The sequence below is a fragment of the Burkholderia orbicola genome, assembly GCF_900100915.1.
Taxonomy (GTDB): domain Bacteria; phylum Pseudomonadota; class Gammaproteobacteria; order Burkholderiales; family Burkholderiaceae; genus Burkholderia; species Burkholderia orbicola.
Genome location: NZ_FNKW01000002.1, coordinates 857,926 through 1,085,224, shown reverse-complemented (window position 1 = coordinate 1,085,224; position 227,299 = coordinate 857,926). Strand labels below are relative to the sequence as shown.

General features: G+C 67.1%; 200 protein-coding genes, 2 tRNA genes and 1 pseudogene (2 of these 203 running past the window's edge). 124 read left to right on the top strand and 79 right to left on the bottom strand.

Annotated features, from left to right (window positions below; translation table 11 throughout):
• Positions 1-854: the 3' portion of a voltage-gated chloride channel family protein gene (locus BLS50_RS21750; RefSeq protein WP_074803996.1), read on the top strand. 388 nt of this gene lie to the left of the window's left edge; the window shows 854 of its 1,242 coding nt (coding positions 389-1,242); its start codon lies off the left edge, out of view; the stop codon is at positions 852-854.
• An 87-nt stretch (positions 855-941) separates the two neighbouring features.
• The gene (locus BLS50_RS21745) at positions 942-1,520 is read left to right on the top strand and encodes a hypothetical protein (RefSeq protein ID WP_074803995.1); all 579 of its coding nucleotides are present in this window, start codon (positions 942-944) and stop codon (positions 1,518-1,520) included.
• 16 nt (positions 1,521-1,536) lie between these two features.
• Here BLS50_RS21745 and BLS50_RS21740 read toward each other — a convergent pair whose 3' ends face one another.
• From BLS50_RS21740 to BLS50_RS21730, 3 genes are all read right to left on the bottom strand, one after another.
• Complete coding sequence (locus tag BLS50_RS21740) at positions 1,537-2,250, bottom strand: riboflavin synthase (protein ID WP_027813247.1); 714 nt, start codon at positions 2,248-2,250, stop codon at positions 1,537-1,539.
• Positions 2,251-2,408: 158 nt separating this feature from the next.
• Positions 2,409-3,044, bottom strand: coding sequence for a GNAT family N-acetyltransferase (locus BLS50_RS21735; RefSeq protein ID WP_412668065.1), 636 nt, complete (start codon positions 3,042-3,044; stop codon positions 2,409-2,411).
• Positions 3,044-4,897, bottom strand: coding sequence for an ABC transporter ATP-binding protein (locus tag BLS50_RS21730; RefSeq protein WP_074803993.1), 1,854 nt, complete (start codon positions 4,895-4,897; stop codon positions 3,044-3,046). Before BLS50_RS21730 ends, BLS50_RS21735 begins: the two co-directional genes overlap by 1 nt.
• 485 nt (positions 4,898-5,382) lie before the next feature.
• On the opposite strand from BLS50_RS21730, the gene BLS50_RS21720 reads away from it, so the two are divergent.
• Complete coding sequence (locus BLS50_RS21720; protein ID WP_027806665.1) at positions 5,383-6,264, top strand: Dyp-type peroxidase; 882 nt, start codon at positions 5,383-5,385, stop codon at positions 6,262-6,264.
• Positions 6,265-6,368: 104 nt separating this feature from the next.
• Here the strand turns inward: BLS50_RS21720 and BLS50_RS21715 are convergent, their stop codons facing one another.
• Positions 6,369-6,770 carry an OsmC family protein gene (locus tag BLS50_RS21715; RefSeq protein ID WP_074803992.1) on the bottom strand — a complete coding sequence of 134 codons (402 nt, stop codon included), beginning with the start codon at positions 6,768-6,770 and terminating at the stop codon, positions 6,369-6,371.
• A gap of 97 nt (positions 6,771-6,867) precedes the next feature.
• The gene (locus BLS50_RS21710; protein WP_074803990.1) at positions 6,868-7,791 is read right to left on the bottom strand and encodes a LysR family transcriptional regulator; all 924 of its coding nucleotides are present in this window, start codon (positions 7,789-7,791) and stop codon (positions 6,868-6,870) included.
• Between the two features lie 496 nt (positions 7,792-8,287).
• On the opposite strand from BLS50_RS21710, the gene BLS50_RS21705 reads away from it, so the two are divergent.
• The 6 genes from BLS50_RS21705 to BLS50_RS21680 all read left to right on the top strand — a co-directional run bounded on the left by BLS50_RS21705 (position 8,288) and on the right by BLS50_RS21680 (position 14,309).
• Positions 8,288-9,352 (top strand): helix-turn-helix domain-containing protein, encoded by a 1,065-nt coding sequence (locus BLS50_RS21705; RefSeq protein WP_034196433.1) that lies wholly within the window; start codon positions 8,288-8,290, stop codon positions 9,350-9,352.
• Positions 9,301-10,617, top strand: coding sequence for an Nramp family divalent metal transporter (locus BLS50_RS21700; protein WP_074803987.1), 1,317 nt, complete (start codon positions 9,301-9,303; stop codon positions 10,615-10,617). The genes BLS50_RS21705 and BLS50_RS21700 overlap by 52 nt, the downstream gene beginning before the upstream one ends.
• 80 nt (positions 10,618-10,697) lie before the next feature.
• Positions 10,698-11,288 carry a phosphatase PAP2 family protein gene (locus tag BLS50_RS21695; protein ID WP_074803985.1) on the top strand — a complete coding sequence of 197 codons (591 nt, stop codon included), beginning with the start codon at positions 10,698-10,700 and terminating at the stop codon, positions 11,286-11,288.
• 470 nt (positions 11,289-11,758) lie between these two features.
• Positions 11,759-12,547: an SDR family oxidoreductase gene (locus tag BLS50_RS21690; RefSeq protein WP_023475411.1), complete on the top strand. Its 789-nt coding sequence runs from the start codon at positions 11,759-11,761 to the stop codon at positions 12,545-12,547.
• A gap of 37 nt (positions 12,548-12,584) precedes the next feature.
• Positions 12,585-13,601, top strand: coding sequence for an NADP-dependent oxidoreductase (locus BLS50_RS21685; protein ID WP_011548211.1), 1,017 nt, complete (start codon positions 12,585-12,587; stop codon positions 13,599-13,601).
• A 195-nt stretch (positions 13,602-13,796) separates the two neighbouring features.
• Positions 13,797-14,309, top strand: coding sequence for a thioesterase (locus tag BLS50_RS21680; RefSeq protein WP_074803982.1), 513 nt, complete (start codon positions 13,797-13,799; stop codon positions 14,307-14,309).
• A gap of 46 nt (positions 14,310-14,355) precedes the next feature.
• On the opposite strand, the gene BLS50_RS21675 is transcribed toward BLS50_RS21680, so the two are convergent.
• The 4 genes from BLS50_RS21675 to BLS50_RS21660 all read right to left on the bottom strand — a co-directional run bounded on the left by BLS50_RS21675 (position 14,356) and on the right by BLS50_RS21660 (position 18,831).
• Positions 14,356-15,408, bottom strand: coding sequence for an AI-2E family transporter (locus tag BLS50_RS21675; RefSeq protein WP_012338503.1), 1,053 nt, complete (start codon positions 15,406-15,408; stop codon positions 14,356-14,358).
• A 235-nt stretch (positions 15,409-15,643) separates the two neighbouring features.
• Positions 15,644-16,228 carry a BPSL1445 family SYLF domain-containing lipoprotein gene (locus BLS50_RS21670; protein ID WP_011548208.1) on the bottom strand — a complete coding sequence of 195 codons (585 nt, stop codon included), beginning with the start codon at positions 16,226-16,228 and terminating at the stop codon, positions 15,644-15,646.
• Positions 16,229-16,287: 59 nt separating this feature from the next.
• On the bottom strand, positions 16,288-16,674 hold the full coding sequence (locus BLS50_RS21665; protein WP_011548207.1) for an ElaB/YgaM/YqjD family protein: 387 nt from the start codon (positions 16,672-16,674) through the stop codon (positions 16,288-16,290).
• A 297-nt stretch (positions 16,675-16,971) separates the two neighbouring features.
• Positions 16,972-18,831 carry an ExeM/NucH family extracellular endonuclease gene (locus BLS50_RS21660; protein ID WP_074803980.1) on the bottom strand — a complete coding sequence of 620 codons (1,860 nt, stop codon included), beginning with the start codon at positions 18,829-18,831 and terminating at the stop codon, positions 16,972-16,974.
• 206 nt (positions 18,832-19,037) lie between these two features.
• On the opposite strand from BLS50_RS21660, the gene BLS50_RS21655 reads away from it, so the two are divergent.
• The 8 genes from BLS50_RS21655 (at position 19,038) to BLS50_RS21620 (ending at position 26,071) form a co-directional block, all read left to right on the top strand.
• Positions 19,038-19,391, top strand: a complete 354-nt coding sequence (locus BLS50_RS21655; protein ID WP_011548205.1) for a YciI family protein — start codon at positions 19,038-19,040, stop codon at positions 19,389-19,391.
• A gap of 126 nt (positions 19,392-19,517) precedes the next feature.
• Complete coding sequence (locus tag BLS50_RS21650) at positions 19,518-19,937, top strand: YciI family protein (RefSeq protein ID WP_074803978.1); 420 nt, start codon at positions 19,518-19,520, stop codon at positions 19,935-19,937.
• A gap of 26 nt (positions 19,938-19,963) precedes the next feature.
• On the top strand, positions 19,964-20,380 hold the full coding sequence (locus tag BLS50_RS21645) for a VOC family protein (RefSeq protein WP_006479494.1): 417 nt from the start codon (positions 19,964-19,966) through the stop codon (positions 20,378-20,380).
• Entirely contained in the window at positions 20,377-21,645 is a 1,269-nt protein-coding gene (locus tag BLS50_RS21640) for an RNA polymerase sigma factor (protein ID WP_074803975.1), read from the top strand. The genes BLS50_RS21645 and BLS50_RS21640 overlap by 4 nt, the downstream gene beginning before the upstream one ends.
• A gap of 274 nt (positions 21,646-21,919) precedes the next feature.
• On the top strand, positions 21,920-22,342 hold the full coding sequence (locus tag BLS50_RS21635; protein WP_006497294.1) for a rubrerythrin family protein: 423 nt from the start codon (positions 21,920-21,922) through the stop codon (positions 22,340-22,342).
• A gap of 103 nt (positions 22,343-22,445) precedes the next feature.
• On the top strand, positions 22,446-23,783 hold the full coding sequence (locus BLS50_RS21630; RefSeq protein WP_074806584.1) for a heterodisulfide reductase-related iron-sulfur binding cluster: 1,338 nt from the start codon (positions 22,446-22,448) through the stop codon (positions 23,781-23,783).
• 29 nt (positions 23,784-23,812) lie between these two features.
• Entirely contained in the window at positions 23,813-24,394 is a 582-nt protein-coding gene (locus BLS50_RS21625) for a DUF3501 family protein (protein ID WP_011548201.1), read from the top strand.
• Between the two features lie 735 nt (positions 24,395-25,129).
• Positions 25,130-26,071, top strand: a complete 942-nt coding sequence (locus BLS50_RS21620; protein WP_027812635.1) for an IS5/IS1182 family transposase — start codon at positions 25,130-25,132, stop codon at positions 26,069-26,071.
• A gap of 123 nt (positions 26,072-26,194) precedes the next feature.
• Here BLS50_RS21620 and BLS50_RS21615 read toward each other — a convergent pair whose 3' ends face one another.
• Positions 26,195-27,766, bottom strand: a complete 1,572-nt coding sequence (locus tag BLS50_RS21615; RefSeq protein WP_074803973.1) for a mannose-1-phosphate guanylyltransferase/mannose-6-phosphate isomerase — start codon at positions 27,764-27,766, stop codon at positions 26,195-26,197.
• Positions 27,767-28,197: 431 nt separating this feature from the next.
• Between BLS50_RS21615 and BLS50_RS21610 the strand changes: the two genes are divergently transcribed.
• From BLS50_RS21610 to BLS50_RS21565, 10 genes are all read left to right on the top strand, one after another.
• A complete protein-coding gene (locus tag BLS50_RS21610) occupies positions 28,198-29,571 on the top strand; it encodes an undecaprenyl-phosphate glucose phosphotransferase (RefSeq protein ID WP_027808973.1) in 1,374 nt (457 codons plus the stop codon).
• Between the two features lie 74 nt (positions 29,572-29,645).
• Positions 29,646-31,058 (top strand): UDP-glucose dehydrogenase family protein, encoded by a 1,413-nt coding sequence (locus tag BLS50_RS21605; RefSeq protein ID WP_006479486.1) that lies wholly within the window; start codon positions 29,646-29,648, stop codon positions 31,056-31,058.
• Between the two features lie 30 nt (positions 31,059-31,088).
• Positions 31,089-31,532 carry a low molecular weight protein-tyrosine-phosphatase gene (locus BLS50_RS21600; protein WP_011548197.1) on the top strand — a complete coding sequence of 148 codons (444 nt, stop codon included), beginning with the start codon at positions 31,089-31,091 and terminating at the stop codon, positions 31,530-31,532.
• Positions 31,526-32,704, top strand: coding sequence for a polysaccharide biosynthesis/export family protein (locus BLS50_RS21595; protein WP_012338500.1), 1,179 nt, complete (start codon positions 31,526-31,528; stop codon positions 32,702-32,704). The genes BLS50_RS21600 and BLS50_RS21595 overlap by 7 nt, the downstream gene beginning before the upstream one ends.
• Positions 32,705-32,754: 50 nt before the next feature.
• On the top strand, positions 32,755-34,980 hold the full coding sequence (locus BLS50_RS21590; protein ID WP_074803971.1) for a polysaccharide biosynthesis tyrosine autokinase: 2,226 nt from the start codon (positions 32,755-32,757) through the stop codon (positions 34,978-34,980).
• 59 nt (positions 34,981-35,039) lie between these two features.
• Complete coding sequence (locus tag BLS50_RS21585) at positions 35,040-35,999, top strand: glycosyltransferase family 2 protein (protein ID WP_027812299.1); 960 nt, start codon at positions 35,040-35,042, stop codon at positions 35,997-35,999.
• 43 nt (positions 36,000-36,042) lie between these two features.
• Complete coding sequence (locus BLS50_RS21580) at positions 36,043-37,188, top strand: glycosyltransferase family 4 protein (protein WP_027812300.1); 1,146 nt, start codon at positions 36,043-36,045, stop codon at positions 37,186-37,188.
• Between the two features lie 10 nt (positions 37,189-37,198).
• Entirely contained in the window at positions 37,199-38,665 is a 1,467-nt protein-coding gene (locus BLS50_RS21575) for an O-antigen ligase family protein (RefSeq protein ID WP_011548192.1), read from the top strand.
• The gene (locus tag BLS50_RS21570; RefSeq protein WP_074803970.1) at positions 38,662-39,846 is read left to right on the top strand and encodes a glycosyltransferase family 4 protein; all 1,185 of its coding nucleotides are present in this window, start codon (positions 38,662-38,664) and stop codon (positions 39,844-39,846) included. The genes BLS50_RS21575 and BLS50_RS21570 overlap by 4 nt, the downstream gene beginning before the upstream one ends.
• On the top strand, positions 39,846-41,012 hold the full coding sequence (locus BLS50_RS21565) for a glycosyltransferase family 4 protein (protein ID WP_027812301.1): 1,167 nt from the start codon (positions 39,846-39,848) through the stop codon (positions 41,010-41,012). The genes BLS50_RS21570 and BLS50_RS21565 overlap by 1 nt, the downstream gene beginning before the upstream one ends.
• 72 nt (positions 41,013-41,084) lie before the next feature.
• On the opposite strand, the gene BLS50_RS21560 is transcribed toward BLS50_RS21565, so the two are convergent.
• Complete coding sequence (locus BLS50_RS21560; protein WP_074803968.1) at positions 41,085-42,320, bottom strand: MFS transporter; 1,236 nt, start codon at positions 42,318-42,320, stop codon at positions 41,085-41,087.
• Between the two features lie 153 nt (positions 42,321-42,473).
• On the opposite strand from BLS50_RS21560, the gene BLS50_RS21555 reads away from it, so the two are divergent.
• Positions 42,474-42,944, top strand: coding sequence for a winged helix-turn-helix transcriptional regulator (locus BLS50_RS21555; RefSeq protein WP_011548188.1), 471 nt, complete (start codon positions 42,474-42,476; stop codon positions 42,942-42,944).
• Positions 42,945-43,167: 223 nt separating this feature from the next.
• Here the strand turns inward: BLS50_RS21555 and BLS50_RS21545 are convergent, their stop codons facing one another.
• The gene (locus BLS50_RS21545; RefSeq protein WP_074803963.1) at positions 43,168-44,607 is read right to left on the bottom strand and encodes an MFS transporter; all 1,440 of its coding nucleotides are present in this window, start codon (positions 44,605-44,607) and stop codon (positions 43,168-43,170) included.
• A 30-nt stretch (positions 44,608-44,637) separates the two neighbouring features.
• Between BLS50_RS21545 and BLS50_RS21540 the strand changes: the two genes are divergently transcribed.
• Complete coding sequence (locus BLS50_RS21540; RefSeq protein WP_256334105.1) at positions 44,638-45,192, top strand: GNAT family N-acetyltransferase; 555 nt, start codon at positions 44,638-44,640, stop codon at positions 45,190-45,192.
• Between the two features lie 59 nt (positions 45,193-45,251).
• Here the strand turns inward: BLS50_RS21540 and BLS50_RS21535 are convergent, their stop codons facing one another.
• Positions 45,252-46,025 (bottom strand): helix-turn-helix transcriptional regulator, encoded by a 774-nt coding sequence (locus tag BLS50_RS21535; RefSeq protein WP_011548185.1) that lies wholly within the window; start codon positions 46,023-46,025, stop codon positions 45,252-45,254.
• Between the two features lie 25 nt (positions 46,026-46,050).
• On the bottom strand, positions 46,051-46,392 hold the full coding sequence (locus BLS50_RS21530) for an FKBP-type peptidyl-prolyl cis-trans isomerase (protein ID WP_006479474.1): 342 nt from the start codon (positions 46,390-46,392) through the stop codon (positions 46,051-46,053).
• Between the two features lie 580 nt (positions 46,393-46,972).
• On the opposite strand from BLS50_RS21530, the gene BLS50_RS21525 reads away from it, so the two are divergent.
• Entirely contained in the window at positions 46,973-47,890 is a 918-nt protein-coding gene (locus BLS50_RS21525) for a metal-dependent hydrolase (RefSeq protein WP_011548184.1), read from the top strand.
• A gap of 455 nt (positions 47,891-48,345) precedes the next feature.
• Positions 48,346-49,836, top strand: coding sequence for a sigma-54 dependent transcriptional regulator (locus tag BLS50_RS21520; RefSeq protein ID WP_027812306.1), 1,491 nt, complete (start codon positions 48,346-48,348; stop codon positions 49,834-49,836).
• Between the two features lie 37 nt (positions 49,837-49,873).
• Here BLS50_RS21520 and BLS50_RS21515 read toward each other — a convergent pair whose 3' ends face one another.
• Positions 49,874-50,260 (bottom strand): GtrA family protein, encoded by a 387-nt coding sequence (locus BLS50_RS21515; protein ID WP_074803959.1) that lies wholly within the window; start codon positions 50,258-50,260, stop codon positions 49,874-49,876.
• A 609-nt stretch (positions 50,261-50,869) separates the two neighbouring features.
• On the opposite strand from BLS50_RS21515, the gene BLS50_RS21510 reads away from it, so the two are divergent.
• Positions 50,870-51,118, top strand: a complete 249-nt coding sequence (locus tag BLS50_RS21510; protein WP_074803957.1) for a hypothetical protein — start codon at positions 50,870-50,872, stop codon at positions 51,116-51,118.
• A gap of 227 nt (positions 51,119-51,345) precedes the next feature.
• On the opposite strand, the gene BLS50_RS21505 is transcribed toward BLS50_RS21510, so the two are convergent.
• On the bottom strand, positions 51,346-52,128 hold the full coding sequence (locus BLS50_RS21505) for an ABC transporter substrate-binding protein (RefSeq protein ID WP_074806581.1): 783 nt from the start codon (positions 52,126-52,128) through the stop codon (positions 51,346-51,348).
• A 234-nt stretch (positions 52,129-52,362) separates the two neighbouring features.
• Between BLS50_RS21505 and BLS50_RS21500 the strand changes: the two genes are divergently transcribed.
• Both BLS50_RS21500 and BLS50_RS21495 read left to right on the top strand, forming a co-directional pair.
• Positions 52,363-52,782, top strand: a complete 420-nt coding sequence (locus BLS50_RS21500; protein ID WP_006490694.1) for an MbcA/ParS/Xre antitoxin family protein — start codon at positions 52,363-52,365, stop codon at positions 52,780-52,782.
• Positions 52,779-53,480 carry an RES family NAD+ phosphorylase gene (locus BLS50_RS21495; protein ID WP_074803955.1) on the top strand — a complete coding sequence of 234 codons (702 nt, stop codon included), beginning with the start codon at positions 52,779-52,781 and terminating at the stop codon, positions 53,478-53,480. The genes BLS50_RS21500 and BLS50_RS21495 overlap by 4 nt, the downstream gene beginning before the upstream one ends.
• Positions 53,481-53,547: 67 nt before the next feature.
• Here the strand turns inward: BLS50_RS21495 and BLS50_RS21490 are convergent, their stop codons facing one another.
• The gene (locus BLS50_RS21490; protein ID WP_074803953.1) at positions 53,548-54,279 is read right to left on the bottom strand and encodes a metallophosphoesterase; all 732 of its coding nucleotides are present in this window, start codon (positions 54,277-54,279) and stop codon (positions 53,548-53,550) included.
• A 133-nt stretch (positions 54,280-54,412) separates the two neighbouring features.
• Here BLS50_RS21490 and BLS50_RS21485 point away from each other — a divergent pair, with 133 nt between their 5' ends.
• On the top strand, positions 54,413-55,066 hold the full coding sequence (locus BLS50_RS21485) for a DUF1345 domain-containing protein (protein ID WP_027808987.1): 654 nt from the start codon (positions 54,413-54,415) through the stop codon (positions 55,064-55,066).
• Positions 55,067-55,072: 6 nt separating this feature from the next.
• Here BLS50_RS21485 and BLS50_RS21480 read toward each other — a convergent pair whose 3' ends face one another.
• On the bottom strand, positions 55,073-55,741 hold the full coding sequence (locus BLS50_RS21480; protein WP_074806578.1) for a glutathione S-transferase: 669 nt from the start codon (positions 55,739-55,741) through the stop codon (positions 55,073-55,075).
• Positions 55,742-55,838: 97 nt separating this feature from the next.
• Entirely contained in the window at positions 55,839-56,546 is a 708-nt protein-coding gene (locus tag BLS50_RS21475; RefSeq protein WP_074806575.1) for a class I SAM-dependent methyltransferase, read from the bottom strand.
• A 315-nt stretch (positions 56,547-56,861) separates the two neighbouring features.
• Between BLS50_RS21475 and BLS50_RS21470 the strand changes: the two genes are divergently transcribed.
• Positions 56,862-58,514: a DUF3459 domain-containing protein gene (locus BLS50_RS21470; RefSeq protein ID WP_074803951.1), complete on the top strand. Its 1,653-nt coding sequence runs from the start codon at positions 56,862-56,864 to the stop codon at positions 58,512-58,514.
• 73 nt (positions 58,515-58,587) lie between these two features.
• Here the strand turns inward: BLS50_RS21470 and BLS50_RS21465 are convergent, their stop codons facing one another.
• The 5 genes from BLS50_RS21465 to BLS50_RS21445 form a co-directional block, all read right to left on the bottom strand.
• A complete protein-coding gene (locus BLS50_RS21465; protein WP_074803949.1) occupies positions 58,588-59,172 on the bottom strand; it encodes a thiamine phosphate synthase in 585 nt (194 codons plus the stop codon).
• Positions 59,173-59,194: 22 nt separating this feature from the next.
• A complete protein-coding gene (locus tag BLS50_RS21460; protein WP_011548171.1) occupies positions 59,195-60,538 on the bottom strand; it encodes a hemolysin family protein in 1,344 nt (447 codons plus the stop codon).
• A 76-nt stretch (positions 60,539-60,614) separates the two neighbouring features.
• Positions 60,615-61,394, bottom strand: coding sequence for a sensor histidine kinase (locus tag BLS50_RS21455; RefSeq protein WP_074803947.1), 780 nt, complete (start codon positions 61,392-61,394; stop codon positions 60,615-60,617).
• 67 nt (positions 61,395-61,461) lie between these two features.
• Positions 61,462-62,385, bottom strand: coding sequence for a DMT family transporter (locus tag BLS50_RS21450; RefSeq protein ID WP_074806572.1), 924 nt, complete (start codon positions 62,383-62,385; stop codon positions 61,462-61,464).
• A gap of 40 nt (positions 62,386-62,425) precedes the next feature.
• Complete coding sequence (locus BLS50_RS21445) at positions 62,426-63,283, bottom strand: LysR family transcriptional regulator (RefSeq protein ID WP_011548168.1); 858 nt, start codon at positions 63,281-63,283, stop codon at positions 62,426-62,428.
• A gap of 113 nt (positions 63,284-63,396) precedes the next feature.
• Here BLS50_RS21445 and BLS50_RS21440 point away from each other — a divergent pair, with 113 nt between their 5' ends.
• The 3 genes from BLS50_RS21440 (at position 63,397) to BLS50_RS21430 (ending at position 66,432) form a co-directional block, all read left to right on the top strand.
• Positions 63,397-63,780, top strand: a complete 384-nt coding sequence (locus tag BLS50_RS21440; RefSeq protein ID WP_074806569.1) for a tautomerase family protein — start codon at positions 63,397-63,399, stop codon at positions 63,778-63,780.
• Positions 63,781-63,919: 139 nt separating this feature from the next.
• Positions 63,920-65,542, top strand: coding sequence for a CHAD domain-containing protein (locus BLS50_RS21435; protein ID WP_074803945.1), 1,623 nt, complete (start codon positions 63,920-63,922; stop codon positions 65,540-65,542).
• A gap of 53 nt (positions 65,543-65,595) precedes the next feature.
• Positions 65,596-66,432: a TOBE domain-containing protein gene (locus BLS50_RS21430; RefSeq protein WP_027812965.1), complete on the top strand. Its 837-nt coding sequence runs from the start codon at positions 65,596-65,598 to the stop codon at positions 66,430-66,432.
• Between the two features lie 159 nt (positions 66,433-66,591).
• Here the strand turns inward: BLS50_RS21430 and BLS50_RS21425 are convergent, their stop codons facing one another.
• From BLS50_RS21425 to BLS50_RS21410, 4 genes are all read right to left on the bottom strand, one after another.
• Entirely contained in the window at positions 66,592-67,293 is a 702-nt protein-coding gene (locus BLS50_RS21425; protein WP_011548164.1) for a sulfate/molybdate ABC transporter ATP-binding protein, read from the bottom strand.
• A gap of 64 nt (positions 67,294-67,357) precedes the next feature.
• On the bottom strand, positions 67,358-68,035 hold the full coding sequence (gene modB, locus BLS50_RS21420; protein ID WP_023474414.1) for a molybdate ABC transporter permease subunit: 678 nt from the start codon (positions 68,033-68,035) through the stop codon (positions 67,358-67,360).
• A gap of 10 nt (positions 68,036-68,045) precedes the next feature.
• Positions 68,046-68,840 carry a molybdate ABC transporter substrate-binding protein gene (gene modA, locus BLS50_RS21415; protein ID WP_074803943.1) on the bottom strand — a complete coding sequence of 265 codons (795 nt, stop codon included), beginning with the start codon at positions 68,838-68,840 and terminating at the stop codon, positions 68,046-68,048.
• Between the two features lie 128 nt (positions 68,841-68,968).
• Positions 68,969-69,667 carry a phosphatase PAP2 family protein gene (locus tag BLS50_RS21410; RefSeq protein ID WP_006479453.1) on the bottom strand — a complete coding sequence of 233 codons (699 nt, stop codon included), beginning with the start codon at positions 69,665-69,667 and terminating at the stop codon, positions 68,969-68,971.
• Positions 69,668-69,925: 258 nt separating this feature from the next.
• Here BLS50_RS21410 and BLS50_RS21405 point away from each other — a divergent pair, with 258 nt between their 5' ends.
• Positions 69,926-71,023 carry an extracellular catalytic domain type 1 short-chain-length polyhydroxyalkanoate depolymerase gene (locus tag BLS50_RS21405; RefSeq protein ID WP_074803941.1) on the top strand — a complete coding sequence of 366 codons (1,098 nt, stop codon included), beginning with the start codon at positions 69,926-69,928 and terminating at the stop codon, positions 71,021-71,023.
• A gap of 80 nt (positions 71,024-71,103) precedes the next feature.
• Positions 71,104-71,280 (top strand): DUF3563 family protein, encoded by a 177-nt coding sequence (locus BLS50_RS21400; protein ID WP_011548159.1) that lies wholly within the window; start codon positions 71,104-71,106, stop codon positions 71,278-71,280.
• A gap of 115 nt (positions 71,281-71,395) precedes the next feature.
• Here BLS50_RS21400 and BLS50_RS21395 read toward each other — a convergent pair whose 3' ends face one another.
• The 5 genes from BLS50_RS21395 to BLS50_RS21375 all read right to left on the bottom strand — a co-directional run bounded on the left by BLS50_RS21395 (position 71,396) and on the right by BLS50_RS21375 (position 74,906).
• A complete protein-coding gene (locus tag BLS50_RS21395) occupies positions 71,396-71,815 on the bottom strand; it encodes an organic hydroperoxide resistance protein (RefSeq protein ID WP_074803939.1) in 420 nt (139 codons plus the stop codon).
• Between the two features lie 157 nt (positions 71,816-71,972).
• Positions 71,973-72,425 carry a MarR family winged helix-turn-helix transcriptional regulator gene (locus BLS50_RS21390; RefSeq protein WP_006479449.1) on the bottom strand — a complete coding sequence of 151 codons (453 nt, stop codon included), beginning with the start codon at positions 72,423-72,425 and terminating at the stop codon, positions 71,973-71,975.
• A 187-nt stretch (positions 72,426-72,612) separates the two neighbouring features.
• Entirely contained in the window at positions 72,613-73,422 is an 810-nt protein-coding gene (locus BLS50_RS21385) for a BPSS1780 family membrane protein (protein ID WP_006479448.1), read from the bottom strand.
• Entirely contained in the window at positions 73,413-74,411 is a 999-nt protein-coding gene (locus tag BLS50_RS21380) for a homoserine kinase (protein ID WP_027810633.1), read from the bottom strand. The genes BLS50_RS21385 and BLS50_RS21380 overlap by 10 nt, the downstream gene beginning before the upstream one ends.
• 99 nt (positions 74,412-74,510) lie before the next feature.
• On the bottom strand, positions 74,511-74,906 hold the full coding sequence (locus BLS50_RS21375; protein ID WP_006479446.1) for a hypothetical protein: 396 nt from the start codon (positions 74,904-74,906) through the stop codon (positions 74,511-74,513).
• Between the two features lie 129 nt (positions 74,907-75,035).
• Here BLS50_RS21375 and BLS50_RS21370 point away from each other — a divergent pair, with 129 nt between their 5' ends.
• Positions 75,036-76,562, top strand: coding sequence for an AMP nucleosidase (locus BLS50_RS21370; RefSeq protein WP_011548157.1), 1,527 nt, complete (start codon positions 75,036-75,038; stop codon positions 76,560-76,562).
• 123 nt (positions 76,563-76,685) lie between these two features.
• Here BLS50_RS21370 and BLS50_RS21365 read toward each other — a convergent pair whose 3' ends face one another.
• Together BLS50_RS21365 and BLS50_RS21360 are read right to left on the bottom strand one after the other, a co-directional pair.
• Complete coding sequence (locus BLS50_RS21365; protein ID WP_012338493.1) at positions 76,686-76,973, bottom strand: hypothetical protein; 288 nt, start codon at positions 76,971-76,973, stop codon at positions 76,686-76,688.
• 382 nt (positions 76,974-77,355) lie between these two features.
• Positions 77,356-78,114: an LOG family protein gene (locus BLS50_RS21360; RefSeq protein WP_006479437.1), complete on the bottom strand. Its 759-nt coding sequence runs from the start codon at positions 78,112-78,114 to the stop codon at positions 77,356-77,358.
• A 1-nt stretch (position 78,115) separates the two neighbouring features.
• On the opposite strand from BLS50_RS21360, the gene polA reads away from it, so the two are divergent.
• The 3 genes from polA (at position 78,116) to BLS50_RS21345 (ending at position 83,726) form a co-directional block, all read left to right on the top strand.
• Positions 78,116-80,869, top strand: a complete 2,754-nt coding sequence (gene polA / locus BLS50_RS21355; protein ID WP_074803938.1) for a DNA polymerase I — start codon at positions 78,116-78,118, stop codon at positions 80,867-80,869.
• A 278-nt stretch (positions 80,870-81,147) separates the two neighbouring features.
• On the top strand, positions 81,148-82,482 hold the full coding sequence (locus BLS50_RS21350; protein WP_069230853.1) for an NAD(P)/FAD-dependent oxidoreductase: 1,335 nt from the start codon (positions 81,148-81,150) through the stop codon (positions 82,480-82,482).
• 368 nt (positions 82,483-82,850) lie between these two features.
• Positions 82,851-83,726 carry a dienelactone hydrolase family protein gene (locus BLS50_RS21345; protein WP_027782552.1) on the top strand — a complete coding sequence of 292 codons (876 nt, stop codon included), beginning with the start codon at positions 82,851-82,853 and terminating at the stop codon, positions 83,724-83,726.
• Between the two features lie 69 nt (positions 83,727-83,795).
• On the opposite strand, the gene BLS50_RS21340 is transcribed toward BLS50_RS21345, so the two are convergent.
• The gene (locus BLS50_RS21340; RefSeq protein WP_074803936.1) at positions 83,796-84,665 is read right to left on the bottom strand and encodes a sulfurtransferase; all 870 of its coding nucleotides are present in this window, start codon (positions 84,663-84,665) and stop codon (positions 83,796-83,798) included.
• A 117-nt stretch (positions 84,666-84,782) separates the two neighbouring features.
• On the bottom strand, positions 84,783-85,889 hold the full coding sequence (locus tag BLS50_RS21335; RefSeq protein ID WP_011548151.1) for an aromatic ring-hydroxylating oxygenase subunit alpha: 1,107 nt from the start codon (positions 85,887-85,889) through the stop codon (positions 84,783-84,785).
• A 269-nt stretch (positions 85,890-86,158) separates the two neighbouring features.
• Between BLS50_RS21335 and BLS50_RS21330 the strand changes: the two genes are divergently transcribed.
• The 4 genes from BLS50_RS21330 (at position 86,159) to folE2 (ending at position 90,283) form a co-directional block, all read left to right on the top strand.
• Entirely contained in the window at positions 86,159-86,452 is a 294-nt protein-coding gene (locus BLS50_RS21330; protein ID WP_006479428.1) for an exodeoxyribonuclease VII small subunit, read from the top strand.
• Positions 86,449-87,333 carry a polyprenyl synthetase family protein gene (locus tag BLS50_RS21325; RefSeq protein ID WP_006479426.1) on the top strand — a complete coding sequence of 295 codons (885 nt, stop codon included), beginning with the start codon at positions 86,449-86,451 and terminating at the stop codon, positions 87,331-87,333. Before BLS50_RS21330 ends, BLS50_RS21325 begins: the two co-directional genes overlap by 4 nt.
• An 81-nt stretch (positions 87,334-87,414) precedes the next feature.
• Positions 87,415-89,319: a 1-deoxy-D-xylulose-5-phosphate synthase gene (gene dxs, locus BLS50_RS21320; RefSeq protein WP_012338492.1), complete on the top strand. Its 1,905-nt coding sequence runs from the start codon at positions 87,415-87,417 to the stop codon at positions 89,317-89,319.
• Between the two features lie 154 nt (positions 89,320-89,473).
• Complete coding sequence (folE2, locus tag BLS50_RS21315; protein ID WP_011548148.1) at positions 89,474-90,283, top strand: GTP cyclohydrolase FolE2; 810 nt, start codon at positions 89,474-89,476, stop codon at positions 90,281-90,283.
• Between the two features lie 94 nt (positions 90,284-90,377).
• On the opposite strand, the gene tsaD is transcribed toward folE2, so the two are convergent.
• Positions 90,378-91,418, bottom strand: coding sequence for a tRNA (adenosine(37)-N6)-threonylcarbamoyltransferase complex transferase subunit TsaD (gene tsaD / locus BLS50_RS21310; protein ID WP_011548147.1), 1,041 nt, complete (start codon positions 91,416-91,418; stop codon positions 90,378-90,380).
• Positions 91,419-91,503: 85 nt separating this feature from the next.
• Here tsaD and BLS50_RS21305 point away from each other — a divergent pair, with 85 nt between their 5' ends.
• From BLS50_RS21305 to BLS50_RS21280, 6 genes are all read left to right on the top strand, one after another.
• Entirely contained in the window at positions 91,504-92,769 is a 1,266-nt protein-coding gene (locus BLS50_RS21305) for a BaiN/RdsA family NAD(P)/FAD-dependent oxidoreductase (RefSeq protein ID WP_226210126.1), read from the top strand.
• A 104-nt stretch (positions 92,770-92,873) separates the two neighbouring features.
• The gene (gene rpsU, locus BLS50_RS21300) at positions 92,874-93,086 is read left to right on the top strand and encodes a 30S ribosomal protein S21 (protein ID WP_006479415.1); all 213 of its coding nucleotides are present in this window, start codon (positions 92,874-92,876) and stop codon (positions 93,084-93,086) included.
• A 194-nt stretch (positions 93,087-93,280) separates the two neighbouring features.
• Complete coding sequence (locus tag BLS50_RS21295) at positions 93,281-93,727, top strand: GatB/YqeY domain-containing protein (RefSeq protein WP_006479409.1); 447 nt, start codon at positions 93,281-93,283, stop codon at positions 93,725-93,727.
• A gap of 70 nt (positions 93,728-93,797) precedes the next feature.
• Complete coding sequence (dnaG, locus tag BLS50_RS21290) at positions 93,798-95,675, top strand: DNA primase (protein ID WP_011694686.1); 1,878 nt, start codon at positions 93,798-93,800, stop codon at positions 95,673-95,675.
• 88 nt (positions 95,676-95,763) lie between these two features.
• The gene (rpoD, locus tag BLS50_RS21285) at positions 95,764-98,181 is read left to right on the top strand and encodes an RNA polymerase sigma factor RpoD (RefSeq protein ID WP_074803934.1); all 2,418 of its coding nucleotides are present in this window, start codon (positions 95,764-95,766) and stop codon (positions 98,179-98,181) included.
• A gap of 138 nt (positions 98,182-98,319) precedes the next feature.
• Positions 98,320-98,398, top strand: a tRNA-Ile gene (locus BLS50_RS21280).
• Between the two features lie 4 nt (positions 98,399-98,402).
• Here BLS50_RS21280 and BLS50_RS35490 read toward each other — a convergent pair.
• Positions 98,403-98,594, bottom strand: coding sequence for a hypothetical protein (locus BLS50_RS35490; RefSeq protein WP_124624686.1), 192 nt, complete (start codon positions 98,592-98,594; stop codon positions 98,403-98,405).
• Positions 98,595-98,654: 60 nt separating this feature from the next.
• On the opposite strand from BLS50_RS35490, the gene BLS50_RS21275 reads away from it, so the two are divergent.
• A complete protein-coding gene (locus BLS50_RS21275; protein WP_074803932.1) occupies positions 98,655-100,205 on the top strand; it encodes a phospholipase D family protein in 1,551 nt (516 codons plus the stop codon).
• Between the two features lie 7 nt (positions 100,206-100,212).
• Here BLS50_RS21275 and pdxR (BLS50_RS21270) read toward each other — a convergent pair whose 3' ends face one another.
• Positions 100,213-101,679, bottom strand: a complete 1,467-nt coding sequence (pdxR, locus tag BLS50_RS21270) for a MocR-like pyridoxine biosynthesis transcription factor PdxR (RefSeq protein WP_074803930.1) — start codon at positions 101,677-101,679, stop codon at positions 100,213-100,215.
• A gap of 234 nt (positions 101,680-101,913) precedes the next feature.
• On the opposite strand from pdxR (BLS50_RS21270), the gene BLS50_RS21265 reads away from it, so the two are divergent.
• On the top strand, positions 101,914-102,564 hold the full coding sequence (locus BLS50_RS21265; protein WP_074803928.1) for a pyridoxamine 5'-phosphate oxidase family protein: 651 nt from the start codon (positions 101,914-101,916) through the stop codon (positions 102,562-102,564).
• Between the two features lie 69 nt (positions 102,565-102,633).
• On the opposite strand, the gene BLS50_RS21260 is transcribed toward BLS50_RS21265, so the two are convergent.
• The 12 genes from BLS50_RS21260 to BLS50_RS21200 form a co-directional block, all read right to left on the bottom strand.
• Complete coding sequence (locus tag BLS50_RS21260; protein WP_074803926.1) at positions 102,634-104,313, bottom strand: DUF3300 domain-containing protein; 1,680 nt, start codon at positions 104,311-104,313, stop codon at positions 102,634-102,636.
• Between the two features lie 453 nt (positions 104,314-104,766).
• Entirely contained in the window at positions 104,767-106,599 is a 1,833-nt protein-coding gene (locus BLS50_RS21255) for a S53 family peptidase (protein WP_074803925.1), read from the bottom strand.
• 629 nt (positions 106,600-107,228) lie between these two features.
• Entirely contained in the window at positions 107,229-107,855 is a 627-nt protein-coding gene (locus BLS50_RS21245; protein WP_074803923.1) for a histidine kinase, read from the bottom strand.
• Entirely contained in the window at positions 107,852-108,544 is a 693-nt protein-coding gene (locus BLS50_RS21240; RefSeq protein WP_074803921.1) for a response regulator, read from the bottom strand. The genes BLS50_RS21245 and BLS50_RS21240 overlap by 4 nt, the downstream gene beginning before the upstream one ends.
• Positions 108,545-108,645: 101 nt before the next feature.
• A complete protein-coding gene (locus tag BLS50_RS21235; protein ID WP_074803919.1) occupies positions 108,646-110,076 on the bottom strand; it encodes an efflux transporter outer membrane subunit in 1,431 nt (476 codons plus the stop codon).
• A 4-nt stretch (positions 110,077-110,080) separates the two neighbouring features.
• Entirely contained in the window at positions 110,081-113,224 is a 3,144-nt protein-coding gene (locus tag BLS50_RS21230) for an efflux RND transporter permease subunit (RefSeq protein ID WP_074803916.1), read from the bottom strand.
• Positions 113,225-113,244: 20 nt separating this feature from the next.
• The gene (locus BLS50_RS21225; RefSeq protein ID WP_074803914.1) at positions 113,245-114,405 is read right to left on the bottom strand and encodes an efflux RND transporter periplasmic adaptor subunit; all 1,161 of its coding nucleotides are present in this window, start codon (positions 114,403-114,405) and stop codon (positions 113,245-113,247) included.
• Between the two features lie 404 nt (positions 114,406-114,809).
• Positions 114,810-115,421 carry an ankyrin repeat domain-containing protein gene (locus BLS50_RS21220; RefSeq protein ID WP_074803912.1) on the bottom strand — a complete coding sequence of 204 codons (612 nt, stop codon included), beginning with the start codon at positions 115,419-115,421 and terminating at the stop codon, positions 114,810-114,812.
• A gap of 79 nt (positions 115,422-115,500) precedes the next feature.
• Positions 115,501-117,036, bottom strand: coding sequence for a catalase (locus tag BLS50_RS21215; RefSeq protein WP_074803910.1), 1,536 nt, complete (start codon positions 117,034-117,036; stop codon positions 115,501-115,503).
• Positions 117,037-117,270: 234 nt separating this feature from the next.
• Positions 117,271-118,758 (bottom strand): efflux transporter outer membrane subunit, encoded by a 1,488-nt coding sequence (locus tag BLS50_RS21210; RefSeq protein WP_074803908.1) that lies wholly within the window; start codon positions 118,756-118,758, stop codon positions 117,271-117,273.
• 13 nt (positions 118,759-118,771) lie between these two features.
• Positions 118,772-120,358, bottom strand: coding sequence for an MDR family MFS transporter (locus BLS50_RS21205; protein ID WP_027808927.1), 1,587 nt, complete (start codon positions 120,356-120,358; stop codon positions 118,772-118,774).
• Positions 120,351-121,475, bottom strand: coding sequence for an HlyD family secretion protein (locus BLS50_RS21200; RefSeq protein WP_074803906.1), 1,125 nt, complete (start codon positions 121,473-121,475; stop codon positions 120,351-120,353). The genes BLS50_RS21205 and BLS50_RS21200 overlap by 8 nt, the downstream gene beginning before the upstream one ends.
• 91 nt (positions 121,476-121,566) lie before the next feature.
• Here BLS50_RS21200 and BLS50_RS21195 point away from each other — a divergent pair, with 91 nt between their 5' ends.
• Positions 121,567-122,403, top strand: coding sequence for a CerR family C-terminal domain-containing protein (locus BLS50_RS21195; RefSeq protein WP_074803904.1), 837 nt, complete (start codon positions 121,567-121,569; stop codon positions 122,401-122,403).
• Between the two features lie 31 nt (positions 122,404-122,434).
• Here BLS50_RS21195 and BLS50_RS21190 read toward each other — a convergent pair whose 3' ends face one another.
• Both BLS50_RS21190 and BLS50_RS21185 read right to left on the bottom strand, forming a co-directional pair.
• Entirely contained in the window at positions 122,435-124,903 is a 2,469-nt protein-coding gene (locus BLS50_RS21190; protein ID WP_074803902.1) for a mechanosensitive ion channel family protein, read from the bottom strand.
• Between the two features lie 270 nt (positions 124,904-125,173).
• Entirely contained in the window at positions 125,174-126,133 is a 960-nt protein-coding gene (locus BLS50_RS21185; protein ID WP_074803900.1) for an LLM class oxidoreductase, read from the bottom strand.
• A gap of 1,215 nt (positions 126,134-127,348) precedes the next feature.
• On the opposite strand from BLS50_RS21185, the gene BLS50_RS21175 reads away from it, so the two are divergent.
• The 4 genes from BLS50_RS21175 (at position 127,349) to BLS50_RS21160 (ending at position 130,956) form a co-directional block, all read left to right on the top strand.
• A complete protein-coding gene (locus BLS50_RS21175; RefSeq protein WP_074803898.1) occupies positions 127,349-128,263 on the top strand; it encodes an NAD-dependent protein deacetylase in 915 nt (304 codons plus the stop codon).
• Positions 128,260-128,901 (top strand): DUF938 domain-containing protein, encoded by a 642-nt coding sequence (locus BLS50_RS21170; protein ID WP_074803896.1) that lies wholly within the window; start codon positions 128,260-128,262, stop codon positions 128,899-128,901. Before BLS50_RS21175 ends, BLS50_RS21170 begins: the two co-directional genes overlap by 4 nt.
• Before the next feature lie 97 nt (positions 128,902-128,998).
• A complete protein-coding gene (gndA, locus tag BLS50_RS21165; RefSeq protein ID WP_074803894.1) occupies positions 128,999-130,411 on the top strand; it encodes an NADP-dependent phosphogluconate dehydrogenase in 1,413 nt (470 codons plus the stop codon).
• Positions 130,412-130,611: 200 nt separating this feature from the next.
• The gene (locus tag BLS50_RS21160) at positions 130,612-130,956 is read left to right on the top strand and encodes a DUF4148 domain-containing protein (protein ID WP_011548125.1); all 345 of its coding nucleotides are present in this window, start codon (positions 130,612-130,614) and stop codon (positions 130,954-130,956) included.
• Between the two features lie 110 nt (positions 130,957-131,066).
• On the opposite strand, the gene BLS50_RS21155 is transcribed toward BLS50_RS21160, so the two are convergent.
• Positions 131,067-131,387: a hypothetical protein gene (locus BLS50_RS21155; RefSeq protein ID WP_053525918.1), complete on the bottom strand. Its 321-nt coding sequence runs from the start codon at positions 131,385-131,387 to the stop codon at positions 131,067-131,069.
• A gap of 410 nt (positions 131,388-131,797) precedes the next feature.
• On the opposite strand from BLS50_RS21155, the gene BLS50_RS21150 reads away from it, so the two are divergent.
• On the top strand, positions 131,798-132,532 hold the full coding sequence (locus tag BLS50_RS21150) for a peptidoglycan DD-metalloendopeptidase family protein (RefSeq protein ID WP_027814214.1): 735 nt from the start codon (positions 131,798-131,800) through the stop codon (positions 132,530-132,532).
• A gap of 65 nt (positions 132,533-132,597) precedes the next feature.
• Here BLS50_RS21150 and BLS50_RS21145 read toward each other — a convergent pair whose 3' ends face one another.
• Positions 132,598-133,236: a Pr6Pr family membrane protein gene (locus BLS50_RS21145; protein ID WP_027811428.1), complete on the bottom strand. Its 639-nt coding sequence runs from the start codon at positions 133,234-133,236 to the stop codon at positions 132,598-132,600.
• Between the two features lie 226 nt (positions 133,237-133,462).
• Between BLS50_RS21145 and BLS50_RS21140 the strand changes: the two genes are divergently transcribed.
• From BLS50_RS21140 to BLS50_RS21120, 5 genes are all read left to right on the top strand, one after another.
• Positions 133,463-133,999: a cytochrome b gene (locus BLS50_RS21140; protein WP_074803892.1), complete on the top strand. Its 537-nt coding sequence runs from the start codon at positions 133,463-133,465 to the stop codon at positions 133,997-133,999.
• Between the two features lie 155 nt (positions 134,000-134,154).
• Positions 134,155-134,523, top strand: coding sequence for a DUF2946 domain-containing protein (locus tag BLS50_RS21135; protein WP_074803889.1), 369 nt, complete (start codon positions 134,155-134,157; stop codon positions 134,521-134,523).
• Positions 134,524-134,607: 84 nt separating this feature from the next.
• Complete coding sequence (locus BLS50_RS21130) at positions 134,608-136,740, top strand: TonB-dependent copper receptor (RefSeq protein ID WP_074803887.1); 2,133 nt, start codon at positions 134,608-134,610, stop codon at positions 136,738-136,740.
• A gap of 219 nt (positions 136,741-136,959) precedes the next feature.
• A complete protein-coding gene (locus BLS50_RS21125) occupies positions 136,960-138,054 on the top strand; it encodes a triacylglycerol lipase (protein ID WP_053524799.1) in 1,095 nt (364 codons plus the stop codon).
• A gap of 3 nt (positions 138,055-138,057) precedes the next feature.
• Positions 138,058-139,092, top strand: coding sequence for a lipase secretion chaperone (locus BLS50_RS21120; protein WP_074803885.1), 1,035 nt, complete (start codon positions 138,058-138,060; stop codon positions 139,090-139,092).
• 30 nt (positions 139,093-139,122) lie between these two features.
• Here BLS50_RS21120 and pdxR (BLS50_RS21115) read toward each other — a convergent pair whose 3' ends face one another.
• Positions 139,123-140,643, bottom strand: a complete 1,521-nt coding sequence (pdxR, locus tag BLS50_RS21115; RefSeq protein ID WP_074803883.1) for a MocR-like pyridoxine biosynthesis transcription factor PdxR — start codon at positions 140,641-140,643, stop codon at positions 139,123-139,125.
• Between the two features lie 107 nt (positions 140,644-140,750).
• On the opposite strand from pdxR (BLS50_RS21115), the gene BLS50_RS21110 reads away from it, so the two are divergent.
• The 4 genes from BLS50_RS21110 to BLS50_RS21095 all read left to right on the top strand — a co-directional run bounded on the left by BLS50_RS21110 (position 140,751) and on the right by BLS50_RS21095 (position 145,220).
• Positions 140,751-141,854 carry an ABC transporter ATP-binding protein gene (locus BLS50_RS21110; RefSeq protein WP_074803881.1) on the top strand — a complete coding sequence of 368 codons (1,104 nt, stop codon included), beginning with the start codon at positions 140,751-140,753 and terminating at the stop codon, positions 141,852-141,854.
• A 77-nt stretch (positions 141,855-141,931) separates the two neighbouring features.
• Entirely contained in the window at positions 141,932-142,978 is a 1,047-nt protein-coding gene (locus tag BLS50_RS21105; protein WP_011548116.1) for an ABC transporter substrate-binding protein, read from the top strand.
• Between the two features lie 111 nt (positions 142,979-143,089).
• Positions 143,090-144,346 (top strand): ABC transporter permease, encoded by a 1,257-nt coding sequence (locus BLS50_RS21100; RefSeq protein ID WP_074803879.1) that lies wholly within the window; start codon positions 143,090-143,092, stop codon positions 144,344-144,346.
• Between the two features lie 37 nt (positions 144,347-144,383).
• Positions 144,384-145,220, top strand: coding sequence for an ABC transporter permease (locus BLS50_RS21095; RefSeq protein ID WP_053524805.1), 837 nt, complete (start codon positions 144,384-144,386; stop codon positions 145,218-145,220).
• 34 nt (positions 145,221-145,254) lie between these two features.
• Here BLS50_RS21095 and BLS50_RS36005 read toward each other — a convergent pair whose 3' ends face one another.
• Positions 145,255-145,392 (bottom strand): hypothetical protein, encoded by a 138-nt coding sequence (locus tag BLS50_RS36005; RefSeq protein WP_175832679.1) that lies wholly within the window; start codon positions 145,390-145,392, stop codon positions 145,255-145,257.
• Between the two features lie 197 nt (positions 145,393-145,589).
• Here BLS50_RS36005 and BLS50_RS21090 point away from each other — a divergent pair, with 197 nt between their 5' ends.
• Positions 145,590-147,020 carry an MFS transporter gene (locus BLS50_RS21090; protein ID WP_074803877.1) on the top strand — a complete coding sequence of 477 codons (1,431 nt, stop codon included), beginning with the start codon at positions 145,590-145,592 and terminating at the stop codon, positions 147,018-147,020.
• Positions 147,021-147,084: 64 nt separating this feature from the next.
• On the opposite strand, the gene BLS50_RS21085 is transcribed toward BLS50_RS21090, so the two are convergent.
• Positions 147,085-148,818, bottom strand: coding sequence for a S53 family peptidase (locus tag BLS50_RS21085; RefSeq protein ID WP_027805653.1), 1,734 nt, complete (start codon positions 148,816-148,818; stop codon positions 147,085-147,087).
• Positions 148,819-149,464: 646 nt separating this feature from the next.
• Here BLS50_RS21085 and BLS50_RS21075 point away from each other — a divergent pair.
• From BLS50_RS21075 to BLS50_RS21065, 3 genes are read left to right on the top strand one after another with little or no spacing between them, the layout of a single operon-like run.
• Complete coding sequence (locus tag BLS50_RS21075) at positions 149,465-149,788, top strand: ArsR/SmtB family transcription factor (protein ID WP_011548112.1); 324 nt, start codon at positions 149,465-149,467, stop codon at positions 149,786-149,788.
• On the top strand, positions 149,788-150,219 hold the full coding sequence (locus BLS50_RS21070) for an SRPBCC family protein (RefSeq protein ID WP_074803876.1): 432 nt from the start codon (positions 149,788-149,790) through the stop codon (positions 150,217-150,219). The genes BLS50_RS21075 and BLS50_RS21070 overlap by 1 nt, the downstream gene beginning before the upstream one ends.
• Positions 150,216-150,656: a DUF1801 domain-containing protein gene (locus BLS50_RS21065; protein ID WP_074803874.1), complete on the top strand. Its 441-nt coding sequence runs from the start codon at positions 150,216-150,218 to the stop codon at positions 150,654-150,656. Before BLS50_RS21070 ends, BLS50_RS21065 begins: the two co-directional genes overlap by 4 nt.
• 177 nt (positions 150,657-150,833) lie before the next feature.
• Here the strand turns inward: BLS50_RS21065 and acnA are convergent, their stop codons facing one another.
• The 5 genes from acnA to BLS50_RS21040 form a co-directional block, all read right to left on the bottom strand.
• On the bottom strand, positions 150,834-153,551 hold the full coding sequence (gene acnA / locus BLS50_RS21060; RefSeq protein WP_074803872.1) for an aconitate hydratase AcnA: 2,718 nt from the start codon (positions 153,549-153,551) through the stop codon (positions 150,834-150,836).
• Between the two features lie 52 nt (positions 153,552-153,603).
• Positions 153,604-155,055, bottom strand: a complete 1,452-nt coding sequence (locus BLS50_RS21055) for a bifunctional 2-methylcitrate dehydratase/aconitate hydratase (RefSeq protein WP_069230883.1) — start codon at positions 155,053-155,055, stop codon at positions 153,604-153,606.
• 19 nt (positions 155,056-155,074) lie between these two features.
• The gene (locus BLS50_RS21050) at positions 155,075-155,590 is read right to left on the bottom strand and encodes a hypothetical protein (protein WP_027805661.1); all 516 of its coding nucleotides are present in this window, start codon (positions 155,588-155,590) and stop codon (positions 155,075-155,077) included.
• Positions 155,591-155,820: 230 nt separating this feature from the next.
• Positions 155,821-156,828, bottom strand: coding sequence for an HpcH/HpaI aldolase/citrate lyase family protein (locus BLS50_RS21045; protein ID WP_053525673.1), 1,008 nt, complete (start codon positions 156,826-156,828; stop codon positions 155,821-155,823).
• Between the two features lie 186 nt (positions 156,829-157,014).
• Positions 157,015-158,001 carry a malate dehydrogenase gene (locus tag BLS50_RS21040; protein WP_006479357.1) on the bottom strand — a complete coding sequence of 329 codons (987 nt, stop codon included), beginning with the start codon at positions 157,999-158,001 and terminating at the stop codon, positions 157,015-157,017.
• Between the two features lie 288 nt (positions 158,002-158,289).
• Here BLS50_RS21040 and BLS50_RS21035 point away from each other — a divergent pair, with 288 nt between their 5' ends.
• The 7 genes from BLS50_RS21035 to gltA all read left to right on the top strand — a co-directional run bounded on the left by BLS50_RS21035 (position 158,290) and on the right by gltA (position 164,222).
• On the top strand, positions 158,290-159,114 hold the full coding sequence (locus BLS50_RS21035; protein ID WP_006479356.1) for a GntR family transcriptional regulator: 825 nt from the start codon (positions 158,290-158,292) through the stop codon (positions 159,112-159,114).
• A 168-nt stretch (positions 159,115-159,282) separates the two neighbouring features.
• Complete coding sequence (gene sdhC / locus BLS50_RS21030; protein ID WP_023474464.1) at positions 159,283-159,699, top strand: succinate dehydrogenase, cytochrome b556 subunit; 417 nt, start codon at positions 159,283-159,285, stop codon at positions 159,697-159,699.
• A 4-nt stretch (positions 159,700-159,703) separates the two neighbouring features.
• Positions 159,704-160,072: a succinate dehydrogenase, hydrophobic membrane anchor protein gene (sdhD, locus tag BLS50_RS21025; RefSeq protein ID WP_006487767.1), complete on the top strand. Its 369-nt coding sequence runs from the start codon at positions 159,704-159,706 to the stop codon at positions 160,070-160,072.
• Between the two features lie 3 nt (positions 160,073-160,075).
• Positions 160,076-161,851 carry a succinate dehydrogenase flavoprotein subunit gene (sdhA, locus tag BLS50_RS21020; protein ID WP_027805663.1) on the top strand — a complete coding sequence of 592 codons (1,776 nt, stop codon included), beginning with the start codon at positions 160,076-160,078 and terminating at the stop codon, positions 161,849-161,851.
• A 22-nt stretch (positions 161,852-161,873) separates the two neighbouring features.
• On the top strand, positions 161,874-162,575 hold the full coding sequence (locus BLS50_RS21015) for a succinate dehydrogenase iron-sulfur subunit (protein WP_006479352.1): 702 nt from the start codon (positions 161,874-161,876) through the stop codon (positions 162,573-162,575).
• A gap of 6 nt (positions 162,576-162,581) precedes the next feature.
• Positions 162,582-162,854, top strand: a complete 273-nt coding sequence (locus BLS50_RS21010; protein ID WP_011548107.1) for an FAD assembly factor SdhE — start codon at positions 162,582-162,584, stop codon at positions 162,852-162,854.
• Positions 162,855-162,920: 66 nt separating this feature from the next.
• Positions 162,921-164,222: a citrate synthase gene (gltA, locus tag BLS50_RS21005; protein ID WP_011355741.1), complete on the top strand. Its 1,302-nt coding sequence runs from the start codon at positions 162,921-162,923 to the stop codon at positions 164,220-164,222.
• Positions 164,223-164,312: 90 nt separating this feature from the next.
• On the opposite strand, the gene BLS50_RS21000 is transcribed toward gltA, so the two are convergent.
• Positions 164,313-165,290, bottom strand: coding sequence for a helix-turn-helix domain-containing protein (locus BLS50_RS21000; RefSeq protein WP_074803870.1), 978 nt, complete (start codon positions 165,288-165,290; stop codon positions 164,313-164,315).
• Between the two features lie 70 nt (positions 165,291-165,360).
• Here BLS50_RS21000 and BLS50_RS20995 point away from each other — a divergent pair, with 70 nt between their 5' ends.
• From BLS50_RS20995 to BLS50_RS20975, 5 genes are all read left to right on the top strand, one after another.
• Positions 165,361-165,750 (top strand): VOC family protein, encoded by a 390-nt coding sequence (locus BLS50_RS20995; protein WP_074803868.1) that lies wholly within the window; start codon positions 165,361-165,363, stop codon positions 165,748-165,750.
• A gap of 110 nt (positions 165,751-165,860) precedes the next feature.
• A complete protein-coding gene (locus BLS50_RS20990) occupies positions 165,861-167,111 on the top strand; it encodes a DUF1479 domain-containing protein (protein ID WP_074803866.1) in 1,251 nt (416 codons plus the stop codon).
• A gap of 206 nt (positions 167,112-167,317) precedes the next feature.
• The gene (locus BLS50_RS20985) at positions 167,318-168,076 is read left to right on the top strand and encodes a dimethylarginine dimethylaminohydrolase family protein (protein ID WP_074806566.1); all 759 of its coding nucleotides are present in this window, start codon (positions 167,318-167,320) and stop codon (positions 168,074-168,076) included.
• A 97-nt stretch (positions 168,077-168,173) separates the two neighbouring features.
• Entirely contained in the window at positions 168,174-168,638 is a 465-nt protein-coding gene (locus BLS50_RS20980; protein ID WP_006487769.1) for an Lrp/AsnC family transcriptional regulator, read from the top strand.
• Between the two features lie 102 nt (positions 168,639-168,740).
• Positions 168,741-170,303: an amino acid permease gene (locus BLS50_RS20975; protein WP_074803864.1), complete on the top strand. Its 1,563-nt coding sequence runs from the start codon at positions 168,741-168,743 to the stop codon at positions 170,301-170,303.
• A gap of 52 nt (positions 170,304-170,355) precedes the next feature.
• Here the strand turns inward: BLS50_RS20975 and BLS50_RS20970 are convergent, their stop codons facing one another.
• Entirely contained in the window at positions 170,356-171,081 is a 726-nt protein-coding gene (locus BLS50_RS20970; protein ID WP_074803862.1) for a glutathione S-transferase, read from the bottom strand.
• 264 nt (positions 171,082-171,345) lie between these two features.
• Between BLS50_RS20970 and BLS50_RS20965 the strand changes: the two genes are divergently transcribed.
• The 8 genes from BLS50_RS20965 (at position 171,346) to asd (ending at position 178,274) form a co-directional block, all read left to right on the top strand.
• Positions 171,346-171,951 carry a TetR/AcrR family transcriptional regulator gene (locus BLS50_RS20965; protein ID WP_080486904.1) on the top strand — a complete coding sequence of 202 codons (606 nt, stop codon included), beginning with the start codon at positions 171,346-171,348 and terminating at the stop codon, positions 171,949-171,951.
• A gap of 167 nt (positions 171,952-172,118) precedes the next feature.
• Positions 172,119-173,048, top strand: a complete 930-nt coding sequence (locus BLS50_RS20960; RefSeq protein WP_074803858.1) for an alpha/beta fold hydrolase — start codon at positions 172,119-172,121, stop codon at positions 173,046-173,048.
• A gap of 355 nt (positions 173,049-173,403) precedes the next feature.
• Positions 173,404-174,813: a 3-isopropylmalate dehydratase large subunit gene (gene leuC / locus BLS50_RS20955; protein WP_053525645.1), complete on the top strand. Its 1,410-nt coding sequence runs from the start codon at positions 173,404-173,406 to the stop codon at positions 174,811-174,813.
• Positions 174,814-174,816: 3 nt separating this feature from the next.
• On the top strand, positions 174,817-174,963 hold the full coding sequence (locus BLS50_RS20950) for an entericidin A/B family lipoprotein (protein WP_074803855.1): 147 nt from the start codon (positions 174,817-174,819) through the stop codon (positions 174,961-174,963).
• Positions 174,964-175,031: 68 nt separating this feature from the next.
• A complete protein-coding gene (gene leuD, locus BLS50_RS20945) occupies positions 175,032-175,682 on the top strand; it encodes a 3-isopropylmalate dehydratase small subunit (protein WP_011548097.1) in 651 nt (216 codons plus the stop codon).
• A gap of 79 nt (positions 175,683-175,761) precedes the next feature.
• Positions 175,762-176,829 carry a 3-isopropylmalate dehydrogenase gene (leuB, locus tag BLS50_RS20940; RefSeq protein ID WP_011548096.1) on the top strand — a complete coding sequence of 356 codons (1,068 nt, stop codon included), beginning with the start codon at positions 175,762-175,764 and terminating at the stop codon, positions 176,827-176,829.
• 119 nt (positions 176,830-176,948) lie between these two features.
• A complete protein-coding gene (locus BLS50_RS20935; protein WP_006756675.1) occupies positions 176,949-177,068 on the top strand; it encodes a hypothetical protein in 120 nt (39 codons plus the stop codon).
• 84 nt (positions 177,069-177,152) lie between these two features.
• Positions 177,153-178,274 (top strand): aspartate-semialdehyde dehydrogenase, encoded by a 1,122-nt coding sequence (gene asd / locus BLS50_RS20930; protein WP_012338485.1) that lies wholly within the window; start codon positions 177,153-177,155, stop codon positions 178,272-178,274.
• 109 nt (positions 178,275-178,383) lie between these two features.
• Here asd and flgE read toward each other — a convergent pair whose 3' ends face one another.
• The gene (flgE, locus tag BLS50_RS20925) at positions 178,384-179,628 is read right to left on the bottom strand and encodes a flagellar hook protein FlgE (protein ID WP_074803853.1); all 1,245 of its coding nucleotides are present in this window, start codon (positions 179,626-179,628) and stop codon (positions 178,384-178,386) included.
• A gap of 25 nt (positions 179,629-179,653) precedes the next feature.
• On the opposite strand from flgE, the gene BLS50_RS35475 reads away from it, so the two are divergent.
• The 13 genes from BLS50_RS35475 (at position 179,654) to BLS50_RS20865 (ending at position 193,830) form a co-directional block, all read left to right on the top strand.
• Positions 179,654-179,866 (top strand): hypothetical protein, encoded by a 213-nt coding sequence (locus BLS50_RS35475; RefSeq protein ID WP_124620451.1) that lies wholly within the window; start codon positions 179,654-179,656, stop codon positions 179,864-179,866.
• A 570-nt stretch (positions 179,867-180,436) separates the two neighbouring features.
• A complete protein-coding gene (locus BLS50_RS20920) occupies positions 180,437-182,557 on the top strand; it encodes a FimV/HubP family polar landmark protein (protein WP_074803851.1) in 2,121 nt (706 codons plus the stop codon).
• On the top strand, positions 182,557-183,369 hold the full coding sequence (gene truA / locus BLS50_RS20915) for a tRNA pseudouridine(38-40) synthase TruA (protein ID WP_074803849.1): 813 nt from the start codon (positions 182,557-182,559) through the stop codon (positions 183,367-183,369). Before BLS50_RS20920 ends, truA begins: the two co-directional genes overlap by 1 nt.
• Positions 183,366-184,067 carry a phosphoribosylanthranilate isomerase gene (locus BLS50_RS20910; protein ID WP_027810583.1) on the top strand — a complete coding sequence of 234 codons (702 nt, stop codon included), beginning with the start codon at positions 183,366-183,368 and terminating at the stop codon, positions 184,065-184,067. The genes truA and BLS50_RS20910 overlap by 4 nt, the downstream gene beginning before the upstream one ends.
• 53 nt (positions 184,068-184,120) lie before the next feature.
• Positions 184,121-185,314 carry a tryptophan synthase subunit beta gene (gene trpB / locus BLS50_RS20905; protein WP_011548091.1) on the top strand — a complete coding sequence of 398 codons (1,194 nt, stop codon included), beginning with the start codon at positions 184,121-184,123 and terminating at the stop codon, positions 185,312-185,314.
• Positions 185,315-185,323: 9 nt separating this feature from the next.
• Complete coding sequence (locus BLS50_RS20900; protein WP_011548090.1) at positions 185,324-186,175, top strand: DNA-methyltransferase; 852 nt, start codon at positions 185,324-185,326, stop codon at positions 186,173-186,175.
• A gap of 88 nt (positions 186,176-186,263) precedes the next feature.
• Complete coding sequence (gene trpA, locus BLS50_RS20895; protein ID WP_027805677.1) at positions 186,264-187,079, top strand: tryptophan synthase subunit alpha; 816 nt, start codon at positions 186,264-186,266, stop codon at positions 187,077-187,079.
• A gap of 64 nt (positions 187,080-187,143) precedes the next feature.
• Positions 187,144-188,016, top strand: coding sequence for an acetyl-CoA carboxylase, carboxyltransferase subunit beta (accD, locus tag BLS50_RS20890; protein ID WP_009691548.1), 873 nt, complete (start codon positions 187,144-187,146; stop codon positions 188,014-188,016).
• A 100-nt stretch (positions 188,017-188,116) separates the two neighbouring features.
• Positions 188,117-189,427, top strand: coding sequence for a bifunctional tetrahydrofolate synthase/dihydrofolate synthase (folC, locus tag BLS50_RS20885; RefSeq protein WP_006479330.1), 1,311 nt, complete (start codon positions 188,117-188,119; stop codon positions 189,425-189,427).
• A 29-nt stretch (positions 189,428-189,456) separates the two neighbouring features.
• A complete protein-coding gene (locus BLS50_RS20880) occupies positions 189,457-190,293 on the top strand; it encodes an SPOR domain-containing protein (protein ID WP_074803847.1) in 837 nt (278 codons plus the stop codon).
• Positions 190,294-190,300: 7 nt separating this feature from the next.
• Entirely contained in the window at positions 190,301-190,795 is a 495-nt protein-coding gene (locus BLS50_RS20875; RefSeq protein WP_006479328.1) for a CvpA family protein, read from the top strand.
• A 51-nt stretch (positions 190,796-190,846) separates the two neighbouring features.
• The gene (gene purF / locus BLS50_RS20870; protein WP_006479327.1) at positions 190,847-192,379 is read left to right on the top strand and encodes an amidophosphoribosyltransferase; all 1,533 of its coding nucleotides are present in this window, start codon (positions 190,847-190,849) and stop codon (positions 192,377-192,379) included.
• A 260-nt stretch (positions 192,380-192,639) separates the two neighbouring features.
• Positions 192,640-193,830 (top strand): O-succinylhomoserine sulfhydrylase, encoded by a 1,191-nt coding sequence (locus tag BLS50_RS20865; RefSeq protein ID WP_011694679.1) that lies wholly within the window; start codon positions 192,640-192,642, stop codon positions 193,828-193,830.
• A 102-nt stretch (positions 193,831-193,932) separates the two neighbouring features.
• On the opposite strand, the gene BLS50_RS20860 is transcribed toward BLS50_RS20865, so the two are convergent.
• From BLS50_RS20860 to BLS50_RS20850, 3 genes are read right to left on the bottom strand one after another with little or no spacing between them, the layout of a single operon-like run.
• Positions 193,933-194,898: an NAD-dependent epimerase/dehydratase family protein gene (locus BLS50_RS20860; RefSeq protein ID WP_074803845.1), complete on the bottom strand. Its 966-nt coding sequence runs from the start codon at positions 194,896-194,898 to the stop codon at positions 193,933-193,935.
• The gene (gmd, locus tag BLS50_RS20855) at positions 194,885-195,931 is read right to left on the bottom strand and encodes a GDP-mannose 4,6-dehydratase (RefSeq protein WP_011548084.1); all 1,047 of its coding nucleotides are present in this window, start codon (positions 195,929-195,931) and stop codon (positions 194,885-194,887) included. Before gmd ends, BLS50_RS20860 begins: the two co-directional genes overlap by 14 nt.
• A gap of 35 nt (positions 195,932-195,966) precedes the next feature.
• Entirely contained in the window at positions 195,967-197,031 is a 1,065-nt protein-coding gene (locus tag BLS50_RS20850; protein ID WP_074803844.1) for an acyltransferase family protein, read from the bottom strand.
• Between the two features lie 469 nt (positions 197,032-197,500).
• On the opposite strand from BLS50_RS20850, the gene BLS50_RS20845 reads away from it, so the two are divergent.
• From BLS50_RS20845 to BLS50_RS20835, 3 genes are read left to right on the top strand one after another with little or no spacing between them, the layout of a single operon-like run.
• Entirely contained in the window at positions 197,501-199,693 is a 2,193-nt protein-coding gene (locus tag BLS50_RS20845) for an NHL repeat-containing protein (protein ID WP_074803842.1), read from the top strand.
• A gap of 19 nt (positions 199,694-199,712) precedes the next feature.
• Positions 199,713-201,179: a flippase gene (locus BLS50_RS20840; protein ID WP_006479321.1), complete on the top strand. Its 1,467-nt coding sequence runs from the start codon at positions 199,713-199,715 to the stop codon at positions 201,177-201,179.
• Positions 201,176-203,641 carry a glycosyltransferase family 4 protein gene (locus tag BLS50_RS20835; protein ID WP_074803840.1) on the top strand — a complete coding sequence of 822 codons (2,466 nt, stop codon included), beginning with the start codon at positions 201,176-201,178 and terminating at the stop codon, positions 203,639-203,641. The genes BLS50_RS20840 and BLS50_RS20835 overlap by 4 nt, the downstream gene beginning before the upstream one ends.
• A gap of 381 nt (positions 203,642-204,022) precedes the next feature.
• On the opposite strand, the gene BLS50_RS20830 is transcribed toward BLS50_RS20835, so the two are convergent.
• Positions 204,023-205,198, bottom strand: a complete 1,176-nt coding sequence (locus BLS50_RS20830) for an acyltransferase family protein (protein ID WP_074803838.1) — start codon at positions 205,196-205,198, stop codon at positions 204,023-204,025.
• 219 nt (positions 205,199-205,417) lie between these two features.
• On the opposite strand from BLS50_RS20830, the gene BLS50_RS36000 reads away from it, so the two are divergent.
• Positions 205,418-205,561 carry a hypothetical protein gene (locus tag BLS50_RS36000; protein ID WP_006479318.1) on the top strand — a complete coding sequence of 48 codons (144 nt, stop codon included), beginning with the start codon at positions 205,418-205,420 and terminating at the stop codon, positions 205,559-205,561.
• A 230-nt stretch (positions 205,562-205,791) separates the two neighbouring features.
• Entirely contained in the window at positions 205,792-206,679 is an 888-nt protein-coding gene (galU, locus tag BLS50_RS20825; protein WP_011548079.1) for a UTP--glucose-1-phosphate uridylyltransferase GalU, read from the top strand.
• Positions 206,680-207,051: 372 nt separating this feature from the next.
• Here the strand turns inward: galU and BLS50_RS20820 are convergent, their stop codons facing one another.
• Positions 207,052-208,170, bottom strand: a complete 1,119-nt coding sequence (locus BLS50_RS20820) for an acyltransferase family protein (protein ID WP_074803835.1) — start codon at positions 208,168-208,170, stop codon at positions 207,052-207,054.
• 267 nt (positions 208,171-208,437) lie between these two features.
• On the opposite strand from BLS50_RS20820, the gene BLS50_RS20810 reads away from it, so the two are divergent.
• Both BLS50_RS20810 and BLS50_RS20805 read left to right on the top strand, forming a co-directional pair.
• Positions 208,438-208,887, top strand: a complete 450-nt coding sequence (locus BLS50_RS20810; protein WP_011548077.1) for an HU family DNA-binding protein — start codon at positions 208,438-208,440, stop codon at positions 208,885-208,887.
• Positions 208,888-209,053: 166 nt separating this feature from the next.
• A complete protein-coding gene (locus BLS50_RS20805; protein WP_074803830.1) occupies positions 209,054-210,037 on the top strand; it encodes an AadA family aminoglycoside 3''-O-nucleotidyltransferase in 984 nt (327 codons plus the stop codon).
• Between the two features lie 227 nt (positions 210,038-210,264).
• Here BLS50_RS20805 and BLS50_RS20800 read toward each other — a convergent pair whose 3' ends face one another.
• The 3 genes from BLS50_RS20800 to BLS50_RS20790 form a co-directional block, all read right to left on the bottom strand.
• The gene (locus BLS50_RS20800) at positions 210,265-210,738 is read right to left on the bottom strand and encodes a VOC family protein (protein ID WP_043886341.1); all 474 of its coding nucleotides are present in this window, start codon (positions 210,736-210,738) and stop codon (positions 210,265-210,267) included.
• A gap of 390 nt (positions 210,739-211,128) precedes the next feature.
• Positions 211,129-212,286 carry a porin gene (locus tag BLS50_RS20795; RefSeq protein ID WP_011694681.1) on the bottom strand — a complete coding sequence of 386 codons (1,158 nt, stop codon included), beginning with the start codon at positions 212,284-212,286 and terminating at the stop codon, positions 211,129-211,131.
• 416 nt (positions 212,287-212,702) lie between these two features.
• Positions 212,703-213,647 carry a YihY/virulence factor BrkB family protein gene (locus tag BLS50_RS20790; RefSeq protein ID WP_023474495.1) on the bottom strand — a complete coding sequence of 315 codons (945 nt, stop codon included), beginning with the start codon at positions 213,645-213,647 and terminating at the stop codon, positions 212,703-212,705.
• A 142-nt stretch (positions 213,648-213,789) separates the two neighbouring features.
• Here BLS50_RS20790 and fdnG point away from each other — a divergent pair, with 142 nt between their 5' ends.
• The 7 genes from fdnG to BLS50_RS20755 all read left to right on the top strand — a co-directional run bounded on the left by fdnG (position 213,790) and on the right by BLS50_RS20755 (position 223,016).
• Entirely contained in the window at positions 213,790-216,861 is a 3,072-nt protein-coding gene (fdnG, locus tag BLS50_RS20785; RefSeq protein WP_080486903.1) for a formate dehydrogenase-N subunit alpha, read from the top strand.
• Positions 216,862-216,871: 10 nt separating this feature from the next.
• The gene (gene fdxH / locus BLS50_RS20780) at positions 216,872-217,786 is read left to right on the top strand and encodes a formate dehydrogenase subunit beta (RefSeq protein WP_006479309.1); all 915 of its coding nucleotides are present in this window, start codon (positions 216,872-216,874) and stop codon (positions 217,784-217,786) included.
• Positions 217,783-218,409, top strand: a complete 627-nt coding sequence (locus tag BLS50_RS20775) for a formate dehydrogenase subunit gamma (protein WP_027805740.1) — start codon at positions 217,783-217,785, stop codon at positions 218,407-218,409. Before fdxH ends, BLS50_RS20775 begins: the two co-directional genes overlap by 4 nt.
• A gap of 107 nt (positions 218,410-218,516) precedes the next feature.
• The gene (gene fdhE, locus BLS50_RS20770) at positions 218,517-219,452 is read left to right on the top strand and encodes a formate dehydrogenase accessory protein FdhE (RefSeq protein ID WP_012338470.1); all 936 of its coding nucleotides are present in this window, start codon (positions 218,517-218,519) and stop codon (positions 219,450-219,452) included.
• A gap of 74 nt (positions 219,453-219,526) precedes the next feature.
• Positions 219,527-220,966 (top strand): L-seryl-tRNA(Sec) selenium transferase, encoded by a 1,440-nt coding sequence (gene selA / locus BLS50_RS20765; RefSeq protein WP_074803828.1) that lies wholly within the window; start codon positions 219,527-219,529, stop codon positions 220,964-220,966.
• Positions 220,963-222,888 carry a selenocysteine-specific translation elongation factor gene (gene selB / locus BLS50_RS20760; protein ID WP_074803826.1) on the top strand — a complete coding sequence of 642 codons (1,926 nt, stop codon included), beginning with the start codon at positions 220,963-220,965 and terminating at the stop codon, positions 222,886-222,888. Before selA ends, selB begins: the two co-directional genes overlap by 4 nt.
• Positions 222,889-222,920: 32 nt before the next feature.
• Positions 222,921-223,016: transfer RNA gene (locus BLS50_RS20755), tRNA-Sec, on the top strand.
• A 132-nt stretch (positions 223,017-223,148) separates the two neighbouring features.
• On the opposite strand, the gene BLS50_RS20750 is transcribed toward BLS50_RS20755, so the two are convergent.
• Positions 223,149-224,204, bottom strand: a complete 1,056-nt coding sequence (locus BLS50_RS20750) for an SDR family oxidoreductase (protein WP_074803824.1) — start codon at positions 224,202-224,204, stop codon at positions 223,149-223,151.
• Positions 224,205-224,262: 58 nt separating this feature from the next.
• On the opposite strand from BLS50_RS20750, the pseudogene BLS50_RS36565 reads away from it, so the two are divergent.
• Positions 224,263-224,493: pseudogene (locus BLS50_RS36565) on the top strand (AraC family transcriptional regulator); the annotation flags it as partial.
• Positions 224,494-224,511: 18 nt separating this feature from the next.
• On the opposite strand, the gene BLS50_RS20740 reads toward BLS50_RS36565, so the two are convergent.
• The 3 genes in view from BLS50_RS20740 to BLS50_RS20730 are tightly spaced (at most 24 nt apart) and all read right to left on the bottom strand, a layout consistent with a single transcriptional unit that may run on beyond the window.
• A complete protein-coding gene (locus tag BLS50_RS20740; RefSeq protein WP_074803820.1) occupies positions 224,512-226,167 on the bottom strand; it encodes a tannase/feruloyl esterase family alpha/beta hydrolase in 1,656 nt (551 codons plus the stop codon).
• 24 nt (positions 226,168-226,191) lie between these two features.
• Positions 226,192-227,232 (bottom strand): hypothetical protein, encoded by a 1,041-nt coding sequence (locus BLS50_RS20735; protein WP_080486902.1) that lies wholly within the window; start codon positions 227,230-227,232, stop codon positions 226,192-226,194.
• Positions 227,229-227,299: the 3' end of an MFS transporter gene (locus tag BLS50_RS20730; protein ID WP_074803816.1), read on the bottom strand. The gene runs 1,279 nt beyond the window's last position; the window shows 71 of its 1,350 coding nt (coding positions 1,280-1,350); its start codon lies beyond the right edge, outside the window; it ends in the stop codon at positions 227,229-227,231. Before BLS50_RS20730 ends, BLS50_RS20735 begins: the two co-directional genes overlap by 4 nt.

Here is a 227,299-nt window from a genome sequence, read left to right as displayed (position 1 = left end):
CCGATCGCATCACGCACGTGCTCCGGCTCGATCGCGAGCATCGCCGCGTGCTGCTGATGGGCGGCATCGCGGCCGGCTTCGCGTCGGTGTTCGGCACGCCGCTCGCGGGCGCCGTGTTCGGGCTCGAGGTGCTCGCGATCGGACGCCTGCGGTACGATGCGCTGCTGACCTGCGTTGCGTCGGCGATCGTCGCGGACGTCGTGTGCCGCGCGTGGGGCGTCCATCACACGGCCTATGCGATTCCGTTCGTGCCGGCCGTATCGGCGACGGGGCTCGCCGTGACGGTCGTCGCGGGCATCGCGTTCGGCGTGGTCGGGCGGTTGTTCGCGTTCGCGACGCATGCGCTGACCGCGTGGTTTCGCCGCGTGATCCGCCATGCGCCGCTGCAGCCGGTGGTCGGCGGCCTGCTGGTCGCGGTGGCCGCGACCATGCTGAACGTGCCGCAGTATCTCGGCCTCGGCATCCCGACGATCGAGGCCGCGTTTCACGGCCCGCTGCCGCTTTACGATTTCGCGGGCAAGTTCGCGTTCACCGTCGTCACGCTCGCGTCGGGGTTCAAGGGCGGCGAAGTGACGCCGCTGTTCTACATCGGCGCGACGCTCGGCAATGCACTGGGCCAGGTGCTCGCGCTGCCGGTGCCCGTGCTCGCCGGGCTCGGTTTCGTCGCGGTGTTCGCGGGCGCGGCGAACACGCCGATCGCGTCGACGATCATGGCGATCGAACTGTTCGGCGCGGATATCGGCGTGTATGCGATCGTCGCCTGTGTCGTCGCGTATCTGTTTTCCGGGCACGCGGGGATTTATCACGCGCAGCGCGTGGCGGTGGGGAAGGGGGCGCAGGGAGAGGCGGAGTGAGGGAGGGCGTGCGGCCGCGGCTGGTGTCGCTCGACCGCGGCGGCCTCATGCGATACCCAAGATGCAAAAACGACTGACGGACATCCAATGACACTGGACGATTTCCTGACCGAAGCAAAGCGGCTTGCGAGGCCGTGCCGTCAGTACCGCTTCGCGGACGACGGCGAACCCGTCACCGGCTACTGGCACGGTATCGACGACGGCGCGTTGTGCATTTCCGTCGAGCGCGACGGCGTCTGGCTGCACGTATATCTCGACGATAGCGGCACGTCAGGCCGCGTGGAGACTTCCGCGCAACCCGTCCGTTCCGACCGCCCGCTATGCCGATCCGATGCGATGTCGCTTCCGCCCGCCGACGCGGTGTTCCGCTTCGGCTCTGCCGCGATCGGTGCGTACCTTGACGCACACGGCTGGCAGCGCGACTGGGGATTCAACGGCAACTTCAAGGGCGCGGCCGCGCACGACTACGAGCGCGAATGGATGGCGCAATGCCCGCTCTACACGGGCGGCGTGGTGGCCGTCGCGGGCGGATGGAACATGCCGTGGCCCGAGGACGACGAACTCGACGATCGCGAGCTCGTCCTCTGGACATTCGAGGAATCGGAACCGTGGGTCGAGGTGTTCTTCGACGGCGCCCGGTACTCGGTGATCCAGCGGATCACCTAGCACGCGGGCATAGCGCTTACTGCTTCGGCAGCCGCGCGACGTTGCGCGCCAGCAGTTCCTCGATATCGATGCCTTTTTCCGCCAGCAGCGCGGTGACGACACCATTCAATTCGCCGAGCGTTTCCTTGACCGATTCGCGAATCGTGTCCACGACGACCTGCGTGCTGCGCTCGATCTCGATGTTGACCTTGTCGTCGACGCCCTTCGCATCGAACGTGGTCGCGCGGCGCGTTTCGGGAATCAGCCAGACGTCGAACCAGCCTTCGTCGCGATTGACGTCCGACACGGTGAGGCTGCAGCCGTTGATCGCGATGTAGCCCTTCGCGAACACATAGCGCTTGAACTCGGCCGGCACGCCGATGCGGATCATCCGGTTGTGCTCGGACGACGCGATGTGCGCGATGGTCCCCGTGAAATCGACATGACCGGACAGCGGATGCCCGCCGATCTCCGCGCCGTCCTTCGCGGCCCGCTCGACGTTGACCCGCGCGCCGGTCGCGAGGTCGGCCAGCGTCGTGATCCGCAGGCTCGGCAGCATCACGTCGAAGTCGATCAGCGCCGGCGAATGGATGGTCGTGACCGTCAGGCACACGCCGTCGACCGACACGCTCGCGCCGATCTCGATATCGTCGGTGAACCGCTCGGGGAATGCGATGCTGAACGTTCTCAGCTCGCCGTGATCCTTGATGGCGTCGATGGTGCCAACACCCTGAACAATGCCTGTAAACATGGTCTGCCTTTCGTCGCGAATTGCTTGGCCGACATGATAAGTGATCCGCGGGAGAGGCGCGTGACGGTGGCAGGCTGGCGGCGGTAGGCCGCTTTCGTGAAAGCCCCGGCCGTGGGCAGGACCACTGCGCACGAGATCGATCGTCACGAGTCGGCCGCTTACGCCTGCCCCGGGCTTTCGCATGTCACCGGGGCCGGTATCTGATAAATGACCGACACGAATTTCGGGGTCTCGCTATGGCCCGTTACAGTGCCGCCGAGGGACTCGGCGATACGTCGGCTCGGATGGTTCTCCTCGGCGACGGGATAGTTGAAGCGCTGAACGTTGAGCGTCGAGCACGCCCATTCCACGACGAGCCTGACCGCCTCTCGTCCGATCCCTTCGCGATGCCGATCTTCGCGGATCCAGACGCCCAATTCCGGGATGGCCTGCTTGACGTGATGAACCCCCACCAGGCCGAGGAAGGATCCACCGTCGCGTTGTCGAATCACGAACACGTAGTCCGTGCCGTCGGTTTGTGCGTGCAGCCACGTCTGCCAGATGCGATCGAAACTTTCCCTGTTGGCCGGAGGGTCCCAGCCCATATAGCGAGTCAGCGACGGCGTAATGCATGCAAGCGCTGCATCCGCGTCTTTTGCCGAGAATGGTGTGAGCCAAAGGCGATTCGATTCGATACGGGTTTCGTCCGGTTGCAGCATCATTTCCTCGTCGTGCATCGACCACGCCAATCGGATCGCCGGCATGACCCGGCGATTGAAGCCATGTCGCCGGGTCATGTGACGACCTGCCTGCATCAAACCTCCGCCGGCTTCCCCAGCGCGCGATCCGCCACGCGCCGCGGCGAATCGGCGAGCCCCTTCGCCAGCTCCAGCGCTTGCCGCTCGAACAGCCGGCGGTAGATGCCGCCGTCGATGCGGATCAGCGCGTCGTGGTTGCCTTCCTCGATCACCTTGCCGCGATCGAGCACCAGCAGCCGGTCGAGCGCACGCACGGTCGACAGCCGGTGCGCGACGACGAGCGTCGTGCGGCCGACCATCAGCCGCTCCATCGCCTGCTGGATCAGCAGCTCGCTTTCGCTGTCGAGGCTCGACGTCGCTTCGTCGAGGATCAGGATCGGCGCATCGGCGAGGAACGCGCGCGCGATCGCGACACGCTGGCGCTCGCCGCCCGACAGCTTGATCCCGCGTTCGCCGACGAGCGTGTCATACCCGTCCGGCAGCGCGGCGATGAAGTCGTGCGCGCTGGCCAGGCGCGCGGCGCGCTCGATGTCGGCGCGGCTCGCGCCGGGCCGTGCATACGCGATGTTCTCCGCGAGCGTGCGGTGGAACAGCACGGGCTCCTGCTGGACGATCGCGATCTGGCCGCGCAGCGAATCCTGCCGTACCTGCGCGATGTCCTGCCCGTCGATCGTGATGCGTCCGCCCGACACGTCGTACAGTCGCTGGATCAGCTTGATGAACGTCGTCTTGCCCGACCCCGAATGGCCGACGAGGCCCACGCGTTCGCCGGGCGCGATCCGCATCGAGAAATCGTCGTACAGCGGCACCGGATGGTTGCCATAGCGGAACGTCACGTGCTCGAAGCGGATCTCGCCTTGCCCGATCCGGATCGCCGGCGCGCCGGGGCGATCGTCGATGCCGAGCGGCTGGCGTTCGAGCGCGACGAGTTCCTCCATGTCGTTCACCGAGCGCTGCAGGTTGCGGATGTGCATGCCGACGTCGCGCAGGTAACCCTGCAGCATGAAGAACATCGTCAGCGCGAACGCGATGTCGCCGACGCTCGCTTCGTCGTTCATCCACAGTCGCAGCGCGACGCCGATCATCGCGGCCTGCATCGCGACCAGCATCGCCCCCTGCAGCCCGCCGTTGAACGTGCCGCGCACCCACGTGCGGCGCGTGCGCTGCCGCCACTTGTCGATCACGCGTGCGAGCCGCGCTTCCTCGCGCGTTTCCGCGCCGAACGCCTTGACGACCGCGTTGCAGCTCACGGCGTCGGCGAGCGCGCCGCCCATGCGCGTATCCCACAGGTTGCCGAGCCGGGCAGCCGGCGCGACGATGCCGAGCGACACCGCGACCGTCACCGCGATGTACAGCAGCGAACCCGCGCCGACGACGAGCCCCATCACGGGCCAGTGGGTGCCGAGCAACACGGTCGCGCCGACCAGCATCGTGACCGACGGCAGCAGCGCGATCAGCACGGTGTCGTTGAGCAGGTCGAGCGCCCAGATCCCGCGCGTGATCTTGCGCACGGTCGAGCCCGCGAAGCTGTTCGCGTGCCAGTCGGTCGAGAAGCGCTGCACGCGGTGGAACGACGCGGCGGCGATCTCGCTCATCATCTTCAGCGTGAGCGTGATGATGTTCAGGTAGACGCCCTGGCGCAGCACCGTCGCGCCGATGCCGAGCGCGGCGAGCGTGCCGAACGCGACGAGGGCCGAGTGCCACGCGGCGGCGCGGTCGGTCAGGCCGGTCGACAGCGCGTCGACCAGGCGGCCGGCGAACAGCGGCGTGAGGACGTCGGCGAGCGCGGCGAGCAGCGCGAGGCCCGCGACCGTGGCGATGCGCGCCGGCTGCTTGCGCCAGTAACGAATGGTGAAGCCGAAGACGGCCTGGAATGCCTGGCCGCCCAGATGGGAGGTTTTTCTGGTCATGTATCGTTGCCCGGCGCATCGCGCGACGGGACTTTCCGGTTCGGAGAACGTCGAAAACGCAACAGCCGGGCCGCGCGAAACACGCGGGCGGAGCGAAACGGGCTGTCGGGAAAAGCGCGGCTGACGGGTTAGCGGAAAACTCGGGAGCCGGCGCGGACGGCGGGCTGGATCAGCTGCGCCGCGAGACCACGTTCGGGAAGGTGGCTGGCATTCGGAACATCTGCACCTCCCTGAAGTGAACGGTTGAATGAAAGGACGCCGAAAAGACGTGCTGCGATTTTATCAGGAGTGTCACGCGCGCCGCAACGTCTGACGAATGCGGCGTTGCAGCGTCGATACGGTTAGTATTCAGGGTTTTGGCCCCTTTTCGCGTACGTTCGACGTGGCGGCCCGGGGCCGGTCGGCGCATCGATTACACTTGCGCGTCCGCGGCGCGCGACGATGCGGCCCGCACAGATTCACTCCGAACCATTCCCGAGGAAACGATGAGCGACGTTCAGCAAGGCATCCTGGCTCCGATCGATACGGCAGCCCGATACCTCACTTTCACGATGTCGAATGACGGCAATATCGCCGCGGCGCTGGCCGCGCTGCGCGAGATCGTCGACGGACGCGACACGGTCGTCGGGTTCGGATACGCGCTGGCCGCCTGGCTCGGGCATCCGGTGCCGGGCCTGACCGAGTACCCGGCGTTCGCGGTGAACGACCGTACGCTGCCGTCGACGCCGGCCGACGTGTGGGTCTGGCTGCGCTCGGACGACCGCGGCGAGATCGTACTGCGCGCGCGGGAGATCGAACGCGCGCTCGCGCCGGCGTTCACGCTGCAGGAGGCCGTCGACGGCTTCCGCTATTCGAACGACCGCGACCTGTCCGGCTACGAGGACGGTACCGAGAATCCGGAAGGCGACGACGCGGTGGCCGCGGCGATCGTGACGGGGCAGGGCGCGGGGCTCGACGGCGCGAGCTTCGTCGCGGTGCAGCAGTGGGTACACGACTTCGACCAGATGGAGCGCATTCCGTCGGGCGAGATGGATCACATCATCGGGCGCCGCCGTTCGGACAACGAGGAACTCGACGACGCACCCGAATTCGCGCACGTGAAGCGCACCGCGCAGGAAAGCTTCGAGCCCGAGGCGTTCATGCTGCGCCGTTCGTCGCCGTGGTCGGACACGCGCCGCGCGGGCCTGTACTTCGTCGCGTTCGGCTGCTCGTTCCGCGCGTTCGACGTGCAGATGCGCCGGATGAGCGGCGCGGAAGACGGCATCGTCGACGGCCTGTTCCGCTTCACCCGGCCGCTGACGGGCGCGTATTTCTGGTGCCCGCCGATGAAGGACGGCAAGCTGGACCTCGCCGCGCTCGGACTGTAAGCGCCGGGCGGGATCGATGAACGGGCGGGCCGCGCCGGATGCGTGGCCCGCCCGTTCTGTTTTTCAAGCTTCCAAGTGGCAGTGCGTATGGCCTGCCGCGTGCGTCAGTTCAACGTCGTTTCGATCCGCGTGCCGCGCTTGATGAACTGCGTCACCGGGGTTTTCTCGCAGATTTCCGCGAGACGCTGGCGTTGCGCGTCGTCGAGCGGGCCGTCGAGCGTCACGACGCGGCGCACGTACTGCACGCCTTCGCGATCGGCATGCAGCTCGGTGCGCACCGCGATGCGCGCGGCCGGCCACGTCTTGCGCTGCATGTACATGCGCAGCGTCGCGGCCGTGCATTGCGCGAGCCCGGCCAGCACGAACTCGTACGGCGCCGGCCCGCGATCCTGGCCGCCTTCGCGCGGCGCTTCGTCGCCGGTCAGCGTGTGCGTGCCGGCCTGCAGCTGGACGACGTAGTCGGGCGCGTCGGCATCGAGGACGGCGGCGGCGTGGATGAGCGACATGGCGAGTCTCCGGTAAGCGGATCAGGGAAAGCGGGCGCCGGGTGGCGGCGTGCAGCCGCCAGCATACCGTCCCGGCCGCGCGGGCGTGCGCTGCGTGCTACGCGTCGGCGATGCCGGCGCTGCTGCGCACGAGCGCGGCGATGCGTTCGCGCACCCACTGATGTGCGCGGTCGGTGTCGCGCGACTCGTGCCAGTACGCGAGCAGCGGGAACGGCTTGAGCCGCAGCGGCAGCGGCCGCACGACGATCGGCAGCAGCGCGGCCATGCGCAGCGCATAGGTGTGCGGCAGCGTGACGAGCAGGTTGCCGGCCGCGGCGATCTGGCAGGCGGCGAAATAGTGCTGGCAGGTGAGCCGGATGTCGCGGAAGCGCCCGTCGTTGCCGAGCAGGACGTCGAGCGATTGCGGCTCGCCGAGCGACGACACGGCGATATGCTGCGCCGCGAAATAGTCGCCGCGTCGCAGCGGGGCGGGCGCGAGCGGATGATCGTGGCGCAGCGCGACGACGAGCGAATCGTCGAGCAGGTGTTCGGTGGCGATGCGCGGGCCCGTCTGCACGCGACGGTCGACGACGAGATCGAGGTTGCCCGACGCGAGTTCGCGCTCGATGTCCGGTACCGCGATGCGGCGGCTGACGAGCCGCAGGCCCGGCGCTTCGTCGGCGAATGCGGCGACGATGCGCGGCAATGCGATGGATTCGAGCACGTCGCGAATGCCGACCGCGATGCTCAGGTCGAGCGTCGCGGGATCGAAGGCGGACGGATCGCGCGCGGTGCCTTGCAAGCCTTTCAGATGCAGCTGCACGTCCGCGATGATCGACCGCGTGCGCTCGGTAGGCACCACACGGTTGCCCTGACGCACGAACAGCGGATCGTCGAAATGCGCGCGCAGCCGGTTGAGCGCATGCGTGACGGCCGGCTGCGTGAGATGCAGCGCACGGGCGGCCGCGCCGATGCCGCCGTGCACGTAGACGGCGTCGAGCACGCGAAACAGGTTCAGGTCGAGACGGTGATCGGCGGGCACGGAGCGCGGGCGGCGAGGTGAAGGACGGCTCGATTTTAAAGGATGCGTGGGCAACCGATGTGCCGGTTGGCATGCGTGGCGATCGTGCGCGCTCGATGCGGGTCGATGCGGGTCGATGCGGGTCGAGCGCGATGCGCGAGCGTCCGTTTGAACGATGCGCAACGCAATCGAACACGTATGTCATTACGCATGACGGCCGCAATAATGGGCCGCATCGCATACGCATTTCCGTGCCGGCATACCAGCGGCGCACGCCAGCCTGTAGTAATCCGCCATCATGCTGTCCCGGTCGGCCATTTCGCGCCAAAGGCGCTACCCGTTCGGCTAAGATGCCGTCGCTTCATATTTCGGGATAGCCGTCCTGTCGCACGCATTCAAACCAAATATAAGCCTGACAGTTCGACGGTATTAGAAGAAGTCGAACGAGTCGGGGGCTTGGCCAGTGAATGCAGCAGATCAGCGGTGGGTCGTTATCTATTTGAGTACGGGGTTTTCGTTGGCCCAGGCCGCGCGCCTCGGCGAAGCCTTCAACCTGGCGAATCGCCTGCATGCGTACAGCGCGGATTACCAGCTCAAGTACGTCTCCGAAAGCGGGGGACTGTTGCAGTCGTCGTCCGGCGTGCGCATCGCGGCCGAGCCGTTCGGCGACGAACATAGCCGCCGTGCGCGCGCGTTTTTTCATCTTCATGGCGAGCGCGCGGCCGTCAATTGGGACGACGCATTGCAGCGGCGCCTGTCCGACATTCGCCAGCATGCGCGCTGGATCGTCGATGCGATGGAGTTGCCCGCGCTCGCCGCCACGCGGCGGCCGTCGTCGTCAATCGACGTGCGGCCGGGCCGGGCCGGGCGCCGCGCCACCACGACGATCGAATTGCAGGCCGGCGAGACCGACGTGTTCGCCGCCGCGCTCGACATGTTTCGCGTCGACCTCGGCGACGGCGCCGCGCAGGAGATCGCCAGCAACATGATGCGGCCGGTCGAGCAGCGCTACGCGCAGTCGATGTGGGCGTTTCGCGAACTGAGCGCGAGCCCGTCGATCCGGATGTCCGCGCAGCGGCTGCGCGCGCAGAGCGTGAACCGCATCTCGATCGCGAACGCCGCGCAGGCGGCCGCAATGAGCGAGCGCAATTTCCTGCGGCGCTTCAAGAAGGAAATCGGCGTGACGCCGACCGAGTTCGTCCAGCACGTGCGGCTCGAGCGGGCGTGCCACATGCTGATCCATACGACGCTGCCGGCCGACAAGGTCGCGCGGCGCACCGGCTTCGGCAGCGGCGAGCGGCTCGCGAAGCTGTTTCGGCAGCGGCTGTTGATGTCGCCGACCGAGTTTCGCGTCGCCGAGCGGGAAAAAATTCTCGCGCACGGCGCGGCGTCGCCCGATCCTGACGAACGGCTTGCCGCCGCGTGTTGCGACGGCGACGGGGCGGATTGCGACGCCTGCGTGGCCGCGCGCGGGAAAACGGGACGGATACCCGTAAAATCGACGGATCGCGATCTCGATTCCCGGTTTCCATGCCCTTCCTCCCCACTACCGCCACCGCCCCTTTCTGCCCGTCGGAAGTAAAGGGCAGCATCACGATCGACGCCGCCGCGCCGCGCTGGCAAAAGCTCAGGCGTTTCTTCGGCCCCGGCCTGCTGGTCGCGATCGGCTACATGGACCCCGGCAACTGGGCGACTGATATCCAGGCCGGCTCGCAGTTCGGCTATTCGCTGCTGTGGGTCGTCGCGTTCTCGAGCCTCGCGGCGATCTTCCTGCAGATGCTCGCGGCGCGGCTCGGCCTCGTCGCGGGCAAGGATCTCGCGCAGGCGAGCTACGAGCGCTACGGCCGGTTCGGCCGCGTCGTGCAGTGGATCACCGCCGAAGTGTCGATCATCGCGTGCGACATCGCGGAGGTGCTCGGCTGCGCGCTCGCATTCAAGCTGCTGCTCGGCGTGCCGCTCGCGTGGGGCGTCGTGCTCACCGCGCTCGACACGGTGATCGTGCTCGGCCTGCAGGGCAAGGGCTTCCGGCAGATCGAGGCGATCGTGCTCGGGCTGATCGCGACGATGGCGTTCTGCTTCGTCGCGCAAGTGGCGATCACGCCGCCCGACTGGCATGCGGTGATGGGCGGCCTCGTGCCGGGCGACCCGGGCCACGACCGCAAGGATGCGATCGTGCTCGCGCTCGGCATCGTCGGCGCGACGATCATGCCGCACAACCTGTACCTGCATTCGTCGGTCGTGCAGACGCGGCACGTCGTCGGCGGCGCGCGCGGCGTGATCCGCGACACGCTGGCGCTCGTGCGCATCGATACCTGCGTGTCGCTGTTCGTCGCGATGCTCGTCAATGCGGCAATCCTCGTCGTCGCGGGCGCGGCATTCCACGCGACGGGCCAGCACAACGTGACCGACATCGAGCAGGCGTACCGGCTGATCACGCCGATCGCGGGCGGCGCGGCCGCGCTGTTGTTCGGCATCGCGCTGCTCGCGTCGGGGCAAAGCTCGACGCTGACCGGCACGATCGCCGGCCAGGTCATCATGGACGGCTTCCTGCATACGAAGATCCCGTGCTACCAGCGCCGGCTGATCACGCGCGGGCTTGCGCTCGTGCCGGCGCTGATCGGCGTGCTGTGGCTCGGCGACGGCTCGGTGGGGCAACTGCTCGTGTGGAGCCAGGTGCTGCTGAGCCTGCAGTTGCCGTTCGCGATGTGGCCGCTGATCCGCTCGGTCAGCGACCGCAACACGATGGGCGAGCACGCGATCGGGCGCGGGATGCAGGTGGCCGCGTGGGCGCTGTTCGCCGTGATCACCGGCACGAACCTGCTGTTGATTACCGGTGTCGCGGGCTGATACAGCCTGTCACAGGCTGACACAGGCACGCTGCGTGCCTGCGGTAAACTGCGGTCTTTCGATCGTCTCCGAAGTCCATCATGTGGAGTGAAATCAGCAACATCGGCGATGCCGCGCTGACCCTGCCGATCGCGGTGACCTGCGCGGCATGGCTCGCGCTGACCGACTGGCGCCTCGCCGCCCGCTGGGGCGTGCTGCTGGCCGCCGGCATGGGCGTCGTCGGCGCCACGAAGATCCTGTATGCCGGCTGCGGCATCGAGCTTGCGCGGTTCGATTTCCGCGTGATCAGCGGCCATACGATGCTGTCGACGTCCGTGTGGACGGTCGCGCTGTCGATGCTGTGGCAGGCGTTCCGGCCCGGCAAGGCGCCCGGCATTGCGGCCGGGCTGGCCATCGGCGCGATCACGGCCGTTGCCCGCGTATTCGATCACTCGCACACCGTGCCGGAAGTCGTCGTCGGCTGGCTGCTCGGCGCGCTGGTCGCGCTGGTGTTCCTGCGCGGCTACGACGGCGTGCGGCAGCGCGCGTTCTCGCCGCGCGTCGCCGCTGTCTGCCTGCTGCTCGTGTCGGGTATCGCGTACGGGCACCGCGCGCCGTTCCAGCAGATGATCGACACGCATTCGCCGCAGCTCTGCGCGTTCGTGCGGGCGCCGTCGGGCGAAGGCTTCTGACTGGTGCCGATGGCGGGTGCTCCGGCACCGCCTTCCTGCTGCCGGCGTTCGGTCCGGCGTTTTCCTGCGGGCGCACGATGGCAAGCCGGTTCATCTTCCCCAGGGCGTTCTCTTCCGTGCGGGACGCCACACTTCCGTTATCCCGATAATCGACTCGTCTGCCCGTCCATCCGACTGGTCGCGCCTACCGGTTTGCGCACCGTCGCCGGTACGCGCAAGTCATGAACGAGGTCTATGACCGGGCATAACGAATATTCATTTCATCGATTGGCGGCATTCGCGTACGCTGGCTGTCGTTCAACCGCGGGCAGGCTGTGCGGCCGGTTCCGCGCGCGTCGCATTCATCTCGATATACTCGCGGAAAACCCGTGCGATGCGTCGCCATGCCGGCGCACGTCGGCTGGAAGATGCACGGGAAACCCCGTCGCGGCAGCGTTCCGCGACGACGATTCACGACAGGAGCAGGTCACATGACAATCCTTTCTCCGCGCCTCGCGGGCAAGTGCGCATACATCACCGGTGCCGCCGGCGGTCTCGGCCGCGCGATCGCGCGCCGCATGGTCGAGCAGGGCGCGCGCGTGTTCGTGACCGACATCGCGGAAGCGGCGGTGCTCGACGCGTTCGCGCAGGAACTCAACGCGGGTCACGCGACGCCGGTCGCGTTCGCCGCGACCCAGGACGTGCGCGACGAAGCGCGCTGGCAGGCGCTGCTCGCGCAGGCGACCGATGCGATGGGCGGCCTGTCGGTGCTCGTCAACAACGCGGGCGTCGGCTCGATCGGTTCGCCCGCGCAAATCGAGCTGGACGAATGGCGGCGCGTGATGGCGATCAACGTCGAAAGCATCGTGCTCGGCTGCAAGCATGCGCTGTCGTATCTGGCCGAGAGCCATCCCGCGTCGATCATCAACATCTCGTCGGTCGCCGCGTTCAAGGTCGAGCCGGATTTCACCGCGTACAACGCATCGAAGGCGGCGGTCGCGTCGCTGACGAAGTCGGTCGCGATCGACTGCGCGCGCCGCGAGATCGACGTGCGCTGCAATTCGATTCACCCGGCGTTCATTCGCACGGGGATCGTCGAGCCGCTGTTCCAGTCGCTCGGCGAACGCGATGCGACCCGCAAGCTCGCGCGCGGCATTCCGCTGCGCCGGCTCGGCGAGCCGGACGACGTCGCGCATGCGGCCGTGTATCTCGCGTCCGACGAGAGCCGCTTCGTGACGGCTGCCGAACTCGTGATCGACGGCGGCATGTGCGCGGTCTGACGCGTATCCCGAACCACAACGATTGGAGGAGAACATCATGTCGACACCCGTGAACCGTCAGCTGCTGCTGAAGACGCGCCCGGAAGGGCGGGTCGGCCGCGACCATTTTTCGCTCGTCGAGACGCCGGTACCGGCGCTCGCCGACGGCGAGGTGCTCGTGCGCGTGCTGTATCTGTCGATGGACCCGACCAACCGCGTATGGATGAGCGACGTGCCGCAGTACCTGCCGCCCGTCGCGATCGGCGAGGTGATGCGCGCACTCGGGATCGGCCGCGTGGTCGCGTCGCGCCATGCGGGTTTCGCGGAAGGCGATCTCGTGCAGGGGCTGGTCGGTTGGCAGGACTACGCGGTCGTGCCGGCCGAGCAGGTCGCGCAGCTTGTGAAACTGCCCGCGCAGTCGGGCCTGCCGCTGCCCACGCTGCTCGGCGCGTGCGGGATGAGCGGGCTGACCGCGTACTACGGGCTGACCGACATCGCGCCGGTGCAGCCGGGCGAAACGCTCGTCGTGTCGGCGGCGGCCGGCTCCGTCGGCTCGATCGCCGGGCAGATCGGCAAGATTCATGGCGCACGGGTGGTCGGCATCGCGGGCGGTGCGGACAAGTGCCGCTACCTGACCGAGACGCTCGGCTTCGACGCGGCCGTCGACTACAAGGCCGACGATTTCCGCCAGCAACTGAAGGCGGCGACGCCGGACGGTGTGCACGTGAACTTCGAGAACGTCGGCGGCGAGGTGATGCGCGCGGTGCTGTCGCGGATGGTGATCGGCGGGCGTGTCGCGCTGTGCGGCGTGATCTCGAACTACAACAGCGGCCGCGCGGCCGACGACGTCGGCGTGCTGATCTCGAAGCGGCTGACGATGCGCGGCTTCCTGATTCTCGACTACCGCAAGAGCCGCGAAGCCGTGCAGACGCTTGCGGGCTGGCTGCGCGACGGCCGGCTCAAGGCCGAGGAGACCGTGGCCGACGGTCTCGAAAACGCGCCGGACGTGTTGAATCGCCTGTTCGACGGCGACCATCGCGGCAAGCTCGTGTTGCGTGTCGATCCGGACGCGTGACGGGCGTGTCACGCCTGTCGGATCGGGCCGCGGGCGCGTATCGACCGCGCTGAGTTCGATCAACCCGGCTGCAGTTTAGGACTTGTCCCATATATTGTCCGAGCCGCTCTCCCTACAGTGATTGCCAGCACACAGGCGGCGTGACGACGCGTCACGCCGCCTGTTTTTCTGGTGACGCGGCAGAGGAGAGGGAACATGCGGAACAACGCGAAGCGATCGGTATCGGTAACGGCAATGAGCGCCGGGGCCGTGCGGAAGAGGGTGTTCGGGCTCGGTATCGTGCTCGCGATGTCGACTGCCATGTCGAGCGCGATGGCGGCCGGACAGCCCGCATCGGATGGCGTTGTGCGGTTCACCGGCTCGCTCGTCGATCTGTACGACGTGACGCTCGATGCCCCGGTGGGCGCGCTCGTCGACGCGGGACAGGCGGCCGATGGCGGGGCAACGGCCACGGTCCGGTTCGATGCGCATGGCCGGCGTTTGCCGGGTGCGCAGGTCGCGCTGGTGAAGCCCGACGGCGCGGCGTTCGCGCCGGATGACGGCACGGCGGTGCGTGCCACGTGGCGCGATGCGCACACCGAGCGAAGTATGCCGCTGGCGCCGGGCCGGGTTCATCGCGTCGGCCCGTATGGCGGCGTGATGACGGTCGCGGCGGATGAAGCAACGGGCGCCGTGGCGCCCGTTGTGATCCATATCCGTCATCCTTGACCGCCGCTCTCCGCACGCGTGCGGATCGCCGGCGGCCGGACAGGCGTCATTCGCCCTGTTCGGAGCGTGCGTAGATGTCCCAACTGGCCATGAACAGCGCGGCGACGAGCGGCCCGATCACGAAGCCGTTGATGCCGAACAGCGCCATCCCGCCGAGCGTCGAGATCAGCACGACCCAGTCGGGCATCTTCGTGTCCTTGCCGACGAGGATCGGGCGCAGCAGGTTGTCGACGAGGCCGATCACGCCGACGCAGAACGCGACGAGGATCACGCACTTCCAGACCGCGCCGATCATCAGGAAGTAGAGCGCGGCCGGCACCCAGACGAGGCTCGCGCCGATCGCGGGCAGCAGCGACAGGAACGCCATCAGCGCGCCCCACAGCACCACGCCCTCGATCCCGAGGATCCAGAAGATCAGCCCGCCGAGCGCGCCTTGCACGAGCGCGACCGCGATGTTGCCCTTCACCGTCGCGCGCACGACCGTCGTGAATTTCGCGAGCAGCAGGTTCTTGTGCTCTTCGTCGAGCGGCAGCGCACGGCGCACGCGGCGGCCGATCTCGCCGCCGTCGCGCAGCAGGAAGAACACCATGTACAGCATCACGCCGAAGCTCACGACGAACTGGAACGTGTTCTGACCGATGCTGAGCGCCTGGGTGGCCGCGAACTGGCTGATCTGCGCGGCGCCGTCGGTCAGTTTCTTCTGGATGCCCGGGATGTTGGTCAACCCGTATTTCTGCAGCAGGTTCTGGATCGACGTCGGCAGCGCGTGAATGATGTCGTGGAAGTACTGCGAATAATTCGGCTGCGCGTCCTTGAGCTCCTGGTACACGTAGGCGATTTCCTGCACGAGCGTGGCCGTGACGAACACGAGCGGCAGGATCACGATCAGGATGATGAGCGACATCGTGACGAGCGCGGCCAGATTGCGCCGCTTGCCGAAGCGCGCGGCGAGCCAGCGTTGCACGGGCTGGAACAGGATCGCGAGAATGGTGCCCCAGAAGACGGCGCCGGAAAACGGCGCGAGGATCCAGCACAGTCCGACGGTGACCGCGAACAGCAGGAAGTAGAAGAATTTTTGGTGGTCTTGTCCGCTATCCATGGGTGGCATTCGCGCAGATTGATGCGTGGTTGGATTGAATCTCGTTGTCCCGCGCGCGATCGGTTCGCGAACGTCACGGGTTCGCGGCGCAACGCGCCGCCGGGCGGCCCATGCGGAGTATGCCCGCAAAGGTGCCGCCATCATAGCCGCTGCGAGAGACGCATGCGAAAACGCCGCGGCCGGGGCCGCGGCGCTGCCGGGAAGCGAGCGCGGCGCGAGGCCGCGTGCCGCATCGTCAGATGTTGAGCTTGGTGACCTTCGTGCCGTTCACCGACAGGTCGCCCATCAGGCCCGCGTTGGTCAGGACCAGCACTTCCACCGGTGCGGTAGCCGTGTTGGAATCGACCGCGCCGTTCGCGCCGACCTTCACGACCGCGACCGACGCGTCGGCGCCGGCCGACCAGCCGTCCGACTTGCGGAACGAGTCGAGCGCATCCTGCGTCATGAACAGGAACACGACCGCCTTCGACTGCGCGCCGGCCTGCAGGCCGACCGACAGCGACGACGTGTTGTAGTAGCCGACGGTGCTGCCGCCGACGCGCAGCGCGCCGTTGCCGGACTGGGCGCCGACGATGAAGCCGGCCTGCAGCACATTCGGGAACACGAGGACGCCGCGTGCTTTCGAGACGAGGTCGCGCGAACCCGGTACCGTCGAATACAGGCGCGACAGCGTTGCGTTCACGCTGGCGTCGATCGACTGGCGCTTCGACGCGCTGGCCGCGGCGCTATCGGGTTTGCCGGGCGTGGTCGTGCAGCCGGCGAGGGCGAGGCTGCCGAGCATCACGGCGGCGGCGGCTTTCATGGCGAGGGACTTCTGCATGGCGGTTCTCCTTCGTTGTCTGATGGATGACGGGCGGGCGGCGGTGTACGCCGCCCCGTTCAACGGCGGGAAAGGAGCAGGCCCGCAACGAACGCAAGGCCCGCGACGACGCCGGCGGTTTGCCACGGGTTCTCGTGCACGACCTGCGATACGCGCTCGGCCGAATCGCGCAGCCGGGCGGCCGCGCTGCCCGACGCATAGTCGAGCGCGCCGCGCGCTTCATCGAGCCGGGATTGCACGCGCTTGCGCAGCGCGGCGATATCGCCATCGCCATCGTTTTTCAGCAGATCTTCCAGTTCGTCGACCAGCCCGCGCAGATCGTCGGTCACGTCGGCATGCAGGTCGCGGGCAGCCGCGCGCGTCGTGCGGCCCACGCGCCGGCCGGTGCGACGGATGTCGGACAGGCCGCGGTCCAGCTTGTGTTCGATCGAGTCGGTAAGCGCCATGGTGTTTATCCTCCTTTGATTCCAGGCAATTTGAAGATAAGACGAATCCCAGCAACTGATGTGATTCACTTGATCCGATTGAGTTTCGAGACAAATTTTCAATTCGTCGGCAGGATCGCCGGGAAGCCCCGCCGCACGGGGCGGCGCAGCGGTTGAAAAAATTTCGCGTTTCGCGGCGATACTGTGTGTCGAGCAGCGGGTCGCAGTGAAGGTCCGGTAAATATGGCGTCGCCAGGGGCGTCAGGTAAATAGTGCCATTGCAGGTTGGATGCTGATGCAAATGCACTACTCGACGCGTCATCGATGCGCACGATTTGTGCCCGGTGCCGGTTGCGTGGCGGCGTCCTCCAGCGCGACGTCGATGATGACGGGATCGTGGTCCGACGAGCGGTAGACGTCGGGTGCGTAATAAGCCGATCGCTGCGCGGACGTTTTGTAATCGGGCACGGGTTGCAAGACCACCGGTTCGTCCGCGTTGATGTGCCAGAACCGCACGGCCTTCACGCGCGCGGCGAGCGCCGGCGTGGCAAGCGCATGGTCGAGATTGCCGGCTTCGCCGCGAAATACGTAGCTGTACGCAGCATCGCCGACGAAGCGCACAACCAGGTTCGCGTAGCCGCGCGCTTCGAGCGTGCGAAGCGGGTCTTCCTTCGCATAACTGTTCAGATCGCCGATCAGCAGCACGCCGTCGGCCGCGATGCCCGTCGGCGAGGTGGCGAGCCAGTCGGCGACGCGTGCGGCCGCCCGCGTGCGCGCCGCGTTCCAGCAGCCCTGGCCGTCGGACTGATCGAGATTGGCGCCGCTCGCATGCGGGCAGTTCTTCGACTTCAGGTGATTGACCGCGACGGTGAACGTGCGTGCGCCGTCGATGCGCCGGAACGTCTGCGCGAGCGGCGGGCGGTGGCGGCCGCCGAGTGCGACGGTGATGGCGCGCCCGACCGGCTCGACCGTGCGGCTGTCGTACAGCAGCGCGACCGCGATCGCGTCGCGGCCCAGCCGCGCCGTGCCGGGATCGACCGCGCGCCAGCCGTCGCCGAGTTGCGCGGCGAGCCGACGGATGGCGCCCGTGTCGCCGTGGCCGTTGTTCGCGATTTCCATCAGCCCGATCACGTCGGCGCGTAGCGCGCGCAACGCCGCGACGATCTTCGCTTCCTGCCGCGCGAACGCGGCGGGCGTTTTCGCGCCGCGGTTGTCCGGCGCGTCGAATCCGCCGCCATGGCCGTCGCCGTTGAAATAATTGAAGACATTGAACGACACGATGCGCACGTCGGCATCGGGATGCCGGGCCGGTGGCGCGGGACGCGGGTTCGCCGCGGCATCGAACACGGGCGCCGCGCCGGCCACCGGTTGCAGCCGCCATGCGCCGTAGCGCCATTCGAGCACGCCTTCGACGCCGCGTACGGTGGTGCCCGCGCGCAGCGTGTTGGCGGCGCTCAGCGCGGGCGGCGGATAGCGGACGGTCGCCGGGTCGCGGCGGCTCGAGCCGTCGTCGAGCACGATGCGGTTCAGTGCGTTGGCCGCGGCCTGCGCGGCAGCGTCGGCCGGCGGCGCGACCTGGGTCGGCACGCGCAGCCGGCCGTTGCTCAGCACGATGCTGCCGTAGCGACCGAGTGCGTAGGTATCGCTGACCGTCAGCGTTTGCGGCAGGCGTACGCGCATGGCTTCGTGCGCGGCCAGGACGGCAAGCGACGCGACGGGCAGCGTGAGCGTCGCCGGTGTGACCGTCTGCCCGCGTGCGCAAACGGCCATGCGGCTCGTCAGCGTGAATTGCGTCCGGCCGTATTTCTCGTCGACCTTGCCGGTCAGATGCACGAGATCGCCGGGCGCCGCGTGCGCGTTCGGTGCGTAGACGAACACACCTTCCGGGACGCCGGGCCGGCGCTGCCGCTGCGCGTCGGCCTGCTGGACGAAGAAGCCGCCCAGGCCGTCCGCGCCGCCGAACGCCGCGGTGACGACCGCTTCGATCGACGTCGTTTGCCCGGCGAACGGCGACGGCCCGCCGCCGCGCCGGAGCTCGGCAATCGCCGTGGCCGCACCGCCGCAGCCGCTGCTGACCGGCAGTGCGGCGGCGGCCGGCGGGGCGAGGAGCGCCACGGACAGCACGGCGGACAACACCACGAACAGCGCAACGGCAGAGAGGGGAAGCGGGCGTGACATGAGACGGTCCACAGGATGAAAATCCGACAGTTCGGGACCGCATCTTGAAGGCAAAATGTCAGGCTGCGGCCGAAATGGCCGTCCGGCCAGTGCCGGTTGGCCAACGATGCGGCAAGCCGCCCCGCGGCTGTTACGCTTTCGCACCGGGCGTCGTATGCCGCTCGCCCGGCGCATGTCGCCGCGCCCCGTCCCCACAGGAGAAATCCATGTCTTACATGCTGTTGATTGTCGAACCGACCGAACAGCGCGCCGAGCGCACACTCGACGAAGGCCAGGCGCTTTATGCGCGGATGGTCGATTTCGCCGAGTCGCTGAAGGCGCGCGGCGTACTGCGCGGCGTCGAGTCGCTGGAGCGGTCCGAGCGCGGTACGCGCGTGCAGGTGCGCGACGGCGAGACGCGGCTGCTCGACGGCCCGTTCGCCGAGGCGAAGGAGATGGTCGGCGGCTTCTTCCTCGTCGACGTCCCCACGCGCGAAGAAGCGATCGAGATCGCGCGCCAGTGCCCGGCCGCGCAATGGTGCACGGTCGAGGTGCGCGCGGTCGGCCCGTGCTTCCTGTAAACGTCGCGACTCGGTATTTACCCTGATTTGTCGTGGCGCGTGTCGATCCGGCCGTCTTTCGTCCGTCGTCCGGATAAGGCGCCGCGGAACGGGCGCCGCCTTCCACCGACGACAAGGAGTAAAACGATGCGATTCATGATCATGATCCGGGCGAACGCCGTCAGCGAATCCGACGCGTTGCCGGACAACCGGCTGGTCGAGGCGATGACGGTCTATCACGAGGAGCTGGCGAAAGCTGGCGTGCTGCTCGACGCCAACGGGCTGCGCTCGAGCGCCCACGGCTGGCGGGTGCGCTACACGGGCGGGAAGGGCACGGTGATCGACGGCCCGTTCGCCGAAACGAAGGAACTGATCGCCGGCTATACGCTGATCCAGGTGCGCTCGCGCGACGAGGCGCTCGCATGGACGCGCCGGTTCCCCGCGCCGTTCGGCGCCGAACTCGATTGCGAGATCGAGGTGCGGCCGCTGTTCGAGCTCGACGACCTCACGCCGAGCGACGCGGTCGAGCGGTTCCGCGATCTCCACGTCGGCCGCAGCCACGCCTGAATCCAACTTCACCGGGAGCACCCGTCATGCACAAGATGGTTTTCATCAACCTGCCGGTAGCCGACCTGCCGCGCGCGAAGACGTTCTATCAGGCGCTCGGCTTCGAGGTCGTGCCGGCCTATACCAACGAGCAGGCCGCCTGCATCCAGATCAGCGACACGATCTTCGCGATGCTGCTCGTGCGGCCGTTTTTCCAGACCTTCACCGACAAGACCATCATCGATCCGGCGACGCACATCCAGGTGCTGTCGTGCCTGTCGTGCGACAGCCGCGCCGAAGTCGACACGCTCGTCGCGAAGGCGCTGGCGGCCGGCGGGGCCGCGCCGCAGGCGCCGCGCGAGTACCCGAACATGTACGGCCACGGGTTCACCGATCCGGACGGCCATACGTGGGAGCTGATGGCCATGCCGCTGGATGCGTCGGCCCAGGGGCAGGCGTCGTGACGCATGAGGCGACGCATCGTGCGATCGAAGCGGTCTGGCGAATCGAGGCGCCGAAAATCATCGCGCGGGCCGCGCGCGTGGTGCGCGACGTCGGGCTGGCCGAGGAACTGGCGCAGGACACGCTCGTCGCGGCGCTCGAGCACTGGCCCGTCGACGGCGTGCCCGACAACCCGGCCGCGTGGCTGATGACGGCCGTGAAGCGGCGCGCGCTCGACCGGGTCCGGCAGGAGTCGCTTCATGCGGCGAAGCGCGACCAGCTCGGCCACGAGATGGACGCGCTCGAGGCGCACGTCGTCCCCGACATCGCGGACGCGATCGCCGATGCGGGCGACGACGACATCGGCGACGACCTGCTGCGGCTGATCTTCACGTCGTGCCACCCGGTGCTGTCGACCGACGCGCGCGTCGCGCTGACGCTGCGGCTGCTCGGCGGGTTGACGACGGGCGAGATCGCGCGCGCATTCCTGACGCCGGAGCCGACGATCGCGCAGCGGATCGTGCGCGCGAAACGCACGCTCTCGGCGGCGCACGTGCCGTTCGAGGTGCCAGCGGCCGATGCGCGGCCCGCGCGGCTCGCGTCGGTGCTCGAAGTGATCTACCTCGTGTTCAACGAAGGCCATGCGGCGACTGCCGGCGACGACTGGATGCGTCCGGCGCTGTGCGACGAGGCGTTGCGCCTCGGCCGCGTGCTGGCTGGGCTCGCGCCGGACGAAAGCGAAGTGCTCGGGCTCGTCGCGCTGATGGAACTGCAGGCGTCGCGCATGCATGCCCGCGTCGACGCGCAGGGCCGGCCCGTGCTGCTGCTCGACCAGGACCGCAGCCGCTGGGATCCGTTGCTGATCCGGCGCGGCCTCGCGGCGCTGGAGCGGGCGACGAAGCTCGGCGGCGTGCGCGGGCCGTATGCGCTGCAGGCCGCGCTCGCCGCGTGCCATGCGCGTGCGCGACAGGCGGCGGACACGGACTGGGCGCAGATCGTCGCGCTGTATGACGCGCTCGCCGAAGTCGCGCCGTCGCCGGTCGTCGAACTCAATCGCGCGGTGGCGGTGGGGATGGCGTTCGGGCCGGCCGCGGCGCTCGAACTCGTCGACGTGCTGCGCGACGATCCGGCGCTCGCGCGCTATCACTGGCTGCCGAGCGTGCGCGGCGATCTGCTCGCGAAGCTCGGCCGTGCCGACGAGGCGAAGCTGGAGTTCCGCCGCGCGGCGGAGTTGACGCGCAACGAACGCGAGCGCGAATTGCTGCTCAAGCGTGCGATGGATGCGTGACGCGCTGCCGTATGACGCACGACGCACGACGCACGACGCATGACGCACGACGCATGACGCATGACGAGCGCGCGCAGTCCATCTTCCCGACCGTCCGCCCCGCCCACCGCCCCGCGCAGCACGCTATCGCCCGCATTGAAAAAGCCTATTGGGGGATGCGAACTTGAGCGCCTAGATTGAAGAGCACGATGCGCGCCCGGCGCAAGCATCGTTCCCCACATATCTGATCGGCCCGGCGTCGCACGCGGCCGCGCCGACTCGAACGGAGGCGCAAATGGCTCAGCTCAAGGGCAGCAAAACCGAAGAGAACCTGAAGGCCGCATTCGCGGGCGAATCGCAGGCGAACCGGCGCTATCTGTATTTCGCTTCGAAGGCCGACGTCGAGGGGCAGAACGACGTCGCCGCGCTGTTCCGCTCGACCGCCGAAGGCGAAACCGGCCATGCGCACGGCCATCTCGAATACCTGGAAGCCGTCGGCGATCCGGCCACGGGTTTGCCGTTCGGTTCGTCGCGGCTGAATCTCGAATCGGCGATCGCCGGCGAAACGCACGAATACACCGACATGTATCCGGGCATGGCGAAGACCGCGCGCGACGAAGGTTTCGACGAAATCGCGAACTGGTTCGAGACGCTCGCGAAGGCCGAACGCAGCCACGCGAACCGCTACACGAAGGCGCTGGACAGTCTCGTCGACTGACGGGCCGCCGCGCGACCGGCTCGCGGCCGGCTGTTCGTTCCGTCGCCGCCCGCACCGTGCGGGCGGTGCGCTTGCGCACATGCGCGCCACGCGGGAGCGCCCCATGCCCCACAAGGAAGGCAGTCTCGAAGCGCCGACCCGGCATCCGCTCGACTGGCAGTCCGAAGCGTTCTACGACCAGACGGCGATCGATGCGGAAATGACGCGCGTATTCGACATTTGCGCCGGCTGCCGGCGCTGCGTGTCGTTGTGCGGCGCGTTCCCGGCGCTGTTCGACCTGGTCGACGACACGCCGATGGGCGACGTCGAGGAAGTGCCGAAGGCCGCGTTCGGCAAGGTCGTCGACCAGTGCTATCTGTGCGATCTCTGCTACATGACGAAATGTCCGTACGTGCCGCCGCACGCATGGAACGTCGATTTCCCGCACCTGATGCTGCGCGCCAAGGCCGCGCGCTACAAACGCGGCGAAGCGCCGCTGCGCGACAAGGTGCTGTCGAATACCGATGCGCTTGGCCATTTCGCGGGTATTCCGGTCGTCACGCAGGCGGTCAATGCGGTGAACCGCACGCCGCCCGCGCGCCACGCGCTCGAAGCGGCGCTCGGCGTCGATCGCAACGCGTGGCTGCCGGAATTCGCGCCGCGCACGTTCCGGCGCACCGCGAAGCGCTCGGACGATCCGCCCGTGCGCGACGGCGAGCGCACGCCCGGCAAGGTCGCGATCTACGCGACCTGCTACGTGAATTTCAACGAGCCGGGGATCGGCCACGACCTGCTCGCGATCCTCGCGCACAACGAGATCCCGTACGAACTCGTCACGCGCGAAGCGTGCTGCGGGATGCCGCTGCTCGAGCAGGGCAATCTCGACGGCGTCGCCGCGAAGAAGGCCGTCAACATCCCGGTGCTCGAGCGCTACGCGCGCGAAGGCTATGCGCTGATCGGCGCGATTCCGAGCTGCGTGCTGATGTACAAGAGCGAGCTGCCGCTGATGTTTCCGGGCGACGCAGCCGTGCGCGCGGTGGCCGACGCGTTCTGGGACCCGTTCGAATACGTGATCGCGCGGCATCGCGACGGGTTGCTCAAGACCGATTTCAAGACCGGCCTCGGCACCGTGTCGTATCACGTGCCGTGCCATGCGCGCGTGCAGAACATCGGCCGCAAGACGGCCGATGCGCTGTCGCTGGTGCCCGATACGCGCGTGAACGTCGTCGAGCGTTGCTCCGGCCACGCGGGCACCTTCGGCGTGAAGAAGGCATTTCATGCGGACGCGATGCGGATCGGCGCGCCGGTGTTCAAGGCGATGGCCGAGCCGCGGCCGGATGTCGTGTCGTCCGACTGCGCGCTCGCCGGCCATCACATCGTGCAGGGCATCGACGAGAAGGGGCTGCCGGAAGCGCCGCTCGCGCATCCGCTGACGCTGCTGCGTCGCGCGTACGGCATCTGAGCCGCTGCCGGCCATTGACGAGGACACCCATGACGCTGACCCGCGACTCCCTGCTGACGCTCGAAGCGTACGCGAAGATCCGCAAGGCCGAACACGCGCGGCTCGTCGCGTACAAGCGCCGCCGCGCGGTGGCGCTCGGCAACCACCTGCGTTTCCTGTTCGAGGACGAGACGACGATCCGCTATCAGATCCACGAGATGCTGCACATCGAGAAGATCTTCGACGAAGCCGGCATCGAAGGGGAGCTGGAAGCGTATCTGCCGCTGGTGCCCGACGGCACCAACCTGAAAGCGACGATGCAGATCGAGTACGAGCACGAGATCGAACGGCGCGCGGCGCTCGCGCGGCTGATCGGTGTCGAGGATCGCGTGTACCTGCAGGTCGACGGATACGCGAGCGTCTACGCGATCGCCGACGAGGATCTCGAGCGCGACAACGCGGAGAAAACCTCGGCCGTGCACTTCGTCCGCTTCGAGTTCGATGCCCCGATGCGCGCGGCGCTCAAGGGCGGGGCGGCGCTGTCGATCGGCTGCGATCACCCGGCCTACACGATGCCGCCGCAGCGCGTGGACGCGGACGTGGCCGCATCGCTGGCTGGCGATCTGCGCTAGCGCCACGGTCGCCGCCGTCGCGTGCCCGTGCACGCCGGTCTGTGCTTTTCCGTTCCGACCCGAAGAAAGCAGCGCCTCACGCTCTGCGGCGCGGCCGCGTGGCGCCCGGCGCGAAGTTGTAACAAGCGTGACGGATTTGCATGCGGGGACACATTGGGCACGCTGCGTCAGCGTGTTTTCATCACTCGCAGGGAAACAATAAAGAGATTGTGCATGAGGATAATTTGATTCAGCTCAATTTGAATGATTTACCGATTCGTGAATATCTTGTTACGAATTTTCCCCTGATTTACCGATTTTCGGAGGTTATTCCGGGTGGTGTCGCCCGCAGGGGCCGGAGCAGCCCGAAACCGCCTGTTTAAGCGCATTCTTCAGACGCTGCGGAGCCCCGCTGGACGGGCCTTTGCAGCCATCGGCATAAAGATCTCGCAAAAAAATTCAAGCATAAATGGTTTGCCCGCCCATGGCAGGTTGTTTCAGTGCGTAACATTAAGTCATTGTCATATTGAGATAAACCCTAGGGATGGTATGCTTCGTGCACAAAAATTCCCACATTGGAGTGAGACCGCGATTTGTGCGCCATTGCCGGGAATCGCGGCACCGAGAAAGTGCGGTGTCGCCCGGTATGCACAACGCCGGATAACCATAATGTGCAACCTGGCCGCCCCGCGACGCGAAGTGTCGCGACGGCGCCGCCAATCGCAGCCCCGGCCTGGCTGCGTGGAGAGATCGACTATGTTCTTCGATGAGCTTAACGATGAAGAGTGGTTTCGCCTTTCAGCGCTGATCGCCGATGAACCCATCCGGCTGAACCGTCGCGGGCGTCCACGCGCCGAACCGCGTGTCGTCGCCAACGCGGTGCTGTGGATCCTGACGACCGGGGAAGCCTGGTCAAAGCTGCCCGGCCGCTATCCGTCCGGGCCGACGTGCCGTCGTCGCTACGAGGAGTGGCTCGCGAACGGCACGCTGCTGAAGATGATCGACGTGCTGACCCAGTTCAGCGGGCGCACGTTCGCGTATATTCCGCCGCCGCCGGAGGCGGTCGTGCCGGCTCGCCGTGCGGAACCGGTGCCCGACAACGACCGTCTGCGCGGCGTGTTCTGGCAGAACCCCGAGTCGTGGCAATTGCCGGTTGCGCAGGCAAACGTTTGGGAGGGCGAAGGTGCGTCGTTGAGCACGCTGTCGGCCGACCAGGTGGACGGTCGCGCCGACGTGTCGTTCGCGGTGCCCGGCGCGCCGGCTGCGGAGCTGCGCCATGCGCGCGCGTCGGCGGCGAGCTTCGCCGCGGCCGAGCCGCAGGTCGACGAGTATCGCGGCTATACGATCAGCGGCATCGCACAGCCCGTGCAGAACCTGATGTATCGCGCGTGGGCCGAGATCTCGCAGGACGACCGGCGCGTCGAACGCTCGGGCCTGATCGGCCCGCGCTTCACCGACGCCGAGGCAGCGGAGCAGTACGCGCTCGAGTGGGCGCGCCAGTGGATCGATCGCCACGGTGCGAGCGACGCGCCGGCGCGCGAGCCGCAAGGCGAGGTGCTGGCCGGTTTGTCGGCGCTGGCGCGCGCGGAATCGGACATCAAGCGCTTCATCGCCGAGCGTCGCGCGGGCGTGTTGTCGGAAAGCCGCAACGATCCCGTGCAGTCGGAGCGTCGCGAATACGCGTACCGCGTGGGCTGATCGCCGTTGCCGTGCAACGCGCGGGCCGTCGTGTGCCACGACGCCCGCGCGGAAGTTCGGTGTCTCCATGTCTGCCTTGCCCGGGCGCCGCTGTATAAGCGGCGCCCTTTGTTGCATGACGCGTTACTGCCGACCGTAGGTATCGTCGAAGCGGACGATGTCGTCCTCGCCGAGATACGCGCCCGACTGCACTTCGATCAGCTCGAGCGGCATCTTGCCCGGGTTCTCCAGGCGGTGCGAGACGCCGAGCGGAATGTACGTCGATTCGTTTTCGGACAGCAGGAACGTTTCGTCACCGCGCGTGATGCGTGCCGTGCCGCGCACGACGATCCAGTGTTCGGCGCGGTGATGGTGCATCTGCAGCGACAGTTGCGCGCCCGGCTTCACGACGATGCGTTTCACCTGGAAGCGCTCGCCGGTGTCGACCGAGTCGTAGTGGCCCCAGGGACGATGCACCTTGCGGTGATCGGTCGCTTCGGTGCCTTGTCGCGCCTTGATGTGCCCGACGATCTTCTTCACGTCCTGCACGCGCGATTTATCCGCGACGAGCACGGCGTCGGGCGTTTCGACGACGACCAGGTTCTGCGTGCCGACGCAGGCGACGAGCCGGCTTTCCGAATGCGCGAACGTCGAGTCGGCGCCTTCGAACAGCACGTGGCCGCGACCGACGTTGCCGCTCTCGTCCTTCGGCGAGATCTGCCAGATCGCGTCCCACGAGCCGACGTCGGACCAGCCCGCATCGAGCGGCACGACGACGCTTTCGCACAGTTGCGGCTGGCTCGCGAGCGGCTCCATCACCGCGTAGTCGATCGAGTTCGACGGCGACGCGGCGAATGCGTCGCGATCGACGCGGAAGAAATCGCCGTCCTCCTTGCCCTGTGCGACGGCCTGTTCGCAGGCCGCGTAGATTGCTGGTTCGAGCTGCCGGATCGCGTTCAGCCACACCGACGCGCGCACGATGAAGATGCCGCTGTTCCACCAGTATTCGCCCGACGCGACGTACTGCTGCGCGAGCTCGAGGTGCGGCTTCTCGACGAAACGGTCAAGGCGGCGCACGTCGAGGGTGCCCGTTCCGGCGTCGCCGAGCGGTGCGCCGACGCGAATGTAGCCGTAGCCGGTTTCCGCGTGCTTGGGCACGATGCCCATCGTCGCGATCTTGCCTTGCGCCGCGCAGTGCACGCCGGCCGCGACGGCCGCGTGAAAGCGCGGCAGGTCGGCGACCGCATGGTCGGCCGGCATCACGGTCATCACCGCGTCGTTGCCGTTCGCGACGAGCCGCAACGCGGCGAGCGTCAGCGCCGGCGCGGTGTCGCGGCCGAGCGGCTCGAGCATGATGGTCGCGTTCCTGGCCGTCAGGCGCAGCTGTTCGGCGGTCGTGAAGCGATGATCCTCGCCGCATACGATCAGCACGTCGTCGTTCAGCGGGTAGTCGGCCGTCAGGCCGTCGAGGCGCAGCGCGGTGGATTGCAGCAGCGAGTGATCGCCGAGCAGCCCGATCAGCTGTTTCGGAAAACGCTCGCGCGACATCGGCCACAGGCGCGTGCCGGAACCGCCGGCGAGAATCACGGGCTGCACGGCGAGACGTGTGCCGACGGCGGGCATACCGGCTGCGGGCATGCCGGCGACGGGCATACCGGCTGCGGGTGCGGCGGAAGAAGAATGGCGCGTTTCGGCGACCACTGCCGGAGCATTCATGATGACACTCTCCACGGTTGAAGTCAGTCCCTGTCGTTGTAGCATGAAGTAAATCGACAATAAAACCGGACCCAATGGCGGATATCCGCCACGCATTCATCCGGGAGAATTTTCCGCGGTAGCATCGGCCGGAAATAAAAAAGTAAAAAATAATTCCGGGCGCCGGCCGGACGCGACCGCCCGCAAAGGGTGAGCGGAAGGCGTAACGACTCCGAAAAAATCTCCATTTCCCGCCCATTCGGGAAAACCTGCCGATTTAATTAAAAAAGATCGCGGCAAGAATTTCCGATTATTTTTCGAAATACTTGTGCGCTTGAGGATGAATTTTCTTGTCGCTTCAATAGCGTCATGCAACGTTTGATTCGAATGTGCGGCACGGGCTGCACAAGGCGCTGTTCGGCAAACGCCTGTTCAAAGAAGAGGAAACAGACATGTTGAGCGTGCTGGCGAGAGTCATCGATATCGCGATGGTCGTGACGGGCGCGCTGATCGCGGCCGCGCTGCACGGCGGCAGCATCGGGCTCAGCGACCTGCAGCGCACGACGGTGCTGTTCGACTGCCTGCTGGTCGTCGTGTTCTTTCCGGCCTTCGGCATCTACCAGTCGTGGCGCGGCAAGCGCCTCGTCGGACTGATGGGGCGGGTCGTGTTCGCGTGGCTCGCGGTCGAGCTCGCGGGCATCCTGATGAGTTTCAGCTTTCACCAGTCGGGCGACCTGTCGCGGCTGTGGCTGGGTTACTGGGCGCTCGCGACGACGGTGCTGCTCGCCGGCTCGAAGGCTTGCGTGCACGTCGTGCTGCGGCAATTGCGCCGCGGCGGCTACAACCTGAAGGCGGTGGCGATCGTCGGCGGCACGCCGGCGGCGCGGCGGCTGATCGCGCAGATGCGGGCACGGCCGGAAGCCGGCTTCAACCCGGTGTGCGTGTACGACGAAAGCGAGGCGCCGGGCGAAGTCGCGCTCGACGACGTGCGGATCGAGCGGCAGTTCGAATCGCTGGTGTGGCTGGTGCGCAGCCGCGCGATCAGCGAGCTGTGGCTCACGCTGCCGATCACGGAGGAGCGCCGGATTCACCAGATCGTGACGGTGTTTCGCCACGACTTCGTGAACATCCGCTTCATTCCGGACGTGCGCACGCTGTCGTTCTTCAACCAGGAAGTGGTCGAGGTGCTCGGCGTGCCGGCGATCAACCTCGCGGCGTCGCCGATCACCGACGTGCGGATCTTGCCGAAGTTCGTGTTCGACCGGCTGTTCGCGCTGGCGGCGCTCACGGCGCTCGCGCCGGTGATGGTGCTGATCGCGGCGCTGATCAAGCTGACCTCGCGCGGGCCGGTGTTCTTTCGGCAGAAGCGCAAGGGTATCGACGGGCACGAGTTCGAGATCTACAAGTTTCGCTCGATGAAGGTGCACCAGGAAGTGGCCGGCCAGGTCACGCAGGCGACCAGGAACGACTCGCGCGTGACGCCGGTCGGCCGGTTCCTGCGCCGCACGAGCCTCGACGAACTGCCGCAGTTTATCAACGTGCTGAAGGGCGAGATGTCGGTGGTGGGGCCGCGCCCGCATGCGCTCGCGCACGACGACATCTACAAGGATCTGGTCAAGGGCTACATGTTCCGCTACCGGATCAAGCCGGGCATCACCGGGTGGGCGCAGATCAACGGCTATCGCGGCGAGACCGACCAGATCGAGAAGATGATGGGCCGCGTGAAGCTCGACCTGTACTACATGCAGAACTGGTCGTTCTGGCTCGACATCAAGATCGTCGTGCTGACGCTGTGGAAAGGCTTCACCGGCAGCAACGCGTACTGACACCGACGCGCCGCGTCACGCGGGCATTCCGGTTTTACGAATTTCGAATCATTGGTCAAGGGGTCCGACACATCATGAATCTGACTATCATCGGCAGCGGTTACGTAGGGCTCGTCACCGGCGCCTGTCTCGCCGACATCGGGCACGACGTGTTCTGTCTCGACGTCGACCAGGCAAAGATCGACATCCTGAACAACGGCGGCGTGCCGATCCACGAGCCGGGCCTGAAGGAAGTGATCGCGCGCAACCGCTCGGCCGGCCGCCTGCGCTTCTCGACCGACATCGAGGCCGCGGTCGCGCACGGCGACGTGCAGTTCATCGCGGTCGGCACGCCGCCCGACGAGGACGGCTCGGCCGATCTGCAATACGTGCTCGCGGCCGCGCGCAACATCGGCCGCTACATGACCGGCTTCAAGGTGATCGTCGACAAGTCGACGGTGCCGGTCGGCACGGCCGAGCGCGTGCGCGCGGCGGTCGCCGAGGAGCTCGCGAAGCGCGGCGGCGACCAGATGTTCTCGGTCGTGTCGAATCCGGAATTCCTGAAGGAAGGCGCGGCCGTCGACGATTTCACGCGCCCGGACCGCATCGTGATCGGCTGCGACGACGACGTGCCGGGCGAGCGCGCCCGCGAGCTGATGAAGAAGCTCTATGCGCCGTTCAACCGCAATCACGAGCGCACGCTGTACATGGACGTGCGCTCGGCCGAGTTCACGAAATACGCGGCGAACGCGATGCTCGCGACGCGCATCTCGTTCATGAACGAGCTGGCGAACCTCGCCGACCGCTTCGGCGCCGACATCGAGGCCGTGCGCCGCGGGATCGGCTCCGATCCGCGCATCGGCTACCACTTCCTGTATGCCGGCTGCGGCTACGGCGGCTCGTGCTTCCCGAAGGACGTCGAGGCGCTGATCCGTACGGCCGACGAGCACGGCCAGTCGCTGCAGATCCTGAAGGCTGTGTCGTCGGTCAACGCGACGCAAAAGCGCGTGCTCGCCGAGAAGATCGTCGCGCGCTTCGGCGAGGACCTGAGCGGCCGCACGTTCGCGCTGTGGGGCCTCGCGTTCAAGCCGAACACCGACGACATGCGCGAGGCGCCGAGCCGCGAGCTGATCGCCGAGCTGCTGTCACGCGGTGCGCGCGTCGCCGCGTACGACCCGGTCGCGCAGCAGGAAGCGCGCCGCGTGATCGCGCTCGATCTCGCCGATCACCCGAGCTGGCTCGAACGCCTGTCGTTCGTCGACGACGAGGCGCAAGCCGCGCGCGACGCCGATGCGCTCGTGATCGTCACCGAATGGAAAGCGTTCAAGAGCCCCGACTTCGTCGCGCTCGGCCGCCTGTGGAAGACGCCGGTGATCTTCGACGGCCGCAACCTGTACGAGCCGGAGACGATGAGCGAGCAGGGCATCGAGTACCACCCGATCGGCCGGCCGGGCTCGCGCCAGGCGGTCGCCGCTCGCGTGCCGGGCGCCGCGCGCGCCAGCGCGTAACCCGTTTTCCGTCACTCGTTACGAGACGCCATGTTCCGGAACATCCTGATCGTCTGCCACGCGAACGTCTGCCGCAGCCCGGCGGCGGAAATGCTGTTCAAGTCGCACGCCGCGTCGCGCGGCGGCCCGCGCCCGACGTTTCATTCGGCCGGCGTGCACGCGAACGACGGCGACGGCATCGATCCGGTGATGCGGCGACTGCTGGCCGAGCGGGGTGTCGATGCGACGACCCATCGCTCGCGGCGGCTGTCGCGCCGGATCGTGCGCGACGCCGACCTGATTCTCGTCAGCGAGCGCGAACAGATCAAGGCCGTCGAAGCGGTCGATCCGTTCGCGCGCGGCAAGGTTCACCTGCTCGGCAAGTGGGAAGGGGCCGAGATCGCGGACCCGCACGGCGGCCCCGAGGCCGACTACCGCGAGAGCTACTCACTGATCGAACGTCTGGTTCAAGGATGGCTACAGAAACTATGCTGAAACGCCCGATGCGCCCGGTGGCGCTTGCCGTCGCGCTGACGACTTTCCTGTCAGCCTGTGCAACCGCGCCCGGCAACTACCTCGACTCGTCGAACCTGAAGGACGAAGGCCGGCAGGAAGCGGCCGAAACCTATCCGGTTCATTACATCGACGCCAAAGTGGTGATGGACCAGCTGCAGAAAGCGCAGGTCGATCATCCGCTGCCGCCCGGGCGCTATACCGATCCGTCGCAGTACACGTATCGCGTCGGCCCGCAGGACATCCTCGGCGTCACCGTGTGGGATCACCCGGAGCTGACGACGCCGCAGGGCCAGTCGTTCTCGAGCGGCGGCAACACGACGCAATCGGTCGCGGGCGCGCTGCAGCAGCCGTATACGACCGCGCTGCCGGGCCAGGCCGATCCGTACGGCCAGACGGTCGCCGCCGACGGCACGATCTTCTTCCCGTTCGTCGGCCGCATCCGCGTGGCGGGCAAGACGGTCGCGCAGATCCGCGACGAGATGGCGTCCAGCCTGTCGCGCTACGTGAAGAATCCGCAGCTCGACGTGCGCGTGCTGTCGTTCCGCAGCCAGAAGGTGCAGGTGACGGGCGAGGTGAAGCAGCCGGGCCCGCTCGCGGTGAGCGACGTGCCGCTCACGCTCGTCGACGCGATCTCGCGTTCCGGCGGCTCGACCGCCGAGGCCGACCTGCAGCGTGTGCGCCTGACGCGCGACGGCAAGCTCTACACGCTCGACGCGAACGGCGTGCTCGATCGCGGCGAAGTGAAGCAGAACGTGATGCTGCAGCCGGGCGACATCGTCAACGTGCCGGACCGCAGCGACAGCCGCGTGTTCATCATGGGCGAGGTCAAGACGCCGGTCACGGTACCGATGCTCAAGGGCAAGCTGACCATCGCCGATGCGCTGACCGCGGGCGGCGGGATTCTCGACACCGATGCGAACCCGCGCAAGATCTACGTGATGCGCGGGATGCGCGACAACCCGACGAAGCCCGAGGTGTACCGCCTCGACATGACGCAGCCCGATGCGCTGATGCTGTCGAGCCGCTTCCCGCTTCAACCGCTCGACGTCGTCTACGTCAGCACGGCCGGCTCGGTGCAGTTCAACCGTGTGCTGCAGCAGGTGCTGCCGACGATCCAGACGATCTTCTACATGCGGCAAATCACGCGCTGATAGCCCGCCGGGGCGGCGTCCGCCCCCCGGCACCACTCAAGCGGGAACGAATGGTGAACACGCAAGCGAAACACTCCTACGCGGACCTGACCGCGAAGACCGAGGAAGAGGACTTCGTTCTCGGCCAGTTGCTCCAGGTGATCATGGACGACATCTGGCTGCTGATCGGCATTGCGGTGACGGTCGTCGCGCTCGCCGGCCTCTACTGCTTCATCGCGAAGCCGGTCTACCAGGCGGATGTGCACGTGCGGGTCGAGGGCAACGACAACACGTCGCAGGCGCTCACGCAGACGCAGACGGGCGCGTCGATCAACAGCGGCCCGCAGCAGGCGCCGACCGACGCGGAAATCGAGATCATCAAGAGCCGCGGTGTCGTCACGCCGGTCGTCGAGCAGTTCAAGCTGAACTTCTCGGTCGCGCCGAAGACGCTGCCGGTGCTCGGCAGCCTCGCCGCGCGCCTCGCGACGCCCGGCGAGCCGTCGCGGCCGTGGCTCGGCCTGAAGTCGTATGCGTGGGGCGGCGAAGTCGCCGACGTCGACTCGATCAGCGTCGTGCCGGCGCTCGAAGGCAAGAAGCTGACGCTGACGGCCGGCCCGAACGGCACCTATTCGCTGGTCGACGAGAACGGCACGCGGCTGCTGGCCGGCCGCGTCGGCGAAGCGGCGCAGGGCGGCGGCTTGACGCTGCTCGTGCAGAAGCTCGTCGCGCGCCCCGGCACGCAGTTCACCGTGGTGCGCTACAACGATCTCGACGCGATCAGCGGCTTCCAGGCCGGCATCCAGGTGAGCGAGCAGGGCAAGCAGACGGGCGTCGTGCAGATCTCGCTCGAAGGCAAGGACCCGGACCAGACCGCCGCGATCGCGAACGCGCTCGCGCAGTCGTACCTGAACCAGCACGTGGTCGCGAAGCAGGCGGAAGCGACCAAGATGCTCGACTTCCTCAAGGGCGAGGAGCCGCGCCTGAAGGCCGACCTCGAACGCGCGGAAGCCGCGCTCACGCAATACCAGCGCACGTCGGGCTCGATCAACGCGAGCGACGAGGCGAAGGTCTACCTCGAAGGCAGCGTGCAGTACGAACAGCAGATCGCCGCGCAGCGGCTGCAGCTCGCGTCGCTCGCGCAGCGCTTCACCGATTCGCATCCGATGGTGATCGCCGCGAAGCAGCAGCTCGCGGAGCTGCAGGGCGAGAAGGACAAGTTCAGCAACCGCTTCCGCAGCCTGCCGGCGACCGAGGTGAAGGCGGTCCAGCTCCAGCGCGACGCGAAGGTCGCCGAGGACATCTACGTGCTGCTGCTGAACCGCGTGCAGGAACTGTCGGTGCAGAAGGCCGGCACGGGCGGCAACATCCACCTGATCGATTCGGCGCTGCGTCCGGGCGCGCCGGTCAAGCCGAAGAAGGTGCTGATCCTGTCGGCCGCCGTGTTCCTCGGGCTGATCCTCGGCACGGGCGTCGTGTTCCTGCGCCGCAACCTGTTCCAGGGCATCGAGGACCCGGACCGCATCGAGCGCACGTTCAACCTGCCGCTGTACGGGCTGGTGCCGCAAAGCGCCGAGCAGGTGAAGCTCGACGCGGCGGCGGAGAAGGGCGGCAGCCGTGCGCGGCCGATCCTCGCGAGCCTGCGTCCGAAGGACCTCAGCGTCGAGAGCATGCGCAGCCTGCGCACCGCGATGCAGTTCGCGATGATGGACGCGAAGAACCGCGTGATCGTGCTGACCGGCCCGACGCCGGGCATCGGCAAGAGCTTCCTGACGGTCAACCTCGCGGTGCTGCTCGCGCATTCGGGCAAGCGCGTGCTGCTGATCGACGCCGACATGCGCCGCGGGATGCTCGACCGTTACTTCGGCCTGACCGTGCAGCCGGGCCTGTCCGAGCTGCTGAGCGATCAGTCGCCGCTCGAGGAAGCGATCCGCGAGACGCCAGTGCAGGGCCTGTCGTTCATCGCGGCCGGCACGCGCCCGCCGAACCCGTCGGAGCTGCTGATGTCGACGCGCCTGCCGCAATACCTCGAAGGGCTCGGCAAGCGCTACGACGTCGTGCTGATCGATTCGCCGCCGGTGCTGGCGGTGACCGACGCGACCATCATCGGCCGCATGGCCGGCTCGACGTTCCTCGTGCTGCGCTCGGGCATGCATACCGAAGGCGAGATCGCCGACGCGATCAAGCGCCTGCGCACCGCGGGCGTCGACCTGGAGGGCGGGATCTTCAATGGCGTGCCGCCGAAGGCACGCGGCTACGGCCGCGGCTATGCGGCCGTGCATGAATACCTGAGCGCTTGACCGCATTTCACGACACCGGGCCGGCGCGAGCGCCTGCCCGGCCGACTGGAGAATCCTTGATGAAAATTTCCGTGCTCGTTCCGACCTACCGGCGTCCCGCCGACCTCGCGCGCTGCCTGCTGGCGCTGCAGCGGCAGCAGCGGCTGCCCGACGAGGTGATCGTCGTCGCGCGCCCGGAGGACGACGCCACGCACGAACGGCTCGCCGATCCGGCGGTCGGCGGCGCGCTGCCGCTGCGCATCGTGCCGGTCGACGTGGGGGGGCAGGTCGCCGCGCTGAACAAGGGGCTCGACTCGGCGAACGGCGACGTCGTCGCGATCACCGACGACGATGCGGCGCCGCGCCCCGACTGGCTCGCGCGCATCGAAGCCGTATTCCAGGCCGATCCGCGCGTGGGCGCGGTCGGCGGACGCGACTGGGTGCACGAGAAGGGCCGCCTGCTCGACGAATCGCGCGAGCTCGTCGGCCAGCTCACGCTGTCCGGCAAGATCATCGGCAATCATCACCTCGGCGTGGGCGGCGCGCGCGAAGTCGACATGCTCAAGGGCGCGAACATGAGCTACCGCCGCGCGGCGATCGAACGGCTGCGCTTCGACACGCGGCTGCGCGGCGCCGGCGCGCAGATGCACAACGACATGGGCTTCAGCATGCACGTGCAGCGCGAAGGCTGGAAGCTCGTCTACGACCCGGCGATCGCGGTCGATCATTTTCCGGCCGAGCGCTTCGACGACGACCGGCGCGATGCCGCGTCGCTGAACGCGATCAGCAACGGCGCGCACAACCTGCACCTGATCCTGCGCGAGCATCTGTCGCCGCTGCGGCGCGAGATCGCGTGGTGGTGGTGGGCGCTGGTCGGCACGCGCGTCTATCCGGGCTTCGCGCACCTGCTGCTGGCGCTGCCGACCGCGCGGCGCGCCCGCGTGCTCGCGCACTGGCGCGCGGTGCGCCGCGGCGCCCGCGATGCGCGTCGCACCAACCTTGCCCCCCACCGTGCGGCGATGCCGCCGGTGACGTCTTGAACGGCCTGCGCGCACCGCGCGCGGCCACATCCGGAGGGCTCGCATGACCACGAAGGCTGCAACCCAAGTCCACGTCCATCTGTTCTATGGCGCCGATCCGCGTACCTACCGGAAAGGCGACGACATCGGCTGCCTGTACGGCTATCACCACGCCGAATCCGACGAATTCCGGCTGACCTATTCGCAGGACGTCGGCGAAAACCGCATCGTGAGCGTCGCGCGCCGCGCGCTGAAGGCGGCGCTCGGCTTCGACGTCGTGCACGCGTGGCGCAATCGCGCGGCGCTGCTCGCGACCGACGTGATCTGGACGCACACCGAGCAGGAGCATCTGGCCGCCGCGCTGATTCTCAAGCTCGCCGGCGCGCAGGGCAAGCGCCCGCTGCTGCTCGCGCAGAGCGTGTGGCTGTTCGACAAGTGGGGCAGTTTCGGCGGCCCGCGCCGCTGGCTGTACCGCAAGCTGCTCGCGCGCGCCGACGCGCTGACCACGCTCGCCCGCGACAACGCCGACCTGTGCCGACGCTATCTCGGGCGCGAAGCCGAATTCGTCTATTACGGGCTGAACACGCAGGATTTCCCGCCGGTCGAGCCGCGGCAATGGCAGCCGAACCGGCCGCTGCGGATCGCGGCGATCGGTAACGACCGCGACCGCGACTGGCGCACGTTCCTCGCCGCGTTCGGCGGCGACGCACGCTACGAGGTGCGGCTCGCGACGCGCCGCCGCGTGCCGCGCGAGTGGCATGCGCCGAACGTGAAGATCGGCCCGGCGTCGGGGCTCGCGAAGCAGCACGAGCTGTACGCGTGGGCCGACGTGATCGTCGTGCCGCTGCGGCCGAATTTCCATGCATCGGGCATCACCGTGATGCTCGAGGCGGCGGCCGTCGGCAAGCCGATGATCGTGTCCGACGTGGGCGGCCTGAGCGACTATTTCCCGCACGATACGGCCGCCTATGTGCCGGCGTTCGACGCGCAGGCGATGCGCCAGGCCGCCGACCGCTTCGTCGCCGATCCGGCGGCGGCGCTCGACTGCGCGCGGGCCGCCGCTGCGTGCCTGCGCGAACGCGACTTGACCACGCAGGCGTTCGCCGAGCAGCACGTGCGGATCACGCGCGACATGCTGCGCCGGCGCCGCACGCCCGCGCCGGCCGGCGTCGCGATGCCGCTCGCCGATTCGAGCGCGTCGTCGCAGTGAGCGCGGATCGATGAGTACGATTGCCGCCGAACGCGCGCCGTCGCGCGCCCGCAGCTGGTTCGCCGAGCCGAAGCACTGGGCCGGGCAGGCCGGGCTGTGGGCGTTGACCGCCGCGCTGATCGCCATCCACCAGGGCAAGGTGCTGACGCTCGCGTTCCCGGTGCTGGCCATCGGGGTCGGCATCTGGCTGTATTTCAAGAGCCCGGCGCGCTACGTCGGCTTCATGTGGTGGGTGTGGTTCCTGAGCCCGGAAGTGCGGCGCCTGGCCGACTGGTCGAAGGGCGCGTTCACGCCGACGAGTTTGATCCAGGTCGCGCCGCTCGCGGTGACGATGATCGCCGGCCTGGGGCTCGTCAGGCATTACCGCGTGCTCGCGCAGCGGCGCGGGATTCCGGTGCTGCTGATCCTGTTCGGGCTCGTCTATGCGTACCTGGTCGGGATCGTGTCGAGCGGCGTGATGGCCGCGACCTACGACCTCGCGAACTGGCTGTACCCGATCCTGATCGGCTTTCACATCATGGTGAACGCGCGCAACTATCCGGAGTATCGCGACGTGCTGCTGTCCACCTTCATGTGGGGCATGCTCGTGATGGGCCTGTACGGCGTCGTGCAGTATTTCGTGATGCCGCAGTGGGACGTGCTGTGGATGGTCGGCTCGCAGATGGGTTCGCAGGGCGAGCCGGTGCCGTACGGCGTGCGTGTGTTCAGCACGATGAATTCGTCCGGGCCGTTCGCGTTCGCGATGATGGGCGCGCTGGTGTTCGTGCTGGTCGCGCCGCAGAAGATCCGCTGGTTCGCGGGCGCGGCCGGTTTCGTGTCGTTCGCGCTGTGTCTCGTGCGCTCGACCTGGGGTGGCTGGGTGATCGCGCTCGCGATCCAGCTCGTGCAATCGAGCAACCGCGTGCGGATGCGCATCCTGATCAGCGGCGTCGTGCTGGTCGGGCTGTGCGTGCCGCTGCTGACCGTCGGGCCGGTGGCCGACCGGCTCGGCGCGCGCCTGCAGTCGATCACGAACCTGAAGGACGACCGCAGCTACGACGACCGCAACAAGTTCTACGCGACCTTCGCGCAGACGGCGTTTACCGACGTCGCCGGCGAAGGAATGGGCGCGACCGGCGCGTCCACGAAGCTGTCGAGCGACAGCGGCGAACTCGGCAAGTACGGCAGCTTCGACAGCGGCGTGATGAACGTGCCGTTCGTGCTCGGCTGGCCCGGCACGCTGCTGTATCTCGCCGGCGTCGTGATGCTGTTCGGCCGCACGCTGCGCGCGGCGTTCAAGCTGCGCAAGGACAAGTTCGTCGGCGCGTGCCTGAGCCTGTGCCTGTCGACCTTCGCGATGCTCGTGTTCACGAACTCGCTGATCGGCACCGGCGGCCTGCTGATGTTCACAGCCATTTTTTCGATACTTGCCGCGGCGCACTGGCAGAAGGCGCAACGCCTGCTGGCCGCCGCGCGTTCACGGGGAGGCGACCATTGAGAATCGCGATCGTCACGCACGTCGTGCGACATAACGACGGGCAGGGCCGCGTCAATTACGAAATCGCGCGCGCGGCGCTGGCTGAGAACTACGAGGTCACGCTGGTCGCGTCGCACGTCGCGCCCGAGCTGCTGGCCGACCCGCGCGTGCGCTGGGTGCCGGTGAAGGTCGGCGGCTTCTGGCCGTCGAATCTCGTCAAGCAGCAGGTGTTCGCGCTGAAGAGCGCGGCGTGGCTGCGCGCGCACCGTAGCGAATACGACGTACTGCACGTGAACGGCTTCATCTCGTGGATCAAGGCCGACGTCAATACCGCGCACTTCGTGCACGGTGGCTGGTTCAAGAGTCCGTACTATCCGTTCGGGCCCACCAAGGGGTTGTGGTCGGCTTACCAGTACGTCTACACGCGCGTGAATACCGTGCTCGAGCGCTGGGCGTACAAGCGTTCGCGCGCGATCACCGCCGTGTCGCAGAAGGTGGCCGACGAGATCGCCGGGCTCGGCATCGACAGCCGCAAGATCAGCGTGATCTACAACGGCGTCGACGGCAGCGCATTCGCCGGCGCGCAGGCCGATCGCGCGGCGTTCAAGCTGCCGGACGACGCGTTCCTGCTGCTGTTCGTCGGCGACCTGCGCACGCCGCGCAAGAACCTCGGCACCGTGCTGAAGGCGCTGACGAAGCTGCCCGCCAACGTGCATCTGGCGGTGGCCGGCTATCTGCCCGGCAGCCCGTATCCGGAAGAAGCGCGCGCGCTCGGCATCGATTCGCGCGTGCATTTCCTCGGGCTCGTGAAGAACATGCCGACGCTGATGCGCTCGGTCGACGCGTATGTCTTTCCGTCGCGCTACGAAGCGATGAGCCTGTCGCTGCTGGAGGCGATGGCGGCCGGGCTGCCGGTCGTCACCGCGCGCACGGCGGGCGGCGCGGAAATCATCACGCGTGAATGCGGGATCGTGCTGGAGGACCCGGACGATCCGGCCGCGCTCGCGCAGGCGATCGGCGCGCTCGCGGCGTCGCGCGACACGTGCCGCGCGATGGGCGACGCGGCCCGCGAACTGATGACCCGTTTCGGCTGGGCGCACATGGGCGCCCAGTACGTCGCGCTTTACCGGCGCATCGGCCAACCCACGCAGCCGTCCGCCTTCGAGCGAGTCGAGCATGCAATCACGCAGGAGCAACCGTGATGTCCCACTCTTCCCGGCCGATCAAATCGTTGCAGATCGGCATGCACTGGTTTCCCGAACGCGCGGGCGGCCTCGACCGGATGTATTACTCGCTCGTCGGCGCGCTGCCCGGCGCGGGCGTCGAGGTGCGCGGGCTCGTGGCCGGCTCGCCGAAGGTCGCCGACGACACGGGCGGGGCGATCCAGGGCTTCGGTCCCGCGTCGGAGCCGCTCGCGCGCCGGATGCTCGCCGCGCGGCGCGCGTTGCGCGACGAGATCCGCAGCGCGCGGCCGGACGTGATTTCGTCGCACTTCGCGCTATATACGTTCCCGGGCCTCGACGTGACGCGCGGGATTCCGCAGGTGTCGCACTTCCAGGGGCCGTGGGCCGACGAAAGCCAGGTCGAGGGCGCTGCGTCGCTCGGGCAGCGCGCGAAGCGCTATCTCGAGCAGGCGGTGTATACGCGCTCGTCGCGGCTGATCGTGCTGTCGCAGGCGTTCGGCCAGATCCTGACGAACCGGTACGGGATCGATCCGTCGCGCGTGCGCGTGATTCCCGGCTGCGTCGATACCGCGCAGTTCGACACGCCGCTCACGCCCGCCGAGGCGCGGCACAAGCTGCAACTGCCGCAGGACCGGCCGATCGTGCTGGCCGTGCGCCGGCTCGTGCGGCGCATGGGGCTGGAGGACCTGATCGACGCGATCGGCGTCGTCAAGCGCCGTCACCCGGACGTGCTGCTGCTGATCGCCGGCAAGGGCAAGATCGGCGAGGAACTGCAGCAGCGCATCGACGAAGCCGGGCTGCAGGACAACGTGAAGCTGCTCGGTTTCGTGCCCGACCATCATCTCGCGGCGCTGTACCGCGCGGCGACGGTCAGTGTCGTGCCGACGGTCGCGCTCGAGGGCTTTGGGCTGATCACCGTCGAATCGCTGGCGTCCGGCACGCCGGTGCTGGTCACGCCGGTCGGCGGGCTGCCGGAGGCGGTCGCCGGGTTGTCGAACGATCTCGTGCTGCCGTCGACGGGCGCGGATGCAATTGCCGAAGGGCTCGGCGGCGCGCTGTCGGGTGCGATCGCGCTGCCCGACGAGGCCGCATGCAAGCGTTATGCACGCGAGCATTTCGACAATGCGGTGATCGCGCGGCGCGTGGCCGGCGTGTACGAAGAGGCGATTCAGGCGGCAGGCTGAACGTTCGCGGCGCGCACCGTGTGCGTCGAACCGCGGCGGGACCGACATGCGCCGCGACGTTGCCGGCGCGCCTCACGCGCGCCGCAGCGTCGCCACCCACACCCCGAGCGCGGCCACGCTCACCCCCGCGCCGAGCACACAGACGCCGGTCCAGCCGGCGCGCGCATACATCATCGTCGCCGCGATCGCACCGAGCCCGCTGCCGGCCGAATAGAACAGCATGTAGCAGCCGACGAGGCGCGCATGCGCATCGGGCCGCGCACCAAGAATCATGCTCTGGTTGACGACGTGGACGGCCTGCCCGCCGACGTCGAGCAGCACGATGCCGACGATCAGCCACGCAATCGACGTATTGCCGAACGCAAGCGGCAGCCACGCGCACGCGAGCAGCGCGAGTGCCGCGCCGGTCGTCGCCTCGCCGCGCCCGCGATCCGCGAGCCGGCCCGCGCGGGCCGCCGCCGCCGCACCGAGCGCGCCGACGAGGCCGAATGCGCCGATCTGCGTGTGCGACATCGCGTGCGGCGGCGCGCTCAGCGGCAGCACGAGTGCGCTCCAGAAGATGCTGAACGCCGCGAACATCAGCAGTGCGATCGCGCCGCGCACACGCAGCACGCGTTCGTCGCGCAGCAGCGACACCATCGAGCGCAGCAGCGCCGCGTAGCCGATGCGTGCGCGCGGTTCGCGCCTATCGGGCAGCAGCCGCGACAGCACGACGAGTATCGCGATCGCGAGCGCACCCGACACGAGATAGACGGCCCGCCACCCCGCGATGTCGGTGACGACGCCCGCCAGCGAGCGCGCGGCCAATAGTCCGACCACGACGCCGCCCTGCGCGGCGCCCACCACGCGCCCGCGTTCGCCCGCACCGGCCAGAGCGGCCGAGCACGCGATCAGCCCTTGCGTCATCGCGGTGCCGAGCAGCCCGACCGCGACCATTCCGGCCAGCAGCGTGCCACGCGTCGGTGCAGTGGCCACGCCGATGCAGGCCGCGCTCAGCAGCACAAGCTGCACGGCGATCAGGCGCTTGCGGTTCAGCAGGTCGCCGAGCGGCACGACGAACAGCAGCGCGAGCGCGCAGCCGAGCTGCGTCGCGGTGATGACGCCGCCGACGGCGGCCTGCGACACGCCGAAATCCCGTGCGATCGAATCGAGCAGCGGCTGCGCGTAGTAGACGTTCGCGACGCTCGCCGCGCAGCAGACGGCCAGCAGCGCGACGCGTGCCGACGACAGGCGGCCGTCCTCGGCCGGATGGATCGCGTCGGTCGACGCGTTCGATGCAACGGTGCCGGAATGACAGGACGATTCCATGGGTTTCTCACGCAATGTAGTTGCAATTTGAAACTAGATTGGAGTGTAGGGAAAGTAGTTTTAAAATGCAACTTGTTGGGTGGCGGGCCTGAGGCCCGTGCACGGATGGCCGGCATGCCCGCGAAGGCGGCCGGCACGATTGCGGAGAGAAAGATGGCCAGGCAGAAAAGTCTTGCGGATTCGCCGTGCCCGGTGGCGCGCGCGACCGATATCGTCGGCGATCGCTGGGCGTTGCTGATCGTGCGCGATGCGTTCGACGGCGTGCGCCGCTTCGGCGATTTCCGCGCGAGTCTCGGCGTCGCGAGCAACATCCTGTCCGACCGGCTGAAGATGCTGGTGGACGCGGGCGTATTCGACGTCGTGCCGGCGTCGGACGGCACCGCGTATCAGGAGTACGTGCTGACGAAAAAGGGCGAAGGGCTGTTTCCGGTCATCGTGATGCTGCGGCAGTGGGGCGAGGCCAACCTGTTCGCGCGCGGCGAGCGGCATTCGGTGCTGGTCGATCGCGGCACCGGGCGTGCGATCCGCAAGCTCGCGCTGCGGCACGACGACGGCCGGCCCGTGAAGGCGGCCGACACGGTCGTCAGGAAGGTCGACGACGAGGCGAGCGCGACACGGCGATGAGCGTCAGGCGCGATGGCCCGGCCGGCCAGCAGCTCCCGCGTTGTATCTGGAAATACCTGTCTCGATCTCGATGCACCCGACACACTGCACGCGCCGCATCCGCGCTTGCAGTTCATGGTGATTCAGGCGAGCCGCGGTGGGCACGTGAGCCACTTCAGGCGTAACGTCTTTTCGTGGCGTCACCTGATCCAGCCCGACCCCGGCGACGCATGACCGCACGCGCTCAATCGTGCGCCGACAAGGCCTGACGCGACCGCGGCGCACCGCGATCCGCATCGGTCCGCACGCGGGTCGCGAGCAGCGCGGCCGCGACCAGCAGCGCGACCGACACGACGGTTTCGATCCGCAACCCGCTGACGACCTGCGCTGCACCGCCGCCGCCGGCGAGCGCACCGAACGCCGCGACGCCGATCGCGCCGCCGGCCTGCCGCGCGGTATTGAGCACGGCCGACGCGATGCCGGCCCGCTCGGGTGCGACCGAGGCGAGTACGGCCGTCGTCATCGCGGGCACCGCGAAGCCCATGCCCGACGGAATCAGCAGGAACGGCACCAGCAGCACGCCGAGCGGCGTCGCGGCATCGACGAAATGCAGCGACCCGTAACCGAGCGCGGCGACGAGCGCGCCGGCCACCATCGGCACGCGCGGGCCGTGGCGGGCGACGACGCGTCCGCTCGCGAGATTCGACAGCAGGAAGCCGCCGGTGAGCGGCAGGAACGCGAGCCCGGCCTGCAACGCCGACTCGCCGCGTGCGCGTTGCAGGTACAGCGCGAGCACGAACACGGTGCCGTAGTACGTGAGGTTCACGCAGATCCCGAACAGCACGGCCGCGCTGAACGCAGGGTGGCGGAACAGCGACAGCGGCAGCATCGGCGTGGCCGTACGCGATTCGACCGCGACGAACGCGAGCGCGGCCAGCGCCGCCAGTACGAAACCGCCGGCCACGACCGGATGCGTGAAGCCGAGCGGCCGCCATTCGATCACGGCGCCGGTCAGCGCGGTCAGCATCGCGATCGCGATGAACTGGCCGCGCGGATCGAGCGAACGGGTCGAGCGCGCCGGGGCAGCCTGCGCGCGGCGCGCCGGCACCCACGCGAACGTGGCGGCGAGCCCCGCCGCACACAGCGGCAGGTTCACGAGGAAGATGCCGCGCCAGCCCCACGCGGCGATCAGCAGGCCGCCGACGACCGGTCCGGCCGCGATCGCGATCGACCCGGCCGCCGTCCACCCGCTGACCGCACGGGCGCGCAGGCGCGGGTCATGCCGGCACGCGTCGTTGAGCAGCGCGAGCGAATTGGGCAGCATGGCCGCGGCGCCGACGCCTTGCAGCGCGCGGGCCGCGATCAGCATCGCGGGCGCGACGGCGGCGCCGCACGCGAGTGACGCGAACGCGAACAGCAGGAGGCCCGCGACATACAGGCGGCGTGTGCCGAAGCGGTCGCCGAGCGCGCCGGCCGACAGCATCAGCACCGCGAACGCGAGCGTGTACGCATCGACGACCCATTGCAGGCCGGCGACCGGCAGGTGCAGATCGGCGGCGAGATGCGCGAGCGCGATATTGACGATGGTCACGTCGAGCTGCGTGACGACGAACCCGATGCTGACGGTGGCGACGATGCGCGCCAGCGCGGGCGGGAAAGCGGGGGACGGTGCGGTCGTATCCATGCGTCCATCGTAGGCGGCGACGGACAGGCGATGTTTCAGCGGGACGTGAAGCGTCGATACGCGGCCCGTGCGCGGCGATTAACATGGCAATGCGGCGAGCGCATGCCACCGCGCACATCGACTTTCGACAGGCCTGTCCGGATGACTCCCTCGAACCTGACGACGCGCGACGCGCAGATCGCCGATCACGCCGACATCGCACGGCTGATGCACCAGCTTGGCTACGATGCGCCCCCCGCGATGATCCGCGACAAGCTGGCAACACTGCTGCCGAGCGCGGTCGACCGCATCCTGGTCGCGACGATCGCGCACAGCGTGGTCGGCTGCATCAGCCTGCATGCGCTTGCGCTATTTCACGCGCATGGCAATCTCGGGCGCATCACGAGTCTGGTCGTCGACGAAAGCTGTCGCGGGCAGGGTGTCGGCGGCGCGCTGATCGCAGCGGCGCACAGCTGGTTCGAGTCGGTGGGGTGCGTGAAACTGGAGGTGACGAGCGGCGACCATCGGCTCGATGCGCACCGCTTTTACGCGCGGTATGGCTTCACGCGGGACGGACAGCGGCTGTCGAAGCGCGTCCGGCCGTGATGCCGGGGCGAGCGGCCGCCGCATCCGCCGTCGCGGGAAAACCGGCGCCGCTTTGCCGTTCAGTGCCGTTCGCCGCGCCAGCGTCCCGGCGCCACGCCGAAGCGCTTCGTGAACGCATGCGTGAACGTGCTCTGATCCGCGAAGCCGACGCTGCCCGCGATGTCGACCAGCGCATGCCGGCCGTCGGCGAGCAGCACGACTGCTGCGTCAAGCCGCAGCCGCTGCAGGTAGCGATGCGGGGTTTCGCCGAAGGCGTCGACGAACAGTTGATGAAACCGGCGCATCCCGTAGCCGCAGTGCGCGGCGAGATCGGCGATACGCAGCGGGTCGGCGAGCCGCGCGCGCAGCCAGCGGTCGATGCGCGCGAAATCGAGGCCCGACGCGGGCGCGGCGATGCCCGCGTCGTCGAGCAGCGCGTCGCACAGGCGTGCCGCGGCCTGCCACTGGAAACGGTGCGCGGCGGCCTGCCGTGCGTCGCCGTCCGGTGCATCGTGTTGCGCGGCGGCCGCCGCGACCTGCGCGACGAGCGACGTGAGCGCCGGGTCGATCGACACGGCGCGCGCATGGTCGAACAGTCGCTGAGGCACCGCGAGCGACGCGGCGGGCAGGTCGATCACGAGCTGGCGATTGTCGCCGAGGCCCGCGTAGTCATGGCGCGCGCCGGCCGGAATCAGCCAGGCCGCGTGCCGGTCGATGCGCCGGCCGATTCCGTCCACCGCCATCACCATCGCGCCATCGACGCCGAGCACGACCTGGTGGAAGTCGTGCACGTCCGACGCTTCGCACGTGTCGTAGCGGCGCAGCGCGATGGCGGGGGAGGCGATGCGTTCCATCGGAAGGAAACGGCCGGATGCGGGGTCAGACGTCGAGCAGTTCGACTTCGAACACGAGCGTCGCATTCGGCGGAATCACGCCGCCTGCGCCGCGCGGGCCGTAGCCGAGTTGCGGCGGGATCGTCAGGCGACGCACGCCGCCGACCTTCATGCCCTGCACGCCTTCGTCCCAGCCCTTGATGACCATGCCGCCGCCGAGCACGAACGCGAACGGGTCGTTGCGATCCTTGCTCGAATCGAATTTCTGACCGTCGGTCAGCCAGCCCGTGTAGTGGACGCTGACGGTCTTGCCGGCTTGCGCTTCCGCGCCGGTGCCTTCGGTCAGGTCTTCGTACTTGAGGCCCGATTCGGTCGTGATGACGGACATGATTTCTCCTGAAAGAGGTTGCGTGAAACCGCTATTGTAGGCGAGCGCGCAGCGGGCCGGCGCGCGTGGAGTTCGTGCCGCCGTACGCGTGTCGGCAAGCGTGGCGGAGCGCCGCGCGCGGGATCGCCCGACACGCAATTGGAACGCGCGTTTGAATTTTTCGCGAGCCGCTGAGCCAAGGTTGCACCACGGCAGTGCGCTGCGCGTATGAATCGATGTGGCCGGCGCATGTACAGCCTGCTGCACGATCATTTGCCCGATCCCGCGAAAGGCCCGCCACACGGGGCTTGCGGGCCGATCGCCGGGCGCCGCACTGCATCCGGCACCTCGCCCTGACGCACACTTCCGCGTTCGAATCCTGACCCGTCGGCGCGTCGTTCGAGCGCCGTTTTTTCCGCGTTGCCGACCGTGCCCTGTTTGGAAGCGCGCATCTACCGCGCGGCTTGCGTGTGCCGGCGCGCGCGGCCTATCTTTACATCTGTCGATGTCATGATTTTGGCGGCGCGTGCTGCGCCGCCCGGGCTGGCGCCGGCCGCGTCGGACGATGCGCCGGGCCGCGCCGCAACAGGAGAACGATGCAATGAAGTCAGCCGCTTCCGCCACCGCGGCCGGGATCATGCCGGTGCGCCGCGACCTGCGCTTCGACCTGCCGGTCGAACGCGCGAAGGACTGGCATGGCCTCGGGTCGCACGTGACCCATTTCTTCAACGCGCTGTCGCTGCTGTTTCCGGCCGGCGAGCGCTTCTTCATGGATTCGGTGCGCAACTATCGCGACCGGATCGACGATCCCGTGCTGAAGCAGCAGGTGCTCGGCTTCATCGGCCAGGAGGCGATGCACACGCGCGAGCACATCGAATACAACGAGCTGATGCAGGCGAACCGGTTGCCCGCGCGCAAGCTGGACCAGCGCGTGTGGACGGTGCTCGGCTACATGAAGCGCAAGCTGCCGCATTCGGTACAGCTCGCGCACACGGTGGCCGCCGAGCACTACACGGCGATGCTCGCCGACTGGCTGCTGCGCGACCCGACGCGCCTCGACGGTTCGGTCGAAGGCTACCGGCAGATGTGGATCTGGCATGCGCTGGAGGAAACCGAGCACAAGGCCGTGTCGTTCGACGTGTGGAATGCCGCGATGAAGCCGGGGCTGCGCCGTTACCTGATCCGCATCGGCGTGTATCTGCTGACGACGCTGACGTTCTGGCCGACCGTGTTCCTGATGCATGCGACGCTGCTGTGGCGCGATCGCGGCGCCGGCCATCACGTGCGCGGCATGCTGCGGATGATCGCGTTCCTGTACGGGCCGCGCCGCGGGCTGTTTCCGCGCATCGCCGGCGAATGGCTGAGCTTTTTCCGGCCGGGCTTCCACCCGTGGGATCACGACAATCACCATCATCTCGCACGGGTCGACGCACTGGCCGCCACCTACGGCGAACACGGCGGCACGCCGGCCGGCCGCGGTCGCGCCAACGCTCCGGCGCCGCTCGCATCGGGCCGCTGACCCGGCCGTCCCTCGCCCCACCCACGCGGCGGGGCGCCGCGCATGTTGCGTGCGTGCATCAGCCCGCTTCTTCCGACGATTGACGAAAATCAACCGGAACCGGTTGCACGGGCGCCCGCGTGCCCGGCCGACCGGTTGCGCGCGCATGCGCCGCCGCGCCGGTCATGCGTGCGCCGCGTCGTTCGCCATCGCCGCTGCGCCAGTACCGGCGCGGCTTTGCGCGCTCGGCGCCGGTCCTTGCCGGTCGCGCACGGCGCCCGCCACCGGGATAACACCCATCTAGCCGCGGGCCTGCCGCATCGATATACCGTTCATGGCAACGTCGACCTCCGGCGCGATTCATGCGAAGGGGGATTTTATTCGGACGGAAATACGGCCAATATGTCGGTTCGATCGTGTCCGTCGTACGCGGCGGCGAGCCGGCGCGCGATACCAACGCCAAGCGGGGAACAACGATGGTTGCAAGGTCACCCGACGCAAACGGGCCGGCGGCGCCCGAGATGACGGACGTGTCCGTCACCGCTCCCGAGGCCGGCCGCAAGCTGTTCGTGATCATGCGCACGCCGGACGAGCCGTTGCTGGCGCAACTGCGCGGGCTCGGCTGGGAGATCACGGTCGCGAAGACGGCCGGCGCCGCGCAGAACATGACCTGCGGCGTGAGCGTGGCCGCCGGGCTGGTCGATTTCACCGGGTTCACGTCGCGCGACTATCCCGCGCTGAAGATGTGCCTGAGCCAGCCGGCGATCGGCTGGATTTCCATCGCGCAGGCCGGCATCACGATCGGCCCCGCCGTGCGCGAGCTGATCCGCAGCTATTGCTTCGATTACGTGACGCTGCCGCTGCCGTACGAATGGATTTCGCACGTGCTGGGCCATGCGCGCGGGATGGCCGCGCTCGATCGCGTCGACGGCGCCGCCTATGCGGCGTCGATCGGCGAACACGGGATGATCGGCAATTGCGAGGCGATGCAGCAGTTGTTCAGCACGATCCGCAAGGTCGCGAAGACCGACGCGAGCGTGTTCATCTCGGGCGAGTCGGGCACCGGCAAGGAACTGACGGCGCTCGCGATTCACGAGCGCTCCGGCCGCGGCAAGGGGCCGTTCGTCGCGATCAATTGCGGTGCGATTCCGCATCACCTGCTGCAGTCGGAACTGTTCGGCTATGAACGCGGCGCGTTCACCGGCGCGAACCAGCGGCGCGCGGGCCGGATCGAATCGGCGAACGGCGGCACGCTGTTTCTCGACGAGATCGGCGACATGCCGGTCGAAAGCCAGGCGAGCCTGCTGCGTTTCCTGCAGGAGGGCAAGATCGAACGGCTCGGCGGCCAGGAATCGATCGCGGTCGACGTGCGGATCATCTCGGCCACGCACGTCGATCTCGACGGCGCGGTCGAGGCCGGGCGCTTCCGTGCGGATCTCTATCACCGGCTGTGCGTGCTGCGCATCCACGAGCCGCCGCTGCGCGCGCGCGGCAAGGACATCGACATCCTCGCGCACTACGTGCTGCAGAAATTCAAGGCCGACAGCGGCCGCAAGATCAGCGGCTTCACGTCGGCCGCGCTCGACGCGATGCGGCGCTACGAGTGGCCCGGCAACGTGCGCGAACTGATCAACCGCGTGCGGCGCGCGATCGTGATGGCCGAGAGCCGGCTGCTGACGCCGCACGACCTCGGGCTCGATACGCCGGGCGAGACCGAACCGGTGACGCTCGAGCAGGCGCGGGCGCTGGCCGAGCGCACCGCGATCGAGAACGCGCTGCTGCGCAACGACCACCGGATCAACAAGGCCGCCGCCGAACTCGGCATTTCACGCGTGACGCTCTACCGGATGATGATCGAGCACGGGCTGAACGATCACGACAACAACGGGGGTAACGGCGGGAATGGCGACAGCGGCGGGCACGACGGCGCGCCGTCGGGCGACGCGGGGCATCAGCGGGTCGGCTGAGCGGCGGGTGCGAGGCGTGTGATGCGTGCGGACCGGTTCAGCGATAGGTCCACAGCCGGTGCAGCACGAACGTGACGGGCGGCACGCACAGCACGACCGCGACGATGCTCCACGCGCGGGCGAGCCCGAGCGCGTCGGTGCCGTGCGCCAGCAGCATCGTCACGGCCAGGCCGGCCATCGCGACCGCGAGAAAGCGCACGAAGTTGCTCCACGTCACCGGCGACGAAAAACTCCATAGCGTGTTGGCGAGATACGAGAACGCGGTCGAGCAGACGAACGCGGTCGCGTTCGCGATGACGGGCGTCGCGTCGAACAGCGCGAACATCGCGGCGGCGATCAGCGCATGCAATGCGGTCGAGCCGACGCCGGACACGCCGAAGCGGATCAGCCTGGCGCGCTCGGCGGCATGGAAGGTACGGATCATCGTGGGCGGTGGTTTGCGTGAAGTCGCGTGAGATCGCGTGAAGCGGTGTCGCAGTATAGCCATGCGACCGGCGGCCGCGTCCACCTCCCGGCAGCGACGTGCGGTGCGCGTTGCCGCCGGCGCCGGCATGTAAAGCGCATGAAACATTTCGCGTGGATCGTCGGGCGGATTGCCGCGGCGAAACGGGTCGATCGGCCATCCCGCCGCCGGTAAAAATTCCGTGCTCCATTGTTCAGCCTTATTCCGCAAGGCCCCGCCGTCACGGGGCCGGCGCCCGCCGTTGCGCCGACGTTTCAGTTTCGTAACTTCCTGCATGCCATGCCCGTTCGGGCCGCCAGCCGGCCCGGCCGCCGCCTTGTCCGGCCGGGCTCGCGCCGCGCTGGCCCGGTCCTTGCGAAGAAAGACGTGCGAGAGTCGACGACGCGAGGTCCTCCGGTCAGGCAGCGAAAGCTTTCCGTACCGGCCAGGACGCGGTCCGCGGGGATGCGGCGGTCGGGCGCGGTGCAGTAGCCGCGTCGCGGCGAGCACGGAACGTCGTCGGCTGATCGCCGGAGCATCGGCATCGTCCGGTTGCCGGAACCAACATCAGACAGCAAACGGGGTAGAAAAATGATCGATCATCACACGCCGCGGTCCGCAGGCCGCGATCGCAGTGATTCGGGACATCGCCGTTCGAGCATCGCGCTTGCAGCGGACCGGCATGCCTCGACAGGCCATCTCTCCGCGCCCGGTGCGAGGCGGATCCGGCTGGTTGCCGGTCATCCGCGCCGGGTCGGCACTTTCCTGCACGCGAACCCGATCCGCATGGGCATGTGCGCACGGGCGCCCGTGCCGCGCCGCCCGGTTTTCGCCTATTGAATCGATCCGCACGACGTCCGTTCGCGTCGCCCGTCGTTGCCGCGAAGGATCGATATGCAATCCGAACGATGACGCGAAGCGTCGTGCCGCGCGCTGCGGACGACGCAAGAAGACAGGCATTCGATGCAACGGCGAACCGCGCGATGCCGTTGCCATCCGGTTGAAGGGGAGGGGCGGTCGGACGCGCGCGACGGAAGCAGTCATCCGTACGCGCGCGACGCCGTTTTTCAACCGCCGTAGATGTCGAAGTCGAAGTACTTCGATGCGAGCCGCTTGTAGGTGCCGTCCTTGACCATGTCGAGGATCGCGCGGTCGATCTTCGCCTTCAGGTCGGTGTCCTCCTGGCGCAAGCCGATGCCGGCGCCGATACCGAGCATCTTCTCGTCGACGAGCTCGGGCCCGACGAACGTGTAGTTCGCGCCGCGCGGCGATTTCAGGAACCCGATCGCGGCCTGCACTTCATCCTGGAGGGCCGCGTCGAGGCGGCCGGCGATCAGGTCGGCATACACGCCGTCCTGGTTCTGGTACGACACGACGTTCGCGCCTTGCTTGCCCCAGTACGCCTTCGCATACGTTTCCTGCGTCGTGCCCTGCTCGACGCCGATCGATTTACCCTTCAGCGATTCGGCCGTCGGCAGCAGCGACGAGCCCTTCTTCACGACGAGCCGCGTCGGCTGGTTGTAGATCTTCGTCGTGAAGCCGATCTGCTGCGCGCGCTGCGGCGTGATCGACATCGACGACAGCACCGCGTCGAACTTCTTCGCCTTCAGCGCCGGAATCATTCCGTCGAAATCGTTCTCGAGCCACACGCATTTCGCCTTCAGGCGCGCGCAGATCTCGTTGCCGAGGTCGATGTCGAAGCCGACGAGCTTGCCGTCCGGCGCCTTCGATTCGAACGGCGCGTAGCTGGCGTCGGTGCCGAAGCGGATCGTGGTCCAGTCCTTCGCGACGGCGGGGCCTGCGGATACCGCGAGCAGGGCGATCGAAACAGCGGCAATCAGTCTCTTCATGGTGCGTTCCTTGGCATGGTGCATCCGGTTTCCGTGCGACATGGTCTCCACGGACACGACCCGCGCCGTGACGCGGTGTCCGCCCGGCCATTAACGCAGAAAATAAAATAAGAGTCCAGAATGGACAAAAAATATCGATTTGTCGGATGGGCTTGACGATCGTTGGGTGCGACCCTTGCAAAAATACGAGAATGGACTAATCTTGTTAGTAGATTCGTTTCGAGACTAACCGTCATGTCACAGCCCGCCTACGATTCGCATTCCGCCTTGCCGCACGCTTCGGTCGCGCAGATGTCGGCGGCCGGCCTGCGTGCGTTTTTCAACATCGCGCGCGACTGGGAACTGACGATCGACGAGCAGATCGTGCTGCTCGGATCGCCCGGCCGCTCGACGTTCTTCAAGTGGAAGGCCGCGCCGGAATCGGCGCGCCTGCCGCGCGATACGCTCGAGCGGCTGTCGCTCTTGCTCGGTATCTACAAGGGGTTGCAGATCCTGCTGCCGCAGCCCGCCGCGGCCGATGCGTGGGTCAAGCGGCCCAACGACGCGGCGCCGTTCGGCGGCAAGCGCGCGCTCGACCGGATGCTGGCCGGCAACGTCGGCGACCTGGTGGCCGTGCGGCAATATCTCGATGCAATGCGGGGTGGCTGGGCGTGACGACACCGATCGAAGTCACCCGGTGGCCCACGACCACCGTCGACTGGGCGCCCGCCTATCGCGTGATTCCCACCCGTTTTCCGGCCATCAACCTGTTCGACCGCGTCGCGTCGGCGGACGATTTCGACGCGCTCTACGCGCTCGAATCGCTGACCAACGACCGCATCCGCAACGAAGTCGGCACGCTCGACCTCGTACCGCCCGCCGAGCGCCGCTACGGGCAGGGCTGGGGGCCGATCATGGCCGCGTTCACGCACCTGAATCCGCTGGGCAGCCGCTTTTCGGACGGCAGCTACGGCGTGTTCTACTGCACGCGCTCGCGCGACACGGCGATCGCCGAAACGCGCTATCACAGCGGGCTGTTCCTTGCCGCGACGAAGGAGCCGCCGATGCGCCAGCAGATGCGGCTCTATACCGTGCTCGCGCACGGCGACGTTGCCGACGTGCGCACGTGGCCGCAGCGCGATCCTGCGTTGCTGGACCCGGTCGACTACAGCGCGGGGCAGGCATTCGGCCGCGCGGTGCGCCAGGCAGGCGGCGCGGGGATCGTCTATCCGTCGGTGCGCGACCCGCGCGGCGAATGTCTCGCCGCATTCCGCACGACGCTGCTGCGCGACTGCCAGCATGCGGCCTATCTCGAATACAACTGGAACGGCTCGGCCGTCGATGCGGTGTTCGAACTGAATCAGGTCGGCTAGCGTTCGCCTGGCCGGGCGCGGCGGGCATTGCATGGCGCGGAGCGGACACCGGCCACCGGCCGGCCCGTCACGGCAGCGGCCAGTCGCCCGCGTGGCGTTCGCGCGCCTCGGCCTGCGTCATCGACCACGTGCGGCCGGTGTGCGGCTCGGCGAGCGTGAGCCGCCCGGCCGGCGCGAACGCACCCGTGTCGATGAACCATTGCGCGCCGATCCGTTGCGGTTCACGCACCGGCGTGTGCCCCGTGCAGGTCAGCGACAGTCCGGCCTGTCGCGCCGGATCGGCGAGCCCCTGGACCAGATCGCGGCCCCAGATCAGCCGCTCGCGCACGTCGTGCGGATAGCTGCCGGTATCGAGATCCGCATCCGAGCCGAAGAATTCCGCATGCAGCACGTTGAAGCGCGCCGGGCCGTCGCCGATCACGCGCACGAGCGGCAGCGCGTCGACGCGTGCCGCATGTGCGTGCAGCCGTTCCGGCGGCAGGTCGGCGCCCCAGTCGCCGCCGATCCCGCGCCACGCGTCGGGCGGCAGCTTGCCGCGCGCGACGAGGCTCAGCACTTCCTCGTGATTGCCGCGCACGACGTGGCACCACGGCCGGTCGAGCAGGTCCAGCGCGGCTTCGGAGGCCGGGCCGCGGTCGACGAGATCGCCGACCGAGAACAGCCGGTCGCGGGCCGGATCGAAGCGGACGTCGTGCAGCAGCGCGCGCAGCACGTCCACGCAGCCGTGCAGGTCGCCGACGACGAAGTCGCGGCCGGCCGGGTTCGCGGGATGGCGGCAGAGCAGGGCGGTGGCGGTCATCCCCTTATCTTAGGCGCTCGTGCCCATCGCCACGTCACGACGGAATGGCGATAATCGGGGCGCGTTACCCGCCGGCGCGGCGGCTTTCCCGCGCACCGGCCGAACCCTTTCCATTCGCTTTCGGAATCACACGATGACGCTTTATCCGCAGGTATTACGCAACCGGCCGCGCATGGTCGCGGCGTTCGTCGCCGGCGTGCTGTGCGCGGTGCTGCTGCCGTTTCCGCTGCGCCCGACCGCGCGGGCGCTGATCGGCTGGGATTGCGCGGTCTGGCTGTACCTCGTGCTGATGTGGGTGCGCATGGTGACCGCGCATCATCACAAGGTGCGCGAAGTCGCGATCCGCGAGGACGAAAACGCGACGACCGTGCTGACCGTCGTGTGCCTCGCGACCGTCGCGAGCGTGGCGGCGATCGCGATCGAACTCGCGACCGCCAAGAGCGTCGGCTTCAGCGCGGGGCTCAGCCACTACGCGATCACGGGCGCGACGCTGTTCGGCGCGTGGTTCCTGATCCCGACGATCTTCACGCTGCACTATGCGCGGCTCTATTACGGCTCGCCGAGCAACGATCGCGCGCTCCGTTTCCCTGACCGGAACCCGGAGCCCGATTACTGGGATTTCCTGTATTTCGCGTTCACGCTCGCGGTCGCGTCGCAGACGGCCGACGTGTCGCTCGCGAACCGCTCCGCCCGGCGCTCGGTGCTCGCGCAGTCGATCCTGTCGTTCTACTTCAACATGGCCGTGCTCGGCTTGTCGATCAACGTCGCGGCGGGGCTGCTGAGCTGACGCCGGTTACTTGAGCAGGTCGTACCGGCCGCCGCGCTCCAGCGCGCGCTGGTACGCGGGCCGCGCATGGATCGTGTCGAGAAAGCGCGCGATCGCCGGATACCGGCTGCCACCGCCGCGCGCGGTCGCGGCTTCGAGCGGAAAGCTCATCTGGATGTCGGCCGCGCTGAAGCCGTCGCCGACGAACCAGCCGCTGCGCGCCAGCGCACCGTCGACGTGGCCGAGATGCAGGTCGATCTGCGGATCGACGAAACCCGACTGCAGCGTCGCGGCGATCTTGCGCGCGATCGGCCGCGCGAAGAACGGCATCGGCGCATGCGCGATCCGCAGCGCGACGAGCTTGAGCAGCAGCGGCGGCATCGCCGACCCTTCCGCGTAGTGCAGCCAGTACGTGTAGTCGTGCCGCTCGGGCGAGCCGGGCGGCGGCGCGAGGCGCCCGTTGCCGTAGCGTTCGACCAGGTATTCGATGATCGCGCCCGATTCGGCGAAGGTGCGGCCCTCGTCGGTCACGACGGGCGACTTGCCGAGCGGATGGATCGCGCGCAATTCGGCCGGCGCGAGCATCGTTTTCGGATCGCGTTCGTAGCGCACGATCTCGTACGGCACATCCAGTTCTTCGAGCAGCCAGAGCACGCGCTGCGAACGCGAGTTGTTCAGGTGATGGACGGTGAGCATGTCGAGGCCGGAAGGGGGCGGGAACGCCATCATACCGAGCGCGCGCGGCGCGTTCGCGAATCGTGTGGTGAGCGTCGTGGCGCACCGCATCGAATCGTCAAGCGCGCCGCACCGCGATCCACGCGCCCCAGAACAGGCTCGCGAAGAAACGCAGCGGCGCATCGAAGCCCGCGTCGCGCAGCAGCGCGAACACGGCTTCCTCGGACGCGGGCGGATCGGCGCCCTGCAGGATCTTCGCGAGTTGCGCGCGCACGGCGTCGGGCGTGGCGCCCTTCATGCGCCAGCGCTGCTGCCAGGCGTCGAGCAGGCGAGGGTGATCCGCGTAGCGGCGATGGTTGCCGGCGAGCACGAGCGGCGCGCCGGGCTTCAGCCGCCGCGCGATCGCATGCAGCAGCTCGGCTTTCGCGTCGTCGCCCGGCACGTGATGCAGCACGCCGATCAGCGTCGCGCCGTCGAACGCGGGCGCATCGGGCAACGCGTCGACGCCATCCTCGACGAACGCGGTACGCGCGCCGAAACCCGCGGCCTCGACATTCGAGCGCGCGAGCGCGAGCATCGGCGCGGACGGGTCGACGGCCGTGAATTGCCAGCCCGGTTCGAGCATGGCCGTCACGCAGATTTCCTGCCCCGTACCGCCCGCGCCGGCCACGAGAATCCGGGCATCGGTCGCACCGATCGACGACGCGAGCATGCAGGCGGCGAGTTCGTGGCAGGCATCGTAGCCGGCGAGCGCGATGCGTGATTGTTCGGCGTATTCGTGCGCACGTGACGGATCGAATTTCGCGGCGCTGGCCGGAAGCGACATGGCAGGTTCCTCTTTGACGGGAGCGGACGACGTGTCCGCGAGCATGACGCGCAGCGTATGTGCGCGCGGCCGGCGCAACAAGACGAGCAATCATTCCGGTATGCCGACTACCCGACTCGCGGGTGCATGCCGCTTCGTTCCGGCGGCGGTTTCCCGGGGTCGATTCGCATTTAAAAATGTCTGACCACGCCGTATCGCGGTGGCGAATCCGGCGCATACTCGTTTCTCTCCCCCCGCCTGGCCGTCGCATGCCGGGCTCCGATGTGCTGCGCCAGTGGCGCGGCCATGCCGCTCGGTACGCACGAGGAGCGCATGATGTCCGATTGTCCGCATGATCCGTACGCGCAGCACTACATCCATTGTTTGCCGTTTGGCGCGCAGCCCTGCGGCCCGCTCAGCACGACGCCGCGCACGCATTTCCGCGTGTGGGCGCCCGGCAGCACTCACGTCCAGCTCGAACTCGATACCGGCTACGGCCCGATACTCGTGCCGATGACGAGCGCCGGCCCGAACTGGTTCGAAGTTTTCGTCGACTGCGGCGCGGGCGCGCGTTACCGCTATCGTCTCGACGATACCGTGTCGATTCCCGATCCCGCGTCGCGTTCGCAACCCGAGGGGCTCAACGGGCCGAGCGAGGTCGTCGATCCGCGCGCGTTCACGTGGCGCAATACGTTCTGGCACGGGCGCGCATGGGAGGACGTCGCGCTCTACGCGATCCGCCCGCACGCGGTGGGCGGCTTCGACGCCGTGCGCCGCCGCCTGCCGCAGCTCGCGCGCCTCGGGGTGACCGCGCTGGAGTTGCTAGCGTCGCCGCACGACAGCCTGCCGTTCGCGCCGCTCGCGGCCGAAGGCGGCCCCGATGCGCTGAAGGCGCTGATCGACGCGGCGCACGGCTACGGTCTCGCGGTGCTGCTGGAGCTCGACTACGCGCGCTTCGGCAGCGGCACCGACGCGCTGCGCCACTATGCGGGGCCGTTCTTCCATACGCGCGACGATCCGTTGCAGGCCGCGCCGCTCGCGCTCGATCATCCGGAAGTCTGCGATTTCTTCTGCGACAACGCGCTGTACTGGATCGACGAATACCGTTGCGACGGGCTGCGCCTGCGCGAAGCCGACCGGATCGGCGTGTCGTGGCTGCGCGAGATCGCGGATCGCGTGCGCGCCGCCGTGCCGGCCGACCGGCTGATCCACCTCGTGCTCGGCAGCGAGCGGCATCCGGCGCATCTCGCCGATACCCATTTCGACGCGCAGTGGAACGGCTGCGGCGAACGTGCACTGCACCGGCTCACGGGGCGCGACCCGTCGGCGCATGAAGGCATTTCCGCGCACCAGTCGATCCACACGCTCGCCCGCGCGCTGACCGCGGCCGGCGCGGCGTACCAGCCGGCCGCGTCGTCTGACGGGATGGGCGCCGACGGTGGACTGTCGCTGACGTCGCTCGTGCTGTCCGATGGCGCATGGCGCGACGGCGGCCCCGGCGATCCCGGGCAGGCGGCCGGTCTGGCCGCGCTCGCGCTGTCGCTGCTCACGCCGCAGATCCCGCTGATCTTCGACGAGACCGCGCGCGACATCGATCGCGCGCATTTCGTGCAGTCGGCGCTCGCGGTGCGCGCGAAGCTGATCGCGCCGCGGCTGTCCGATTGCCGGCCGCAGGAAGCCCATGCGCTGAAGGCGGACGGCGACGGCGATGCCGACGCGCTGTGCGCATCATGGCGGCTCGCCGACGACGAGACGTTGACGATCGCGTTGAACCTGTCGCCGGATGCGGTGCCGTTCGATGCGCCGGGCGGACGGGTGGTGTTCGAGACGCCGGCGCGCGCCCGCGATCGGGTCGATGAAGGGGAATTGCCGCCGTATTCGCTCGTCGCGTGGCTGACCGGCGACGTCAATCGTTACGCGCTGACGCACGACGTGCGTCGCATCGACGACGGTTCGTGGCGCGGCATGCGTCCGAACCTGAACGCCTGAGCCGATGAACGCGTGAAGCGGTGCGGCCGGCCGCGGTCGTACGCAGCCGGCCGCCTGCCGGAAAAGCGCCGAATTACCAGAACCCGCGTATGCCCGCGATGCCGTACGCGCCGTGACGGCGCGCGTCGTCGAGATGCGCGCGCGTCATGCCGCCGAGCGCGAACACGGGCATCGCGGCCTGTGCGGCCAGCGCGTCGAATCGCGCCCAGCCGAGCGCCGGCGCGCCGGGGTGGCTGAGCGTCGGCAGCACCGGCGACAGCGTGACGAAATCCGCGCCAGCGCGCGCGGCCAGCAGCAGGTCGTCTTGCGTGTGGCACGCGGCGGACACCCATCGACCGGCCGGCAGCGGCCGTTGCGCGGCGGCGCGCAACGCGGCGCCGTCGAGATGCCAGCCGGCGCCGTCGAGCCGCATCACGCCGGCTGCATCGATCGGGCCGTTCAGCATCAGGTGCGCGCCGGCCGCGTCGCAGCGCGCGAGCGCCGCGGCGGCCAGCGACGCGAACGCGGCCGCGTCGAGCGATTTCACGCGCAGTTGCACGAGCGTTTCGCCGCGGGCGAGCACGGCCGACAGCCGGTCGAGGAACGCCGCCCGATCGGCCGCCGACGCGGACGCCGGTTCCGGCGTGATCACGCAGCAGCGCGGCAGCGGCGCGTTCATCGTGCGATGCGACGCCGGGCCGTCATTCGTCGGCCTCTTTCACGATCTTCGGATAGACGCGCACGAGCACGATGCGCGGCCCGTTCATCTTCTTCACGACGACGTCGAAGCGGTCGAACGACACGCGCTGCCCTTCGGTCGGCAGGTCGCTCAACGCCTGGATCACGAGGCCGCCGACCGATTCCGCGCGGCCTTCGTCGATGTCGATGCCGAGCGCCTGCTCGAGCGACACGACGGGCAGGCTGCCCTTGCCCATCAGCGTGCCGTCGTCGAGGCGGCTCCAGTCGGCGTCGCCCTGGCGGAATTCGTCGTGGATCTGGCCGACCAGCGCGCCGAGCAGGTTGTCCAGCGTCAGGAAGCCGATCGGCTTCTCGCCCTTGTTGCCGACCAGCGCGAAGTGCGGGGCGCCCTTGCGGAAGCGGCGGAACAGCTCCAGCGCAGGCGTATCGGGCTTCACGTACTGGACCGGGCGCACGTAGTCGGAGAGATCCTCGAGCGCGGCGCCCGCGTGACGCGCGAGCAGCAGGTCCTTCAGGTGGATCAGCCCGCTCACCTGCTCGCGCGACGCATCCTCGAACAGCGGATAGCGGCTGAAGCGGTGCCGCGCGACGATCTCCATGTTGTCGGGCAGCGGCAGGTCGCGCCGCAGGCCGATCATTTCATGGGCCGGCCGCATCAGGTCCGACACGGTCATCGACGAAAAATCGAGCGAATGCGCGAGCGTGTTCCACTCGTCGTTGGTGTACGTGCCGCGCGCCGGCTGGGCCGCATTGCCGGCCGCGCTGCGGCGGCTGCGCAGGATCAGCTTCAGCTCGTCGGTCGAATAGTGCGCATCGCCGCCGTGGTCGGCCGACAGCCCCGCGAGCCGCAGCACCGCGTTGGCGCTGGTGTTGAGCACCCAGATCGCCGGATACATCGCCCAGTAGAACGCGTAGAGCGGCAGCGCGACCCACAGGCCGACCTTCTCCGGCTGCCGGATCGCCATCGACTTCGGCGCCAGTTCGCCGACGACGATGTGCAGGAACGAGATCAGCGAGAACGCGAACACGAGCGAGATCAGGTGCACGACGCGCTCGGAGTGGACGCCGATCAGGTCGAGCAGCGGGCCGAGCAGTTGCGCGAACGCCGGTTCGCCGACCCAGCCGAGGCCGAGCGACGCGAGCGTGATGCCGAGCTGGCACGCGGAAAGATACGCGTCGAGCCGGCCATGCACGATGCCGAGGATGCGCCCGCGCAGGCCGTGCTTGCGGGCGAGGGTCTTGACGCGCGTCGCGCGGAGTTTGACGAGGCCGAATTCGGCCGCAACGAAGAACCCGTTCAGGGCCACCAGGAACAACGCGCCGATGAGCGCGAAGATCTGTAACAAAGAATCGCTCCGGTTATGACAGGCCCATCAGTATAGAGCCAGAAAGGAATTTGTAATGCGTCGGGCGACCGCTTGCTTACACCGGCGCCTCGCAGGGAATCGAGAACGTGAGGGTGGCGGCCGCGCCGTCGGCGAACACGTCGTGCGCGAACGTGCCGCCGTGCGCGAGGGCCACGCGCTGGCATAGCGCGAGCGTCCATGCGCTGCGTTTCGCATCGCGCTCGTGCAGCATCTCGCGCCGCGCGAACGATTCGAACGCGTGCGGCTGCGCGGGATCGACGAGCACGCCGGCATTCACGATGCAGGTGGCGCGCGCGGTGAACTGCGCGCCGTCGCGCGTGCAGGCGAACGCGACCCGGCTGCCCGCGGCGCTGGCTTCGACGGCCGTCGTCAGCAGGGTCCACAGCGCCTGTGCGACGCGTTCGCGATCGACGGTGAGCGACGGCTCGCCGTCCGGCAGCGTCGTGTCGAGCGCGACCTGGCGTGCGTCGGCGAGCGCGAACCGGACGAGCGCGATTGTTTCGTCGAGCAGCGCGCGCAGCGCGAACGGCTGCGGCGCGAGCACGAGCGTGCGCGTTTCCGCGCGCGGCGCGTCGAGCACGCCATCGATCAGCGCGACCTGCTGGTCGATGCCCGTGCGGATGCCCGCAAGCGCGCGCTGGAGATTGGGATCGGCATTGGCGAGCTGGCGCTCGAGCACGTAGGCCCAGCTGTGCATCGCATTCAGCGGGCTGCGCAGGTCGTGCGACGCGGTGGAGAGGGCCTGGTCGCGCAGGAACAGCGCCGCCTGGGCGGCGTAGTGCGCTGCGCGTTCGCGCAGCAGGTCGGCGGCGGGATCGACGGAAGTGGACGTCACGGAGCTGGCCTGTCGGAAGCGGTTGGCGTGGAAGTCACGCGAATCGCCATTATAGGGACGGTGGGCGTCACGCCGGCAGCGCGTCCTCGTCCTTTTTCCGTGCGTCGCCGTTCGGCAGCAACTGGCACGCGAGCAGGCCGGCCAGCATCAGCGCGCAGCCGACGAGCGCGCGCAGCGTCAGCGTTTCGCCGAGCGCGGCCCAGCCGGCGATCGCCGCGAACACGCCTTCCATGCTGAAGATCACGGCCGCGTGCGCGGGCGCCGCGTCGCGTTGCGCGACGACCTGCAGCGTATAGCCGACCCCGACCGACAGCAGCCCGCCGTACAGCAGCGTCGGCAGCGCGCCGCGCAGCATCGCGGCGCTGACCGGTTCGACCGCCAGGCCGACCGCGAGACACGCCACGCCGCACACGGCGAACTGCAGGAATGCGAGCACGAGCGGATCGTGGCGCTTCGCGAGATGGCCGACCGCCATCACGTGCGCGGCGATGATGACGGCGCCCGCGAGCTGGAACCAGTCGCCGTAGAGCACCGAGAAATGCTCGCCGATGCTGAGGAAATACAGGCCGATCGCTGCCAGCAACGCGCCGAACCACGTGCCCGCGCCGATCCGGTGGCGCGCGAGCGCGCCCATCAGCGGCACGATTACGACGTACAGCGAGCTGATGAAGCCGGCGTTCGCGATCCGCGTGTATTGCAGGCCGACCTGCTGCAGCGAGATCGATACGGCGAGCAGCCCGCCGAGCGCGAGGCCCGGCAGCAGCAGCGCCGGTTCGCGCCGGATCGCCTCGAGCTGCGCGCGCGACGCCGCATTCACCATCAGCAGCGGCACCAGCACGAGCGCGCCGAGCAGGAAGCGCAGCCCGGTGAACAGGAACGGCCCGATCACGTCGAGGCTCAGGCGTTGCGCGACGAAAGCGGAGCCCCAGATCGCGGCGGCGCCGAGCATCAGCAGGTTGGCGCGGAGGTGCTTGCGGGCGTCGGGCTTCATCGGCATTCGTCTGGATATTACGGGCGGCGGGCCCGCCAGTTTACGCCGAGATTGCAAGGCTGTCGGCAAACCTGCGCAACGCGGCGGCGGCGCGGGCGTCGCGTACGCGGGAATACAGCACGACCTGCGATTGCGGCAGCGGCGGCAACCCGAATTTCGCGCCGACGTCGACCAGCGTGCGCGGGGCGACGCGCCGCGCGAGCGGGCAGACGGCCAACCCGGCCGCGGCGGCCGCCGTGACCGCCGCGACCCCGCCGCCCGTGAAGCGCTCGCGCCACGGCAACCCCGCGCGATCGAGCGCGCGCAGTGCGGCGGCCCGCACCCCGCAGGGGCCGGCCAGCACCGCGAGCGGCAGCGGCTCGCCAGCCCGCGGCGCCCAGTCGGGCGCGGCAAGCCATGCCAGCGGCTCGGTGAACAGCGGCGTGGCGTCGTCGCGCGGTGGGTCCTCGCCGGGCTCGTGCCGCGCGATCACCGCGTCGAACCGCCGTTCGTCGTATTGCGGGAGCAGGCTCGTCGACGCCCCGAGATGCATTTCCAGCGACAGCCCGGGGTCCTGCCGGTGCAGGCTCGTCAGCACGGCCGGCAGGTCGGGCACCGCGACGTGCTCGCTGACGCCGAGCGACAGGCGCACCGTGCCGGTCGAGATCGCGCCGAGCGCACGCTCGTGCGCGTCGAGCAGCGCACGGGCGGCCGGCAGGAAATTCTCGCCGTCGGCGGCCAGCTTGACGACGCGCGGCGTGCGCGCCAGCAGCGGCTTGCCGAGATGGGCCTCCAGTCGCTTCAGCTTCAGGCTGACGGCCGATTGCGTGGTGCCGAGCGCATCGGCGGCGCGCGTGAAACTGGCGAGGTCGGCGACCAGCACGAAGGCGCGGACGGCATCGAGATCGAGTACTTTCATTTCAAATGAAAATAAATGAAATATTCATCAATGACTGTTCATTATAGGTGGCCGCGCCTAACCTGACGCTGTGTTTTCGTTCTTCACCGTCACTCACCGACAGGAGCATGACCATGCCATTCACCCGTATCGCCTTACGCGAAGGCAAGCCGGCCGCCTACCGCAGAGCCCTCGTCGACGGCGTGCAACGCGCGCTGATCCAGACGTTCAACGTCCCCGAGGACGACATTTTCATGGTCGTGACTGAGCATACGGCCGAGAACTTCGTGTTCGGTCGCCACTACCTCGATATCGAACGCAGTGACGATCTCGTGATCATCCAGATCACCGCGAACAACACCCGCACGCTCGAGCAGAAGCGCTCGCTGTACCGGGCGATCGCCGACAACCTCACGCAGCAGCCCGGCGTGCGGCAGGAAGACGTATTCATCGGTCTCGTCGAAGTGCTGAAGGAGAATTGGTCGTTCGGCAACGGCATCGCGCAATATGCGGTCTGACGTGCCGGCTTGACCTGCCACAGGGCGGCGGGGCCGGATCGACGCCAGCGGGTTTGGGCGGCGTGTACTATGGAAGCTGCTTCACGAGCGACGCCGGCGCGGTCGATGCGCCGGCGATCCTTCATGTGCAGGAGCCTCCATGTCGCGTGTGCTGGAAATCGTGTTGTCGTTGTCGCTGGAAGGGTGGCCGGTCAAGGGCGCAAGCCGTGCCCGTGGCGCGCAACGCGACTTCGGCGCCGAACTCGTGCGCGCGTGGCGGATCTGCCCGCAGGTCCGGATGCGGCGCGGCCACGAACGCGTGACGGTCGAGCCGTGCCAGATCGAGGAGGCCGAGCGGAGCCCCGGCGCGAGCTGGTGGACCTGGGTCGAATCGAACGCGCATGGCACGCGGGTCGTCGCATCGCGCACCCGGACGTTCGCCCCTGGCATCACGCAGCGCGAACTGTTCGACGCGGAACACGCGGGCATCGTCGTCGCGACGCCGCTGCCGGTGCCCGCGACGGCTGGCGCGGCCGATGCCGACGCAGCACCGGCCGCCGAAACCGACGGCGGTGCGCCGGACACCGACGAAGCGCGGGCCCAGGCGTCGGCGCTGCGTCTCGTCAGCGAACGGCGGCGCGGGCGCTGGGCCGACGACAGCGGCGTCGTGGTCGAGATGACGCTCGACGACATCACGCTGCACGGCGGCGGCGAGCCGCCGCGCCGCCACGTCGAGCTGCGCCTGGCCGCGCCCGACTGGGAAACCGTGGCCGCGCGCACGGCGGCGCTGCACGCGCTGTTTGCCGCGGCGCGCGAACTGAGCGGCGCGTGGCCGGCCTTCGTGCAACTGACGAGCGTGATCGACCGCGCCTGTGCGGGCGGACCGGTGGCCGCCACGCTGGTCAAGGCGCAGCCCGTCGACCTGACCGGCATCCGCACGCAGCGCGCCGCGCTGTTCGTGCTGTCCGGCGACATCACCGCGCAATGGCTCGGCAACGAGTGCGGCGTGCTCGATCGCGACGACCCGGAATTCGTGCACCAGATGCGCGTCGCGCTGCGCCGCCTGCGCACGCTGATGCGCTTCTTCCCGCGCTTCACCGACCGTCAATGGAAGGACACGCTCGGCGTCGACCTGCGCTGGCTCGCCAAGCTGCTCGGCACGGTGCGCGATTGGGACGTGTTCGCGACCGAGAGCCTGCCCGCGCTGATCGCGGCCGACGGCGGCGGCGGCGACTGGGACGGCACGCTCGACGCCGCCCGCGCGCAGTCGATGGCCGCGCGCGTCGAGCTGCGGCAGGCGCTGCATTCGGCCCGCTATGCGCGGCTGACGCTCGGCTGGCTCGAATGGCTGAGCGCGCTCGCGCTGCCGGCGGCCGACGGCGACGACGCGCCGTCGCTGCGGCGTCACGCGACCAAGCGCGTACGGCGGCTGTTCGGGCATCTCTACGGATCGCCGTCTCTCACGTCGCTCGACACGGCGGCACGCCACCAGGTGCGGATCGATGCGAAGCGGCTGCGCTACGCGCTCGAATTCTTCGCGTCGCTGGCGTCGCGCCGCACGCGCACCGAGACGGTCAAGACGCTGGCGCGCGTGCAGAGCGTGCTCGGCGAAGCGAACGACGCGATGGTCGCGCTGCACCATCTCGAGCAACTGGCGGCGCCGCCGTATCAGCTCGGTTTCGTGCGCGGCTACGGCGCCGCGCTCGAACAGCGGGCGGCGCGCGACGCCGAGACGCTGCTGGCCAGCCTGCGGCCGCCGAAGCTCGACGGCAAGCCACGCTGAGCGCCGCGCGCCGCCCCTATAATGGCCGCCCGTTTCCCGCACGCATGCCGATGATGACCGACGTCCCGCCTTCTTCCTCGTCCGCCGAACCGCTCGAACTGGGCGGCGAGCTGTGGCTGCGCGCCGGCGAACAGACGCTCGGCGGCGCGACGCGCATCGCGCTGCTCGCGGCGATCGGCGACACCGGTTCGATCACGCGCGCGGCGAAGGCCGTCGGCCTCAGCTACAAGGCCGCGTGGGACGCGGTCGACACGATGAACAATCTCGCCGGCGAACCGCTCGTCGCGCGTTCGACGGGCGGCAAGGGCGGCGGCGGCACGACGCTGACGCCGCGCGCGACGTCGCTGATCGCCGCATTCCGCACGATCGAGCGCGAGCATCGCCGCTTCATCGAGGCCGCGAGCGCGGCCGTTGCCGGCTTCGACGTCGACTGGGCGCTGATCGGCCGGATCGGGATGAAGACGAGCGCGCGCAACCAGTTGTTCGGCAAGATCGCGTCGCTCGTGCGCGGCACCGTCAACGACGAGGTGACGCTTGCGCTGCCGGGCGGGCAAGCCGTCGTCGCCGTGCTGACGCACGAAAGCGCCGAGGCGCTCGGGCTGCGGGAAGGCGCGCACGCATGCGCGCTGGTGAAGGCGTCGTGGGTCGTGCTCGCCGTCGACGATGGCGGGCCCGACCTGAAGGTGTCCGCGCGCAACCGGCTGCACGGCAGCGTCGACGCCGTCGCGGCGGGCGCGGTGAACAGCGAGGTGACGCTGGCGCTCGACGGCGGCGGGACGCTGACGGCCGTCGTGACCAACGACAGCGTCGATGCGTTGCAGCTCGCCGCCGGCCGGCGCGCGATCGCGCTGTTCAAGGCGTCGAGCGTGATTCTGGCGGTGACGGGCTGACCTGGCCGGCAGCCGACGTGCAGGGCGGGGCGAAGCCGGTGCCGCACGCGTATGCATCGCACCGGCTTCGTTTCCGCTTGCAGTATGCGCCGCGCCGCGGCGTCTCTCAGGCTCCGACGTGGCGGCCAGTGCCACGCTCACGACCACGGCGTCGCGCGCTCAGGTGACGCGCGTCGGCCACTCGGCGTGCGGCGGGCTCGCCTGCACGCGTCCTTCGCTCAACTGCACGACCTGGTCGCCGAATGCGGCGACGTCGTCGGGGTCGTGCGAGATCAGCACCATCGGGATGTCGAGCCGCGCCTGCAGTTCGGCGAGCTCATGGCGCATGCGCTGGCGCATCGCGCCGTCGAGCGCCGCGAAGGGTTCGTCGAGCAGCAGGATGCGCGGCTGCGCGACCAGCGCACGAGCGAGCGCCACGCGCTGCTTCTGCCCGCCCGACAGTTGCGACGGGTATTGCCCCGCGAGCGATTCGAGGTCGAATGCGCGGAGCCAGTACGCGACCTCCGGCGGCACCGTCTTCGCGCGCGGGTTGCGCAGCCCGGACGTCAGCCCGAACGCGATGTTCTGCCGCACGTTCAGATGCGGGAACAGCGCGTAGTCCTGGAACAGGTACGCGACACGGCGTTCGCGGGTCGGCACGTCGATCCGGCGCGCGGCGTCGAACAGCGGCTCGCCGTTCAGCGTGATCGTGCCTGCGTCGGGCGTCAGCAGCCCCGCGATCGCCTGCAGCGTCATGCTCTTGCCCGCGCCCGACGGCCCGAACAGCACGACGCGCTGCGTCGTCGCCGTGAATGACATGTCGAGCGTGAAGCGGCGCTCGGCGCTCGCGTAGGTCTTGCGGATGTCGACGACGAGGCTCATGCGGGCCTCCGCCGAAGCGGGCCGGCCGCCGGACGACTCCGGCGATGCGGACAGGACAGGCGCTTCATGTCAGCTGGCTCCGCCGGGCGCGCGACGGCACGAGCCAGCCGGTCGCGAGCAGCACCAGCACGCAGGTGATCGACGTCACCAGCACGAGGAAGTTGGCCGTGCTGTCGTCGCCGGCCTGCACGGCCGCGTAGATCGCGACCGACAGCGTCTGCGTGCGGCCGGGCAGGTTGCCGGCGATCATCAGCGTCGCGCCGAATTCGCCGAGCGCGCGCGCGAACGCGAGCAGCGCGCCGGCGAGAATCCCGCGCGTAGCGAGCGGCAGCGTCACGCGGAAGAACACCGCGGCTTCGCCGAGCCCGAGCGTGCGGGCGGCGCGCTCGAGATGCGGATCGACGCCTTCGAACGCTGCCCGCGCCGATTTCAGGATCAGCGGAAACGCGACGACCATCGACGCGATCACCGCGCCTTGCCACGTGAACACCAGCTCGATACCGAACTTGTCGAGCCACGCGCCGAACACGCCGCGCCGGCCGAGCAGCACGAGCAGGTAATAGCCGAGCACCGTCGGCGGCAGCACGAGCGGCAGCGTCAGCACGGAATCGACCACGTCGCGCAGCGGCGAGCGCCAGCGCGCGAGCACGAACGCGGCCGCGACGCCGAGCACGATGTCGAGCGCGGTCGCCCAGCCGGCGACCTTCAGCGACAGCAGCAGCGGGACCCAGGCGTCTTGCATCGCGATAAGCTCACTTGGCGGGCTTGAAGCCGAACGTCGACAGCACGGCCTGGCCCTGCGGCGACGCGACGAAATCGATGAACGACTGCGCCTGCGCGGCGTGGCGGCTGTCCTTGACCACGGCGATCGGGTAGGTGATGACCGTCTGCGTCGGCACCGTCAGCGCGACCTTCACGCGGCCCGGCATGATCGCGGCGTCGGTGCCGAACACGAAGCCCGCGTCGACCTCGCCGCGCGCGACGTAGTCGAGGCTCTGGCGCACGTTGGCGGCCAGCACGCCCTTCGCGCTGACGGCATCCCACACGCCGGCCGCGCGCAGCGCACCTTCGGTGTAGCGGCCGACCGGCACCGAGGCCGGGTCGCCGTACGCGATGCGCTTCACGCCGGGCGCGGTCAGGTCGTTCAGCGACGTCGGCGCGGCCGCGCGGCTGTCCGCCGGCACGATCAGCACCAGCGAGTTCGCGGCGAAATCGCGGCGCGTGCCGGGCACGATCACCTTTTCGTTCACCGCGCGATCCATCGCCTTCTGGTCGGCCGACGCGAACACGTCGGCCGGCGCGCCCTTGGCGATCTGCTGCATCAGCACGTCCGATGCGCCGAAGTTGAACAGCACCTTGGTGTCCGGGTGCTGCTTCTCGTACGCGTCGCCGACGGCCTTGAATGCGTTCGTCAGGCTGGCGGCGGCCGACACGACCAGTTCGTCGGCTGCGGAAGCGGGCGCGCTGAACGCGAACCCGGCGGCAAGCGTGGCGATCGGCAGCAGGCGAAGCAGGGTGCGGCGAAGCGGACGGACGGTTGAGCGCATGGTGGATTCGTTTTGAACGGGTGGAAACCGTAATCGTAATATAGGGCGGGTTATAACGCTTGGCATACTGCGCATGCGACGGTGCGCATGAAATGGTCGGACGTGAGAAGGGCTGGCCGGGCGGGCCGTCACGCGTGAAGCGTAGGCGGCGCCGACTCGGTGCGCTGCAGCGACGACGGTTGCGACGCGGGATGGTAGTTCGGGTTGGCCTTCCAGCGCGCGCGGACGAACGGGCGCTCGTGGCCCGACAGTTCCAGCGCGACCTTGGTGACCCAGCGGTGCGACGGCACCGTGAGGCCGTGCAGCGCCACGGTGACGAGCGCGAGGCTCGCGACGACCGCCGGCACCGACCAGCGGTGCGGCACCGCGCGCCACGAGCCGGCGATGAACGCGAGCGCGGCGATCGCCCCGACGATGCAGCCGGTGATCGATTCCGACGGCGAATGCGCGTCGAGCGCGACGCGCGACACGCCGACCGCGACGCCGGCCGCCAGCCCGAGCGCGATGCCGGCGATCCGCACCGGCGTGCGCGTGCGGATCAGCGCGAGGAAAATCGCGACCGGATACACCGACGTCGACAGCATCGCATGCCCGCTGAAGCCGGTGAAATCCCACGCACGAATGCCGATGCCCCAGCCGAGGAACGCGATCTTCGTGAGCGCCACCACGCCGATCGCGGCCGCCAGCACGCCGAGCCACGCGGCCGCGCGCCGCCACGAGTAGCCGAGCGCGAGCCAGACGGCAATCGTGATCGCGAGCGGCAAGGTCAGCCCGGCGCCGCCGAACGCGGTGATCATGATCCACAGGTGAGAAGGCAGGTCGAACATCGGGAAGGGGACGAACGAAGGCGGGAGAATGCTTAAATCAACGCGCGAGCCGGGAAGAACGACTACAACGGATACAAGCGGCGAAGCCCCAGTATAGCGCCGCGTCCGCATGAGGCCCGTTTTTTGCGCCGCCGGCAACGGCCGGCGTGCAGGAAAAATCCTGGAAACAATGTTATGGTGCATTGCACAAAGTCGAACGATGCATCCGTTGTGGCACTCTCATGGCGCCCCTATTTTTCCTGACTGCGAGCCCGAGCGATGACCAAAAGTCTCACCAAAGTGTGGCTGGGCGGCATGAAACGCATGCTGTCCCCGACCGCCAAGCGCGCGGCGCGCGATGCCCAGCGCATCACACGCGACGCACTCGAGGCCGCGGCCTCCGACCTGTCCCCGCCGCGCGAATCGCGCGTGCGGCCGCGCGCCGCCGCATGGGCGGCCGGCGAGTGGACGCGGGGCGAACATCCGATGACACCCGCGCTCGGCCGCCTCGTCCAGAATCTCGCATACGGGCTCTACATACCGCCCGGCCGCCGGCGTGGCGCGATGCCGCTGGTCGTGATGCTGCACGGCTGCCAGCAGTCCGTCGACGAGTTCGCGCAGGGCACGCGCATGAACCTGCTGGCCGACAAGCACGGTTTCGCGGTGCTGTATCCGGAACAGTCGCTGCGCGCGCATACGCACGGTTGCTGGCACTGGTATGAAGACACCGATCGCGCGGGGCGCGGCGAGGCGGACACGGTGGCGTCGCTGGTCGACGCGCTGGTCGACGAGCATGGCTTCGACGCGTCGCGTGTTTACGTCGCGGGGCTGTCGGCCGGTGCGGGGCTTGCTTCGCTTCTTGCACTGCACCATCCGGACCGCTTCGCCGCGGTCGCGCTGCACTCGGGCCCCGCGCTCGGCGAGGCGAATTCCGGCATCACTGCGATGGACGTGATGCGGCGGGGCTTGAGGCAGAACCCGGCCGCGGCGGTCGATGCGCTGGTCGATACCGGCGCCTATCCGGGCATGCCCGCGCTGATCGTCCAGGGTGACGGCGATCATGTCGTCGCGCCGAAGAATGCCGATCAGCTGACCGTGCAGTTCATGCGCCTGAACGGGCTCGCCGACAGCCGAGGCGCGCTGCGCGGCGGCGAGCGGGTCGAGACGCGCGAAACGGGCGCACAGATTACCGACGTGTGCCGCGACGGCGAGCCGGTGGTGCGGCTGTGCCACGTGAAAGGGCTCGATCACGCGTGGGCCGGCGGCGACGAAGCCGTGCCGTTTCACGCGGCGGTCGGCCCCGACGCCAGCGCGATGATCTGGGCTTTTTTCGAAACCCGTCGCCGCACTGTGGCGACCGAACGACGCATCGTCTGATCGACACTGGTCAAAGCCTAGGGTTTTCCCTATAATTCGGGAAAACCCTAGTCCAGAACCTTTGAATAGCGAGATCGATCATGTACCTGCTGAGCCACCTCTTCCTGATGCTGACCAAGAACGCTGACAAGGCCGCGAAAGAGCGCGCCGACGCGTATCTGGCCGAAGCCACCGACATCTATGACCTCGAATTCCGCATGCGCAAAATCGATCGCGACGCGGCAATGAACCGTCCGTATTCGATCGGCGCGCGCTAAGCGGCGCACGCGGGCCTGCCGGCCCGCCATTTCGATGAATCGCGCAAAAGGGCGCGTGCGGCACCATGCCGCACGCGCCCTTTTTGTATTTCCTGAGCCCTGAACCTGTACCGCGTCAGACGACCGTCAGGCGCACCGGCACGTTGTTGCGCGTGGCGTTCGAATACGGGCACACGTGGTGCGCCTTGTCGACCAGCACTTGCGCGTCGTTCTTGTCGAGCCCCGGCAGCGACACGCGCAGCTCGATGTCGAGCCCGAAGCCGCCTGCGTCGTTCGGGCCGATGCCCACTTCCGCCGTGACTTGGGTATCGGCCGGCAGCGTCTGCTTGTTCTGGCCCGCGACGAATTTCATCGCACTCAGGAAACAGGCCGAGTAACCTGCGGCGAACAGTTGCTCCGGATTCGTGCCTTCCGCGCCCGTGCCACCGAGTTCACGCGGCGCGGCCAGTTTCACTTCCAGCTTGTGGTCGGCGGATACCGCGCGGCCGTCGCGGCCGCCCGTGCTCGTGGCGCTGGTCTTGTACAGAATGTTCATCGTGCAGCTCCTGTCGGGAAGAGAGGGGAACAGCGGTCCGGTCAGACGGAATGTCGCCGGCCATGGACAAAATATAGAACACAAATCATTAGTGTGCAAATGAAATTTTGAAGAAAAACCCGGCAGCGCCGGGCAAGGTCGGTTCGTGCCGGGCGTGTCAACGTTCGTTGGCCACCGACAGCGCGTCGCGCAGCTGCTGGAGATCGGCGCGCAGCCTGATCAGGAATTCGGGTGTCTGTTGCATCGCGCAAAAGAGGTCGGCGGGCACCGAGCGCGCGCGATCCTTCAGCGCTCGGCCTTCCGGCGTCACGCGAACGTTGACGACACGTTCGTCGGCCGCGCTGCGCACGCGCTCCACGTAGCCGAGCGCTTCCAGCCGCTTGAGCAGCGGCGTGACCGTAGCCGGGTCGAGGTCGAGCCGCGCGGCGATGTCCTTCACGGCCATGTCGTCGCGCTCCCACAGCACGAGCATCGCGAGATATTGGGGATAGGTCAGCGACAGCTTGTCGAGCAGGGGCTTGTACGCCTTCGTCATCGCGTGCGAAGTCGAATAAAGCGCGAAGCACAGTTGCTCGTCGAGCGTCTGGGGCAGCGGAGGCAGGCGGTCCATGGTTCGGGAGGCGCGGCAATGCGCGAACGATTTGTACGCAAATTATTTTGCGCGCAAAAGATCGGGTTGAACAGGGCCGACCAGAGGCGGTCGATATGGGAAAAGGGGGAAGATCAGATGCGCGCCGGGGACGACCCGGCGCGGAAACCGCGTGACGGCCGGCGCATGGCGCCGGCCAGGACCCAATTTAGCGGCCCGACATCGTCGTCGTCGCGCCCGGTTCCTGCACACCGAAGCAGCCGCGATAGGTCGCGTAGAACGAGCAGTACAGCATCGTGACGATGATGATCGTCACCGGCATCATGATCGTCAGCGCGTACGCGCCGGCGCCGAGCGCCTGCAGCAGCAGCGACAGCGCGAGCGACGTGCCGAGCGCGACGGCGAACCACAGCACGCCGTATACGGCGAACGCGCCGCGATTGCGCCAGCAGCTGACGACGCTGAAGAACAGCGCCTTCGCCGGCGGGACGTCATGCCACGCGACCAGCACCGGCGCGAACCAGAACAGCATCGCGACCGGCAGATAGAGCAGCGTCGCGAAGAACAGCGCGCCGAGCGTGCCTTGCGCGGCGAGCGTCTCGGGCGTCGTGTTCGCTTCGTCGGCTGCGCCCATCATCACGTGGAACAGCGCGCCGCCGTCGACGAACGACGAAGCGGCGAACACCAGCACCATCGACGCGACGTAGATCACGCCGAGCACGAGCAGCCGCTGGGTCGCGACGGTGCCGTACGAGCGAAAGCCGTCGACGAGGATCGTCGGCATCACGGTCTTGCCGGCCACCGTGTCGCGGCACGCGGCCATGAAGCCGACCGCGATGCCGGGAATGAACACCAGCGGCAGCGCGGAGCCGATCACCGGCACCATCGACACCAGCGTGATCGCGAGCAGGTACGTGAAGAACAGCGTGATGAACGCGAGCGGATTCCGGCGGAACAGCCAGATGCCTTGACGGAACCAGACATAGCCCGTTTTCGCGGGCACTTCGATCAGTTGCATGCGGTTTGGATCTCGGGAAGCGCGGGCGTATGCGCGATACGCTCACGCAGGATGCGTTCGAAATGGCCGGGGTCGTGCGGCTTGAGCATCTCGGCCGCGCGCGGCAGGTAGAAGTCGTACAGGCGCGACACCCAGAAGCGGTACGCGCCGGCGCGCAGCATGTCGCTCCAGTGGCGGCGCTCCTCGGCCGTGAACGGCCGCACGGTCTGGTACGCGCGCAGCAGCGCATCGGCGCGCGCGACGTCGAGCACACCGGTCGCGAGGTCGACGCACCAGTCGTTGACGGTGACCGCGACGTCGAACAGCCACTTGTCGCAGCCCGCGAAATAGAAGTCGAAGAAGCCGCCGAGCCGCACGTCGTGACCGGTGCCGGGCGCCGCATGGGCGAACAGCACGTTGTCGCGGAACAGGTCGCAATGGCACGGGCCGGCCGGCAGCGCCGCATAGTCGTCCGACGCGAAGAAACCGGCCTGGTGCGCGAGCTCGCCTTCGAGCAGCGTGCGTTGCGCGTCCGTGATGAACGGCACGATCGCCGGCACGTTCTCCTGCCACCACGGCAGGCTGCGCAGGTTCGGCTGGTTGCGCGGATAGTCGCGGCCCGCGAGGTGCAGGCGCGCGAGCATCTGCCCGACCTCGATGCAGTGTTCGACCCCGGGCGCGAGTTCGGCCGCGCCGTCGAGCTTCGTGACGATCGCGGCCGGCTTGCCGTGCAGCTCGCCGAACAGCGCGCCGTCGTCGCGCGGGATCGGGTCCGGCACCGGCACGCCGTGGGCGGCCAGGTGGCGCATCAGGTCGAGGTAGAACGGCAGTTGCTGCGCGGTGAGCTTTTCGAAGATCGTGAGGACGTATTCGCCGCGCGTCGTCGTCAGGAAGAAATTGCTGTTTTCGATACCGGACGGAATGCCGCGGAACGCAAGCACGTCGCCCAGTTCGTAGTGGCGCATCCATTGCGCGAGATCGGAGTCGGAAACAGCGGTGAAAACGGCCATGCGGGATGCGTCAGGTCAGGGTGTCGGCACGCGGGCGGCGTGCAGCGCGACAGCAGGTGAAGGGGCGGCGCGGCGCGGTTGGCGCGCCGCGCCACGGAATCAGTAGCGCAGGTTCAGCGACGGCAGGCGCGTGATCGGGATGCCCGCGTCATGCGGCTTCGGCGACGTGTCGGGCGTGGAGCTCATCTGGTAGCGCGTGCCGAAGTTCGACTTCACGTCGATCTCGACCGGCTTGCCGCGGTCGCGGTACTCGGTGACTTCGGTGCCGTTCTTGCTCTTTTCGTGGAAGCTCGGCGTGCGGCGGATGTCGGCGAAGTCCACTTTCGACGTGACTTCGGCGCCCGGCCGGTTGATCTTGCGGAGATCGGGCAGGCCGGCGGCTTCGTTGGCCTCGGCCCGGGCCTGCGCGTCGGCGTCAGGCGTGCCGCCGGCGGCGTGAGCGACGCTGGCGGCGGCAAACGCGACGGCAGCGGCGACGAAAATGAGCGGCTTCATGATGAGTCTCCAGTGAACCCACCGATTTTAGCAAATACTGCGCGCCATCCGGCCCCTCCGTGCGCAGGGGCGGCCATAAAGGCGACCGGGTTCCGTGGTAATGTCGTCGGATCAGACGAGGTGATGAAAATGAAGAACGATTTGAGCCGCCGGCACCGTGTGCTGTCGCCCGAAAGCCCGTCGGTCGAGGCTTTCGACGATCCGATCGCCGCCGTCGCGCGGTTGTCCGCCATTTACGACACGAATACGGGCTTCCTGCGCGACGCGTTCGCGCGCTATCGCCGCCACGAAGCGATTACCGAGCACGTGCGCGCATGCTATCCGTTCGTGCGGATTCGCACCGACGTCAACACGCACGTCGATTCGCGCCGCTCGTACGGCTTCGTCGCGGGCCCCGGCGTATTCGAGACGACGGTCACGCGTCCCGATCTCTTCGCGAACTATTACCGCGAGCAATTGCGCCTGCTGGCGAAGAACCACCATGTCAAGATCGAGATCGGCGTGTCGTCGCAGCCGATTCCGATTCATTTCGCGTTTCCGGAAGGCATCCATCTCGAGGGCGAGCTCGATCGCGACCGCCTGCTCGCGATGCGCGACATCTTCGACACGCCCGACCTGTCGTATCTCGACGACCGCATCGTCAACGGCACGTTCGAGCCGGCGCCGGGCGAGCCGCATCCGCTCGCGCTGTTCACGGCCGCGCGCGTCGACTTCTCGCTGCATCGGCTGCGCCACTACACGGCGACGTCGCCCACGCATTTCCAGAACTACGTGCTCTACACGAACTACCAGTTCTACATCGACGAGTTCGTGAAGCTCGGCCGCACGATGATGACGGAAAGCGACGATCCCGAGGTGCGCGCGTATCGCAGCGAGTACAGCGCGTTCGTCGAGCCGGGCGACGTCGTCACGTACAACGCGAACCTCGGCGGCGAGCCGGCCGAGGGCACCGCGCCGCCGCGCCTGCCGCAGATGCCCGCGTATCACCTGAAGCGCGCGGACGGCAGCGGGATCACGATGGTCAACATCGGCGTCGGCCCGTCGAACGCGAAGACGATCACCGATCATATCGCGGTGCTGCGTCCGCACGCGTGGGTGATGCTCGGTCACTGCGCGGGGCTGCGCAACACGCAGCGCCTCGGCGACTACGTGCTCGCGCACGGTTACGTGCGGGAAGATCACGTGCTCGACGCCGACCTGCCGCTGTGGGTGCCGATTCCGGCGCTGGCCGAAGTGCAGCTCGCGCTCGAACGCGGCGTGGCCGAGGTCACGCGGCTGGAGGGCGTGGAGCTGAAGCGCGTGATGCGCACGGGCACCGTCGCGAGCGTCGACAACCGCAACTGGGAGCTGCGCGACCATCGCGAGCCGGTGCAGCGGCTGTCGCAGAGCCGTGCGATCGCGCTCGACATGGAAAGCGCGACGATCGCCGCGAACGGCTTCCGCTTCCGGGTGCCGTACGGCACGCTGCTGTGCGTATCGGACAAGCCGCTGCACGGCGAGCTGAAGCTGCCGGGCATGGCCGACACGTTCTATCGCGGGCAGGTCGACCAGCATCTGCAGATCGGCGTGAAGGCGATGGAGATCCTGCGCACGAACGGGCTCGACAAGCTGCATAGTCGCAAGCTGCGGAGTTTTGCGGAAGTGGCGTTTCAGTAACACTGCTCGGGTAGCGGCACAGCCGCGCCTGCAACGACGAAGGCCGCACGCGAACACTCGTTCGCGTGCGGCCTTGTTTTTGATGCGTCAGTGCGCGGGCCGACCGGCGCGGCGCTCAGTGACTCAGCACTCACCCTTCTTCGCGTGCCCCGGCGGGCAGTGATAGCCGCCATGACCGTGATGACGCTCGCGATCTTCCCACTCGCGGCGTTCCCAGTAGCGGCGGCCGTCCCAGTAGCGGTCGCCGTGCCAGCCGACGATCACCGGCGCGGGTGCGACCACAACGGGCGCGGGGGCGACGACGACCGGCGCGGGCGTGCCGATGTTGACGTCGACGTTGACGGCGTGAGCGAGGCCGGACAGCGAAAGGCCGAGGCCGGCGAAAGCGAGGGCGATCAGCGAGCGTTGCATGTTCTTTTCCGTGGTGTGGTGATGAATGGGCCGACGCGACGCGATGGAAGCGAGGGGGACCGTTCCACCGGGGGAACGCCGCGCCGACACAATGCAGTGTGCTGCGGCACGACGGAAAAGGCGAGTCGTGATTATTACGGAGGATTGGCGGCGCGCAGGCATGCGATGGGCCACCCATTTGACATTGGCGGGCCGCTGGTGCGGCCGATTCCGCCGCATCGTGCAGCGCCGGCTGCGAGCATTTGACATTCGACCGCGCACGGCGGCGAACAGGTATTAACAGCGCGTTACAAAGTCACGCCCGGCGAGCCGCCGAAGCGCACTGTCCGTTGCATGAAAAGCACGACAGCCGGCGCTCGGGCCGGCTGTCGTCATTGACCGGTTACAGATAGAACATCCGGTCTTCTTCCGGGCGCGGCGGATGGTCGTCCTCGTCCGAGCCTTCTTCCTCGCCGCTGTCCTCGTAGAACGCGAGCACCGCGTCGAGCACCTGGTCGGGATCGTCGATCACCTGCATCAGATCCATGTCTTCCGGATTGATCAGGCCCATCGGAATCAGTTGATCGCGGAACCATTGCAGCAGCCCCTGCCAGAACTCGCTGCCGACGAGGATGATCGGCACGAGGCGCGATTTCTTCGTCTGGATCAGCGTGAGTACTTCGGACAGTTCGTCGAGCGTGCCGAAGCCGCCCGGCATCACGATCACCGCATCCGAGTTCTTCACGAACGTGACCTTGCGCGTGAAGAAGTGGCGGAAGCGCAGCGAGATGTCCTGGTAGTGGTTGCCGGCCTGCTCGTGCGGCAGCTCGATGTTCAGGCCGACCGACGGCGCCTTGCCGGCGTGCGCGCCCTTGTTCGCGGCTTCCATGATGCCGGGGCCGCCGCCGGAGATCACCGCGAAGCCGGCGTCCGACAGCTTGCGCGCGATCTGCACGGCCAGCTTGTAGTGCGGCGTGTCGGGTTTGAGGCGGGCAGAACCGTAGATGCTGACAGCCGGGCGGATCTCCGACAGGTACTCGGTCGCCTCGATAAACTCTGCCATAATCGTGAACATCTGCCACGATGCGCGCGCCTTCTTGGCCGTCGCGCGCTCTTGATCTGCGAGCGAACGCAGACTCGGAATCACTTTTCTCTTGTTCATAATGCCTGAAGAACGAAATCTGGAAGGTAAGACCCTGCTATTGGTTGACGGTTCGAGCTATCTGTATCGGGCTTACCATGCGATGCCTGATTTGCGTGGCCCTGGCGGGGAGCCGACCGGAGCGCTCTACGGAATCATCAACATGCTGCGCCGTATGCGCAAGGAAGTCAGTGCAGAGTATAGCGCTTGCGTGTTCGATGCAAAGGGCAAGACGTTCCGCGACGACCTTTATGCCGACTATAAGGCAAACCGTCCGTCGATGCCGCCCGATCTCGCCTTGCAGGTCGAGCCGATCCACGGCGCCGTGCGCGCGCTCGGCTGGCCGCTGCTGATGGTCGAGGGCGTCGAGGCCGACGACGTGATCGGCACGCTCGCGCGCGAAGCCGAACGGCACGGGATGAACGTGATCGTGTCGACCGGCGACAAGGATCTCGCGCAGCTCGTGACCGAGCGCGTCACGCTCGTCAACACGATGACCAACGAGACGCTCGACCGCGACGGCGTGATCGCGAAGTTCGGCGTGCCGCCGGAGCGCATCATCGACTATCTCGCGCTGATCGGCGACACCGTCGACAACGTGCCGGGCGTCGAGAAGTGCGGGCCGAAGACGGCCGTGAAATGGCTGACGCAATACGACACCCTCGACGGCGTGATCGAACACGCGGCCGACATCAAGGGCGTGGTCGGCGACAACCTGCGCCGCGCGCTCGATTTCCTGCCGCTCGGCCGCCAGCTCGTGACCGTCGATACGTCGTGCGATCTCACGCCGCATCTCGAATCGATCGAAGCGTCGCTGAAGAGCGACGGCGAGGCGCGTGACCTGTTGCGCGACATCTTCGCGCGCTACGGCTTCAAGACCTGGCTTCGCGAAGTCGATAGCGCGCCCGCGGAAGGCGGGGGCGCCGATGCGCCGGAAGGCGAGCCGGCCCCGGTGATCGCAGCCGACGTCGTGCGCGAATACGACACGATCCAGACCTGGGAACAGTTCGACGCGTGGTTCGCGAAAATCGACGCGGCCGCGCTGACCGCGTTCGACACCGAGACCACCGCGCTCGATCCGATGCTCGCGCGGCTCGTCGGCCTGTCGTTCTCGGTCGAGCCGGGCAAGGCGGCCTACCTGCCGGTCGCGCACCGCGGCCCCGACATGCCCGAGCAGCTTCCGCTCGACGAAGTGCTCGCGCGCCTGAAACCGTGGCTCGAATCGGCCGATCGCAAGAAGGTCGGCCAGCACCTGAAGTACGACGCGCAGGTACTCGCGAACTACGACATCGCGCTGAACGGCATCGAGCACGACACGCTGCTCGAATCGTACGTGGTCGAATCGCACCGCACGCACGACATGGACAGCCTCGCGCTGCGTCATCTGGGCGTCAAGACGATCAAGTACGAGGACGTGGCGGGCAAGGGCGCGAAGCAGATCGGCTTCGACGAAGTGGCGCTCGCGCAGGCCGCCGAATACGCAGCCGAAGATGCCGACATCACGCTGCAGCTTCATCACGCGCTGTATCCGCAGGTCGCACGCGAACCGGGCCTCGAGCGCGTGTACCGCGAGATCGAGATGCCGGTGTCGCTCGTGCTGCGCAAGATGGAGCGCACGGGCGTGCTGATCGACGATACGCGTCTGCACGCGCAGAGCACCGAAATCGCGACGCGCCTGATCGAGCTCGAGGGCGAGGCGTACGAACTGGCGGGCGGCGAATTCAATCTCGGCTCGCCGAAGCAGATCGGGCAGATCTTCTTCGAGAAGCTGCAGTTGCCGGTCGTGAAGAAAACGCCGAGCGGCGCGCCGTCGACCGATGAGGAAGTGCTGCAGAAGCTGGCCGAGGACTACCCGCTGCCGAAGCTGCTGCTCGAGCATCGCGGGCTGTCGAAGCTGAAGTCGACCTATACCGACAAGCTGCCACGCATGGTGAACCCCACCACCGGCCGCGTGCACACGAACTATGCGCAGGCCGTCGCGGTCACGGGCCGCCTTGCGTCGAACGATCCCAATCTTCAGAACATTCCGGTGCGCACGGCGGAAGGGCGGCGCATCCGCGAGGCGTTCATCGCGTCGCCGGGCCACCGGATCGTGTCGGCCGACTATTCGCAGATCGAACTGCGGATCATGGCGCACATCTCGGGCGACGCGTCGCTGCTGCGCGCGTTCTCGCAGGGCGAGGACATCCATCGCGCGACGGCCGCCGAGGTGTTCGGCGTGACGCCGCTGGAGGTCAATTCCGACCAGCGCCGGATCGCGAAGGTGATCAACTTCGGGCTCATCTACGGGATGAGCGCGTTCGGGCTCGCATCGAATCTCGGCATCACGCGCGATGCGGCGAGGCTCTATATCGACCGCTATTTCGCCCGCTATCCGGGCGTCGCGCAGTACATGGAAGATACGCGCGCGACCGCGAAGGAGAAGGGCTACGTCGAAACCGTTTTCGGTCGCCGTCTCTGGCTGCCCGAGATCAACGGCGGCAACGGTCCGCGCCGCCAGGCGGCCGAGCGTGCGGCCATCAATGCACCGATGCAGGGCACGGCGGCCGACCTGATCAAGCTGTCGATGATCGCGGTGGACGACTGGCTCACGCGCGACCGGCTCGCGTCGCGAATGATCATGCAGGTGCACGATGAACTGGTGCTCGAGGTGCCCGAAGGCGAGCTGTCGCTTGTGCGCGAGAAACTGCCGGAAATGATGTGCGGCGTCGCGAAGCTGAAGGTGCCGCTGGTCGCCGAAGTGGGTGCCGGCGCGAACTGGGAAGAGGCACACTGACGCACCCCCGGCCAGTTCCCCGTTCCCGCGGCATATTGTTGCAGGGATGCTGAATATCGAGATGGTTTGCTTGTGGTCAACGCGCAAGCTCCCGGACAATGCATGTCAGTCATGTCATTGACGCGGGGCGGCGCGCCCCGCGTTCCGGATCGGCCACATCGAAGTGCTTCGAACTGCACATCGATGATGTCCGAACCGGTTAATCCACCGGGCGGCGCGGGTGCATCGCGTTTGCTTCATCCGGCGGCAGCAGTTTCGAATCGCAAAGGGGGAATCAGATGCATCGGATCATCATCGTAGGCGGAGGTGCCGGCGGCCTGGAACTGGCGACGCGGCTCGGCGACCGTTACGGCGCGCGCGGCAATCGTCCCGCGCGTGCGCTCGTCACGCTCGTCGACCGCAATCCGACGCACATCTGGAAACCGTTGCTGCACGAGGTCGCGGCCGGCAGCATGGACCCGTTCACGCAGGAGCTCGAATATGCGGCGCAGGCGCGCTGGCACGGCTTCGAGTTCCAGCAGGGCGAGCTGACCGGGCTCGACCGTGCGGCGAAGCGCGTCACGCTGTCGCCCCTCAACGACAGCGACGGCGCGGAGCTGCTGCCGGCGCGCGAGCTGGAATACGACACGCTCGTGATCGCGATCGGCAGCACGACGCACTTCTTCGGCGTGCAGGGCGCGCCGGAAAACGCGATCGCGCTCGATACGGTCGGGGAGGCCGAACGCTTCCGCAAGCGCTTGATCGCGGCATGCATGCGCGCGGAGCACCAGGCGCCGGCGCCGAGCGCGCCGGGCGAGTCGGCCGAGCCGCGCATCCAGGTCGTGATCGTCGGCGGCGGCGCGACGGGCGTCGAATTGTCCGCGGAACTGCGCAATACCGCGCAGGTGCTGTCCGTGTACGGGCTGCACAAGCTCGATCCCCGCCATGACGTCGGCATCGTGCTGATCGAATCGGGGCCGCGGATCTTGCCGGCACTCCAGGAGCGCGTGTCGGCGGCGACGGCTGAACTGCTCGAGAAGCTCGGCGTGCGGCTGATGCTCAGCGAGCGCGTGACCGAGGTGGCGCCCGGGTTCGTGCATACCGCGAGCGGCAAGGCAGTGCGCGCCGACCTGACGGTCTGGGCGGCCGGCATCAAGGCGCCGTCCGTGCTCTCGCATCTCGACGGCCTCCAGGTCAACAAGCTCGGTCAGCTCGACGTGCGCCGCACGCTGCAGACCTTCACCGACGACAACGTGTTCGCACTCGGCGATTGCGCGGCCTGTGCGTGGCCGGGCAACGAACGCAACGTGCCGCCGCGCGCACAGGCGGCGCACCAGCAGGCGAGTTTCCTGCTGAAGGCGATCAGCTGCCGGCTCGAAGGGCGCCCGCTGCCCGAGTTCACGTATCGCGATTTCGGTTCGCTCGTGTCGCTCGGCCACTTCAGCGCGGTCGGCAACCTGATGGGCGGACTGATCGGCGGCAACATGCTGATCGAAGGGCTGTTCGCGCGCTTCATGTACATGTCGCTGTACCGGCTGCACATCGCGGCGCTGCATGGTTATCCGCGGATGATGCTCGACACGGTCGCGCACTGGCTGCGGCGCACGACGCTGCCGCGCGTCAAGCTGCACTGATCGCGCGCTTGCTACTCGCGTGTGGCGCGGGCGGGGAATGCGCATGTCGTGCGTGTTCGCCGCCCGTTTTTCTTTTCGGTTCGCAACGATTCGGTCGTGTGACGATTCTCGATACGCGCCACCGCGCGGTGATTCGGCAGGCGGCCCACGCGCTGTCGCGCGATGATCGATTCGATCGCCGCCACGCGTCGTAATCGAGTCTTACACATCTGACAGTTGACGCGACAACGGATTATTGGGCATCTTGTCCGGGTTTTCGCTTGCGGCGGGGTGCCAACCGCCGCGACATCCGCACCGCCTACCGGTGCGATGCCCCGTCATGCCGTATCCGCGAGCGTGACGGCGGCGCCCAATCGAGGAGTGCATTCATGTTGAAACCCGAAGTCGACAGCCTGGTCCCCCATGTCCCGTTCTCGCGCCGCAAGTTCATGCAGGCCGCGCTGGGCGGCACCTTCGCGGCGGCCGTGCTGCCCGTGTCGGCGCAGACGGTCACGACCGACAGCACCGGGCTGGACGTCGATACCATCGAGATCCGCTCCGGCGATGCAAGCGTGCCGGCTTATCGCGCCCAGCCGGTCGACAAGACGAACCTGCCGGTCGTCATCGTGATTCACGAGATCTTCGGCGTGCACGCGCATATCGCGGATGTCTGCCGGCGCTTCGCGAAGCTCGGCTATCTCGCGATCGCGCCCGACCTGTTCGCCCGGCAGGGCAACGCGGCGAAGTATCCGACGATGAAGGAACTGTACGACCACATCATCAGCAAGGTGCCGGACCGCCAGGTCACCGAGGATCTCGATGCGACCGTCGCCTGGGCTGGCAAGAACGGCGGCGACCTGACGCGCCTCGGCGTGACCGGGTTCTGCTGGGGCGGTCGCCAGGCGTGGCTGTATGCGGAGCACAATCCGCACGTGCGGGCCGCCGTGGCGTGGTACGGGTTCGTCGAAGGCAAGACCGACGAGATGACGCCGTTCAACCCGGTCGATCACGCATCGTTGCTGAAGGTGCCCGTGCTCGGGCTGTACGGCGAGAAGGATCAGAACATCACGCAGGCGTCGCTCGCGGACATGCGCAAGGCGATCCAGACGAGCGATTCGAAGCTCGCGCGCGAATCGGAAATCGTCGTGTATCCGGATGCCGGCCACGCGTTCTTTGCCGACTACCGGCCGAGTTACGTGAAAGGCGATGCCGAGGACGGCTGGAAGCGCGCGATCGAGTGGTTCCACAAGTACGGCGTGATGTAAACGACGGGCGGCGGCAACTACCGCAGTGGCACCGGCCGCCGTTTCATCGTCGTCGCGCCGCCCGGGTGCTCAAGGATTCGGGCCGGTCGCGATCGGTCGCGACGGATCGGCGCTCCATTCGCTCCACGAGCCGGGGTACAGCGACGCGCCGTGCAGGCCCGCCACTTCCAGCGCCAGCGCGTTGTGGCAGGCGGTGACGCCGGAGCCGCATTGCAGGATCGCGCGATTCGGCTCGGTGCCGGCCAGCACGGTAGTGAATGCCTCGCGCAATTCATGGCCGGTCTTGAAACGGCCGTCGGCAGTCAGGTTGTCCTTGAAGAAGCGATTGCGCGCACCGGGAATGTGGCCGCCCACCCGATCGATCGTTTCATTCTCGCCGCGATAGCGGTCCGGTGCGCGTGCATCGATCACGACGCGCGCAGGCGACGACACGTTCGCGAGCACGGTCGCTGCATCGACCGTCGATTCGAGCGGCGCGGCCGAGCGGAAGTCGCCGGCGACCGGTTGCGGCACGTCGGTCGTCAGCGGCTGGCCGGCCGCTTCCCAGGCCTGCAGGCCGCCGTCGAGCACCGCAACCGAATCGTGACCGAGCCAGCGCAACAGCCACCACAGGCGTGCCGCATAGGCGCCGCCTTGCGCGTCGTACGCGACGACCTGCTGGCCCTGCTTGAGGCCGCGGCTGGCGAGCAGCGTCGCGAGCGCGTCGCGGGTCGGCAGCGGATGGCGGCCGTTGGTGCCCGTCTTGCGGCCCGACAGGTCGCGGTCGAGATGAAGATATTGCGCGCCGGGGAGGTGGCCGGCCGCGTAGGCGGCTTCGCCGGCGCCGGGATCGGCGAGATCGAAGCGGCAGTCGAACAGTGCCACGCTGCCGGGCGCCGCGGCCAGGCGCTCGGCGAGATTGGCGGCGGAAATGAGCGTGGTGTAATGAGTGTGTGGCATGACGGCTCCCTCGAGTGCAAATGGCCTGACACTCCAAGTCTAAACAAAAAAAGACGGGCCGAAGCCCGTCTTTTCGTTTGCCGGAGGCCGGGCGGCGTCAAGGCGCCGCATCCGCCGTCAGAGGTCGCCGAGGTGGCGGCGCAGGAACTCGTGGAAGTGCTGCATCCCGTCTTCCATCGGGCTCTGATACGGGCCGACCTGCGACTCGCCGCGCGCCATCAGCGCACGGCGGCCTGCGTCCATCCGCATCGCGATCTCGTCGTCCTCGACGGCCGTTTCCATATAGGCGGCGCGCTCGGCCTCGACGAATTCGCGCTCGAACAGCGCGATTTCCTCGGGGTAATAGAACTCGACGATGTTGGTCGTCTTCTGCGGCCCGCGCGGGATCAGCCACGACACGACCAGCACGTGCGGATACCACTCGATCATCAGGCCCGGGTAGTAGACCATCCAGATCGCGCCGAACTCCGGCGGCACGCCGTTGCGGAATTTCAGCACCTGCTCGTGCCATTTCTGGTAAGTCGCGCTGCCCGGCTTCGCGAGGGCGTTGTGCACGCCGACCGTCTGCACGCTGTACCAGTCGCCGAACTCCCATTTGAGATCGTCGCACGACACGAAGCTGCCGAGGCCCGGGTGGAACGGGACGACGTGGTAATCCTCGAGGTAGACCTCGATGAACGTCTTCCAGTTGTAATCGCACTCGTGCACTTCGACGTGATCGAACTGGTACTCGGAGAAGTCGAAGTGATGCTTCGTACCGAGGTTGGCGAGGTCGCGCGCGACGTTGCGGCCCTCGGCCTCGAACAGCAGCCCCTGCCAGTTCTGCAGCGGGCTCTTGCCGAGGTTCAGACACGGTTTGTCGGGGAAGTGCGGTGCGCCGAGCAGCTCGCCTTCGAGGTCGTACGTCCAGCGGTGCAGCGGGCACACGATGTTCTGCGTGCGGCCGCGCCCGTTGAGCATGATCGCCTGCCGGTGGCGGCACACGTTCGACAGCAGCTCGATCTGGTTCGTCTGGTTACGGACCAGCACGCGGCCTTCCTGCTCGGACGGCAGCGCGAAATAATCCCCCGCCTCGGGCACCATCAACTCGTGCCCGACGTAACGAGGTCCTTTCTTGAAGAGGGTTTCGATCTCGCGCTCGAGTAGCGCCTCATCGAAATATGCAGTGACTGGAAGCTGGCTGTGGGCCGACTTCAACTGAAGCGCATCGCTCAGATTGGACATTCCCACTCCCGGTGTTAGCGTGAAAGCAGTGAACAACCCAACCATCGAAAAATCGATTTAGGGAAACGGAGAATTATACCCGGTTCGCCTCGCAAGGCTAGGATTAAGTGCCTGATTTGTGTCAATTTTTTGTCGGGCTGCCCTCGAAAGGCGCACACTGTGCGCTGGAGATGGGGCCGGAATTGTGCGCGGGCGCCCAAGACGGCAGGTCGGAAAATTCTCTTTTGCCGTAGAATGTCCGACTTGTTTTGAAATTTGACACCTCGTCCATGGCGAAAACCGCATCCCCAGGCGCCACGCCGCCCGGCAATGGCACCGAACCGTTGCCGGACAATTACGAGATGGCGCTCGCGGAACTCGAGACGCTGGTTGCCCGGATGGAAGGCGGCGCGTTGAGCCTCGAGGATTCACTGGCGGCGTATCGCCGCGGTGCGACCCTCGTTGCGTTTTGCCAACAGCAGCTCGAGAAAGTGGAGCAGCAGGTTCGCGTGCTCGACGGCGCGACGCTGAAGCCGCTTTCGTCCGGAACGGCCGCCACGGACGGCGAAGACGACGATCTATGACATTCGAACAATGGATGCGGTCCGTGCTTGACCGTGTCGAGGACGCACTCGGCCACTATCTGCCGGCTGAAACCGCGATGCCCGCGAAACTTCACGAGGCGATGCGCTACGCGGTCCTCGGTGGCGGCAAGCGCGTTCGCCCGCTGCTGTGCCATGCAGCAGGCGAGCTGACCGGTGCGACGGAGGCGGCACGCAACGCCGCGGCGGCGGCGCTGGAGATGATCCACGTCTACTCGCTCGTGCACGACGACATGCCGTGCATGGACGACGACGCGCTGCGTCGCGGCAAGCCGACCGTGCACGTGCAGTACGACGAACCGACGGCGCTGCTGGTCGGTGACGCGCTGCAGTCGCAGGCGTTCGTGGCGTTGACCGATGCCGATGCGCTCTCGCCGGTGCAGCAGGCGGCGCTCGTGCGCGAGCTGGCGCTGGCGAGCGGCTCGATCGGCATGGCCGGCGGGCAGGCGATCGACCTGGCGAGCGTCGGCCTGAAGCTGACGCGCGAACAGCTCGAGACGATGCACCGGATGAAGACGGGCGCATTGCTGCGCGCGGCCGTGCGGATGGGCGCACTGGCCGGCGAGACGCCGTCGGCGGAAACGATGGCCGCGCTGGATGTTTACGCGGGGGCCGTGGGTCTGGCCTTCCAGGTCGTCGACGACATTCTCGACGTCACGACCGATTCGGCGACGCTCGGCAAGACGGCCGGCAAGGACGCGGCGAACGACAAGCCGACCTATGTATCGATCCTCGGTCTCGAGGCGTCGCGCGAGCTGGCAGCGCAGCTGCGCGCCGAAGCGCACGACGCGCTGAAACCGTTCGGCGCACGCGCACAGCGTCTGGCCGAACTTGCCGACCTGGTAGTGAACCGGGTCAGCTGACGCGAAAGCCCGCCGCCGCGCACACGCTACGGTGCGTGCAAAAGAATGCGGGCGCGTTTGATTTCCTACAATGGAACGACGATGTACGACTTGCTGAAAACCATCGACGACCCGGCGGATTTGCGCCGCCTCGATCGTCGCCAACTGCAACCGCTCGCGGATGAACTGCGCGCGTTCGTGCTCGACAGCGTGTCGAAGACGGGCGGCCATTTGTCGTCCAACCTCGGGACGGTCGAGCTGACGATCGCGTTGCACTACGTGTTCAACACGCCGAACGATCGCATCGTCTGGGACGTGGGTCACCAGACCTACCCGCACAAGATCCTGACGGGCCGCCGCGACCAGATGCATTCGCTGCGTCAGTACGACGGCATCTCGGGCTTCCCGCGCCGCAGCGAATCCGAATACGACACGTTCGGCACCGCGCACTCGAGCACGTCGATCTCGGCGGCGCTCGGCATGGCGATCGGCAGCCAGCTGAACGGTGACGACCGCTTCTCGATCGCGGTGATCGGCGACGGCGCGATGACGGCCGGCATGGCGTTCGAAGCGATGAACAACGCCGGCGTGTCGGAAGATGCGAAGCTGCTCGTGATCCTGAACGACAACGACATGTCGATCTCGCCGCCGGTCGGCGCGCTGAATCGCCATCTCGCCCGCTTGATGTCGGGCCGCTTCTATGCGGCTGCGCGCGCGGGCGTCGAGCGCGTGCTGAGCGTGGCGCCGCCGGTGCTCGAACTCGCGCGCAAGCTCGAGGAGCACGCGAAGGGCATGGTCGTGCCGGCCACGCTGTTCGAGGAGTTCGGCTTCAACTACATCGGCCCGATCGACGGTCACGATCTCGATTCGCTGATCCCGACGCTGCAGAACATCCGTGAGCTGCGCGGCCCGCAGTTCCTGCACGTGGTGACGAAGAAAGGCCAGGGCTACAAGCTCGCCGAAGCCGATCCGGTGCTCTATCACGGCCCCGGCAAGTTCAACCCCGCCGAAGGCATCAAGCCGTCGACGACGCCCGCAAAGAAGACCTACACGCAGGTGTTCGGCGAGTGGCTGTGCGACGAAGCCGAGCGCGATACGCGCGTGGTCGGCATCACGCCCGCGATGCGCGAAGGCTCGGGCATGGTCGAGTTCGAGAAGCGCTTCAAGGATCGCTACTACGACGTCGGCATTGCCGAGCAGCACGCGGTGACGTTCGCGGGCGGCCTCGCGACCGAAGGGCTGAAGCCCGTCGTCGCGATCTACTCGACGTTCCTGCAACGTGCGTACGACCAGTTGATCCACGACGTCGCGCTGCAGAACCTGCCGGTCGTGTTCGCGATCGATCGCGCGGGCCTCGTCGGCGCGGACGGCGCGACGCATGCGGGCGCATACGATCTCGCGTTCATGCGCTGCATCCCGAACATGACGATCATGGCCGCGTCCGACGAGAACGAATGCCGCCAGATGCTGCACACGGCGCTGCAGCAGCCGAACCCGACCGCGGTGCGTTATCCGCGCGGCGCGGGCACGGGCGTGGCGACGGTGAAGGAATTCACCGAGATCCCGCTCGGCAAGGGTGAAGTGCGTCGTCGCACGTCGCAGCCGGAAGGCAAGCGCGTCGCGATCCTCGCGTTCGGCACGATGGTCGCACCGTCGCTCGCCGCTGCCGAGGAACTCGATGCAACGGTCGCGAACATGCGCTTCGTGAAGCCGGTCGATGCGGCGCTCGTGCGCGAGCTGGCCGAAACGCACGACTACCTCGTCACGGTCGAGGAAGGCTGCGTGATGGGTGGCGCGGGCTCGGCCTGCGTGGAAGCCCTGATGGAGAGTGGGGTTATCCGACCCGTACTACAATTGGGCCTCCCTGACCAGTTCGTCGACCACGGCGACCACGCGAAGCTGCTGGCGCAATGCGGCCTCGACGGCGCGGGCATCGCGAAGTCGATTCGCGAACGCTTCCTGAGCCCGGCGGCCGATGTCGCCGGCCACGCGAAGCGCGTCGCATAAGCTGGCGCCGCCTGCGGGCGGCGTCGGTGCGACTGGCGCAACCGGTCTTCATTGATGCGGAAAACATGGGCCTGCGGGCCCATGTTGCTTTTCCGGCTGCCGCATGATGCGGCGTGCGCGTCGTCGAACGCGCGGCTTACAAGGATTGAACAAGATGAACCAGATGAATCCCGCCTTCGTGATGCCCGACGTGCAGAGCACGGTGGATACCCGTCAGATCCCGATTCAGCGCGTGGGCGTGAAGGCGGTCCGGCATCCGTTGACGGTGTGTACCGAAAGCGGCGACGTGCAACCGACCGTCGGTGTCTGGAATCTCGACGTCCGTCTGCCGGCCGATCAGAAGGGCACGCACATGTCGCGCTTCGTCGCGCTGCTCGAGGAGAACCGCGCGCCGCTGACGGTCGAGCGCTTCCGCGCGATGCTCGCGTCGATGCTCGTGAAGCTCGAAGCCGAGGCCGGCCGCATCGAAGTCACGTTCCCGTATTTCGTGAACAAGACCGCGCCGGTGTCCGGCGTGCAGAGCCTGCTCGACTATGAAGTGACGCTCGCCGGCGAAAGCCGCAACGGCGACACGCGCCTGTTCCTGAAGGTGCTCGTGCCGGTCACGAGCCTGTGCCCGTGCTCGAAGAAGATCTCGCAGTACGGCGCGCACAACCAGCGCTCGCACGTGACGATCGATGCCGAGCTGGCCGCCGATCTGCCGGTCGAGGCGCTGATCCGCATCGCGGAAGAAGAAGCGTCGTGCGAACTGTGGGGGCTGTTGAAGCGTCCGGACGAGAAGTTCGTCACCGAGCGCGCATACGAGAACCCGAAGTTCGTCGAGGATCTGGTGCGCGACGTCGCACAACGTCTCGATGCGGACGAGCGGGTGGTTGCTTACGTGCTCGAAGCCGAGAACTTCGAATCGATCCACAATCACAGCGCGTATGCGTTGATCGAACGCGACAAGCGGCAGGCTGCATAACGCCGCGACTGCGGCATTTTGTCCTGCCAATGAGAAAAGCCGCTCGAACGAGCGGCTTTTTCGTTTTCCGGCTGGCGGTGTCGCGTGGCGCGATTCAGCCCGCGAGCGACGCGAGATCCCAGCGCGGCTTCACCGTGAACGCGTAGTCGGCATTCGCCTGTTCCGGCCAGCGGCCGAGCCGCAGCGCGCCCGCGAGCGCGATCATCGCGCCGTTGTCGGTGCAGAGCGCGAGATCGGGGTAGTGCACGTCGAAGCCGCGCTTAGCCGCGGCCGCCGACAGTGCCGCGCGCAACTGGCGGTTCGCGCCGACGCCGCCCGCGACCACGAGGCGCTTGAGCTTGGTCTTCTTCAGCGCGGCGAGCGACTTCGCGACGAGTACGTCGACGGCCGCATCGACGAAGCCGCGTGCCAGGTCGGCCTTCGCGCGTTCGAGTGCTTCGCCGTCGAGCTTCGCCGCTTCGAATTTCTTCATCTGCGTGAGCACGGCCGTCTTCAGGCCGCTGAAGCTGAAGTCGAGATCGCCCGAATGCAGCATCGGGCGCGGCAGCACGACCGCGCCCGGTGTGCCCGTTTCGGCCAGCTTCGATACTTCGGGGCCGCCCGGGTAACCGAGGCCGATCAGTTTCGCCGTCTTGTCGAACGCTTCGCCGGCCGCGTCGTCGAGCGTTTCGCCGAGCGTCTCGTACACGCCGACGTCGGTCACCCGCATCAGCTGCGTGTGGCCGCCGGAAACCAGCAGCGCGACGAACGGGAACGGCGGCGGCTCGTCGACCAGCAGCGGCGACAGCAGGTGGCCTTCGAGGTGATGGATGCCGACGGTCGGCTTGTTCCACGCGAGCGCGAGCGCATTCGCGATGCTCGCGCCGACCAGCAGCGCGCCGGCGAGGCCGGGCCCCTGCGTGAACGCGATCGCGTCGATGTCGTCGCGGCGCGTGCCGCTTTGCGCCATCACTTCCTCGAGCAGCGGCAGCGCGCGGCGGATGTGGTCGCGCGATGCGAGCTCGGGCACGACGCCGCCGTAGTCGCGGTGCATCGCGATCTGCGAATGGAGCGCGTGCGCGAGCAGGCCGCGCTGCGTGTCGTAGAGCGCGAGGCCGGTTTCGTCGCAGGAGCTTTCGATGCCGAGAACGAGCATGGGTGCGGGCAGGGCACGCCGTTTCGGGCGCGCCGCAGGTAGGTCAACGTAACCGGAAAGTATAGCAGGCGGGGGCCGGCCGCCGCTGGCGGCGGCCCGGGCCGGATGCCGGGCAGGTACAATCCGCGCCATGGAAACTTATGACATCGCCGTGATCGGCGCGGGCGCCGCCGGCATGATGAGCGCCGCGGTCGCAGGCCAGCTCGGCCGCCGCGTCGTGCTGATCGATCACGCACCGCGGCTTGCCGAGAAAATCCGCATCTCGGGCGGCGGCCGCTGCAACTTCACGAACCTGTACGCAGGGCCCGACAACTACCTGTCGTCGAATCCGCATTTCGCGCGCTCGGCGCTCGCGCGCTATACGCCGCGCGACTTCCTCGGGCTGCTCAAGCGCCATCACGTGACCTGGCACGAAAAGCACAAGGGCCAGCTCTTCTGCGACCACGGCAGCGACGCGATCATCGACGTGCTGAAGCACGAGTGCGACGCGGGCGGCATCGCGTGGCGCCGGCCCGTCGTCGTCGACGCGGTGCGCCATGCGCCGTCCGACGGCTTCACGCTCGACACGCAGCAGGCCGGCCCGATCGGGGCGCGCGCACTGATCGTCGCGACCGGCGGGCTGTCGATTCCGAAGATCGGTGCGACCGATTTCGGCTACCGGCTCGCGAAGCAGTTCGGCCACAAGCTCGTCGATACGCGGCCCGCGCTTGTGCCGCTGACGTTCGCGCCGCAAGACTGGGCGCCGTTCGCGCCGCTGTCCGGCGTATCGCTCGAAGTGCGCGTATCGACCGGCGACAAGAAGCGCGGCGGCGAATTCGTCGAGGACCTGCTGCTGACCCATCGCGGGCTGTCCGGCCCGGGCATCCTGCAGATCTCGAGCTACTGGCAGCCCGGCGACCCGATCCGCGTCGACCTGCTGCCGCAGCGCGACACGGTGGCCGATCTGCTCGACGCGAAGCGCACGTCGAAGCGCCAGATCGGCTCACTGCTCGCCGACTGGGTGCCGTCGCGCCTCGCGCATGCGTGGCTCGACACGCATCGCGTCGCGGCCGACGCGCGGCTCGCGGATCTGCCCGACAAGACGCTGCGCCAGATCGGCGACGCGCTGTCCGGCTGGACGCTGACGCCGAACGGCACCGAAGGCTACAAGAAGGCCGAGGTGACGAAGGGCGGGGTTGATACGCGCGAGCTGTCGTCGGCGACGATGATGAGCGCGCGCGTGCCGGGACTGTTCTTCGTCGGCGAGGCGGTGGACGTGACGGGCTGGCTCGGCGGCTACAACTTCCAGTGGGCATGGGCGTCCGGCACGGCGGCCGGGCAGGCCGCGGCCGAGTATGCGCGAGGCGCCTGATGCGCCGGCCGGCGCCGTTCTGGCGGATTGGGGTCCGTGCCTTTGAACAATCGCTCTGCTATACTCGGTAGTCTTTCCTTGCAAACCTTTATTCGTGTCGGATCATGACGATCATTCGCGTTAAAGAGAACGAGCCGTTCGAAGTTGCAATGCGTCGCTTCAAGCGCACGATCGAGAAGAACGGTCTGCTGACCGAGCTTCGTGCGCGCGAGTTTTACGAGAAGCCGACCGCAGAACGCAAGCGTAAGAAGGCCGCTGCGGTGAAGCGTCATTACAAGCGTATTCGCAGCCAGACGCTGCCGAAGAAGCTGTACTGAACGATTGGGCGCCGCGCGGTCCGCTGAGCGGCGCACCGGCGACTCCGTGCGATCGAATGCGATCGCGCAGCCGATCAGGCGGCGAGTCGCCGATGCCGGATTCGAGCAACCCGCTTGAGACACTGTCCCAAGCGGGTTTTTGTGTTGACGCCCATTCGCGGGCGTCGGATTCACGTTTCCATCCCGGGTGAAAGATGAGTTTGAAAGAGCAGATCAGCGAAGACATGAAGGCCGCGATGCGCGCGAAGGAAAGCGAGCGCCTGGCAACGATTCGCCTGCTGATGGCCGCGATCAAGCAGCGCGAAGTCGATGATCGGGTCACGCTCGACGACGCGGGCATCACGGCCGTGATCGACAAGATGATCAAGCAGCGCAAGGATTCGATCAGCCAGTTCCAGGCGGCCGGTCGCGACGATCTGGTCGCGAAGGAGCAAGCCGAGCTGACCGTGCTGGGCGGCTACATGCCCGCGCAACTGTCGGACGCCGAAGTGGCGGCCGAGGTGCAGGCGGCCGTCGCGCAAACCGGCGCGGCCGGCCCGCAGGACATGGGCAAGGTGATGGGCGTGCTGAAGGGCAAGCTCGCCGGCCGTGCCGACATGACGGCCGTTTCCGCGCAGGTCAAGGCCGCGCTCACGAAGTAAAACCCGTTCCCGGCGCGCCCAGCGATGCGTGCGCCGGGCGTCGTATTGTCTTTTTTCGCTCGATCCCACGGTGATTCCGCATTCGTTCCTGCAGGATTTGCTGAACCGCGTCGATATCGTCGACGTGGTGGGCCGGTACGTGCAGCTCAAGAAGGGCGGCGCCAACTTCATGGGCCTGTGCCCGTTCCATAACGAGAAGAGCCCGTCGTTTACCGTGAGCCCGACCAAGCAGTTCTATCACTGCTTCGGTTGCGGCGCGCACGGCACCGCGATCGGCTTCCTGATGGAACACGCGGGGCTCACGTTCCCGGAAGCCGTGCAGGAACTCGCGCAATCCGTCGGGCTGACTGTGCCGCACGAACCGTCGATGCGCGGCGGCGGTGGGGGCGGAGGCGGTGGCGGCGACTATCCGGCGCCCGTGTCGAAATCGGTGGCGACCGCGCTGTCCGATGCGATGACGGCGGCGTGCGACTACTATCGCAAGCAGTTGCGCGGCGCGACCGTCGCGATCCAGTACCTGAAGAACCGGGGCCTGACCGGCGAGATCGCCGCGCGCTTCGGTCTCGGCTATGCGCCGGACGGCTGGCAGAATCTCGAAGCCGCGTTCCCGGACTATCGCGACGAGTCGCTTGTCGAGGCGGGGCTCGTGATCGTCAGCGAGAAAACCGACGCCCAGGGCGTCGCGCGCCGCTACGACCGGTTCCGCGAGCGGATCATGTTCCCGATCCGCAACGTGAAGGGGCAGGTGATCGGTTTCGGCGGCCGCGTGCTCGGCAGCGGCGAACCGAAGTACCTGAATTCGCCTGAAACGCCGTTGTTCAACAAGGGCAGCGAGCTGTACGGGCTGTTCGAGGCGCGGCTCGCGATTCGCGAGCGCAAGTACGTGCTGGTCGTCGAAGGCTACATGGACGTCGTCGCGCTCGCGCAGCTCGGGTTTCCGAACGCGGTCGCGACGCTCGGCACCGCATGCACGCCGATTCACGTGCAGAAGCTGCTGCGCCAGACCGACACGGTCATTTTCAGTTTCGACGGCGATTCGGCCGGACGGCGCGCGGCCCGGCGCGCGCTCGAGGCATGCCTGCCGCATGCGGGCGACAACCGCACGATCCGGTTCCTTTTTCTGCCGACCGAGCACGATCCGGACAGCTACGTGCGCGAATTCGGCGCGGAGGCGTTCTCCGAGCAGGTCGAGCGGGCGATGCCGCTGTCGCAATTTCTGTTGAACGAAGCGATTGCCGGCAAGGCGCTCGATCAGCCGGAAGGCCGCGCGAAGGCGCTGTTCGATGCGAAGCCGCTGTTGCAGGCGCTGCCGGCGAACGCGTTGCGTGCGCAGATCATGCACATGTTCGCCGACCGCCTCGATATCCCGTTCGAAGAGGTCGCGGCGCTGTCGGACGTCGATACGCGCATCGCGACGCCGCCGCGGCAGGCGCCCGCGCGCAGCGAGCGGCGCCGCGTGACGGACAGCGAAAAGCGCGCGTTGCGTACGCTGGTGATGCATCCGCGCATCGCATCGCAGCTCGACGACGAACAGATTGCGACCCTGCGCGCGCTGCCGCGCATCGGCGAGCTGTTCGCCGAAGTCGTCGATCATGCGCGCGCGCTGGGCGACGGCGCGGAGTTCCGGCTGCTGTCGGATGTCCTCAGGACGTCCTCGAACGGGGCGACTTACGAGGAAATCTTCCGCGAAATTCTGGACTATGATGAAAACGTCCGCGATTTGCTGTTACAGAATCCGGAAGACGAGACGGTGCCCGAGCGGCAGCGTGAGCAGGAGCGGATCGCGGGGGAGGAGCTGCAGGCAGCGGTGCTCAAGATGCGCTATGACGCCTGCTGCGACCGGCTGGACAGGCTGGCGCGGCAATCCACCTTCACTCCCGAGGAGTTGGCCGAATTGACGGAATTGAACCAGCAGCGAACCGACATGAAGCGTCGGCTCGGGCTGTAGGCGGCTGGGGCGCTTAGAGAGGGCTCCCCAGCGTGCTATAATATAAGGTTTCCAGCGGTTTGTTTTCCAAGCAGAGGCGAGAATCGCGATGGCAAAGACGACAGGCGGAAAGAAAGCAACAGGCAAGGGCTCGACGGAGCCGACCAAGAAGGTCACAGCGGCCAAGTCTGCTTCTTCCACCAGGACAACGTCTTCAGCCACGTCAGCCCCTGCAGGAAAGAAAACCGCGGCCGGCACTGCTCAGGCTGCGCCGGCGCCGGCAGCCAGAACACGGGCTGCCGCCAGACCCGACTCCGGGCCGGCCAAGCCGGCGGCGAAGCGGGCAAGTGCGAAAAGCGCAAGGGACACGACTGCCGACGCGGACGAAACGGCAGTACGTACTACTCATGCACCCACGGTTCAACCGGCTGTCGTCCAGCAGCCGCGAGTCGATATAGCCGGTACGGCGAACTCCATGACCAAAAAGCTGAACGAAGTATCCGTCGAAGACGACGCAAATCAGAGCGACGAGCAGCCCGCAGCCGCGGCTGCACCGGGCAAATCCAAGGTGCGCGATCGTCGCGCCAAGGAAAAGGCGCTGCTGAAGGAAGCGTTCGCGACGAGCACGCCGGGCACGGCCGAGGAGCTCGAAGAGCGCCGCGTGAAACTGCGCGCGCTGATCAAGCTCGGCAAGGAGCGCGGCTTCCTCACGTACGCCGAAATCAACGACCACCTGCCGGACAACTTCACCGAGACGGAAGCCCTCGAGGGCATCATCGGCACGTTCAACGACATGGGCGTGGCGGTTTACGAGCAGGCGCCGGACGCGGAAACGCTGCTCCTGAACGACAACGCGCCCGCCGCGTCGTCGGACGATGAAGTCGAGGAGGAAGCGGAAGTCGCGCTGTCCACCGTCGATTCGGAATTCGGCCGCACGACCGATCCGGTCCGGATGTACATGCGCGAGATGGGCACGGTCGAGCTGCTCACGCGCGAAGGCGAAATCGAGATCGCGAAGCGGATCGAGGACGGCCTGCGCCACATGGTGATGGCCATCTCCGCGTGCCCGACGACGATCGCCGACATCCTCGCGATGGCCGAACGCGTCGCGAACGAAGAGATCCGCGTCGACGAGCTCGTCGACGGCCTGCTCGATCCGAATGCCGCGGACGCCGCCGATACGGACGGCTTCTCCGCGAAGGAAGCGGAAGCCATCGAGAACGAGGACGAGGAAGCCGAAGAGGAAGAGGAAGAGGAGGAAGAGGAGGAAGACGACGGTGCCGCGCAGGCATCGGCGAACGCCGCCCAGCTCGAAGCCCTCAAGCGCGCGTCGCTCGAGAAGTTCTCGCAGATCAGCGAGTGGTTCGACAAGATGCGCCGCGCGTTCGAGAAGGAAGGCTACAAGTCGAAGGCCTACCTGAAGGCGCAGGAAACGATCCAGAGCGAACTGATGACGATCCGCTTCACCGCGCGTACCGTCGAACGCCTGTGCGACACGCTGCGCGCGCAGGTGGACGAAGTGCGTCAGGTCGAGCGTCAGATCCTGCACATCGTCGTCGACAAGTGCGGCATGCCGCGCTCGGAATTCATCGCGCGCTTCCCGGGCAGCGAGACGGATCTCGACTGGGCCGAGAAGATCACCGCGGAAGGCCACCCGTACAGCGCGGTGCTGTCGCGTAACGTCCCGGCGATCCGCGAACAGCAGCAACGCCTGCTCGACCTGCAGGCGCGCGTCGTGCTGCCGCTGAAGGACCTGAAGGAAACCAACCGCCAGATGGCGGCCGGCGAACTGAAGGCGCGTCAGGCGAAGCGCGAAATGACCGAGGCCAACCTGCGTCTCGTGATCTCGATCGCGAAGAAGTACACGAACCGCGGCCTGCAGTTCCTCGACCTGATCCAGGAAGGCAACATCGGCCTGATGAAGGCGGTGGACAAGTTCGAATACCGTCGCGGCTACAAGTTCTCGACCTATGCGACGTGGTGGATCCGTCAGGCCATCACGCGCTCGATCGCCGACCAGGCGCGCACGATCCGTATTCCGGTTCACATGATCGAAACGATCAACAAGATGAACCGCATCTCGCGGCAGATCCTGCAGGAAACCGGTCTCGAGCCGGACCCGGCAACGCTCGCCGAGAAGATGGAGATGCCGGAAGACAAGATCCGCAAGATCATGAAGATCGCGAAGGAGCCGATCTCGATGGAAACGCCGATCGGTGACGACGACGATTCCCATCTCGGCGACTTCATCGAGGACACCAACACGGTCGCGCCGGCGGATGCCGCGCTGCATGCCAGCATGCGCGACGTCGTGAAGGACGTGCTCGATTCGCTGACGCCGCGCGAGGCGAAGGTGCTGCGGATGCGTTTCGGTATCGAGATGAGCACCGATCACACGCTCGAGGAAGTCGGCAAGCAGTTCGACGTCACGCGCGAGCGGATCCGTCAGATCGAGGCCAAGGCGCTGCGCAAGCTGCGTCACCCGAGCCGTTCCGACAAGCTGAAGTCGTTCCTCGAAGGGAACTGATTTCCAGCGTCTCTCTTACGAACGCCGCCGGTATCCGCATGATGCCGGTGGCGTTCGTTCCCTCTGTCGTCTTTGTTGTTACAATGCCGGCCCGGCTTCGTTGCCGGGGTGGCGTGTAGCACGCTTTGCTTCTCGTCTGGGCCCCTAGCTCATGCTTGGTTAGAGCAGCGAACTCATAATTCGTTGGTGCCGGGTTCGACTCCCGGGGGGCCCACCAGATTTCATGCCGCGCCGCGCAGTATCGCGGCATGCCGAAAACCCGCGATCGCGTCATGCGTCGCGGGTTTTTCTTTGGGCGGCTGCGCGGTGCGATCAGGAAAACAACGAGGGGCTGCCGTGCCGATGGCAATCGAAGTATGCTGTGGCGCGGCGGCCTCGGCGCGATACGCGCGCACGTCAGGACCGCCGATCAATGCCGCCTCCATTCGGCGGCCAGAACAAACGGATTTCACCCGGGAGCGGGGACGGCGATCATGATCAGGCTGCGTTCGTGGGGTGCGATTCTGTCGTTGCTGATGCTTGCCGCCTGCGCGAGCCTGCCGCCGCAGGCGGACCGCGCGCCGACGCATGCATTCACCGATACCGACGATACGCGCCTCGGCGTGGCATTTCGCCAGCAGGCTGCCGCCCATCCGGGGCAGGACGCGTTTCATTTGCTGACCGATCCGGTCGACGCACTGGACGCGCGCGTGCTGCTCGCCGATCGCGCCGAGCGCTCGCTGGACCTTCAGTACTACATCTGGCACGACGACCTGACTGGCCACGAACTGGCCGACGCGGTCATGCGTGCGGCCGATCGCGGCGTGCGCGTGCGCGCGCTGCTCGACGATCTCGGCACCAACGCCGACGACCGCAAGCTGCTCGAGATCAGCGCGCATCCGAACATCGAGATCCGGCTGTTCAATCCGGTGGCGACGCGCCGGTTCAAGAAGCTCGGCACCCTGTTCGAGTTCTCGCGCGTCAACCGGCGCATGCACAACAAGGCGATGATCGCGGACAACCAGGCGGCGATCGTCGGCGGCCGTAATATCGGCGATGAATACTTCGGTGCATCGTCGATGCTGGAGTTCGGCGATCTCGATGTCGTCGTTCACGGGCCGGTCGTGAAAGACATCTCGACGGAATTCGATACGTTCTGGAATTCGCCGTACGCGTATCCGGTCGATACGCTGGTCGGGCACGATGCGGCGCCCGGCGGCCTCGAGCGCGAGCGAGAACGGTTGCGCGACTACCTGAGGGCCATGGAGGACAATCCTTACGTGCTCGAGGCCCGCCAGCGGCTCGACCGGATCGTCCACGGGCAGGGCACGGAGCTGTCGTGGGGGCGTGCGACGGTGCTGTACGACGATCCGTCGAAGATCGCGCACCCGCCGAAGGACAGCGACGGGCACCTGATGCCGCAGTTGCGTGCGCTTGCGTTGCAGCCCCGGCACGACCTGCTGATCGTGTCGCCGTATTTCGTGCCGGGCAAGGAAGTGGTCGAGCGGCTGCGCGCGCTCACGGCGCGCGGCGTGCGCGTGACGGTGCTGACCAATTCGCTCGCGTCGACCGACGTGGCGGCCGTGCATGCCGGCTACCGCCGCTATCGAAGCGATCTGGTGAACGCCGGCGTGCGGCTTTACGAGCGCCGGCCCTCGGGCGACAAGAGCATTTCGAAGCAGGTGATCATCGGCTCGTCGCGCGCGTCGCTGCATGCGAAGACCTACGTGTTCGATCACACGAGCATCTTCATCGGGTCGATGAATCTCGATCCGCGCTCGCTGAACCTCAATACGGAGATCGGCGTTTATTGCGAGAGCCCGGCGATTGCATCGCAGGTGGCCAACGATCTGGAGGCGCGGCTCGACCAGATCGCGTGGCGTGTCGAGGCGAGAACCGATGCGGCCGGCAGCGGGCGCCTCAAGTGGGTTCAGACGGATGCAGACGGGAAGGTCACCGAGATCGATCACGAGCCGGAAGTGTCGGCGCCGCGGCGGATGGAAGTGTGGTTTCTCGGGCTGTTTCCGATCGAATCGCAATTGTGAGCGGCACTCAGTGCCGCGCGCGGCGGTGCTGCTCGATGACGTCGGCGAACTGCATCGCCGCTGTCTCGATCGTCGCGTCGCTCAGCCCTGAATAGCCGAGCACGAAGCCGTTGTAGCGGCGGCCGTCGCCGATGCAATAGCTGCTCAGCGGTTGGAGCCGCAAGCCGCGGGCGGCGGCCGTACGCGCGACGTCGGTATCGTGCAGCGGCACCGCGAGATCCGCGGAGAGATGCATGCCGCCGGGGCTTTCCCGCACGCTCAGCGACGTGCCGAGATGGCGGGCGAGCGCCGCTTCGAGGCTGCCGCGCCGGTCGGCGTAGAGTGCCCGCATCTTCCGCAGGTGCCGCGCAAAGAGGCCGGTGTCGATGAATTCGGCCATCGCCAACTGGTCGGCCGAGTGGCCGCGATGGACGAGTTCGCGCAGCGTGCGCGTGAAGCGGTCGACCAGTACCGGCGGCACCACCATGAAGCCGAGCCGAAGGGCCGGAAACATCGTCTTGCTGAACGTGCCGAGATAGCACACCGGTGCATCCGCATGCAGGCCCTGGATCGCGGGCAGCGGCTGGCCGCCGTGACGGAACTCGCTGTCGTAGTCGTCCTCGATGATCCACGCGCCGCATGCACGGGCATGCTCGACGAGCGCCGCGCGCCGCCGCGGGCTCATCAGCGCGCCGAGCGGGTACTGGTGCGACGGTGTCGTATAAATCAGCCGGGGCGGGTGGGTGCGCCACTGCGCGTCGGTCGGCGCCATGCCCTCGCGATCGACCTCGATCGGCACGGGATTCAGGCCGGTCGACCAGAACGCGGTTCTCGCGCCGTTGTAGCAAGGGTTCTCGAGCCAGCCGTATTCCCCCGGATTCGCCAGCATGCGCGCGCAGAGTTCGAGGCTGCTCTGCGTGCCGTCGGTGATGAACACCTGGCCCGTGTCGCAGCGCACGCCGCGCGACACGCGGATGTACGCGGCTACCGCGCGCCGCAGTTCGGGCAGCCCTTCGACCGGGCCGTACGCCAGCCGGGCCGGCGTGATGGTCTTCCATGCGCGCTCGATGCAACGACGCCACTGGGCAACCGGGAATTCGTCGAGGGACGGCAGGCCGGGAACGAACGGCAGCATGCGTTCGGGCTCGGGGTCGGCGTTCTCCAGCCCGTGCACGCGCGCCGACAAGTGAACCGGCGCGGGGCCGTCTTCCTTTGCGACGTTCGAGCGGTCGCATCCGTCCCATAGCGTGATCGTGCCGTTGCGCGTGGCCGCCACGAAGCCTTCCTCGGCAAGACGCTCGTACGCATAGACCGCGGAATTGCGCGCGATGCCCAACTCGGCCGCGAGCACGCGCGTCGACGCGAGCCGCGTGCCGCGCGGGAGGTGCCCGTCCAGCAGCATGTTGCGCAGGCTCCGGTAGAGGGCTTCCTGCCGACTATGCGTTGTCGCGCCGTCCTGTCTGGCAAGCGACGAGATGAGCAGCGCGAGATCCATGGGCTGGTTCCAGAAATTTTCGTTGTGCTGGTTCTTTCGAAGAGGCCGCGCGCATCGTATCGTTCACGTTCTCGCGGGGCAGGCCGGTAACGCGCATTTTCAGCGATCGGCGCGACTGGCGGGATGCGCGTATTTTGCTCGATTCGACGAGCGACTGTCGATGGGCGGGGTAGTCGCGCGCTCATGCACGGATACGGCGCGATGCCGATACCATTCATTTCGCAGTACAGATAGATGAACGAAAAGACCGATCTCTCTTCCACGCCGCGTACAACCATTCGCCGCTTGCCTGAACTGGGGAGCCACGATCGCACGATGCTCCACCGCATCGTGGACGAAGCGTATGTCTGTCACATCGCGTTCGGCGACGGGCAGAACACGCACTGCATTCCGACCGCGCACTGGAGAAGGGGCGATGACCTCTATATCCACGGGTCGAACGGCAGCCGGATGATCAAGGCATTGTCGGCCGGCACGCAGGCTTGCGTCGCGATGACGCTGCTGGACGGCCTCGTGCTGGCCAGATCCGCCTTCAATCATTCGATGAATTATCGGTCGGCGGTGATCTACGGGCAGTTCGACGTGATCGAAGGCAGCGCCGAAAAACTCGCCGCGCTGGATGCGTTGATGGACAAGATCGCGCCGGGCCGCAAGCATGAAGCGCGGCCGGGCAATTCGAAGGAAATCAATGCGACCAGCGTGCTGCGGATTTCGATGGCGGAAGCGGCCGTGAAAATCAGCGATTCGCTGCCGTCCGACAAGGAGGAAGATCTCGGGCTGGCGGTGTGGGCCGGGATCTTGCCGCTGAAGACGACGCGCGGCGCGCCGGTCCATGCCGACGGCAACGTGGTGGTGCCGGACTACGTCCGAAACTGGGCCGATTGAAGGGCGCGGCGGCGCGTGGCGTGGCGGGCTGTAGCGCCCGCATGGCCATGATGCCGGCGTGTCGTGCTTTTACCCCGGCCGATGTTCGCGCGACTCGTGCGGCGGGTGCGACTCGGCCGGATGCGGCGCGTGCGCATGCTCGGGCGCTGCCTGCCGAGGCTGCGGTGCCGCGTGTTCGCGCGGCGGCGCTTCGGGGTGCGGCTGCATCTCCTTGCGTTGTTGCTGTTGTGCTGCCTCGCTCCGCTGCTGTTGCCGGGCATCGTCACGTTGCTGCGCTTCCACGCGTTGCTGCTGTTGCGCTTCGTCGTGCCGCTGCGCCTGAGCGTGTTCCTGCTGCTGGGCGGCGTTGCGTTGCTGTATCTCTTCGCGTTGCTGGGCCACGTCGTGTCGCTGCATTTCCGCGCGTTGCTGCTGCTGTTGCTGCGCCGCCGCGCGAGTCTCCTGCGCGGCATGTTCGCGCTGCACCGCCTGCTGCCGCGTGTCGTGCGTCGCACCGGGCGGATGCGGCACTGGCACCTCGGCATGCGGCGCATTCGCGCGATGCTGCGCGAATGCTTCGGGCGCGGGTCGTGCACCGGGGCGCGCGTCGTTTGCACCGAAATGCGGGATCGTCATCGGCGCGGCACCCGGGCGCTGCTCCAGGGCCTGGCCGCGCATCGGCTCCGCGCCCGGCCGGACCGTGTTGCGCTCGATCGTCGTGTTGTTGTTGGTGACGTTGCCGCCGTAGTTGTTCGTGATGCGTGTGTTGCGGATGTTCGTGATGTTGTTGACCACCGTGGTCGACTTCGTCACGTAGGTGGTGTGGTTGTACACCACAGCCGGACGCTGCCAGCCGCCGTGCCACGCCGGGCCTTCGGGGTGTGGTGCACCCCAGTTCACGCCCCATGCGTGCCAGCCCCAGTCGTGATGCCCGAAGATCGCCGCGCCGACGGCGATGCCGATGCCAAACGTGATCACGCCGGCCGTGACGACTTCGCCGGTGCTGTAAACGGGTGGCCGATACACATAGCCGGGATAGGACGAAACCGGCTCGCCGTAGACGACGGTCGGGTTGTACGATGGCACGTACACGACATCGGGCTGTGCGGGTTCGATCTCGATCGCCTGTTCGGGCGGCGGCACGATCGCCGGCCCGCTGTAGACCGCCGGCGCGTCGGGGGCCGGCGTGTACCCCGCCGGCGCGGCTTGCGCGACTTGCGTGACCCGCATCTGGCCGCTCGAGCGCAGATGGCCGGATTTCTGCGCGCGCTGGCGCATCACCTGGATCGCATTCATCACGTCGGTCGGATCGTTGTAGTACGCCTGTCCGAGCGAGGTGGACCAGGCCGGGTTCGACGCCATTTGCGACAGCACCGCGGGGAACGCGGTCAGCGCCTTGACGGACGGGTCCCACGGCTGCGCATCGGCGGCGCTCGCGAGCGCCTGGCCCTTCAACGACGGATTTTGCGTCACCCATGTATTGGCGGCCGTTATCTGGTCCGGATACGTTGCGCCCGCGAGCACCAGCGCGACTAGCTTGTCGGGGAACAGCGCGATCGGCGCGACCATCTGGTAGAGCTGGTCGGCACTCGGCGGCGTGTACGCGACGGGCGTCGACGCGGGCTGTGCCGCCGAGGCGGCGCTCGCATCGCTGGCCGGCGCGGCGGCGCTGTTGTCGTCGTGCTTACAGGCCGACAGGCCGAGCAGCGACACGATGACGGACGACGCGATCAGCGTCCTGACGGGGCGGTGTGCACGGGCATGGTTCATGTTGTTCGTTCGGTGTGGTGGCAGCGTTGGCAGGCACGCGGGCCGGGCGATCGGCTCGAACACCATGTCGCGACCGTGCGCGCAGGTTCCGGTGGCATCGGCCGGAGCGGGCGGCTGGATCGTGTTCGCATGGCGGTTGTCCCGCGACGAATCGATACCTTCAGTTAAACGCACGACACGCACGGAAGTTGTCGCGGTGTTGTGTAACAGTGTGTGTACCTTGCAGTCCGTAAGTGGACAGGCGGGCGCGCGGTAACCGACATGAAAGTTGTTTGCGCAACGATTGCAAGGTTGGGGCGCAGGCGTGACGCTTGCTGCGCGAGGTGAGCGGACACGGCATGCAAAAAACCCGCGAAGGCTGCGAGGCCTTCGCGGGTTTCTTCAACGCGGTTGAGTACGGCTGCGGCGCGCGCGATGCGTCGCGCTCCCGCACCCGGTTCGGTCAGCGATTCATCAGCGCGCGAAATCCGACGTGCTCTGGATAAACGTATTCAGCTTCGAGATGTTCACGCTACCGAAGCCCGTCGTCGCATCCCAGCCGGCCTTCGCCTTGTAGCCGTAAGTGCCGCTGCCGTTGTTGCCGGACGTGACGTCGTGCAGCAGCGCCGCGTTGGACGGGAAGTACTTGTAGATGCTCGACGCGGGGAACCCGAGCGCATTGTTGTTGGCCGACTGCAACCGCGCCCAGATGCCCGTGAAGATCGGCGCGGCGAGGCTCGTGCCGCCTTCGTTGTTCAGGTACCCCGAACCCCACAGCGTGTCCGATGTCTGGCCGTTCACGACGAGAATCGCACCCGTGCGCAGGTCGGCGTCGAAGCCGACGTCGGGCAGCGCGCGCTTGGTCGAGCCGGTGAGGGTCGACGACTGCCACGTCGGCGCGGCCTCGTACTTGCTGTACCCGCCGCCCGTCGACCACACGGTGCCCGGCTGCCAGCTCGGATCGTTCCAGACGATCTCGCTGTTGTACGCATTGGTCGACGTATTGGTGAACAGCGTCGTGCCGCCCACCGCGATCACGTACGGCGACGTGGCCGGCTCGCTCACCGTGTAGGTCGAGCGCGACGGCGTGCCGCTCGCGCATTCGTACGCGCCGTGGTCGCCGGCGGAAACGGAGAAGGTTTGCCCTTGCGCGACCGCCTGCTTGAAGATGGTGTCATCGGTCGCCTGCGAGCCGGTGCTGTTCGCGGACGATTCGCACACGCCGAGCGACACGTTGATCACCTTCGCGACGTTGTCGGTCACGGCCTTGTTGTACGCGGCCGTGATCGCGGTGAGCGTCATCGACGGCGCGACGTAGAACACGACCTGCTTCACGCTGCCGCCGGCCGTGCCGACGATCGACTGGCTGTCGAGGTTCCATTCGACGGTGCCGTCGGTGTCGGTGTACGAACTGCCGGCCGGGCCCGTCTTCACGATGCTGCTGCTGATCGTGCCGAGGCCGTTGTTCGCGGCAAACGTATTGAGGTCGCTCACCGTCTGCGACAGGTCGCCTTCGGAGATGATGCCGACCGTGGTCTGCGAGGCCGTCGGCGTGCCGTCGCCGCCGTAGATCGACGAGAATTCCGTCGGGTTGTGCGGCACCGCCGACGCGCCGGCCGGGATCGTCAGGTTGCTGGTGTTGCCTTGCGGCTTGCTGCCCGCACCCGTATGCACGAGCTCGACGTTCTGCAGGCCGAGCACCGCGCCGACGACGTTGCCGATTGCGTTCGGCACTTGCGCGGCGTCGGTGTTCGCATAGACGCTGCGGCCGTTGCGCGTGAAGCGCTTGAGGGTCGTGCGGAATGCGGACTGGACGGTGCCTGCGGTGCCGGACGCGGAGACCAGCAGCCGGTTCGGCGCGACCACGATATTCACGAAGCCGGCCTTGCGCAGGTGGGCGACGACGGAGGCGACCTGCTGGTCGGTCGGCGCATATTGCGCGGCGAATTGCGTCGGCGTGAGGAACTGCCGGTAGTGCGGCGAGCCGGGCGTATGCAGGTCGCGCAGGTACTGGTCGAGCTGGGCTTCGTTGCGCAGGTTCAGCCCGAGCACGATGTCCACCGATTCGCCGGGCGCCATGTCGATCGCCGAGGCGGCAGCGGCTGCCGTGCTCGCCGCGGGTGCGCCGGCCGTACCGGCTTCGTTCTGCTGCACGAGCGGCAGGAAGCCCTTGGTGCGCGTTTCCGTCCAGCCGGCCGCGGGCGCGGCATGGGCGGTCGCCATGCCGAACGTCGCGGCTACTGCTGCGGCGAATGCGAGTTTGACGACGCGAATGTGCTTTTGATTCTTGTTTGCAACCTGATTCATTTGAATTACCCCTCCGGTTGAACAACGAACGGCACGAACAACAACGGTCGACAGCGGTGCGGGTCATGCACCGCCGCTTTCTGTCGCATGCGGGCGGATGGCACGGACGCGACAGGGCCTTTCGCCCGATCCGGAAAGCGGTTTTTCTCCGGAGGCGAAATACGGAAAACGCGGTAACGGGAAAGCTGCGCCGCAGGGCGGGGCAGTCGCGCCGGAGTCGGCGCGGGCGGGATTGCTAGAGCAACAGCTTCGTTATCCTGCTCATTTGATTCGATCCTTCGGCCCGCTGCCGGATGGCAGCCGTCCATTGAAATGCATCGGGATACTGCACGCACCGGCGGGCGAACGCATCATTCGGCGGCGCGTACTTCGGTGCAGCGGAAGCGAAAAAACGTGGAGCGGAATCGTTTGCGTGGCGGGCAATCCGTCGGATTGCTTGCATCGGACGGTATCAAGAACGAAAGCGCGGTGCCAAACTTTTTTTGATTATATGAAATAAAATTAAATCGAATAAACTGCAATGATTTTGAAAAGATCGGTGGCTTTTTGTAATGTTCGAAACCGGTAACGCAGGTAATACCGAAAGCGACTCGCCGATCCTTTCCGATGCGTATTGAAACGGCTGTTCGTTATCGAGGAAATGTTCGAATCGCCGGCGCCTGTCGTTCGGTTACCTGAAGGTCTTCGACACACCGGAACAGCGCGTCGACATGCTGAAGCAGCGCGTCGCGCGAGGAAGCGTCCGCATCATCGGTGGCGAGTGCCTTGATGGCGTCGAGCCGGGTTTCGAGTTCGGCGAGGTGGATGAGCATGACGCGACTGCTGCTGGCGACGGTGGCCGTCGCATCGGAAGGATTCGTGGATTTCATTGAGTGAGTCATCGCATTGAAGTGGTCGATGAAGCGCGCGAGGTCGGCCGGGCAGCCGTCGCGGGAAACCGTGCGCGCCGACGGATCGCCGGCCACGATCCGGCCGGCGGTGTCCGCCATCGCGTCGAGCGTCGCGAGCATGCGGCGGAGCAGCCTGAACAGGTCGAACGCGGCGGCCAGCAGGCAGACGAACAGCGCCGTCGCCAGCACCAGGTAAGTGGACGCACTGCGGAGCATCGCGTCGGCGCTCGCTTCGTGCGGCAACGCGGCCGGCGCATGCAGTGCATGGACGACGAACGCCACGGTGCAGACGAGCAGCACGATGACGATCGCGGCGAGGCCGATCGTCTGCCCGATTTGCCGACCGGGCCTGACCGGCCGCGTCACTGCACGCCCCGCAGCCGGTACCCGACGCCGCGCATCACTTCGGGCATGCCCGGTGCGCCGGCCTGTTCGAGTTTCTTGCGCAGCCGGCAGATGTGGCTGTCGACCGTGCGTTCCAGCGCGCTGACGTCGGCCATGCACGCGTCGAGCAATTCGCCGCGCGTGAACACGCGGCTCGGCGATCTCGCCATGTGCGCGAGCAGCCGGAACTCCGTCAGCGTCAGCGTGATCGGCACCTCGGCGCATGCCGTGCGCACGCGGACCAGATAGCTGTCGGTGTCGATCTCGAGGTCGCCGACGCGCAGCATGCGCAGGGTCGGTGGCGCGGCGGACCGGCGCAGGATCGCGCGCAACCGCGCGACGACCTCGGCCGGGTTGAACGGCTTGACGATGTAGTCGTCCGCGCCGGCGTGCAGTGCCTGCAGCCGGTCGAGATCGCGATCGAACGCGGTGAGCACGACGACGGGCGTGTTGTCGCGCCGTCGTAGTTCGGCGAGCACGTCCCAGCCGTTCTTCTGCGGCATTTTCACGTCGAGCAGGATCAGGTCGGGCTTCAGGTGCGGCTGCATGTCGAGCACCGCTTGCCCGTCGGCGACGCGGTAGGTGCGAAAGCCGTCGTGTTTCAGGTACGCATCGAGGATGTCCGAGATGTCGGGCTCGTCTTCTGCAATCAGTATCAGGGAATTCGTCATGGAGTGTGCCGTGCTGTGTCGAACAATCGGGGCGGCTCGTTGCCGGGCCGGAGCGCACCGTTTCGCCACGCTGCCGCGCGGGACGGAACGGCGCCGTTCGTTCAGTTCTGCACCACGCGCTTCGACGGTGCGACGTCCTGGTCCGTGAGGCCGCCGCCGAGCGCCTTGTACAGCGCGACGGCATTGCCGAGCTCGCTGCGGCGCAGGTCGAGCAGCGCCTGTCGTGCCGCATAGAGCTGCCGCTGCGAATCGAGCAACTCCAGCCGCCCCTCGACCCCCGCGCGATAGCGCAGGTTCGACAGGTCGGTGCGGCGTTCGGCCGAGCCGACCACGCGCGTTTGGGCTTCGATCTGACGGCCGAAGGTTTCACGTCCGGCGATGCCGTCGGCCACTTCCCGGAACGCGGCCTGGATCGCGCGTTCGTACTCGGCGACCGCGCTGGACTTGCGCACTTCCGCGAGACGCAGCTCGGCACGCAGCCGCCCGCCCTGGAAGATCGGCACCGTGACCTGCGGCGCGAAGCTCCACACGCGCTGCCCGCCGTCGAACAGGCTGCCCATCGCGGGGCTGAGGAAGCCGATCGACGACGTCAGCGACAGGCGGGGGAAGAACGCGGCGCGCGCGGCGCCGATGTCCGCATTCGCGGCGACGAGATTTTGTTCGGCCTGCTGGATATCCGGGCGACGGAACAGCAGTTCGGACGGCAAGCCGGCCGGCAGTTGCGTCATCACCGGTTGCTGCTGAAGCGGCAGCGGCTCGGGCAGATCCTTCGGCAGCTCGGTGCCGATCAGCAGGCGCAATGCATTGCGTGCCTGCTCGACGGCGCGCGTGCGCGCTTCGAGATCGGCCGTTGCGCTCGCGACCTGGCCTTCGGCCTGCGCGATGTCGACGCCGCTCGCCTGATGCGCTTCCTTCAGGCGGCGCGCGAGATCGAGCGACTGCCGCCAGTCGGCGAGCGTTCGTTCGGACAACTGGCGTTGCTCGTGCGCGAGGCGTTCCGCGAAGTACGCGTCCGCCACGCCGCCGACGAGCGAGATCTGCACCGCGCGGCGGCCGTGATCGGTCGCGAGGTAGCGCGCGAACGCCGCATCCGACATCGATTTCACACGGCCGAACAGGTCGATCTCGAACGCGCTGATGCCGACGTTCACGCCGTACTGGTTCTGCGTCGCGCCGAACAGCGGCGGATTCGACTGCGTGTCGTCCGACGTACGCTGGCGCGTGAAGCTCGCGCCGGCGCCGATCGACGGCAGGCGCGCGGCACGCTGGATGCCGTACTGCGCTTCGGCGGCCTCGACGTTCAGCGCGGCCACGCGCAGGTCGCGGTTGTGATCGAGCGCGAGCTCGATCAGGCGTTGCAGGCGGCGGTCGCCGAACATCGTGCGCCAGCCGAGGTCGGCGGCGTTCGCGTCGGGATTGGCGGTAGCGGCGGCGGTGTAGGCCGTCGGCACCGGCATCGACGGTCTGACCAGCGTGGGCGCCAGCGAGCAGGCCGACAGCGCAAGGACGAGGGGAAGAATAAGCAATCGCATGGCATCAACCTTCCTGTTCGTGAGTCGGGGAAGCCGGCTGCTTGCGGGAAGCCCGCCATGCGCCGATACGCTCCTGGATACTCATCACGAACACAAAGAAAACAGGGACGAAGAAAATGGCCAGCACCGTGGCGGTCACCATGCCGCCGAACACGCCGGTGCCGATCGCGTGCTGCGTTTCGGCGCTGGCGCCGGTCGCGATCATCAGCGGCACGACGCCGAGGCCGAACGCGAGCGAGGTCATCAGGATCGGGCGCAGGCGCAGCTTCGACGCCTGCACGGCCGCTTCGATCAAACCCTTGCCTTCCTCGCGCAACTGCTTCGCGAACTCGACGATCAGGATCGCGTTCTTCGCGGACAGGCCGATCACGGTGATCATCCCGACCTTGAAGAACACGTCGTTCGGCATCCCGCGCAACAGCACCGCACCGATCGCGCCGATCAGGCCGAGCGGCACCACGAGCATCACCGACAGCGGGATCGACCAGCTTTCGTACAGCGCGGCGAGCACCAGGAACACGACGATCATCGACAGCACCATCAGCATCGGCGCCTGCGACGCCGACTGGCGTTCCTGCAGCGACTGGCCGGTCCACTCGACCGCGAAGCCCGGCGGCAGTTGCGCGGCGAGCCGTTCCATCTCGGCCATCGCCGCGCCGCTCGACTGGCCGGGCGCCGCGTTACCGGCGATACGCGCGGACGGATAGCCCTTGAAGCGCACCATCTGCAGCGGCGTGTCGGTCCATACGGGGCGCACCACCTCGGACAGCGGCACCATGCCACCGGCCGCGTTGCGCACGTACAGCTTCATCACGTTGTCGATCTGCATGCGTGCCGGCGCGTCGGCCTGGATGATCACCTGCTGCATGCGGCCCGCGTTCGGGAAGTCGTTCACGTAGGTCGAGCCCATCGCGGTCGACAGCGTGTCGCTGAGCGTCGTGAACGACACGCCGAGCGCCTGTGCCTTCGCGCGGTCGATCTCCAGGTGGATGCTGGTGCCGGCCGGCAGGCTGTCGGGGTACACGCCGGTCACGACCTTGCTTTGCGCGGCGAGTTCGAGCAGCTTGACTTCCGCTGCCTTGAGCGCCGCCGCGCCCTGGTTCGCGCGGTCTTCCAGACGCATCGAGAAGCCCGAGCTGTTGCCGAGTTCGTCGATCGCCGGCGGCAGCAGGCTCATCACCGTGCCTTCGGTCACGCTGGCCATCGCCTGCTGCGCGAGCATGCCTTCCTCGATCGTCGACGCGCCGCCACGGTTTTTCCAGTCCTTCATCACCGACCAGTTGATCGCCGCGTTCGAGCCCTGGCCCGAGAAGCCGTAGCCGATCACGGAAATGCTCGACTGGATTGCCGGACGCGAAGCAAGATGCTTCTCCAGCGTCTTGACCACGTCGTGCGTACGCTCGGCGGTAGCGTCGGCGGGCAACAGAAAGCTGGTGATGAAGTAGCCCTGGTCTTCGTCCGGCAGGAACGACGACGGCAGGCTGCGGAAACCGAGCACCAGTGCACCCGAAATCGCGACGAACACCAGCATCACGCGGCCCGTGCGACCGACCAGGCGGCCGACGCGCGTCTCGTACCATTTCGTCAGGCGATCGAAGCGGCGGTTGAACCAGCCGAAGAAGCCGCGCTTCTCGTGATGACCCGCTGCGATCGGCTTGAGCATCGTCGCGCACAGGGCCGGCGTGAGCGTCAGCGCCAGCAGCGCGGAGAACAGGATCGACACGGCCATCGACAGCGTGAACTGCTTGTAGATCACGCCGACCGAGCCGCTCGCCATCGCCATCGGCAGGAACACCGCGGTCAGCACCAGCGTGACGCCGATGATCGCGCCGGTGATCTCCTTCATCGCCTTCGACGTCGCGTCCTTCGGCGACAGTCCTTCCTCGGCCATCAGGCGTTCGACGTTCTCGACGACGACGATCGCATCGTCGACGATGATGCCGATCGCGAGCACCATGCCGAACATCGTCAGCACGTTGATCGAGAAGCCGGTCAGCAGCATCACCGTGAACGTGCCGAGCATCGCGACCGGCGCGACGATGGCCGGGATCAGCGTATAGCGCACGTTCTGCAGGAACAGGTACATCACGAGGAACACGAGCACCATCGCCTCGAGCAGCGTGTGCAGCACTTTCTCGATCGAGATCTTCACGAACGGCGACGTGTCGAGCGGGATCGAGTAGCTCATGCCCGACGGCATCGACTTGCTCAGTTCGGCCATGCGGGCGCGGATCGCGTCCGCGGTCTTCACCGCGTTGGCGCCCGGCGCGAGCTGCACGCCGGCGAGGGTGGCCGGCTTGTTGTTCTCGCGGCTCACGAACGTGTAGTTCTGCGAGCCGAGTTCGACGCGGGCGACGTCGCCGAGCATGACCTTCGAGCCGTCCGCGTTCGCGCGCAGCACGACCTTCGCGAACGCCTCCGGTGTGGTGAGCTGACCTTGCGCGGTGAGCGGCACGGTCACGCGCTGGCCGGCCAGCGCGGGCAGCGCACCGAGGCTGCCCGGTGCGATCTGCACGTTCTGCTGGCCGATCGCAGTCGTCAGGTCGCTCATCGACAGGCCGAAATTGATCAGCTTCTGCGGATCGACCCAGATGCGCATCGCGCGTTCCGAACCGAACTGCAGCACACGGCCGACGCCGTCGATGCGCCGCAGCTCCTCGGAGACGCTGCGCGCCATGTAGTCGGCGAGCGCGCCTTCGTCGAAGCGGCCGTTGTCGGAGCGCAGGCTGACGATCATCAGGAAACCTGACGACGCGGATTCGACGATCAGTCCGTTCTGACGCACGGCGGCGGGCAGGCGCGGCTCGACCGACTTGATCTTGTTCTGCACGTCGACCTGCGCCATCTCCGGATGGGTGCCGGGCTTGAACGTCACGGTGATCTGCGCCTGACCCGAGGTATCGGCCGACGATTCGAAGTACAGCAGGTTCTTGACGCCGGACAATTCGCGCTCGATGAGGCTCAGCACGCCGTCGTTCATGGTCTGCGGCGTGGCGCCCGGGTAGCTCGCGGTGATCGTGACGGACGGCGGCGCGACCGACGGGTAGCGCGCGACCGGCAGTTGCGGGATCGCGATCAGCCCCGTCAGGATGATGAAGAGCGCGATCACCCACGCAAACACCGGGCGTCGGATAAAGAATTCAGCCATGGCTGGAGGCTCCTCGTGACTCAGTGCGCGGACGCGGTGGCGACCGCATCAGGCGACTTCCAGTCGGTCGCGGCAGCCGGCGCGCCGTCGGTCAGGCGCTCCATGCCTTCGACGACGATCTTCTGACCGGCCTGCAGGCCCGACTTGATGCGATAGCTGCGGTTCGTCAGTTCGCCGACCTCGACCGCTTTCAGGTGAGCGGTACCTTTCGCGTCGAGCACCCACACCTGCGGCTTGCCGCCGGCGCGCACGATGGCCTGTTGCGGCACCATCACGGCGTTGGCGTAGTGCGCGCGCGGAATCCGGGCACGCACGTACATGCCTGGCAGCAACTGGCGTTTCGGGTTGTCGACCAGCACGCGCAGCAGCACGTCGCCGGTGCCCGGATCGACGTTGACGCCCGAGAACAGCATGCGGCCGCGCACGTCGTAACGCGTGTCGTCGTCGCGCAGCACGTCGACCGGCAGGCCGTTGCCGTCCGACGCTTGCGGCTGCGACGCGAGCGCGTCGCGCAGCGCCTCGAGCGAGGCGGCCGGCTGCCGCACGTCCACGTAGACCTGGTCGATCTGCTGGATGCGCGCCATCGGCTGGCTGTCGCTGCTCGACACCAGCGCGCCTTCGGTCACGAGCGCCTGGTCGATGCGGCCGGCGATCGGCGCTTCCACGGTCGCGAACTTCAGGTCGAGCTGGCGGCGCGCGAGCGTCGCACGGGCCTGCGCGACGTCGGCCGCGGCCTGGTCGCGTTGCGATACGGCGTCGTCGTACACCTGGCGGCTGATCGCGTCGGCCTCGACGAGCGGCTTGAAGCGCGCGGTCTGCACCTTCGCGCGCTCGAGCGCGGCCTGCGCACGCTGCAGCGAGGCGGCGGCCGTGTCCATCTCCGCCTTGAACGGCGCCGGATTGATCTGGAACAACGGCTGGCCGGCGCGCACTTCGGTGCCTTGTTCGAACAGCCGGCGTTGCACGATGCCGCTCACCTGCGGCCGAATCTCGGCCACCCGCACGGCCGCGACGCGGCCCGGCAGGTCTTCGGTCACGTCGACGCGCGTGGCGGCCACCGTCATGGCCGCGACCGGGGTGGCCGGTGCGGCGGCCTGCTGCTCGGACGGTCCGCACCCCGCCAGCATTGCCGCCACCAGCGCGCATACGGCGCCGTGGCAGCATCGTTTCTGATTCTTCATAGCGACTCCAGGAAGCGCAGGCAGCCCACTGCCTGCTTTGACGGGGCAGAGTTTGCTTGGATTAGTTGGGGGCTTTGATGCGGAAAGATGGAGATTCGATGGAGGCGGCGAAAGGCGCCGAAAGGAGGGGATGAGCCGCAGCGGAATGCTCGGACGAACAGGGTGCGGCGCGGTGTCGGGCGCGCGGTGTTTCGGCTCGATGCGCGTGTCGGCTCGCGCTGGTGGTTAAAGATCGAGCCGGCAGGGGGACCGGGGGAACTGCACGACGAGGCGCGGTGCGTCTGCAGCTGGCTCGCCATGACGGGGCCACTGGGCGCACACGTGCACGACATGGCGCCGGCATCGCGCGATGGCGACGCGGATCGGGTCAGCGAATGGGGCGCGCCATTTGACGCGCGGGCGCGCTACGGTTTGGCGCCGGCATTTCGCAGTGCGTCCACGGCATACGTGTTGTCGTGCGTCAGCGCGAGTTGAAGCAGCGACTGGCCGCGCCGGTCGACATGGTTCGGATTCGCGCCATGCGCGACGAGCAGCGGAATCAGCTCGAAGCGGTTGAACAGCGTCGCGAACCCCAGCGCGGTTTCGCCGGCGCCGTTCGTCTGGTCGATCGGGCAGCGCGTGTCGATCAGGCGTCGCGCGATATCGGGCTCGTTCCGGAAGAGGGCGCCCATCAGCGCGGTGTTGCCGTGCCGATCGCCGGCGCACGCATCTGCGCCGACCGACAACAGGTAGTCGAGCGCTGCGGGCTGGCCGTCGTACGACGCGAGGATCACGGCCGTATAGCCGTGGCTGTCGGTGGCGTCGACCGGATAGCCGGCATCGTGCAACGCGCGCAGGATATCGACGCGGCCGACGCGCGCGGCGTCGAACCAGTCGCCGTCATAGCGGCGCAGCGCGGCAGGGTCGGCCTTGCCGTACGTCGGCTGGTCGGGCAGGTGCGCGCAGCCGGCGAGCGCGGCCAGCGCGAGCGCTGCCACGGCCGCACGGATCGTGTGGGGGAAGCGTTCGGATCGCATGAGGGTGTCCTGATGAAGTGGCCGGGCCGACGTGTGCGGCGCGTGTCGCACACGTCGGCAGCGACCGGAGTCGCGGGGATCAGTTGTCGCTCAGCTTCGCCGCGAGCGACTGCACTTGCTGGACGTTCGCGTGAACGGCCTGCGCGAGACGCGTACCGTAATCGGCGTCGGCCTTGTAGAAGTACGACAGCATCGCGTACTGGTTCTGCGCGTTCTTCACCTGGCCGAGGTCGCCGGACAGCGCGGTGACGAGGTCGTCCTTGTCCTGCTGCGACAGGCTGCGGTAGTACTCGCCCGCCTGACGGAACGGCAGCTTCTTGCGGATCGCTTCCTGCTGCGTCGTGCCGCTGAGCGCCATGCGGACCGACTTGTACTGCGGGTCCTGCGCGAGTTCGTTCAGCGTCGACGGTTCGTAATTCACCTCGCCCTTGCGGTCGCCGGCGTTCATCTTGCCGTCCTGGTTGTTGTTGACGACCGGCACGACGGGGCGATTGATCGGCAGATCCATGTAGTTCGCGCCGAGCCGGTACATCTGCGTGTCGGCGTACGCGAACAGGCGATCCTGCAGCATCCGGTCCTCGGACGGCTCGATCCCCGGCACGAGGCGCGACGGTGCGAACGCCGATTCCTCGGTCGACTGGAAGTAGTTGTCGGGCACGCGATTGAGCGTCATCGTGCCGATCTTGCGTTCAGGCACGCCGGTCCATACCTTCGTATCGTCGAGCGCGTCGAAGTCGAAGCGGTTCAGATCCTTCGGCGTGAGCACCTGCACGTACAGGTCCCACTTCGGAAAATCGCCCTGTTTGAGCGCGCCGTACAGGTCGTTCGTCATCAGGTTCCAGTCGCGGCCGATCGACGCGGGGATTTCTTGCGGGCGCAGGCCGTGCACGCCTTGCTGGCTCTTCCAGTGGAACTTCACGTAGTGCACGTCGCCTTGCGCATTGACGAACTTGAACGCATGCACCGCGAAGCCGTCCATGCGGCGATACGAATCGGGCATGCCCTCGTCCGTGTACAGCCGCGTCAGCATGTGGGTCGCTTCGGGCGTGTGCGCGAAGAAGTCGAACGCGAGGTTCGGGTCCTGCACGCCGGTCACGGCGCTCGGCTTGTTCGCGTGCACGAAGTCGGGGAACTTGATGCCGTCGCGAATGAAGAACACCGGCCAGTTGATGCCGACCATGTCCCAGTTGCCCTGCTGCGTATAGAACTTCACCGCGAAGCCGCGCGGGTCGCGCGCCTGCTCGGGCGAGCCGCGATAGCCCATCACGGTGGAGAAGCGCACGAATACGGGGGTGCGGGTGCCCGGCGTGAAGACTTTCGCTTTCGTCAGGTCGGAGATGTCGGCGCTCGGCACGAACTCGCCGAATGCGCCGGTGCCGCGCGCATGCACGACGCGCTCGGGAATGCGTTCGCGATCGAAGCGCTGCAGTTTCTCGATGAGCGCGGAATCCTGCAGCAGCACCGGGCCGGCGGGGCCGGCCGTCTGCGAATTCTGGTTGTCGCCGACGGGCGCGCCGGTGTCGCGCGTGAGTTCGGCGGCGTACGGAGAGGCGGAGAGTGCCACGCAGATTGCGGCGACTGCGTGCCGCAGCACGCGATGGGAGGGTGAGGACATGACGATGGAACTCCTTGATCCGATCGGTGGTGGGGAAGCCGACTGAATTAGAAGAGATCGTCAGACGATTGGCTAATTGATATTCGATATGTTTTCGATAGCCGGGCCGTCGATGCGGTGCGAGCCCTTTGATTGCGCAACAAACGAAGCCGTATTGTTGCGCGCGCAATGAGTTATTGCTGAATTGTTCCGACGCGCATGATGCATCGGTCGCGCATGATTTGCGGCGGTGCGTCAACCGGCGCTCGTCTGCCATCCGAGCCCGAGACTCTTCTGCACCGACACGTAGTTCTTGATCAGTTCGGCCTGCCCGGCGATCACGTTCTGCTGCGCGGCGAGCGCTTCGCGTTGCGTATCGAGCAGGTCGATCATCGACGCGACGCCCGCGCGATAGCGCTGGTCCATCAGCGCGCGCGAATGCACGGCCGACGTCTGCACCTTCGTCAATGCGACGACGTGCTCGCGCTGATGCCCGTAACGCTGCAACGCGGTGTTGGCATCCTGTAATGCACCGAGCACGGCCTTCTGATAATTCGCCTCCGCTTCATCGCGCGACGCTTCTGCCGCGCGTACCGCGCCACGCGTGCGTCCGAAATCGAGAATGTTCCATTGCAGGTACGGCGCACCGACCCACGTGAAATTCTGCTTGCGGAACAGATGGCCCGGGTCCGTCGCGCTGAAGCCGAGATCGCCGAGCAACGTCACCTTCGGAAAATAGTCGGCGACATGCTCGCCGATCTGCGCATTGCTGGACGCAAGCCGGCGTTCGGCCGCGCGAATATCGGGGCGCTGTTTCAGCAGCGTGGCCGGATCGCCGATCGCGACGCTGGCGGGCAGCGTCGGCAATGCCGCGTCCGGGGTCGACAGCGCGGCGTCGAGCGCGCCCGGCGCGCGGCCCGTCAGGATCGCGAGCCGGTCGAGCGATTCGGTCACCTGGGCGTCGAGCGGGATCAGCGACGCGCGCGTGTTCTCGACCTGCGTCGTCAGTCGCTCGATGTCGGCATCGGCCGCGACGCCGCGCGCGCGGCGCTGCTGCGTCAGTTCGAGCATCTGCTGCTGCAGTTGCGCGGTGCGCTTCGACAACGCAAGTCGTTGCTGCTGGTCGCGCAGGTCGACATACGCATTCGCGACTTCGGCCGCGATCGACACCTGCGTGTCGGCGAGATCGGCATCGACGGCTTCGGCCTGGGCGGATGCGGCTTCGACCGCGCGGCGCGTGCCGCCGAACAGGTCTATTTCCCACGTCGCGTCGAAGCCCGCCGAATAGAGTTGCAGCGGCCCCGAGCCGCCGAGCGACGGCGACGTGCCGCCCGATTGCTCCGAGCCGTTCGACGGCAGCAGCGAGCCGAGCGCGCTGACGTCCGGCTCGCGCATGCGGATGGCCGCGACGGTGGCCGACGATTTCGGCATCTGCGCGGCGCGCTGTTGCGAGAGCTGTGCGCGTGCCGCGCGCAAGCGGGCCTGCGCGGCGTGCAGATCGGGGTTGTACACGAGCGCGGCGACGATCAGCGCGTCGAGCTGGCGATCGTTCAGTGCATGCCACCACGCGCTCGGCGCGGGCGCGGCGGTGTCGACGCCGGTGGCCGGCGCGCGGACGAAGGTCGGTGCATCCGGCGCGGCGGGTGCGCCGCGGTAGTCGGGGCCGACCGTGCAGCCGGCGAGCAGGCACGCGGCCGCGCACAGGGTGAGCGCGGGGCGGCGGGGCAGGGAGAAGGGTTTCATCGCGTATGACGGGTCAATGGCCGGACGACATCGGTTGCGGCCCGCGCGGCGTTCTCAGCAGCAGCGCGAGCGGCACGCAGGCGAGCAGCGCGAGGCCCAGCAGATAGAAGGTTTCGGAATAGGTCATCACGACGGCCTGGATCTGGATCTGCTGCGCCAGCTGGCCGAGCGCGCGCAGGTTCGAATATGCGAGATCGCCGGTGTGCGCGAACCAGTTGGCCGCATAGGCCGACAGGCGATCCTGACCGATCAGCGAGTTCGCGGTCACCGATTCGCGCAGCGCAGCGGTATGGAAGGTCGTGCGCCGGTCGATCACGGTGCCGATGATCGCGAGCCCGATCGAGCCGCCGAGGTTGCGCGCCATGTTGTAGAGCCCGGCCGCATCGCCCGAGTCTTCGCGCGCGACGGCTGCCATCGACGCTTGGTTGAGCGGCATCATCGCGAGCATCTGCGCGAGGCCGCGGATCAGTTGCGACCACACGAAATCGTGGCCCACGCTTTGCGCGGTCAGGCTGATGTCGAGCATGCAGCTCAGGCAGAACAGCAGCAGCCCCGTGATCACGAGGATGCGGAAATCGACCTTGCCGAGCAGGCGCGGCAGGATCGGCATCACGAGAAAGGCCGGCAACCCCGATAGCAGCATGATCGCGCCGGCCTGTTCCGCGTTGTAGCCGGCGACGATCGCGAGGAACTGCGGCAGCAGGTAGGACACGCCGTACAGCCCGGCGCCGACCGCGGACACGATCACGATCACGCTCGCGTAGCGCGGGTTGCGCATCAGCGACAGCCGCATGATCGGCCGCTTCGCGAAGCGCTGCGACAGCGCGATCAGGACCATCCCGACGAACGACACGACGCTCAGCGTGACGATCATCTGCGATTCGAACCAGCGTTCGCGCTGGCCTTCCTCGAGCACGACGGTCAGCGAGCTGAGGCCGATCGCGAGGCCGAGGATGCCGAGCCAGTCCGCGTTGAAGAACGCACTCCATTGCGGGCGGTCCGACGGCAGGCCGAACACCAGCAGCGCCATCAGCAACAGGCACACGGGCAGGTTCAGGAAGAAGCACCAGCTCCAGTTCACGTTTTCCGCGAGCCAGCCGCCGAGCACCGGGCCGAACAGCGGCCCGAGCAGCACGATCAGGCCGAACAGCGTCATTCCGACCGGCAACTGCGACAGCGGCAATCGCGTGCGGATGATCGTCTGCGCGGTCGGAATCAGCGCGCCGCCGGTGAAGCCCTGGCCGATCCGGCCGGCGATCATCATCGGCAGCGAATGCGACCAGCCGCACATCATCGAGAACGCGATGAACAGCGCGGAGTTCGTCAGCAGGAAATTGCGCAGCCCGAACACGCGCGTGAGCCAGGCGGCGAGCGGGATCATCACGATTTCCGACATCAGGTAGCCGGTCGAGATCCACGTGCCTTCGGTGCCGGTCGCGCCGATTTCGCCCTGGATCTGCGGCAGCGCGGAGTTCGTGATCGAGATGTCGAGCGTCGCCATCAGCGCGCCGAGCGCGCCGGCCGCGACCGCGATCCAGTCGGTCACGCTCGCGCGGCCTTCATGCGGCGGCAGGGGGATCGTGGCGGGCGTATCAGCCATGATGCTGCTCGTCGCGGGCCGAGCGCGTATCGACGTCGACCGTCACCGACAGCCCGGGCAGCAGCATGCGTTGCGCGCGGGCGTTCGCGGCGAGACGGATGCGCACCGGCACGCGCTGGACGATCTTCGTGAAGTTGCCGGTCGCGTTCTCGGGCGGCAGCAGCGCGAACTGCGCGCCGGTGCCGGGCGCGAAGCTGTCGACGACGCCGGACAGCGGGCCGTCCGGCAGCGCATCGACATGCAGCTCGACGGGCTGGCCGATGCGCATGTTGCCGATCTGCGTTTCCTTGAAGTTCGCGACGAGGTAGATCGAATCGACCGGCACGACGGTCAGCAGGCGCGTGCCGGGCTGCACGTATTGCCCGACGCGCACCGTGCGATCGCCGACGCGGCCCGCGAGCGTGCTGCGCACGATCGTGTTGTCGAGGTCGAGCTGCGCCTGCGCGGCGCTGGCCTGCGCGGCCTCGAGCTGCGCGCGCGCCTGCTGGAGCTGCGCGGTGAACGACGCGATCTGCGTGCGGGCGGCGGCGATCGACGCGTTGTTCGCGGCGAGTGTCGCCGCCGCTTGGTCGCGCGTGCTTTTCAGATCGGCCACGCGTTCGTGCGTTTCGGCGCCGGTCGCCGCGAGCGGCGCATAGCGCGTGTACTCGTCGCTTGCGTGCTGCGCGTTGATGCGCGACACCTTCGCCTGCGCGTCGGCCTGCTCGAGATTCGCGCGCTGCTGGCTGATGTCGGCTTCGGCGCGCGCGATATCGGCGCGGCGGGCGTCGACGGTCGCCAGCGCTTGGGCGAGCGCCACCTGGTACTGACGGACGTCGAGCCGCACGAGCGGATCGCCGGCCTTCACGGGCTGGTTGTCGCGCACGTAGACGTCGGTCACGTAGCCGGCGACCTTCGGCGCGGCGGTCATGCTGTCCGCCTGCAGGTACGCGTCGTTGGTGCTTTCGATGAAGCGGCCGACCGTCCACCAGCGGCCGAGCCAGGCCGCGCCGCCGACGGCCGCGAGCACGGCGACCACGAGCAGGATGCGCCGCCTCGTTCCGCCGTTGCCGTTGCGCGGCGTTGTTCCGTTTTCCTGACGATCTGCTTTCTGTGGCGGGTCTTGTGGCGTCGACATGCGTGATCCAAATTATTCCAAGTGGAAGAATTATTCCAGTTGATAAAATTGTGTCAAGTAGAATGTGGATCGATCGAATGACGAGGAAGGCATGAACGAAGCGAAGAAGCTGCGCCGCACGTCGGCGGGCGGCTACGCGCGCGGCGACGAGACGCGCCAGCGGATCATCGAGGCGGCGATCGAACTGTTCGGCGAACGCGGGTTCGCGGGCGCGTCGACGCGCGAGATCGCCGCGATGGCGGGCGTGAACGCGCCGGCGCTCCAGTACTACTTCGAGAACAAGGAAGGCGTGTACCGCGCGTGCGTCGAGACGATCGCCGAGCACGGCTGGCAGGTGTTCGCGCCGGCGGTCGGCCATGCGCGGGCGATGCTCGACGGCCATGCGAGCGTCGATGCGCTGATCGATGCGTTCGTCGGGCTGCTGCGCGCGCTGTCGGACCGGATGTTCACCGCGCCGAAGACGATGAACCAGCGGATGTTCTTCGCGCGCGAGCAGGGCGGCCAGGAGCCGGCGAGCGCGAGCGAGATCCTGATGACGCGCATGCGCAAGCCGCTGAACGACGTGAGCGCGGAATTGATCGGCCGCATCACGGGGCGGCCGGCCGACGATCCCGTCACGCGGTTGCGCGCGCTGAGCCTGTTCGGCCAGATCACGGTGTTCCACGTCGCGCAGCGTTCGGCGCTGCAGTTGCTCGAATGGGAGGCGTTCGAAGGCGAGCGCGCGGCGCTGGTGACCGACACGATTGCCGACCAGACGCGCGTGCTGCTCGAGCAATGGCATGCGCAGCGCGATGCGGGTGCTGCCAGCGCGGAATCCGCAGTGAAGCGCGCGCAGGGTGCCGCGTCGAAACGACGTGCGGCGAAGCCGGGGGCGGTTCCGCCCGCCGCGAAAAGCACGACGCGCGTGAAGAAGCCTGCCGCGCGTTGAGCGGCCGGTCACCGGCCGCGGGCGATCGCGATCAGCCCGGCTTGCGCTCCGCTTCGTCGGGCAATGGCGACGGCGCTGCCGTCTCGGCGGTATTCCGCGTGTCGGGGCGCGGGTCGTTTTCCTCGCTGCCGACCGGCCGCGATCCGTCCGCATAGGCGACGACGCTGCGCTGCGGATTGGCGATCCGGATTCCGCGCTCGTGGAACGTCTCCGCGATCCGTCGGTTGAATTCGCGCTGCACGCCCCAGCGCGCCGAGTCCGTACATTGCATCTGCCCGGCCAGCGCGAGCGCTGCGCCATCGACCTGGTCGATACCCCAGTAGCTGAAGTCCGACAGGATGCCGTCGTGGTATTTCGGATCGTCGCGCAACGCGGCGCCGATTTCCTTCAGCGTCGCGATCGCGCGGTCGATGTCCTCGCCGTACGCGATGCTCACCTTGACGGCCGCGTTGCCGAGCCCGCGATTCGTGTTGTTGACGGTCGTCACCGAGCTGAACGGGATCGTGTACAGCGACCCGTCGCCGGCGCGCAGCCGCACCGTGCGGATCGACAGGTATTCGACCGTGCCCGACACGCCGGCGAGCGTGACCCAGTCGCCGACCTGCATCGCGTTCTCCATCAGCAGGAAGATCCCGGTGATGAAATCCTGCACGAGCTTCTGCGACCCGAAACCGAGCGCGACGCCGAAGATGCTGGCGCCAGCCAGCAGCGGGCCGACGTTGACGCCGAGTTCGCTGAGGCCCGTCAGCACGACGACGAGCGCGATCATCACGAACAGCAGCGAGCGCAGCATCGGCAGCAGCGTGCGCAGGCGCGCGGCGCGCACCAGGTTGCCTTCGCGTGTCCAGCGCTGCAGCCGGCGCTCGATCGCGATGTTGGCCGCTTCCCACACGACGAGCGCGACGATCGCCGCGATCGCGATCGTCACCAGCGCGGACGCGAGCCGGTGGCCGATCGTGCCCGTCTCGAACGCGCGGAAGATCGGCACGCCCCAGATCTGCAGCAGCAGCACGACGGTCACGATGCCGATCGCCCCCGACACGATCTGGCGCAGCAGCGGGTAGTAGCGGTACGCGTGCAGATGAACGAGCGTACGGTCGTCCTCGCGGCGCTGGAACAGCCGCGCGAGCGCGCCGAACACGAGGATCGACACCATCCGCATCGCGATCATCACGGCGATCGAGCGGCCGCCGAGCGTGATCAGCACGCGATAGCCGTTGTGGACGTCGAGCGCCCACACGAACCACAGTGCCATCACGACGAAGACCGACACGGGCGCCCACGCGTCCGCGAGCGCGTTGCCGACGACCGTGAAGGCCGGACGATCCGCACCGGCGGCACGAATCCGTGCCGCGACCGGCCGGCGACACTGCAGGATCAGCACCGAAATCATCACGTGCCCGACGAGGGCGACGGCCTTCAGCAGCGCGACATGGCCGGCTTCGCTCAGGCCGAAGTTCGCGGCGATCTCGACGGCCGCCGTGCACGCGCCGACCACGATCACGATCCGTGCGATCGAGCGTTGCACGAAATCGGCCCATGCGTCGCTGATATGCAGCAGCCGCAACTGCCGCGCATCGGGCTGGAAGAACAGCCGGCTGACGATCGTGATGAGTCGGCAGATCACGTAGGTGTCGATCAACGCTTCGAGCGCGGCTTCGATCGGCGTGTCTGCTTCGACGAGCAACGACATCGTCAGGCTCGCGACGCCGACGAACACGAGCAGCGGCACCGCGCGCAGCGCGAGACTGACGAGTGCGCGCGGCATCCGCTGCAGCAGCGTGGTGTGCCGGCGTGCGTGGCCTCGGCTTTGCGAGGATGCGGGGGTGGCGTCTGCGGTGTCTGCGGCTGTGGTGTCGGGTGGGGCAGACGTATCGGGCGGCGGGGCGTGGACCTCGTCCGATGTGGCGGAATCGGGTGCGGTGTGGCGCAACGTGTCGGCGCGGCGCGCGGCCACCGTGGCCAGCGCGCGTCGCAGCAGCCGTTTCGCGAGCCATTCGACGACGAGCGCAGGCAGGAGTACCGCCACGAGGATGCCGAGCGTGCGAGTGAGATCCGCACGCTGGTCGGCGCTGACGAGCTTGTCGTGCCACCAGCTTCCCACCGAACCGATATCGAGCAGCGAGCGCAGCGATTCCTGCAGCGCGTTGCCGATCTGCGTGGCCCAGCGCGATCCTTGGCGGACGAGCATCGAGGCGAGCCCGTTCGACATGAGCGCGGCCGGCGCCGAGGCAGCCGAGGCGCTGCTGGTGGCAGGCGCCGCGCTTGCCGGCACGGCGGGCGCGCTCAATGCGCCGACGGCCGCGATCGCGCGCAGCGTCGTTTCGACCTGCGCGCGATCGCGCGGGTTTTCGAGCACGTTCAGTGCCTGCCGCGCCTCTTGTGGCGTCAGTGCGGGCGCGGCGCCGGAGGCAGCCGACGCGGCGGCCGGAGCGGGAGCGGCCGCGTGGGCGGCCGACACGACGGCGGCGAGCAGCCAGCCGAGGAGGATATGTCGCATGGAGTGGGCATGCGGGTGCGTCTCGTCACGCGGCCCGCGAGGCTGAATGATGGACGGAAGTTAACATGATTGCGATCGCGACCGAATAGTTCCGTCGCCGGCTATTCGGATCGGGCATGAGCGACGCGACGCAGGCGTCCCGTGTTCCCGATCGTAAGGCGTCTGTAACGCGTGCTTTCCGATGCCGATGGGCGAGGCGTCACCCGATGAGCGTTCGTCCGGTCTCGTTCCACGCTGGTATCACGTCAGGTGAATTCGGATTCCTATGAATCATGCCGGCTCGTCGTGAAATACCGGCAAGACGTCCGTCGCGATTTCTTCGATGACGTCGCGCACGGGCCGGTCCGATCCAGGGTTCAGCGTGACATGGTGCGTTCCCGCCGCTCGCATGTCCTGCAGGATATCGACCAATGCGCGGCGCCCGGTTGTATAACCGAGCGGCAGCGCGGTGGCGGGCGTATCGGGATGCGCGGCGAGGTCGAGCCGCATCGATACGCCGAACGCGCGAAATTGCGGCGACGCGAGCCGCTCGACCGCCGCGCGCCACATCGAATAGCGGGCGCGCTGCGTATCCGGATCGCGGTGATAGGTCATCCAGCCGATCGAATGGCGGGCAATCCAGTCGACGCTCTGTCCGCCCGAGCCGACCGCAAGCATCGGCACCGCGTCGCCGTCGCGCGGCAGCAGCGTGAATTCGGGTGCATCGGGCGGCGCCTGGTCGGGCAGCACGCGCGACGGTACGCCGAGCGCGGCCGCGACGACGTCCCAGTGCGCGCGATAGCGGTCGCGCCGGGTTTCCGCGTCGACGCCGAACGCCGCATATTCCGGCGGCCGATCGCCGGAGCCGAGCCCGAGGATGAAGCGCCCGCCCGACAGCGTCGCGACCGACAGCGCACCTTTCGCGATATGCAGCGGATGGCGCAGCGGCAATACGATCGCGCCGCTGGCGAGCGCGATCCGGCGGGTGCGCGACGCCAGTGCGCCGAGCAGCACCCACGGGTCGAGATGGCCGACCGGGTCCGGATAGTCGGCGCTGTTCAGCGGCACGTCGCGAATCCACAGCGCGCGAAAGCCGAGCGAATCGGCCAGCGCCGCGAGTTCGAGCTGTTCGTCGAAGTCCGCGACGATGTGGCCGCTGCGAAGCAACGGCAGGGTGAGGCCGATCGACAGCCGTCCGTCAGCAAAGACACGCTGCGCGACGTCGGGGCGGGCGGGAACGGTTGGGGGCATGGCGAATCCTTGGAGGCGAGGCAGGGCGAACGCACGGCGTTCCGTGTCCGAATGCTAGCGTGTTTGCACGATGCCCGAGCGGGACGGCGCCGCGCTAAACGACCTGCGGCGTCGTGCCGCGCAACACGAGCCCCACGCGTGACGCCACGCGTCGCGATGCGCGGTGGTCGCGGTCGCTACTGTAGAACAACGCGCGTGCGAAGCGACGGCAAGCGCGACCACGCGGCGAGGGCGGGTTTCGGTCGGGCGGTGGCGAGCCGCGGAAAAAGGCAAGGGCGGGCACACGCATCCGGTCGAGGCGCACCGCCCACTGTGAGGCGATTGTAAGACGGCTGCCCGTCCCACGCAGAGCCGACGCGACGATGCCAATTGGTCCGGCGGCGCGTTTCAGTTTCGAAACGTTCGCGCTTTCTGACGGGGTGCGATGGCTTCCCGCAGCCTGGCATGTGCCCCGCGAGGCCTTGCGGCATGAAGCATGGTGCGCTCCTTGCATGGTTGTATGGGCCGTGAGCGCGATCGCGGGTGCTGTCGACCCGGCCATCGCTTCAGTGGGTCGGATGTATCGGAGACGGGGACAAGAGAATGAAAAAAGACCGAAACGCAACGCGTCGTGTTGCAAACATGAATCGCCGACCTGCCCGGGTATTCGCTTCGCCGTTGATTGCGGCGACGTGAGCGAGCGGCTTTCCGTTCCATCCGAGCAATCGGGTTCGTTCTGAACGACGACGTGCAGCCGTGACGCACGAGGCCGACCCGTGCCGGTCGGCCGTCGGGGATGAACCGCGAACGCAGGCGGATGGCCCCTGGCCTGGATCCCGGAATCGTCATGCCATGGCGCAACGCACGGCGCCGCGCGGCGAATGCGTTTGCATGCCGCGCATCGTGTCGGCGTGACGAGCCAGCGGAACAGGACCGGGCCGGGACAGCCGGTGACGCGCCGATGTGCGCGGCAGCGAGGAACACGTGGAGTCCGGGGAGCGTCCGTCGATCGCGGCATGACGGACGTCGCAACTTTGTGCTGTCAGTTGATCCACTACCCCGATGGATCAATTGTTGAAGCGCCCGTCGCCGAGCGGCGACGGGCGTCTTTTTGCGTGCGACGGCTTGCCGTGGCGGCGGCCCGCCCGATCGCACGGCGTTCTGTATCATGTGCTGGCGTGCCTGGCCGCCCGTGCGGGCGCACGGCCTGCCGGCGCGACCGATCACGTTGCCAACATGAACGACAAAGCCTTGCCCGATCCCTCTCTCGCGGACGTCGATCCGGCCGCGCTCGATGCGCTGCAGACCTTCGTCGAGCGTCATCCGCGCCTGCTCGTGCTGACCGGCGCGGGCATCAGCACCGATTCCGGCATTCCCGGTTACCGCGACCGCAACGGCCAATGGATGCGCTCGCCGCCGATCCAGCTCCACGAATTCCTCGGTTCCGATGCCGCGCGGCGCCGCTACTGGGCGCGCAGCATGATCGGCTGGCCGGTCGTCGGCCGCGCGCGGCCGAACGGGTCGCATGTCGCGCTGGCGCGGCTCGGCGACGCAGGGCGAATCGAGCGCCTCGTCACGCAGAACGTCGACGGCCTGCATCAGCGCGCGGGCAGCGACGACGTGATCGAACTGCATGGCGGCATCAACGGCGTGACCTGCCTCGAATGCGGCGCGCATCACGCGCGGGCGACGATCCAGACCGTGCTCGAAGCCGACAATCCCGAACTGCTGGGGGCGCAGGCCGAGCCGGCCGCGGACGGCGACGCGCATCTGGAATGGGCCGCGCTCGATACGTTCCGCATCCCGGCGTGCCCCGCGTGCGGCGGCCTGCTGAAGCCGGCTGTGGTGTTCTTCGGCGAGAACGTGCCGCGCGAGCGCGTGGCGCTGGCGTCGCAGGCGCTCGACGCGGCCGACGCGCTGCTCGTCGTCGGCTCGTCGCTGATGGTGTATTCCGGCTACCGCTTCTGCGTGTGGGCGCAGGCGCAGCACAAGCCGGTTGCCGCACTCAATCTCGGCCATACGCGCGCCGACCCGATGCTGACGCTGAAGGTCGAGGCGCACTGCGCGCCCGCGCTCGGCGCACTCGTGGCGCGGCTGGGGCTCGGGCGTACCAGCGCCAGCACCAGCGACACGACGGAGCATGCATCGTGACCGGCGCCGCAGCTTCGCCCGATCCGTCCGAGCGGCTGTCGGCGCCCGCGGCCGAACGCAATCGCGGGCCGATCCTCGACGTGCTGCGCCGCGTGCTGCCGGCGAGCGGTAGCGTGCTCGAAATCGCGAGCGGCACCGGCCAGCACGTCGTTCACTTCGCGCAAGCGTTGCCGGGCCTGCAGTGGCAGCCGAGCGATCCCGATGCGCAGGCGCGGCGTTCGATCGCCGCGTGGGTCGCGCATGCGGGCCTCGCGAACGTCGCCGGGCCGCTGGCGTTCGACGTGCGCGACACGCCGTGGCCGGTCGCGGCACTCGACGCGATCGTCTGCATCAACATGATCCATATCTCGCCGTGGGCCTGTACGGAGGCACTGTTCGCCGGCGCGTCGCGCGTGCTGCGGCCGGGCGGCGTGCTGTTCCTGTACGGCCCGTACCGTCGCGAAGGCCGGCATACGGCGCCGTCGAACGAAGCGTTCGACCGGCAGTTGCGCAGCCGCGACCCGTCGTGGGGCGTGCGCGATCTCGAGACCGTGGTCGCGCTCGGGCTCGACCTCGGCCTCGACTGCAGCGAGGTCGTCGAGATGCCGGCGAACAACCTGAGCGTCGTGTTCCGGCGCCTGCCGCACGCGGAGCAATGACACGCAAGCGGGCAGCGCGGCCGGGTTTCCTCTATCCTTTCGCCTGTGCGCGCGGCCCGGCTCGGGTCGCGCCCCGTTTTTTCCGGAGAATTGACTAATGGGCAAACAAGCAATCGGTGTGATCGGGCTCGCGGTGATGGGCCGCAATCTCGCACTCAATATCGAGAGCCGCGGTTACGCGGTGTCGGTGTTCAACCGCAGCCGCGAGAAAACCGACGAACTGATCGCCGAATTCCCCGGCCGCAATCTGGTGCCGACCTATACGCTCGAGGAATTCGTCGCGTCGCTCGAAACGCCGCGCCGGATCCTGATGATGGTGAAGGCCGGGGAAGCGACCGATGCGACGATCGCATCGCTCAAGCCGCTGCTCGAGAAGGGCGACGTGCTGATCGACGGCGGCAACACGCATTTCACCGACACGATCCGCCGCAACCAGGAACTCGCGCAGTCGGGTCTGCATTTCATCGGCACCGGCGTGTCGGGCGGCGAAGAGGGCGCGCTGCGCGGCCCGTCGATCATGCCCGGCGGCCAGCGCGACGCGTACGATCTCGTCGAGCCGATCCTCAAGCAGATCGCCGCGAAGGCGCCGTCGGACGGCGAGCCGTGCGTCGCGTACATGGGCCCGGACGGCGCGGGCCACTACGTGAAGATGGTCCACAACGGCATCGAATACGGCGACATGCAACTGATCGCCGAAAGCTATTCGGTGCTGAAGGACGTCGCGGGCCTGACCAACGACGAACTCGGCGCGGTGTACACCGAATGGAACCAGGGCGAGCTCGACAGCTACCTGATCGAGACCACGTCGAAGATCTTCGGCAAGAAGGACGAAGAGACCGGCAAGCATCTCGTCGACGTGATCCTCGATCGCGCCGCACAGAAGGGCACCGGCAAGTGGACGAGCCAGAACGCGCTGGATCTCGGCGTGCCGCTGCCGCTCATCACCGAGTCGGTGTTCGCACGCGTGCTGTCGTCGCTGAAGACCGAGCGCGTCGCGGCCAGCAAGATCCTGTCGGGCCCGGCCGCCGCGCCGTTCGACGGCGATCGCGCCGCGTTCGTCGAAGCGGTGCGCCGCGCGCTGTACCTGAGCAAGGTGATCTCGTACGCGCAGGGCTTCGCGCAACTGCGCACGGCGTCGGAAGAATACGGCTGGAACCTCGATCTCGGGACGATCGCTAAGATCTTCCGCGCAGGCTGCATCATCCGCGCGCGCTTCCTGCAGAAGATCACCGACGCGTATGCGAAGGACCCGGCGCTCGCGAACCTGCTGCTCGACCCGTACTTCAAGGACATCGCCGCGAACTACCAGACGGCGCTGCGCGACGTCGTGGTGGCCGCGGTGAAGGCCGGCGTGCCGGTCCCGGCGTTCGCATCGGCGGTCGCGTACTTCGACAGCTACCGTTCCGAGCGGCTGCCGGCGAACCTCGTGCAGGCGCAGCGCGACTTCTTCGGCGCGCACACGTTCGAGCGCACCGACAAGCCGGGCAGCTTCCACGCGAACTGGTCGTAACCGGCGGGGCGAGGCGGCATTGTTGCGAAAATCTATTCTTTGAATAGGGTTTTTCTATCCCGGATGCCGACATTGTTGGCTCCGGGGAAACAGTGTTTTCGTTCTTTCATGGTTTTCCCTAGGTGCTGCCGGGACTAAACTCTGTTCCATCGCTGCAGACATGGTGTGTGCGGCGGAGCAAAAAAATCCCGGAGGTAATCATGAAATCGCTGATCGCAACGTTCGCTGCTGCTGCTGTCCTCGCTGTCCCCGCCGTCTCGTTCGCCCAACAGAACGCGCCCGTCACCCGTGCCCAGGTGAAGGCCGAACTGGTCCAGCTGCAACAGGCTGGCTACAAGTTGGGCAGCGACCGGACCAACTACCCGGAAGGCATCCAGGCTGCTGAAGCCCGCGTGAACCCGCAACAGAACGTCGCCGCTGCCGATACGACCGGCTACGGTGCGCAACCGGCCGCCGGCCAGGAATCGGGCGCCCCGGCTGCGGCCAAGACCGGCTGGCAAGTCAAGCGCGTCTCGGACGGCGCACCGGTCTACAAGGGTCGTTAATGGTACGGCCGCGCTGGCGACCGCATTCGACCCCCTGTAGTACGAAGCCCGTCGTTCCGCTATGTGGAACGACGGGCTTTTTTCATTGGCGGCGCGCCATGCGCCGGCATTCAGTGCAGCGGGCGTCGGCCGCGCCCGATATCGCGGAACAGCGCTTCGGCCGGTTCCAGCACCTGCAGCCACGTTTGGTCGTAACCGCTCAGCGTGTCGAGCGCGTCGCGCAGCCGTTCGATCGCGAGGACCGGCAGCTCGACGCTGTGGCGCGTGGCGCCGGTCAGGTGCGTGACGCTCGCCAGCTGGACGAGCGCGTCGGCCGCTTCGGCGACGTCGGTCGCGAACAACAGGTGCCGGTTGAGCAATTCGACCAGACCGCTGGAACCGGCGAAATCGTCGGCGTCGAGCTGCACGGAGAGAAACGTCGCGTTGTTCATTGTCATGCTCCTCGTTGTCGTTGGATCGCGCTGCGCATCACCGAGTATAGGCGGCGATCGAAGCGGACAATATGACGGGGCCGATACGGCAGGCGTGGCGGCCGCGCCCGCGAAAACCCCCAAGCGCCCGCCTGGCACGGCTCGCCGGCGATTGGCGTGCCCAGGCGACGCCGCAAGATTGTTTCCGGCCCGGGCAACTGTCGGGGCCTTGACCGCGACAAATGGTATCTTTGCCGATCGGAGCGACGCGAAAAAGGGGCCGGTGAGCTCATTCGCGCCGACGTTCCGCTGTGGAAACTGACGGCCGCGCGAGCGGTCGGATACTGGTTGATCCGGCCGTCGGGCCGGACATCGTGCGTCGCGCGCCGGGGGGCGGCGGGCGGCGCAACGACGCAAATCCGGGAGGACCCTTGAGAGAAACTATTCCCATCCACGACACGCTCACGCGCTGGCTGCCGCAGGCGGCGCTCGTTGCCGCGGCCATCGCGCTGACGGGCTGCACGATGACGCCGTGGACCGACAGCTGGCAACCCGCGCGCCAGTCGGCGCCCACGTCGGCCGCGACGCCGGGCGTGATTGCCGGCTATTACCGCGTGAACCCGGGCGATACGCTGGCGGGCATCGCGAACGCCTACGGGCAGCGCGTGCAGGACGTGGCCAGCTGGAACCACATGGCGCCCACGGACGCCGTGTCGCCGGGCCAGGTCCTGCGGGTCGCGCCGCCGCCGGCGGCGACCTCGTACGGGCAGCCGCCCGCGGCAGCCGCCCAGCCGGGTTCGCTCGCATGGCCGGCCACGGGCGTCGTGGCGACACCGTTCTCGGCCGGCAAGACGCGCGGCCTCGTGATCGCCGCATCCGGGCCCGACCATTCGGTGCGGGCCGCGGCAAACGGGCGGGTGGTGTACGCGGGCTCCGGCGTCAAGGCGTACGGTCCGCTCGTGATCCTGAAGCACGACAACGGGCTCATCACGGCCTACGGGCACAACGGCAAGCTGCTCGTCAACGAAGGCGACGCGGTGCGCCAGGGCCAGCCGGTCGCCGAAATGGGCACCGACGCGAGCGGTCGTGCGACGTTCGAGTTCGAAGTCCGCCAGAACGGCAAGGTCGTCGATCCGATGAACTTCCTGCCGCGCAACGGCGGCTGATCGTTGTCAGCGCCACGTGTGCGCCGGGCGGCGCACACGTTCCCGCCCACTTCGTTTTTCCACCTTCATCCTTCCTTAAGCGTCGCGCTGCCAGACTGTCTCGCATGATTGCCGAGCCAGCGAATGCCCAGTGCGAGCGCCGCCGCGCCGAGCGCGATCAGCGAACACTGGATCGCGACGGGCAGGTAGCCGTGCGGACGCGGATCGACGAACGGGTAGGGATACCAGTCCTCCACCGCGCCGCGCACCAGCGTATAGCCGAGATAGACGACCGGAAAGCCGAGCCACGCGAACGCACTGCGGCGCGGAATCGGCGAGCGCGGTTCGACATACAGCCAGTCGCACAGCATCACGAGCGGCACGATCCGGTGCAGTACCCAGTTGTTGAACGCCGGCGTGACGTGGCGCAGCGCATCGAGCCGCGCGAGCAGGAGTTCGTAGACGATTGCGGTGATCAGCACGTACAGCACCGCCGCGCCGCGCATCGATTCGTAGCGCGGCGAGCCGGGGCGCGCGATGCGCCACAGCCCCACGGCCAGTATTGCGGCCGCGTAGAGGCTGCTCAGTTGCGTGAAGTAGCTGAGGTAGTTGCCGAGATGGAAGGTCGGCAGGCGCCAGTAGTCGGCGACGCTGTGCAGCGTGGTGGACACCGCGAGCAATGCGGCGATCAGCCGGTAGGCTGCAACGAAGAACGCTTTGCTCATGATGCCCGCGCGCCGTCGCACCAAAGCTTCATCGTGCCACAGCCGCCCGGGCGCGCGATGCGGATTTTCCATAGGCGGGCCGCGTGCGGCGCGTGTCGACGATTCGTCGGATATTTGATCGCGCCGTGCAAAACCGGCCGCCCCTGCGGCTACAATCGTCACAGCCTTGCCGGGCGCGGCCGGTTGCAGCTGGCGCCCCCTCCCCGCCTACAACACGAGACGAAGCATGAAAAACATCCTCGCGAAACAGACGCGCTACAGCTCGCCCGCGATCTTCTTCCACTGGGCCATCTTCCTGCTGGTCGCGCTGGCCTACCTGGCCATCGAGATCCGCGGACCGAAGGGTAGCGACAGCCGGGCGCTCTGGATGAACGTGCATCTGATGGCCGGGACGTTCGTCCTCGTGCTGTCGGTGCTGCGCGTGCTGTGGCGGGTCGTCAGCCGCGTGCCGGAAGCGATCCCGCAGGCCACGCTGCTGCGCTGGCTGTCGAAACTCGCGCATGTCGCGCTCTACGTGTTCATCATCGCGCAGCCGCTGCTCGGCATCATGATGGTCAACATGGGCGGCAAGCCGGTGTCGCTTGACTGGCTCGGCGTGTCGTTCACGCTGTTCGGCCCCGACAAGGCGCTGCGGCCGACGATCAAGGAAGCGCACGAGCTGATCGGCAACGCGTTCTATTTCGTGATCGGCCTGCATGCGCTGGCCGCGCTCTACCATCACTTCATCCGGCGCGACGACGTGCTGCGGCGCATGGCGCCCTGATCGTCCGGCTCCGGACGCGCACGGAAGGCGAGGGCGCATGGTTGTGTTGACAACCATGCGCCCTCGCTTCGTTTACCGTCGCCCGCACTGGCCATCGCGTTGAACATTCTGTAACATCTCGGCTGTTTTTACATTCCGCTTACTCGTCGCCGCACATGCTGCACCGACATCGTCACCTGACTGCCTGGCTTGGCCTGCTCGCGATCTGGATCGCGATCGCGGCGCCGCTGGTGTCGCAGTGGCGTATCGCGCAGGCGGCCGTGCCCGAGGCGATCGTCTGCAGTACCGAGCATGGTGCGCATCGTTCGTCGGATGCGGGCGGCATGCACGATCATGGGCTGCATCTCGACGCGTGCGGCTACTGCGGCTTCTTCGCTCATAGCCCGGCCATCGGCGCGCCTGCCGCCACGTCGGTTGCCTTCATTCCCGTCGTTTCCGTTTCCGCCGTCGCGTCGCCTGCCGTCGCGGCGCGCGGCGACCGCTATCCGCGCGCCTATCCGCGCGCACCGCCCGAGCGCGCCTGACGCGTTTCCCGCCGTTCCTACTTCCCGCCGATATCCGTGCGGCCCGTCGCGGCCGCGTGGAGGGCGTCACTCGGGCTTTCGATCATGACCAATTTCCTGTTGCGTGCGCCGCGGGCGCCACGCAATGCCGGTGCGCGGCCTCTGCCACGCGTACTGAAACTCACCGTTCCTGCGCTGGCAGTCGGCGCGCTGGCCGCGAGCGCTGCGGCGGCCGAAACCACGCCGGCGGCCGGTGCGCCGTCGGGCGACGCGGCGATGCTGTTGCCGCCCGTCGAAGTCGTCGCGTCGCCGCTGTCGACGCCGCTCGTCGTCGTCACCGATCCGAAGGCGCCGCGCCAGCCGCTGCCCGCCAGCGACGGCGCCGATTACCTGAAGACGATTCCCGGCTTCACGTCGATCCGCAGCGGCGGCACGAACGGCGATCCCGTGCTGCGCGGGATGTTCGGTTCGCGGCTGAACATCCTGGCGAACGGAATGCCGACGCTCGGCGCGTGCCCGAACCGGATGGATGCGCCGACCTCGTACATCGCGCCGGAAAGCTATGACAAGGTCACCGTCGTGAAAGGGCCGCAGACCGTGCTGTACGGTCCGGGCGCGTCGGCCGGCACCGTGCTGTTCGAGCGCGTGACGCCGCGTTTCGAGCGCCCCGGCATGCGCTTCGACGGCAGTCTCGTCGGCGGGTCGTTCGGCCGCAACGACCAGAACATCGACCTGACCGCAGGCACGCCGGACATCTATGGTCGCGTGACCGCGAACCACGCGCATTCGCAGGACTACAAGGACGGCAACGGCAACACCGTGCCGTCGCAGTGGGACAAATGGAACGCCGATGCAGCGCTCGGCTGGACGCCCGACGACCATACGCGACTCGAGCTGACCGCCGGCACCGGCGACGGCTATGCGCGCTACGCGGGCCGCGGGATGGACGGCGCGCATTTCCGCCGCGAGACGTTCGGCCTGTCGTTCGACAAGCGGCATCTCGGCGACGTGCTCGACCGGATCGAGGCGCGCGTGTACTACAACGAAGCCGATCACGTGATGGACAACTATACGTTGCGCCAGCCCGACCCGACGAGCAGCATGCCGATGCGAATGGCCGCGGACGTACGGCGCCGCACGGTCGGCGCGCGTGCCGCCGCGACGTTCCGCTTCGGCGACGATTTCAAGCTCGTCACGGGCGTCGATGCGCAATCGAACCGGCTCGATTCGCGTGCGTCGATGGGGCAGCAGAACTACCGCGACCAGCCGTGGGATGCCCAGGCGGCCATGTGGAACGCGGGCGTGTTCAGCGAGCTGACGTGGTATGCGAGCGACGTTTCGCGCGTGATCGGCGGCGCGCGCATCGACTATGCGAGCGCACGCGACAAGCGCGCGATGAAGCGCGGCATGATGATGAGCAAGCCGAACCCGACTTTCGACGACGATCGGACGAAGGTGCTGCCGAGCGGCTTCGTGCGCTACGAGCGCGATCTCGCGTCGCTGCCCGTCACGTGGTACGCGGGGATCGGCCACGCGGAGCGTTATCCGGACTACTGGGAACTGTTCTCCGCGACGCGCGGGCCGGCCGGTTCGATCAACGCGTTCTCGGCGGTGCAGCCGGAGAAGACCACGCAGCTCGATATCGGCGCGCAATACAAGAGCGACCGGTTCGATGCATGGGTGTCGGCGTACGCGGGCTACGTCCAGGACTTCATCCTGTTCAACTATGCGGCCGGCATGATGGGCCCGACCACGCAGGCAACCAACGTCAACGCGCAGATCATGGGCGGCGAAGCCGGCGTGTCGTGGCGGCCGGTCGCGCCGCTGCGCGTCGAGACGTCGCTCGCGTATGCGTGGGGGCGCAACGTGGCGAGCGGCGATCCGCTGCCGCAGATGCCGCCGCTCGAAGCGCGCATCGGCCTCGAATACACGCGCGGCGCCTGGTCGGCGGGCGGCCTGTGGCGCATCGTTGCGCCGCAGCATCGCTACGCGCTCAACGAGGGCAACGTGGTCGGCAAGGACTTCGGCCCGAGCGCCGGATTCGGCGTGCTGTCGCTGCATACGCAGTACAACGTCAGCAAGACCGTGCAGATCTCGGTCGGCGTCGACAACGTACTGAACAAGGCCTACACCGAGCATCTGAACCTCGCCGGCAACGCGGGTTTCGGCTATCCGGCAAACGCGCCGGTGATGGAGCCGGGGCGTACCGCGTGGGTGCGCGTGAGCGCGAAGCTGTAGCCCGCATCGCGCGTGTGCATCGCAGCATGCGCGCGCCTGAACGCCGCACCGCCCGAACCGGCGGCGCGCGTCAACCGATTAGAGAACCGTATCTAGTCGGGGCGCAAACGTTCACGAGTCGTGCTTCACTCCCGCTTCGACACCCGCCGTGCGGCGATGCGGCGTGCGTGTCGATCCGGTGTCATTCGCACCGGCAGCACAATAATCAGGAGAACATGCATGGCCAGATCGATGCGTTCCAGGGTAATGGCAGGGGCAGTGGCATGCGCGATGAGCGTCGCGCCGTTCGCGGGGACGACCGCGCTGATGACGCTCGCGACGACGCACACGGCGATGGCGGCAACCGCGCCCGCCGACAACTATGCGGCGACGCGCTATCCGATCATTCTCGTGCACGGGCTGACCGGCACCGACAAGTACGCGGGCGTACTCGAGTACTGGTACGGCATCCAGGAAAACCTGCAGCAGCATGGCGCGACCGTCTACGTCGCGAATCTGTCGGGATTCCAGAGCGATGACGGCCCGAACGGGCGCGGCGAACAGCTGCTGGCCTACGTGAAGACGGTGCTCGCCGCGACCGGTGCGACCAAGGTCAATCTCGTCGGTCACAGCCAGGGCGGGCTGACGTCGCGCTATGTCGCGGCCGTCGCGCCCGATCTCGTCGCATCGGTGACGACGATCGGCACGCCGCATCGCGGCTCCGAGTTCGCCGACTTCGTGCAGGGCGTGCTCGCATACGATCCGACCGGGTTGTCGTCGACGGTGATCGCCGCTTTCGTCAATGTGTTCGGTATCCTGACGAGCAGCAGCCACAACACGAACCAGGACGCCCTCGCCGCACTGAAGACGCTGACGACCGCGCAGGCCGCCACCTACAACCAGAACTATCCGAGCGCGGGCCTCGGCGCCCCCGGAAGCTGCCAGACCGGCGCGCCGACGGAAACCGTCGGCGGCAACACGCATCTGCTGTATTCATGGGCCGGCACGGCGATCCAGCCGACGTTTTCCGTGCTCGGCGTGACGGGCGCGACGGACACGAGCACGATTCCGCTCGTCGATCCGGCGAACGTGCTCGACCTGTCGACACTCGCGCTGCTCGGCACGGGCACGGTGATGATCAACCGCGCCTCAGGCCAGAACGACGGGCTCGTGTCGAAGTGCAGCGCGCTGTACGGCAAGGTGCTGAGCACGAGCTACAAGTGGAACCATATCGACGAGATCAACCAGTTGCTCGGTGTGCGCGGCGCCTATGCGGAAGATCCGGTCGCGGTGATCCGCACGCATGCGAACCGCTTGAAGCTCGCGGGCGTGTGATCGATGGCGGCACGTGAAGGACGTGCGCCGCTGGCGCGGCGCGCTGCGATCTATGGTGTCGTGGGGCTGGCGGCGATCGCCGGCGCCGCGATGTGGAGTGGCGCCGGACCGCATCGCGGCACGGGCGCCGCGGGTGACGCGCCGGATGCGGCCGCGGTGGGCGGCGTGGCGGCCGCCGCACCGCAGGCCGCCGCACCGGCGAGCGCGGGCCTGCCGCCGTCGCTGGCCGGCTCCAGCGCACCGCGCTTGCCGCTCGATGCAGGCGGCCATCTGGCGAAGTCGCGTGCGGTACGCGATTTCTTCGACTATTGCCTGACCGCGCGGAGCGACCTGAGCGCGGCCGCGCTCGATGCGTTCGTCGTGCGCGAGATTGCCGCGCAGCTCGACGGCACGGTCGCGCAGGCCGAGGCGCTCGACGTGTGGCACCGCTATCGCGCGTATCTCGATGCGCTCGCGACATTGCGCGATGCGGGTGCGGTCGACAAGTCCGACCTCGGCGCGTTGCAGCTCGCGCTCGATCAGCGCGCGTCGATCGCGTACCGCACGCTCGGCGACTGGAGTCAGCCGTTCTTCGGCGCGGAGCAGTGGCGGCAGCGCTATGACCTCGCACGATTGAAGATCACTCAGGATCGCTCACTGACGGATGCGCAGAAGGCCGAGCGGCTCGCGGCGCTCGAACAGCAGATGCCGGCAGACGAACGCGCGGCGCAGCAGCGGGTGGACCGGCAGCGTGCCGCGATCGACCAGATCGCGCAATTGCAGAAGAGCGGCGCGACGCCCGATGCGATGCGCGCGCAACTGACGCAGACGCTCGGCCCCGAGGCCGCCGCGCGCGTCGCGCAGATGCAGCAGGACGATGCGTCGTGGCAGAGCCGTTACGCGGATTATGCGACGCAGCGTGCGCAGATCGAATCGGCCGGCCTGTCGCCGCAGGATCGCGACGCACAGATCGCCGCATTGCGGCAGCGTGTGTTCACGAAACCCGGCGAAGCCGTGCGCGCGGCATCGCTCGATCGCGGCGCGGGCAGCGCGCATTGATGAAGCGGGCGCCGCCGTGTGCGGCGCGCTTCACGCCGCGCGCGTGATGTTTCGCGGCAGATGTTGCTCGATGGTGTTGGCGAGCGTGTCGAACGCGGGCCGGATGCCTTCGTGCGCGACGCAGGCATAGCCGAGCAGCAAACCCTGCCGCGCGGTGTCGAGGTTGCTGTAGTAGCTGGTGAGCGGGCGCACGATCACGCCGGCGTCGAATGCGCTCTGCGTGACCGCGCGATCGTCGCACGCGTCGGGCAGGCCGAGCACCAGATGCAGGCCGGCCTCGTCGCCCATCACCGGCAGCGCGTCGCCGAAGCGCGCGCGGATCGCGTCGATCATCAGTTGCCGGCGCTCGCCGTACAGCGTGCGCATTCGTCTGACGTGCGAAGTGAGGTGGCCGTCCATGATGAATTCGGCGAGCACGGCCTGCTGCATCAGCTGGCCTTCCCGATACAGCTCCGACAGCCCGGTGCGGAACGTGTCGACCAGATGCTCGGGCACGACCATGTAGCCCATCCGCAACCCGGGGAACAGCATCTTGCCGAGACTGCCGACGTAGATCACGCGGCCGCCGTCGTCGAGCCCCTGCAGCGACGCGAGCGGGCGGCTGCCGTAGCGGAATTCGCTGTCGTAGTCGTCCTCGATGATCCAGCAGCGGTGCTGGCGCGCGTATTCGAGCAGCATGCGGCGCCGCGCGAGGCTCATCACCATCCCGAGCGGGTACTGGTGCGACGGCGTGACGAGCACGAGCCGCGGCGGATGCTGCATGTCGCTCGCGCGCGGATCGAGCCCTTCCTGATCGACCGGCACCGGCGCCAGCGTGAGGCCGGCTGCCTGCAGCACGCTGCGCACGCCCCAGTAGCACGGCTCCTCGACCCACGCGCGGTCGCCGATGTCGGACAGCAGCCGCACCGCGAGATCGATCGACTGATGGATACCGGTCGTGATGATGACCTGGTCCGGCGAGCATTTGACCGAGCGCGCGACGCGCAGGTAATCGGCGAGTGCGCGCCGCAGCGGCCGGTAGCCGCCGCCCGGCGCATAGGTCAGCAGCTCCGGATTGGCCTCCTTCCACAGCCGCGCCTGCAGGCGGCTCCACGTGCGGCTCGGGAATTCCGACACGTCCGGCACGCCCGGCATGAATGCCCCCCACTGGCGCCGCGAGACGCCCGCATGCTCGACCAGTTGCCGGCCGCGCATCGACAGGCTGTCCTGCGCGTCGGGCAGCGGCGGTTCGTCGGCCGCCGCCGGCGGCGGGGCGCCCGGCACGCGGATCGCGGCCGCGTCCGGCCGCGTGTCGGCCACATAGGTGCCGCTGCCGGTGGTCGTCAGCACGTAGCCTTCGGCCGTCAGCTGGTCGTACACGTGCAGCACGGTATTGCGCGCGATCGACAGGTCGCCCGCGAGCGTGCGCGAACTCGGGAGCTTTGTCCCTGGCCCCAATTCCCCCGTCAGAATCGCTTGCTGCATCAGTTGCAGCAGTTGCCGGTACATCGGCTCGGACGAGCTGCGGTCCAGACGGGCGGACAGCCAGTCGGCGACGATCACGGTATCCAAAGTGGTCCTACTAGGAATATTGAAATGGTTCCCTAGTATAGAACCGTGCGCGCCGTATAGTGGCTCGCATCTCAAAATCAATTGGCGCGGAACCAGGGGACAGCACGATGAAGTCCGATGATGTGATCGTCAGCTTTCGCGGCGTGCGGAAGACCTACGACGGCGAGACGCTGGTCGTCAAATCGCTCGACCTCGACATCCAGCGCGGGGAATTCCTGACGCTGCTCGGGCCGTCCGGCTCGGGCAAGACCACCTGCCTGATGATGCTGGCCGGCTTCGAATTCCCGACCGGCGGCGAGATCCGCCTCGACGGCGAACTGCTGAACAGCGTGCCGCCGCACAAGCGCAACATCGGCATGGTGTTCCAGAATTACGCGCTGTTTCCGCACCTGACGGTCGAGCAGAACGTCGGGTATCCGCTGACGGTGCGCAAGCTGCCTGCCGCCGAGCGCGCGGAGCGCGTCGCGCACGCGCTGAAGATGGTGCAGATGGAGCGCTTCGCGAAACGCTATCCGGCGCAACTGTCGGGCGGCCAGCAGCAGCGCATCGCGCTGGCCCGTGCGCTCGTGTTCGAGCCGAAGCTGGTGTTGATGGACGAGCCGCTCGGCGCACTCGACAAGCAGTTGCGCGAACACATGCAGTACGAACTGAAGGCGCTGCACGAGAAGCTCGGCGTGACCTTCGTGTACGTGACGCACGATCAGGGCGAGGCGCTGACGATGTCCGATCGCGTCGCCGTGTTCGACAAGGGCATCGTGCAGCAGCTCGACACCGTCGACCGCCTGTACGAATCGCCGTGCAACGAATTCGTCGCGAACTTCATCGGCGACAGCAACCGGCTGCGCGGCACGATCGCGCGCGTCGACGGCGAATTCTGCGAATTCCGGCTCGACGACGGCACGAAGCTCGTCGGCCGCCATATCGGCGACGCCGCCGAGGGCGCATCGGCCGTCGCGTGCATCCGCCCGGAGCGCATGCGTCTCGCCGCGCACGGCGTGAACGGTGCGAACGGCACCGCCGCCAATTGCGTGAGCGGCGAGGCGCGCAGCCTCATCTATTTCGGCGATCACGTGCGCATGCGCTGCGCACTGCCGGGCCAGGACGAATGTTTCGTGAAGGTGCCGCTCGGCACCGGTGCGCTCGACGCGTTCTCGCCCGGCGCCCCGGTCTCGCTTGCGTTCTCGCCCGAACATCTGCGCGTGTTCGCGTGAGCATGGTTTACCCCGGTTTTTCGCAGCACGTCGTCAACAACAAAGCCCACTTCCACCACGAGAGGAGAGGAACCATCATGAAACGAGCAAGCTTTACCGCGCGCCGCACGGCGCTCGCGCTGGCCCTGGTCGCATTCGGCGCATCGGCCACCGCTGCCGAGCTCACGGTCGTCAACTTCGGCGGCGCGAACGGCGACGCACAGAAGGTCGCGTTCAACCAGCCGTTCGAGAAGGCGACCGGCAACAAGGTCACGGCCGTCGAATACAACGGCGAGCAGGCGAAGGTGAAGGCGATGGTCGAGGCGAAGCACGTCAACTGGGACGTGGTGGAAGTCGAATCGGGCGACCTGAACCGCGGCTGCGACGAAGGGCTGTACGAGAAGCTCGACTGGTCGAAGATCGCGAAGAAATCCGACCTGATTCCGGAATCGCCGCAAGTGTGCGGCGTCGGCTTCTTCGTGTGGTCGACGGCGCTGTCGTACAACGCGGACAAGCTGAAGTCGGCGCCCACCGGCTGGGCCGATTTCTGGAATGTGAAGAAATTCCCCGGCAAGCGCGGAATGCGCAAGGGCGCGCGCTACAACCTCGAATTCGCGCTGATGGCCGACGGCGTCGCGACGAAGGACGTCTACAAGGTGCTCGGCACGAAGGCTGGCCAGGATCGCGCGTTCAAGAAACTCGACGAGCTGAAGCCATACATCCAGTGGTGGGAAGCAGGCGCGCAGCCGCCGCAGTTCCTCGTCGCCGGCGACGTCGTGATGTCGACCGCGTACAACGGCCGCATCGACGCCGCGCAGAAGGAAGGCAAGAACCTGAAGGTGGTATGGAACGGCAGCATCTACGACCTCGACTACTGGGCGATTCCGAAGGGCTCGCCGAACAAGGCGCTGGCCGAGCAGTACATCGCGTACTCGCTGACGCCGAAGCCGCAGCAGGCGTATGCGCAGCACATCGCGTACGGTCCGGCGAACATCGCCGCGATCAAGGCGCTCGACGCGAAGACGCTCGCGAACCTGCCGAACTCGCCGGCCAACGGCAAGAACGCGGTGCTGGAGGACATCGGCTTCTGGACCGACCACAGCGACGAGCTCGAACAGCGCTTCGCCGCGTGGGCAACGAAGTAACCGGTCAGGCATCCTCACGGGTGTCGTGATGCAACCGGCCGCGCGACGCGTCGATCGCGTCGCGCGGCATTCCGCCGGAACGTGTCCGGCCGGAGAGACCAGTTGAATACGATGACGATCGCGCCTTCCTCGCCGTCGACCGCCGCGCTCAAGCGCGAGCTGAAGGCCGCCGAGGCCCGCAAGCGCACGATGGCGCTGCTGCTGGTCGCGCCGCTCGCGATTTTCCTGCTGCTGATTTTCGTCGTGCCGATCGGCACGCTGCTCACGCGCGCGGTGCAGAACCCGGAGATCGCGACTGCGTTGCCGAACACGGTCGCCGCGCTGTCGGGCTGGGATCGCAAGACGCCGCCGGCGGACGCCGCGTATGTCGCGCTCGCGGCCGACATGACGAAGGTGGCCGACAGCGAGGCGATGGGCGCGCTCGCGCGGCGCCTGAACACCGAGATTCCCGGCTATCGCTCGCTCGTCGCGAAGACGGCGCGCGCGATGCCGCTGAAGGGCGACAATGACGCGGCGCTGACGCCCGTGCAGACACGCGCCAAATTCATCGACCTCGATGCGCGCTGGGGTGACGTCGCGTACTGGCAGTCGATCGCGAAGAACGGCAGCCAGGTGTCGCCGTTCTACCTGCTCGCCGCGCTCGATCACAAGCAGGACGGCTTCGGCCACATCGTGCAGGCCGATCCCGATCAGTCGATCTACCTCGCGATCTTCGGGCGCACGTTCGTGATCGGCATCGCCGTCACGCTGTTCGCGCTGCTGCTCGGCTACCCGCTCGCATACTGGATCTCGACGCTGTCGGAACGGCGCGCGAACCTCGTGATGATCCTCGTGCTGATTCCGTTCTGGACGTCGGTGCTCGTGCGCGTCGCCGCGTGGATCGTGCTGCTGCAGAGCGAAGGGCTCATCAACACCGCGCTGATCGGCAGCGGGCTGATCTCGCATCCGTTGACGCTGCTGTTCAACCGCGTCGGCGTGTACATCTCGATGACGCACATCCTGCTGCCGTTCATGATCCTGCCGCTCTACAGCGTGATGAAGTCGATTCCGCCGACCTACCAGCGCGCGGCCGTGTCGCTCGGCAGCCATCCGTTCGCCGCGTTCTGGCGCGTGTACGTGCCGCAGACCTATCCGGGCGTCGGTGCGGGCGCGCTGCTCGTGTTCATCCTCGCGATCGGCTACTACATCACGCCCGCGCTGCTCGGCGGGCCGAACGACCAGATGGTCAGCTATTACGTCGCGTACTTCACGAACGTGACGATCAACTGGGGCATGGCGTGTGCGCTCGGCGGGCTGCTGCTCGCGGCGACGCTGGTGCTGTACGCGGTGTACGGGCGCTTCACGCGCACCAACGTGAGCCTTGGCTGAGCGCCGGGCACAGGGAAACGGGAAGGGGATGCCGATCATGAAACTCGCCAGGCCGCTGTTCGCGCCGCACATGTCGTTCGTCGAGCGCGCGTGGTACGTCGCGTTGCGCGTGCTCGTCGTGCTGACGCTGCTGTACCTGATCCTGCCGGTGCTCGCGATCGTGCCGCTGTCGTTCTCGTCGAGCACGTTCCTCGTCTATCCGATGCCGGGTTTCTCGCTGCGCTGGTACGAGAACCTGATCGCATCCGACGAGTGGCGCATGGCCGCGAAGAACAGCTTCATCGTCGCGCCGTCGGCGACCGTCGTCGCGACCGTGCTCGGCACGCTCGCGGCCATCGGCCTGACGAAGGCCGATTTCCGCGGCAAGGGGCTGCTGATGGCCGTGCTGCTGTCGCCGATGATCGTGCCCGTCGTCGTGGTCGGCGTCGGCATGTACCTGTTCTTCGCGCCGCTCGGGCTCGCGAATACCTACACGGGGCTGATCGCCGCGCATGCGGCGCTCGGCGTGCCGTTCGTCGTGACGACGGTGGCCGCGACGCTGCAGGGCTTCAACCAGAACCTCGTACGGGCAAGCCTGTCGCTCGGCGCGAACCCGGTCACGACGTTCTTCCGCGTGACGTTGCCGGTGATCGCGCCGGGCGTGATGTCGGGTGCGCTGTTCGCATTCGCGACGTCGTTCGACGAAGTGGTCGTCACGCTGTTCCTCGCCGGCGCGGACCAGACGACGCTTCCGCGCCAGATGTTCACGGGCATCCGCGAGAACATCAGCCCGACGATCGCGGCGCTCGCCACGATCCTGATCATTTTCTCGACGAGCCTGCTGCTCGCGCTCGAATGGCTGCGTGGCCGCAATGCGCGGCGTGCGGTGACCTGACCTGACGCGGTGGCGCGACGGCGGCGCACGCGTGTCAAGCGTCGGCGCATTGCCGATGCTTGATGGCGCCGTCGGACGCGGCCGGGCCGGGCGCCGGCGCCGACACGACGAAGCTGGCCGCGAGCCCGGAAGGCCGCCCGGCAATCGCCGGATCGTCGATCGTTGTGCGCATCGACGACGCCGCGCGCAAGGCACGGCATCCCGCAAGCTTTCGTTTCGCTGACTGGCGGCGCGGCCGCCTGCACGTTCGGTGCGGCTCTGCAACAATACGGCTCGCGGTGCCGCGCGTTCCGTTCTTGCCGCACGGAGCGCTCGTCGCCGCGCCGCTCAATCCGCGACGCCGCGCGTCGCCCGTCAGCCGAGCCCATCTTGTCCGAAATCGCTTCCCCCGCCGGTGCGCACGAGCCGGCCGTCAACTGGCGCGCGATGTCCGCCGTGCTGCTGGCCGTCGCGCTCGCGACCCTCGACACCGCGATCGCGAACACCGCGCTGCCCGCCATCGCCGCCGACCTGCATGCGTCGCCGGCCGCGTCCGTGTGGATCATCAACGCGTACCAGCTCGCGATGGTTGCGACGCTGCTGCCGTTCGCGTCGCTCGGCGACATCGTCGGCCACAAGCGGGTGTATGTCGCCGGGCTGGCCGTGTTCACGCTGGCGTCGCTCGGTTGTTCGCTCGCGTCGACGCTGCCGATGCTGACGGCCGCGCGCATCGTGCAGGGCTTCGGCGCGAGCGCGATCATGAGCGTCAACGTCGCGCTGATTCGCGGCCTGTTTCCCGCGCACCGGCTCGGGCGCGGTGTCGGCTTCAACGCGCTCGTCGTCGGCGTGTCGTTCGCGGTGGGGCCGACGATCGCGTCGCTGATCCTGTCGGTGGCCGCGTGGCCGTGGCTGTTCGCGGTGAACGTGCCGCTCGGCGTGTTCGCGCTTGCAGTCGCGATTCCGTCGCTGCCGCAGACGGCGCGCGGCAAGCATGCGTTCGATCCGGTGGCCGCACTGTTCAACGTGATCACGTTCGCATCGCTGATTTTCGCGCTCGGCGAATTCGCGCAGCGTGGGCCGCTCTCCGTCGTGTTCGCCGCGGCCGCGGTGGCATTCGCGTTCGGCTGGCTGCTGATCCGCCGCCAGGCCGGGCATCCGGCGCCGATGCTGCCGGTCGACCTGTTCCGCCGGCCCGTGTTCACGCTGTCCGCGCTGACCGCCGTCTGCGCGTTCGCCGCGCAGGGGCTCGCGTTCGTGTCGCTGCCGTTCTATTTCGAAACCGTCCTGCATCGCAGTGCGGTTGAAACGGGGTTCCTGATGACGCCGTGGTCGGCGATCGTCGCGCTTGCCGCGCCGATCGCGGGGCGGTTGTCGGATCGTTATCCGCCCGGGCTGCTCGGCGCGATCGGCCTCGCATTGCTGAGCGCGGGCATGGTGTCGCTCGCCGCGCTGCCGGTGTCGCCGGGCGTCGTCGACATCGGCTGGCGGATGATGCTGTGCGGCGCGGGCTTCGGCTTCTTCCAGTCGCCGAACCTGAAGGCGCTGATGTCGAGCGCGCCGCCGGAGCGCAGCGGCGGCGCGAGCGGGATCATCGCGACCGCGCGGCTGATCGGGCAGGCGACGGGCGCGGCGCTCGTTGCGCTGTCGTTCGGGATCGCGGGGCGCCACGGGCCGACGCTCGCGTTGATGCTCGGTGCGGGTTTCGCGGGCGCGGCGAGCGTCGCGAGCGGGCTGCGGCTGTTCGCGCCGTCGCATCGGGCCGGCGCGCCGGTCGTTTCGGAGCCCGTTAAGGAGCCCGTGAAGGAGCCGGCGACGGAGTAGGGCACGGGATGCTCACCACCGGCGCGCGGCAAGCCATCGCCGCGCGCCGGCCTTCACGCTTCGCTCAGAACCCGCCTGACTTGATCAGCTGGTTGAGGTTTGCGATGTTCAGGCTGCCGAAGCCGGTCGTCAGATCCCAGCCGGTGCCGGCCTTGTAGCCATACCCCTGATAGCCGTTGTTGCCCGACACGACGTCATAGCGCACGAGCGACGAATGCGACGGAATGTCCGCATAGAAGTTGCCGGCCGGGAAGCCGAGGCCCGTGCCGTTCGCCGCGAGCAGACGCGCCCAGAAGCCCGTGAAGATCGGCGCGGCGAGACTCGTGCCGCCGATCTGCTGCAACTGGCCGTAGTTGTAGATGTACGCGCCCGTGCTTTGCGCGGCATCGAACGCGACGTCCGGCAACTGGCGATTGCTGCCCGACTGCCACGACGGCGCGGGCAGGATCGTGCTGACGCCGCCGCCCGTCGCCCACAGCTTGCCGTTCGAATCGAGCCCTTCGTTCCACACCGTTTCGTTCGAGAACGCGCCCGACGACGTCGTATAGAGCGTCGTGCCGCCGATCGCGAGCACGTGCGGCGACGAAGCCGGCCACGATACTGTGTAGTTCGAGCCGTCCGGATAGCCGCGGTTGTTGCACTCGTACACGCCTTCGTCGCCCGACGATACCGAGAACGTCTGGCCCTGCGCGGCGGCTGTCGTGAAGATCTGTTCCTCGGCGTCGAGCGTGCCGTCCGCGTTCGCATCGGTTTCGCACCAGCCGAGCGACACGTTGATCACCTTCGCGGTGTTGTCCGACACCGCGCGGTTGAACGCCTGCGTGAGGCCCGTGTTGCCGGAGGCGTTCAGGTCCGCCATGTAGAACACCAGCTTGCCGACCTGGCCGCCGGCCGAGCCGACGATCGACTGGCTGTCGAGATCCCATTCGCCCTGGCCGTCCTGGTCGTCGGTGTAGCTGCCGCCCGTGCCGTTGGTCTTGACGGTCTGCGTCGAGACCGTGCCGTAGCCGTTGCTCGACGTGAACTGCTTCAGGTCCTGCAGCGTCTGCGACACGCCGCCGATCGTGATGATGCCGACGGTCACGCCGGCGGCGGTCGGTACGCCGGTCGCGTTGTAGAGCCCCGGAAATTCCTTCGGATAGTGGCCTGTGGCCGTGCCGGCCGCGAGCGCCTGCGGTTTCGCCACGTTGCCGATGCGCAGCAGCGGCCGCGCACGCGCGACACTTTGCAGCCCGAGCACCGAGCCGACGACGTCGCCGAGTGCGCGCGGCACCTGCGCGGTCGACGTGTTGGCGAAGCCTGAACGGCCTGCGTACTCGAAGTGTACGAGCGACGTGTTGAATGCGGTCTTCACCGTGCCGGCCGTGCCGCTGGCGGAGACCAGCAGCCGGTTCGGCGCGACCTCGACATTCGTGAAGCCGCTCTTGTGCAGATAGTCGACGACCGACTGCACCTGCGCATCGGTCGGCGCGTAGTTTGCGAGGAACTGCTCGTGCGTCAGGTACTGGCGGTAATGCGCGCTGCCGGGCCGGTTCACGTCGCGCGCCAGTTGCTTGAGCTGCGCGGCGTTGCGCAGCTTCAGGCTGACGACGACGTTGGTCGTCTCGCCGGCCGCGAGTTCGAGCGACGGCGCCGCACTGCGCGCCATCAACTGCGGGCCGGTCAGAAAGGCTTTCGTATGGGTATCGACCCAATCCGTCGCCGCATGCGCCGCAACGGCGGCGAACACGAGCGGTGCCACGCACGCAAGACGGCGGGGCGACGGAAGGGGAAGGGCAAACCAGGCGTTCCTTTTCATCGGGAGTCCTTTTTAGGAGAGGCGACGTTACTGGAACCCCCGGCCCTTGTGGGGCCGCGAGCGGTGACGAGCGTAGGGCGTCGGTGGCGTTCGGGTAGCTGCCATTTTCCATAGCTGTCAGTTCTGACAACGGGGCGCGTGACTGCGCGGGTGGCGTCGTTGCGCGACGGTAATGGCGAGGGCGGTGAGCGGAACCGGTTCGCGGCACGCGACGCGGCAACGCGTGTCGCTCACACGCACGACTCCTTCGTTGCAGCGTCGGAATGTGCGCGGGCGTGGAAGGGCGTGCCGCGCGGATGCATGACGTTTGCGTGTCAATGGCGGCACGCCGTATCGCACTATGTGGTCATTGGAAGCAACCCGTCAGGAACGGCTTCGTGCAGGCACAAGAACGGGGCAGGCCGACTCCAGACGTTTCCCGAACTGTGGAACAGCACGTCGAGCAGTCTTGCAGGCTGCTTTCGGATCACGCGTCACCATCGCTGATTAGAAGAAATGCTCGAATCCGGTCTTGGCTAGAGCCAGTGCGACGCACGCACCCGTGGCGCGAGATCGAACGACGTCGTTCGCGAAATCCCGCCTTGACGTGCGGCGATCAGCAGATATTATCCAATTCATAACTACAGAGTTATGGATTTTGCCCGGCATGCAGACCGCTCACGACACGCTTTTCCGGACACTCGCCGATCCCACGCGCCGCGCACTCTTCGAGCGGCTGTGCGCGGAGGGCGAACTGACGGTTGCCGCGCTGACCGCCCACGCGGGCGTGTCGCAGCCGGCCGTGTCGAAGCACCTTGGCGTACTGAAGCAGGCCGGGCTCGTGAACGACCGTCACGAAGGCCGGCAGACGCACTACAGCGCGCAGCCGCAGGCGCTGGCCCCGTTGATCGACTGGACGAGCCAGATGGCAGGCTTCTGGCAGAGCCGGTTCGATGCCCTCGAAGATCTGCTCAAAAGGATGGATCAGTAATGAACCAAGCCACTACCGAAACGCGCTCCGTCGTCGTCGACCGGGAGCTGCCGCATCCGCCGGAGAAGATCTGGCGCGCGCTCACGCAACCGCACCTGATCGAGGCGTGGCTGATGAAGAGCGACTTCGAGCCCGTCGCGGGCCGTGCGTTCAGCTTCCGTGCGGATTGGGGCTCGGTCGACTGTACGGTCCTCGCGATCGAGCCGCACCGCACGCTGTCCTATACGTGGGCAGCCCACGGCCTCGAAAGCGTCGTGACGTGGACGCTCACGCCGACGCCGGCCGGCACGCACCTGCGCATGGAACAGGTCGGCTTCCGCGCCGATCAGGAGCAGGCGTACCGCGGCGCGCAGTATGGCTGGGTCCGGTTCTTCGAATCGCTCGAACAGGTGCTGTCGCGCCCCGACGCGCAAACGGAGGCCCGCGCATGAGCTCAACGAACCTCACGCCGTCCGAGCGCATCGATGCGCTGATCGCCGGCATCGTCGACTGGCGCGGCAAGACGTTCGCCGAGCTCCGCCAGACGATTCTCGCGGCGGACGAAAGCATCGTCGAGGAATGGAAGTGGATGGGCAGCCCCGTGTGGTCGTGCGACGGGATGATCGCGGTCGCGAACGCGCACAAGGGCAAGGTGAAGCTGACCTTCATGCACGGCGCGAAATTGCCCGATCCCGACCAGCTGTTCAATGACGGCCTCGAAGGCAATGCGCGGCGCGCGATCGATTTCTTCGAAGGCGACAAGCTCGACAAGCGGGCGTTGAAAAACCTCGTGCGCGCGGCGATCGAATACAACCGCACGCATCTGAAGAAGAACGCGCGATCGGGTTCCTCCGCGGGCGCGAAGGTGCGAAGCAGCAAGGCGGCGTGACGCGCGAGCCGGCCGCCGGCCGGTGACATTCCGTGAAAGCGGGGCGCCGCCGTGCGGTCGACGCTACGCCGCGGGCCCACCGAGCGACAGACGAAAAAAAGCCCGACACGAGGTCGGGCATCCAAATCGGCCGCAACCGCCCGCGAGGCGGCTGCGGCACCTGCAAAAGCAGGGCGCTTACGCTGCGAGCAGCGAGCGCAGCACGAACGGCAGGATCCCGCCGTGCTTGTAGTAGTCGACTTCGATCGGCGTATCGATGCGCAGCAGCACCGGCACGCGCTGCGTTTCGCCGTTCTTGCGATGGATCACGAGCGTGACGTCCTGCTGCGGCTTGAAGTCGTCGCCGAGGCCTTCGATGTCGTACGTTTCTTCACCGGTGATGCCGAGCGACTGGACGCTGTCCGCGCCCTTGAACTGCAGCGGCAGCACGCCCATGCCGACCAGGTTCGAGCGGTGGATGCGCTCGAAGCTGCGTGCGATCACGGCCTTCACGCCGAGCAGTTGCGTGCCCTTCGCGGCCCAGTCGCGCGACGAGCCCGTGCCGTACTCTTCGCCCGCGAACACGACGGTCGGCGTGCCGGCGGCAACGTACTGCATCGCTGCGTCGTAGATCGACTGCTGTTCGCCGCTCGGCTGGTGGATCGTCAGGCCGCCTTCGACGCGCGTGCCGTCCGCCTTCGGCGGGATCATCAGGTTCTTGACCCGGACGTTCGCGAACGTGCCGCGCATCATCACGTCGTGGTTGCCGCGGCGCGAGCCGTAGCTGTTGAAGTCGGCCTTCTGCACGCCGTTTTCCTTCAGCCACTTGCCTGCCGGCGAATCTTCCTTGATCGAGCCTGCCGGGCTGATGTGGTCGGTCGTGACCGAGTCGCCGAAGATGCCCAGTGCGCGCGCACCCTTGACCGTCGGAATCGATGCAGCCGGCTCCATCGAGAAGTCGTTGCCGAAGAACGGCGGCTCGGCGATGTACGTCGACTTCGGCCAGTCGTAGACCTCGCCCGATTCGCCCTCGATCTTGCTCCAGAGGTCGCCCTTCTTGGTCAGCTTCGAGTAGTTGTCCTCGAACTTCTTCGGATCGAGCGCGAACTTGAGCAGCGCGTGGATTTCGTCGCTCGTCGGCCAGATGTCGCCGAGGTAGATGTCGCGGCCGCCCTTGCCCTTGCCGACCGGCTCGGTCATCAGGTCGCGCGTGATGTTGCCGGCAATCGCGTACGCGACGACCAGCGGCGGCGACGCGAGGAAGTTCGCGCGGATGTTCGGGTGGATACGCGCTTCGAAGTTACGGTTGCCGGACAGCACGGCCGCCGCGACGATGTCGTTCTTCGTGATCGCTTCGTTCAGTTCCGGCGTCAGGTCGCCCGCGTTGCCGATACAGGTCGTGCAGCCGTAGGCCGCGACTTCGAAGCCGAGCTTCGACAGGTAGGGCAGCAGGCCCGTCTTCGTCAGGTACTCGGTGACGATGCGCGATCCCGGCGCGAGCGAGGTCTTGATCTTCGGATCGACCGTGAGGCCGGCCTCGACCGCCTTCTTCGCGAGCAGGCCGGCGGCCAGCAGCACGCTCGGGTTCGACGTGTTCGTGCACGACGTGATCGCGGCGATCAGCACGTCGCCGTTCTTCACGTCGACGCCGTTGCTCGTCGTGTATTGCGTGTTCAGGTCGTCCGCCTTCTTCGCGAAGCCGTTTTCCGCGACCGGCTTCGAGAACAGGTCGGTGAACGTCGACTTGACGTGGCCGATCTCGATGCGGTCCTGCGGGCGCTTCGGGCCGGCCAGCGACGGCGCGACCGTCGCGAGGTCGAGCGTCACCGTCTTCGTGTAGTCGATGTCGCCGGCCTTCGGGATGCCGAACAGGTTCTGCGCCTTGAAGTAGTTTTCGAACGCGGCGATTTCGGCCTTCGTGCGGCCCGTGCCTTCGAAGTAGTCGATCGTCTTTTCGTCGACCGGGAAGAAGCCCATCGTCGCGCCGTATTCCGGCGCCATGTTGCCGATCGTCGCGCGGTCCGGCAGCGACAGCGAGCGCGTGCCTTCGCCGAAGAATTCGACGAACTTGCCGACGACCTTCTCCTTGCGCAGCATTTCGGTGATCGTCAGTACCAGGTCGGTGGCCGTCACGCCTTCGCGCAGCTTGCCCTTCAGCTCGACGCCGACGACGTCCGGCGTCAGGAAGTACACCGGCTGGCCGAGCATGCCGGCTTCCGCCTCGATGCCGCCCACGCCCCAGCCGACTACGCCGATGCCGTTGATCATCGTCGTGTGGCTGTCCGTGCCGACCAGGGTGTCCGGGTAGTACACGGTGTCGGCGCCGTCGGTCTTCTTGTGGACGCCGCGCGCAAGGTATTCGAGGTTCACCTGGTGGACGATGCCCACGCCCGGCGGCACGACCTTGAACGTGTCGAACGCCTGCATGCCCCACTTCATGAACTGGTAGCGCTCGTTGTTGCGCTGGAATTCCAGCTTCATGTTCAGGTCGAGCGCGTCCTTCTGGCGGAAGTAGTCGATCTGGACCGAGTGATCGACGACGAGATCGACCGGGACCAGCGGTTCGATCTTCTTCGGGTTCTTGCCCGTACGCTCGGCGACGCCGCGCATGGCCGCGATGTCGGCGAGCAGCGGCACGCCCGTGAAATCCTGCAGCACGACGCGCGACACGACGAACGGAATCTCGTCGACGCGCTTCGCGGTCGGCTTCCAGTTCGCGAGCTGCTCGATGTGCTCTTCGGTGATCTTCTTGCCGTCGTAGTTGCGCAGCACGGACTCGAGCACGATGCGGATCGACACCGGCAGGCGTTCGATCTTCGTCTTCAGTTCCTTGCCGAGCTGCGGCAGCGAGTAGAACTTGCCTTTGCCGGAACCGCTGTCGAATTCCTTGAGGGTCTTGTGGAGATTGTGGGCCATGGTGATTTTCCTGGGTTTAAGGCTAGGAAACTACGTGTCCTGTAAATGACGGCTATATCACGTACAAGTCGACGTACTCATCGACCGGCATCGCTTCGAGCTTTGCCTGGTCCAGCGACACGTCGAGAATCGCTTGTTGCTGCTTGGCCGGAAAGCGGCGGGCGAGGTTGGTCCTGAACTTCTCGACTAGGAGCGGAACGCCTTCGGCGCGGCGCCGCCGATGGCCGAGCGGATACTCGACCGCCACTTCGGCAAGCTTCGATCCGTCCGTGAACGCGATCGTCAGCGCATTCGCGATCGATCGCTTGTCCGGATCGTGGTAATCCTTCGTGAACTGCGGATCCTCGACGCACACGGTTTTCGCGCGCAGCGCGTCGATGCGCGGGTCCGCCGCGGCCGCGTCTTCATAGTCGGCCGCGGTCAGCCGGCCGAACAGCAGCGGCACGGCGACCATGTACTGGATGCAGTGGTCGCGGTCGGCCGGATTGGCGAGCGGGCCCTGCTTGTCGATGATGCGGATCGCGGCCGCGTGCGTGCGGATCGTGATCCGGCTGATGTCGTCGGTCGTGCGACCCGCCGCGGCGAGCTGCGCGTGCAGCTGCAGCGCGGCCTCGGCGGCCGTCTGCGCGTGGAATTCGGCGGGAAACGCGATCTTGAACAGCACGTTTTCCATCACGTACGTGCCGTATGGGCGCTGGAAGCGGAACGGCTTGCCGTCGAACAGCACGTCGTAGAAGCCCCAGGTTTTGGCGGTGAGCGCCGACGGATAGCCCATTTCACCCGTTTTCGCGATCAGCGCGAGGCGCACCGCGCGGGACGTGGCATCGCCGGCCGCCCACGATTTGCGCGAACCGGTGTTCGGCGCATGGCGGTAGGTCCGCAGCGCGTGGCCGTCGACGAATGCGTTGGAAACCGCGTTGATCAACTCGTCGCGCGTGAGCCCGAGCAGGCGGCCGACGACGGCCGTCGATGCGACCTTCACGAGCAGCACGTGGTCGAGTCCGACCGCGTTGAACGAATTCTCGAGCGCGAGGCAGCCCTGGATCTCGTGGGCCTGGATCATCGCGACCAGCACGTCGCGCATCGCGAGCGGCTTCCGGCCGGCCGCGCGGGCCGTGCGGGAGAGCCAGTCGGCCGTCGCCAGGATTCCGCCGAGATTGTCGGACGGATGACCCCATTCGGCGGCGAGCCAGGTGTCGTTGAAGTCCAGCCAGCGGATCATCGCGCCGATGCCGAACGCGGCCTGGACGGGATCCAGCTGGAAGGACGTGCCCGGCACCTTCGCGCCGTTCGGCACGATCGTGCCGGGCACGACGGGGCCGAGCAGCTTGGTGCAGGCAGGGTAGGACAGCGCCTCGAGTCCGCATCCGAGCGTGTCGATCAGGCAATGACGCGCCGTCTCCAGCGCGAGCGCGCTGTCGATGCCGGTGTTCAGCACGTAGTCGACGATGTCGACGAGTACCGAATCCGGCGCGGTGCGGACGTTGGAGACCGGGGCGGACATCGAGGGGCCGGGGGGACGCTTAGTTCGCGGCCGGCTTCAGCTCGTTCGACTGCGTCGGCGCCGCGTTGCCCTGTGCCATTTCCGGCGTCACGCATTCATCCGCGAGACGCTCGCCGCCGTTCGCGTCGGAGAACAGCATTGCCTTGGTCGGGATCACGACCAGCTTGAAGCCGGCTGCCGGATCGTAGAACGTGTCGGCGCCCGTCGTCGTGGCCTGACGCGGCAGCTTGTAGTTCTTCTTCGCCCAGTGAACCGTGACGACCTGGTCGCGCTTCATGTCGCCGGCGAGGTCGAACGACAGACCTTCCTTACAGGACCACTTGACCGCGCCGTCCGGTACCGGATCGACCTTGGCGGCTGCGCGTGCCTGCGCCTTCTTGCTGCGCGGGATGATGCGCTTGGCCGGCGCCGGGCGCTTGGCCGTGGCCTTCTTCGCGGTCGTGGTGGCCGTACCCTGGGCAAACGCGCTCGGAGCCGACACCAGCATCGTGGCGGACAAGGCGCCGATGGCGGTAGCGATCAGGAGTTTCTTCATGGAGTCAGAACCTTTCGATAATCAGTTGACAAGGGCCGGCAATCGAAACTGCCGGCCGGTTTGAAACTGCACGCGCCCCGAAAGCGCGCAGCGGCCGCTATTTTCACCTATTTGGCCGCGCATATATCAGGTTTTCGGGCTCCGTTACGTTTTTTGTCGTTTCGCAAACCTCTGTCCGGCTTGCGTCCCGGCGAATGCATGAAACGCGTGTATCGGCCGGCGGCGCGCCCTCAAGGCGCGGCGCCCGCGGCGGCCGGGCCGAACAGCGGCGCGGCCTCGTCCGGTACGGGCTGGCCGGTGGCCCGCGCACGGCGCAGCACCGACCAGTAATAACGGTAACTCGCGCGATCGTGCAGCGTATCACCGTGGCGCGTCGGGCCCCAGTCGGCGGCCTGCGCGGCGAGCAGGATTTCGGCGGCCAGCGTGACTTCGTCGGTGCGCGGCGCGAAGGCGTCGACGATCGGGCGGATCTGCGCGGGATGGATGCTCCACATCCGCGTGAAGGCGAATTCGTCGCGCGCGCGGCGCGCATCGCCGGCGACGACGCTCATGTCGCGCACCTCGGTCGTCACGTTGTGCGACGGCGTCTTGCCGTGCGCGTGACAGGCCGCGGCGATTTCCAGCTTCGCGCGGCGCACGAGCGGGTGGTCGAACTGGCCGGGCGAGCGCATCGCGGAATCGGGGATCGCGCCGTGGTGCGCGGAGACGAAATCCATCAGCCCGAAGCTCAGCGTGCCGACCGTCGGCAGCGCGGCGAGAGCGGCCGCCTGCGCGAGCGCGCCGTGCGTCTCGATCAGCACGTCGACCGGGATCGGCTGCGCGATGCCGAGCTCGCGGCGCGTGCCTTCGATGAACGCAGTCATTTCGGCCGCGTCGGCGGCGTTCGCGATCTTCGGCAGCGTGATGTAGGCGGGTGCGCGCGACGCACGCAGCACGATGCGCACGTCGTCGCGCCAGTGCGGGTGGGAAAAGTCGTGGATACGGACGCCGACGCGGCCGAAGCGGTTCTCGGCGCTGCCGAGCAGATCGGCGACGAGCGCCGCGTGCGCGGCTTCCTGGCCGACGGCCGCGCCGTCCTCGCAGTCGAGCGTGAGGTCGAACACCGGGCCCAGCTCGGCCTGCAGCGCGAGCGACTTGCGCATCAGCTTCTCGCTGCCCGCGTAGTGATCGCAGCAGGGCAGGATCGCGGGCGGGGACGCCCCGTCGTACAGCACTTGTGCAGGAGTGAGCGCGGCCATCTCGTCTACGTCAGGGGAGCGGGTCAACGTGGAGAAAAATCGGATTCGGGCAGGTTCTGGGCCGGTGCGCGGCGGGCGCGGGGCGGCAAAACGTGCGCGGATCGGATCGGGCGGCACGGGCCGGCGGCGTGCCGGCCCGTGCCGCAGCCGGGCGCCCCGAAGGCCGCCCGGCACGATGCGTGATGCTTAGTTCTTCAGCAGGTGGGCGACGCCATCGCGCTCTTCGAGCAGCTCGGCCAGCGTGCCGTCCATCTTCTCGCGCGAGAACGCGTCGATTTCCAGGCCTTCGACGCGCTTGTATTCGCCGTTTTCGCAGGTGACCGGCACGCCGTAGATGATGTCTTCGGGAATGCCGTACGAGCCGTCCGACGGGATGCCCATCGTGACCCACTTGCCGTTCGTACCGAGCACCCAGTCACGGACGTGGTCGATCGCCGCGTTGGCTGCCGACGCCGCCGACGACAGGCCGCGCGCTTCGATGATCGCCGCGCCGCGCTTGCCGACGGTCGGGATGAACGTGTCGCGGTTCCATACGTCGTCGTTGATCAGCTTCAGCAGCGATTCGCCTTCGGCGGTCGCGAAGCGGAAATCCGGGTACATCGTCGGCGAGTGGTTGCCCCACACGGCGAGCTTCTCGATCGACGCGACCGGCTTGCCCGACTTCGCGGCGAGCTGCGACAGCGCGCGGTTGTGGTCGAGGCGCAGCATCGCCGTGAAGTTCTTCTTCGGCAGATCCGGCGCCGACTTCATCGCGATGTACGCGTTCGTGTTCGCCGGGTTGCCGACGACCAGCACCTTCACGTCGCGGCTCGCGACTTCGTTCAGCGCAGCGCCCTGAACCGTGAAGATTTCGGCGTTCGCCGACAGCAGGTCCTTGCGCTCCATGCCCTTCGAGCGCGGACGTGCGCCGACCAGCAGCGCGACGTCTGCATCCTTGAATGCAACCTTCGGATCGTCGGTGATCACGACGCCGGCGAGCAGCGGGAACGCGCAGTCGTCGAGTTCCATCACGACGCCCTTGACGGCGCCTTGGGCTTGCGGGAGGTCGAGCAGTTGCAGGATGACCGGCTGGTCCTTGCCGAGCAGGTCGCCGTTCGCGATGCGGAACAGCAGGGAGTAAGCGATTTGACCTGCGGCGCCGGTGACGGCAACGCGCTTTGCGGGCTTAGCCATTGAAAATCTCCAGGACGGGTGAAGCGTTGGACGCGAGCGAAAACGCCATTCTATGCGCGTTGTGCGTAGCGTTGCATTGAAGCAGGGCGGAGGACTCGCGATGGCAGACGCGGTGAACCTGGAGACGGCCGTGGCACGTAGCCGGGGACGCGCTGTTGCACCCGCGAACCCTTGCTCGACCGGGAGTGTAGGAGCCGTCAGGCGCAAAGTCAAACGGTATCATATGTCTTATATAAGACAGATGTTTTGCGGAAATTGAGTGGACGAAAAAGTGCGGTTTGTGATGAAATGCGCGCCATGACATCGAACCAGGCGAACACCGCGAATCAGACCGGCGCAGGCGGCCCAGGGCAGCCGGGCGCGGGCGATCCCGCAGCCTCGCCCGCGGCCTCCGCGTCGCCGACGTTCAGCCCGTTATACCAGCAGATCAAGTCATTGATCACGCAAAGTCTCGAATCCGGCGAATGGAAGCCGGGCGAGATCATCCCCAGCGAAGTGGAGCTCGCGGCCCGTTACAAAGTCAGCCAGGGCACCGTGCGCAAGGCGATCGACGAACTGGCCGCCGAAAACCTCGTGGTCCGGCGGCAGGGCAAGGGCACTTTTGTTGCAACGCACAACGAAGATCGCGCGCAATTCCGCTTTCTGCGTCTGCTGGCCGACGACGGTGCCGAGCACCCGCACGTGAGCCGCCTGCTCGAATGCCGGCGCCTGCGTGCGCCGGCGGAGATCGCGCGGCAACTCGACCTGAAGCCCGCCGATCCCGTCGTGCAGGTGCGCCGCCTGCTGGAATTCGACAGCGAAGTGACGGTGCTCGACGAGATCTGGCTGCCGGGTGCGATGTTCCGCGGGCTCACGTTCGAGCGGCTGAGCGAGTACAAGGGGCCGCTCTACGCGATGTTCGAGACGGAGTTCGGTACGCGGATGATCCGCGCGACGGAGAAGATTCGCGCGGTGGCGGCGGACCCGGCGGTGGCCGACCTGCTGCACGTGCCGGCGGGGTTCCCGTTGCTGTCGGTCGAGCGCGTGTCCTATACGTACGGGGACCGGCCGGTGGAAGTGCGTCGCGGCTGGTATGTCACAACCGGGTACTACTATCAGAATGACTTGAGCTGACGACGTTCGGCTCAGCTGCGTGCATTCGCGTTTCCCACGCTCGCGAAGCACGTTTCGGGCCGCCTTTGTTCTTGTTCGCGCAATTATCCAGAGCAGACTTTCGCTGCAGCGCGATATAAAAAGGCGCTAAAATCGCGGATTAGTGTGACAACATAGTAGGGGTCTAGCATGACTGACGCAGTAAGAAAGCCGAGGCCGGAATACCGGAACATCGGAATCGGCGACATCACGTTGAAATATCGCATGCCGCTGGCCGCGATATTGTCGATTCTCCATCGTATCAGCGGCGCGCTGCTGTTCCTGTTCCTGCCGTTCCTGCTGTTCCTCTTCGACCAGAGCCTCACCTCCGAGCTCAGCTTCGAAGTCTTCAAGGCTTTCCTCTCCAACATCGTCGTCAAGCTGATCGTCCTCGCGTTGTCGTGGGCCTTCTTCCACCATTTCTGCGCCGGCATTCGCCACCTGCTGATGGACGTCAACCACGACGCCGTCACGAAGGAAGGCGGCAAGCGGACGGCAGTCGTCGTCTTTGTCGTCTCGATCGCGCTGACGATCGCCATGGCACTCAAACTGTTCGGAGCATTCTAAGAAAATGGCAGCCAACAACCGAATCGGCTCGAAGCGCCTCGTCGTCGGCGCACACTACGGCCTGCGCGACTGGCTCGCGCAGCGCGTCACCGCCACGATCATGGCGGTCTACACGGTCATTCTGCTCGTCCTGTTCTTCGGCGCGCACGATTTCTCGTACGAAGGCTGGGCATCGATCTTCGCCGCGCAATGGATGAAGCTCGCGACCTTCGTGATGCTGCTTTCCCTCTTCTACCACGCATGGGTCGGCGTGCGCGACATCTGGATGGACTACGTGAAGCCCGTCGGTGTGCGCCTGCTGCTGCAATCGCTGACCATCGTCTGGCTGCTCGCATGTGCGGGCTACGCCGCGCAGATTCTCTGGAGAGTGTAAAGAATGGCTGCAATCAAAACTTCCCTCCCGCGCCGCAAGTTTGACGTCGTAATCGTCGGCGCAGGCGGCTCCGGCTTGCGCGCAGCGCTGCAACTGTCGCGCGCGGGCCTGTCGGTCGGCGTGCTGTCGAAGGTGTTCCCGACGCGTTCGCACACGGTGGCCGCGCAGGGCGGTATCGGCGCGTCGCTCGGCAACATGAGCGAAGACAACTGGCACTACCACTTCTACGACACGATCAAGGGCTCCGACTGGCTCGGCGACCAGGACGCGATCGAGTTCATGTGCCGTGAAGCGCCGAACGTCGTGTACGAACTCGAGCACTTCGGCATGCCGTTCGACCGCAACGCGGACGGCACGATCTACCAGCGCCCGTTCGGCGGCCATACCGCGAACTACGGCGAGAAGCCGGTCCAGCGCGCTTGCGCGGCCGCCGACCGTACCGGTCACGCGCTGCTGCACACGCTGTACCAGCAGAACGTCGAAGCGAAGACGCAGTTCTTCGTCGAATGGATGGCGCTCGACCTGATCCGCGACGCGGACGGCGACGTACTCGGCGTGACGGCCCTCGAGATGGAGACGGGCGACGTCTACATCATGGAAGGCAAGACCACGCTGTTCGCGACGGGCGGCGCAGGCCGGATCTTCGCGGCATCGACCAACGCGTTCATCAACACCGGCGACGGCCTTGGCATGGCGGCGCGCTCGGGCATCGCGCTGCAGGACATGGAGTTCTGGCAGTTCCACCCGACCGGCGTGGCCGGCGCGGGTGTGCTGATCACCGAAGGCGTGCGCGGCGAAGGCGGTATCCTGCGCAACGCGAACGGCGAGCGCTTCATGGAGCGCTACGCGCCGACGCTGAAGGATCTGGCGCCGCGTGACTTCGTGTCGCGTTCGATGGACCAGGAAATCAAGGAAGGTCGCGGCGTCGGTCCGAACAAGGATCACGTGCTGCTCGACCTGTCGCACATCGGCGCCGAGACGATCATGAAGCGTCTGCCGTCGATCCGCGAAATCGCGCTGAAGTTCGCGAACGTCGACGCGATCAAGGAACCGATCCCGGTCGTCCCGACGATCCACTACCAGATGGGCGGCATCCCGACCAACATCCACGGTCAGGTCGTCGGCACGTCGCGCGATCACAAGGAACCGGTCAACGGCTTCTACGCAGTGGGCGAATGCTCGTGCGTGTCGGTGCACGGCGCGAACCGTCTGGGCACGAACTCGCTGCTGGACCTCGTGGTGTTCGGCCGTGCGGCCGGCAACCACATCGTCGAGCACGTGAAGAACCAGAAGGAACACAAGCCGCTGCCGGCTGACGCAGGCGAATTCTCGCTGGCGCGCCTGGCGAAGCTCGAGAAGTCGAGCTCGGGCGAGTACACGCAGGACGTCGCGAACGACATCCGCGCGACGATGCAGAAGCATGCAGGCGTGTTCCGCACGTCGGCGCTGCTGAAGGAAGGCGTCGATCAGATGGCCGACCTGAAGGCGCGCGTGGAAAACATCCACCTGAAGGACAAGTCGAAGGTGTTCAACACCGCGCGCGTCGAAGCGCTCGAGCTGGAGAACCTGATCGAAGTGGCTCGCGCCACGATGGTGTCGGCCGAAGCGCGCAAGGAAAGCCGCGGTGCACACGCACACAGCGACTACGAACACCGCGACGACGACAACTGGCTGCGCCACACGCTGTGGTACAGCGAAGGCGATCGCCTCGACTACAAGCCGGTTCAAATGAAGCCGCTGACGGTCGAATCCGTGCCGCCGAAGCCGCGCACGTTCTAAGCCGAGTCAAAGGGAATCCGAAATGGCAAAACGCATTTTTGAAGTCTACCGCTACGATCCGGACAAGGACGCAGCGCCGCGCATGCAGACGTACGAGCTCGAGATCCAGCATGAACGCATGCTGCTCGACGCGCTGGTCAAGCTGAAGGCACTGGACGAGACGCTGTCGTTCCGCCGTTCGTGCCGTGAAGGCGTGTGCGGTTCGGACGCGATGAACATCAACGGCAAGAACGGTCTCGCGTGCCTGACGAACCTGAACGACCTGCCGCAGAAGATCGTGCTGCGTCCGCTGCCGGGCCTGCCGGTCGTGCGCGACCTGATCGTCGACATGACGCACTTCTTCAACCAGTACCACTCGATCAAGCCGTACCTGATCAACGACGCGCCGCCGCCGGAGAAGGAACGCCTCCAGTCGCCGGAAGAGCGCGACGAGCTCGACGGCGTGTACGAGTGCATTCTGTGCGCGAGCTGCTCGACGTCGTGCCCGAGCTTCTGGTGGAACCCGGACAAGTTCGTCGGCCCGGCCGGCCTGCTGCAGGCTTACCGCTTCATCGCGGACAGCCGCGACACCGCCACCGGCGAGCGTCTCGACAACCTGGAAGACCCGTACCGTCTGTTCCGTTGCCACACGATCATGAACTGCGTCGACGTTTGCCCGAAGGGCCTGAACCCGACGAAGGCGATCGGCAAGATCAAGGAACTGATGGTTCGTCGCGCGGTATAAAGATTGATGAGCGACGATTCGCATCAATCCGACCCGCACCGCCGCGCGCGCCTTCGCTGGCGTGCGCGGCGGGGTCTGCTGGAGAACGACATCGTTTTCGAACGGTTCTTCGGCAGATACGAGCATGACCTCACCGATGCAGACGTAGGCGCGTTGTCGCGCCTGCTCGATCTGAGCGACAACGACCTGATGGACTTGCTCCTCGCGCGCAAGGAACCAGAGGGCGACCTAGACAGCCCGGACATTCACCGGCTGTTGGAGATGCTGCGCAACGTGTAACGCCAAGGTGTAACGCGCTGTGCCCGTTATCGAATCCCGTTTCTTTATTTCGATTGAGGATGTGCCATGACTCCGTCTGATGTTAAAGCCACGCTATCGTTCAGCGACAACTCGCCGAGCGTCGAACTGCCGATCTACAAGGGCACGATGGGCCCGGACGTGATCGACATCCGCAAGCTGTACGGCCAGACCGGCAAGTTCACTTACGACCCGGGCTTCATGTCGACGGCAGCTTGTAATTCGGCGATCACGTACATCGACGGCGACAAGGGCGAACTGCTGTATCGCGGCTACCCGATCGACAACCTCGCGCAAAACGCGGACTTCCTCGAAAGCTGCTACCTGCTGCTGAAGGGCGAACTGCCGAACGCCGCACAGAAGAAGGAATTCGTCGACACCGTCACGAAGCACACGATGGTGCACGAGCAGATGCACTTCTTCTTCCGCGGCTTCCGTCGCGACGCGCACCCGATGGCGATCCTGGTCGCCGCAGTCGGCGCGCTGTCCGCGTTCTACCACGACTCGCTCGACATCAACGACCCGCGTCACCGCGAAGTGTCGGCGATCCGCATGATCGCGAAGCTGCCGACGCTCGTCGCGATGGCGTACAAGTACAGCATCGGCCAGCCGTTCGTGTATCCGAAGAACTCGCTGTCGTACAGCGCGAACTTCATGCACATGATGTTCTCGAACCCGTGCGAAGAGTACAAGGTCAACGACGTGCTCGTCCGCGCGCTCGACCGTATCCTGATCCTGCACGCCGATCACGAGCAGAACGCATCGACGTCGACGGTCCGCCTGGCCGGTTCGTCGGGCGCGAACCCGTTCGCGTGTATCGCGGCCGGTATCGCGTGTCTGTGGGGCCCGGCGCACGGTGGTGCGAACGAAGCCGCGCTGAACATGCTCGAGCAGATCGGTTCGCCGGACAACATCCCCGAATTCATCAAGCAGGTGAAGGACAAGAATTCGGGCGTGAAGCTGATGGGCTTCGGCCACCGCGTGTACAAGAACTACGATCCGCGTGCGAAGCTGATGCGCGAAACGTGCTACGAAGTGCTGAACGAACTGGGCCTGCACGACGACCCGCTGTTCAAGCTCGCGATGCAGCTCGAGAAGATCGCGCTGGAAGACGAATACTTCGTGTCGCGCAAGCTGTACCCGAACGTCGACTTCTACTCGGGTATCGTCCAGCGCGCGCTGGGCATCCCGACGTCGATGTTCACGTGTATCTTCGCGATGGCACGTACGGTCGGCTGGATCGCACAGTGGAACGAAATGATCGGCGATCCCGAGCAGAAGATCGGCCGTCCGCGCCAGCTGTTCATCGGCGATACGCCGCGCGAAGCGAAGCCGCTCAACGCACGTTAAATCGTGTGCGGCGCGAACGGCCGGCAGGCCGCTCGCGTCCGGCAATCGCCACGCCACGACACCCCGACGGGTCAGCCCGTCGGGGTGTTTTCATTTGTGCGGCCGACGTTGGCCCGATCCGGCGCGGTGCTCCAGCGACGGTGGCCGGGTGTCGAGCGCGGGCGCATCGCCGTCGGGTGCATGGCCATGCTGCTTGAAGAACTGCCGGTATGCGCCGGGCGTCGTGCCGCGCGCGGCGAGGAACTGGCGATTGAAGTTCGCGGTATTCGGAATGCCGCAGCGCGCGGCCACCGTCGCGATCGGCCAGTCGGTGCCGACGAGATGGCGGCACGCGTGCGCGAGCCGCAGCCGCTGCACGTAGCGGCCGACGCTTTCGCCGAGATGCCGGACGAACAGCCGTTGCAGTGTGCGTTCGGACAGGTGCGCGACAGCGGCGAGGGCGTCGATGCGCAGCGGTTCGTGGAAATGCCGGTCGATCGCGTCGAGCACGCGGTCGAGGCGTTCGGCTTCGGGGGCGCCCGGGTCGGCGGGCGACGGCGCGCCATCGGCCCGGTCGTACGCCTGCGCGGTGGCGAGCGGTTCGCCGCCTGTTTCCGCGAGATCGGCGAGCGTATCGAGCGTGGCCGCGAGCCGCACGCGCGGCGACGGATCGAGCAACCGCGGCAGCCGCGCGCGCATCGCGCGGGCCGTCTCCACGTCGAAGTGCAGGCCCGGCGCCGCACGCCGCAACAGCGAGCGCAGCGGCGCGTATTCGGGGCAGCAGTCGGCCAGCCGTCGCACCCAGTCTCCGTCGAACCAGACGACGAGCGCGACCTCGGGCGCGTCGCGATCGATGCGCGCGTTCGACGACCACGTATGCGGCAGGTTCGGCGGCACGAGCACGAGATCATCGTCCGCGTAACGCGCGACGTGGTCGCCGATGAAGCGCTGGCCGCGGCTGTTGAGCGTCAGCGTCAGCTCGTACTCGGGGTGGCGATGCCATTCGAACGGAATGCACGCGAGCTGGCGGTGATAGACGCGGATGGAGCAGCCGGACGCGAACGTCACGTGCTCGTATTGCGGTTTCATCGCGGCCTCCGTTGGGGCAGGCAGCGCGTCGTGGCATGATCGGGAGCGATCGTCACCACGGAGCGATGCCATGTTTTCACATGTTTGCGTGGGCGTCAGCGATACGACGCGCGCCTACGATTTCTACGCGCCGCTGTTCGCGGAGCTCGGGCTGCGCCTGAAATTCCGCGAGCCGGACGGCTGGTCGGGCTGGATGCCGGCAGACGCCGAGCGGCCGCTGTTCTTCTTCGGCAAGCCACTCGACGGCCATCCGCCGGAGCCGGGCAACGGCCACACGATCGCATTCGATGCGCCGACCCGCGCGCACGTCGATCGCTGCCACGCGCTCGCGCTGCGGCAGGGCGGCGCCTGCGAAGGGACGCCGGGCCTGCGACCGCACTATCACCGCGACTACTACGGCGCTTATTTTCGCGATCCGGACGGCAACAAGCTCTGCGTGGTCTGCCATCGTCCAGAGTGACGCATGATTGTCAGGATTGTATCGATCATTGGCTGGATAGTGGTGATGGTGATCACGTGCCGGCCCTACGCTGACAGCACATCACGACATGCTTCAGCGAGGAGACGACGATGCAACTGACGATTGACGATCTGCCCGCCGCGATTCGCGCGGCGAAACGGGCGCTGCGCGCCGACTTGCCTGGCTACGCGGCCACGTTCCGCGAACTGGAAGGCGACATCGCGCGACAGGTCGACGCGATCCGTCGCGCGCACGCGCACGGCCAGGACGTGATTCCGGTCGTGCCGTTCGCGGATATCGCGGATGGGCGGGTCGATCCGCACGCGATGGCCGCGATCCGCACGCATGGCGCGGTGGTGATTCGCGGCGTGTTCGATGCGCGGCAGGCGCGCGACTGGAACGACGAGATCGGCGCGTATCTGGATGCGAACCGTTTCACCGAGCGGCTGCATGCACGCGCGGAAGACCGCTATTTCGGCAATCTCGCGTCGGGCAAGCCGCAGATTTACGGGGTTTATTGGTCGAAGCCGCAGGTGGCCGCGCGCCAGTCGCCGGCGCTGACGCAGGCGCGGGTGTTCCTGAACCGTCTGTGGCGGCATGCGGACGGCGCGCGCACCCATTTCGATCCCGATCAGGTGCCCGCGTACGCGGACCGGATTCGCCGCCGGCCGCCCGGTTCGACGTCTCTCGGGCTGTCGCCGCATGTCGACGGCGGCTCCGTCGAGCGCTGGCTCGGCGCGAATTTTCGGCAGGTCTATCGTCACGTGCTGGCCGGCCGCTGGCGCGACTACGATCCGTTCGATGCGGCGTTCCGCCCCGACGTCGAGGAAATTCCGTCGCCGGCCGTGTGTTCGATGTTCCGCACGTTCCAGGGCTGGACCGCGCTGACGCCGCAAGGGCCCGGCGACGGCACGCTGCAGCTGATTCCGGTCGCCAACGCGATGGCCTATGTCGTGCTGCGCGCGCTGCAGGACGACGTCGCGGACGACGACCTGTGCGGCGCGCGTCCCGGCCGCGCGCTGTCGATCCGCCCGGAATGGCACGCACTGCTGCTCGACGCGCTCGTGCCGATCCCGCACATGGAGCCGGGCGACGCGGTGTTCTGGCACGGCGACGTCGTGCATGCGGTCGAGGATGCGCATCGCGGCAGCGGCGACAGCAACGTGATGTACATCGCGGCCGCGCCCGGCTGCGCGAAGAACGATGCGTACCTGCAACGCCAGCGTGCGGCGTTCCTGCGCGGCGACAGCCCGCCCGATTTCCCGGCCGATCATTTCGAGGTCGATTTCGACGGGCGCGCGCAGGCGGGCGAACTCACGGCGCTCGGCCGTGCGCAGATGGGGTTCGCGCCCGACGCGTAAAGCGTGAGGCGGGCGAAAACCGCCGTTCGCGAAAGGGCGGGCGGCCGGTCTGCCGAATCCGCTGCGTGACGCGCGCAATTCGACGCAATCGGCTGTCGGCGCCGCAGAAATCGACGCGAATTGCGCAATTTGGCTTCCGATAATGGTCCGGACACAACGCCGCCGGCCCGTGCGCCGCACGGGTGCGGCAGACCATGGAGGAGTCGATGCAATTCACGCAAGCGATCGTTCGCCGTCCCGCGCCGTCCTGCGGCGCGGGTCTGACCACCGCCGAACTCGGCGCGCCCGATTACGACAAGACACTCACGCAGTTCCACGCATACTGCGACGCGCTGCGCGCGCTCGGCGTCGAGCGGACCGAACTGCCGCGGCTGGATGCGTTTCCCGATTCGCACTTCGTCGAGGACGTCGCGGTCGTCACGCCCGAATTCGCGGTGATCACGCGCCCCGGCGCGCCTGCACGGCGCGGCGAGACCGTTCATATCGAAGCGGCGCTCGCCGCGCATCGCGACCTGTTGCCGATGCAGCAAGGCCGACTCGACGGCGGCGACGTGATGCAGGTCGGCAAGCGCTTCTTCATCGGCCTGACGAGCCGCACCGACGCGGAAGGCATCGCCGCGTTCGAGTCGCTGGTGTCGCGCCACGGCTATTCGGTCGTCGCGGTGCCGGTCGGCGCCGGCCTGCACCTGAAATCGGTCGTCAACGCGCTCGGCGACGACACGCTGCTCGTGACCGACTCACTGGCCGCGCATCCGGCGTTCGCCGACTATCGCCGGATCGCGATCTCGGCCGCCGACGAATACGCGGGCAACACGCTGCGCGTGAACGGCACGCTGATCACCCCGGCCGGTTACCCGCGCGTGCATGACGCGATCGCGTCGCTCGGGTTGCCGCTGCACGTGATCGACACGAGCGAATTCCGCAAGATGGACGGCGGCCTGACCTGCCTGTCGCTGCGGTTCTAGCCGATTGGCGCGCGGCCGCTTCGGCCGGATAATGTGGCCCCGCGCGGAACGGCAGACGTTGCGCGCACCAGCCACGACCCGACCGGAGCGAACGCGGATGACCGACAAGAAGATGCAGCTCGACAAGATCGATCTCCGGATCCTCGACATCCTGCGTACCGACGGGCGCATTTCCTACCGGAAGCTGTCGGAACTCGTGAACCTCACGCCGCGGCCGTGCCAGGCGCGCGTGGAGCGGCTCGAGGCGCTCGGCGTGATCGAAGGGTATCGCGCGGTGATCAAGGCGCCGCGCGCGACCAAGCCGATCGTCGTGATCGCGCAGATCGTGCTGGCCGACCACGGGCGTTCGCAGGCGCCGTTCGAAGAGGAAATGCGCGCGAATCCGGCCGTGCTCGACTGCTGGCTCGTCAGCGGCACGTTCGATTTTCTCGTGCGGCTCGCGTGCGAGGATCTCGACGAGTACCGGCGGATCGCGAACGTGTGGCTGGAAAGCCCGCGGTTCCGGATCGAGAAGATCGTGACGACGGCCGAACTGCAGGCGATCAAGCGCAGTGTCGTGTGATGCGACCGGCCCGGCAGGGCCGGTTTCGATGCGAATGACCGGAGCAATCGATTTGCATTCCAAATCAAATCGGCTGGCCGGATCACAATCAGGGTGAGCACTATGGATGCTATGCAAGCGGCAGCGGAGACGGCCGCGCCGTCCGGGACGACGCTGAAGCGCCGTCTGCAGGGCCGCCACATCGCGATGATCGCGATCGGCGGTTCGATCGGCACGGGGCTGTTCGTCGCGTCGGGCGCGTCGGTCGCGCAGGCGGGGCCGGGCGGGGCGATCGCCGCGTATCTCGCGATCGGGATCATGGTCTACTTCGTCGTCACGGGGCTCGGCGAGATGGCCGCGCTGATGCCGGTATCGGGCTCGTTCGCGATCTACGGCGAGAAGTACGTCGACGAAGGCTTCGGCGTCGCGTTGGGCTGGACCTACTGGTACAGCTGGGCGGTGACGATCGCGATCGAGCTGGTCGCCGCGCAGATCGTGATGCGCTACTGGTTTCCGTCGGTGCCGGGCGTGTGGTGGGGCGCGGGTTTCCTCGTGCTGATCTTCCTGCTCAATACGCTGTCGGTGCGCGGCTTCGGCGAATCGGAATACTGGTTCTCGCTGATCAAGGTCGTCACCGTGATCGCGTTCATCGCGGCCGGGCTGCTGATCGCGGCCGGTGTGCTGGGCGACGGGCATACCGGCAGCGGGCATACCGGCACCGGGCATCCGGTCGGCTGGCGCAACTTCACGATCGGCGACGCGCCGTTCGTCGGCGGCGTGCATGCGATGATGAGCGTCGCGCTGATCGCGGGCTTCTCGTTCCTCGGTACCGAGCTGGTCGGCATCACGGCCGGCGAATCGGAAAACCCGCGCAAGACGATTCCGCGTGCGGTGAAGCAGATCTTCTGGCGGATCATGCTGTTCTACGTGCTCGCGATCTTCGTGATCGGCCTGCTGGTGCCGTATACCGATCCGAACCTGCTGAAGAGCGACGTGACCGATGTCGGCGTGAGCCCGTTCACGCTGGTGTTCAGCCACGCGGGGTTCCCGCTCGCCGCCGGCGCGATGAATCTGGTGATCCTGACGGCCGTGTTGTCGGCCGGCAATTCCGGCACCTACGCGGCGACGCGGATGCTGTACAACCTCGCCTCGGAAGGGCGCGCGCCGGCGATGTTCGCGACGCTGTCGCCGGGCGGCGTGCCGCGCAATGCGCTGTACGCGACGATGGCCGTCGGCGGCCTGTGCTTCCTCACGTCGCTGACCAACAACCAGCGCATCTATCTGTGGCTGCTGAATACGGTCGGCATCACCGGCTTCATCGCGTGGCTCGGCATTGCGGTCTGCCATTACCGGTTCCGCAAGGGATTCCTGAAGCAGGGCTATCGGCTCGATCAGCTGCCGTATCGCGCGAAATGGTTTCCGTTCGGGCCGTTGTTCGCGATTGCGGTCTGCGTCGTCATTTCGCTCGGCCAGGATTACCAGGCTTTTTTCGCGGCGCGCATCGACTGGATGGAAGTGCTGTCGATCTATGTGTGGATTCCGCTGTTCGTCGCGATCTGGTGGGCGTATCGCCGCGCGCGCAAGAGCCGGCTCGTACGCTACGAGGAGATGGACATCGGGCCGTGGCTCACGCGCTCGGTCGAGGCCGTCGATGCGGCCGCCGCGCAGCACGGGCAGCCGCATTGATCCTGCGTGTAATCCACCGACGCGCGCACTTTCCGCGGTACGTGCCAGGCCGTTACTTGTCCAGCTCCGGATAGTGCCGGAAGATCCCCATGTCGTTGAACGGGATGCGGCGTTCCGACTCGAGGTAGCGCGCGACGGGCGGATGCTGCGCGACGCGATCGTGCAGCGCGACCAGCGTCGCGACCTTGCGCTCCGCGCGCTTCATCGCTTTCGGGAACGCGTAGCGCAGGCCCTCGATCAACTGGAACATCGTCAGGTCCGCATAGCTGAGCGCGCTGCCGGCGATATAGCCGCTCTTGTGGGGATTCTGTTCGAGCAGGCGATCGAAGTAGCCGAGGAATTTCGGCAGCCGGTTCTCGAGGAAATCGGCCGTGCGCTCGGCTGCTTCCGCTTGCTGGTCCTCGTAGTACAGGCCGCTGCCGATCGGATGGTGGGTGTCGTGGATCTCGGTGACGAAATCGGCGGCGGTCAGCTGGATCTGGTGCACCCACAGCCGGCCGGCTTCGTCGTCAGGCGCGAGCCCGAGCCGCGCGCCGAGAAACAGCAGGATGTTCGCGGTCTGCCCGACGACCACGTCGCCCGCCTTCAGGAACGGCGGCGCGAACGGCACGCATGCGGCCTTCGTGCTGTCCATCATGCGCATCATGGCCGACACGCCCATTCCGCGCCCCGATTCGCGCGCGACGTCGACGTAGTCGGCCTCGGCCGCCTCGAGCGCGAGCCGCACGTATTCGCCGCGGCCCTGGATCTCGGGCCAGTAATAGAGTTCGTATTGCATGCAAGTCTCCTGTCCGGTCGATGCGCCGGGATGCACGCATCGCGATGGCGGGGAGGGCGGCCGCGCGCCGCCCGTTGCGAATAGACAGTCTATGAGATCGAGTGCGAAATGCCAGTGGCGCCGCGTGTCATGGGCGGCGTTCGTCGTAGCCATTCGGCTGGTCTCCGGTGAATGGCGACCGGCGTCGTGTCGGGGCCACGCATCGTATGCCTGCTGACGGTTCGCATGGCTTGATTCGGGAATGATTATTTCCTATGATGCCGCATGGCTACAAAAATTGCAGCGAACGTTGGCAGGCCGCGAGAATTCGATATGGATGACGCGCTGGACGGCTTCGTCCGCGTCTTTCGCGAGCGTGGCTATCATGCGACTTCTATCGGCGACCTGTCCCGGGAGACGGGGCTCACCGCCGGCAGTCTTTACAAGGCCTTTGCCGACAAGAACGCCATATTCGTTGCCGCGTTGAACCGGTACATCGATCGGCGCGTAAGCGAGCTCAACGTGATCCTTGCCGATGAAAAAAACGGACGGGACAAGGTGCGAGCGCTCCTGCGCTTTTACGCGGACGTCTCGCATGGAGACGAGGGTCGAAAGGGCTGTCTGGTCGTCGCCGGCGCCATTGTTCTGAGTACGCTGGATAGCGAGATCGCCGGCATCGTCCACAAATCGATGCAGAGGATCGAGCGTCTCCTTCGCGATTTGATCAAGCAAGGGCAGGCCGATGGATCCGTCGATGCCGCGCTGAACGCGCAAGCCACGTCGAGCTGTCTGTTTGCCATGGTGCAGGGGCTTCGAGTGGTGGGGAAGCTCGGCCAGAGCCGGAGCGACATGTCGATGCTGGTTGACGAGGCAATGCGGCTGCTCGACTAAGGTTTCTGCGTTGCCCGACAGGTGACTCGATGTGAGGTAACGTGCGAAACGGCGCATGCACATATCCGGTTTCGCCGAATTAGGAAATGAGTATTTCCGAACAAAATGGCTCCCGCTATCCGGGGGGCATCATCCAGGACAGTCGATTCTGTAGAGAGGACGAACTTATGTACCAGCATCAATCAACTGCGGATGCGTCGCACCTCGAGGCCGCGCCCTATTTTCGGGAAGACCCGCGGCTCACCGGCTTTCGTCATCGGTTCGATACGGTAGACGGGGTGCGCCTTCATTTTGTCGAAGGAGGCCGCGCCGACGGCGAGACCATCGTCCTGCTCGCCGGGTTTCCGGAAAGCTGGTACGCGTGGCGGAGAGTCATGCCGCTTCTCGCGGACGAATTCAGGATCGTGGCGCCGGATCTTCCCGGACAAGGCGACTCGGACCGTCCACTCGTCGGTTACGACACGCAGACCGTCGCGGCAACGCTTGCGCGCCTGCTGGAGCGGCAAAATATCGCGCGCTTTTACCTGGCCGCTCACGACGTCGGGGCGTGGGTCGCCTATCCGTTTGCCGCGATGTATCCCGATTCAGTGAAGCGATTGGCGTTGCTCGACGCGGGGATACCCGGCATCACGCTGCCCGCCGCACTGCCGATCGAGCCCGGCAACGCATGGCGCACGTGGCACTTCGCATTTCATACTGTCGCCGACCTGCCGGAGACGCTGATTGCCGGCAAGGAGCGCGAGTATCTCGATTGGTTCTTGCGTCGCAAGGCGGCCAATCCCGAGTCGTTCTCCGACGCGGATGTCGACGAGTATCTCCGGGTGTTCACCCGGGACGGCGGGTTGCGAGCGGGGCTGGCCTTCTACCGGGCCGTGTCGGAGTCGTCCGCTCAGAACCGCAAGCTGCAGGCGCAGGGGAAGCTGAAGATGCCCGTGCTCGCCGTCAGTGCGGATCAGGGGTCCATACCCGACATGGCGGGGCCGCTCGAACATGTCGCGGAGGAGGTGACGGCTGCGACGATCGCGTATAGCGGGCATTTCATTCCCGAGGAACAACCGCAGGCGCTGGCGCGCGAGTTGCGCGATTTCTTCCGGTAGCACGCCGCCGCAAGTCGATTGCAATGCCCTGGGGCGGCCTGCGACGGTCGAGAAATCGCGCCGCGCAAGCCGCATGGGTGCGGCGCACGGCACGCATGCGTCGCACGCGTGGGCGCGTTTGGCCGGGTTGCGCATGGCTCGCGACAACCTGCGCCAAGTGCGTATCCCGACGGCGCGACTCGTCCGCGTCCGGCCGCCGCGCTTGCCGGGTAATGCTTATCCGGGTATCGCGTGTACCACCCAACTCACTGTTTTTATTCACTTTTTTCGTTATCGTGGTACTCCATGGGTCGATTTTGCGTGGCATAATCGACCACATCCGCAAGGCTTGTAGTCACAACGACCCCGCATACCCATGGCACAGACTCTCTACGACAAACTGTGGAACACCCACGTGGTCCACACCGAGGAAGACGGCACGACCCTGCTCTACATCGACCGTCAGCTGCTGCATGAAGTCACGAGCCCGCAGGCATTCGAAGGGCTGAAGATCGCGCAGCGTCCGGTGTGGCGCATCAGCGCGAACCTGGCCGTGTCGGACCACAACGTGCCGACGACGGACCGCAGCCACGGCATCGCCGATCCCGTCTCGAAGCTGCAGGTCGACACGCTCGACGCGAACTGCGACGCATTCGGCATCACCCAATTCAAGATGAACGACGTGCGCCAGGGCATCGTCCACATCATCGGGCCGGAGCAGGGCGCGACGCTGCCGGGCATGACGATCGTGTGCGGCGATTCGCATACGTCGACGCACGGCGCGTTCGGCGCGCTCGCGCACGGCATCGGCACGTCGGAAGTCGAGCACGTGCTCGCGACGCAGACCCTGCTGCAGAAGAAGAGCAAGAACATGCTCGTGAAGGTCGAGGGCGCACTGCCGCGCGGCTGTACCGCGAAGGACATCGTGCTCGCGATCATCGGCAAGATCGGCACCGCGGGCGGTACGGGCTACGCGATCGAATTCGGCGGCTCGACCATTCGCGCGCTGACGATGGAAGGCCGCATGACCGTCTGCAACATGGCGATCGAGGCCGGCGCGCGCGCAGGCATGGTCGCGGTGGACGACACGACGATCGACTACCTGAAGGGCCGTCCGTTCGTGCCGACCGGCGCGGAATGGGATCAGGCCGTCGAATACTGGCGGCAGTTCAAGTCGGACGACGGCGCGCAGTTCGACCGCGTGGTCGAGCTGAACGCGGCCGAGATCGTTCCGCAGGTCACGTGGGGCACGTCGCCGGAAATGGTCACGTCGATCGACGGTCGCGTGCCCGATCCCGAGCGCGAGAAGGATCCGGTCAAGCGCGACGCGATGGAGCGCGCGCTGGCATACATGGCGCTCGAGCCGAACACGCCGATCGAGTCGATCAAGGTCGACAAGATCTTCATCGGCTCGTGCACGAACGCACGGATCGAGGACATCCGCGCGGCCGCGTACGTCGTGAAGAAGCTGAACCGTCGCGTCGCGTCGAACGTGCGGCTCGCGATGGTCGTGCCAGGCTCGGGCCTCGTGAAGGCGCAGGCCGAGCGCGAAGGGCTCGACAAGGTGTTCACCGATGCAGGCTTCGAATGGCGCGAGCCGGGCTGCTCGATGTGCCTCGCGATGAACGCCGACCGGCTCGAGCCGGGCGAGCGCTGCGCGTCGACGTCGAACCGCAACTTCGAAGGCCGGCAGGGCGCGGGCGGTCGCACGCACCTCGTGAGCCCCGCGATGGCGGCGGCCGCGGCGATCGAAGGTCACTTCGTCGACATTCGCCAGCTGGGGTAACACGTGACGGCATCGAAGGTCATCGCGCGGCTGATTGCCGCGCTGGCGCTGGCGGGGCTGGGCTTCGGCCTCGCGGGCTGCAATACCGTCCGAGGCTTCGGGGAAGACGTCAATGCCGCCGGCAGCGCACTGAAGCGCGCCGCGGAGTGACGTTTCCCGCCGAGAATTTGTCGATGTGCGCCGGCTGAATGCCGGCCCTTCAACCGGATAGACGGATCATGGAAAAATTCACTGTACATACCGGCGTCGTGGCGCCGCTCGATCGCGAGAACGTCGACACCGACGCGATCATCCCGAAGCAGTTCCTGAAGTCGATCAAGCGCACGGGCTTTGGTCCCAACGCATTCGACGAGTGGCGCTATCTCGATCACGGCGAGCCGGGCCAGGACAACTCGAAGCGTCCGCTGAACCCGGACTTTGTGCTGAACCAGCCGCGCTACCAGGGCGCATCGGTGCTGCTGGCGCGCAAGAACTTCGGCTGCGGCAGCTCGCGCGAGCACGCGCCGTGGGCGCTGCAGCAGTACGGCTTCCGCGCGATCATCGCGCCGAGCTTCGCCGACATCTTCTTCAACAACTGCTACAAGAACGGTCTGCTGCCGATCGTGCTGACCGAGCAGCAGGTCGATCACCTGTTCAACGAGACGGTCGCGTTCAACGGCTTTCAACTGACGATCGACCTCGACGCGCAGGTCGTGCGCGCGGGCGACGGCCGCGAGTATCCGTTCGAGATCGCCGCGTTCCGCAAGTACTGCCTGCTGAACGGCTTCGACGACATCGGCCTCACGCTGCGCCACGCGGACAAGATCCGCCAGTTCGAAGCGGAGCGGCTCGTGAAGCAGCCGTGGCTCAACACCAAGCTGGTCGGCTGATCGCGCGTGGCGGGCGGGCGCGCCGTGCGTGCGCTCGCCGGCCTGCCTCCATAACAATCTACCCAGTCAGGAATTTCGCATGAAGATTGCAGTGCTGCCCGGCGACGGCATCGGTCCGGAAATCGTCAATGAAGCGGTGAAGGTGCTGAACGCACTCGACGAGAAGTTCGAACTCGAACAGGCGCCGGTCGGCGGCGCGGGCTACGAGGCGAGCGGCCATCCGCTGCCCGACGCGACGCTGGCGCTCGCGAAGCAGGCCGACGCGATCCTGTTCGGCGCGGTCGGCGACTGGAAGTACGACTCGCTGGAGCGCGCGCTGCGCCCCGAGCAGGCGATCCTCGGGCTGCGCAAGCACCTCGAGCTGTTCGCGAACTTCCGCCCGGCGATCTGCTATCCGCAGCTCGTCGATGCGTCGCCGTTGAAGCCGGAGCTCGTCGCGGGCCTCGACATCCTGATCGTGCGCGAACTGAACGGCGACATCTACTTCGGCCAGCCGCGCGGCGTGCGCGCGGCGCCGGACGGCCCGTTCGCCGGCGAGCGCGAAGGCTTCGACACGATGCGCTATTCGGAGCCGGAAGTGCGCCGGATCGCGCACGTCGCGTTCCAGGCCGCGCAAAAGCGCGCGAAGAAGCTGCTGTCGGTCGACAAGTCGAACGTGCTGGAAACGTCGCAGTTCTGGCGCGACATCATGATCGACGTGTCGAAGGAATACGCGGACGTCGAGCTGTCGCACATGTACGTCGACAACGCGGCGATGCAGCTCGCGAAGGCGCCGAAGCAGTTCGACGTGATCGTGACCGGCAACATGTTCGGCGACATCCTGTCGGATGAAGCGTCGATGCTGACGGGTTCGATCGGCATGCTGCCGTCGGCGTCGCTCGACAAGCACAACAAGGGGCTGTACGAGCCGTCGCACGGTTCGGCGCCGGACATCGCGGGCAAGGGCATCGCAAACCCGCTCGCGACGATCCTGTCGGCCGCGATGCTGTTGCGCTACTCGCTGAATCGCGCGGAGCAGGCCGATCGCATCGAGCGCGCGGTGAAAACGGTGCTCGAACAGGGTTATCGCACGGGCGACATCGCGACGCCGGGCTGCAAGCAGGTCGGCACGGCGGCGATGGGCGACGCGGTGGTCGCGGCGCTGTAAGCGGACGGAAGTGCAGTCCGGTAATTAAGATGAAAAGGGCGCGAACGGGCCGGAAAAATCGGCCGGTTCGCGCACCGTTGGCCGTTGTGCGGGCCAGCGGCTTTGTGTAGACTCGAACGATGGCGCTGATTTCCCTGATCTCCCCGGTCCTGAAACTCCACGGCAACACTGCCCGTGCGGGTGCGCGCGCCATCGTCATCACGAAAACCATTACCACGAAAACGATCATTAAACGCTGATCGCCGTCGTGCCCGCCTGTTTCCCCGCGCGGTCACGCGGGGACGGAAATGGCGGGGAAGCTCCATTCAAGCAAAGGGTTAGTCATGAACGTAGGTCTCGTAGGTTGGCGCGGCATGGTCGGCAGCGTCCTGATGCAGCGCATGCAGGAAGAGGGCGATTTCGACCTGATCGAACCGGTGTTCTTCAGCACCAGCAACACGGGCGGCAAGGCGCCGTCGTTCGCGAAAAACGAGACTACGCTCAAGGACGCGACCAACGTCGACGAGCTGAAGAAGTGCGACGTGATCATCACGTGCCAGGGCGGCGACTACACGAACGACGTGTTCCCGAAGCTGCGCGCGGCCGGCTGGAACGGCTACTGGATCGACGCGGCATCGTCGCTGCGGATGCAGGACGACGCGGTCATCATCCTCGATCCGGTCAACCTCGACGTGATCAAGGACGCGCTCGTCAAGGGCACGAAGAACTTCATCGGCGGCAACTGCACGGTCAGCCTGATGCTGATGGCGCTCGGCGGCCTGTTCCGCGAGAACCTCGTCGACTGGATCACGGCGATGACCTACCAGGCCGCATCGGGGGCGGGCGCGCAGAACATGCGCGAGCTGCTGTCGCAAATGGGCACGCTGAACGGCGCGGTGCAGGAACAGCTCGCCGATCCGGCGTCCGCGATTCTCGACATCGACCGCCGCGTGCTGGCCGCGATGAACAGCGATGCGATGCCGACGAGCCACTTCGGCGTGCCGCTCGCCGGTTCGCTGATTCCGTGGATCGACAAGGATCTCGGCAACGGGATGTCGAAGGAAGAGTGGAAGGGCGGCGCGGAAACCAACAAGATCCTCGGCAAGCCGGCGATGGGCGAGCCGGGTTCGATCCCGGTCGACGGCCTGTGCGTGCGGATCGGCGCGATGCGCTGCCACTCGCAGGCGCTGACGATCAAGCTGAAGAAGGATGTGCCGCTCGACGAAATCAACGGCATCCTCGCATCGGCGAACGACTGGGTGAAGGTCGTGCCGAACGAGCGTGAAGCGTCGATGCGCGACCTGTCGCCGGCGAAGATCACCGGTACGCTGTCCGTGCCGGTCGGCCGCCTGCGCAAGCTCGCGATGGGCGGCGAATACCTGTCGGCGTTCACGGTCGGCGACCAGCTGCTGTGGGGCGCGGCCGAGCCGCTGCGCCGCATGCTGCGCATCCTGCTCGACAAGTAAGCACGCTGGCGGTCCGGCCCGCGGGCCGCGGGCCGCGCTGCACGATACGACGCGCCGCGTCGGCCTTGGGATTCAGGGTCGGCGCGGCGCGTTTTTCATGTGCGGTCGTTCAGCGCAGGTTCAGCAGCGTCTGGTCGACGGCCTGCTGGGTCTTGATCGTCTGCGCATTCGCCTGGTAATTGCGCTGCGCGGTGATCAGGTTCACGAGCTCGGTCGTCAGGTTGACGTTCGAGTTTTCGAGCGCGCTACCCTGCAGCGTGCCGTGGTTCGTGCTGCCAGGAGCTGAGATCTGCGGCACGCCCGACGCGGCCGTTTCCGCATACTGGTTGCCGCCAATGTTCACGAGCCCGTTCGGGTTGTTGAAGTTCGCCAGCGCGATCAGGCCGAGCACCGCGCTCTGGCCGTTCGAATAGTTGCCGGTGAGCTTGCCGTCGGTGCCGATCGAGAACGTCGTCAGCGTGCCGCTCGCGAAGCCGTCCTGCGCGAGATTGTTCACGCCGTCCTTGCCGCCGTACTGCGTCGTGCCGCCGAGGTCGAGCGTCAGGTTCTGCGGATTGGCGCCGCCCGTCGTGTTCGGGATCGAGAACGCGAACTGGCCGAGGCTTGGCGTCGGCTGGCCGGTCGCAGCCGACGTCGTCGAGCTGAGCCGGCCCGATGCATCGAACGTGACGGTGCCGAGATTCGTCGGCGTCTGGCCCTGCACGCCCGCGTAGGCCTGCCACGTGCCGGCCGCGCTCTTCGCGAAGTACATCGTGACCTGTTGCGAGCCGCCGAGCGTGTCGTAGACCTGGATCGACGAGTTGTAGTTGTACGTCGTGCTGTCGGTCGCGTTGAACGGCGTCTTGGCCGGCACCTTGTCTTGCGCGTTCAGGTTGAACTGGCCGGTGATCTTGCTCGTCGCGCGCGGTGCGATGTTGCTGGTCGGCGCCTGCAGCGGCACGGTCTGCGCGGTGTTGATCACGCCGCCAGCGCCTGCCGCATAGCCCATCAGGTTGCGGCCTTGCGCGTCGACGATCGCGCCGTTCTTGTCGCGGTGGAACGTGCCGTCGCGCGAGTACGTGGTCACGCCGTTGCTCGACATCTGGAAGAAGCCGTTGCCGTTGATTGCGACGTCGAGCGACGACTTCGTCGAATTGATCGTCCCCTGGCCGAAATTCTGCTGCACCGACGCGAGCCGCGTGCCGATGCCGATCTGCGTGTTGACCGACGTCGCGACCGAATTCGCGTACATGTCGGCGAAGTTCGCGCGTCCCTGCTTGAAGCCGACCGTGTTCGCGTTCGCGATATTGTTGCCGATCACGTCGAGATTGCTCGACGCCCCGGCCAACCCGCTCAAACCCTGCTGATAGCCCATGTTCGTCCCCGTAACGAGCTCGTGAGTGAATGCAGTCGTGCGACTGCGCGATGACCCTCCGGTACTCCACGGCATCAGCCCGACCGCGTGCTGCTGCCTTTCCGGCATGGGCGGGCGCGAGGTCGAAATGTGCCGATTCCTGTTTGAAGGCGATCGTATCGACGGCGGTTATCAGGTCTGTGTAATTTTGTGTAATGTAATTGAATTGATGCCAAAACGATCGCTTTTGTATGAGTAATGGATCGTGCGGAAGGGGTGAAAGCCTTACGGGGCGGGGCTTTGGCGGTGTGAATTTTCATTTCTCCGATAAGAGCGGGAAATTGCCTTCTTATCGACGAATTGGAATTGATTCGGGCGGGATTAATCGCCGGTCGGGATTTGTTTTGATTTCTGGCGGCTAATTCATTAACGGCGGGCGGGGCGGATTGTTGAGAGAATGCTGGCGATTGTCGCTCCGGTCCTGCGGAGGATGCCCGCTGAGCGCCGGAAAGCCATGTCATTCGAGTGGGGCGCGAGTCTGCCAGAAGACGGCTTTCGACTGCGGCACGCAGGTTCGTTTTGATCGATCGGATGCATGCGCTACGACACGCGCACCCGCTCGACATGAGCGCCCGCCCGCGCCCGGTGGCACCTGCCGGCGACGAATTCGGCCGGAACCCGATCGCGTGAAGTAAACTACGCGGTTACGACGCACAGACCCGCCGAAAGCGTCGCGTTTCGCGCGACGCTTTTGCATTTCTGCCGCCACTTTATTGACGCTTCCAACCGCGAATCCGAGCCGCGCCCGCGCGCGGCGATAGAGCCAACGATGTCCCGAATTTTCTTGTTTCCGCGTCAGTCCCGCCTGTCGCGCGCCGTGCGTGGCACGCTGGCGATCCTGGCGCTCGGCTCAGCCGCATCGGCGTGGGCAGTCGGTACCGGCGAATTGCCGGCGTCCGCCGCCGGCGCCGCCGCTCCGCTTACCGTGACGGTCCAGCCGGGCCAGTCGCTGAACGACATCGCGAAAGCGGCCACGCAATCGCATGATCCGGCCGTGCTCGCACGCGCTGGCCGTGCGTTGTTCGATGCCAATCCGCAGGCGTTCATGAAACGCGACGCGAGCCGCCTGAAAGTCGGCGCGACGCTGACCGTGCCCGCGCTCGACGCGACCGGCGCGGCGCTCGTGCCGGTCGGCGCATCCGCTGCCTCCGGTACGGCGGCTGCTTCCACGCCCGCCGCCGCATCGGGCGGAGCGGCGATCGCGCAGCATGGCGCATCCGCGCCGCATCCCGGCTCGGCCGTGCAACCCGCGCCGGTGGCGCCGGCCGTGCATGCGGCTCCGGTGAGCGGGGCGAGTGTCGCGACGGCGGCGGGGGCATTGGCGTCGAGCGGTGCTTCAGCTTCGATCGGCGCGTCGGCCGCATATGGCGCATCGGCTGTCGAAAGCACGCAGCCGGCGGCGTCCACCGCCGGGGCAAGCGGCCCGCACGTGTGGAGCGGTGCGATCCAGTCGGCGCCGTCGTCCGCGAGCGAGGCCGCGGGGCAGGCGGTGCCGGGTAGCCCGGTTTCCGGCGTGCATGAATCGGCCGGCGCGGCGCCCGCCGTGAGTGCGTCGCAGCCGCGGCCGTCGAGCCTGCAGCAATTGCTGGCATTGAAGAATCGCGTGCTGATGGAGTTGCAGAAGCACGGCATCGGCAAGCCGGCGACGACGACTGGCGTCGCGCCTGCTCCGGCGCCCGCCGCGCCGCGTCCGGCCACGAATGACGCGGGTGCATCGGCCGCGGCATCGACGGCGGACGAAGCCGCGTCGGGTGCGGCAGCCAGTGCGCCGCAACCGGCATCGGCTTCGGTACAACGGGTCGCGCCTGTCGCGACGCCTGCACGGCGTACCGAACAGATGGACTGGCGCCCGGTCGCCGTGGCCGGCGCTGCCGTGATCGTGCTTGCGGCCGGCTTCGCATGGCGCAATCGCCGCAAGGGTCGCCGCGCTGACGATGCGGGTACCGTTGCGACCGCGGCCGCAGGGGGCGGTGCCGTGGCTGCGGAAGCCGAAGCCGCGTCGTCTGTCGAACGAGAACTGCCGATCACGCCCGAGATGCCGGTCGCACGCGATGCGGCGTCCGACCTGAACCTCGCCGCGGCGACTGCCGCTGCGGCAGAGACGATCGAGCCGCCCGCAGCGGACACATCGCCTGTGCCCGAAGTGGCGGCACCGCACGACGGGTCGCCCGAATTGCCGGCTGCTCACGCTACGGGGCCGCTTGCGAACGAGGCGACTCCGGCTCCGGTCGAGGCTCCGCACGACGTAGAACCGGCGGAAAAAACCACCGTAGCGGACCAGCCAGCCGACCCGACCGCCGCATCCGCCGCACCTGCGACGACCGAAGCGCAGCACGCGTCGCTGATGCAGAACGCGATCAGCGCGCTCAACAGTCTCGACATGCCGTTGCCGCCGCGGACGGCGGACGAGCCATCGTCGACGGCAGAGGAACCGTCTGCGCGGGCAGTGCAGTCCGACGGCGACAAAATTGCAACTAACGGTCAATCCGCCCAGCACCCGCCAACGGGCGCGCGTGAATCGGCACTGGAACATCCCGCCGACCAGGACGACGAGTTCGATTGGGACCCGGACGCAGCGACGCCCGCCGGCCAAGCTGGCAGCCCGCCCGCGACGACATCGCTGCCGCCGCTCGGCGGCGCGCAGTTCGGCGCGCTGAAGCTCGACTTCGATCTTGACCTGCCGTCCACGCCGGGCGCCGCGCTGCCCGCGCTTACCCCGCACGAACTCGCGCGCATCGCCCGCAACAAGCTCGACCTCGCAGCCGAATACGTCGAACTGGGCGACCTGTCCGGCGCACGGACGCTGCTGCAGGAAGTGGTCGACGCGAACGATGCCGCGACTCGCGACGATGCACGCGCGCTGCTCGCGAAACTGGCGGACGAGGCGTGATGCGGATCGCGCTGGGCATCCAGTACGACGGCGCGGCGTTCTGCGGCTGGCAGGCGCAGCCGCACGGCAAGACCGTGCAGGACCGGCTCGAACATGCGCTGGCCGAGTTCGCGCGGGTGCCGCTGCACACGACGGTGGCGGGGCGCACCGACACCGGTGTGCACGGGCTCGGGCAAGTCGTACATTTCGACACGGATCTCGAACGCGAAGTGTTCTCGTGGGTGCGCGGCACCAATGCGTTCCTGCCGTCGACCGTGTCGGTGCAATGGGCGAAGCCGATGCCGGACACGTTCCATGCGCGTTTTTCGGCGTTCGAGCGCACCTACTACTACGCGCTGTACGTGCATCCGGTGCGTTCGCCGATGTTGGCCGGACGCGCCGGCTGGATCCACACGCCGCTCGACGACGACGCAATGCGCGCCGCCGCCGCGCATTTGATCGGCGAGCACGACTTTTCGTCGTTCCGGTCGTCGGAATGCCAGTCGAAGACGCCGGTCAAACACCTGTATCAGATCGATGTGCGGCGCGCGGGGCATTTCATCCATTTCCGCTTCCGCGCGAACGCGTTCCTGCATCACATGGTGCGCAACCTGATGGGCTGCCTCGTCGCGGTCGGGCGCGGCCGCTATCCGGCCAACTGGCTCGCCGACGTGCTGGCCGGGCGTGACCGCAATCTCGCGGCGCCCACGTTCATGGCCGACGGGTTGTACCTCGCCCACGTCGGCTATCCGGCGGAATTCGCCGTCCCGCCCGCGCAGCTCGGCAGCGTGCCGTGGAGCAGCGTCTGGGCGGATCTGGACCCACAAACATGACGGAGCACGCCGTGTCTTCTTCGACTTCCGCCGCGGCCGGCCTGGCGCCGCGCACGCGCATCAAGCTGTGCGGGCTGTCGCGTCCCGAGGACGTGCTGCATGCAGCCGCGCTCGGCGCCGATGCGATCGGCCTCGTGTTCTACCCGAAGAGCCCGCGCGCGGTGACGATCGCGCAGGCGGCCGAGCTGGCGCGCCTCGCGCCGCCGTTCGTGTCGGTGGTCGGGCTGTTCGTGAATGCGACCGAAGCCGAGATCGAAGCCGTCGTGCGTGACGTGCCACTCACGGTGCTGCAGCTGCACGGCGACGAGACGCCGGAGCAGTGCGATGCGCTCGGCCGCGCGGCACGGCTGCCGTGGTTGCGCGCGGTGCGCGTCGGCCCCTCGACGCAGCGTGCCGATTTGGTAGAATCGGCTCTTCATTATTCGAAAGCGCGCGGCCTCCTGTTCGACACTTTGGTGCCGGATTACGGCGGTAGCGGCAAGGTCTTCGATTGGTCTCTTATTCCCGCAGAGCTCGCGCGTCGGGCCGTTTTGAGTGGTGGCTTGAACGCGCAAAACGTCGGTGATGCGATCCGCCAGCTGCGTCCGTTTGCTGTCGATGTCTCGAGTGGCATCGAAGTGGAGGGCGCGAAGGGCGTGAAGGATCACGCCCGGATGGCGGCGTTCGTACGCGCGGTGCGCGAAGCGGACGCCGGGTGATGCAAGCCGGTGCGACCCCAAAGCGGGCGCACCGACCGATCGAGAGAGACACCATGTACAACCTTCCTGATGATCGCGGCCATTTCGGCCCGTATGGCGGCGTGTTCGTCGCCGAGACGCTGATTCACGCGCTGGACGAACTGCGCGCGGCGTATGAAAAGTTCCAGAACGATCCCGACTTCGTCGCCGAATTCGAGCGCGAGCTGAAGTATTTCGTCGGCCGCCCGTCGCCGATCTATCACGCGCAGCGCTGGAGCGAGATGCTCGGCGGCGCGCAGATCTACCTGAAGCGCGAAGACCTGAACCACACGGGCGCGCACAAGATCAACAACGTGATCGGTCAGGCGCTGCTCGCGAAGCGCATGGGCAAGAAGCGCGTGATCGCCGAGACGGGCGCCGGCCAGCACGGAGTCGCGACCGCGACGATCTGCGCGCGCTTCGGGATGGAGTGCGTCGTCTACATGGGCTCGGAGGACGTGCGCCGGCAGGCCGCGAACGTCTACCGGATGAAGCTGCTTGGAGCTACGGTCGTGCCGGTCGAATCGGGTTCGCGCACGCTGAAGGACGCGCTGAACGAGGCGATGCGCGACTGGGTCACGAACATCGAAAGCACGTTCTACATCATCGGCACGGTCGCGGGCCCGCACCCGTACCCGATGATGGTGCGCGACTTCCAGCGCGTGATCGGCGACGAGTGCAAGGTGCAGATGCCCGAGCTCGCCGGCCGCCAGCCGGATGCGGTGATCGCGTGCGTCGGCGGCGGGTCGAACGCGATGGGCATCTTCTATCCGTACATCGACGATACCTCGGTGCAGCTGATCGGCGTCGAAGCGGCCGGCGACGGCCTCGACACGGGCCATCACGCTGCCTCGCTGATCGCGGGCAGCCCGGGCGTGCTGCACGGCAACCGCACGTACCTGCTGCAGGACGACAACGGCCAGATCATCGAGACGCATTCGGTGTCGGCGGGCCTCGACTATCCGGGCGTCGGTCCCGAGCACGCATGGCTGAAGGACAGCGGCCGCGCGCAGTACGTGCCGATCACCGACGCGGAAGCGTTGAAGGCGTTCCACGACTGCTGCCGGATCGAGGGGATCATTCCCGCGCTCGAGTCGAGCCACGCGATCGCGTACGGCGTGAAGCTCGCACCGACGTTGCCGAAGGACAAGCTCCTGCTCGTCAATCTGTCGGGTCGCGGCGACAAGGACATGCACACGGTCGCCGAGCGATCGGGCATCGAGCTCTGACCCCGACCGATGCGTGACCTGATCGAAGAGCCGGGCGGCGGCGCCGCGAGCGAGGCGGAGGCGGTTCAGCCCGCCGCTGCCGCGCCGCGCGCGCTGCCGTCCGGTATCGAGCTGCACAACCGCGATTTCCTGACCCACGCCGCGTACCTGCCGGATGCGTCGATCGACCTGATCGTCGCCGATCCGCCGTACGGGCTCGGCAAGGACTACGGCAACGATTCGGACAAGCGTTCGGGCGACGATTTCCTCGCGTGGACGCGCGGGTGGCTCGAGCTCGCGATTCCGAAGCTGAAGCCGAGCGGGTCGATGTACATCTTCTGCACATGGCAGTACGCGCCGGAAATCTTCAGTTTCCTGAAGACGCAGCTCACGATGGTCAACGAGATCATCTGGGACCGGCGCGTGCCGAGCATGGGCGGCACGACGCGCCGTTTCACGTCGGTGCACGACAACATCGGCTTTTTCGCGGTTTCGAAGGCGTATTACTTCGATCTCGATCCGGTCCGCATCCCGTACGACGCCGACACGAAGAAGGCCCGCTCGCGCAAGCTGTTCGAAGGCAGCAAGTGGCTGGAGATGGGCTACAACCCGAAGGACGTCTGGTCGGTCTCGCGCCTGCACCGGCAGCACGCGGAGCGCGTCGATCATCCGACCCAGAAGCCGCTCGAAATCATCGAGCGGATGGTGCTCGCAAGCTGCCCGCCGGGCGGCCGCGTGCTCGATCCGTTCATGGGCAGCGGCACGACCGCGGTGGCCTGCGCACGGCAGGGGCGCGACTTCGTCGGCTACGAGATCAACGAAAGCTATTGTGCGATCGCGCACGAGCGCGTGAGCGCGCTCGCCGCGCCGGCGTGCGCGTGAATCGCGCCGCCGCATCGCCGCATGCTGCTTTGCATGGGACCGGAGTAAGCGCTAAAGCGCTAACTCCGGTCGACATAGGAAAATTATCATGAATCGTATTCAGCAGACCTTCGCCGCGCTCGCCGAACAAGGCCGTAAGGGCCTGATCCCGTTCATCACGGCCGGCGATCCCGATCCCGCGAAAACCGTCGAATTCATGCACGCGCTCGCCGCGGGCGGCGCCGACGTCATCGAACTCGGCGTGCCGTTCTCGGACCCGATGGCCGACGGTCCCGTGATCCAGCGCTCGTCGGAACGCGCGCTCGCGCGCGGCGTCACGTTGAAGAGCGTGCTCGCCGACGTGAAGCGTTTTCGCGAAACCGACCCCAAAACCCCCGTCGTGCTGATGGGCTATGCGAACCCGATCGAACGGATGGGCGTCGACACGTTCGCGGCCGAAGCGCATGCGGCCGGCGTCGACGGCGTGCTGGTGGTCGACTATCCGCCGGAAGAGGCGGGCGTCTTCGCCGAGAAAATGCGTGCCGCGCAGATCGATCCGATCTTCCTGCTCGCGCCCACGTCGACCGACGAACGCATCGCCGACGTCGGCAAGATCGCGAGCGGCTACGTGTATTACGTGTCGCTCAAGGGCGTGACCGGCGCGGGAAATCTGGATGTTTCGAGCATTGCAGGTAAAATCCCGGCCATCAAGTCGCGCGTGCCGGTTCCGGTGGGCGTCGGCTTCGGTATTCGTGACGCCGAAACGGCGCGCGCGGTGGCCGAAGTGTCGGACGCCGTCGTGATCGGCAGCCGCCTCGTGCAGCTGCTCGAGAGCGCCGCGCCGGAAGGCGCCGCCGCCGCGTTGAAGACTTTCATCGCCGAGCTGCGCGCTGCGCTGGACGGTGCGGGCAAGACGGCGCGATAAACACAACACAGGAAGCGGGAACGGGCCGGTCGGCCCGCCCCGCCACGGAACAGGAAACCATACGATGAGCTGGCTCGACAAACTGTTGCCGCCGAAGATCAAGCAGACCGACCCGAAAAGCCGCAAGGGCATTCCGGAAGGCCTGTGGGTCAAGTGCCCGTCCTGCGAGGCCGTTCTCTATCGCAACGACGTGGACGCGAACCTGCACGTGTGCCCGAAGTGCGATCACCACATGCGCATCGGCGCGCGTGAGCGCCTCGACGGGCTGCTCGATCCTGAAGGCCGCTATGAAATCGGCCAGGAAATCGTGCCGGTCGACTCGCTGAAGTTCAAGGACAGCCGCAAGTACCCCGATCGTCTGAAGGAAGCGATGGACGAAACCGGCGAGACCGACGCGATGGTCGTGATGGGCGGGGCGATCCACACGCTGCCCGTCGTCGCGGCCTGTTTCGAGTTCTCGTTCATGGGCGGCTCGATGGGTTCGGTCGTCGGCGAGCGCTTCGCGCGCGGTGCACAGAACGCGCTGGAACAGCACGTACCGTTCATCTGCTTCACCGCATCGGGCGGCGCGCGGATGCAGGAAAGCCTGCTGTCGCTGATGCAGATGGCCAAGACCACCGCGATGCTGACCAAGCTGGCCGAAGCCAAGCTGCCGTTCATCTCGGTGCTGACCGACCCGACGATGGGCGGCGTGTCGGCGAGCTTCGCGTTCCTCGGCGACGTCGTGATCGCGGAGCCGAAGGCGCTGATCGGCTTCGCCGGCCCGCGCGTGATCGAGCAGACGGTCCGCGAGAAGCTGCCGGAAGGCTTCCAGCGCGCCGAATTTCTGCTGAAGACGGGCGCGATCGACATGATCGTCGACCGTCGCAAGATGCGCGACGAGATCGCGCAGTTGCTCGCACTGCTGCAGCGACAGCCGGCCGACGCGCTGGCTTGACCGGCGCAAGGTTGTGACGCTGCGCGTCGCCTGGTTTCAACGTCAGGCGGCGCGCTTCGTTTTTTTGGCGTAGTGGCGGTACCGATCCAGATTTGATCCGATGAGCACTTTTCCCACTCTCGACGCGTGGCTTTCGCATCTCGAACGCGCGCACCCGGTCGGCATCGACATGGGCCTGACCCGCATCGGGCAGGTCAAGGCGGCGCTGCAGCTCGAATTCGCGTGCCCGGTGATCACCGTCGGCGGCACGAACGGCAAGGGTTCGACCTGCGCGTTCCTCGAGACGATCCTCGTGCGCGCGGGCTACAAGGTCGGCTGCCACACGTCGCCGCACCTGCTCGAATTCAACGAGCGCGCGCGCGTGAACGGGCAGAACGTGACCGACGACGAGCTGCTGCCGCATTTCGAGGCCGTCGAAGCCGCGCGCACGTCGCTGGCCGAACCTGTATCGCTCACGTATTTCGAGTTCACGACGCTCGCGATCCTGCATCTGTTCGCGTCGCGCGGGCTGGATGCGGTGATTCTGGAAGTCGGCCTCGGCGGCCGGCTCGACGCGGTGAACATCATCGATACCGATTGCGCGATCGTCACGAGCATCGACATCGACCACACCGAATACCTCGGCGACACGCGCGAGAAGATCGCGTTCGAGAAGGCCGGGATCTTCCGCGCGGGCAAGCCGGCGATCTGCGGCGATCCGGCCGCGCCGCAGACGCTGATCGACCACGCCGAAGCGATCGGCGCCGACCTGTGGCTGGTTGGCCGCGATTTCCGCTACGAGGCGCAGGCGGGCGCCGAGCGCCAGCAATGGAGCTATCTCGGCCGCGAGAAGCGCTATCCGGCGCTTGCGTATCCGGCGCTGCGCGGCGCGAACCAGTTGATCAATGCGTCGGCCGCGCTCGCCGCGCTCGAGGCGCTGCGCCCGGTCCTGCCGGTGTCCGCGCAGGACATCCGGCTCGGGCTGGCCAACGTCGAGCTGCCGGGGCGCTTCCAAGTGCTGCCGGGCAAGCCGGCGATCGTGCTCGACGTCGCGCACAACCCGCATGCGTCTGCCGTGCTCGAGCAGAACCTCGGCAACATGGGCTTCTTCCCGTACACGTACGCGGTGTTCGGCGCGATGCACGACAAGGACATCGACGGCGTGCTGCAGCACCTGAAGGGCGAGATCGACCACTGGTGCGTGACCGACCTGCCGCTGCCGCGCGCGGCGTCCGCGGAGCAGCTCGAAGCCGCGCTGCGCAAGGCCGGCGTGGAGGAGGGGCCCGATTCGAGCGTGACGCGTTACGCGTCGCCCGCGGAAGCGTTTCGCGATGCGCTAAAAAGAGCATCCGAGAATGATAGAATCGTGGTTTTCGGCAGTTTCCATACGGTTGCCGGCGTGCTGGCCTACCGTAAATCGCAGCAACACTGACTGACGGGCAGTTTCGGACTCAGCCATTCATGGGAATTTTCTCGTTCGGCAAGAAAGACGACGACGCGCCCCCGCGGCGCGGCGGTCGCACCGGGACCTCCCGGAACGTGCGCACGGAGCGCACTGAACGCGTCGAGCGCCGCTCGCGCCGCACCGAGCGTCCGGAATCGGACGCACTGCTCCTCGATCCGACCCTTCCAGAAAAGCAACGCGCGCGCCGTCGCCTCGTCGGCGCGATCGCGCTCGTCGTGGCCGCGGTGATCGTGCTGCCGATGGTGCTCGATTCGCACCCGAAGCCGGTCACGGACGACATCGCGATCGACATCCCGAACCGCCCCGCGCACCAGGCGGTCGCGCCGCGCGACGACGATGTGTCCGACGTGCAGGCGGGTGTCGCGCACGACGAACCGCCGGCCTCCGATACGGCCGTTGCGGCCGCCCCGGCGCCGGCGCCTAAGGATGCCGCGAAGCCGGCCGCGAAACCCGATACGACCACCACGGCGAGCGTGACGCCGCCGAAGCCCGCGCCGAAGCCGGCTGCGCCCGCCGCGAAACCGGCCGCGCCGAAGCCTGCGCCCGCAACGGTCGCGAATGACGGCGCCGCGAGCCCGGACAGCGGCGACGCATCGTCGCCGGCGTCGCCGGCCGGTGCGCGCTTCGCGGTGCAGCTCGGCTCGTTCAAGGACGACGCGACGGCCCGTTCGTGGGCGACCAAGTTGAAATCGGCGGGTGTGCCCGCATATGTCGAGCATCGCAAGCAGGCAGACGGCAGCACGGCTACACTGTTGCGGGCCGGCCCGTTCGCGGATCGTTCGGCGGCTTCCGCCGCGATCGCGAAGGTGCGCGAAGCCGGTCTGACGCAGTAATGCCACGATGCTGACGGCTTTCGACTACGCTGTATTGGCGGTGATCGTGTTGTCGGCGCTGCGCGGCGCGTGGCGCGGCTTCGTGTCCGAGATTTTCGGGCTGATCGGCTGGATCGCGGCGATCGTGATCGCGAGCCGCTACGTCGGGCTGGTCGTACCGTACATCCCGGCGAACTGGCCGGGCGGCGCGCTGACGCAGTGGGTGATCGCCTTCGCGTTGCTCGTGATCGGCGTCGTGCTGGTCGCCGGCGTGGCGAATGCGCTGCTGTCGCGGATCGCGCAGGCGAGTGGCCTGGGCGGCGTCGACCGCTCGCTGGGCATGATGTTCGGGCTCGTCCGCGGCTGCGTGCTGGTGGTGCTGCTGGTCGCGGCGGCGGGGCTGACCGAACTGCCCAAACAGGATTTCTGGCGCAATGCGCTCTTGCGTCCTTTTGCCGAACAGGGCGTGCACGAGCTGAAGCAGCTCCTGCCCGACGGCATGGCCCAGTACGTACGCGTGTGACGACGCGGCCGGGCAGGACGGAACCGATTTTGTCATTCTGAAGGACATGCCATGTGCGGCATCGTAGGCGTTATCTCCCAATCCCCGGTCAATCAGCTGATCTATGACAGCCTGCTGCTGCTGCAGCATCGCGGTCAGGACGCGGCGGGCATTGCGACGGCGGACGGCAGCAATTTCCACATGTACAAGGCGAACGGCATGGTGCGCGACGTGTTCCGCACGCGCAACATGCGCAGCCTGCCCGGCACCTACGGCATCGGCCAGGTGCGCTACCCGACGGCCGGCTCGGCGTCGAGCGAGGCCGAGGCGCAGCCGTTCTACGTGAACGCGCCGTTCGGGATCATCCTCGCGCACAACGGCAACCTGACGAACTGGCAGCAACTGAAGGACGAGATGTTCCGGATCGACCGCCGGCACATCAACACCAATTCCGACAGCGAAGTGCTGCTCAACGTGTTCGCGCACGAGCTGCAACTGTCGACCACGGGCCTCGAGCTCGATCCGGCGTCGGTGTTCAAGGCGGTCTCGGGCGTGCATCGCCGCCTGCAGGGTTCGTACGCGATCGTGTCGCTGATCGCCGGCTACGGCCTGCTCGCGTTCCGCGATCCGTTCGGCATCCGTCCGCTGTGCATCGGCAAGCTCGAGACCGAACACGGCACCGAGTGGATGGTCGCGTCGGAGTCGGTGGCGGTCGAAGGCATCGGTTTCGAATTCGTGCGCGACCTGGAGCCGGGCGAAGCGATCTTCATCGACAAGGCCGGCAACTTCCACAGCCAGCAGTGCGCGGAGAACCCGACGCTGAATCCGTGCATGTTTGAATACGTGTATCTGGCCCGTCCGGATTCGTGCCTCGACGGCGTGCCGGTCTACAACGTGCGCCTGCGCATGGGCGACTATCTCGCCGAGAAGATCAAGCGCGAACTGCCGAACGTGCCGATCGACGTCGTGATGCCGATTCCCGATTCGTCGCGCCCGGCGGCGATGCAGGTCGCCGCGAAGCTCGGCGTCGAGTATCGCGAAGGCTTCTTCAAGAACCGCTACGTCGGCCGGACCTTCATCATGCCGGGGCAGGCCGTGCGCAAGAAGTCGGTGCGCCAGAAGCTCAACGCGATGAGCATCGAGTTCAAGGACAAGCACGTGCTGATCGTCGACGATTCGATCGTGCGCGGCACGACCTCGCATGAAATCGTGCAGATGGCGCGCGATGCGGGCGCGAAGTCGGTGATCTTCGCGTCGGCGGCGCCGCCCGTGAAGTTCCCGAACGTGTACGGCATCGACATGCCGACGCGTGGCGAACTGGTCGCGCATGGCCGCACCGACGAAGAAGTCGCGAAGATCATCGGCGCCGACCACCTGATCTATCAGGACGTCGACGATCTGCGCCGCGCGGTGCGCGACATCAACCCGAAGCTCGAGCACTTCGAGGCGTCGTGTTTCGACGGCAACTACATCACCGGCGCGGTGACGCCCGAGTACCTCGATGCGATCGAGCGTGCGCGTCTCGCACCGGCGTCGCAGGCCGATCGCGACACGGCCGGCGATACCGAGCGTTCGCAGATGAACCTGCAACTGTCGGTCGAGTAACGCCGGCGCACGCTTTTATCGAGGCGTGATAGGATGTGGCCTTGCGTCGATTTGATATCAGCTTGCGGACGCGGGGCAACTTCCCAAAACAGCTAAAGCGAAGGCCGGCGGCAGCCGGCCCGAGTCGATCGCTGTCGTACCGCACCGAAGCCCGCTGATGCCGACGCATAGCGGGCTTTTTGTTTTTTGGCCTCGGTTTTGACCGGGTCCGCGCTTCATGAACGACCGTCGGCGCGGCCCTCGAATACGGAAAACGGAACATGGACGACTCCCTCAACTTCGACACGCTTGCCGTGCGCGCGGGCACGCTGCGCAGCGACTTCAACGAGCATTCGGAAGCGCTGTTCCTCACGTCGAGCTTCTGCTTCTCGAGCGCGGCCGACGCGGCCGAGCGCTTCGCGAATTCGGAAGACTATTTCACCTATTCGCGCTTCACGAATCCGACCGTCACCATGTTCCAGGAGCGTCTCGCGGCGCTCGAGGGCGGCGAGGCGTGCATCGCGACGGCGTCGGGCATGGCCGCGATCATGTCGGTCGTGATGTCCGCGCTGCAGGCGGGCGACCACCTCGTTAGCTCGCGCAGCCTGTTCGGCTCGACGCTCGGGATGTTCTCGCAGATCTTCAGCAAGTTCGGGATCACGACGACCTTCGTCGACCCGACCGACCTGAACGCGTGGCAGGAAGCGGTGCGGCCGGAAACGAAGATGTTCTTCCTCGAGACGCCGTCGAACCCGCTGACCGAGCTCGCCGACATCGAGGCGATCGGCAAGATCGCGAAGGCGGCGAACGCGCTGTTCGTCGTCGACAACTGTTTCTGCAGCCCGGTGCTGCAGCAGCCGCTGAAGCTCGGCGCGGATGTTGTGATGCATTCCGCGACGAAATTCCTCGACGGGCAGGGCCGCGTACTCGGCGGCGCGCTGGTCGGCTCGAAGGAATTCATCATGGGCAAGGTGTTCCCGTTCGTACGCAGCGCGGGCCCGACGCTGTCGGCGTTCAACGCGTGGGTGCTGCTGAAGGGAATGGAGACGCTGTCGCTGCGCGTCGAGAAGCAATCGGCGAACGCGCTGGAGATCGCGCGCTGGCTCGACTCGCATCCGGCGGTGGCGCGCGTGTTTTATCCGGGGCTCGAATCGCATCCGCAGCATGAACTCGCGAAGCGTCAGCAGAAGGCGGGTGGTGCGATCGTGTCGTTCGAGCTGAAGGGCGACACGCCCGAGCAGCAGCGCGCGAACGCATGGCGCGTGATCGACGGCACGAAGCTGGTGTCGATCACCGGCAACCTCGGCGACACGCGTACGACGATCACGCATCCGGCCACCACGACGCACGGCCGGATTACGCCGGAAGCGCGTGCGGCGGCGGGGATCACCGAGGGGTTGATCCGCTTGGCGGTCGGCCTGGAGCATGCGGGCGACATTCGCAACGATCTGGCGCGTGGTCTGGACGGCTGAGCGAGATAGCCGATTTCAGGCTCGGCATCAATGAAACGGGCCGCTCGAGAGAGCGGCCCGTTGTCGTTTCGGCGTATGCCGTCGCGTGCGTTTCGCCGACGTTCAGCCAGCGGTGTGCCCGGGCGGTGCGGCACGCATCGCGTCCACCATCCAACGCAGCGTTTCGTCGAGCGGCGTGATCGGCAATTCACCCACCGCGCGCCGCAGCTTGTCGCGCGACCCGCTCAGGCTTTTCACTTCGTTGTGCCGCACGAAGCGCGGGTCGATCGTCACGTCGATCACGTAACCGGCGATGCGCGACAGCATCGCGAGCACTTCCTTCAGCGAATACGCGCGCTCCGAGCAGACGTTGAACGTCTCGCCGGCCGGCGCGGCTTCGATGAGCTTCAGATAGGCGGCCGTCACGTCGCGCACGTCGGAGAAATCGCGGCTCACGTCGAGGTTGCCGAGCGAGATCCGCGGCGCGTTGCTCGCATAGTGCGCGACGAGCTTCGGCAGCAAATAGGCATCGCTCTGGCCGACACCCGTGTAGTTGAACGGCCGCGCGATCACGATCGGCAGCCGGTCGGCCCATAGCTTCGCCGCATATTCCATCGCGAGCTTGCTGACCGCGTAGTCGTTCGCCGGGGCAGGCGCGACGGTTTCGTCGAGCACGCCGGCCGTCGAATTGCCGTAGACGTTCGCACTGCTTGCCAGCAGCACCGCCGACGGACGGCGGTCGAGGCCGGCGAGCGCCGCCAGCAGGTTGCGCGTGCCGACGATGTTGACCGCGTAGGTCTGCGACGGCTCGTCCTGCGCGACGTGCGCACGCGCGGCGAGATGCACGACCGCGTCGGGTCGCGCATCGGCCGCGGCCGCGCGCATGGCCTCCGCGTCGAGCAGGTCGACGGGTAGCAGCGTGCAGTCTGCGAACGCCGGATCGGCGGGGCGGGGCGTGCCGGGCGCGACCGTGCCCCAGACGTCATAGCCGGCCGCCTGCAGGCGTTCGGCCATGTAGCGACCGGTGAAGCCCGTCAGGCCCGTGACGAATGCACGGTGCGACGGACGCCCGGTTTCAGAACGTGTCATGGTGTTGGTTCCGCGTCAAATCCGCTTCGACCATCATCTGGCAAAGTTGTTCGAGCGTCGTCTTCGGTGCCCAGCCCAGTTTGCTTTTCGCCTTGTCCGCGCAGCCGATCAGCAGGTCGACTTCGGCCGGGCGGTAGAACTTCGGATTCACTTCGACGAGCACGTTGCCGGTCGCCGCATCGAGGCCGCGCTCCTGCTCGCCCTTGCCGGTCCATTCGATCTGGTAGCCGGCCGCCGCGAACGCCATCCGCACGAAGTCGCGCACGGTCTCGGTCCGGTTGGTCGCCAGCACGTAGGTGTCGGGCTCGTCGGCCTGCAGCATGCGCCACATGCCTTCGACGTATTCGAGCGCGAAGCCCCAGTCGCGCTTCGCATCGAGATTGCCGAGCTCGAGCTTGGTCGCCTTGCCCAGCTTGATCTTCGCGATCGTGTCGGTGATCTTGCGCGTGACGAATTCGCGGCCGCGCAGCGGCGATTCGTGGTTGAACAGGATCCCGCTGCTGCCGAACAGGCCATACGACTCGCGATAGTTCACGGTCATCCAGTGCGCGTACAGCTTCGCGACGCCGTACGGGCTGCGCGGATAGAACGCGGTGGTTTCCGTTTGCGGGATGGCCTGTACCTTGCCGAACATCTCGGACGTCGACGCCTGGTAGAAGCGCGTCTTCGGGCTCACGACGCGAATCGCCTCGAGCAGGTTCAGCGGGCCGATGCCGGTCACTTCAGCGGTCGTCGCCGGCTGGTCGAACGACACGCCGACGAAGCTTTGCGCGGCCAGGTTGTAGAGCTCGTCCGGCTGCGTGCGTTCGAGCAGGCGCAGGCTCGAGCCCGCGTCGGTCAGGTCGTGTTCGACGAGCGTCAGGTTCGGGTGCGTGTCGACGCCAAGCTCGGCGATACGCCAGAAGTTCACCGAGCTGGTGCGGCGGTAGGTGCCGGTGACTTCGTAGCCTTTGTCGAGCAGCAGTTTGGTCAGGTACGCACCGTCTTGCCCCGAAATTCCGGTGATGATGGCCTTTTTACGCGTTTGGCTCATGGCGTTGTCCTGGTAGAAGCGATGGATGATGAAATTCAGGCGGTCGTGCCGGCGGCAGCCGGCACCGCGCGGCGCGCCGGCCCGCGTGTCAGGCGCCGTTCGAAGCCGTACCAGCTCAGGGTCGCGTAAGCGAGCGTGATCGCCAGCGCGAGCACGGCCGTGACGAAGCGGTTCAGGTGCAGCGGCCACAGCGCGTACAGCACGCTCAGGTGGATCAGGTAGACGGTGTAGCTGACGGTGCCGACGTAGACGAGCATCGGGTTCGTCAGCACGCGCTGCACGAGGCCGCGGCCACGCAGCGCGATCACGACGATCGACGTGCACAGCAGCAGCGAGATGCTGTAGAGCGCTGCGTTCGACAGCGGCGTGTTCGCGGCGCGAAAGCGCGGGAACGACAGGTGCAGCCAGCCGAGGATCGCGAGCGACACGAGCGCGCCGACGATCGCGAGCGGATAGAACGGCTCCAGCGCGCGCCGGTCGCGGCGCAGCACGATCGCGAGCAACGCGCCGGCCGCGAGCAGGTCCATCCGGAACGGCGTCAGGTAGTAGATCGGCCAGAACGAATCGAACCACGGCGTCGCGATCGCGCGCAGCACCGGCGCCGCGACGATCAGCGCGGCGGCGACCCACAGCAGCGCGCGCTCCGAGCACCACAGCACGACGAACGGCCAGAAGATGTAGAACTGCTCCTCGACCGCGAGCGACCACAGCACGTTCAGGCTGTCATGGCCGATGCTGCCGAGCGACAGCCCGATATTGGTCGAGAAAAACGCGAACCACGGCCAGTGCGGCAGCCAGCTCGCGCCGAACAGCAGCGTCGACACCACCAGCAGCAGCACGTACGGCGGCAGGATGCGCCGTACGCGACGTGCGTAGAAGTGGCTGAAGTACGACTGCCCGCGCGCCTTGCGATCGAGCAGGATGCCAGTGATCAGCAGGCCGCTCAGCACGAAGAACAGATCGACACCCATCCACAGCGGCGCCTTCAGCGCGTGCTGCAGGAATACGGCGCCCACCGCGATCGCGCGCAGCCCGTCGAGCTGCACGATCCGGCCGTGTTGCGGCGGGGCGAGGTCGGCGGGGCGCGCCAGGGCCGTCATCGCGCGGCTCCTTCACGACCCGCTTCCAATGCGTGTACGTATTGCATGCCTTTAAATCGAATATGGAATCGAAACCGATTCTAGGGAAAAGAAATCGGTAAAAAAACGCGCGTCGGTTAGCGGGCGATAAATAGGAAAATGCCGATTATTACGATCGCGGCATGAAAGGTTGGCGCCCGGACGGGCTCGCCAGGCGGCGCAGAGCGGAATTTTCTACGTGGCGGCGCGGGAAAGGCGGTCGTTATTGCCGTTTTTGAGCGTCGTTTATTCGCTGTTCCGGCTCGATATTTCAGGCAGAAACATCCCCAAATATTTCCAAATTTCTTGTGATTATTTTTGCTTGTAACCTGCATCGCGACGTTTGAAACCCATTTAGCGACAGGGCGCGGCCGCGGGCGATCCGCGGCGGCGCCGGTCGCTGTTGCATCGAGTCTGGAGAAGCGCATTGCGACGTCTGATTCTGGTTGGCATGACGGTATGCGCGGTGCTGCTGACGAGCGCCGCGCCGGCCGAAACGGTGTTGCCCGCGACGACCTCGTGGATCGGCAACACGTTCGGCTATGGCGATGGCACATGGACGCAGATCGACATCCGCGCGATCGCGGTGACGCCCGAGGGCAAGGTGTATACGAATGCGCCGTGGGACGAGAGTGGCGCCGAGGCGAGCGTCTACCAGGACGGGAAGATGCTCGGCTTCGCCGGCGGCACGCACGGCTGGGGCAATCTCGGCGGCAGCGCGATCGCGGTGAACGGCAAGTACGCGTATGTCGCGATCGGCGTCGGCAACGAGCGCGGTCACCTGCAGTCGCCCGGCATCTGGCCGGACAAGGGCAAGCAATGGTTCGGCATCTCGCGGCGCACGATCGGCGACATGAAGCAGCCCGCGCCGTTTCGCGCGGCGCCGCAGGTCGCGCCGGGCGGGCGCGCCGATAGCGGCCGCGCACGGATGGCCGCCAGCTTCATGATGATGAACGAGGTGCCGGCGCCCGCGCGCTCGGAAGTGGGTGAGGCCAAGGCGGAAGTGGGCGGCCTCGCGGCCGACGACAAGACGCTGTTCGCGACCAATCCGTCGCGCGACGTGGTGGATGTGTACGACGCGGAGACGATGCAGCAGAAGGGCACGTGGAGCGCGCACGAGCCGGGCCGCATCGCGCTCGCCGGCGACGGCACGCTGTGGCTGCTGACCGATACGCTGGGTGGGCCCGCGCATCTCGTGCACGTGCGGGCCGACGGCCGCAAGCTCGACGACGCGCCGGCGCTGCCGGAAGGCACCGACGCGGTGGACGTGGCGGTCGACGCGAAAGGACGCGTGCTCGTCGCGGACAACGGGCCGCGCCAGCAGATCCTGATCTTCTCGAAAGGCGGCAACGGCTATGCGCCGTCGGGCACGCTCGGCGAACGCGGCGGCATCTTCGCGGGCCCGGTGCCGGGCCGGCCGGGGCCGCAGCGTTTCAACGGGCTGACCGGCGTCGGCGTCGACCGCGCGGGTAACATCTACGTATCGATGAACGGAATCGGGCCGCGCCACGACACGATCGGCGCGGGGCTCGGCGCGGTGCTGGAAAGCTACACGCCGGACGGCAAGCTGCGCTGGCAGGTGCAGGGGCTGCTGTTCGTCGACGGCGCGTGGCTCGACCCCGCGCGGCCGAACAGCGTGTACACGGGCAACAAGCGCTTCGAGCTCGACCTGTCGAAGCCGCCGGGCCAGGACTGGAAATACGTCGGCTTCCTGTCGAACCGCTTCAAGTATCCGGACGACCCGGTGTTCCATACGGACCAGTATCCGGGCATGCCGATCGCGCGGCGCGTCGACGGCCGCACGTTCCTGTACCTGACCGACATGTACGCCGATCACCTGAAGATCTACCGCTTCGACGCGAAGCGCGACGGCGAGGTCGCGATTCCGTCGGGCCTGATCGCGGGCCGCGCGCGGCCGGTCGACAAGGTGCCGAACAAGCCGCCGGGCGGCGACTGGCTGTGGCGCGACGCGAACGGCAACGGCCGGATCGATGCCGACGAGTCCGAGATCAACACGACGGGCAAGGCGAAGGCGGGCGGCTGGGGCTGGTGGGTCGACACGAAGGGCGACATCTGGCGCACGAGCGACGTGCGCGGCATCCACCGCTTCCAGTACGGCGGCGTCGACAAGGCCGGCAACCCGATCTATTCGTACGACAAGGTCACGACCTACCCGATGCCGCAGCCGTTCACGCAGTTGCGCCGCGCGATCTACGAACCGCAGACCGACACGCTGTACGTGACCGGCTACACGGCCGACGCGCCACCGCAGCCGGGCATCAACAAGGAAGTGGGGCGCGTGCTGATCCGCTTCGACAAGTGGTCGACGGGCTCGCCGGTCGCGCGCTACCAGGTGGCGCTGCCGTGGAAGCTCGATGCGAAGCCGATCTTCGACCTGATCGGGATCACGGTCGAGGGCCGCTACCTCTTCACGGTGGAGCCGGTCGGCAAGATCCACGTGTACGACAAGGAAACCGGCAAGGAAGTCGGCGTGATGAGCCCGGGCGCCGAGGTCGGCAAGGCGTCGGGCTGGGTCGACGTGCCGTTCGGCATCAGTGCGTTCCGGCGCGAGAACGGCGAGTACCTGGTGTTCGTCGAGGAAGACGCGCGCGGCAAGGTGCTCATGTACCGCTGGAAACCTTAACGGGCCCATGGGCTAAAGCATGGACAAAGGCATACTCAAGAACGTTTCGATCAACTTCATCGGGCTGATCCTGCCGACCTTCGTGTCGCTGGTGACCGTGCCCGCGTATATCCACGCGCTCGGCGTCGAACGCTACGGCGTCGTGAGCCTCGTGTGGACGCTGATCGGCTATTTCGGGATCCTCGATCTCGGGATGAGCATGGCCGCGCAGAACCACATTTCGAAGGCGCTCGCGAGCGGCAACGCCGACGAAAGCGCACGCGTGTTCTGGAGCGCGTTCTGGCTGAATCTCGGCACCGGCATCGCGGGCGGGCTGCTGATCTATTTCGGCGCGTTCGTCTACACCGCGTATTTCACGAAGGTATCGGCCGCGATGCAGCACGAGGTGTATCTCGCGCTGCCGTGGCTCGCGCTCGCGATTCCGCTCGCGAACGTGTCGTGGGTGTTCGCCGGCGCGATCAACGGCGCCGAACGGTTCGGCGTGTTCAACACGAACCAGACGATCGGCACGTTCCTGTTCCAGCTGCTGCCGCTCGCCGCCGCGTGGTGGATCGCGCCGAACCTGCAGACGGTGCTCGCCGCGGCCGTCGTCGCGCGGCTGATCGCGGCGGTGATGCTCGGGCAGGCCAGCATCAAGGTGCTCGGCATCCGCCGCATCGATCCGCCGCAGTGGGGCACCGCGAAAGGGCTGTTCAATTTCGGCGGCTGGATGCTGATCGCGAGTACGACCAGCATGATCGCCGACACGCTCGACCGCGTGATGCTCGGCGCCGGCATGGGCGCGAAGTTCGTCACCTACTACACGGTGCCGCAGAACCTCGTCACACGCCTGAACATGCTGCCGAACGCGCTGGTGCGCACGCTGTTCCCGCGGCTGTCGGCGGTCGGCCGCGATCATGCGGATACCCTCGCGCGCCAGTCGCTCGAATTCCTGAACGGCGTATTCACGCCGGTCGGCATCGTCGCGATCTTCGCACTCGCGCCGTTCCTCACGCTGTGGGTCGGCGCCGATCTCGCCGCGCATTCGGCGCCGGTCGGCCGCGTGCTGGTGATCAGCGTGTGGCTCGTCGGCCAGGCGAGCGTCACGCGCATCCTGATCCAGTCGCAGGTCAACCCGGCCCGCGCGGCATTCGCCGGGCTCGTCGAGATGCCGTTCTTCGTCGGCGGCCTGTGGTTCGGCATTCATCACTTCGGGCTGATCGGCGCGGCGGTGGTCGTCGCGGCGCGCGCGCTCGTCGACTACGGCGTGCTGCTGTACCTGTCGGCGATCCGGATGCGCGCGATCGTGCTCGACATGCTCGCCCATCTCGCCTTCCTGCTCGCGAGCCTGTTTCTGGCCCAAGCCTGGTCGGGGCTCGGCGAGTCGATCGGCATGTGCGCGGTCGTGCTGGTGCTGAACGTCGCGTGGTCGCTCACGATGACGCCGGGATTGCGCGCACTCGTGCGCGACCTGTTTGTCCGTCTCAATGCGAGGAAAACCATATGAATCGCGATCTGGCGGAACACGCCGTCCTGAATCTCGCCGCGGCCGATGCCGCCGTGGCCCACCCGGGCGACGCCGCGCTGCACCGCGCGGTGCCGGCCGAGCGCGCCGGCGCGCGGCAGCCGGCACGTGCGCTGCGCGTGGCGATCGTCCACGACTGGCTCGTCACCTATGCGGGCGCCGAGCGCGTGCTCGAACAGATCGTCGCGTGCTTTCCCGACGCGGACCTGTTCAGCCTCGTCGATTTCCTCGACGATCGCGCGTTCGTGCGCGGCAAGCCGGTGACGACGTCGTTCATCCAGAAGCTGCCGTTCGCCCGCACCAAGTACCGCAGCTACCTGCCGCTGATGCCGCTCGCGATCGAGCAGCTCGACGTGTCCGAGTACGACCTCGTGATCTCGAGCAGCCACGCGGTCGCGAAGGGCGTGCTGACCGGGCCGGACCAGGTGCACATCAGCTACGTGCATTCGCCGATCCGCTATGCGTGGGACCTGCAGCACCAGTATCTGGAGCAGTCGAACCTCACGCATGGGCCGAAATCGCTGCTCGCGCGGATGATCCTGCACTACATCCGCAACTGGGACACGCGCACCGCGAACGCGGTGGACGGCTTCGTCGCGAATTCCGCGTTCATCGCACGGCGCATCAAGAAGGTCTATCACCGCGACGCGGCGGTGATCTTTCCGCCGGTCGACGTCGACGCGTTCTCGCTGAACGCGGTGAAAGAGGATTTCTACCTGACCGCGTCGCGGATGGTGCCGTACAAGAAGATCGACCTGATCGTCGAGGCGTTTTCGCGCACGCCCGAGCGCAAGCTGGTGGTGATCGGCGACGGCCCCGAGATGCAGAAGATCCGCGCGAAGGCCGGCCCGAACGTCGAGATCATGGGCTACCAGCCGTTCGCGGTGCTGCACGACCGGATGCGGCGCGCGAAGGCGTTCGTGTTCGCGGCCGAGGAGGATTTCGGGATCTCGGTCGTCGAGGCGCAGGCGTGCGGCACGCCGGTCATCGCGTACGGCAAGGGCGGTGCGCTCGAAACCGTGCTCGACCCGCAATCGAACCTGCACCCGACCGGCCTCTTCTTCGACGAGCAGACGCCGCACGCGATCGTCGCGGCCGTCGACGATTTCGAGCGTGCGCCGCAGCGCTTCACGCCTGACGCGTGCCGCGCGAACGCGGAGCGCTTTTCCGCCGACACGTTCCGGCGGCGCTTTCTCGACTACGTCGAGCAGGCGCTGCCCGGTTCGACCGCGCAGCGCGGCACGGCTGCCCCGCTGCCGGCCGCGCGCGGCCCGGCGACGCTCGTGCTCGACCAGAGCGGCGTGCTCGGCGGCGCCGAGCTGTCGCTGCTCGAGATCATGAAACACATGCGCGCGAACGCCGACGTGCTGCTGTTCGCCGACGGTCCGTTCCGCGCGGCGCTCGACGAGATCGGCGCGCGCGTCGACGTGGTCGAGCAGGGGGCGCTCGCGGGCGTGCGCAAGCAGGGCGGCGTGTCGTTCGGCGCGGTGAAGCAGCTCGTGCGGCTGGTGCGCGACGTCGCCCGGCGCGCGCGCCGCGCCGAGGTGATCTACGCGAACACCCAACGCGCGATGGTGGTCGCCGCGCTCGCCGGACGGCTCGCGCGCAAGCCGGTGGTCTGGCACCTGCGCGACATCGTCAGCACCGACCATTTCGGCGGCAAGCAGTTGAAGGCGATCAAGTATTGCGCGCGGCTCGGCGTCACGCGCGTGATCGCGAACTCCGACGCTTCCGCGCAGGCGTTCCGCGCGCTGACGGGTTTCACGCCGCAGCACGTCGACGTCGTGTTCAACGGCATTTCGGCCGAACCGTTCGACGCGCTGGAAGGCGTGAGCCAGGCCGCGCTGCGCGCGCGCCTCGGCTTGCCTGCGGATGCATGGCTGGTCGGCTCGTTCAGCCGCCTCGCGCGCTGGAAGGGGCAGCACGTGCTGCTGGAGGCCGCCGCGCGGCACCCGGACATGCACGTGGTACTGGTCGGCGCGCCGCTGTTCGGCGAGGACGACTATGCGGCGCAACTGCACGAATTCGTCGCGCAGCACGGGATGGACGAACGCGTGCATTTCCTCGGGTTCCAGCGCGACGTGGCCGCGTGCATGACGGCGGTCGACGTCGTCGCGCACACGTCGATCACGCCGGAGCCGTTCGGGCGCGTGATCGTCGAGGGGATGCTCGCGCGCCGGCCGGTCGTCGCGGCGCGGGCGGGCGGCGTCGTCGAGATCATCGAGGATGGCGACAACGGGCTGCTTTGCGAGCCGGGCAACGCGGCCGCGCTGGCCGATGCGCTGGCGGCGCTCAAGCGCGACCGCGCGCTGCGCGAGCGGCTCGTCGCGAGCGGGCGTGCGACCGCGGTGCGCCGGTTCGGGACCGAAACCTACGTGGAGCGGGTCGAGAAGATCCTCGCGGATACGGCGAAGGCCGCCAAGGCCGCGAACGCGAAGAAGTAGCAGCCGGCGCGAGCCGGCGGCAAACGAGCCCCCATGCGGCGTTGCGCTGCGCGGGGGCTTTGCTTTTCAGCGGCCGAGGCGTCTGGTTCGGGCGGACGGGCGGGTTTGCGCCGCGCATCCGCGTCGGGCGCGAGCGTGGCCGACCGTCATCTGAAACCGGGATCGGGCCATCGGCAACGTGAAGCGGGCAGGCGACACCGTTGCAGTCGTGCCGCGGCAACCCCGCAGAGACGGCTTACACGGGTCGTAGCGCGGTCGGAGAGCGGCAGGCTGCCGTTCCTTGTCGAACCGGCCCGCGACCGCGTGCCGGCCGTGAAAAAGCCCCCGCGCAGCGAGACGCCGCGCGAGGGCTCCGAAACCGGACGGGCCGGTCGGCTTGTGTCAGACGGCCTGTTCGGGCGTCGACGCGACGACGCGGGCGGCGCGGGTCGGCTTGAAGCTGGCCGACCACATCATCGCCGGTCGTTCGAACATCCGGTAGAACAGGTACGCGACCGGAATCGCGACGGCCATGAACGCGAACGACGGCCAGATCGACAGTTGCAGTTCGGAGTGGAACAGCACCGAGCCGAGGCAGACGAACAGCGGCAGGTGGACCAGGTACAGCGAGTAGCTGAAGTCGCCGAACCAGCTCAGCACGCGCAGCGGCGGCGTCGGGCGCGGCGGGCGGGCGAGCGCGCGGTACAGGAAGCACGCGAAGCCGGCCGACCACAGCTGGAATGCGCCGTACTGGCCGACATGGAACGCGCCGCAGCCGGCGGCCAGCAGCACGGCGGCCGCGACGTACCACGCGCGCGACGGCACGACGGCCGTGTCGCGTGACTGCTGCGCGCGCACGTCGGCGATCCATGCGCCGATCGTCCAGGACAGCCAGTACGACGTGAAGAACTGCAGGTCGTGCCGTTCGAGCAGCCACGCCGACGCGACGTTGACGAGCGCGACCGTGGCCACGACGGCCGGCATGCCGATGCGCCGGCGCAACGCGAACAGCAGCGGATAGATCGCGTAGAACTGCACTTCGAGCGACAGCGTCCACAGCGCGCCGTTCGACCCGTACGTGTAGCCGGCGACGCCCTGCAGCGAGAACAGGTTCACGAGGAACGCGACCAGGCCGACGTCGCGGATCTTGTGGCTGACGGGCTCGATCTGCAGGCTGACCGCGTCGAGCGCGAGCGTGAACAGCAGCGCGGCGAGCAGCACCGGGTAGATGCGCGCGAAGCGGCGCACCCAGAAGTTCGGCGCGTCGAGCCGGTACGCGGGGTTGGCCGCGAGCTTGAGCGCCGCGTTGCGGTGGATGCAGTAGCCGCTGATCACGAAGAAGATCGGGACGCCGGCGGAGCCCCACGCGAACGGGAAGGTCAGGTAGCCGGCGATCACGCCCGGGCTGAGTGCATGACCGTAAGCATGATGGAAGCTCTGCATGCCGACCCAGACGACCTGGCGGCAGTGGAAATAGGCGACGAGCAGCGCCGCGAAGCCGCGCATCGCGTCGATCACGTGTTCCTTGTGATCGGCGACGGGCGGCGCGGCCAGAGACGATCCGCTGAAAGCTTGCATGCGATTCGATTCCTTGCGACGGATGGACGGGAAGTTTCATCCAATCGTAATGCGCAAGAATTCGGTCAATGAATAAAAAAATCTCGCCCGGAAATATCGGTATTCCACATCATGGATTTATCCCGACCCGAAAGCGGTTCATCGAGGGGGCGCGAATTATTTGCCGATTTTTTTCTGATAGTTTGAAAGCTCCAGTTGATTGATGCAAGGAGCGGCAAGATGGACATGCATTGGATCGCGAGCGCTGCAGTACTGCTGGTCATGGCCGTTCTGTCGGCGTACCGCGAGGCGCTGAAGAACGAACCGATCCGCCCGGGCCTCGAGCGGGGCGGCGTGCCCTATATCGAGGAATTCGAATCGTAAGAATTTGTATCTGGAAAATCGGTAATTTGTTTCTGCTTCGGCAATCGGTTCGGCAATATCGACCGGATTGAAACGATTATATTTTTTCCGGAATAATTGGGCAATCAGTTCATATCGAAAATGAGCGGAGCGGAATTGGCAGTACCGTCGATTCTCGATATGCCGTTCGGAACACAATCGCGCCGGGTCGCGGGTCGACGCGGCGCAGTCAACGCTATCAGGATGCGAACATGTTGAAAGTCACCAAGGCCGTGTTCCCCGTTGCCGGTCTCGGCACGCGGTTCCTCCCGGCAACGAAGGCGAGCCCGAAGGAAATGTTGCCCGTCGTCGACAAGCCGCTGATCCAGTACGCGGTCGAGGAAGCGATCAACGCCGGTATCACCGAGATGATCTTCGTCACCGGGCGCAGCAAGCGCGCGATCGAGGATCATTTCGACAAGTCGTACGAGATCGAGGCCGAGCTCGAGGCGCGCGGCAAGGAAAAGCTGCTCGAGCTCGTGCGCGGCATCAAGCCGAGCCACGTCAATTGCTTCTACGTGCGCCAGCCGGAAGCGCTCGGCCTCGGCCACGCGGTGCTGTGCGCGGAGAAGCTCGTGCACGGCGAGCCGTTCGCGGTGATCCTCGCCGACGACTTGCTGCACGGCGAACAGCCGGTGCTCAAGCAGCTCGTCGACGTGTTCGACCACTATCACAGCTCGGTGATCGGGGTCGAGACGATCCCGCGCGAGGACAGCCGCTCGTACGGCGTCGTCGAAGGCCGGGAGTGGGAAGAGGACATCATCAAGCTGTCGGGCATCATCGAGAAGCCGGCGCCGGAGGATGCGCCGTCGAACCTCGGCGTGGTCGGCCGCTACGTGTTCATGCCGACGATCTTCGATCACCTGCGCAAGCTCAAGCCGGGCGCGGGCGGCGAACTGCAGCTCACGGATGCCGTCCAGTCGCTGCTCGCGAACGAACAGGTGCTCGCGTATCGCTACTACGGCACGCGTTTCGACTGCGGCAGCAAGATCGGCTATCTGAAGGCCACCGTCGAGCTCGCGCTCCAGCATCCGGAAGTGAGCCGCGAATTCGAGGCGTACCTGCGTACCTGCTTGCCTGCGCTGGCTGCCGTCGCTTAAAGCGGCCGCGCGCTCCGTCGTTTCAGGTGGTGGTTGTTCCGTTGGCCCCGGCCGCTCGCGCGCCGGGGCTTTTTTGTTTTTGCGGGCGCACGAGCAGGGTGCGCGACGTCTCGGTGGCGTGCCGCGAACGTGCGGCAGGCGGTGTCCCGCGATGCGTGACGCGTACCGACGAGGCCGCGCGTCGCGCGTGAAACCGGTGCCGAAGCATGCGCCGCGTGACCGGATCGGTGGAGGGGTTGCGCGGCATGCGCGACACTCGCACGGGTGTCGCGCGATGACGCAGCGTCGGCTGCCATGCAGCCGGCCGTCGGGTGTCGCCGATATCGAAGCGTTCCCGTCCGGCTTTCGCCGTACGCCGCTTTCGCGTGCCGCTCAGCGCGGCGACGCGCTCGGCTGCGTGGCGAAGTGCCGGGCCAGCAGCGCGGCGATCGGCTTCTTGAAGTCGAGCAGCCGCTTTTCGAGATAACGCCAGGACAGGTGCGCGAGCAGCACGGCGAGCGCGAATTGCAGCATTTCCGGCAGCGCGTCGCGGACGATCTCCGGCATCGGCACGTGCGCGAAGGATGCAGGCAGCGCGCCGAAGCGCGCCGGAATCAGGTTGTGGAACAGGTAGAAGCCGTAGCTGATCGTGCCGAGATAGGCGAGCGGCGCCCAGTCGAGCAGCGCGACGACGGGATGCTCGGGCTCGCTGACGATCCACAGCATCAGCGCGCCGAGCGACGCCGACAGGCCGAGATCCGCGAGCCCCGCGACCGCATCGGGCAGCGCCGTGAACGCCGGCAGCACGAGGAAGAACACGACGCCTGCCGCGCCGAGCCAGCCGGGCGGCACGCGGCGCACGGCCGTCGCGCCGCGATCGGCGAGCGCCATCGCGCCGACGCCGCCGAGCGCGATCAGCGCGAAATTCCACGGGGAAAACGCGTAGATCAGCACCGGCGACGCGTCCGACAGGTAGAGCGCGAGATGCGCGATCGCGCACAGCACGACGGCCGCGACGCCGAGCGCGACGTGTCGCGCGGCGGGCACCGTGAGCAGCGCGAGCGGTGCGATCAGATAGAACTGCTGTTCAACGGCGAGGCTCCAGAAGTGCGACGTGGAGCCGGGCCAGCCGTCCTTGACGACACCGATCCAGTAATTCGACAGGAACGCCGCGTGCCATGCGAGCCCGAGATTGACGCCGCGCTGGTAGAACAGCGCGTGTGCGATCGCGAGCGCGGCGAGCAGCAGGTAATACACGGGAAAGATCCGCAGCGCGCGCTTCGCGAGGAACAACGCGAGTGCGTGACGGCGCGTCATGGTGCCGCGCTCGACCGCCTGGCGGTTGCGATGCAACTCGCCGACGATCAGGAATCCGCTGATGAGGAAAAACGTCCACACGCCGAGCTTGCCGACGTCGACGGCAAGGACATGGCCCTTGTGGGACAGGAAAACGAGGATGACGGCGAGGGCTCGCAGGCCGTCGAGTCCTTTGACGTATCTGACTTCGCGCATGGAGGCATCCGGGCATTGAGCGTGCCCAGTATAGGTGCGCAAATATCGAACGTAATTCGCGTTCGGACGCGTTTGAGCCCATAAGTGAAGGTGTTTTTGGATGCTCGAGCGTCGACGAAGTCGGTCGCGCGCAACAAAACCTGCGGGAAACCCCGCGAAAACGCATAAAAGTACTGCACGAAGCGTCAAGGCGCTTGTAGAATCCGGCGTTGAAGCGCGCGCGTTGCACGCTTCGTGTATCCAACGACCACACCTGGTAGGAGAAACATGGCGACTTCCGCAAAAAAGGTGGCCAAGAAGGCTGCCGCACCGGCGACCAAGAAAGTGGCTGCCAAAAAGGCTGCGCCCGCGAAGAAAGTAGTGGCCAAGAAGGCTGTCGCGAAGGCAGCACCGGCTGCTCCGACGCCGCTGAAGGACAAGTTCACGAAGGCATCGCTCGCAACGCACATCGCTGAGCGCGCAGCTGTCGAAGTGAAGGCGGTCAAGGCAGTGCTCGTCGCACTCGAGAACGTCGTGCTGGGCTCGGTCCACAAGAAGGGCGCAGGCGAGTTCACGCTGCCGGGTCTGCTGAAGATCACGGCACAAGTCGTGCCGGCGAAGAAGAAGCGCTTCGGCAAGGATCCGTTCACGGGCGAAGAGCGTTGGTTCCCGGCGAAGCCGGCCAGCGTGCGCGTGAAGGCACGTGCGCTGAAGAAGCTGAAGGACGCGGCGGCGTAATGCCGCGCAACGACTGCCGAATGCATGTCGGCAGCCGTTGCGATGTCCCGAGATCCCCGTACGCGAAAGCGTGCGGGGATTTTTATTGCGCCGCGCAAAGCGCGCGGCAGCGAACAGGCGGCATCGCGATGACGGGTTGCCTGATGCGTGGCACGCGGCGGATCGTATGTCGCGCATCTGCATCCCCATCGCCGAGCGGCGAGTTTCGTTCGCGCGACGCATGTCGGTGTCGGTGCGGCAGGGCGAAACGCTCGGCATCGTCGGCGAATCGGGAGCGGGGAAGTCGACGCTCGCGATGGCGCTGCCCGGGTGTTGTTTCTTCGCGCTCCGTCGGGCGCGCATCGCCAGGTTTGCCGTCGTGACCGACTTCATTCCGCACGACATCGCCGCACAGCTCGCCGCCGCGCGCGCCGCGATCGAACGGCATCTCGGTGCGACGCTGCAAGCGGTCCATCTGTTCGGATCGGCGCTCGACGGCGGCCTGAAACCGCGCAGCGACATCGATTTGCTGGTGACGGTCGCGGTGCGCCCGGACGAAGCGGTGCGACGCGCACTGATGTCGAACCTGCTCGGCGCGTCGGCGCCGCCCGGTTGCGGCGGTAGCATGCGTGCGCTGGAGGTCACCGTCGTCGCGCACGGCGACGTGGTGCCGTGGCGTCATCCGGCGCGGCGCGAGCTGCAGTTCGGCGAATGGCTGCGCGGCGATCTGGCAGCCGGCATCGTCGAGCCGCCGCTGGTCGATCACGATCTGGCCATCCTGCTGACGAAGGTGCGACAGCACGGTGTCGCACTGGTCGGGCCGCCTGCGGACGTGCTGTTCGAGCCGGTGCCCGCGCGCGACTTCGTCGCCGCGCTGCGCGCGACCGTTGCGCAGTGGGAAGCCGAACCGGACTGGCGTGGCGACGCGTGCAACATCGTGCTCGCGCTCGCACGCATCTGGTACAGCGCCGCGACCGGCGCGATCGCGCCGAAGGACGTCGCCGCGACGTGGGTGCTGGAGCGCCTGCCGGACGCGCACCGGCCGATCGTAGCCGCTGCGCGAGCGGCCTATCTCGATGGCGAAGCGGGCGCGGCAATCCTGTCGGGCGAACCGCTGGCCGAATTCATCGGCTACGCGCGGCGGACGGTCGAGTCGATGCTGTCGGCGTAGCGACGTACGCAAACGACGTACGCAAACGACGTACGCAAACGACGTACGCAAACGACGGGCGCCAGCGACGTACGCAAACGACGTACGCCAATGACGTACGCCACCGGGTTACCGGCCGGCCCACGGATAGCAAACGCCTGCAAGCCCGCTACACGCGCAGCCCGTCGAGCCGAGCCCGTGCAGACGACCCGGCGCGGCGTCACGCGAGTGCGGCCCGACGCGCTCCGTCAGCCCGCGGTGCCCGCGAAGGCTGCCTTCAGCGCGGCGTCGTCGAACTTTGTCATTTGCATCATCGCGGCGGCCACGCGTCCCGCCTTGACCGCGTCGCGGTCGGCCATCATCGGAATGAGCGCTTCCGGAACGATCTGCCATGACACGCCATAACGATCCCGCAGCCAGCCGCAGCCGTCGGCCGTGCCGCCGTTGTCGAGCAGGGCGCTCCAGTAGCGGTCGAGTTCCGCCTGGTCCGCGCAGCTGACGAGCAGCGAGATCGCATGGTTGAACGCCTCCGTGCGCGGGTGGCTCATCGCAAAAAATGGCTGCCCGAACAGCTCGAATTCGACCATCCGCGTGCCGTCGGTGCCGGGCACCGCCGTGACGCGCACGATGCGCGAATCCGGAAAGATGCCGGCATAGAAGGCCGCTGCTTCTTCGGCTTCCGTCGAATACCAGAGAAAAGGCGTGATCTTCTGAATCGTCATGACGAGTCTCCTGTCTGTATGGGTCCGGGGCAAACCATGTGCCGCCATCGATACGACGGACGACGCCTGCCGAAATCGACACGCGGCGCAAACAAATCCCGCTTCGGTTGAGCTGGCGATGCCGGCTGTGCGGATGGTAGTCGCTCAACAGCGAAACGGCGACCTCTGCGGACATCGGAAACGGTGTTGCGGGCACCTTGCAGCCGCCAGGCGCCGCTGCCGGCCCGTCAGCCTGTGTCGGGCCCCGGCTCGGGCGCGGCGGCCCTGCAGGCGATGTCGGCCTGCCACGGGGCGCGGACGAAAAAAAGCCAGCCGCGGCCGAAACCGGGGCTGGCTTTCCAGGTCGGCGGCAAGGCGTCGGAGACGCCATGCACGCCGGATACTTCGTTTTTAGAACTTGTGACGCAGGCCGAGTGCGACGATTTCCTGCGAGCTCTTGCCGGCGATGCCGTACGAGCCGACCGACGCTTGCGCATCGGTACCGTCGGCGTTCTTGCCGCTTGCGTGCTGGTACGCGCCAACCAGGTAGATGTCCGTACGCTTCGACAGCGAGTAGTCCGCGCCGAGCGAAACCTGATGGTACTTGGCGTCCGTCTGGCCGCTACCCTTCGTGTAGATGTAGCCGACGCCCAGCAGCAGCGGTGCCGATGCCTGGTACGTGACGAATGCGCGGCCCGTGTTGTACTTCTGGTTCGTGCCGAAGCCCGAGTTCGCATCCGCCTTGTACTGCGCGTTGCTGTAGCCGAGGCCGAACGTCACCGGGCCGAATGCGTACTGGCCAGCGACTTGCGCGATGCCGATCGACGATGCCGACGTGTACGCGTTGTTGATGAAGTTACCCGAGCCGTCGAAGATCGCGTCCGACGTGCCGGCCCAGCCGGTGCGCTGGCCAACTGCGCTCAGCGGAGCCGAGTTGTTCGCGTGGAAGTAGCCAGCAGCCAGGCCGAGCGGGCCGTTGTTGTACGCTGCCGCTGCCGCCCACGTCTGACCCTTGCCGGTCGAGCCGGCGACGCCACCGAGTGCGTACAGCGCTTCGACCTGGAGGCCTGCCCAGACCGGCGACGTGTACTTGATCGCGTTGCTGACGCGCAGGCTGTTGTCGTTGTTGTCGACGTCACCCGGCGTGGCGAACACGCTGCCGAAGTAGTTGTCAGCCGTGACTGCCTGGACCAGGTCGACCAGCGGGTCGTACTGGCGACCCAGCGTCAGCGTACCGTACTGGTCGCTTTGCAGACCGACGAAGGCTTGACGACCGAACATGCGGCCACCCTGGCCCAGTGCGCCCGATGCCGAGTTGAAGCCGTTTTCCAACTGGAAGATCGCCTTCAGGCCGCCACCGAGGTCTTCCGAACCCTTCAGGCCGAAGCGGCTGCCTTGCAGGTTGCCGCTACCCATCGACCACGAATTGTTACCTTGACCATCGTTACCGTGAACATAGGTGATCGACGTGTCGATCACGCCGTACAGCGTGACGCTCGACTGAGCTTGAGCAGCGCCGGCCGCGCCCAGCAGGGCGAGCGAGAGGGTCGAGAGAGCAAGTTTCTTCATCGTTGAGTTTCTCCACGCAAGTGATTCATCGTTATTTGTTGCGGATTGGAGAATAGCTCAGTGCCATACACGCAAGAAAGCTTAAAAAATAAAGTGTCTCGAAAAGGTAACAGCAGGAAAAAGTCCATATATATCAAGCACATCAGAGACTGTTCCTGTTTATGAAATAGTTGACAATTGCTGCGCTGCGATTGTTTCAATAGTTGATGTACATGGCAGCACAACCCCTGTTTCGGCCCGTTGCAGCAAGGAAAAGAGGGTGTGCAAACGTTTGCGGTTGCAGGTGTGCGTGCGCCAACGTGTAAAGAAAGCGTCGACGCCGCGTGAATGCGCGGCGGACACCGGGGTTGCGAGGGTGCGGGAGGATGTGCCTGGGCGCGCGAGATCGATGCGCGGCCCGTTTCAGGGCGGCGCAATCAGTCGTCGCGCGGGCGATCGTCGGCCTGACCGGGTCGAGCTGCTGGAGCGGGCGCGGCCGGCGCCGCATGCTCGGCCGGCCGATGCGCGTTGCCGCGAGCCGCCGCGAACTCCGCGCCGAGCAGCAGCACGATCGCGGAGAAATACAGCCACATCAGCAGGACCGCGAACGATCCGGCCGCGCCGAACGCACTCGCGGTGCCCGCATGCGCGAGATACAGCGCGAACAGCTTCTTGCCGCCGGAGAACAGGATCGCGGACACGATGCCGCCGATCGCGGCGTCGCGCCACGCGACGCGCGCATCCGGCAGGAATTTCATCAACGACGCGAACGCGGCCGCGAGCACCGCGATGCCGACGAAGAACTGCACGAGGTTCGTGACGACCACGTACGGCGAATCGCCCAGCAGCCAGGTGCCGATGAAGGTGATCGCGGTGTCGAGCACGAGCGACACGATCAGCAGGAACGCGACGCCGAGCACGAGCCCGAACGAGATCAGCCGGACCCGCACCAGCCCGAGCATGCTCGACCAGCGGCTTTCGGTGGCCGGCCAGATCACGCTGAGCGCGGCGCTGAGCGACGCGAACGTGGCCGACGCGCCGATCGCGAGCGCGGCGAACGAGATCAGCGTGGCGAGGCCGCCGCGCTCGCCGGCGCGGTGCGCGTTCTGCACGATCGTCTGGATCGAGGCCGCCGCGTCGTCGCCGATCAGTTGGTGCGCCTGTTCGAACACCTGGCCGCGCGCGGCGTCGTCGCCGTAGAACCAGCCGGCCACCGCGATCACCATCACGAGGGTCGGCGCGAGCGAGAACGCGGAGAAAAACGCGATGCCCGCAGCCATCGCGGAGCAGCGGTCGGACGAGAAGCGCTTGAACGCGGTGAGGGCCCAGTTGGCCTGCTGCTGGGCGAGGCGGGTGGCTTCGGAAGTGATCTGTCGTTTCATGACGGTTCGGTTGCGCGCGGAACGCGGATCATCTCAGTTAATCGGACAAATCGGTATTGATCCGAGGATTCGATCATAGTTGCCTGAACTGTCTATAATTCCTTTCAGTCGTACCCCACCCCACAATAACGCCGAGACCGCCATGCTACAAATGTCCCGGCGCCAGTTCCTGAAGGTGACGGCCACGTCGCTTGCCGGATCGAGTCTTGCCCTGATGGGCTTTTCTCCATCCGAAGCGCTGGCCGAAGTCCGACAGTACAAACTGGCGCGCACCGTCGAAACGCGCAACACCTGTCCTTACTGTTCAGTGGGTTGCGGCATCCTGATGTACAGCCTCGGAGACGGCGCGAAGAATGCGCAGCCGAGCATCATCCATATCGAAGGCGATCCCGACCACCCGGTCAATCGCGGCACGCTGTGCCCGAAGGGTGCGAGCCTGATCGATTTCATCCACAGCCCGAACCGCCTGACGCACCCCGAGTATCGTGCGCCCGGCTCGGACAAGTGGGAACCCATCTCGTGGAACGACGCGCTCGACCGCATCGCGAAGCTGATGAAGGCCGACCGCGACGCGAACTTCGTCGAGACGGCCGAAGACGGTGCGAAGGTCAACCGCTGGCTCACGACCGGCATGCTGGCCGCGTCGGCGGGCAGTAACGAGGTCGGCTACCTGACGCACAAGACCATCCGCAGTCTCGGGATGCTCGCATTCGACAATCAGGCGCGTGTCTGACATGGCCCGACGGTGGCAGGTCTTGCCCCGACGTTTGGCCGTGGAGCGATGACGAACCATTGGGTCGACATCAAGAACGCGGACGTGATTCTCGTGATGGGCGGCAATGCAGCCGAGGCCCATCCGTGCGGTTTCAAGTGGGTAACGGAGGCGAAGGCGCACCGCAAGGCGCGGCTGATCGTCGTCGACCCGCGCTTCACGCGTACGGCCTCGGTGGCCGATTACTACGCGCCGATTCGCACCGGCACCGACATCGTCTTCCTGGGCGGCGTCATCAACTATCTGCTGACGAACGACAAGATCCAGCATGAGTACGTGAAGAACTACACGGACTTCTCGTTCATCGTGCGCGAGGATTTCGCGTTCAACGACGGCATCTATTCCGGCTACGACGCCGAGAAGCACGCGTACCCGGACAAATCGAGCTGGGACTACGAGCGCGGCGACGACGGTTTCGCGAAGGTCGATCCGACACTGCAGCATCCGCGTTGTGTATACAACCTGCTGAAGCAACACTACGCGCGCTATACGGCCGACATGGTCCAGCAGGTCTGCGGCACGCCGAAGGAGAAATTCCTGAAGGTGTGCGAGATGCTCGCGACCACGGCCGTGCCCGGCCGCGCCGGCACGGTGCTGTACGCGCTCGGCTGGACCCACCACTCGATCGGCGCGCAGATCATCCGCACCGGCGCGATGGTGCAGCTGCTGCTCGGCAACATCGGCATCGCCGGCGGCGGGATGAACGCGCTGCGCGGCCACTCGAACATCCAGGGGCTGACCGACCTCGGGCTGATGTCGAACCTGCTGCCGGGCTACATGACGCTGCCGATGCAGGCCGAGCAGGATTTCGACGCGTACATCAAGAAGCGCGTGCAGCAGCCGCTGCGGCCGAACCAACTCAGTTACTGGAAGAACTACAAGGCGTTCCACGTCAGCTTCATGAAGTCGTGGTGGGGCGACGCGGCCACCGCCGAGAACAACTGGGCCTACGACTACCTGCCGAAGCTGGACAAGCAGTACGACCTGTTGCAGGCGATCGAGCTGATGAATGCCGGCAAGATGAACGGCTACATCTGCCAGGGCTTCAACCCGCTCGCGGCGGCGCCGTCGAAGGTGAAGACGGCGGCGGGCCTCGCGAAGCTGAAATGGCTCGTGATCATGGATCCGCTCGCGACCGAGACGTCCGAGTTCTGGAAGCACCACGGCGACTACAACGACGTCGATGCATCGAAGATCCAGACCGAGGTGTTCCGTCTGCCGACCACCTGCTTCGCGGAGGAAAACGGCTCGCTCGTGAGTTCGAGCCGCGTGCTGCAGTGGCACTGGAAGGGCGCGGAGCCGCCGGGCGAAGCGAGGAGCGACCTCGAGATCATGTCGGGGTTGTTCCTGCGCATGCGCAAGCTGTACCAGAAGGACGGCGGCAAGTATCCGGACCCGATCGTGAACCTGACCTGGCCTTACGCGAACCCGGAGAGTCCGACGCCCGAGGAACTGGCGATGGAGTTCAACGGGAAGGCGCTCGCCGATCTGCCCGATCCGAAGGACCCGGCGAAGACGCTCGTGAAGAAGGGCGAGCAGCTCGCCGCGTTCGCGCAACTGAAGGACGACGGCACGACCGCGAGCGGCTGCTGGATCTTCTGCGGCGCATGGACCCAGGCCGGCAACCAGATGGGGCGGCGCGACAACTCCGACCCGACCGGCATCGGCCAGACGCTGAACTGGGCGTGGGCGTGGCCGGCGAACCGGCGCATCCTGTACAACCGCGCGTCGTGCGACGTCGCGGGCAAGCCGTTCGACCCGACCCGCAAGCTGATCGGCTGGAACGGCAGCGCGTGGAAGGGCGCCGACGTGCCGGATTTCAAGGCGGACGAACCGCCCGAAAACGGGATGGGGCCGTTCATCATGAATCCGGAAGGCGTCGCGCGCTTTTTCGCCCGCGCGGGGATGAACGAAGGTCCGTTCCCCGAGCACTACGAGCCGTTCGAGACGCCGCTCGGCGCGAACCCGCTGCATCCGAACAACCCGCTGGCGCTGAACAACCCGGCCGCCCGCGTGTTTCCGGACGACCGTGCGTCGTTCGGCAAGGTGGCGGACTTCCCGCACGTGGCGACCACGTACCGGCTGACCGAGCATTTCCACTACTGGACCAAGCATGCGCGGCTGAACGCGATCATCCAGCCCGAGCAATTCGTCGAGATCGGCGAAGACCTCGCGAAGGAAGTCGGCGTCGCGCATGGCGAGCGCGTGAAGGTGTCGTCCAAGCGCGGCTACATCATCGCGGTCGCCCTCGTGACGAAGCGGATCAAGCCGCTGACGATCGACGGCAAGAAGGTCCAGACGGTCGGCGTCCCGTTGCACTGGGGCTTCAAGGGTCTGACGAAGCCCGGCTATCTCGCCAATACCCTGACTCCGTCCGTGGGTGACGGCAACTCCTATACACCGGAATTCAAGTCGTTCCTGGTGAAGGTCGAAAAGGCGTAAGGGGGAAGAGATGGCATTGCAATCGCTGGATATCAAGCGGGTCTCGGCCACCACGACGCCACCGCCCACGGTGCGCGAACCGGTGACCGGGAGCGTCGCGAAGCTGATCGACGTATCGAAGTGCATCGGCTGCAAGGCATGCCAGACGGCATGCATGGAGTGGAACGACCTGCGCGACGAAGTCGGCACCAACGTCGGCGTGTACGACAACCCGGCCGACCTGAGCGAGCATTCGTGGACGGTCATGCGGTTCTCCGAATACGAGAACCCGGCGGGCGACCTCGAGTGGCTGATCCGCAAGGACGGCTGCATGCACTGCGAGGATCCGGGCTGCCTGAAGGCGTGCCCGTCGCCGGGCGCGATCGTGCAGTACAACAACGGGATCGTCGACTTCCACGAGGAGAACTGCATCGGTTGCGGCTACTGCGTGACCGGTTGCCCGTTCAACGTGCCGCGGATCTCGAAGAAGGATCATCGCGCGTACAAGTGCACGCTCTGTTCCGACCGCGTCGCGGTCGGCCAGGAACCGGCCTGCGTGAAGACCTGCCCGACGGGCGCGATCGTGTTCGGCACCAAGGAGGACATGAAGCAGCACGCGGCCGAGCGGATCGAGGACCTGAAGGAGCGCGGCTTCGAGCATGCGGGGCTGTACGACCCGCAGGGCGTCGGCGGCACGCACGTGATGTACGTGCTGCACCACGCGGACAAACCGTCGCTGTACCACGGGTTGCCCGACAACCCGTCGATCAGCCCGATGGTGAAGCTGTGGAAGGGCATCGCGAAACCGCTCGCGGTCGCGGGCCTCGCGCTGACCGCGCTGGCCGGGTTCTTCCACTACACGCGGGTCGGTCCGAACGAGGTCACCGACGAGGAAGAAGCCGCTGCCCGCGACGAGGCACGACGCATCAAGGAGGACGCGAAATGAATCACGACGACCCCAACCTGATCGTCCGCTACACGCCGAACGAGCGCACGAACCACTGGATCACCGCGATCACGTTCGTGCTGCTCGCGTTGTCCGGGCTCGCGCTGTTCCATCCGTCGATGTTCTGGCTGACCGCGCTGTTCGGCGGCGGCCAGTGGACGCGGATCCTGCATCCGTTCGTCGGCCTCGTGATGTTCGTGTCGTTCGCGATTCTCGTGGTGCGCTTCTGGCACCACAATGCGCTCGACGCGGACGATCGCCAATGGCTGAAGCAGATCGGCGACGTGCTGACCAACCAGGAAGACAAGCTGCCGCCGGTCGGGCGCTATAACGCCGGACAGAAGCTGCTATTCTTCACGCTGGTGGCGTGCCTGCTGCTGCTCCTGCTGTCGGGAATCGTGATCTGGCGGCGCTACTTCTCGTTCTACTTCCCGATCGGGGTCATCCGCGCGGCCGCTGTCGTGCATGCCGTGGCGGCCTTCGTGCTGATCGCGAGCATCATCGTGCACATTTACGCGGCGTTGTGGGTGAAGGGTTCGATCGGTGCGATGGTGCGCGGCACCGTCACGCTGGGCTGGGCCCGCAAGCATCACCCGAAGTGGTTCCGTGAAAGCGTGAAATGACGCAGCGGAGCGGGGCGGTACGCCGATTGCGGCGTGCTGCTCCGCCCACCGCAGGAATCGCCCGAGGCGCCGATTCGTCGGCGCTTGTTTTTTTGGAAGATATTTTCGTGACACAACGCATTCTGGAGCCGACCGAGATCTCGGCGCTCGATCATTCGGCCATTCCGCGCTTTCGCCTGCCGGAGCGCGCGACCGCGTTCGCGGCGCGGGCCGCGCGGCTGCGCAAGCTGGCCGACCTGAACCCGATCAGCGGCTACCTGCGGCTGATGGCCACCGTCGCCGACGCGCAGCACGCGACGCTGCAGGCGCTGGAGCTGCCGCTGCCGTCGAAGGAAGCGATCGCACGCGCGCAGGAGCATTCGATGCCGCTCGTGCCGGCGCTCGACGGCGAACGCGATGCGCGCTGGCGCGCCGTGCTGTATGAACTGCTCGACCGCGTCGAAAGCGCCGGGCTCGTCAACCCGCAGCTCGCGAAGCTGCTCGACCGGTTGCGCCTGATGGCGCCCGCCGAGCTCGACGCGCAGGCCGATGCGATCCTCGCGCTGCGCTTCGCCGAGGTCGATCCGGCCACCGCGCCGTTCCTGATGGCTGCGCTGCAGGTCGTATGGACGGACCTCGCGAGCCGGGTGACGCCCACCGATGTCCCGTATCTCGACCAGCCGGGGCTGTGCCCGGTGTGCGGCACGCATCCGGTCGCGAGCGTCGTGCGGGTCGGCGGCCAGTACCAGGGCTACCGTTTCCTGCAGTGCGGCCTGTGCACGACCGAGTGGCACATGGTGCGCACCAAGTGTTCGCACTGCGATTCGACGAAGGGCATCGCGTATCACGGGATCGAAGGCGGCAGCGAAGCCGTCAAGGCCGAATCGTGCGACGAGTGCAAGACCTATCGCAAGATCGGCTATCAGGAGAAGGACTACGAGTTCGAGCCGCTGGCGGACGATCTCGCAAGTCTCACGCTCGACCTGCTGATGAACGAGGCCGGCTACCAGCGCAGTTCGCCGAACCCGCTGCTGTGGCCGGACGTGTCGCGGGAAGCGGACTGACGGCACGGGGCCGGGGCGGTGCGCGAGCGCCGTCCCCGGCCGACTGCGAAGCATGAGACTGGAGCCACAACGACGTGACCGAACCGGGTGTGAATGAACTGAATGCCGTGCTGGCGCGGGTGCCGTCGGTCGAGCGCGTGCTGTCGTCGGCGCCGCTGCAGCCGCTCGTCGCCGACTATGGCCGCACGCGCGTGCTCAACGCCGTGCGCGCCGAACTGGAACGCTGGCGCACGGCCGCTCAACGCGATCCCGCGGCGGCCGAGCCGCTCGACGAGCCGTGCATTGCCGCCGCCGTCGCGCGTACCCTGGCCGCGCAGAATGCGGGCGCCGTGCGCACCGTGTTCAATCTGAGCGGCACCGTGCTGCACACGAATCTCGGACGCGCGCTGTTGCCCGACGACGCGGTGCGCGCGGTGGTCGACGTGCTCACGCGGCCCGTCAACCTTGAGTTCGATCTCGCTACCGGCCGCCGCGGCGATCGCGACGACCTGATCGACGCTCTGCTGTGCGAACTGACGGGCGCGGAAGCCGCGACCGTCGTCAACAACAATGCGGCGGCCGTGCTGCTGACGCTGTCGGCGCTCGCGACGAAGCGGGAAGTCGTCGTGTCGCGCGGCGAGCTGGTCGAGATCGGCGGGGCATTCCGCATTCCCGACATCATGAGCCGCGCCGGCGCGAAGCTGCGCGAGGTCGGCACGACCAACCGCACGCATCTGCGCGACTACGCGGACGCGATCGGCCCGCGCACGGCGCTGCTGATGAAGGTGCACTGCAGCAACTACGCGATCAGCGGCTTCACGAAGGAGGCGACGCTCGCCGAACTCGCGCCGCTCGCGCGCGAGCACGGCGTGCCGGTGGCCGTCGATCTCGGCAGCGGCACGCTGGCCGACCTGTCGCAATGGGGGCTGCCGCACGAGACGACCGTGCAGGAAACCGTCGCGGCCGGCGCAAACGTTGTCACGTTCAGCGGCGACAAGCTGCTCGGCGGCCCGCAGGCCGGCTTGATCGTCGGCGATCGTGCACTCATCGCGAAGATCAAGAAGCATCCGCTCAAGCGCGCGCTGCGCGTCGGCAAGTTGACGCTCGCGGCGCTCGAACCGGTGCTGCGCCTGTACCAGTCGCCCGAATTCCTGCGCGAGCGGCTCACGACGCTGCGCCTGCTGACGCGCCCGCAGCGCGAGATCGCCGAAGCGGCCGAACGGGTGCGTCCTGCGTTGCAGGCTGCGTTCGGCAGCGGTTTCGACGTGACGGTCGAACCGATGTTCAGCCAGATCGGCAGCGGCGCGCTGCCGGTCGACCAGTTGCCGAGCGCCGGGCTCGTGGTGCGCTCGGCGGACGGCAAGCGCAGCGGCCGCGCGCTCGCACAGCTCGAGAAACGGTTGCGCGAATGGCCGCGCCCGGTGATCGGCCGCGTGGCCGACAACGCGCTGCGGCTCGACCTGCGCTGCCTCGAAGCGGCCGACGAAGCGGCGTTCGTCGCGCAATGCGTGCCGCTCGCGGGGCCCGCTGCATGATCGTCGGGACCGCGGGGCACATCGACCACGGCAAGACCACGCTCGTGCGTGCGCTGACGGGCGTCGACACCGATCGCCTGAAGGAAGAGAAGGCGCGCGGCATTTCGATCGAACTCGGCTACGCGTATACGCCGCTCGGCAACGGCGACGTGCTGGGCCTGATCGACGTGCCGGGCCACGAGAAGCTGATTCATACGATGGCCGCCGGCGCGTGCGGCATCGACTTCGCACTGCTCGTGATCGCCGCCGACGACGGCGTGATGCCGCAGACCCGCGAGCATCTCGCGATCCTGCAACTGCTCGGCGTCACGCATGGCGCCGTCGCGCTGACGAAATGCGACCGCGTCGATGCCGCGCGCGTTGCCGAGGTCCGCGACGAGATCGCCGTCTGGCTGCACGACTCGACGCTGGCCGGCGTGCTGATCTTCGAAACGCGTGCAACGGCGGCCGACGACTCCGGCGTCGCCGCGTTGAAGCAGCACCTGGCCGACGCGGCGATCGCGTGGCGCACGCGTCGCGACGACGGGTTGTTCCGGCTCGCGGTCGATCGCGTGTTTACGCTCGCCGGGCAGGGCACCGTCGTGACGGGTACCGCGTTCGCGGGCCGCGTCGCGACCGGCGACACGCTCGCGATCGTGCGCACGGGCGGCGCGGCTCGCGTGCGCAGCATCCATGCGCAGAACCGGCCGGTCGAGGCCGGCCGCGCGGGCGAGCGTTGCGCGCTGAACCTGGCCGGCGTCGACAAGGCAGACATCGAGCGAGGCGACACCGTCGCCGATGCGCGGCTCGTCGCGACGTCGCCGCGCCTGGACGTCGAGCTGACGTTGCTCGCGGACGCCGGGCTGACGCTGACGCACTGGGCGCCGCTGCATGTGCATCTCGGCACGCTGCATCGCGTGGCCCACGTCGCGCTGCTGGACGGCGACGCGCTCGCCGCCGGCCAGCGGATGCGCGTGCAACTGGTATTCGACGAGCCGGTGTTCGCGCTGCCGGGCGACCGCTTCATCGTCCGCAATCCGCAGGCGACGCGCACCGTCGGCGGCGGCCGGGTGCTCGATCCGTTCGGGCCGGCCCGCAAGCGCCGTACGCCGGCGCGCCGCGCGTGGCTCGATGCGCTCGCGGCGTGGCTCGACGAAGGGCGCCTCGATGCGCTGCTCGCGCAGGCGCCGCTCGGCATGGCGCGCGCGACGCTCACGCATCTGACGGGGTTTGCGCCCGATGCGCTGGCGTTGCCGGACGATGCGCTGGCGATCGGCCAACGCGATGCCGCGGCGAACGAAGGCGCGGTGATTTCGCATGCGCACTGGCGGGCCTTGCAGACGCGGGCGGTCGACACGCTGCGCGCGTACCACGAACGCATGCCCGACGAGCAGGGGCTCGACGCCGCACGCCTGCGACGGATGGCTGCACCGCTCGTCGGCGATACGCTGTGGCGCGCGCTCGTCGATGCGCTGGTGACGGGCGGCGAAGTCGCGCGCAGCGGGCCGTGGCTGCATCTGCCGTCGCATTCGGTGAGCCTCGAGCCGCGCGAGGACGCGCTGGCGCGGCAACTGCTGCCGCTGATCCACGCGGGGCGCTTCGATCCGCCGTGGGTGCGCGACCTGGCGCGCGACACGGGTGCGGCCGAGGATGCGGTGCGCACGCTGCTGCGCAAGCTCGCGCGGCGCGGCGACGTGCACCAGGTCGTGCGCGACCTGTTCTATCACGCGGACATCGCGCGCGAACTGGCGGAGCTGGTCGCGCATCTCGCGCCGTCGCGCGGCGGCGGGCTCGATGCCGCGACGTTCCGCGACGCGACGGGGCTCGGTCGCAAGCGCGCGATCCAGATTCTCGAGTTCTTCGATCGGGTTGGGTATACTCGCTTCCACCGCGATCTTCACTACCTGCGGCCTGACAGCGGTTGGGCGGGTATTCAGGCGTAGGCGCTCGTTGTTCTTCGGTTTCTTTTTCCCGCGGAAGGCATTCGTATCCGGTGGTACGGCCGGGCTTCAAACCCGGTTGGGGGTGTCAGACACTCCCGGGTCAGTTCGACTCTGGCTGCCTTCCGCCATTTCCGGCTTCCTCGGCATTCCGACCTTCAGTAAACGCCCCGCAGGTTGCTGACAGGCCCGGCAGCGCATTCTATTGCCCGTCGTATCGTCAGGCCGAAACAAGATCTCGGCGGAGGCAGGTGGCGCGCATGCTATCGCCGGCCGGCATCGCGCAGTAGCCCGAGGCGCACGAGGCTTTCGGCCGTGGCGACAATGGCGTCCTCGCGCGGGCGGGGCGACCAGCCGAGCAAGCTGCTGGCCTTCTGGCTGGTGGCGTTCAGATTGCGGCCGAGCAGCGGCAGCGATCCGCGCAGCGCGGGATCCCTGAGCGCGCCGATGCGTACCAGCCAGTCGGGCAGCACCCGGGTCGACACATGGCGCGCGGCGTCCCCCATGCGCGCCTTGAGCACTTGCGCGACTTCGGCGAGCCACATGCTTTCGCCTGCAATGGCAATGAAGCGCTCGCCGTTCGCGGCTTCGTGGGTCATGGCTCGCACGTGCAGGTCGGCGACATCGCGCACGTCGACGAAGCCGGAATTGATTCGCGGATTGCCGGGCTGGCCGTCCAGCATGCCCCTGATCAGGCGGATGGAATGCGAATAGTCGTCGCCGAGCACGGGGCCGAGAACCGTCACCGGATTGATCGCGGACAGTTGCATGCCGCGTCCTTCTCGTGCGACGAAATCCCAGGCCGCGCGCTCCGACAAGGTCTTCGACTTCTGATAAGGCCAGACATCGGCGGCCGTCAGGTTGCTCCAGTCGGTCTCGTCGAAGGGGCGGCGCATCGGCCCGTGTCCGGCGCAGATCGCACCGAAAGCGGAGGTCAGCACGACGCGCTTGACGCCGGCGTCCCGCGCCGCACGCAGCACGCGCAGCGTGCCTGCCACGGCGGGCTTGACCCAGTCGTCTTCGCTCGTCTGCGTGCCGGTGGGCGTGGGCGACGCGCCATGCACGACGTAGGTGCAGCCGGCAGTGGCCTGTTGCCAGCCGTCGTCGGCGAGGAGATCCGCCTCGACGAATGACAGACGGCCTCCGGGTTCCGCGCCGCCTCTTTCGAGCTGTGCGCGCACCTGCGTCTCGCGTGCGAGCGAGCGTACGGTGGTTCTTACCTGATAGCCTCGATTCAGCAGCGCCAGGATGCAGTGTTGTGCAATGAAGCCGGTGCCGCCTGTTACGAGAACCGATACGTCGTTGGTGTTGCCGTTCATGTCGTTGATTGTCCCGGACGAAGAACCGGAAGGTTAAGACCCGGCCCGGGGCTTGTTAATGCTCCATAGTGCGATTTACTTGCGCGACAGTACGATGATGAGTGACGGCTCCTGCTCCGACATCCTGAGACTCACGAATGCCCGATTGCTTTGGAAGCGAGGACGTTGGATACCGACGGCAAAACGGTCGTTCGTCCTCGCAAGCGATCCTTGCGTTGCGCCCATCGACGCGATGGCGTTGCGCTCGGGCGCCGGAAAGTCGACGGTGAAATCGGGCAACGGCGACGACGAGAAAAACCGCCGCGCGCTACGAGCGGGTGCACTGGAAGCTCGCCGCTGCGTTTACATCTCCACCGATATATTTTGGCCACAGTGGATAGCGGCACAACGGGCGCGTCCTCCCGAGCGTAGCGGCGTTAAGGTCGCTCATCGTCAGTGTTTCAGGCGCCTTGCCACTTTCTACCCATTCATCGAGTGCGGAGAGTGAATCGATGGCGGGATGAAACGGTCCGGTGCCATGGCCGACCCCCGGCATCAGATAAAACCGCGCGAAGCCGTCGACCGTTCCTTGTCCGAAACGCTGCACCAGACCGGTGTAATAGTCGGTGCTCGAGTCGGTGCTCACGATTTCGTCGGCAAGGCCGTGCGTCATGATGAGCTTGCCGCCTTTCGCGACATAGGCGCTCAGGTCGGTGCTGGTTGCATCGGTGAGTGCCGATAGCGCCTGGACGCGCGATGCATACGTACCGGGATTGACCGGATCGAACATCAACGAATCGAATGTGGGTACCCGCGTGACGAAGTACTTGACCCATTGATCGCCTGTCACCCACTGGTTCGCATCTTTCTTTCCTGCAGGACTGGCGGGTACTTTCGATTCGCCGAGATCACGCGTCGTGTAGGGCCCCGCGAACACCGAACCCGCGAGGATGTTGTAGCCAGCGTATCGCGTCACGCCGTTCGCAACTGGATACGGCAATTGCAACGGCGCGGCGATGGTCTGAACGGTCGCGATCTGCGCATCCGACAGACAGGTGTCGCCCGAATCCACGCCGTTCGGACAGCGCACGGACGCCAGCACCGTCGCCGATTGCGCGCTGCACGCCGCCACGTTGGACACGATGCCGTCGGCGACGCCGTCGAGCGCATCGCACGCGTTCATGACGGCATTTTGCAGCAGCACCGTCTTGGCGACATCGAGCCAGCCTGCGCCGTTGTTCAAGTAGAGTGCGCGGCCCAGCACGACGTTGCTCAAACGCAGCCCGGTATAGTTGAGCGCCGGGCGATTCACGACGATACCGTCATAGTCCGCGGGCCAGCGTTGCGCTTCGCTCAACCCGTCCCGACCACCTGTCGAACTGCCGAAGAAATAGGTTTTGCCGGGCGCGCTCGCGTAGCGCTTTCCGATGAGCGTCATCGCGACGTCGTGCGTCTTCTTCAGACTCAGGCCGCCGTAGTTCGCAAGCGATTCGTCATTCATGGCGAACTTGCCGTCCGTGATGCTGGAACTCTGATGCCCGGAATCGTCGCCGAACGTCGCGTAGCCGTTGGCAAGCGGCGTCGGCGTGCCCGTTGGCGCCATGTCGAGTGCGTCGACGCCGGTAATCAGCGTACCGTCGAAGCCGCCGCCGCCGTAATGCAGCGCCTTGCGGTTCCAGTTGGTCGGCAGATTGACCTGAAACCGGATCGACGGCGCCGCGGGATCGACGGGAGCGATGACACCATTCACCTGGCAATATTCCCCGGCGGCTTCCACCAGCGTCGCGCTCGTGACCGTCGCACCGCCGGTCGGCTCTGCAATGGAAGAGGCCGGAATCGCCAGCCCGTTCAATGCCGCGCATTGCGTCGCGGCCGAGGGTGGTGGCGGCGAGCTTGCCGAAGCGCCGCCGCCCGACTCGTTGCCGCCGCACGCGCCGATGCAAAGGCTAAGGGCGAGCGCCCACCACAACGGTCTGTTGTCCATCGTCGTCTCCAGATGAATGGATTGCTATTCGAGAGCCCCGCCTTCCTGCTCGACGCGAGATCCGGCGAGCCGAACGGAGGGGCCGAACAACGCGCACACGCCGGCCTGCGATACGAACATCGCGTCGCCGCTGTGCCCCGCGCGTTGAACTTCATGCAGCTCATGCCGCAATTCCGGATGCCGGGCACGCAGATAGGCGAAGTACGCGCGGCCGCGAGCGAGGCGGTGCGGGCCTTGCATCATCGCCTCGCATGAGCGGTCGAGAGCCGGGTGCGCCGGATCGTCGTCGTGCGTACCGAGCAGATAGGTGACGTCGTGATCGACGTAACGACGTTCGAGCGATTGCGCGTCGAGTCCGTCCGCATAGCGGGGAAGTCGTGACGTGCCGTATTTCCATTCATTGAATCCGGCACATGCGGTTTGATCGATGCCTTCGCCATGCGGACGCCAAGCGTCGAAGTACACATAGGACGAAGGATTCGCAATGACGTAACGTACCTTCACACCGCGTGCGAGACAACATCCCGTCGCGTTGCTGAGTATCGCGTGCCGATGCGCGACCTGCGCCCCACCGGAATGCCCTGCGATCACAATCTCGCGCAGCCTCGGGTAGCGGCCACCCTGCATGCCTCGAACGTAATGTTCGATGAGCGCATCCAGCACATCGAATGAGCTGAGCGGTGCTGGACCGATTGCGTCGAGTCCGCCCATCCACGAGGTCCACTCCCAATGCAGACAGTCGTCCGCCAACGGGTGATACGCGACGTCGGCCGTCGCGAGAAATTGCGGCACGGCGAGCATCACGCTGTTCGAAGCGGCCGTGGACGAGTCGAGCGCGCGCTGCGTCGATCGAAGGTATGCGTCGGCGTCGCGCAATCGGCCGTGCAGCATCACGACGACCTGCGTCGCGGTGGCCGGCGCGGTGCTGCCGCCGGTGAACAGCGGCACTTTCGCTTCGCCGCGCGGCGTCGAAACGGTCAACCGCTCACTAGCGACGACTTTGACGGGTACTTCGTTACGCGGGCGCACTTCATGGTTCCGGGGAAGGCACATCGCGACGCTCACGCCGTGTCACCCGGCCACAGGTCCGGCTCGCGGCGCAAGCGTCGCCCGGATGCCGTGAACCCGACCA

What these genes read in the sequence shown, in the direction of transcription:
- BLS50_RS21745 (WP_074803995.1), top strand. Translation starts at nt 942, where the DNA reads ATGACACTGGACGATTTCCTGACCGAAGCAAAGCGGCTTGCGAGGCCG.
- BLS50_RS21740 (WP_027813247.1), bottom strand. Translation starts at nt 2,250, where the DNA reads ATGTTTACAGGCATTGTTCAGGGTGTTGGCACCATCGACGCCATCAAG.
- BLS50_RS21735 (WP_412668065.1), bottom strand. Translation starts at nt 3,044, where the DNA reads ATGCAGGCAGGTCGTCACATGACCCGGCGACATGGCTTCAATCGCCGG.
- BLS50_RS21730 (WP_074803993.1), bottom strand. Translation starts at nt 4,897, where the DNA reads ATGACCAGAAAAACCTCCCATCTGGGCGGCCAGGCATTCCAGGCCGTC.
- BLS50_RS21720 (WP_027806665.1), top strand. Translation starts at nt 5,383, where the DNA reads ATGAGCGACGTTCAGCAAGGCATCCTGGCTCCGATCGATACGGCAGCC.
- BLS50_RS21715 (WP_074803992.1), bottom strand. Translation starts at nt 6,770, where the DNA reads ATGTCGCTCATCCACGCCGCCGCCGTCCTCGATGCCGACGCGCCCGAC.
- BLS50_RS21700 (WP_074803987.1), top strand. Translation starts at nt 9,301, where the DNA reads ATGCCCTTCCTCCCCACTACCGCCACCGCCCCTTTCTGCCCGTCGGAA.
- BLS50_RS21695 (WP_074803985.1), top strand. Translation starts at nt 10,698, where the DNA reads ATGTGGAGTGAAATCAGCAACATCGGCGATGCCGCGCTGACCCTGCCG.
- BLS50_RS21690 (WP_023475411.1), top strand. Translation starts at nt 11,759, where the DNA reads ATGACAATCCTTTCTCCGCGCCTCGCGGGCAAGTGCGCATACATCACC.
- BLS50_RS21685 (WP_011548211.1), top strand. Translation starts at nt 12,585, where the DNA reads ATGTCGACACCCGTGAACCGTCAGCTGCTGCTGAAGACGCGCCCGGAA.
- BLS50_RS21680 (WP_074803982.1), top strand. Translation starts at nt 13,797, where the DNA reads ATGCGGAACAACGCGAAGCGATCGGTATCGGTAACGGCAATGAGCGCC.
- BLS50_RS21675 (WP_012338503.1), bottom strand. Translation starts at nt 15,408, where the DNA reads ATGGATAGCGGACAAGACCACCAAAAATTCTTCTACTTCCTGCTGTTC.
- BLS50_RS21670 (WP_011548208.1), bottom strand. Translation starts at nt 16,228, where the DNA reads ATGCAGAAGTCCCTCGCCATGAAAGCCGCCGCCGCCGTGATGCTCGGC.
- BLS50_RS21665 (WP_011548207.1), bottom strand. Translation starts at nt 16,674, where the DNA reads ATGGCGCTTACCGACTCGATCGAACACAAGCTGGACCGCGGCCTGTCC.
- BLS50_RS21660 (WP_074803980.1), bottom strand. Translation starts at nt 18,831, where the DNA reads ATGTCACGCCCGCTTCCCCTCTCTGCCGTTGCGCTGTTCGTGGTGTTG.
- BLS50_RS21655 (WP_011548205.1), top strand. Translation starts at nt 19,038, where the DNA reads ATGTCTTACATGCTGTTGATTGTCGAACCGACCGAACAGCGCGCCGAG.
- BLS50_RS21650 (WP_074803978.1), top strand. Translation starts at nt 19,518, where the DNA reads ATGCGATTCATGATCATGATCCGGGCGAACGCCGTCAGCGAATCCGAC.
- BLS50_RS21645 (WP_006479494.1), top strand. Translation starts at nt 19,964, where the DNA reads ATGCACAAGATGGTTTTCATCAACCTGCCGGTAGCCGACCTGCCGCGC.
- BLS50_RS21635 (WP_006497294.1), top strand. Translation starts at nt 21,920, where the DNA reads ATGGCTCAGCTCAAGGGCAGCAAAACCGAAGAGAACCTGAAGGCCGCA.
- BLS50_RS21630 (WP_074806584.1), top strand. Translation starts at nt 22,446, where the DNA reads ATGCCCCACAAGGAAGGCAGTCTCGAAGCGCCGACCCGGCATCCGCTC.
- BLS50_RS21625 (WP_011548201.1), top strand. Translation starts at nt 23,813, where the DNA reads ATGACGCTGACCCGCGACTCCCTGCTGACGCTCGAAGCGTACGCGAAG.
- BLS50_RS21620 (WP_027812635.1), top strand. Translation starts at nt 25,130, where the DNA reads ATGTTCTTCGATGAGCTTAACGATGAAGAGTGGTTTCGCCTTTCAGCG.
- BLS50_RS21615 (WP_074803973.1), bottom strand. Translation starts at nt 27,766, where the DNA reads ATGAATGCTCCGGCAGTGGTCGCCGAAACGCGCCATTCTTCTTCCGCC.
- BLS50_RS21610 (WP_027808973.1), top strand. Translation starts at nt 28,198, where the DNA reads ATGTTGAGCGTGCTGGCGAGAGTCATCGATATCGCGATGGTCGTGACG.
- BLS50_RS21605 (WP_006479486.1), top strand. Translation starts at nt 29,646, where the DNA reads ATGAATCTGACTATCATCGGCAGCGGTTACGTAGGGCTCGTCACCGGC.
- BLS50_RS21600 (WP_011548197.1), top strand. Translation starts at nt 31,089, where the DNA reads ATGTTCCGGAACATCCTGATCGTCTGCCACGCGAACGTCTGCCGCAGC.
- BLS50_RS21595 (WP_012338500.1), top strand. Translation starts at nt 31,526, where the DNA reads ATGCTGAAACGCCCGATGCGCCCGGTGGCGCTTGCCGTCGCGCTGACG.
- BLS50_RS21590 (WP_074803971.1), top strand. Translation starts at nt 32,755, where the DNA reads ATGGTGAACACGCAAGCGAAACACTCCTACGCGGACCTGACCGCGAAG.
- BLS50_RS21585 (WP_027812299.1), top strand. Translation starts at nt 35,040, where the DNA reads ATGAAAATTTCCGTGCTCGTTCCGACCTACCGGCGTCCCGCCGACCTC.
- BLS50_RS21580 (WP_027812300.1), top strand. Translation starts at nt 36,043, where the DNA reads ATGACCACGAAGGCTGCAACCCAAGTCCACGTCCATCTGTTCTATGGC.
- BLS50_RS21575 (WP_011548192.1), top strand. Translation starts at nt 37,199, where the DNA reads ATGAGTACGATTGCCGCCGAACGCGCGCCGTCGCGCGCCCGCAGCTGG.
- BLS50_RS21565 (WP_027812301.1), top strand. Translation starts at nt 39,846, where the DNA reads ATGTCCCACTCTTCCCGGCCGATCAAATCGTTGCAGATCGGCATGCAC.
- BLS50_RS21560 (WP_074803968.1), bottom strand. Translation starts at nt 42,320, where the DNA reads ATGGAATCGTCCTGTCATTCCGGCACCGTTGCATCGAACGCGTCGACC.
- BLS50_RS21555 (WP_011548188.1), top strand. Translation starts at nt 42,474, where the DNA reads ATGGCCAGGCAGAAAAGTCTTGCGGATTCGCCGTGCCCGGTGGCGCGC.
- BLS50_RS21545 (WP_074803963.1), bottom strand. Translation starts at nt 44,607, where the DNA reads ATGGATACGACCGCACCGTCCCCCGCTTTCCCGCCCGCGCTGGCGCGC.
- BLS50_RS21540 (WP_256334105.1), top strand. Translation starts at nt 44,638, where the DNA reads ATGTTTCAGCGGGACGTGAAGCGTCGATACGCGGCCCGTGCGCGGCGA.
- BLS50_RS21535 (WP_011548185.1), bottom strand. Translation starts at nt 46,025, where the DNA reads ATGGAACGCATCGCCTCCCCCGCCATCGCGCTGCGCCGCTACGACACG.
- BLS50_RS21530 (WP_006479474.1), bottom strand. Translation starts at nt 46,392, where the DNA reads ATGTCCGTCATCACGACCGAATCGGGCCTCAAGTACGAAGACCTGACC.
- BLS50_RS21525 (WP_011548184.1), top strand. Translation starts at nt 46,973, where the DNA reads ATGAAGTCAGCCGCTTCCGCCACCGCGGCCGGGATCATGCCGGTGCGC.
- BLS50_RS21520 (WP_027812306.1), top strand. Translation starts at nt 48,346, where the DNA reads ATGGTTGCAAGGTCACCCGACGCAAACGGGCCGGCGGCGCCCGAGATG.
- BLS50_RS21515 (WP_074803959.1), bottom strand. Translation starts at nt 50,260, where the DNA reads ATGATCCGTACCTTCCATGCCGCCGAGCGCGCCAGGCTGATCCGCTTC.
- BLS50_RS21510 (WP_074803957.1), top strand. Translation starts at nt 50,870, where the DNA reads ATGATCGATCATCACACGCCGCGGTCCGCAGGCCGCGATCGCAGTGAT.
- BLS50_RS21505 (WP_074806581.1), bottom strand. Translation starts at nt 52,128, where the DNA reads ATGAAGAGACTGATTGCCGCTGTTTCGATCGCCCTGCTCGCGGTATCC.
- BLS50_RS21500 (WP_006490694.1), top strand. Translation starts at nt 52,363, where the DNA reads ATGTCACAGCCCGCCTACGATTCGCATTCCGCCTTGCCGCACGCTTCG.
- BLS50_RS21490 (WP_074803953.1), bottom strand. Translation starts at nt 54,279, where the DNA reads ATGACCGCCACCGCCCTGCTCTGCCGCCATCCCGCGAACCCGGCCGGC.
- BLS50_RS21485 (WP_027808987.1), top strand. Translation starts at nt 54,413, where the DNA reads ATGACGCTTTATCCGCAGGTATTACGCAACCGGCCGCGCATGGTCGCG.
- BLS50_RS21480 (WP_074806578.1), bottom strand. Translation starts at nt 55,741, where the DNA reads ATGCTCACCGTCCATCACCTGAACAACTCGCGTTCGCAGCGCGTGCTC.
- BLS50_RS21475 (WP_074806575.1), bottom strand. Translation starts at nt 56,546, where the DNA reads ATGTCGCTTCCGGCCAGCGCCGCGAAATTCGATCCGTCACGTGCGCAC.
- BLS50_RS21470 (WP_074803951.1), top strand. Translation starts at nt 56,862, where the DNA reads ATGTCCGATTGTCCGCATGATCCGTACGCGCAGCACTACATCCATTGT.
- BLS50_RS21465 (WP_074803949.1), bottom strand. Translation starts at nt 59,172, where the DNA reads ATGAACGCGCCGCTGCCGCGCTGCTGCGTGATCACGCCGGAACCGGCG.
- BLS50_RS21450 (WP_074806572.1), bottom strand. Translation starts at nt 62,385, where the DNA reads ATGAAGCCCGACGCCCGCAAGCACCTCCGCGCCAACCTGCTGATGCTC.
- BLS50_RS21445 (WP_011548168.1), bottom strand. Translation starts at nt 63,283, where the DNA reads ATGAAAGTACTCGATCTCGATGCCGTCCGCGCCTTCGTGCTGGTCGCC.
- BLS50_RS21440 (WP_074806569.1), top strand. Translation starts at nt 63,397, where the DNA reads ATGCCATTCACCCGTATCGCCTTACGCGAAGGCAAGCCGGCCGCCTAC.
- BLS50_RS21435 (WP_074803945.1), top strand. Translation starts at nt 63,920, where the DNA reads ATGTCGCGTGTGCTGGAAATCGTGTTGTCGTTGTCGCTGGAAGGGTGG.
- BLS50_RS21430 (WP_027812965.1), top strand. Translation starts at nt 65,596, where the DNA reads ATGACCGACGTCCCGCCTTCTTCCTCGTCCGCCGAACCGCTCGAACTG.
- BLS50_RS21425 (WP_011548164.1), bottom strand. Translation starts at nt 67,293, where the DNA reads ATGAGCCTCGTCGTCGACATCCGCAAGACCTACGCGAGCGCCGAGCGC.
- modB (WP_023474414.1), bottom strand. Translation starts at nt 68,035, where the DNA reads ATGCAAGACGCCTGGGTCCCGCTGCTGCTGTCGCTGAAGGTCGCCGGC.
- modA (WP_074803943.1), bottom strand. Translation starts at nt 68,840, where the DNA reads ATGCGCTCAACCGTCCGTCCGCTTCGCCGCACCCTGCTTCGCCTGCTG.
- BLS50_RS21410 (WP_006479453.1), bottom strand. Translation starts at nt 69,667, where the DNA reads ATGTTCGACCTGCCTTCTCACCTGTGGATCATGATCACCGCGTTCGGC.
- BLS50_RS21405 (WP_074803941.1), top strand. Translation starts at nt 69,926, where the DNA reads ATGACCAAAAGTCTCACCAAAGTGTGGCTGGGCGGCATGAAACGCATG.
- BLS50_RS21400 (WP_011548159.1), top strand. Translation starts at nt 71,104, where the DNA reads ATGTACCTGCTGAGCCACCTCTTCCTGATGCTGACCAAGAACGCTGAC.
- BLS50_RS21395 (WP_074803939.1), bottom strand. Translation starts at nt 71,815, where the DNA reads ATGAACATTCTGTACAAGACCAGCGCCACGAGCACGGGCGGCCGCGAC.
- BLS50_RS21390 (WP_006479449.1), bottom strand. Translation starts at nt 72,425, where the DNA reads ATGGACCGCCTGCCTCCGCTGCCCCAGACGCTCGACGAGCAACTGTGC.
- BLS50_RS21385 (WP_006479448.1), bottom strand. Translation starts at nt 73,422, where the DNA reads ATGCAACTGATCGAAGTGCCCGCGAAAACGGGCTATGTCTGGTTCCGT.
- BLS50_RS21380 (WP_027810633.1), bottom strand. Translation starts at nt 74,411, where the DNA reads ATGGCCGTTTTCACCGCTGTTTCCGACTCCGATCTCGCGCAATGGATG.
- BLS50_RS21375 (WP_006479446.1), bottom strand. Translation starts at nt 74,906, where the DNA reads ATGAAGCCGCTCATTTTCGTCGCCGCTGCCGTCGCGTTTGCCGCCGCC.
- BLS50_RS21370 (WP_011548157.1), top strand. Translation starts at nt 75,036, where the DNA reads ATGAAGAACGATTTGAGCCGCCGGCACCGTGTGCTGTCGCCCGAAAGC.
- BLS50_RS21365 (WP_012338493.1), bottom strand. Translation starts at nt 76,973, where the DNA reads ATGCAACGCTCGCTGATCGCCCTCGCTTTCGCCGGCCTCGGCCTTTCG.
- BLS50_RS21360 (WP_006479437.1), bottom strand. Translation starts at nt 78,114, where the DNA reads ATGAACAAGAGAAAAGTGATTCCGAGTCTGCGTTCGCTCGCAGATCAA.
- polA (WP_074803938.1), top strand. Translation starts at nt 78,116, where the DNA reads ATGCCTGAAGAACGAAATCTGGAAGGTAAGACCCTGCTATTGGTTGAC.
- BLS50_RS21350 (WP_069230853.1), top strand. Translation starts at nt 81,148, where the DNA reads ATGCATCGGATCATCATCGTAGGCGGAGGTGCCGGCGGCCTGGAACTG.
- BLS50_RS21345 (WP_027782552.1), top strand. Translation starts at nt 82,851, where the DNA reads ATGTTGAAACCCGAAGTCGACAGCCTGGTCCCCCATGTCCCGTTCTCG.
- BLS50_RS21340 (WP_074803936.1), bottom strand. Translation starts at nt 84,665, where the DNA reads ATGCCACACACTCATTACACCACGCTCATTTCCGCCGCCAATCTCGCC.
- BLS50_RS21335 (WP_011548151.1), bottom strand. Translation starts at nt 85,889, where the DNA reads ATGTCCAATCTGAGCGATGCGCTTCAGTTGAAGTCGGCCCACAGCCAG.
- BLS50_RS21330 (WP_006479428.1), top strand. Translation starts at nt 86,159, where the DNA reads ATGGCGAAAACCGCATCCCCAGGCGCCACGCCGCCCGGCAATGGCACC.
- BLS50_RS21325 (WP_006479426.1), top strand. Translation starts at nt 86,449, where the DNA reads ATGACATTCGAACAATGGATGCGGTCCGTGCTTGACCGTGTCGAGGAC.
- dxs (WP_012338492.1), top strand. Translation starts at nt 87,415, where the DNA reads ATGTACGACTTGCTGAAAACCATCGACGACCCGGCGGATTTGCGCCGC.
- folE2 (WP_011548148.1), top strand. Translation starts at nt 89,474, where the DNA reads ATGAACCAGATGAATCCCGCCTTCGTGATGCCCGACGTGCAGAGCACG.
- tsaD (WP_011548147.1), bottom strand. Translation starts at nt 91,418, where the DNA reads ATGCTCGTTCTCGGCATCGAAAGCTCCTGCGACGAAACCGGCCTCGCG.
- rpsU (WP_006479415.1), top strand. Translation starts at nt 92,874, where the DNA reads ATGACGATCATTCGCGTTAAAGAGAACGAGCCGTTCGAAGTTGCAATG.
- BLS50_RS21295 (WP_006479409.1), top strand. Translation starts at nt 93,281, where the DNA reads ATGAGTTTGAAAGAGCAGATCAGCGAAGACATGAAGGCCGCGATGCGC.
- rpoD (WP_074803934.1), top strand. Translation starts at nt 95,764, where the DNA reads ATGGCAAAGACGACAGGCGGAAAGAAAGCAACAGGCAAGGGCTCGACG.
- BLS50_RS21275 (WP_074803932.1), top strand. Translation starts at nt 98,655, where the DNA reads ATGATCAGGCTGCGTTCGTGGGGTGCGATTCTGTCGTTGCTGATGCTT.
- pdxR (WP_074803930.1), bottom strand. Translation starts at nt 101,679, where the DNA reads ATGGATCTCGCGCTGCTCATCTCGTCGCTTGCCAGACAGGACGGCGCG.
- BLS50_RS21265 (WP_074803928.1), top strand. Translation starts at nt 101,914, where the DNA reads ATGAACGAAAAGACCGATCTCTCTTCCACGCCGCGTACAACCATTCGC.
- BLS50_RS21260 (WP_074803926.1), bottom strand. Translation starts at nt 104,313, where the DNA reads ATGAACCATGCCCGTGCACACCGCCCCGTCAGGACGCTGATCGCGTCG.
- BLS50_RS21255 (WP_074803925.1), bottom strand. Translation starts at nt 106,599, where the DNA reads ATGAATCAGGTTGCAAACAAGAATCAAAAGCACATTCGCGTCGTCAAA.
- BLS50_RS21240 (WP_074803921.1), bottom strand. Translation starts at nt 108,544, where the DNA reads ATGACGAATTCCCTGATACTGATTGCAGAAGACGAGCCCGACATCTCG.
- BLS50_RS21235 (WP_074803919.1), bottom strand. Translation starts at nt 110,076, where the DNA reads ATGCGATTGCTTATTCTTCCCCTCGTCCTTGCGCTGTCGGCCTGCTCG.
- BLS50_RS21230 (WP_074803916.1), bottom strand. Translation starts at nt 113,224, where the DNA reads ATGGCTGAATTCTTTATCCGACGCCCGGTGTTTGCGTGGGTGATCGCG.
- BLS50_RS21225 (WP_074803914.1), bottom strand. Translation starts at nt 114,405, where the DNA reads ATGAAGAATCAGAAACGATGCTGCCACGGCGCCGTATGCGCGCTGGTG.
- BLS50_RS21220 (WP_074803912.1), bottom strand. Translation starts at nt 115,421, where the DNA reads ATGCGATCCGAACGCTTCCCCCACACGATCCGTGCGGCCGTGGCAGCG.
- BLS50_RS21215 (WP_074803910.1), bottom strand. Translation starts at nt 117,036, where the DNA reads ATGTCCTCACCCTCCCATCGCGTGCTGCGGCACGCAGTCGCCGCAATC.
- BLS50_RS21210 (WP_074803908.1), bottom strand. Translation starts at nt 118,758, where the DNA reads ATGAAACCCTTCTCCCTGCCCCGCCGCCCCGCGCTCACCCTGTGCGCG.
- BLS50_RS21205 (WP_027808927.1), bottom strand. Translation starts at nt 120,358, where the DNA reads ATGGCTGATACGCCCGCCACGATCCCCCTGCCGCCGCATGAAGGCCGC.
- BLS50_RS21200 (WP_074803906.1), bottom strand. Translation starts at nt 121,475, where the DNA reads ATGTCGACGCCACAAGACCCGCCACAGAAAGCAGATCGTCAGGAAAAC.
- BLS50_RS21195 (WP_074803904.1), top strand. Translation starts at nt 121,567, where the DNA reads ATGAACGAAGCGAAGAAGCTGCGCCGCACGTCGGCGGGCGGCTACGCG.
- BLS50_RS21190 (WP_074803902.1), bottom strand. Translation starts at nt 124,903, where the DNA reads ATGCGACATATCCTCCTCGGCTGGCTGCTCGCCGCCGTCGTGTCGGCC.
- BLS50_RS21185 (WP_074803900.1), bottom strand. Translation starts at nt 126,133, where the DNA reads ATGCCCCCAACCGTTCCCGCCCGCCCCGACGTCGCGCAGCGTGTCTTT.
- BLS50_RS21175 (WP_074803898.1), top strand. Translation starts at nt 127,349, where the DNA reads ATGAACGACAAAGCCTTGCCCGATCCCTCTCTCGCGGACGTCGATCCG.
- gndA (WP_074803894.1), top strand. Translation starts at nt 128,999, where the DNA reads ATGGGCAAACAAGCAATCGGTGTGATCGGGCTCGCGGTGATGGGCCGC.
- BLS50_RS21160 (WP_011548125.1), top strand. Translation starts at nt 130,612, where the DNA reads ATGAAATCGCTGATCGCAACGTTCGCTGCTGCTGCTGTCCTCGCTGTC.
- BLS50_RS21155 (WP_053525918.1), bottom strand. Translation starts at nt 131,387, where the DNA reads ATGAACAACGCGACGTTTCTCTCCGTGCAGCTCGACGCCGACGATTTC.
- BLS50_RS21145 (WP_027811428.1), bottom strand. Translation starts at nt 133,236, where the DNA reads ATGAGCAAAGCGTTCTTCGTTGCAGCCTACCGGCTGATCGCCGCATTG.
- BLS50_RS21140 (WP_074803892.1), top strand. Translation starts at nt 133,463, where the DNA reads ATGAAAAACATCCTCGCGAAACAGACGCGCTACAGCTCGCCCGCGATC.
- BLS50_RS21135 (WP_074803889.1), top strand. Translation starts at nt 134,155, where the DNA reads ATGCTGCACCGACATCGTCACCTGACTGCCTGGCTTGGCCTGCTCGCG.
- BLS50_RS21130 (WP_074803887.1), top strand. Translation starts at nt 134,608, where the DNA reads ATGACCAATTTCCTGTTGCGTGCGCCGCGGGCGCCACGCAATGCCGGT.
- BLS50_RS21125 (WP_053524799.1), top strand. Translation starts at nt 136,960, where the DNA reads ATGGCCAGATCGATGCGTTCCAGGGTAATGGCAGGGGCAGTGGCATGC.
- BLS50_RS21120 (WP_074803885.1), top strand. Translation starts at nt 138,058, where the DNA reads ATGGCGGCACGTGAAGGACGTGCGCCGCTGGCGCGGCGCGCTGCGATC.
- BLS50_RS21110 (WP_074803881.1), top strand. Translation starts at nt 140,751, where the DNA reads ATGAAGTCCGATGATGTGATCGTCAGCTTTCGCGGCGTGCGGAAGACC.
- BLS50_RS21105 (WP_011548116.1), top strand. Translation starts at nt 141,932, where the DNA reads ATGAAACGAGCAAGCTTTACCGCGCGCCGCACGGCGCTCGCGCTGGCC.
- BLS50_RS21100 (WP_074803879.1), top strand. Translation starts at nt 143,090, where the DNA reads ATGACGATCGCGCCTTCCTCGCCGTCGACCGCCGCGCTCAAGCGCGAG.
- BLS50_RS21095 (WP_053524805.1), top strand. Translation starts at nt 144,384, where the DNA reads ATGAAACTCGCCAGGCCGCTGTTCGCGCCGCACATGTCGTTCGTCGAG.
- BLS50_RS36005 (WP_175832679.1), bottom strand. Translation starts at nt 145,392, where the DNA reads ATGCGCACAACGATCGACGATCCGGCGATTGCCGGGCGGCCTTCCGGG.
- BLS50_RS21085 (WP_027805653.1), bottom strand. Translation starts at nt 148,818, where the DNA reads ATGAAAAGGAACGCCTGGTTTGCCCTTCCCCTTCCGTCGCCCCGCCGT.
- BLS50_RS21075 (WP_011548112.1), top strand. Translation starts at nt 149,465, where the DNA reads ATGCAGACCGCTCACGACACGCTTTTCCGGACACTCGCCGATCCCACG.
- BLS50_RS21070 (WP_074803876.1), top strand. Translation starts at nt 149,788, where the DNA reads ATGAACCAAGCCACTACCGAAACGCGCTCCGTCGTCGTCGACCGGGAG.
- BLS50_RS21065 (WP_074803874.1), top strand. Translation starts at nt 150,216, where the DNA reads ATGAGCTCAACGAACCTCACGCCGTCCGAGCGCATCGATGCGCTGATC.
- acnA (WP_074803872.1), bottom strand. Translation starts at nt 153,551, where the DNA reads ATGGCCCACAATCTCCACAAGACCCTCAAGGAATTCGACAGCGGTTCC.
- BLS50_RS21055 (WP_069230883.1), bottom strand. Translation starts at nt 155,055, where the DNA reads ATGTCCGCCCCGGTCTCCAACGTCCGCACCGCGCCGGATTCGGTACTC.
- BLS50_RS21050 (WP_027805661.1), bottom strand. Translation starts at nt 155,590, where the DNA reads ATGAAGAAACTCCTGATCGCTACCGCCATCGGCGCCTTGTCCGCCACG.
- BLS50_RS21045 (WP_053525673.1), bottom strand. Translation starts at nt 156,828, where the DNA reads ATGGCCGCGCTCACTCCTGCACAAGTGCTGTACGACGGGGCGTCCCCG.
- BLS50_RS21040 (WP_006479357.1), bottom strand. Translation starts at nt 158,001, where the DNA reads ATGGCTAAGCCCGCAAAGCGCGTTGCCGTCACCGGCGCCGCAGGTCAA.
- BLS50_RS21035 (WP_006479356.1), top strand. Translation starts at nt 158,290, where the DNA reads ATGCGCGCCATGACATCGAACCAGGCGAACACCGCGAATCAGACCGGC.
- sdhC (WP_023474464.1), top strand. Translation starts at nt 159,283, where the DNA reads ATGACTGACGCAGTAAGAAAGCCGAGGCCGGAATACCGGAACATCGGA.
- sdhD (WP_006487767.1), top strand. Translation starts at nt 159,704, where the DNA reads ATGGCAGCCAACAACCGAATCGGCTCGAAGCGCCTCGTCGTCGGCGCA.
- sdhA (WP_027805663.1), top strand. Translation starts at nt 160,076, where the DNA reads ATGGCTGCAATCAAAACTTCCCTCCCGCGCCGCAAGTTTGACGTCGTA.
- BLS50_RS21015 (WP_006479352.1), top strand. Translation starts at nt 161,874, where the DNA reads ATGGCAAAACGCATTTTTGAAGTCTACCGCTACGATCCGGACAAGGAC.
- BLS50_RS21010 (WP_011548107.1), top strand. Translation starts at nt 162,582, where the DNA reads ATGAGCGACGATTCGCATCAATCCGACCCGCACCGCCGCGCGCGCCTT.
- gltA (WP_011355741.1), top strand. Translation starts at nt 162,921, where the DNA reads ATGACTCCGTCTGATGTTAAAGCCACGCTATCGTTCAGCGACAACTCG.
- BLS50_RS21000 (WP_074803870.1), bottom strand. Translation starts at nt 165,290, where the DNA reads ATGAAACCGCAATACGAGCACGTGACGTTCGCGTCCGGCTGCTCCATC.
- BLS50_RS20995 (WP_074803868.1), top strand. Translation starts at nt 165,361, where the DNA reads ATGTTTTCACATGTTTGCGTGGGCGTCAGCGATACGACGCGCGCCTAC.
- BLS50_RS20990 (WP_074803866.1), top strand. Translation starts at nt 165,861, where the DNA reads ATGCAACTGACGATTGACGATCTGCCCGCCGCGATTCGCGCGGCGAAA.
- BLS50_RS20985 (WP_074806566.1), top strand. Translation starts at nt 167,318, where the DNA reads ATGCAATTCACGCAAGCGATCGTTCGCCGTCCCGCGCCGTCCTGCGGC.
- BLS50_RS20980 (WP_006487769.1), top strand. Translation starts at nt 168,174, where the DNA reads ATGACCGACAAGAAGATGCAGCTCGACAAGATCGATCTCCGGATCCTC.
- BLS50_RS20975 (WP_074803864.1), top strand. Translation starts at nt 168,741, where the DNA reads ATGGATGCTATGCAAGCGGCAGCGGAGACGGCCGCGCCGTCCGGGACG.
- BLS50_RS20970 (WP_074803862.1), bottom strand. Translation starts at nt 171,081, where the DNA reads ATGCAATACGAACTCTATTACTGGCCCGAGATCCAGGGCCGCGGCGAA.
- BLS50_RS20965 (WP_080486904.1), top strand. Translation starts at nt 171,346, where the DNA reads ATGGCTACAAAAATTGCAGCGAACGTTGGCAGGCCGCGAGAATTCGAT.
- BLS50_RS20960 (WP_074803858.1), top strand. Translation starts at nt 172,119, where the DNA reads ATGTACCAGCATCAATCAACTGCGGATGCGTCGCACCTCGAGGCCGCG.
- leuC (WP_053525645.1), top strand. Translation starts at nt 173,404, where the DNA reads ATGGCACAGACTCTCTACGACAAACTGTGGAACACCCACGTGGTCCAC.
- leuD (WP_011548097.1), top strand. Translation starts at nt 175,032, where the DNA reads ATGGAAAAATTCACTGTACATACCGGCGTCGTGGCGCCGCTCGATCGC.
- leuB (WP_011548096.1), top strand. Translation starts at nt 175,762, where the DNA reads ATGAAGATTGCAGTGCTGCCCGGCGACGGCATCGGTCCGGAAATCGTC.
- BLS50_RS20935 (WP_006756675.1), top strand. Translation starts at nt 176,949, where the DNA reads ATGGCGCTGATTTCCCTGATCTCCCCGGTCCTGAAACTCCACGGCAAC.
- asd (WP_012338485.1), top strand. Translation starts at nt 177,153, where the DNA reads ATGAACGTAGGTCTCGTAGGTTGGCGCGGCATGGTCGGCAGCGTCCTG.
- flgE (WP_074803853.1), bottom strand. Translation starts at nt 179,628, where the DNA reads ATGGGCTATCAGCAGGGTTTGAGCGGGTTGGCCGGGGCGTCGAGCAAT.
- BLS50_RS20920 (WP_074803851.1), top strand. Translation starts at nt 180,437, where the DNA reads ATGTCCCGAATTTTCTTGTTTCCGCGTCAGTCCCGCCTGTCGCGCGCC.
- truA (WP_074803849.1), top strand. Translation starts at nt 182,557, where the DNA reads ATGCGGATCGCGCTGGGCATCCAGTACGACGGCGCGGCGTTCTGCGGC.
- BLS50_RS20910 (WP_027810583.1), top strand. Translation starts at nt 183,366, where the DNA reads ATGACGGAGCACGCCGTGTCTTCTTCGACTTCCGCCGCGGCCGGCCTG.
- trpB (WP_011548091.1), top strand. Translation starts at nt 184,121, where the DNA reads ATGTACAACCTTCCTGATGATCGCGGCCATTTCGGCCCGTATGGCGGC.
- BLS50_RS20900 (WP_011548090.1), top strand. Translation starts at nt 185,324, where the DNA reads ATGCGTGACCTGATCGAAGAGCCGGGCGGCGGCGCCGCGAGCGAGGCG.
- trpA (WP_027805677.1), top strand. Translation starts at nt 186,264, where the DNA reads ATGAATCGTATTCAGCAGACCTTCGCCGCGCTCGCCGAACAAGGCCGT.
- accD (WP_009691548.1), top strand. Translation starts at nt 187,144, where the DNA reads ATGAGCTGGCTCGACAAACTGTTGCCGCCGAAGATCAAGCAGACCGAC.
- folC (WP_006479330.1), top strand. Translation starts at nt 188,117, where the DNA reads ATGAGCACTTTTCCCACTCTCGACGCGTGGCTTTCGCATCTCGAACGC.
- BLS50_RS20880 (WP_074803847.1), top strand. Translation starts at nt 189,457, where the DNA reads ATGGGAATTTTCTCGTTCGGCAAGAAAGACGACGACGCGCCCCCGCGG.
- BLS50_RS20875 (WP_006479328.1), top strand. Translation starts at nt 190,301, where the DNA reads ATGCTGACGGCTTTCGACTACGCTGTATTGGCGGTGATCGTGTTGTCG.
- purF (WP_006479327.1), top strand. Translation starts at nt 190,847, where the DNA reads ATGTGCGGCATCGTAGGCGTTATCTCCCAATCCCCGGTCAATCAGCTG.
- BLS50_RS20865 (WP_011694679.1), top strand. Translation starts at nt 192,640, where the DNA reads ATGGACGACTCCCTCAACTTCGACACGCTTGCCGTGCGCGCGGGCACG.
- BLS50_RS20860 (WP_074803845.1), bottom strand. Translation starts at nt 194,898, where the DNA reads ATGACACGTTCTGAAACCGGGCGTCCGTCGCACCGTGCATTCGTCACG.
- gmd (WP_011548084.1), bottom strand. Translation starts at nt 195,931, where the DNA reads ATGAGCCAAACGCGTAAAAAGGCCATCATCACCGGAATTTCGGGGCAA.
- BLS50_RS20850 (WP_074803844.1), bottom strand. Translation starts at nt 197,031, where the DNA reads ATGACGGCCCTGGCGCGCCCCGCCGACCTCGCCCCGCCGCAACACGGC.
- BLS50_RS20845 (WP_074803842.1), top strand. Translation starts at nt 197,501, where the DNA reads ATGACGGTATGCGCGGTGCTGCTGACGAGCGCCGCGCCGGCCGAAACG.
- BLS50_RS20840 (WP_006479321.1), top strand. Translation starts at nt 199,713, where the DNA reads ATGGACAAAGGCATACTCAAGAACGTTTCGATCAACTTCATCGGGCTG.
- BLS50_RS20835 (WP_074803840.1), top strand. Translation starts at nt 201,176, where the DNA reads ATGAATCGCGATCTGGCGGAACACGCCGTCCTGAATCTCGCCGCGGCC.
- BLS50_RS20830 (WP_074803838.1), bottom strand. Translation starts at nt 205,198, where the DNA reads ATGCAAGCTTTCAGCGGATCGTCTCTGGCCGCGCCGCCCGTCGCCGAT.
- BLS50_RS36000 (WP_006479318.1), top strand. Translation starts at nt 205,418, where the DNA reads ATGGACATGCATTGGATCGCGAGCGCTGCAGTACTGCTGGTCATGGCC.
- galU (WP_011548079.1), top strand. Translation starts at nt 205,792, where the DNA reads ATGTTGAAAGTCACCAAGGCCGTGTTCCCCGTTGCCGGTCTCGGCACG.
- BLS50_RS20820 (WP_074803835.1), bottom strand. Translation starts at nt 208,170, where the DNA reads ATGCGCGAAGTCAGATACGTCAAAGGACTCGACGGCCTGCGAGCCCTC.
- BLS50_RS20810 (WP_011548077.1), top strand. Translation starts at nt 208,438, where the DNA reads ATGGCGACTTCCGCAAAAAAGGTGGCCAAGAAGGCTGCCGCACCGGCG.
- BLS50_RS20805 (WP_074803830.1), top strand. Translation starts at nt 209,054, where the DNA reads ATGTCGCGCATCTGCATCCCCATCGCCGAGCGGCGAGTTTCGTTCGCG.
- BLS50_RS20800 (WP_043886341.1), bottom strand. Translation starts at nt 210,738, where the DNA reads ATGACGATTCAGAAGATCACGCCTTTTCTCTGGTATTCGACGGAAGCC.
- BLS50_RS20795 (WP_011694681.1), bottom strand. Translation starts at nt 212,286, where the DNA reads ATGAAGAAACTTGCTCTCTCGACCCTCTCGCTCGCCCTGCTGGGCGCG.
- BLS50_RS20790 (WP_023474495.1), bottom strand. Translation starts at nt 213,647, where the DNA reads ATGAAACGACAGATCACTTCCGAAGCCACCCGCCTCGCCCAGCAGCAG.
- fdxH (WP_006479309.1), top strand. Translation starts at nt 216,872, where the DNA reads ATGGCATTGCAATCGCTGGATATCAAGCGGGTCTCGGCCACCACGACG.
- BLS50_RS20775 (WP_027805740.1), top strand. Translation starts at nt 217,783, where the DNA reads ATGAATCACGACGACCCCAACCTGATCGTCCGCTACACGCCGAACGAG.
- selB (WP_074803826.1), top strand. Translation starts at nt 220,963, where the DNA reads ATGATCGTCGGGACCGCGGGGCACATCGACCACGGCAAGACCACGCTC.
- BLS50_RS20750 (WP_074803824.1), bottom strand. Translation starts at nt 224,204, where the DNA reads ATGAACGGCAACACCAACGACGTATCGGTTCTCGTAACAGGCGGCACC.
- BLS50_RS20740 (WP_074803820.1), bottom strand. Translation starts at nt 226,167, where the DNA reads ATGGACAACAGACCGTTGTGGTGGGCGCTCGCCCTTAGCCTTTGCATC.